The organism is Thioclava sp. NG1 (assembly GCF_003122275.1).
In the GTDB taxonomy this organism is placed as follows: domain Bacteria; phylum Pseudomonadota; class Alphaproteobacteria; order Rhodobacterales; family Rhodobacteraceae; genus Thioclava; species Thioclava nitratireducens.
In genome coordinates this window covers 56,853-278,839 of the sequence record NZ_QFBB01000002.1, presented here as the reverse complement: position 1 = coordinate 278,839, position 221,987 = coordinate 56,853, and the positions used below count along the sequence as shown (strand labels likewise).

At 64.8% G+C, this 221,987-nt stretch carries 216 protein-coding genes, 3 tRNA genes and 1 riboswitch (2 of these 220 cut by a window edge); of the genes, 97 read left to right on the top strand and 122 right to left on the bottom strand.

Annotated elements, in window-relative coordinates; all coding sequences use genetic code 11:
- Together hrpB and DEM26_RS04425 are read right to left on the bottom strand one after the other, a co-directional pair.
- A protein-coding gene (hrpB, locus tag DEM26_RS04430) for an ATP-dependent helicase HrpB (protein ID WP_109171800.1) crosses the window boundary here: on the bottom strand, positions 1 to 593 show its 5' end (the start). It extends 1,894 nt beyond the left edge of the window; 593 of the gene's 2,487 nt are visible here — the first part of the coding sequence; it begins with the start codon at positions 591 to 593; the stop codon falls past the left edge of the window.
- A complete protein-coding gene (locus tag DEM26_RS04425) occupies positions 565 to 1,317 on the bottom strand; it encodes a DUF3108 domain-containing protein (protein WP_109171799.1) in 753 nt (250 codons plus the stop codon). Before DEM26_RS04425 ends, hrpB begins: the two co-directional genes overlap by 29 nt.
- 130 nt (positions 1,318 to 1,447) lie before the next feature.
- On the opposite strand from DEM26_RS04425, the gene meaB reads away from it, so the two are divergent.
- On the top strand, positions 1,448 to 2,434 hold the full coding sequence (meaB, locus tag DEM26_RS04420) for a methylmalonyl Co-A mutase-associated GTPase MeaB (RefSeq protein WP_109171798.1): 987 nt from the start codon (positions 1,448 to 1,450) through the stop codon (positions 2,432 to 2,434).
- Between the two features lie 17 nt (positions 2,435 to 2,451).
- Here meaB and DEM26_RS04415 read toward each other — a convergent pair whose 3' ends face one another.
- The 5 genes from DEM26_RS04415 to DEM26_RS04395 form a co-directional block, all read right to left on the bottom strand.
- Positions 2,452 to 3,012 (bottom strand): copper chaperone PCu(A)C, encoded by a 561-nt coding sequence (locus tag DEM26_RS04415; RefSeq protein WP_109171797.1) that lies wholly within the window; start codon positions 3,010 to 3,012, stop codon positions 2,452 to 2,454.
- A gap of 39 nt (positions 3,013 to 3,051) precedes the next feature.
- Positions 3,052 to 3,405 (bottom strand): hypothetical protein, encoded by a 354-nt coding sequence (locus DEM26_RS04410; protein WP_109171796.1) that lies wholly within the window; start codon positions 3,403 to 3,405, stop codon positions 3,052 to 3,054.
- Positions 3,406 to 3,518: 113 nt separating this feature from the next.
- Complete coding sequence (rpmB, locus tag DEM26_RS04405; protein ID WP_075776204.1) at positions 3,519 to 3,806, bottom strand: 50S ribosomal protein L28; 288 nt, start codon at positions 3,804 to 3,806, stop codon at positions 3,519 to 3,521.
- 182 nt (positions 3,807 to 3,988) lie between these two features.
- Positions 3,989 to 4,645 (bottom strand): GntR family transcriptional regulator, encoded by a 657-nt coding sequence (locus tag DEM26_RS04400; protein ID WP_075776205.1) that lies wholly within the window; start codon positions 4,643 to 4,645, stop codon positions 3,989 to 3,991.
- A 31-nt stretch (positions 4,646 to 4,676) separates the two neighbouring features.
- Positions 4,677 to 5,378: a M48 family metallopeptidase gene (locus tag DEM26_RS04395; protein ID WP_088719095.1), complete on the bottom strand. Its 702-nt coding sequence runs from the start codon at positions 5,376 to 5,378 to the stop codon at positions 4,677 to 4,679.
- A gap of 137 nt (positions 5,379 to 5,515) precedes the next feature.
- Here DEM26_RS04395 and DEM26_RS04390 point away from each other — a divergent pair, with 137 nt between their 5' ends.
- On the top strand, positions 5,516 to 5,842 hold the full coding sequence (locus DEM26_RS04390) for an FYDLN acid domain-containing protein (protein WP_075776207.1): 327 nt from the start codon (positions 5,516 to 5,518) through the stop codon (positions 5,840 to 5,842).
- A gap of 261 nt (positions 5,843 to 6,103) precedes the next feature.
- Positions 6,104 to 6,179: transfer RNA gene (locus tag DEM26_RS04385), tRNA-Ala, on the top strand.
- 502 nt (positions 6,180 to 6,681) lie between these two features.
- Here the strand turns inward: DEM26_RS04385 and DEM26_RS04380 are convergent.
- From DEM26_RS04380 to DEM26_RS04365, 4 genes are all read right to left on the bottom strand, one after another.
- Positions 6,682 to 7,650 carry a class 1 fructose-bisphosphatase gene (locus DEM26_RS04380; protein WP_109171795.1) on the bottom strand — a complete coding sequence of 323 codons (969 nt, stop codon included), beginning with the start codon at positions 7,648 to 7,650 and terminating at the stop codon, positions 6,682 to 6,684.
- A 61-nt stretch (positions 7,651 to 7,711) separates the two neighbouring features.
- Positions 7,712 to 7,975, bottom strand: a complete 264-nt coding sequence (locus tag DEM26_RS20635; protein ID WP_233243019.1) for an RpiB/LacA/LacB family sugar-phosphate isomerase — start codon at positions 7,973 to 7,975, stop codon at positions 7,712 to 7,714.
- Between the two features lie 141 nt (positions 7,976 to 8,116).
- A tRNA-Arg gene (locus tag DEM26_RS04370) sits at positions 8,117 to 8,193 on the bottom strand.
- Positions 8,194 to 8,339: 146 nt separating this feature from the next.
- On the bottom strand, positions 8,340 to 9,764 hold the full coding sequence (locus tag DEM26_RS04365; RefSeq protein ID WP_075776230.1) for a sensor histidine kinase: 1,425 nt from the start codon (positions 9,762 to 9,764) through the stop codon (positions 8,340 to 8,342).
- 304 nt (positions 9,765 to 10,068) lie between these two features.
- On the opposite strand from DEM26_RS04365, the gene rpmH reads away from it, so the two are divergent.
- The 8 genes from rpmH to yihA all read left to right on the top strand — a co-directional run bounded on the left by rpmH (position 10,069) and on the right by yihA (position 17,053).
- Positions 10,069 to 10,203: a 50S ribosomal protein L34 gene (rpmH, locus tag DEM26_RS04360; protein WP_075776231.1), complete on the top strand. Its 135-nt coding sequence runs from the start codon at positions 10,069 to 10,071 to the stop codon at positions 10,201 to 10,203.
- A gap of 130 nt (positions 10,204 to 10,333) precedes the next feature.
- Positions 10,334 to 10,762, top strand: coding sequence for a ribonuclease P protein component (gene rnpA, locus DEM26_RS04355; protein WP_109171794.1), 429 nt, complete (start codon positions 10,334 to 10,336; stop codon positions 10,760 to 10,762).
- Positions 10,759 to 11,049 carry a membrane protein insertion efficiency factor YidD gene (yidD, locus tag DEM26_RS04350; RefSeq protein WP_075776232.1) on the top strand — a complete coding sequence of 97 codons (291 nt, stop codon included), beginning with the start codon at positions 10,759 to 10,761 and terminating at the stop codon, positions 11,047 to 11,049. Before rnpA ends, yidD begins: the two co-directional genes overlap by 4 nt.
- A complete protein-coding gene (gene ttcA, locus DEM26_RS04345) occupies positions 11,042 to 11,923 on the top strand; it encodes a tRNA 2-thiocytidine(32) synthetase TtcA (RefSeq protein ID WP_109171793.1) in 882 nt (293 codons plus the stop codon). The genes yidD and ttcA overlap by 8 nt, the downstream gene beginning before the upstream one ends.
- Positions 11,924 to 12,004: 81 nt before the next feature.
- Positions 12,005 to 13,624 (top strand): GGDEF domain-containing protein, encoded by a 1,620-nt coding sequence (locus DEM26_RS04340; protein ID WP_109171792.1) that lies wholly within the window; start codon positions 12,005 to 12,007, stop codon positions 13,622 to 13,624.
- Between the two features lie 167 nt (positions 13,625 to 13,791).
- Positions 13,792 to 15,639 (top strand): membrane protein insertase YidC, encoded by a 1,848-nt coding sequence (yidC, locus tag DEM26_RS04335; protein ID WP_109171791.1) that lies wholly within the window; start codon positions 13,792 to 13,794, stop codon positions 15,637 to 15,639.
- Entirely contained in the window at positions 15,636 to 16,403 is a 768-nt protein-coding gene (locus DEM26_RS04330; RefSeq protein WP_109171790.1) for an MOSC domain-containing protein, read from the top strand. The genes yidC and DEM26_RS04330 overlap by 4 nt, the downstream gene beginning before the upstream one ends.
- Entirely contained in the window at positions 16,403 to 17,053 is a 651-nt protein-coding gene (gene yihA, locus DEM26_RS04325) for a ribosome biogenesis GTP-binding protein YihA/YsxC (RefSeq protein WP_075776237.1), read from the top strand. The genes DEM26_RS04330 and yihA overlap by 1 nt, the downstream gene beginning before the upstream one ends.
- Positions 17,054 to 17,074: 21 nt before the next feature.
- On the opposite strand, the gene argF is transcribed toward yihA, so the two are convergent.
- From argF to DEM26_RS04310, 3 genes are all read right to left on the bottom strand, one after another.
- A complete protein-coding gene (gene argF, locus DEM26_RS04320) occupies positions 17,075 to 18,001 on the bottom strand; it encodes an ornithine carbamoyltransferase (protein WP_075776238.1) in 927 nt (308 codons plus the stop codon).
- 88 nt (positions 18,002 to 18,089) lie between these two features.
- The gene (locus DEM26_RS04315; protein ID WP_109171789.1) at positions 18,090 to 19,268 is read right to left on the bottom strand and encodes an aspartate aminotransferase family protein; all 1,179 of its coding nucleotides are present in this window, start codon (positions 19,266 to 19,268) and stop codon (positions 18,090 to 18,092) included.
- 222 nt (positions 19,269 to 19,490) lie between these two features.
- Positions 19,491 to 20,237 carry a ZIP family metal transporter gene (locus DEM26_RS04310; protein ID WP_088719409.1) on the bottom strand — a complete coding sequence of 249 codons (747 nt, stop codon included), beginning with the start codon at positions 20,235 to 20,237 and terminating at the stop codon, positions 19,491 to 19,493.
- Between the two features lie 154 nt (positions 20,238 to 20,391).
- On the opposite strand from DEM26_RS04310, the gene DEM26_RS04305 reads away from it, so the two are divergent.
- Positions 20,392 to 21,555 (top strand): alpha-hydroxy acid oxidase, encoded by a 1,164-nt coding sequence (locus tag DEM26_RS04305; RefSeq protein ID WP_109171788.1) that lies wholly within the window; start codon positions 20,392 to 20,394, stop codon positions 21,553 to 21,555.
- Here the strand turns inward: DEM26_RS04305 and DEM26_RS04300 are convergent.
- Positions 21,546 to 22,424 (bottom strand): bifunctional helix-turn-helix transcriptional regulator/GNAT family N-acetyltransferase, encoded by an 879-nt coding sequence (locus DEM26_RS04300; protein WP_109171787.1) that lies wholly within the window; start codon positions 22,422 to 22,424, stop codon positions 21,546 to 21,548. The genes DEM26_RS04305 and DEM26_RS04300 overlap by 10 nt on opposite strands.
- Positions 22,425 to 22,627: 203 nt before the next feature.
- Between DEM26_RS04300 and DEM26_RS04295 the strand changes: the two genes are divergently transcribed.
- From DEM26_RS04295 to pth, 3 genes are all read left to right on the top strand, one after another.
- Positions 22,628 to 23,263, top strand: coding sequence for a 50S ribosomal protein L25/general stress protein Ctc (locus DEM26_RS04295; RefSeq protein WP_078539807.1), 636 nt, complete (start codon positions 22,628 to 22,630; stop codon positions 23,261 to 23,263).
- Positions 23,264 to 23,452: 189 nt separating this feature from the next.
- Entirely contained in the window at positions 23,453 to 23,743 is a 291-nt protein-coding gene (locus DEM26_RS04290; protein WP_088719106.1) for a hypothetical protein, read from the top strand.
- A gap of 87 nt (positions 23,744 to 23,830) precedes the next feature.
- Positions 23,831 to 24,529, top strand: coding sequence for an aminoacyl-tRNA hydrolase (gene pth, locus DEM26_RS04285; RefSeq protein ID WP_109171786.1), 699 nt, complete (start codon positions 23,831 to 23,833; stop codon positions 24,527 to 24,529).
- Here pth and DEM26_RS04280 read toward each other — a convergent pair whose 3' ends face one another.
- Positions 24,530 to 24,964: a VOC family protein gene (locus DEM26_RS04280; protein ID WP_075776245.1), complete on the bottom strand. Its 435-nt coding sequence runs from the start codon at positions 24,962 to 24,964 to the stop codon at positions 24,530 to 24,532. It abuts the gene before it with no gap.
- 154 nt (positions 24,965 to 25,118) lie between these two features.
- On the opposite strand from DEM26_RS04280, the gene thyX reads away from it, so the two are divergent.
- From thyX to DEM26_RS04270, 3 genes are all read left to right on the top strand, one after another.
- Positions 25,119 to 26,033 carry an FAD-dependent thymidylate synthase gene (thyX, locus tag DEM26_RS04275; RefSeq protein WP_075776246.1) on the top strand — a complete coding sequence of 305 codons (915 nt, stop codon included), beginning with the start codon at positions 25,119 to 25,121 and terminating at the stop codon, positions 26,031 to 26,033.
- Positions 26,030 to 26,689 (top strand): hypothetical protein, encoded by a 660-nt coding sequence (locus tag DEM26_RS20185; RefSeq protein WP_146194431.1) that lies wholly within the window; start codon positions 26,030 to 26,032, stop codon positions 26,687 to 26,689. The genes thyX and DEM26_RS20185 overlap by 4 nt, the downstream gene beginning before the upstream one ends.
- A gap of 123 nt (positions 26,690 to 26,812) precedes the next feature.
- Positions 26,813 to 27,226 (top strand): DUF1810 domain-containing protein, encoded by a 414-nt coding sequence (locus DEM26_RS04270; protein WP_109171785.1) that lies wholly within the window; start codon positions 26,813 to 26,815, stop codon positions 27,224 to 27,226.
- Here the strand turns inward: DEM26_RS04270 and DEM26_RS04265 are convergent.
- From DEM26_RS04265 to DEM26_RS04230, 8 genes are all read right to left on the bottom strand, one after another.
- The gene (locus tag DEM26_RS04265) at positions 27,215 to 28,126 is read right to left on the bottom strand and encodes an ABC transporter permease (protein WP_075776248.1); all 912 of its coding nucleotides are present in this window, start codon (positions 28,124 to 28,126) and stop codon (positions 27,215 to 27,217) included. The genes DEM26_RS04270 and DEM26_RS04265 overlap by 12 nt on opposite strands.
- A 12-nt stretch (positions 28,127 to 28,138) precedes the next feature.
- Complete coding sequence (locus DEM26_RS04260; RefSeq protein WP_075776249.1) at positions 28,139 to 29,419, bottom strand: ABC transporter permease; 1,281 nt, start codon at positions 29,417 to 29,419, stop codon at positions 28,139 to 28,141.
- A 17-nt stretch (positions 29,420 to 29,436) separates the two neighbouring features.
- On the bottom strand, positions 29,437 to 29,928 hold the full coding sequence (locus tag DEM26_RS04255; protein ID WP_158275077.1) for a YegJ family protein: 492 nt from the start codon (positions 29,926 to 29,928) through the stop codon (positions 29,437 to 29,439).
- 66 nt (positions 29,929 to 29,994) lie between these two features.
- Entirely contained in the window at positions 29,995 to 31,071 is a 1,077-nt protein-coding gene (locus DEM26_RS04250) for an ABC transporter substrate-binding protein (RefSeq protein WP_109171783.1), read from the bottom strand.
- A gap of 114 nt (positions 31,072 to 31,185) precedes the next feature.
- Complete coding sequence (locus DEM26_RS04245; RefSeq protein ID WP_075776252.1) at positions 31,186 to 32,286, bottom strand: ABC transporter ATP-binding protein; 1,101 nt, start codon at positions 32,284 to 32,286, stop codon at positions 31,186 to 31,188.
- Positions 32,287 to 32,730: 444 nt separating this feature from the next.
- Positions 32,731 to 32,967 carry a Hint domain-containing protein gene (locus DEM26_RS20790; RefSeq protein WP_109171913.1) on the bottom strand — a complete coding sequence of 79 codons (237 nt, stop codon included), beginning with the start codon at positions 32,965 to 32,967 and terminating at the stop codon, positions 32,731 to 32,733.
- A 475-nt stretch (positions 32,968 to 33,442) separates the two neighbouring features.
- A tRNA-Leu gene (locus DEM26_RS04235) sits at positions 33,443 to 33,529 on the bottom strand.
- A gap of 142 nt (positions 33,530 to 33,671) precedes the next feature.
- Positions 33,672 to 35,336, bottom strand: coding sequence for a peptidoglycan-binding domain-containing protein (locus tag DEM26_RS04230; RefSeq protein ID WP_109171782.1), 1,665 nt, complete (start codon positions 35,334 to 35,336; stop codon positions 33,672 to 33,674).
- A 201-nt stretch (positions 35,337 to 35,537) separates the two neighbouring features.
- Here DEM26_RS04230 and lipB point away from each other — a divergent pair, with 201 nt between their 5' ends.
- From lipB to DEM26_RS04210, 4 genes are all read left to right on the top strand, one after another.
- Positions 35,538 to 36,212 (top strand): lipoyl(octanoyl) transferase LipB, encoded by a 675-nt coding sequence (gene lipB, locus DEM26_RS04225; RefSeq protein WP_088719114.1) that lies wholly within the window; start codon positions 35,538 to 35,540, stop codon positions 36,210 to 36,212.
- Positions 36,213 to 36,326: 114 nt separating this feature from the next.
- Complete coding sequence (locus DEM26_RS04220) at positions 36,327 to 36,758, top strand: c-type cytochrome (protein WP_109171781.1); 432 nt, start codon at positions 36,327 to 36,329, stop codon at positions 36,756 to 36,758.
- 286 nt (positions 36,759 to 37,044) lie between these two features.
- Positions 37,045 to 38,715 (top strand): cytochrome c oxidase subunit I, encoded by a 1,671-nt coding sequence (gene ctaD, locus DEM26_RS04215; RefSeq protein WP_075776256.1) that lies wholly within the window; start codon positions 37,045 to 37,047, stop codon positions 38,713 to 38,715.
- Positions 38,716 to 38,807: 92 nt separating this feature from the next.
- Positions 38,808 to 39,344: a DUF2244 domain-containing protein gene (locus tag DEM26_RS04210; protein WP_088719115.1), complete on the top strand. Its 537-nt coding sequence runs from the start codon at positions 38,808 to 38,810 to the stop codon at positions 39,342 to 39,344.
- A 21-nt stretch (positions 39,345 to 39,365) separates the two neighbouring features.
- Here DEM26_RS04210 and DEM26_RS04205 read toward each other — a convergent pair whose 3' ends face one another.
- The gene (locus DEM26_RS04205) at positions 39,366 to 39,551 is read right to left on the bottom strand and encodes a DUF3008 family protein (protein WP_075776258.1); all 186 of its coding nucleotides are present in this window, start codon (positions 39,549 to 39,551) and stop codon (positions 39,366 to 39,368) included.
- Between the two features lie 80 nt (positions 39,552 to 39,631).
- On the bottom strand, positions 39,632 to 40,096 hold the full coding sequence (locus DEM26_RS04200; protein WP_075776259.1) for a GatB/YqeY domain-containing protein: 465 nt from the start codon (positions 40,094 to 40,096) through the stop codon (positions 39,632 to 39,634).
- A gap of 170 nt (positions 40,097 to 40,266) precedes the next feature.
- On the opposite strand from DEM26_RS04200, the gene carA reads away from it, so the two are divergent.
- A complete protein-coding gene (gene carA, locus DEM26_RS04195; protein ID WP_088719116.1) occupies positions 40,267 to 41,430 on the top strand; it encodes a glutamine-hydrolyzing carbamoyl-phosphate synthase small subunit in 1,164 nt (387 codons plus the stop codon).
- Between the two features lie 70 nt (positions 41,431 to 41,500).
- Here the strand turns inward: carA and DEM26_RS20625 are convergent, their stop codons facing one another.
- Positions 41,501 to 41,845 carry a hypothetical protein gene (locus DEM26_RS20625; RefSeq protein ID WP_233243018.1) on the bottom strand — a complete coding sequence of 115 codons (345 nt, stop codon included), beginning with the start codon at positions 41,843 to 41,845 and terminating at the stop codon, positions 41,501 to 41,503.
- On the opposite strand from DEM26_RS20625, the gene DEM26_RS04190 reads away from it, so the two are divergent.
- Positions 41,819 to 43,585, top strand: coding sequence for a glycosyltransferase (locus DEM26_RS04190; protein WP_233243017.1), 1,767 nt, complete (start codon positions 41,819 to 41,821; stop codon positions 43,583 to 43,585). The two genes, DEM26_RS20625 and DEM26_RS04190, sit on opposite strands and share 27 nt — an antisense overlap.
- Here DEM26_RS04190 and DEM26_RS04185 read toward each other — a convergent pair whose 3' ends face one another.
- Positions 43,586 to 44,239, bottom strand: a complete 654-nt coding sequence (locus DEM26_RS04185; RefSeq protein ID WP_075776261.1) for a GntR family transcriptional regulator — start codon at positions 44,237 to 44,239, stop codon at positions 43,586 to 43,588.
- Between the two features lie 96 nt (positions 44,240 to 44,335).
- On the opposite strand from DEM26_RS04185, the gene DEM26_RS04180 reads away from it, so the two are divergent.
- The 3 genes from DEM26_RS04180 (at position 44,336) to DEM26_RS04170 (ending at position 46,793) form a co-directional block, all read left to right on the top strand.
- The gene (locus tag DEM26_RS04180) at positions 44,336 to 45,037 is read left to right on the top strand and encodes a pyrimidine 5'-nucleotidase (RefSeq protein ID WP_088724652.1); all 702 of its coding nucleotides are present in this window, start codon (positions 44,336 to 44,338) and stop codon (positions 45,035 to 45,037) included.
- 113 nt (positions 45,038 to 45,150) lie between these two features.
- Complete coding sequence (locus DEM26_RS04175) at positions 45,151 to 45,378, top strand: hypothetical protein (protein ID WP_075776263.1); 228 nt, start codon at positions 45,151 to 45,153, stop codon at positions 45,376 to 45,378.
- Between the two features lie 203 nt (positions 45,379 to 45,581).
- Complete coding sequence (locus DEM26_RS04170) at positions 45,582 to 46,793, top strand: UbiH/UbiF family hydroxylase (RefSeq protein ID WP_109171779.1); 1,212 nt, start codon at positions 45,582 to 45,584, stop codon at positions 46,791 to 46,793.
- On the opposite strand, the gene DEM26_RS04165 is transcribed toward DEM26_RS04170, so the two are convergent.
- The 5 genes from DEM26_RS04165 to ppk2 all read right to left on the bottom strand — a co-directional run bounded on the left by DEM26_RS04165 (position 46,790) and on the right by ppk2 (position 51,265).
- Positions 46,790 to 48,148 carry an MATE family efflux transporter gene (locus tag DEM26_RS04165; RefSeq protein ID WP_109171912.1) on the bottom strand — a complete coding sequence of 453 codons (1,359 nt, stop codon included), beginning with the start codon at positions 48,146 to 48,148 and terminating at the stop codon, positions 46,790 to 46,792. The two genes, DEM26_RS04170 and DEM26_RS04165, sit on opposite strands and share 4 nt — an antisense overlap.
- A 100-nt stretch (positions 48,149 to 48,248) precedes the next feature.
- On the bottom strand, positions 48,249 to 48,845 hold the full coding sequence (locus DEM26_RS04160) for a cytochrome b/b6 domain-containing protein (RefSeq protein ID WP_109171778.1): 597 nt from the start codon (positions 48,843 to 48,845) through the stop codon (positions 48,249 to 48,251).
- A gap of 6 nt (positions 48,846 to 48,851) precedes the next feature.
- The gene (locus DEM26_RS04155; protein ID WP_075776266.1) at positions 48,852 to 49,295 is read right to left on the bottom strand and encodes a c-type cytochrome; all 444 of its coding nucleotides are present in this window, start codon (positions 49,293 to 49,295) and stop codon (positions 48,852 to 48,854) included.
- Between the two features lie 263 nt (positions 49,296 to 49,558).
- Positions 49,559 to 50,161: an SAM-dependent methyltransferase gene (locus DEM26_RS04150; RefSeq protein WP_088719121.1), complete on the bottom strand. Its 603-nt coding sequence runs from the start codon at positions 50,159 to 50,161 to the stop codon at positions 49,559 to 49,561.
- Positions 50,162 to 50,254: 93 nt separating this feature from the next.
- Positions 50,255 to 51,265, bottom strand: a complete 1,011-nt coding sequence (gene ppk2 / locus DEM26_RS04145) for a polyphosphate kinase 2 (RefSeq protein ID WP_233243016.1) — start codon at positions 51,263 to 51,265, stop codon at positions 50,255 to 50,257.
- A 141-nt stretch (positions 51,266 to 51,406) separates the two neighbouring features.
- Here ppk2 and DEM26_RS04140 point away from each other — a divergent pair, with 141 nt between their 5' ends.
- From DEM26_RS04140 to DEM26_RS04120, 6 genes are all read left to right on the top strand, one after another.
- The gene (locus DEM26_RS04140; RefSeq protein ID WP_109171777.1) at positions 51,407 to 52,066 is read left to right on the top strand and encodes a glutathione S-transferase family protein; all 660 of its coding nucleotides are present in this window, start codon (positions 51,407 to 51,409) and stop codon (positions 52,064 to 52,066) included.
- Between the two features lie 221 nt (positions 52,067 to 52,287).
- Positions 52,288 to 52,623: a hypothetical protein gene (locus DEM26_RS04135; RefSeq protein ID WP_143597868.1), complete on the top strand. Its 336-nt coding sequence runs from the start codon at positions 52,288 to 52,290 to the stop codon at positions 52,621 to 52,623.
- 123 nt (positions 52,624 to 52,746) lie between these two features.
- Complete coding sequence (parE, locus tag DEM26_RS04130) at positions 52,747 to 54,702, top strand: DNA topoisomerase IV subunit B (RefSeq protein WP_075776271.1); 1,956 nt, start codon at positions 52,747 to 52,749, stop codon at positions 54,700 to 54,702.
- Positions 54,699 to 55,466: a hypothetical protein gene (locus DEM26_RS20180; protein ID WP_146194430.1), complete on the top strand. Its 768-nt coding sequence runs from the start codon at positions 54,699 to 54,701 to the stop codon at positions 55,464 to 55,466. Before parE ends, DEM26_RS20180 begins: the two co-directional genes overlap by 4 nt.
- 323 nt (positions 55,467 to 55,789) lie before the next feature.
- Positions 55,790 to 56,641, top strand: a complete 852-nt coding sequence (locus DEM26_RS04125) for an aldose 1-epimerase family protein (protein ID WP_109171776.1) — start codon at positions 55,790 to 55,792, stop codon at positions 56,639 to 56,641.
- Entirely contained in the window at positions 56,638 to 57,141 is a 504-nt protein-coding gene (locus DEM26_RS04120) for a gamma-glutamylcyclotransferase family protein (protein WP_088721966.1), read from the top strand. The genes DEM26_RS04125 and DEM26_RS04120 overlap by 4 nt, the downstream gene beginning before the upstream one ends.
- Here DEM26_RS04120 and pdeM read toward each other — a convergent pair.
- Positions 57,114 to 57,761: a ligase-associated DNA damage response endonuclease PdeM gene (gene pdeM / locus DEM26_RS04115; protein WP_075776276.1), complete on the bottom strand. Its 648-nt coding sequence runs from the start codon at positions 57,759 to 57,761 to the stop codon at positions 57,114 to 57,116. The two genes, DEM26_RS04120 and pdeM, sit on opposite strands and share 28 nt — an antisense overlap.
- Positions 57,758 to 60,160, bottom strand: coding sequence for a ligase-associated DNA damage response DEXH box helicase (locus tag DEM26_RS04110; RefSeq protein WP_109171775.1), 2,403 nt, complete (start codon positions 60,158 to 60,160; stop codon positions 57,758 to 57,760). The genes pdeM and DEM26_RS04110 overlap by 4 nt, the downstream gene beginning before the upstream one ends.
- A 305-nt stretch (positions 60,161 to 60,465) precedes the next feature.
- Between DEM26_RS04110 and ilvD the strand changes: the two genes are divergently transcribed.
- Complete coding sequence (ilvD, locus tag DEM26_RS04105; protein ID WP_075776278.1) at positions 60,466 to 62,301, top strand: dihydroxy-acid dehydratase; 1,836 nt, start codon at positions 60,466 to 60,468, stop codon at positions 62,299 to 62,301.
- Between the two features lie 52 nt (positions 62,302 to 62,353).
- Here ilvD and DEM26_RS04100 read toward each other — a convergent pair whose 3' ends face one another.
- The 11 genes from DEM26_RS04100 to DEM26_RS04050 all read right to left on the bottom strand — a co-directional run bounded on the left by DEM26_RS04100 (position 62,354) and on the right by DEM26_RS04050 (position 77,426).
- A complete protein-coding gene (locus tag DEM26_RS04100) occupies positions 62,354 to 63,421 on the bottom strand; it encodes an FUSC family protein (RefSeq protein WP_146194429.1) in 1,068 nt (355 codons plus the stop codon).
- 53 nt (positions 63,422 to 63,474) lie between these two features.
- Positions 63,475 to 64,305 (bottom strand): fructosamine kinase family protein, encoded by an 831-nt coding sequence (locus tag DEM26_RS04095; protein ID WP_233243015.1) that lies wholly within the window; start codon positions 64,303 to 64,305, stop codon positions 63,475 to 63,477.
- Between the two features lie 534 nt (positions 64,306 to 64,839).
- A complete protein-coding gene (locus tag DEM26_RS04090; RefSeq protein ID WP_075776281.1) occupies positions 64,840 to 65,025 on the bottom strand; it encodes a PLDc N-terminal domain-containing protein in 186 nt (61 codons plus the stop codon).
- 171 nt (positions 65,026 to 65,196) lie between these two features.
- Complete coding sequence (locus DEM26_RS04085; protein WP_109171773.1) at positions 65,197 to 68,283, bottom strand: efflux RND transporter permease subunit; 3,087 nt, start codon at positions 68,281 to 68,283, stop codon at positions 65,197 to 65,199.
- 7 nt (positions 68,284 to 68,290) lie between these two features.
- Positions 68,291 to 69,484: an efflux RND transporter periplasmic adaptor subunit gene (locus DEM26_RS04080; RefSeq protein WP_109171772.1), complete on the bottom strand. Its 1,194-nt coding sequence runs from the start codon at positions 69,482 to 69,484 to the stop codon at positions 68,291 to 68,293.
- A gap of 339 nt (positions 69,485 to 69,823) precedes the next feature.
- Positions 69,824 to 71,791 (bottom strand): bifunctional 2',3'-cyclic-nucleotide 2'-phosphodiesterase/3'-nucleotidase, encoded by a 1,968-nt coding sequence (locus tag DEM26_RS04075; protein WP_109171771.1) that lies wholly within the window; start codon positions 71,789 to 71,791, stop codon positions 69,824 to 69,826.
- 148 nt (positions 71,792 to 71,939) lie between these two features.
- A complete protein-coding gene (locus DEM26_RS04070; protein ID WP_109171770.1) occupies positions 71,940 to 72,953 on the bottom strand; it encodes an oligopeptide/dipeptide ABC transporter ATP-binding protein in 1,014 nt (337 codons plus the stop codon).
- On the bottom strand, positions 72,950 to 73,927 hold the full coding sequence (locus tag DEM26_RS04065; protein ID WP_109171769.1) for an oligopeptide/dipeptide ABC transporter ATP-binding protein: 978 nt from the start codon (positions 73,925 to 73,927) through the stop codon (positions 72,950 to 72,952). Before DEM26_RS04065 ends, DEM26_RS04070 begins: the two co-directional genes overlap by 4 nt.
- Position 73,928: 1 nt before the next feature.
- Positions 73,929 to 74,852 (bottom strand): ABC transporter permease, encoded by a 924-nt coding sequence (locus DEM26_RS04060; protein ID WP_075776287.1) that lies wholly within the window; start codon positions 74,850 to 74,852, stop codon positions 73,929 to 73,931.
- Between the two features lies 1 nt (position 74,853).
- Positions 74,854 to 75,777: an oligopeptide ABC transporter permease OppB gene (gene oppB / locus DEM26_RS04055; protein WP_075776288.1), complete on the bottom strand. Its 924-nt coding sequence runs from the start codon at positions 75,775 to 75,777 to the stop codon at positions 74,854 to 74,856.
- Between the two features lie 65 nt (positions 75,778 to 75,842).
- The gene (locus DEM26_RS04050; RefSeq protein WP_075776438.1) at positions 75,843 to 77,426 is read right to left on the bottom strand and encodes a peptide ABC transporter substrate-binding protein; all 1,584 of its coding nucleotides are present in this window, start codon (positions 77,424 to 77,426) and stop codon (positions 75,843 to 75,845) included.
- Between the two features lie 457 nt (positions 77,427 to 77,883).
- Between DEM26_RS04050 and DEM26_RS04045 the strand changes: the two genes are divergently transcribed.
- The 11 genes from DEM26_RS04045 (at position 77,884) to DEM26_RS03995 (ending at position 90,495) form a co-directional block, all read left to right on the top strand.
- On the top strand, positions 77,884 to 79,326 hold the full coding sequence (locus DEM26_RS04045) for an MFS transporter (protein ID WP_109171768.1): 1,443 nt from the start codon (positions 77,884 to 77,886) through the stop codon (positions 79,324 to 79,326).
- Between the two features lie 142 nt (positions 79,327 to 79,468).
- The gene (locus DEM26_RS04040; RefSeq protein WP_109171767.1) at positions 79,469 to 80,488 is read left to right on the top strand and encodes an aldo/keto reductase; all 1,020 of its coding nucleotides are present in this window, start codon (positions 79,469 to 79,471) and stop codon (positions 80,486 to 80,488) included.
- 225 nt (positions 80,489 to 80,713) lie between these two features.
- A complete protein-coding gene (locus tag DEM26_RS04035) occupies positions 80,714 to 81,085 on the top strand; it encodes a hypothetical protein (protein WP_075776291.1) in 372 nt (123 codons plus the stop codon).
- Positions 81,082 to 83,406 carry a pyrroloquinoline quinone-dependent dehydrogenase gene (locus DEM26_RS04030; protein ID WP_109171766.1) on the top strand — a complete coding sequence of 775 codons (2,325 nt, stop codon included), beginning with the start codon at positions 81,082 to 81,084 and terminating at the stop codon, positions 83,404 to 83,406. The genes DEM26_RS04035 and DEM26_RS04030 overlap by 4 nt, the downstream gene beginning before the upstream one ends.
- Positions 83,407 to 83,613: 207 nt before the next feature.
- A complete protein-coding gene (locus tag DEM26_RS04025) occupies positions 83,614 to 84,123 on the top strand; it encodes a 2Fe-2S iron-sulfur cluster-binding protein (RefSeq protein WP_109171765.1) in 510 nt (169 codons plus the stop codon).
- A complete protein-coding gene (locus DEM26_RS04020) occupies positions 84,123 to 85,145 on the top strand; it encodes an FAD binding domain-containing protein (RefSeq protein ID WP_109171764.1) in 1,023 nt (340 codons plus the stop codon). Before DEM26_RS04025 ends, DEM26_RS04020 begins: the two co-directional genes overlap by 1 nt.
- Positions 85,142 to 87,337 (top strand): xanthine dehydrogenase family protein molybdopterin-binding subunit, encoded by a 2,196-nt coding sequence (locus DEM26_RS04015; RefSeq protein ID WP_088719138.1) that lies wholly within the window; start codon positions 85,142 to 85,144, stop codon positions 87,335 to 87,337. The genes DEM26_RS04020 and DEM26_RS04015 overlap by 4 nt, the downstream gene beginning before the upstream one ends.
- Positions 87,327 to 88,244: an XdhC family protein gene (locus DEM26_RS04010; protein WP_109171763.1), complete on the top strand. Its 918-nt coding sequence runs from the start codon at positions 87,327 to 87,329 to the stop codon at positions 88,242 to 88,244. The genes DEM26_RS04015 and DEM26_RS04010 overlap by 11 nt, the downstream gene beginning before the upstream one ends.
- Positions 88,245 to 88,268: 24 nt before the next feature.
- The gene (locus DEM26_RS04005) at positions 88,269 to 88,820 is read left to right on the top strand and encodes a nucleotidyltransferase family protein (protein WP_158275076.1); all 552 of its coding nucleotides are present in this window, start codon (positions 88,269 to 88,271) and stop codon (positions 88,818 to 88,820) included.
- Positions 88,821 to 88,867: 47 nt separating this feature from the next.
- Positions 88,868 to 89,863, top strand: a complete 996-nt coding sequence (locus DEM26_RS04000) for a DNA topoisomerase IB (protein WP_109171761.1) — start codon at positions 88,868 to 88,870, stop codon at positions 89,861 to 89,863.
- Between the two features lie 143 nt (positions 89,864 to 90,006).
- Positions 90,007 to 90,495: a fasciclin domain-containing protein gene (locus DEM26_RS03995; RefSeq protein WP_109171760.1), complete on the top strand. Its 489-nt coding sequence runs from the start codon at positions 90,007 to 90,009 to the stop codon at positions 90,493 to 90,495.
- A 141-nt stretch (positions 90,496 to 90,636) separates the two neighbouring features.
- Here the strand turns inward: DEM26_RS03995 and DEM26_RS03990 are convergent, their stop codons facing one another.
- Positions 90,637 to 91,143 carry a hypothetical protein gene (locus tag DEM26_RS03990; RefSeq protein ID WP_088719143.1) on the bottom strand — a complete coding sequence of 169 codons (507 nt, stop codon included), beginning with the start codon at positions 91,141 to 91,143 and terminating at the stop codon, positions 90,637 to 90,639.
- A 1-nt stretch (position 91,144) separates the two neighbouring features.
- Positions 91,145 to 92,596 carry an alpha,alpha-trehalose-phosphate synthase (UDP-forming) gene (locus DEM26_RS03985; RefSeq protein WP_109171759.1) on the bottom strand — a complete coding sequence of 484 codons (1,452 nt, stop codon included), beginning with the start codon at positions 92,594 to 92,596 and terminating at the stop codon, positions 91,145 to 91,147.
- A gap of 343 nt (positions 92,597 to 92,939) precedes the next feature.
- Here DEM26_RS03985 and DEM26_RS03980 point away from each other — a divergent pair, with 343 nt between their 5' ends.
- The 6 genes from DEM26_RS03980 (at position 92,940) to DEM26_RS03955 (ending at position 98,938) form a co-directional block, all read left to right on the top strand.
- The gene (locus DEM26_RS03980; RefSeq protein ID WP_109171758.1) at positions 92,940 to 93,995 is read left to right on the top strand and encodes an AI-2E family transporter; all 1,056 of its coding nucleotides are present in this window, start codon (positions 92,940 to 92,942) and stop codon (positions 93,993 to 93,995) included.
- Positions 93,996 to 94,028: 33 nt separating this feature from the next.
- Positions 94,029 to 94,838, top strand: coding sequence for a hypothetical protein (locus DEM26_RS03975; protein ID WP_077701143.1), 810 nt, complete (start codon positions 94,029 to 94,031; stop codon positions 94,836 to 94,838).
- 197 nt (positions 94,839 to 95,035) lie between these two features.
- On the top strand, positions 95,036 to 95,896 hold the full coding sequence (locus tag DEM26_RS03970; protein WP_075776301.1) for a hypothetical protein: 861 nt from the start codon (positions 95,036 to 95,038) through the stop codon (positions 95,894 to 95,896).
- Positions 95,893 to 98,013, top strand: coding sequence for a cbb3-type cytochrome c oxidase subunit I (locus tag DEM26_RS03965; RefSeq protein WP_109171757.1), 2,121 nt, complete (start codon positions 95,893 to 95,895; stop codon positions 98,011 to 98,013). The genes DEM26_RS03970 and DEM26_RS03965 overlap by 4 nt, the downstream gene beginning before the upstream one ends.
- Positions 98,010 to 98,630, top strand: a complete 621-nt coding sequence (locus DEM26_RS03960) for a cytochrome c oxidase subunit 3 (protein WP_075776303.1) — start codon at positions 98,010 to 98,012, stop codon at positions 98,628 to 98,630. The genes DEM26_RS03965 and DEM26_RS03960 overlap by 4 nt, the downstream gene beginning before the upstream one ends.
- Positions 98,627 to 98,938, top strand: coding sequence for a cytochrome o ubiquinol oxidase subunit IV (locus DEM26_RS03955; protein WP_075776304.1), 312 nt, complete (start codon positions 98,627 to 98,629; stop codon positions 98,936 to 98,938). The genes DEM26_RS03960 and DEM26_RS03955 overlap by 4 nt, the downstream gene beginning before the upstream one ends.
- A 5-nt stretch (positions 98,939 to 98,943) precedes the next feature.
- On the opposite strand, the gene DEM26_RS03950 is transcribed toward DEM26_RS03955, so the two are convergent.
- Genes DEM26_RS03950 through DEM26_RS03940 form a run of 3 tightly spaced genes read right to left on the bottom strand, consistent with a single transcriptional unit; the run spans position 98,944 to position 101,496 of the window.
- Positions 98,944 to 99,705 carry a LamB/YcsF family protein gene (locus DEM26_RS03950; RefSeq protein ID WP_088719147.1) on the bottom strand — a complete coding sequence of 254 codons (762 nt, stop codon included), beginning with the start codon at positions 99,703 to 99,705 and terminating at the stop codon, positions 98,944 to 98,946.
- Positions 99,698 to 100,729 carry a biotin-dependent carboxyltransferase family protein gene (locus DEM26_RS03945; protein ID WP_109171756.1) on the bottom strand — a complete coding sequence of 344 codons (1,032 nt, stop codon included), beginning with the start codon at positions 100,727 to 100,729 and terminating at the stop codon, positions 99,698 to 99,700. The genes DEM26_RS03950 and DEM26_RS03945 overlap by 8 nt, the downstream gene beginning before the upstream one ends.
- Positions 100,726 to 101,496: a 5-oxoprolinase subunit B family protein gene (locus DEM26_RS03940; RefSeq protein WP_109171755.1), complete on the bottom strand. Its 771-nt coding sequence runs from the start codon at positions 101,494 to 101,496 to the stop codon at positions 100,726 to 100,728. Before DEM26_RS03940 ends, DEM26_RS03945 begins: the two co-directional genes overlap by 4 nt.
- A gap of 135 nt (positions 101,497 to 101,631) precedes the next feature.
- Here DEM26_RS03940 and DEM26_RS03935 point away from each other — a divergent pair, with 135 nt between their 5' ends.
- From DEM26_RS03935 to DEM26_RS03925, 3 genes are all read left to right on the top strand, one after another.
- On the top strand, positions 101,632 to 102,597 hold the full coding sequence (locus tag DEM26_RS03935; protein WP_088719150.1) for a TRAP transporter substrate-binding protein: 966 nt from the start codon (positions 101,632 to 101,634) through the stop codon (positions 102,595 to 102,597).
- An 84-nt stretch (positions 102,598 to 102,681) separates the two neighbouring features.
- Complete coding sequence (locus DEM26_RS03930) at positions 102,682 to 103,206, top strand: TRAP transporter small permease (protein WP_109171754.1); 525 nt, start codon at positions 102,682 to 102,684, stop codon at positions 103,204 to 103,206.
- A 3-nt stretch (positions 103,207 to 103,209) separates the two neighbouring features.
- A complete protein-coding gene (locus DEM26_RS03925) occupies positions 103,210 to 104,511 on the top strand; it encodes a TRAP transporter large permease (protein ID WP_109171753.1) in 1,302 nt (433 codons plus the stop codon).
- Positions 104,512 to 104,530: 19 nt separating this feature from the next.
- On the opposite strand, the gene DEM26_RS03920 is transcribed toward DEM26_RS03925, so the two are convergent.
- Positions 104,531 to 105,040 (bottom strand): winged helix DNA-binding protein, encoded by a 510-nt coding sequence (locus DEM26_RS03920; protein ID WP_075776310.1) that lies wholly within the window; start codon positions 105,038 to 105,040, stop codon positions 104,531 to 104,533.
- 59 nt (positions 105,041 to 105,099) lie between these two features.
- On the bottom strand, positions 105,100 to 105,903 hold the full coding sequence (locus tag DEM26_RS03915; protein ID WP_109171752.1) for a crotonase/enoyl-CoA hydratase family protein: 804 nt from the start codon (positions 105,901 to 105,903) through the stop codon (positions 105,100 to 105,102).
- Positions 105,904 to 106,055: 152 nt separating this feature from the next.
- On the opposite strand from DEM26_RS03915, the gene DEM26_RS03910 reads away from it, so the two are divergent.
- Positions 106,056 to 107,060 (top strand): LLM class flavin-dependent oxidoreductase, encoded by a 1,005-nt coding sequence (locus DEM26_RS03910; protein ID WP_075776312.1) that lies wholly within the window; start codon positions 106,056 to 106,058, stop codon positions 107,058 to 107,060.
- A gap of 75 nt (positions 107,061 to 107,135) precedes the next feature.
- Here the strand turns inward: DEM26_RS03910 and DEM26_RS03905 are convergent, their stop codons facing one another.
- The 4 genes from DEM26_RS03905 to DEM26_RS03890 all read right to left on the bottom strand — a co-directional run bounded on the left by DEM26_RS03905 (position 107,136) and on the right by DEM26_RS03890 (position 110,726).
- Positions 107,136 to 108,461, bottom strand: coding sequence for a TRAP transporter large permease (locus DEM26_RS03905; RefSeq protein ID WP_075776313.1), 1,326 nt, complete (start codon positions 108,459 to 108,461; stop codon positions 107,136 to 107,138).
- Positions 108,458 to 109,069, bottom strand: coding sequence for a TRAP transporter small permease subunit (locus tag DEM26_RS03900; RefSeq protein ID WP_077701141.1), 612 nt, complete (start codon positions 109,067 to 109,069; stop codon positions 108,458 to 108,460). The genes DEM26_RS03905 and DEM26_RS03900 overlap by 4 nt, the downstream gene beginning before the upstream one ends.
- Positions 109,070 to 109,145: 76 nt before the next feature.
- The gene (locus DEM26_RS03895; RefSeq protein ID WP_109171751.1) at positions 109,146 to 110,165 is read right to left on the bottom strand and encodes a TRAP transporter substrate-binding protein; all 1,020 of its coding nucleotides are present in this window, start codon (positions 110,163 to 110,165) and stop codon (positions 109,146 to 109,148) included.
- 24 nt (positions 110,166 to 110,189) lie between these two features.
- Positions 110,190 to 110,726: a gluconokinase gene (locus tag DEM26_RS03890; RefSeq protein ID WP_075776315.1), complete on the bottom strand. Its 537-nt coding sequence runs from the start codon at positions 110,724 to 110,726 to the stop codon at positions 110,190 to 110,192.
- 107 nt (positions 110,727 to 110,833) lie between these two features.
- Between DEM26_RS03890 and DEM26_RS03885 the strand changes: the two genes are divergently transcribed.
- The 3 genes from DEM26_RS03885 (at position 110,834) to DEM26_RS03875 (ending at position 113,866) form a co-directional block, all read left to right on the top strand.
- Entirely contained in the window at positions 110,834 to 111,856 is a 1,023-nt protein-coding gene (locus tag DEM26_RS03885) for a LacI family DNA-binding transcriptional regulator (RefSeq protein ID WP_075776316.1), read from the top strand.
- 227 nt (positions 111,857 to 112,083) lie between these two features.
- Positions 112,084 to 113,130 carry a glycosyltransferase family 4 protein gene (locus DEM26_RS03880; RefSeq protein WP_109171750.1) on the top strand — a complete coding sequence of 349 codons (1,047 nt, stop codon included), beginning with the start codon at positions 112,084 to 112,086 and terminating at the stop codon, positions 113,128 to 113,130.
- A gap of 160 nt (positions 113,131 to 113,290) precedes the next feature.
- Complete coding sequence (locus tag DEM26_RS03875; RefSeq protein WP_088719154.1) at positions 113,291 to 113,866, top strand: YSC84-related protein; 576 nt, start codon at positions 113,291 to 113,293, stop codon at positions 113,864 to 113,866.
- A gap of 97 nt (positions 113,867 to 113,963) precedes the next feature.
- Here the strand turns inward: DEM26_RS03875 and DEM26_RS03870 are convergent, their stop codons facing one another.
- Genes DEM26_RS03870 through dsbD form a run of 3 tightly spaced genes read right to left on the bottom strand, consistent with a single transcriptional unit; the run spans position 113,964 to position 117,261 of the window.
- Positions 113,964 to 114,578: a DsbA family protein gene (locus tag DEM26_RS03870; protein ID WP_088721995.1), complete on the bottom strand. Its 615-nt coding sequence runs from the start codon at positions 114,576 to 114,578 to the stop codon at positions 113,964 to 113,966.
- Positions 114,575 to 115,327: a L,D-transpeptidase gene (locus DEM26_RS03865; protein ID WP_109171748.1), complete on the bottom strand. Its 753-nt coding sequence runs from the start codon at positions 115,325 to 115,327 to the stop codon at positions 114,575 to 114,577. Before DEM26_RS03865 ends, DEM26_RS03870 begins: the two co-directional genes overlap by 4 nt.
- Positions 115,324 to 117,261 carry a protein-disulfide reductase DsbD gene (dsbD, locus tag DEM26_RS03860; RefSeq protein ID WP_233243014.1) on the bottom strand — a complete coding sequence of 646 codons (1,938 nt, stop codon included), beginning with the start codon at positions 117,259 to 117,261 and terminating at the stop codon, positions 115,324 to 115,326. Before dsbD ends, DEM26_RS03865 begins: the two co-directional genes overlap by 4 nt.
- Positions 117,262 to 117,334: 73 nt before the next feature.
- Between dsbD and DEM26_RS03855 the strand changes: the two genes are divergently transcribed.
- Together DEM26_RS03855 and DEM26_RS03850 are read left to right on the top strand one after the other, a co-directional pair.
- Positions 117,335 to 118,030, top strand: a complete 696-nt coding sequence (locus DEM26_RS03855) for a response regulator (RefSeq protein WP_075776322.1) — start codon at positions 117,335 to 117,337, stop codon at positions 118,028 to 118,030.
- Positions 118,003 to 119,340, top strand: coding sequence for an ATP-binding protein (locus DEM26_RS03850; protein ID WP_369907735.1), 1,338 nt, complete (start codon positions 118,003 to 118,005; stop codon positions 119,338 to 119,340). The genes DEM26_RS03855 and DEM26_RS03850 overlap by 28 nt, the downstream gene beginning before the upstream one ends.
- Positions 119,341 to 119,349: 9 nt before the next feature.
- Here the strand turns inward: DEM26_RS03850 and ligD are convergent, their stop codons facing one another.
- Positions 119,350 to 121,758 carry a DNA ligase D gene (gene ligD / locus DEM26_RS03845; RefSeq protein WP_109171746.1) on the bottom strand — a complete coding sequence of 803 codons (2,409 nt, stop codon included), beginning with the start codon at positions 121,756 to 121,758 and terminating at the stop codon, positions 119,350 to 119,352.
- Positions 121,758 to 122,675: a non-homologous end joining protein Ku gene (ku, locus tag DEM26_RS03840; RefSeq protein WP_075776325.1), complete on the bottom strand. Its 918-nt coding sequence runs from the start codon at positions 122,673 to 122,675 to the stop codon at positions 121,758 to 121,760. The genes ligD and ku overlap by 1 nt, the downstream gene beginning before the upstream one ends.
- Before the next feature lie 367 nt (positions 122,676 to 123,042).
- Here ku and DEM26_RS03835 point away from each other — a divergent pair, with 367 nt between their 5' ends.
- On the top strand, positions 123,043 to 123,903 hold the full coding sequence (locus tag DEM26_RS03835) for an NAD(P)-dependent oxidoreductase (RefSeq protein WP_158275075.1): 861 nt from the start codon (positions 123,043 to 123,045) through the stop codon (positions 123,901 to 123,903).
- A 7-nt stretch (positions 123,904 to 123,910) separates the two neighbouring features.
- Here DEM26_RS03835 and DEM26_RS03830 read toward each other — a convergent pair whose 3' ends face one another.
- Positions 123,911 to 125,794: an FAD-dependent monooxygenase gene (locus DEM26_RS03830; RefSeq protein ID WP_109171744.1), complete on the bottom strand. Its 1,884-nt coding sequence runs from the start codon at positions 125,792 to 125,794 to the stop codon at positions 123,911 to 123,913.
- 109 nt (positions 125,795 to 125,903) lie between these two features.
- Between DEM26_RS03830 and DEM26_RS03825 the strand changes: the two genes are divergently transcribed.
- Positions 125,904 to 126,335 (top strand): MarR family winged helix-turn-helix transcriptional regulator, encoded by a 432-nt coding sequence (locus tag DEM26_RS03825; RefSeq protein WP_233243013.1) that lies wholly within the window; start codon positions 125,904 to 125,906, stop codon positions 126,333 to 126,335.
- Positions 126,336 to 126,386: 51 nt separating this feature from the next.
- Here the strand turns inward: DEM26_RS03825 and DEM26_RS03820 are convergent, their stop codons facing one another.
- The 3 genes from DEM26_RS03820 to DEM26_RS03810 all read right to left on the bottom strand — a co-directional run bounded on the left by DEM26_RS03820 (position 126,387) and on the right by DEM26_RS03810 (position 129,899).
- Entirely contained in the window at positions 126,387 to 128,651 is a 2,265-nt protein-coding gene (locus DEM26_RS03820) for a xanthine dehydrogenase family protein molybdopterin-binding subunit (protein WP_109171743.1), read from the bottom strand.
- Entirely contained in the window at positions 128,648 to 129,121 is a 474-nt protein-coding gene (locus tag DEM26_RS03815; RefSeq protein WP_075776330.1) for a (2Fe-2S)-binding protein, read from the bottom strand. The genes DEM26_RS03820 and DEM26_RS03815 overlap by 4 nt, the downstream gene beginning before the upstream one ends.
- Positions 129,122 to 129,359: 238 nt before the next feature.
- Positions 129,360 to 129,899 (bottom strand): YcbK family protein, encoded by a 540-nt coding sequence (locus DEM26_RS03810; RefSeq protein ID WP_075776331.1) that lies wholly within the window; start codon positions 129,897 to 129,899, stop codon positions 129,360 to 129,362.
- 527 nt (positions 129,900 to 130,426) lie between these two features.
- Here DEM26_RS03810 and DEM26_RS03805 point away from each other — a divergent pair.
- Positions 130,427 to 130,894 (top strand): nucleoside deaminase, encoded by a 468-nt coding sequence (locus DEM26_RS03805; protein ID WP_158275074.1) that lies wholly within the window; start codon positions 130,427 to 130,429, stop codon positions 130,892 to 130,894.
- 80 nt (positions 130,895 to 130,974) lie between these two features.
- Here DEM26_RS03805 and DEM26_RS03800 read toward each other — a convergent pair whose 3' ends face one another.
- Positions 130,975 to 132,489 carry a catalase gene (locus DEM26_RS03800; RefSeq protein WP_088722005.1) on the bottom strand — a complete coding sequence of 505 codons (1,515 nt, stop codon included), beginning with the start codon at positions 132,487 to 132,489 and terminating at the stop codon, positions 130,975 to 130,977.
- Between the two features lie 245 nt (positions 132,490 to 132,734).
- Here DEM26_RS03800 and glgX point away from each other — a divergent pair, with 245 nt between their 5' ends.
- From glgX to DEM26_RS03780, 4 genes are all read left to right on the top strand, one after another.
- Entirely contained in the window at positions 132,735 to 134,810 is a 2,076-nt protein-coding gene (gene glgX, locus DEM26_RS03795) for a glycogen debranching protein GlgX (protein WP_233243012.1), read from the top strand.
- Entirely contained in the window at positions 134,807 to 136,534 is a 1,728-nt protein-coding gene (gene treZ, locus DEM26_RS03790) for a malto-oligosyltrehalose trehalohydrolase (protein ID WP_233243011.1), read from the top strand. Before glgX ends, treZ begins: the two co-directional genes overlap by 4 nt.
- Positions 136,534 to 138,810 (top strand): malto-oligosyltrehalose synthase, encoded by a 2,277-nt coding sequence (gene treY / locus DEM26_RS03785; RefSeq protein ID WP_109171741.1) that lies wholly within the window; start codon positions 136,534 to 136,536, stop codon positions 138,808 to 138,810. The genes treZ and treY overlap by 1 nt, the downstream gene beginning before the upstream one ends.
- A gap of 220 nt (positions 138,811 to 139,030) precedes the next feature.
- Positions 139,031 to 140,143, top strand: coding sequence for a sugar phosphate nucleotidyltransferase (locus DEM26_RS03780; RefSeq protein WP_075776335.1), 1,113 nt, complete (start codon positions 139,031 to 139,033; stop codon positions 140,141 to 140,143).
- Positions 140,144 to 140,293: 150 nt separating this feature from the next.
- Here DEM26_RS03780 and DEM26_RS03775 read toward each other — a convergent pair whose 3' ends face one another.
- Genes DEM26_RS03775 through efeU form a run of 3 tightly spaced genes read right to left on the bottom strand, consistent with a single transcriptional unit; the run spans position 140,294 to position 144,350 of the window.
- Positions 140,294 to 141,550, bottom strand: a complete 1,257-nt coding sequence (locus tag DEM26_RS03775) for a Dyp-type peroxidase (protein WP_109171906.1) — start codon at positions 141,548 to 141,550, stop codon at positions 140,294 to 140,296.
- Positions 141,551 to 141,567: 17 nt separating this feature from the next.
- Positions 141,568 to 142,767, bottom strand: coding sequence for an iron uptake system protein EfeO (gene efeO, locus DEM26_RS03770; RefSeq protein WP_199224626.1), 1,200 nt, complete (start codon positions 142,765 to 142,767; stop codon positions 141,568 to 141,570).
- 38 nt (positions 142,768 to 142,805) lie between these two features.
- On the bottom strand, positions 142,806 to 144,350 hold the full coding sequence (efeU, locus tag DEM26_RS03765) for an iron uptake transporter permease EfeU (RefSeq protein WP_109171739.1): 1,545 nt from the start codon (positions 144,348 to 144,350) through the stop codon (positions 142,806 to 142,808).
- A 278-nt stretch (positions 144,351 to 144,628) separates the two neighbouring features.
- Here efeU and gndA point away from each other — a divergent pair, with 278 nt between their 5' ends.
- The 11 genes from gndA to DEM26_RS03710 all read left to right on the top strand — a co-directional run bounded on the left by gndA (position 144,629) and on the right by DEM26_RS03710 (position 153,315).
- Positions 144,629 to 146,038: an NADP-dependent phosphogluconate dehydrogenase gene (gene gndA, locus DEM26_RS03760; protein WP_075776338.1), complete on the top strand. Its 1,410-nt coding sequence runs from the start codon at positions 144,629 to 144,631 to the stop codon at positions 146,036 to 146,038.
- 210 nt (positions 146,039 to 146,248) lie between these two features.
- Complete coding sequence (locus tag DEM26_RS03755; protein ID WP_088722010.1) at positions 146,249 to 147,001, top strand: SDR family NAD(P)-dependent oxidoreductase; 753 nt, start codon at positions 146,249 to 146,251, stop codon at positions 146,999 to 147,001.
- Complete coding sequence (atpD, locus tag DEM26_RS03750) at positions 146,998 to 148,389, top strand: F0F1 ATP synthase subunit beta (protein WP_109171738.1); 1,392 nt, start codon at positions 146,998 to 147,000, stop codon at positions 148,387 to 148,389. Before DEM26_RS03755 ends, atpD begins: the two co-directional genes overlap by 4 nt.
- A complete protein-coding gene (locus tag DEM26_RS03745) occupies positions 148,386 to 148,796 on the top strand; it encodes a F0F1 ATP synthase subunit epsilon (RefSeq protein ID WP_075776341.1) in 411 nt (136 codons plus the stop codon). The genes atpD and DEM26_RS03745 overlap by 4 nt, the downstream gene beginning before the upstream one ends.
- Positions 148,793 to 149,089 (top strand): AtpZ/AtpI family protein, encoded by a 297-nt coding sequence (locus DEM26_RS03740; RefSeq protein WP_075776342.1) that lies wholly within the window; start codon positions 148,793 to 148,795, stop codon positions 149,087 to 149,089. Before DEM26_RS03745 ends, DEM26_RS03740 begins: the two co-directional genes overlap by 4 nt.
- Positions 149,086 to 149,358 (top strand): hypothetical protein, encoded by a 273-nt coding sequence (locus tag DEM26_RS03735; protein ID WP_109171737.1) that lies wholly within the window; start codon positions 149,086 to 149,088, stop codon positions 149,356 to 149,358. The genes DEM26_RS03740 and DEM26_RS03735 overlap by 4 nt, the downstream gene beginning before the upstream one ends.
- On the top strand, positions 149,355 to 150,041 hold the full coding sequence (locus DEM26_RS03730) for a F0F1 ATP synthase subunit A (protein ID WP_109171736.1): 687 nt from the start codon (positions 149,355 to 149,357) through the stop codon (positions 150,039 to 150,041). Before DEM26_RS03735 ends, DEM26_RS03730 begins: the two co-directional genes overlap by 4 nt.
- A 2-nt stretch (positions 150,042 to 150,043) precedes the next feature.
- Complete coding sequence (locus DEM26_RS03725) at positions 150,044 to 150,289, top strand: F0F1 ATP synthase subunit C (protein WP_075776345.1); 246 nt, start codon at positions 150,044 to 150,046, stop codon at positions 150,287 to 150,289.
- A gap of 2 nt (positions 150,290 to 150,291) precedes the next feature.
- On the top strand, positions 150,292 to 151,026 hold the full coding sequence (locus tag DEM26_RS03720) for a F0F1 ATP synthase subunit B family protein (RefSeq protein WP_088735199.1): 735 nt from the start codon (positions 150,292 to 150,294) through the stop codon (positions 151,024 to 151,026).
- On the top strand, positions 151,013 to 152,515 hold the full coding sequence (locus tag DEM26_RS03715; RefSeq protein ID WP_109171735.1) for a F0F1 ATP synthase subunit alpha: 1,503 nt from the start codon (positions 151,013 to 151,015) through the stop codon (positions 152,513 to 152,515). The genes DEM26_RS03720 and DEM26_RS03715 overlap by 14 nt, the downstream gene beginning before the upstream one ends.
- A complete protein-coding gene (locus DEM26_RS03710; RefSeq protein WP_075776348.1) occupies positions 152,512 to 153,315 on the top strand; it encodes a F0F1 ATP synthase subunit gamma in 804 nt (267 codons plus the stop codon). The genes DEM26_RS03715 and DEM26_RS03710 overlap by 4 nt, the downstream gene beginning before the upstream one ends.
- A 162-nt stretch (positions 153,316 to 153,477) precedes the next feature.
- On the opposite strand, the gene DEM26_RS03705 is transcribed toward DEM26_RS03710, so the two are convergent.
- Entirely contained in the window at positions 153,478 to 153,897 is a 420-nt protein-coding gene (locus tag DEM26_RS03705; RefSeq protein ID WP_109171733.1) for a hypothetical protein, read from the bottom strand.
- 378 nt (positions 153,898 to 154,275) lie between these two features.
- Between DEM26_RS03705 and DEM26_RS20305 the strand changes: the two genes are divergently transcribed.
- On the top strand, positions 154,276 to 154,422 hold the full coding sequence (locus DEM26_RS20305; RefSeq protein ID WP_157771562.1) for a hypothetical protein: 147 nt from the start codon (positions 154,276 to 154,278) through the stop codon (positions 154,420 to 154,422).
- 301 nt (positions 154,423 to 154,723) lie between these two features.
- Here the strand turns inward: DEM26_RS20305 and wrbA are convergent, their stop codons facing one another.
- The 13 genes from wrbA to DEM26_RS03640 all read right to left on the bottom strand — a co-directional run bounded on the left by wrbA (position 154,724) and on the right by DEM26_RS03640 (position 166,129).
- Positions 154,724 to 155,317, bottom strand: a complete 594-nt coding sequence (gene wrbA, locus DEM26_RS03700; RefSeq protein ID WP_075776350.1) for an NAD(P)H:quinone oxidoreductase — start codon at positions 155,315 to 155,317, stop codon at positions 154,724 to 154,726.
- A 44-nt stretch (positions 155,318 to 155,361) separates the two neighbouring features.
- Positions 155,362 to 156,270, bottom strand: a complete 909-nt coding sequence (locus DEM26_RS03695) for a pirin family protein (protein WP_088722016.1) — start codon at positions 156,268 to 156,270, stop codon at positions 155,362 to 155,364.
- A gap of 173 nt (positions 156,271 to 156,443) precedes the next feature.
- Positions 156,444 to 158,015: a GMC family oxidoreductase gene (locus tag DEM26_RS03690; protein WP_109171732.1), complete on the bottom strand. Its 1,572-nt coding sequence runs from the start codon at positions 158,013 to 158,015 to the stop codon at positions 156,444 to 156,446.
- Between the two features lie 11 nt (positions 158,016 to 158,026).
- Positions 158,027 to 158,551 carry a Twin-arginine translocation pathway signal gene (locus DEM26_RS03685; RefSeq protein WP_088719181.1) on the bottom strand — a complete coding sequence of 175 codons (525 nt, stop codon included), beginning with the start codon at positions 158,549 to 158,551 and terminating at the stop codon, positions 158,027 to 158,029.
- 36 nt (positions 158,552 to 158,587) lie between these two features.
- Entirely contained in the window at positions 158,588 to 158,983 is a 396-nt protein-coding gene (locus DEM26_RS03680) for a VOC family protein (RefSeq protein WP_075776354.1), read from the bottom strand.
- 113 nt (positions 158,984 to 159,096) lie between these two features.
- Positions 159,097 to 159,390: a ribbon-helix-helix domain-containing protein gene (locus DEM26_RS03675; protein ID WP_075776355.1), complete on the bottom strand. Its 294-nt coding sequence runs from the start codon at positions 159,388 to 159,390 to the stop codon at positions 159,097 to 159,099.
- 118 nt (positions 159,391 to 159,508) lie between these two features.
- Positions 159,509 to 160,309 (bottom strand): ABC transporter permease, encoded by an 801-nt coding sequence (locus DEM26_RS03670; protein WP_075776356.1) that lies wholly within the window; start codon positions 160,307 to 160,309, stop codon positions 159,509 to 159,511.
- The gene (locus tag DEM26_RS03665) at positions 160,306 to 161,160 is read right to left on the bottom strand and encodes an ABC transporter permease (protein ID WP_088719183.1); all 855 of its coding nucleotides are present in this window, start codon (positions 161,158 to 161,160) and stop codon (positions 160,306 to 160,308) included. Before DEM26_RS03665 ends, DEM26_RS03670 begins: the two co-directional genes overlap by 4 nt.
- Positions 161,157 to 162,197 carry an ABC transporter ATP-binding protein gene (locus tag DEM26_RS03660; protein WP_109171731.1) on the bottom strand — a complete coding sequence of 347 codons (1,041 nt, stop codon included), beginning with the start codon at positions 162,195 to 162,197 and terminating at the stop codon, positions 161,157 to 161,159. Before DEM26_RS03660 ends, DEM26_RS03665 begins: the two co-directional genes overlap by 4 nt.
- A gap of 74 nt (positions 162,198 to 162,271) precedes the next feature.
- Positions 162,272 to 163,336 carry an ABC transporter substrate-binding protein gene (locus DEM26_RS03655; RefSeq protein ID WP_109171730.1) on the bottom strand — a complete coding sequence of 355 codons (1,065 nt, stop codon included), beginning with the start codon at positions 163,334 to 163,336 and terminating at the stop codon, positions 162,272 to 162,274.
- A 29-nt stretch (positions 163,337 to 163,365) separates the two neighbouring features.
- Complete coding sequence (gene speB, locus DEM26_RS03650) at positions 163,366 to 164,322, bottom strand: agmatinase (RefSeq protein WP_075776360.1); 957 nt, start codon at positions 164,320 to 164,322, stop codon at positions 163,366 to 163,368.
- Positions 164,323 to 164,417: 95 nt separating this feature from the next.
- The gene (locus DEM26_RS03645; RefSeq protein ID WP_075776361.1) at positions 164,418 to 165,338 is read right to left on the bottom strand and encodes a LysR family transcriptional regulator; all 921 of its coding nucleotides are present in this window, start codon (positions 165,336 to 165,338) and stop codon (positions 164,418 to 164,420) included.
- Complete coding sequence (locus tag DEM26_RS03640; RefSeq protein ID WP_109171729.1) at positions 165,338 to 166,129, bottom strand: nitrilase-related carbon-nitrogen hydrolase; 792 nt, start codon at positions 166,127 to 166,129, stop codon at positions 165,338 to 165,340. The genes DEM26_RS03645 and DEM26_RS03640 overlap by 1 nt, the downstream gene beginning before the upstream one ends.
- 245 nt (positions 166,130 to 166,374) lie before the next feature.
- Between DEM26_RS03640 and DEM26_RS03635 the strand changes: the two genes are divergently transcribed.
- Positions 166,375 to 167,304, top strand: coding sequence for an NADP-dependent oxidoreductase (locus tag DEM26_RS03635; protein ID WP_088727095.1), 930 nt, complete (start codon positions 166,375 to 166,377; stop codon positions 167,302 to 167,304).
- Between the two features lie 98 nt (positions 167,305 to 167,402).
- On the opposite strand, the gene DEM26_RS03630 is transcribed toward DEM26_RS03635, so the two are convergent.
- The 9 genes from DEM26_RS03630 to DEM26_RS03590 form a co-directional block, all read right to left on the bottom strand.
- On the bottom strand, positions 167,403 to 168,449 hold the full coding sequence (locus tag DEM26_RS03630) for a flavin monoamine oxidase family protein (RefSeq protein WP_109171728.1): 1,047 nt from the start codon (positions 168,447 to 168,449) through the stop codon (positions 167,403 to 167,405).
- Positions 168,450 to 168,482: 33 nt separating this feature from the next.
- Entirely contained in the window at positions 168,483 to 169,151 is a 669-nt protein-coding gene (locus tag DEM26_RS03625) for a cupin domain-containing protein (RefSeq protein WP_109171727.1), read from the bottom strand.
- 122 nt (positions 169,152 to 169,273) lie between these two features.
- Entirely contained in the window at positions 169,274 to 170,047 is a 774-nt protein-coding gene (locus DEM26_RS03620; RefSeq protein ID WP_109171726.1) for a carbon-nitrogen hydrolase family protein, read from the bottom strand.
- Between the two features lie 270 nt (positions 170,048 to 170,317).
- Positions 170,318 to 171,283: an FAD:protein FMN transferase gene (locus tag DEM26_RS03615; protein WP_109171725.1), complete on the bottom strand. Its 966-nt coding sequence runs from the start codon at positions 171,281 to 171,283 to the stop codon at positions 170,318 to 170,320.
- Entirely contained in the window at positions 171,264 to 173,471 is a 2,208-nt protein-coding gene (locus DEM26_RS03610; RefSeq protein WP_109171724.1) for a PepSY domain-containing protein, read from the bottom strand. Before DEM26_RS03610 ends, DEM26_RS03615 begins: the two co-directional genes overlap by 20 nt.
- Positions 173,472 to 173,482: 11 nt before the next feature.
- Positions 173,483 to 173,953 (bottom strand): DUF2271 domain-containing protein, encoded by a 471-nt coding sequence (locus tag DEM26_RS03605; protein ID WP_075776368.1) that lies wholly within the window; start codon positions 173,951 to 173,953, stop codon positions 173,483 to 173,485.
- A gap of 39 nt (positions 173,954 to 173,992) precedes the next feature.
- Positions 173,993 to 174,400 carry a PepSY domain-containing protein gene (locus tag DEM26_RS03600; RefSeq protein ID WP_109171723.1) on the bottom strand — a complete coding sequence of 136 codons (408 nt, stop codon included), beginning with the start codon at positions 174,398 to 174,400 and terminating at the stop codon, positions 173,993 to 173,995.
- A gap of 175 nt (positions 174,401 to 174,575) precedes the next feature.
- The gene (locus tag DEM26_RS03595) at positions 174,576 to 175,244 is read right to left on the bottom strand and encodes a cytochrome b/b6 domain-containing protein (RefSeq protein WP_109171722.1); all 669 of its coding nucleotides are present in this window, start codon (positions 175,242 to 175,244) and stop codon (positions 174,576 to 174,578) included.
- Positions 175,237 to 175,554 (bottom strand): PepSY domain-containing protein, encoded by a 318-nt coding sequence (locus DEM26_RS03590; RefSeq protein ID WP_109171721.1) that lies wholly within the window; start codon positions 175,552 to 175,554, stop codon positions 175,237 to 175,239. Before DEM26_RS03590 ends, DEM26_RS03595 begins: the two co-directional genes overlap by 8 nt.
- Positions 175,555 to 175,698: 144 nt before the next feature.
- Here DEM26_RS03590 and DEM26_RS03585 point away from each other — a divergent pair, with 144 nt between their 5' ends.
- The 3 genes from DEM26_RS03585 to csgH all read left to right on the top strand — a co-directional run bounded on the left by DEM26_RS03585 (position 175,699) and on the right by csgH (position 178,486).
- Complete coding sequence (locus tag DEM26_RS03585) at positions 175,699 to 176,358, top strand: response regulator transcription factor (RefSeq protein ID WP_109171720.1); 660 nt, start codon at positions 175,699 to 175,701, stop codon at positions 176,356 to 176,358.
- The gene (locus tag DEM26_RS03580) at positions 176,355 to 177,704 is read left to right on the top strand and encodes an ATP-binding protein (RefSeq protein ID WP_075776373.1); all 1,350 of its coding nucleotides are present in this window, start codon (positions 176,355 to 176,357) and stop codon (positions 177,702 to 177,704) included. The genes DEM26_RS03585 and DEM26_RS03580 overlap by 4 nt, the downstream gene beginning before the upstream one ends.
- A gap of 416 nt (positions 177,705 to 178,120) precedes the next feature.
- Positions 178,121 to 178,486 (top strand): curli-like amyloid fiber formation chaperone CsgH, encoded by a 366-nt coding sequence (gene csgH, locus DEM26_RS03570; RefSeq protein ID WP_088722031.1) that lies wholly within the window; start codon positions 178,121 to 178,123, stop codon positions 178,484 to 178,486.
- Positions 178,487 to 178,517: 31 nt separating this feature from the next.
- Here the strand turns inward: csgH and DEM26_RS03565 are convergent, their stop codons facing one another.
- The 6 genes from DEM26_RS03565 to DEM26_RS03540 form a co-directional block, all read right to left on the bottom strand.
- Positions 178,518 to 178,700 carry a hypothetical protein gene (locus tag DEM26_RS03565; protein ID WP_075776376.1) on the bottom strand — a complete coding sequence of 61 codons (183 nt, stop codon included), beginning with the start codon at positions 178,698 to 178,700 and terminating at the stop codon, positions 178,518 to 178,520.
- A 74-nt stretch (positions 178,701 to 178,774) separates the two neighbouring features.
- Complete coding sequence (locus tag DEM26_RS03560; RefSeq protein ID WP_109171718.1) at positions 178,775 to 180,421, bottom strand: GMC family oxidoreductase; 1,647 nt, start codon at positions 180,419 to 180,421, stop codon at positions 178,775 to 178,777.
- The gene (locus DEM26_RS03555; RefSeq protein WP_075776378.1) at positions 180,418 to 181,041 is read right to left on the bottom strand and encodes a gluconate 2-dehydrogenase subunit 3 family protein; all 624 of its coding nucleotides are present in this window, start codon (positions 181,039 to 181,041) and stop codon (positions 180,418 to 180,420) included. The genes DEM26_RS03560 and DEM26_RS03555 overlap by 4 nt, the downstream gene beginning before the upstream one ends.
- On the bottom strand, positions 181,038 to 182,024 hold the full coding sequence (locus DEM26_RS03550; RefSeq protein WP_109171717.1) for a hypothetical protein: 987 nt from the start codon (positions 182,022 to 182,024) through the stop codon (positions 181,038 to 181,040). Before DEM26_RS03550 ends, DEM26_RS03555 begins: the two co-directional genes overlap by 4 nt.
- A gap of 67 nt (positions 182,025 to 182,091) precedes the next feature.
- A complete protein-coding gene (locus DEM26_RS03545; RefSeq protein WP_109171716.1) occupies positions 182,092 to 183,192 on the bottom strand; it encodes an enolase C-terminal domain-like protein in 1,101 nt (366 codons plus the stop codon).
- 1 nt (position 183,193) lies between these two features.
- Positions 183,194 to 184,963 (bottom strand): thiamine pyrophosphate-requiring protein, encoded by a 1,770-nt coding sequence (locus DEM26_RS03540; RefSeq protein ID WP_109171715.1) that lies wholly within the window; start codon positions 184,961 to 184,963, stop codon positions 183,194 to 183,196.
- Positions 184,964 to 185,135: 172 nt separating this feature from the next.
- Between DEM26_RS03540 and DEM26_RS03535 the strand changes: the two genes are divergently transcribed.
- Positions 185,136 to 185,990 (top strand): SDR family oxidoreductase, encoded by an 855-nt coding sequence (locus DEM26_RS03535; protein ID WP_075776382.1) that lies wholly within the window; start codon positions 185,136 to 185,138, stop codon positions 185,988 to 185,990.
- A gap of 86 nt (positions 185,991 to 186,076) precedes the next feature.
- Here the strand turns inward: DEM26_RS03535 and DEM26_RS03530 are convergent, their stop codons facing one another.
- The gene (locus tag DEM26_RS03530; RefSeq protein WP_109171714.1) at positions 186,077 to 186,583 is read right to left on the bottom strand and encodes a BON domain-containing protein; all 507 of its coding nucleotides are present in this window, start codon (positions 186,581 to 186,583) and stop codon (positions 186,077 to 186,079) included.
- Between the two features lie 69 nt (positions 186,584 to 186,652).
- Between DEM26_RS03530 and DEM26_RS03525 the strand changes: the two genes are divergently transcribed.
- The 4 genes from DEM26_RS03525 to DEM26_RS03510 all read left to right on the top strand — a co-directional run bounded on the left by DEM26_RS03525 (position 186,653) and on the right by DEM26_RS03510 (position 189,135).
- Positions 186,653 to 186,850 (top strand): hypothetical protein, encoded by a 198-nt coding sequence (locus DEM26_RS03525; protein WP_075776384.1) that lies wholly within the window; start codon positions 186,653 to 186,655, stop codon positions 186,848 to 186,850.
- Between the two features lie 66 nt (positions 186,851 to 186,916).
- On the top strand, positions 186,917 to 187,186 hold the full coding sequence (locus DEM26_RS03520) for a hypothetical protein (RefSeq protein ID WP_075776385.1): 270 nt from the start codon (positions 186,917 to 186,919) through the stop codon (positions 187,184 to 187,186).
- Positions 187,187 to 187,317: 131 nt separating this feature from the next.
- Positions 187,318 to 188,577 (top strand): cytochrome P450, encoded by a 1,260-nt coding sequence (locus DEM26_RS03515; RefSeq protein WP_109171713.1) that lies wholly within the window; start codon positions 187,318 to 187,320, stop codon positions 188,575 to 188,577.
- A 321-nt stretch (positions 188,578 to 188,898) separates the two neighbouring features.
- Positions 188,899 to 189,135, top strand: a complete 237-nt coding sequence (locus DEM26_RS03510) for a hypothetical protein (protein WP_369907721.1) — start codon at positions 188,899 to 188,901, stop codon at positions 189,133 to 189,135.
- Positions 189,136 to 189,246: 111 nt separating this feature from the next.
- Here DEM26_RS03510 and tenA read toward each other — a convergent pair whose 3' ends face one another.
- The 4 genes from tenA to thiM are packed head-to-tail and all read right to left on the bottom strand — an operon-like array spanning position 189,247 to position 192,123.
- Entirely contained in the window at positions 189,247 to 189,918 is a 672-nt protein-coding gene (gene tenA, locus DEM26_RS03505; RefSeq protein WP_109171711.1) for a thiaminase II, read from the bottom strand.
- Positions 189,915 to 190,718, bottom strand: coding sequence for a bifunctional hydroxymethylpyrimidine kinase/phosphomethylpyrimidine kinase (gene thiD, locus DEM26_RS03500; protein WP_304571966.1), 804 nt, complete (start codon positions 190,716 to 190,718; stop codon positions 189,915 to 189,917). Before thiD ends, tenA begins: the two co-directional genes overlap by 4 nt.
- The gene (gene thiE / locus DEM26_RS03495; protein ID WP_109171904.1) at positions 190,715 to 191,326 is read right to left on the bottom strand and encodes a thiamine phosphate synthase; all 612 of its coding nucleotides are present in this window, start codon (positions 191,324 to 191,326) and stop codon (positions 190,715 to 190,717) included. The genes thiD and thiE overlap by 4 nt, the downstream gene beginning before the upstream one ends.
- Entirely contained in the window at positions 191,326 to 192,123 is a 798-nt protein-coding gene (thiM, locus tag DEM26_RS03490; protein WP_109171709.1) for a hydroxyethylthiazole kinase, read from the bottom strand. Before thiM ends, thiE begins: the two co-directional genes overlap by 1 nt.
- Before the next feature lie 61 nt (positions 192,124 to 192,184).
- A riboswitch (TPP riboswitch) is annotated at positions 192,185 to 192,279 on the bottom strand.
- A gap of 310 nt (positions 192,280 to 192,589) precedes the next feature.
- On the opposite strand from thiM, the gene DEM26_RS03485 reads away from it, so the two are divergent.
- Together DEM26_RS03485 and DEM26_RS03480 are read left to right on the top strand one after the other, a co-directional pair.
- Positions 192,590 to 193,045 carry a c-type cytochrome gene (locus tag DEM26_RS03485; RefSeq protein ID WP_109171708.1) on the top strand — a complete coding sequence of 152 codons (456 nt, stop codon included), beginning with the start codon at positions 192,590 to 192,592 and terminating at the stop codon, positions 193,043 to 193,045.
- Between the two features lie 43 nt (positions 193,046 to 193,088).
- A complete protein-coding gene (locus DEM26_RS03480) occupies positions 193,089 to 194,795 on the top strand; it encodes a pyrroloquinoline quinone-dependent dehydrogenase (RefSeq protein WP_109171707.1) in 1,707 nt (568 codons plus the stop codon).
- A 146-nt stretch (positions 194,796 to 194,941) separates the two neighbouring features.
- Here DEM26_RS03480 and DEM26_RS03475 read toward each other — a convergent pair whose 3' ends face one another.
- The 7 genes from DEM26_RS03475 to DEM26_RS03445 form a co-directional block, all read right to left on the bottom strand.
- Positions 194,942 to 195,796 (bottom strand): SMP-30/gluconolactonase/LRE family protein, encoded by an 855-nt coding sequence (locus tag DEM26_RS03475; RefSeq protein ID WP_088722041.1) that lies wholly within the window; start codon positions 195,794 to 195,796, stop codon positions 194,942 to 194,944.
- Entirely contained in the window at positions 195,793 to 196,401 is a 609-nt protein-coding gene (locus DEM26_RS03470) for a 2-dehydro-3-deoxy-6-phosphogalactonate aldolase (RefSeq protein WP_109171706.1), read from the bottom strand. The genes DEM26_RS03475 and DEM26_RS03470 overlap by 4 nt, the downstream gene beginning before the upstream one ends.
- Entirely contained in the window at positions 196,398 to 197,288 is an 891-nt protein-coding gene (locus DEM26_RS03465) for a 2-dehydro-3-deoxygalactonokinase (RefSeq protein ID WP_109171705.1), read from the bottom strand. The genes DEM26_RS03470 and DEM26_RS03465 overlap by 4 nt, the downstream gene beginning before the upstream one ends.
- Positions 197,285 to 199,357 (bottom strand): alpha-galactosidase, encoded by a 2,073-nt coding sequence (locus tag DEM26_RS03460; RefSeq protein WP_109171704.1) that lies wholly within the window; start codon positions 199,355 to 199,357, stop codon positions 197,285 to 197,287. The genes DEM26_RS03465 and DEM26_RS03460 overlap by 4 nt, the downstream gene beginning before the upstream one ends.
- Entirely contained in the window at positions 199,354 to 200,199 is an 846-nt protein-coding gene (locus tag DEM26_RS03455; RefSeq protein ID WP_075776397.1) for a carbohydrate ABC transporter permease, read from the bottom strand. The genes DEM26_RS03460 and DEM26_RS03455 overlap by 4 nt, the downstream gene beginning before the upstream one ends.
- 1 nt (position 200,200) lies before the next feature.
- Positions 200,201 to 201,118: a carbohydrate ABC transporter permease gene (locus DEM26_RS03450; RefSeq protein ID WP_075776448.1), complete on the bottom strand. Its 918-nt coding sequence runs from the start codon at positions 201,116 to 201,118 to the stop codon at positions 200,201 to 200,203.
- A gap of 89 nt (positions 201,119 to 201,207) precedes the next feature.
- On the bottom strand, positions 201,208 to 202,443 hold the full coding sequence (locus DEM26_RS03445; protein ID WP_088719216.1) for an ABC transporter substrate-binding protein: 1,236 nt from the start codon (positions 202,441 to 202,443) through the stop codon (positions 201,208 to 201,210).
- A gap of 127 nt (positions 202,444 to 202,570) precedes the next feature.
- Here DEM26_RS03445 and DEM26_RS03440 point away from each other — a divergent pair, with 127 nt between their 5' ends.
- Genes DEM26_RS03440 through DEM26_RS03420 form a run of 5 tightly spaced genes read left to right on the top strand, consistent with a single transcriptional unit; the run spans position 202,571 to position 208,762 of the window.
- Positions 202,571 to 203,374, top strand: coding sequence for an IclR family transcriptional regulator (locus DEM26_RS03440; RefSeq protein ID WP_088724575.1), 804 nt, complete (start codon positions 202,571 to 202,573; stop codon positions 203,372 to 203,374).
- A 32-nt stretch (positions 203,375 to 203,406) separates the two neighbouring features.
- Positions 203,407 to 204,468 carry an ABC transporter ATP-binding protein gene (locus tag DEM26_RS03435; RefSeq protein ID WP_088719218.1) on the top strand — a complete coding sequence of 354 codons (1,062 nt, stop codon included), beginning with the start codon at positions 203,407 to 203,409 and terminating at the stop codon, positions 204,466 to 204,468.
- A complete protein-coding gene (locus DEM26_RS03430) occupies positions 204,465 to 205,385 on the top strand; it encodes a Gfo/Idh/MocA family protein (protein WP_088719219.1) in 921 nt (306 codons plus the stop codon). The genes DEM26_RS03435 and DEM26_RS03430 overlap by 4 nt, the downstream gene beginning before the upstream one ends.
- 27 nt (positions 205,386 to 205,412) lie before the next feature.
- A complete protein-coding gene (gene dgoD / locus DEM26_RS03425; RefSeq protein WP_109171703.1) occupies positions 205,413 to 206,561 on the top strand; it encodes a galactonate dehydratase in 1,149 nt (382 codons plus the stop codon).
- Between the two features lie 2 nt (positions 206,562 to 206,563).
- On the top strand, positions 206,564 to 208,762 hold the full coding sequence (locus tag DEM26_RS03420; RefSeq protein ID WP_109171903.1) for a glycoside hydrolase family 2 protein: 2,199 nt from the start codon (positions 206,564 to 206,566) through the stop codon (positions 208,760 to 208,762).
- A gap of 244 nt (positions 208,763 to 209,006) precedes the next feature.
- On the opposite strand, the gene DEM26_RS03415 is transcribed toward DEM26_RS03420, so the two are convergent.
- A complete protein-coding gene (locus DEM26_RS03415) occupies positions 209,007 to 209,609 on the bottom strand; it encodes an autoinducer binding domain-containing protein (RefSeq protein ID WP_157771559.1) in 603 nt (200 codons plus the stop codon).
- 127 nt (positions 209,610 to 209,736) lie between these two features.
- Here DEM26_RS03415 and DEM26_RS03410 point away from each other — a divergent pair, with 127 nt between their 5' ends.
- A complete protein-coding gene (locus DEM26_RS03410) occupies positions 209,737 to 210,207 on the top strand; it encodes an autoinducer binding domain-containing protein (RefSeq protein WP_088719221.1) in 471 nt (156 codons plus the stop codon).
- Between the two features lie 70 nt (positions 210,208 to 210,277).
- Here the strand turns inward: DEM26_RS03410 and DEM26_RS03405 are convergent, their stop codons facing one another.
- The 7 genes from DEM26_RS03405 to DEM26_RS03375 all read right to left on the bottom strand — a co-directional run bounded on the left by DEM26_RS03405 (position 210,278) and on the right by DEM26_RS03375 (position 217,733).
- On the bottom strand, positions 210,278 to 211,318 hold the full coding sequence (locus tag DEM26_RS03405; RefSeq protein WP_109171702.1) for an aldo/keto reductase: 1,041 nt from the start codon (positions 211,316 to 211,318) through the stop codon (positions 210,278 to 210,280).
- A 9-nt stretch (positions 211,319 to 211,327) separates the two neighbouring features.
- Positions 211,328 to 211,960 carry a dihydroxyacetone kinase subunit L gene (locus DEM26_RS03400; protein WP_199224625.1) on the bottom strand — a complete coding sequence of 211 codons (633 nt, stop codon included), beginning with the start codon at positions 211,958 to 211,960 and terminating at the stop codon, positions 211,328 to 211,330.
- An 8-nt stretch (positions 211,961 to 211,968) separates the two neighbouring features.
- Positions 211,969 to 212,970 (bottom strand): dihydroxyacetone kinase subunit DhaK, encoded by a 1,002-nt coding sequence (locus DEM26_RS03395; protein ID WP_109171701.1) that lies wholly within the window; start codon positions 212,968 to 212,970, stop codon positions 211,969 to 211,971.
- 4 nt (positions 212,971 to 212,974) lie between these two features.
- Positions 212,975 to 214,030 carry an ABC transporter permease gene (locus tag DEM26_RS03390; protein ID WP_166504566.1) on the bottom strand — a complete coding sequence of 352 codons (1,056 nt, stop codon included), beginning with the start codon at positions 214,028 to 214,030 and terminating at the stop codon, positions 212,975 to 212,977.
- Complete coding sequence (locus DEM26_RS03385; RefSeq protein ID WP_109171700.1) at positions 214,030 to 215,559, bottom strand: sugar ABC transporter ATP-binding protein; 1,530 nt, start codon at positions 215,557 to 215,559, stop codon at positions 214,030 to 214,032. The genes DEM26_RS03390 and DEM26_RS03385 overlap by 1 nt, the downstream gene beginning before the upstream one ends.
- Before the next feature lie 120 nt (positions 215,560 to 215,679).
- Positions 215,680 to 216,687, bottom strand: a complete 1,008-nt coding sequence (locus DEM26_RS03380; RefSeq protein WP_075776408.1) for a substrate-binding domain-containing protein — start codon at positions 216,685 to 216,687, stop codon at positions 215,680 to 215,682.
- 32 nt (positions 216,688 to 216,719) lie between these two features.
- Positions 216,720 to 217,733: an ABC transporter permease gene (locus tag DEM26_RS03375; protein WP_075776409.1), complete on the bottom strand. Its 1,014-nt coding sequence runs from the start codon at positions 217,731 to 217,733 to the stop codon at positions 216,720 to 216,722.
- A gap of 190 nt (positions 217,734 to 217,923) precedes the next feature.
- On the opposite strand from DEM26_RS03375, the gene DEM26_RS03370 reads away from it, so the two are divergent.
- Positions 217,924 to 218,976: a LacI family DNA-binding transcriptional regulator gene (locus tag DEM26_RS03370; protein ID WP_199224624.1), complete on the top strand. Its 1,053-nt coding sequence runs from the start codon at positions 217,924 to 217,926 to the stop codon at positions 218,974 to 218,976.
- A gap of 33 nt (positions 218,977 to 219,009) precedes the next feature.
- Here the strand turns inward: DEM26_RS03370 and DEM26_RS03365 are convergent, their stop codons facing one another.
- The 3 genes in view from DEM26_RS03365 to DEM26_RS03355 are tightly spaced (at most 43 nt apart) and all read right to left on the bottom strand, a layout consistent with a single transcriptional unit that may run on beyond the window.
- Entirely contained in the window at positions 219,010 to 220,098 is a 1,089-nt protein-coding gene (locus DEM26_RS03365; RefSeq protein WP_109171699.1) for a tartrate dehydrogenase, read from the bottom strand.
- Positions 220,099 to 220,105: 7 nt separating this feature from the next.
- Positions 220,106 to 220,948 (bottom strand): SDR family NAD(P)-dependent oxidoreductase, encoded by an 843-nt coding sequence (locus DEM26_RS03360; RefSeq protein WP_109171698.1) that lies wholly within the window; start codon positions 220,946 to 220,948, stop codon positions 220,106 to 220,108.
- 43 nt (positions 220,949 to 220,991) lie between these two features.
- Positions 220,992 to 221,987, bottom strand: the 3' portion of a protein-coding gene (locus tag DEM26_RS03355; RefSeq protein ID WP_088724567.1) for a LacI family DNA-binding transcriptional regulator. It continues 30 nt past the right edge of the window; 996 of the gene's 1,026 nt are visible here — the last part of the coding sequence; the start codon falls outside the window, past its right edge — the gene reads right to left on this strand; it ends in the stop codon at positions 220,992 to 220,994.

Here is a 221,987-nt window from a genome sequence, read left to right as displayed (position 1 = left end):
TGCACCGGATAGGCCCGCCCCTCCGACACCACGATCGGCGCGTCGTCGAGCAATGCTGCCACCGGCCCGGCATCGAGCGTGGCCGACATCACCACCAGCGCCAGATCGGGCCTGAGCGCGCCGCGCACCTCCCATGTCAGCGCCAGCCCCAAGTCTGCGTTCAGCGAGCGTTCATGGAATTCGTCGAAGATCACGCAACCGATGCCGGTCAATTCCGGGTCAGATTGCAGCACGCGCGTCAGGATGCCTTCAGTAACGACCTCTATCCGCGTGGATTTCGAGACCTTCGCCTCGCCCCGGATGCGGTAGCCGACCGTCTCGCCGACCTTTTCGCCCAAAGTGTCCGCCATACGCTCGGCGGCGGCGCGCGCGGCCAGACGGCGCGGCTCCAGCATGACGATCCGGCCCTCGATCTGGTCGAGCAGCGCGAGGGGCACGCGGGTCGTCTTGCCCGCGCCCGGCGGCGCCATCAGCACCGCGCGGCCATGCGATGACAGCGCCGCCCGCAGATCGGGCAGCACCACGTCGATCGGAAGAGAAAAGCGGTCTGTGTTCACCCGACCCTTATTGCCGAGTGAGGCGGCCTTTTCCATAGAGCGTGTCGGTCTCGATCTTGTCGACCTGCAAACCGCCATTCGGGCTCGGCTCGTAATAGAGGGTGAAGGCGAAGCGGGACTTTTCCTTCATGTCCTTCTCGGAGAAGCCCGCGAGGCGGCGATATTCACCCGAACAGACGATGTTCTTGCCATCGGGCTTGGGCTCGAAGAGCCGCACCTGCGAGCGCCGCGCGCCGTCATACATCTTCACGTCGAGCTTGCAGGCCTCGTCGCGCGGCACGTCGCGCAGCACCGCGTAGAGCGCCGTCAGCGGGTCGACCGTGCCGCCCTGTTTCGCGGGATCGACATCCCGGGGCGAGGGCTTGCGCGGTGGCTGCTGACTGACGGAAACCGGCGTGCCGTTATTGTAGATGATCTGGTGCTTGGACTTTCGTCCCGGTGCGTCGTCGACCTCTGAATATTTCATCGGGGTGAACTTCTGACCGTCATAGAGGCCGGAGACACTGGCCGAAAACTTGATTTTCCGCAGCAGCCCCACGAGGCCCGCCGTCTGCAACACGCCGTTCGCGCCATAGGCACCGTCGGTGATCTTGCCGTTGATCGCCAGCTCACCCGCGCGGATGCCCTTGAGCACCACGTCGAAGACGATCTTGTCGCTCTGATCGGCGCGCGCCGGCGCCGCGCCCAAGGGCGCGACTAGCAACGCGGCGCTCAGGATCGCAGCCACCGGGCGCGACGCAAGGCTCGATAGAAATCTCATTGGCATCCTCTTGTCAGGAATTTCCCATTCGCTCTGGACATAGGTCGCAGGGTGCAGGCAAGTAACCGATAAGTCTTCACGTCTGATGTCATTTTTGACACGAATACCCAAAATCAGCGAAAGCCTGCCGATGACCGATCAAAGCCCCGCCGACCTCGCTCCGCGCATTCTCGCCTCCGATCGTCGCGCCCTGGCGCGTGCGATCACGCTGGTGGAATCCGGACGGGCGGAGCATCGCGCGCAAGCGGTCGAACTGCTCGATACGCTCGCAGGTGAAGGGCGTCAGGCGCTGCGGATCGGGCTTTCGGGCACGCCGGGAGTGGGCAAATCGACTTTCATCGAAGCCTTCGGGATGATGCTGACCGGCAAGGGGTTGAAGGTCGCCGTGCTGGCGGTCGATCCGTCCTCGGCCCGCTCCGGCGGCTCGATCCTCGGTGACAAGACCCGTATGGAACGTCTGTCGCGCGATCCCAACGCCTTCATCCGCCCCTCGCCCTCACAAGCGCATCTCGGCGGCGTCGCGCGACGCACCCGCGAAGCGGTGAGCCTCTGCGAGGCGGCGGGCTTCGACGTCGTCCTGATAGAGACCGTGGGCGTCGGCCAGTCCGAGACGCTGGTAGCCGAGATGGTCGACCTGTTCGTTCTGCTGATGGCCCCGGCTGGCGGCGACGAGCTGCAGGGCGTCAAGCGCGGCATCATGGAGATGGCCGACCTGATCTTGGTGAACAAGGCGGATGGCGATCTGAAACCGGCCGCCATGCGGACGGTCTCGGATTACGCGGGCGCGCTGCGGCTGCTGCGCAAGCGCCCGCAGGACCCCGAGGGTTTCCCGAAGGCGCTGCCGGTCTCGGCCATGGAGGAGAACGGGCTGGAGAAAGCATGGGAAGAAATGACCGCGCTAGCCGAATGGCGCCGCGCGAACGGGCATTTCGATCAGCGCCGCGCCGAGCAGGCGCGGCACTGGTTCGAGGCTGAGGTCCGCGAGGGGCTCCTCGCGCGGTTGCGCCAGGATCCGGAGATCCGGGCGAAAATGCGCGAATTGGGCGACGCAGTGGCCAGCGGTGAAAGCGCGGCCTCTGCAGCTGCGGCCGTGATGCTGGAGCAGTTGGGCAGCTGAGCGCCGCCCTGCCCGGCTTACATATCGCCTTCTTTCTTATCCATGGTGGGCTCGGTATGTTCCGGCTCGCCGTGGGTCACGACTTCATGTGAAATCTCCGGTGTGGAGACAGGCGCGGGATCCTGCGCAGTCTCGGTCGGCTGATCGCGGCTGAGATCGACCGGGACGTCGACGACCATCAGTCCGGTTTTCTCGAAACGCAGATTGAGCGTGACCATGTCACCCTGATGGAGCGACTGCTTCAGCCCCATGAACATGACGTGATCGCCGCCGCGCTGCAGGACATGCTCGCCCTTGGCGGGAACCTCGAAGCCTTCCTTGACTTCGAGCATCTGCATCGCGCCGTTCGGCCCCTGCTTGTGCGTATGCAGTTCGACACGCGCGGCAACGTTCGAGCTGACCGAGACGAGCCGGTCGTCGAGATCGGAGATGTTCTTGATCTCCATGAAGGCCGCCGCCGATTTCGACATCGGGGTCGAGACCCGGACATAAGGGTCGATGATCTGGATCTGGTCAGCGGCGAAGGCGGGGAGAGCGACGGCGATCAGCGCCGCGCTCATCAGGTATTTGCGGATCATTCATGTCTCCTGAGGGTGTATTCGTCTGAAGGCTGGGGATCAGACGGCTGCAGGCGGACCACGGGCGCGCGGCACCACGAAGGCCTGCGCCTGCGCGCTCTCGAGCTCGACCGTCTGCAGCCTGCGCCCCTCGCCCTGCGGCGGAGTCGGCAGGGCCGGCGCGACCGCGACGGCGGCCATCATCGCCAGCACCATGTCGGGACAGAGATGCACGGGGCCAGTCGGGTTGCCCTCGGCATCGACGCTGATCGTGGTCACGCCATAGCCGGTGCAGATCACCACCTCGCCCGCGACACGCGCCTGCCCGCGCGCAACCGCCATCGTCATGCTGGTCATGGCCAGCACGAGCGCCGCGACGATCCCGATCAGTAGCTTGAAGCGCGTCCTCCACATGGCGCTCACACTAGCGTGAGGATGTGACGATGGGAATGCGACAGTTCAGCCGAACAAAGCAAAAACCCCGCGCCTCGGCGCGGGGTTTTCGAAAATTCCGATCCGGAAAGGGATCAGGCGGCAGCCTGAGCTTTCGCGATCGCTTTCTTGATCTTCAGAGCGTTCACCGAGAGGTCCGCATCCTTCGCCTTGGCGAGGAACGCGTCGAGACCGCCGCGATGGTCCACCGAGCGCATGCCGGCTGCGGAAACGCGCAGCTTGAAGCTCTGGCCCAGAGTATCCGAGATCAGGGAAACATCGTTCAGGTTCGGCAGGAAGCGACGACGCGACTTGTTGTTCGCGTGGCTCACTTTGTTGCCCGTCGTGGGGCCCTTGCCGGTCAGTTCGCAAACGCGCGACATGGCATTCTTCCTTCGTTTCTTACCTGGCCGAAGTTACGCGAATCGCGCGCCCGGCCCCAACATGAAAAGGCGCCGCTTGGCAGCGCCCGAAAATCTGTTGGCGCGGAATACGGCCAATGGCGCCTCGCGTCAAGTCGCCCAGGCCGATTTTATACACCTTCCCCACCGCTTCAGGGGCGGTTTCACCACCCGCGCTGAGCCAGATGGCGCAAACCCTGGGTCACATCGGTGCGCACGGCCAATCTCAGCGCCGGTTCGTCGCCCGCCCGCAGAGCGGAGAGAATCATCCGGTGATGGCGCGGCGGCTCGTTGCGCTGCAGCTTGGTATAGACCGCGCGCATCGTCGGCCCCAGCTGCAGCCAGACGGTCTCGATCACCGCGAGCATCGCGGGCGCCTGCGCGCGCAGATAGAGCGTGCGGTGGAATTCGAGGTTGGTGCGGATGTAGCCGACCGCATCCTGTTTCGCGACGGCCTCGGCATTGGCGACGTTGATCGCACCGAGACGGTCGATCAGCGCGAGGTGGGCGCGCGGCAGGGCACGGGCCGACAGTTCCGGCTCGATCAGCGCCCGCAGCGCGGCCAGTTCCTCGATCCGTTCGTTGGACAGCTCCGGCGTGGTTACCCGCCCCGAACTCGACAGCGTCAGCGCGCCTTCCGCAACCAGCCGCCGCAGCGCCTCGCGCGCGGGGGTCATGGAGACACCGTATTGCTTGCCCAACCCCCGCAACGTCAGCGCAGTGCCCGGCAGCAACTCCCCCACCATGATCTGCTGGCGCAAAGTGCGGTACAGCCGATCATGGGCGGCGGTCTCGATGGGGCGTGTGGAAATCGTTGTCATTCGCTTTTTGTGATCACGTTGCCGCCGCGGGTCAATCGCGAAACCGGATCGCATGGAGCGCGGAGCCTTCGCGCTTGAGCCATGCGCGCTCTGCCTTGAAGCTCGGCCGCAGGGATTCGACGACGCGCCAGAAGGCGGGCGAGTGATTCATCTCCTCCAGATGCGCGACCTCATGGGCCGCGACATAATCCAGCACGTCCGGCGGCGCCATGATCAACCGCCAGCTATAGGAGAGCGCTCCGGTCGAGCTGCAGGACCCCCAGCGCGAGCGGGTGTCGCGAATCGTGATCTTCGCGAAGTCACGCCCGATCTCGGAGGCGTAGCGCGCGGTCGCCGCATGCAGTCTCTGACGAGCTGCGTGTTTGAAGAAAGTCTCGACCCGCACGCCCAGCCGTGCCGGGTCTTCGGGCACGAGGAGGCGCGCGCCGTCGATCTTCGGGCTGCGCAGCGACGCGGGTTCGAGCATCAGCATCTGCCCCTGGAAGGGGACAGCTTGTCCGAATCGCACGGCCTGCGCGGGCGGGATCGCCCCGAGCGTCTTGCGCAGCCATTCGGTTTGCGAGCGCGCGAAGGCCAGCGCCTCTCGCTCGGACGCGCCCCGCGGGATCGTGAGGGCCACCCGCCCGTCGACCCGCGACACCCGCAATGAGAACCTGCGCGCGCGACCGGAACGGCGCATCACCAACTCCACCTCGGGCAGTTCGGGAATGTGAGGTGGGCGGGACAGGGGCATTCTCCGGCAGGTTCGGTCACGAGGCGCGGCCATCGGGTCGCAGCCCCACAAGAAAGGCGCGAAAAGGCTTTGACACCCTGCGCGGCATGTGGCAGTTGGCTGCGACTCTGCTGGATATAAGTGCGCAGGAGAATTCCATGCCGAAAGAGGAATGGGGCGTCAAGCGTCTGTGCCCGCATTGCGCGAGCCGCTTTTACGACCTGAATAACGACCCGATGACCTGCCCGGTCTGCAACAACACCTTCACCCTCGAGGCTCTGACCTCGGGCAGCGGTCGCACGCTCGTGACCGACAAGACGTCGTCGCAGAAAGATGACGACGTCAATCTCGACGATGACGATCTCGACGACGATAATGGCGACGTGGATCTCGACGACGATCTGCTCGACGATGACGACGATGACGACAATGTCTCGCTCGATGACATCGCGGATGTCAGCACCGAGGACAAGGAAGACAACTGATCGGCTGGGCCGCTCGGACGAGAGATCAAGGCGCAACGGGAAACCGTCGCGCCTTTTTCTTTTTCCGGACATGAGGCCGTGCCTTTCCCGCTTCTCCCCTGCCCCGACGCGCGCTCTACGCCAGCGCCGCTCAGGTGACGCACGGGAATACGCAGCGGACGAAAATTTCCCCCGCCTTCACAACAAATTCCTCTTGCGCCGCCCCGACGCTTTGCCTATACGCCTCCCCACACAGCGGGTCTGACCCGCTGGACCTCCGGTGGGGCCATAGCTCAGTTGGGAGAGCGCTTGAATGGCATTCAAGAGGTCAGGGGTTCGACTCCCCTTGGCTCCACCAAACAAACTTCCGAAAACGCATCCGATCACATCGCGCTTGTCGTGAGAAGTTCGCCGCGCGCCGGCGCGGTCCGGTTGCCTTGCGCTTAGGCTCCCCCGCATAGGGCTTTCTTCCGCCAGCGAACGACACCGTGAGGACGTGGAGTGCGCGCCAACGCAGCCTTGTCGACCTCAATCGGTGCCAGCGCGCGCTTCGTGACGCGACCGACACAGGCGTTGTACTTCGTCGAGTAGCGTCCACCGAGGTCGCCCTTTGCGCGCCGCCAACTCACTCGTGCGCGCGGTCTGATCGTCGGAGAACGGCCGCCCGCGATCGCGACGATAGCTTCTTCGCGCTGGGGCTCGTAGCCCGTTGCGCGTCTTCGGACGGAAAGCGTGGTTTCTGCGACATTCCGGGGCCACGGAGAAAATCGCTCACCATGTGCCGCACTTGTGGCTGGCCTCGACAGGCGACGTGCTCAGCGCGCCGCCAACAATTGGCGTAGCGTGATGCGGTCCATAGGTCAGGTCTCCTCCGAAAGATATGTCTTGATGATCTCGACCTCTTCCGCCGCGCCGAACACGAGCGGCACGTTCTGGTGCGGCGCCTCCGGTACGAGATCGAGGATGCGCTTGGTGCCATCGGTGGCGCGGCCGCCTGCCGCTTCGATCAGACAGGCGATCGGCACCGCCTCGTAGGCCAGCCGCAGCCGCCCCCCTCGATACCCCTCGCGTCGGTCGGCTGGATAGAGGAACGCGCCGCCCTTGAGCAGGATACGGTGCAATTCACCGACCGCCGCCGCCAGCCAGCGCATGTTGAAATCGCGCCCGCGCGGCCCCTCTGCCCCGGCGCGCAACTCGGCGGCCCAGCGTTGCAGCCCCGGGCTCCAATGGCGCTCGTTAGAGGCGTTGTAGGCAATGGTCGACGCTTTGGGCGACAGCCGGACATCCTGCGCCGTCATGCGGAAGTCCTCGCCGTCATAGGTGGCTATCTGCACCCCCTGCCCGGCCGTGAACCCGAAATCCAGCGAATGTCCGAAGGAGGCATAACCCGCCGCAATCGCCTCCGAGCCCGGACGCCGGAAATCGGCGGGACCGGTCGGGTAGATCGCGAACAGCATCCCGAGCGGCGCGCCGATACCGATCGAGCCCGACCCGTCGATCGGATCGATCGCGAGATCGAATTGGCCTTCCGGGTCGAGCAGTTCGACCTCTTCGGCCTCTTCCGACAGCATGTGCCGCACACCCAGCCCGGCAAGCGCCGCAATGATGTGGTCATGCGCGCCAACATCGAGCGCCTTCTGCACATCGCCGCTCTCATTCTGACCACAGGGCGCGGCCGGATCGCCGGGCAACCTGCCCGCCGCGAGCCGCTGCTCGATCGGCGGCAAGGCACTCGCCAGCGCGGCGATGATCTCTCCAAGCCCGCCAGCAGGCAGGCAGTCACGCAGGTGCGCCGCCTGCGCGGGACGGTCGTTCGGCAAGGTCAGCATGTAAGAATTCCGTCAGTGAGTTGAGACCGGGCGGCGAACCGCCCGACACTCGGGAGTTCGCTCAGGCCGTCGTGTGATACTTGGCATCGACCGCGTCAATGGCCTGAACGTTGTCCGCCGATTCCCCCTCGGGATCGAAGGACGAGGCCAGGAAGGCATCGGCGATGTCTTTCGCGAGCTCCACGCCCAAGACCCGCGCGCCCATCGTGATGATATGCGCGTTGTTCGAGATGCCGCAGTCGGTCGCGACGCGCAAAGCCACGCAAATCGCACTGTCGAGCGCGAGGCCGGGTCCCGGCGGCGTGATACTCCGGACACCACGCACCTAAGCCTCTGCCATACGTCATGCGCAACGTCTGGGACTGCAGTCACGCCAGCGCTTGAAAGCTATCACCGCGCGCGTAACCGCATCGCATGAACCGCATCAGTGGCGTGCTGATCATCTATATTTCGGAAGGGAGAGAAATGGCGGACCCGGGACGATTCGAACGCCCGACCCCTTGATTCGTAGTCAAGTGCTCTATCCAGCTGAGCTACGGGTCCGCTTATGTGGGGCGATGTAACGGCCACGTCGGAGCGATGCAAGAGCAAATTCGCGGCAATTTCGCAAAACCGTCAAAATTCCCGGATGCCCTCGCGGCAGCCCTGCGGATGGGTGCATCGCTGCCGGCGCGTAACCCCGCACGGGCTCAGGAGATTGCGCCGGCGCCCTTCTCGGAGACACAATCCAACGCGACATCGGAGGGCAGAAAGATGCGAAACTCGGTGCCGCTCCCATCGGTCCGAACGAGGTCCAGCCGCCCGCCATGGCCACGAATCAACTCCGCGGCAATAGCGAGGCCGAGCCCCGTACCGCCCGCTCGGGTGCCCCCGGTGAACGGCTTGAAGAGATGTTCGCGGGCGGTCTCGGGCAGTCCGGGGCCGCTGTCCTGCACGCGGATCCACCAACCTTCGGAATTCTCGCCTGCGCCGATCTCTACCGTACCGTTCTTTCCGGTGGCCTCGATCGCCTGACGGGCATTGCGCACGAGGTTGTTGAGCACGCGGTAGAGCTGCTCGCGGTCGGCACGGATTACCAGGTTCGGCGGCATGTCGGTGACGAAATCGACGACCGGGCCTTCGCTCGGGTGTTCCTCGTTTTCCAGAACTTCCTGCGCCAGCTCGCCGAACATGAAGCGCGACAGCGTCGGCGGCGGCTCCTTGGCCTTGCCGAAGGCGAGCGTCGTTTCACACAGGTTGATCGCGCGCTCGATCGAGCCGGTCAGCTTCGGCGCCGCGCGCTTCACGCCGGGATCGTCCGAGCTTTCCATACGGTCGGCGAAGAGCTGCGCCGTGGTCAGGATGTTGCGCAGGTCGTGGCTGATCTTGGCGACCGCTTGCCCCAGCTGTGCGAGACGCTCCTTCTGGCGCAGCGACGCGGTGAGCTGCTGCTGCATCGAGGCCAAGGCCTCTTCCGCCACGCGCAGTTCCTCGACGCTTGCCTGCGGGGTTATGATACGCCGCGCGTCTTCGGGCGCGTCCGCGTAGGATGACATATGCGCTACAAGCCGCTTGATCGGCACGACCATCAGGCGCCGCACCAGCAGGAACAGCAGAACGGCGGTGATCACGGAGAAGACCGCCGAGATCGACAGGAGCCGTAGCCCGTATTCCACCATTGCGATCCGCATCGGCTCGGTCGCGAGCGTCACCTCGATCACGATGCCGCCCTTCTGCACCGGCTGTCCCAGCACCCGGATTACGCGATCCTCGGAATCGAAGAGCGCATGCACCGCGTCACGGATGCGCGTCCATTCGGTCGAATCGCGCAAATCGTAGGTTTCGGTCACGGGCGAGGGAATCGGAGAGGACAACACCAGCTGCCGCGCCGCATCTCTGCGCAGCACGACGTTGAAGACGCCCGCGTTGGAGAGCAGTTCCTTTTCCAGATCGGGCGCGATGGTGGTGTCTGTGGTCAGCAGCGCGAGCGAGGCGATTTGCGCCCGCTCGAGTCGCGTAAGAAGATAGTCCTCACGGAAATTCGCTAGCCCCGGCAAAAGGATCAACGCCTCGGCGAGCACCACGAAAACCGTGGTCAGGATCAGAAACCGTCCTGAAAGAGTGTTCACTTTCATCGCCTATCAAACGCAGAGCCGCCCCGCAGCGTCGGCCTGTCCCCTTCACTGTCACTCTTGATGCACCGCCCGTCAGGATGCAAGGATGCCATCCTGCGCGTCAGCCGCTCTTTGTGCACAAGATAGGTGGCTCGCACGAAAGGCAAAACCCCGTGAGCGGTCACGATCCATGCGAAGCGACCGGAAAAGCCGGAAAAACCCGCTTTCGCGAATTGACTTGCCGGGGAGAGGTCACTAAAGAGCGGCTTCGAAATGCTATCTGGCCCTCGAATCCTGTTTCTGGGCCCGAACCGGAGTGAAAACGATGAAACGCACGTTCCAGCCGTCGAACCTCGTTCGCGCCCGTCGCCACGGCTTCCGCAGCCGCATGGCCACGAAGGGTGGACGCCGGGTTCTCAACGCCCGTCGCGCGAAGGGCCGTAAGCGTCTGTCGGCATAAGGCCGTTACAGCCGCGACTGGCTTTTGACGCCGCCGGATGCTTTTCGCAGGTCGGGCCCTCGGGTCGGATCGGTGAAAAGACCGGCGGCTTCGCTATTTTGCGCGCCGTTTATTCGCCGGAGGTCCCCTGATGGCCGCCATACGCTCAGATGATCCGACTCGCCCGACCGCGGTTCTGCGGCAGCGGGCGGATTTCCTGAAAGCGGCCTCGGCGCAGCGTAAGGGGATGCCCGGCTTTCTGCTGCAGGCGCGCAAACGCCGCGAAGACGAGCTCGTCGCCCCCGATCTGATCCGCGTGGGTTTCACCTGCTCGAAGAAGCTCGGCAATGCGGTGGCGCGCAATCGCGCGAAACGGCGTCTGCGCGAAATCGCCCGCGCCGTTCTGCCCAAGGCGGGTCGGCCGGGCTGGGACTATGTTCTGGTCGGGCGCCCCGAGGCGACCGCAACGCGCGACTTCGCCGCCATGCTGGCCGAATTCGAGACCGTGCTCACGATCATTCACGATTTGCCGATCACCCCGCCGCGGCCGCGCAAACCCAAGGGGAGCAAACGCAAATGAGCCCCCTCGCCCGAATCCTCGCCCTGCCGGTTCATGCCTATCGCTTGCTGCTCAGCCCCTGGATGGGGCACGGCTGCCGCTACCAGCCGACTTGCTCGGTCTATGCGCTCGAAGCGCTCGAGAGGCACGGCGCACTGAAAGGGGGATGGCTTGCCGGGAAACGGCTCCTGAGCTGCCACCCCTGGGGCGGGCATGGCTACGACCCGGTGCCTGGCGCCGATCCCGAACATGACGCCGCCCATCGTTGCGCCCATGCGCATGACGCGAAGGACACTCCAGATGCTTGATGATGAAGACAGCCCGATCCATCCGCTTTTCGCAGGAGCGCCCTCGACGACCGAGTTCAAGAAGCTGCGCAAGCGCATCGTGCGCGAGACCCGCGAGGCGATCGATAAATACGGCATGATCGAACGCGGTCAACGCTGGCTGGTCTGCCTGTCGGGCGGCAAGGACAGCTACACGCTGCTGGCCGTGCTGCACGAGCTGCAATGGCGCGGGCTGCTGCCGGTGGAGCTGCTGGCCTGCAATCTCGATCAGGGCCAGCCGGGCTTCCCCGCGACCGTGCTTCCGGAATTCCTCGAGAAGATGGGCGTGCCGCACCGGATCGAATATCAGGACACCTATTCGATCGTGATGGACAAGGTCCCGCAGGGCCGCACCTATTGCGCGCTTTGCTCGCGGCTGCGGCGCGGCAACCTCTATCGCATCGCGCGCGAGGAAGGCTGCTCGGCCGTCGTGCTGGGTCATCACCGCGACGACATTCTCGAGACTTTCTTCATGAACCTGTTCCACGGCTCGCGCCTTGCGACGATGCCGCCCAAACTGCTGAATGAGGAAGGCGATCTCTTCGTCTATCGACCGCTCGCCTTCGTCGCGGAGGAGGATTGCGAGAAATTCGCCCGCGCGATGGACTATCCGATCATCCCTTGCGATCTCTGCGGCTCTCAGGACGGGCTGCAGCGCCAGCAGGTGAAGATGATGCTCGACGGCTGGGAGAAGAACGCCCCCGGCCGCCGCAACAAGATGTTCAAGGCGCTACTCAACGCGCGCCCCTCGCACCTGTGCGACCCCGCGATCTTCGATTTCGCGGGGCTCGAGCGGCGCGCGGAGAGTGAAGCGGATTTTAACGAAAACGTCCCGGTTTTGCGCGAGCGCGATTAACCGGCTGAATACCAATTGCGCCTAACCTCGCCGGCGAAGGGGGCTCCTGAGGGGCCTGCATGTGCCACGGGGGTAGGTGTCATGGGAAAGGACGGGGGCAAGCGCGCCGCCCGCAAATCAGAGCTGCGCGCAAAATATCACGGCAAGCCGGGGCCGGTTCTGCTCCGTCGCGAGATGATCGCCTTCGTACCGGCCTGTGGGCTCGCCCTGCTTTGGGTGGGGCCCGAGGCGATGGTGTTGATCGGCCTTACCGCGCTTCTGGTGGGTTGGATGACCCGTCCCCTGCCCGTCCCGCTTGAGACTGACGAGGAAGGCTGCGACCCCGCTACCGGCCTGCCGCCGCCAAATGCCGCGATCTCCGAAATGGCCGCATCCCTGCAGGACGCGCGGGCGCGCAATCGCCCGACCGGCTGCCTGATCCTCGGTCTCGACGCGCCGGAGCAGGCGCTCCGGCGCCTGTCGGCCCGGGACTTCGACCTGCTGCTGCGCCGGATCGGCGAGCGGCTTCAGGGTCAGCTGCGCAGCGGCGACGTAGTCACCCGATGGGAGGGCGCCCGTTTCGCGGTCCTGCTGCGCCCGACGCCACGCCTCGGGCTCGAGGGCATGATCCAGCTTTGCGGGCGCCTGCAGGAAGCGGTAAGCGAGCCTTACTCGATCGCGGCACAGACCGAACAGATCACCATGCATATCGGCTTTCACCTCGTGGGCCGGAGTGATGCGTCCCCTGCCCATCGCGAGGACGCCGCCACGCTGGCCAAGGCCGAAGCGCACGCCCATGCGGAGGCGGAGGCGGCCCTGTCGCGCGCCGAAACCGCCGCCGAGCGCGCGATGCGCAGCGGTCCCGGCGCGATCCGCTCCTCCCGCTCCAACAAGATCGTCATGAAAGAGCCGGGCCCGCACCCGCTATCCGCCAGCGTGAGGGAGGCACTGGAGGCCGGGCATATAAAGGCGTTCTTCCTGCCGCAGATATCCACTGATACCGGGGACATCGTGGGATTTCAGGCAATCCCGCGCTGGCTTCACGCGCAGCGCGGGATCCTGACCGAAAGCGAGATTCTTCCCGCGATCGAAGCTGCAGGGCTCGGCGCGCGCTTCTCCGAGGTGATGCTCTACGCGGCCTTCGGTGCGCTGCGCGACATCTCGCGCGACGGCAGCGACTTCGGCCCGGCCTCGCTGCCATTCCTGCACGGCCAGATGGGCGACCCGAGACTGGCCGAGCGGCTGGCCTGGGAATTCGACCGGTTCGGGATCGCCCCGAACCGGCTGCGGCTGATCGTCCCGCAGGCGATGGTGGCGCGGCTCGACGATCCGGTTTGCTGTCGCACCCTGCACGAAATCAAACGCCTCGGCTGCCTGATCGAACTGGCGGGGTTCGGCTCCGGCCCCGTCTCGGCAGAAACGATCCACCGGCTCGGACCGCAGCGGCTGCGCATCCATCGCTCGCTCACCGCACAGATCGACCACAACACCGAACACCAGCGCCTGACCGCCGCGATCGTATCGATGGCCGAAGGACTGGGGCTGAAAACGCTCGCCGAAGGGGTGCCGGGTATCGCCGAGCACGCGATGCTGTGCCAGCTGGGCTGCTCAGCGGTGCAAGGCCCGGCGATCGCCGCCCCGATGCCGATTAGCGAATTTCTCTATTGGGCAGAACGGCACCGCACCAAGCTCGCCGCGACGCCGCAAATCGGCCGGCGTTGAGCGGCCCCGCAGACCGCGCTCCGCCGCCGCGCGTCCGGCATCGTGACCAAGCACGCAGAGGCAAACCGTGCCCGATCGATCGTTTCAAGGGAAAATGGCTTGACCTTTGGCTGCCCCTTCTGTTGAACCCATGCAAGTTTTCGACAGGCTTGTGGACTTAGGGTTTCATGGACAACCAAAACAAGAATCTCATTCTCGCGGTGGTACTCTCCGCAGTCGTGCTGGGCGTCTGGACCTATTTCTTCCCGCCCACGCAGGACACGACGACCCCGCCGAGCGAGGTGACCACGCAACAGGCCGCGACGCCCGAAAGCACTGATATCGCACCGAAGTCTGCGGCCGACACCACCGGCGCGCCGGTCGATACGGCGACCATGTCGCAAACCGCGAGCGCCCAAGCCCAAAGCGCCGCGCGCATCGCGATCGACACCCCGGCGGTCGAGGGTTCGATCTCGACTCTCGGCGGGCGCTTCGACGACCTGTCGCTCAAGAAATACAAGGAAACGCTGGCGAAAGATTCGCCCGACGTGCGTCTCCTCTCGCCCATCAGCGGCAATACGGACAATTCGACCCTGCCCTATTACGTCGTATATGGCTGGCTGCCCGCGGGCGGTCTGCCGGGCGATCAGGTGCCCGGCCCGAATACGGTCTGGACGCAGGTCGGCACCGGCAAACTCACGCCCGACACGCCTGTGACGCTTCAGTGGGACAACGGCCACGGCCTGACCTTCCAGCGCGAGATCTCGGTCGATGACAAGTATCTCTTCACGATCAAGCAGTCGGTGCAGAACGGCACCGACGCCGCCGTGAAGCTTGCCCCATACGGTATCATCGCGCGTCACGGCATCCCCGAGGAGCGCCGCGTCTACGTGCTCCACGAAGGCCTCGTGGCGATGGATGACGGCAATCTCCAAGAGATCAAATACAAGAACATCACCAAGCTCGATAACAAGGGCGCCGAGGGTCAGGCCGAGATCAAGCAGGTGAAGGACGCCGGCTGGACGGGCTTTACCGACAAATACTGGCAGACCGTTCTGGCGCCGATCTCGGGCCCCTTCACCTCGGTGGTGAAATATTCGGGCGAGAAGTCCGACATCTACCAGACCGAGACCCGCCTGCCGGTGATCGACGTCGCGCCGGGCGCCAAGGGTGACGCGCAGACCCACCTCTTCGCCGGTGCGAAGGAATGGGAAACCCTGCGCGACTATCAGGACAATGTCCCGATCCCGAAATTCGTCGACTCGCTCGACTGGGGCTGGTTCTACTTCCTCACCAAGCCGATGTTCCGCCTCCTGCACTTCCTGCATGGCGCGATCGGCAACATGGGCTGGGCGATCATCGCGCTGACCTTCATCATCAAGCTGATCGTCTTCCCGCTGGCACGGAAGTCCTACATCTCGATGGCGCGCATGAAAGAACTGCAGCCCGAGATGGAGAAGATGAAAGAGGCCGCTGGCGACGACCGCCAGAAGATGCAGCAGGGCATGATGGAGCTCTACAAGAAGCACAAGGTGAACCCCGCCGCGGGCTGTCTGCCGCTTCTGATCCAGATCCCGATCTTCTTCTCGCTCTATAAGGTGATCTACGTCACGATCGAACTGTATCACGCGCCGTGGATCGGCTGGATCCACGACCTTTCGGCCCCCGATCCGACCTCGATCCTGAACCTGTTCGGCCTGCTGCCCTTCGCAGCGCCCGATCCGGGCTCGCCGCTCTTCATCCTGTCGCTCGGTATCCTGCCGATCCTGCTGGGTGTCTCGATGTGGTTCCAGCAGCGCCTGAACCCGGCGCCGACGGACAAGACTCAGGCGATGATCTTCGCGTGGATGCCGTGGGTCTTCATGTTCATGCTGGGCAGCTTCGCCTCGGGCCTCGTGCTCTACTGGATCACGAACAACACGATCACGTTCATCCAGCAGTACACGATCATGTCGATGCACGGGAAGCGGCCGGACCTGTTCGGCAATATCAAAGAGAGCTTCTCGCGGAAGAAACCCGCCGAAGAGAAGAAATGAGCGCAACGCTCTCTCGCATCTACCGACATCCGATCAAGTCGATCGGGGTAGAGGAACTGAAGGACGCGTCCCTTGAAGAGGGGCGCGTCTTGCCTTGCGACCGGGAGTGGGCGGTGCTGCATGAGCGCTCCAAGATCGGTGTCGATGCAGAGGGGCGCGCGGATAGCTGGGGCCAAAAGATCAACTTCGTGATCGGGCGTTCCGCGCCGGGCCTGATGGGGGTGACGTCGCGGATGCTCGAGAACGGACACATTCTGCTGGAGCACCCCGAGCAATGGCATCTCGAGATCGATCCCGAGCGTGAGCTCGACCAGCGCAAACTGTTCGAATGGCTGCGCCCGTTCTGGCCCGAGAGCGCGCCGCGCCCGACCGCGCTGGTACGCGGCCCCGACCGGGCTTTCACCGATGATCCCCTGCCCTATGTCTCGCTGATCGGGCAGGCTTCGCTCGACGATCTCTCGGCGCGCGTGGGCAAGCCCATCGACCGCCGCCGCTTCCGCGCCAATCTCTGGGTCGAGGGCTGGGAGCCCTTCGCCGAGATGGACCTGATCGGGAAAACGGTACGCGTGGGCGAGGCAGAGCTGCAACTGCGCGCCTGTATCGGGCGTTGTCGCGCGACGGACGCCAGTATCGAGACGGGCGAGCGCGACATCGACATGCTGGCAGAGCTGGAACGCCATTACGGGCATACTGACCTTGGCGTATTCTGCCTCGTCACAAAACAGGGCCGCGTCGCGCGCGGCGACAAGATCGAGGTACTCTGATGGAGTTGAATTTCCCGCTGGCCGAAGAGCCCGACGATTTCGCGCGTGAGCGGGGGCGCAAGCTGTTCGCCGCCCCCGTCGATTTCCTCAAGGGCGTCGTCGCGATGAAGGGGCTACCACCCGCCGACCGCATTGAGGTTTGCTTCGCGGGACGATCCAATGTCGGCAAGTCAAGCCTGATCAACGCGCTCACGAACCGCCGCAACCTCGCGCGCGCATCGAACACGCCGGGCCGCACGCAGGAGATCAACTATTTCACCACGCAGGACGGACCCTATCTGGTCGACCTTCCGGGCTACGGCTTCGCGCAGGCCCCGGTCGCGGTGGTCGCGAAATGGCAGGCGTTGCTGAAGGATTACCTGTCGGGCCGCGCAACGCTGCGTCGCGCCTTCGTGCTGATCGACACGCGCCACGGCGTCAAAGCGGTGGATGAGGAGATCCTGACGCTGCTTGACCGCGCCGCCGTCCCATTTCAGGTCGTGATGACGAAGGCCGACAAGGTCAGCGCGAAAGATTGCGAAAAGGTGCTGGATCAGGTGCGTAAGGCGCTGGCCAAACACCCTGCCGCCTTCCCCGAGATCGTACTGACCTCGTCCGAAAAGGGCGAAGGGATCGAGACGCTGCGCGCGATCATCGCCGGGCTGGAGTGACCCCCTGCCCGGCTTCTGTCCTCACTTGCCGAGGCAGTAGCGCATCACCGCCTTTTGCGCGTGCAGACGGTTCTCTGCCTCGTCGAAGATCACCGAGGCTGGGCCGTCCATGACGCCGCTCGTCGCCTCGTCATTGCGGTGCGCGGGCAGGCAATGCATGAAAAGCGCGTCGGGCTTGGCGTGGCTCATCAGCTCCTCGTTGACCTGGTAGGGCCGCAGCTGGTTGTGGCGACGCTCCTTCGCGGATTCCGGATCATGCATCGACACCCAGGTGTCGGTGACAACCAGATCGGCGCCTTCGACCGCCTTGATCGGATCGCGCTCTATCGTGATCGGGTGCCCCGCCTTCTCGGCCAAGTCGAGCCACGCACGCTCGGGGTCGAGCGTTTCCGGCCCGGTGAAGGTCAGATCGAAGCCGAACTGCGCCGCGGCATGGGCGAAGCTGGCGAAGACGTTGTTGCCGTCGCCCGACCAGACCACCTTCTTGCCCGCGATCGGCCCGCGCTTCTCTTCATAGGTCATCACATCGGCCATGATCTGGCAGGGGTGAGTGCGGTCGGTCAGGCCGTTGATCACCGGCACCGAGGCATATTCGGCCATCTCGAGCAGTGTTTCCTCCTCGAAGGTCCGGATCATGATCAGATCGACGTAGCGCGACAAAACCCGGGCGGTATCGGCAATGGTCTCGCCATGGCCCAGCTGCATATCCGCGCCCGAGAGCACCATCGATTGCCCGCCCATCTGACGCACGCCGACATCGAAGCTGACGCGGGTCCGGGTCGAGGGCTTCTCGAAGATCAGAGCGACCATGTGACCGGCGAGCGGCTGCTCGTCATCGGGCGCGCCTTTCGGGCGACCGTTGCGGGCCTGCTTCATCGCGATGCCCTGGTCGATCATGGACCGCAGCGCGGCGGGGTCGGTTTTGTGGATATCGAGGAAATGGTTCATCGGTTTGTCTTTCGTGGAGGGGCCTGAGGGGCTGTCCGCCCCACTGCGCTCCCGCGCAGCCCCCGAGGATATTTACGCCAAGAGGAAGTCAGGCGGCCTTTTCGAGTTGCGACGCGGCGGCATCGAGCCGGGTCACCGCCTCGGCCAGATCGGCCTCGGAAATGTTCAGCGCGGGCAGCAGGCGCAGCACGTTATCCGCCGCCGGGACGGTCAGCAGGTGCTGGTCATAGGCGGCGGCCACGAGATCGGCCGGCGCGCGCTTGCATTTGAGCCCCAGCATCAGTCCGGTGCCGCGCACGCTTTCGAACGTGTCGGGATGCGCCGCGATCAGCCCTTCGAGCTTCTGGCGCAGGAAACCTGCCTTGGCGTTCACCTGGTCGAGGAAAGCGGGCTCGGAGACGATCTCCATCACCCTGGCGCCGACCGCGCAGCCCAGCGGGTTACCGCCATAGGTCGAGCCATGCGTGCCCGCGACCATGCCGGAGGCGGCGTCTTCGGTGGCCAGAACAGCACCCAGCGGGAAGCCCCCGCCGATGCCCTTCGCGACCATCATGATATCGGGCGTGACGCCTGCCCATTCATGCGCGAAAAGCCGGCCAGAGCGGCCCACGCCGCATTGCACCTCGTCGAAGATCAGGAGCGCGCCGGTCTCGTCGCAGAGATCGCGCAGCCCTTTCAGGCATTGATCGGGCACCGGGCGGATGCCGCCTTCGCCCTGAATCGGCTCGATCAGGATAGCGGCGGTCTTGTCGGTGACGGCAGCCTTGAGCGCCTCGTGATCGCCCCAGGGAAGCTGGGTGAAGCCGGGCAGCAGCGGGCCGAAGCCCTTCACCATCTTTTCCGATTTCGGCGTGGCCGAGATCGCACCGGTGGAGCGGCCGTGGAAGGCGCCCTCGAAGGTGATGATCTCCACCCGATCCTCGCCTTTCGAGGACCAGTATTTCCGCGCCATCTTGATCGCGAGTTCCGCAGCCTCGGTGCCGGAATTGGTGAAGAAGACCGTATCGGCGAAGGTCTTCTCGACCAGCGCATCGGCCAGCGCCTGCTGTTGCGGGATCTGGTAGAGATTCGAGACGTGCCAAAGCTTCGCGGCCTGCTCGGTCAGCGCCTCGACCAGTTCCGGCGCGGCATGACCCAGCGCATTCACCGCGATCCCAGCGCCCATATCGAGATATCGGTTCCCATCCGCCGTCTCGAGCCAGGAACCTTCGCCCTTAACGAAGGCGAGCGGTGCGCGATTATAGGTCGGCAGGACGGAGGGGATCATCGGGGTCAAGCTCCAGTAAGGGAAGGCAAATTCGTGCAACAGTCCCGGGGGGCTGTCAACATTCGGGGGCCTTCGGTCAGCGATTTCGGATTGGGTGTGGCGGCAGGCCACGGCAGATCGGACGTCAGGCGCTTCAGCGGCGACGTCGGGGACGGGAAATATATGCGGCCCTTGCGATCATGCATGGCGCTTACGCTGGGGCAGCGCGGAAGTAAAGAGGGATCAGCCAAGCGTCACGTCGAGGAACATCATCAGGATCAGGCCGAAGAGTAGCCCGGCGGTCGCGCGGTTCTGGTGCCCGTTGCGGTGGGTTTCGGGCAGGATCTCGTGGCTGATGATGTATAGCATGGCACCCGCTGCAAAGGTCAGCCCCCATGGCAGCAGTGCGCCGGAGACCGACACGGCAGCTGCGCCGACCAGCGCGCCCACGGGTTCGACCGCCCCGGTCATCGCGGTGACGAAGAAGGCCTTCCGCCGAGAATAGCCCTGCCCGATCAGCGCGACGGCCACGGCGAGGCCTTCCGGGATGTCTTGCAGCGAGATGCCAGTCATAACCGAGAAGCCGTTCTCGTTGCCCGCGCCGAAAGCGACGCCGATCGACAGACCTTCGGGAAAGTTGTGAATGGTGATCGCGATCACGAAGAGCCAGATCCGCGCCAGTTGCGCCGCATCGGCACCCTCACGGCCGGAGGTGAAATGCTCGTGCGGCAGGGTCGCGTTCAGCCAGGCCACGAAGCCCGCGCCGATGGCGATCCCGATCGCGGCGATGGCGGCGGCGACCCAGACAGAGCCGAACATGGTCTCTGCCACGTCGATCCCCGGCAGGATCAGCGAGAAATACGACGCCGAGAGCATCACGCCCGCCGCAAAGCCCAGCATCGTATCGGCGGTGCGCTGGCTCATCGAGCGACCCAGGAGCGCCGGGATCGCCCCGGCGGCTGTCGCGACGCCCGCCACCATGCCGCCCATCAGGCCGAGCCATACCTCGTTCACGGCGCTCTCCTTTTCGTGTTCTCCCGGCGAGATGGGAACGGATCGGGCATGATTGCAAGCCTTGCGATGGGTGATTGCGCAAATTTCGCGCGATTGGTAAGGAAACTTAACCACGGAGAGAGGAACCCCCATGCCCGTCATCACCTCCATCGCCGATCTGAAACGTCTGCATAAGCGCCGCACGCCGAAGATGTTCTACGATTACGCGGAAAGCGGCTCGTATACCGAGCAGACCTTCCGCGAGAATACCGAGGATTTCGCGCAGATTCGGCTCAACCAGCGGATCGCGCGGGACATGACGGGGCGCTCGACGAACTCGACGATGCTGGGTCAGGACGTCGCGATGCCGGTGGCGCTGGCCCCGGTCGGGATGACGGGGATGCAGCGCGCGGATGGCGAGATCAAGGCGGCGCGCGCGGCGGAGAAGTTCGGCGTACCCTACACGCTGTCGACGATGTCGATCTGCTCGATCGAGGACGTGGCCGAGAATGTCAGCCAGCCCTTCTGGTTCCAGATTTATACCCTGACCGACGACGACTATAACAAGCGCGTGCTGGATCGGGCACGGGCCGCGGGCTGCTCCGCGCTGGTCATCACGGTCGATCTGCAGCTGCTGGGGCAGCGGCACAAGGACCTCAAGAACGGCCTGACGGCGCCGCCGAAATTCACCCCCGCCGTGCTGGCCGATCTGGCCACGAAATGGCGCTGGGGCATCGAGATGCTGCAGACCAAGCGGCGCTTCTTCGGCAATATCGTTGGCCATGTGGAGAGCGCCGCCGATCCCGCCTCGCTGGCAAGTTGGACGGCGGAGAAATTCGATCAGTCGCTCAACTGGGACCGGATCAAGCAGCTCATGGACATGTGGGGCGGCAAGGTGATCCTGAAGGGAATCCTGAGCGAAGAAGATGCCGAGATGGCGGCCGCCACAGGAGCCGATGCGATCGTGGTCTCGAACCATGGCGGGCGTCAGCTCGACGGGGCGCTCAGCTCGATCCGGATGCTGCCGAAGATCGTCAACGCAGTCGGCGACAAGACCGAAGTCTGGCTCGACAGCGGTATCCGCTCGGGGCAGGACGTGCTCAAGGCGCTGGCGCTTGGCGCGAAGGGCGTGATGATCGGGCGCGCCTATGTCTACGGTCTGGGCGCGATGGGCGAGCCGGGCGTAACCAAGGCGCTCGAGGTCATCCAAAAAGAGCTGGACACATCGATGGCTCTGTGTGGCAAGCGCCGGATCGCGGATCTGGGCCGGGACGATCTGCTGATCCCGAACGGGTTCTTCGACACTTATTCCTGAGCGAGCAGGCGTTTCTCGAAGAACCGGTCCGGGTAGGGATCGCTGTTGTAACGCGGGATCTCGTGCCAGCCGAAGCGCTGGTACATTGCGATCGCTTCGGGCAGCGCTGAATTCGTGTCGAGCCGCAGGCGCAGGTGGCCCAGTTCGCGGGCCGAGACTTCGAGCGCGGTCATTAGCTGCCGCGCCAACCCCAAGCCGCGTGCGGCGGGGGCAATCCAGACGCGTTTCACCTCGGCATAGTCCGCCCCGCCCTTCAGGGCTGCGCAGCCCAGCGGCAATCCGTCGGATAAGGCGATCAGGAACGTGCCATGGGGCGGACGCATCTCGGCTGCCTCGGGGTCTTTCGACAGGCTCACGTCGAAGCCCCCGTCGAACCGGGCAGAGAGTTCCGCATAATATTTGGCCAGACAAGACTGCGCGCGCGGATCGAGTGGGTCGCAGGGCACAATCTCGATCTCGCTGCGCGTCAACGACGTCGCGATCAGGTCCATCGCCCCCAGCAGCGCGGCGTGATCGGGATGGCGGGACAGGATATCCGCCGCCTGCGCATCGGAGAGCCGTTCATATTCCGCGAATTCCGCCTGGCCCGCGTCGGTGAGCCGCGCGATGCGGCGCCGCCCGTCCTCGGGATCGTCCTCCATCACGATCAATCCCTCGCCCTCCAGCCCGCGCAACAGGCGGCTCATCTGCCCGGAATCGAGGGCCAATACCTCGCGCAGTTTCGCGACATCCCCCTGCCCGCGCCCGATCAGGTTGAGCACCCGCGCAGAACCAAGCGGGCGGCCACGCCCCAGGAAAGACGAGTTGAGCGCCCCGAGCTGTCGGGTGACGGCCCGGTTGAACCGGCGTATACGTGCGATAGAATCCATGGAAATACCTGACTGAAGTCCGGAATATTTTCTGACTTTAGTCAGGTACCAGGCTGTGGCAACCCCGGTTTCCGTCCCCGCCCGGTTTCCGTAACGTCGTCGGTTTCCACTTGCCATCCCGGCCAATCCCGAGTATTCGCGCGGCTTCATGGGCCCGACACCCTTGGAGGCGGCCCATCACTTTGACAAATTGGAGACCAGTTATGGCAAAAGAGATCGAAACGATCGAAGCCGTGGCGCGTACGGGGACGGGCAAGGGGGCCGCTCGGCAAGCGCGTCGTGAGGGCCTCGTGCCCGGTATCGTCTATGGCGACGGCAAGGACCCGGTTGCAATCAACCTCGACTACAACCGCCTGATCACCCGCCTGCGCAAAGGCCGCTTCATGTCCACCCTCTTCAACCTGAAGATGGAAGGCCAGGAAGACGTCCGCGTGATCTGCCGCGGCGTTCAGAAAGACGTCGTGAAGGACCTGCCGACCCATGTCGACTTCATGCGCACCCACCGCAACTCGCGCATCTCGCTCTTCGTGCATGTCGAGTTCATCAACCACGAGAAGGCGCCCGGCCTGAAGCGCGGCGGCACCCTCGTCGCGGTGCGCCCGGAAGTCGAACTCAACGTTCTCGCCGGCGATATCCCCGAGCAGATCGTGGTCGACCTCGAAGGCAAGCAGATCGGCGACACCATCCACATCTCCGACGTGGACCTGCCGAAAGGCGCCAAGCCCACCATCGAGCGTGACTTCGTGATCGCGAACGTCGCCCCGCCGAAAGGCTTCGGTGGCGGTTCCTCCGACGAGGACGAAGGCGAAGAAGCCAGCGAAGAAGCGACCGAAGAGTAATTCTTCTTCCGATGAGATTTTCGAGACGGGGCCTTTCGGGGCCCCGTTTTTCTTTGCGCGGCGCTTGATTCCCCGGATGCGCGGCAAACCGCCAACCACTCAAGTTCACATCTATGTGATCTCGAATTTCCTCGCCTTTTGCGCGAAACGCTATAGCCTCAAAGTTAATACAACCTAAAGGCTAGTCACATGCTGGAGCTATTCGCACTCGTTCTTGCAGCATTCGTGGTGCTACCGCCTAGAATGCTCAACGCAATTAGCCGCGCCCTCTATACGGTGCTGGGTCCGGTCCTGCGACCGTTCCGCATCTTTACGGCCCGACGACTCCCGCGCAACGGGTATGAGGAAATCGCGAAGTGCAATATCGAAGAGACCAGCGAACGCCTCTTCGATGAGTTTGCCCTTCCCGACACTCAAGAGCGCCCGATCGTCGTCGGCTCATCGGGACGCCCGGCCTACGTCGAACACCGCGCCGCCTGAACGCGACGACCCCCTTTCCCCTTCGCGCGCGCTCACTTATCCCGGAGTGAGCAGAGCCTCGACACCGTCGTTCGAAAGGGGAGACGCATGCAACTCTGGGTGGGCCTGGGAAATCCGGGCGCGAAATACGCGAACAACCGTCACAATATCGGCTTCATGGCGCTCGACCAGATCGCCGAGGATCACGGCTTCGCCCCGTGGCGCGGCAAGTTTCAGGGTCAGGTGAGTGAGGGCCGTTTCGGCTCAACCCGCGTTGTGCTGCTGAAGCCCGAGACCTTCATGAACCTTTCCGGCCAGTCCGTGCGCGCGGCCGCCGATTTCTACAAGGTCGATGTCTCCGACATCACCGTCTTTCATGACGAGCTGGACCTCGCCCCAGGCAAGTGCCGCCTCAAGCAGGGTGGCGGCCATGCCGGGCATAACGGGCTGCGCTCGATCCATCAGCATATGAGCCCCGATTATGCGCGGGTGCGGCTGGGCATCGGCCATCCGGGGCACAAGGACCGCGTGGCGGGCTATGTGCTCAACGATTTTCCGAAGGCGGAGCAGGAGATGCTCGACGATCTGCTGCGCGGGATCTCGGACGGCGCGCCCGCATTGGCCGAGGGCGACGGGTCGAAATTCCTCAATGCGGTGAGCCTGCGGGTTGCGCCGCCGCGCTCTTCGACCGGGACCAAGGCACCCACGAAAGCCGACACCCCTGCCCCACAAAACGCCCCGCAAAAAAAAGAGGCCACGGAAACCCGCGGCCCCTTCGACAAGCTCAAGGATCACTTTCGCAAGTAATCACCAGCTTCCGGTGTTCTCCATGCTGGCCCAGGGTTCCTGGATCGGCAGCGACTCCCCCATCTGCAGCAGCTCGACCGAGATATTGTCGGGCGAGCGCACGAAGGCCATGTGACCGTCGCGCGGCGGACGGTTGATCGTCACGCCGTTGTCCATCAGGTGCTGGCACATCTCGTAGATGTTCTCGACGCGGTAGGCGAGGTGGCCGAAATGGCGGCTGTCCGAGGGCAGCCCGCTATCGCCGTCCCAGTTCCAGGTCAGCTCGACATCCGCCGTGCCGTCGTCCTGATCGGGCGGGCACATGAAGACCAGCGTGAAGCGGCCCTTCTCGTTTTCGATGCGGTTGCGTTCCTTGAGCCCCAGAAGCTCGTAGAAGGCTTTCGATTTCTCGAGGTCGAGCACGCGGACCATCGTGTGCAGATATTCGATTTTCATGAACAGGCTTCCTTGGAACTGATTGCGGTTAACCGGAGGATAGCTCCTGACGCGGCCGCGGCAAGCACCCCGGCTTATCCACAGGATATGGCGGTTCCTAGAGCCGCCCATCGCAGATATAGTGGAGGTCGATTCGAGACATCCGGAGGACATCATGGCGCTCACCCCCGAACAACAAGCCGAGATCGACGCACAGCGCGCCGAGACGCAAATGACCGCGCGGGCGGTTTCGCCGGGGATGGAGAAGCGGCTCTATACCGCCCATGAAGTGCTCGATCACGGGGTGGTCCGGGTCATCGACTACATGGGCGACGACAACGCGATCGTGCAGGCGGCGCGCGTCTCCTATGGCCGTGGCACCAAGACGGTGAACAGCGACGCGGGCCTGATCCGCTACCTGATGCGGCACTGGCATTCGACCCCGTTCGAAATGTGCGAGGTCAAATTCCACGTCAAACTTCCGGTCTTCGTCGCGCGCCAGTGGATCCGCCACCGCACCGCGAACGTGAACGAATACTCCGCGCGCTATTCGATCCTCGACCGCGAGTTCTACATCCCCGAGGCCAGCCAGCTCGCCGCGCAATCGAGCCAGAACCATCAGGGCCGCGGTCAGGTCCTGGAAGGCGCCGAGGCCGCCCGCGTGCTCGACATCCTGCGCGACGACGCGATGCGCGCCTATGACCATTACGAGGACATGCTGACGCCCGACGAGGATGCGGGCAAGCAGGGCCTCGCGCGGGAACTGGCGCGGATGAACCTGCCCACCAATATCTACACGCAATGGTATTGGAAGGTGGACCTGCACAACCTCTTCCACTTCCTGCGCCTGCGCGCCGACAGCCACGCGCAATACGAGATCCGCGTCTATGCCGAGACCATGTGCGACATCGTGCGTGACTGGGTCCCCGCCGCCTATTCGGCCTTCGAGGATTACCGTCTGGGCGGGGTGAACCTGTCGGGCAAGGCGGTGGAGCTGCTGAAGCGCCGTCTGGCGGGCGAGGAGATCACACAGGAGACGTCCGGCATGAGCAAAGGGGAGTGGCGGGAGTTTACGGAGGTTTGGGGGTGACGGGAAACAACCCGAAAGTCCACGCCTTTCAGAGGCGCGCAAGAGACGCGGTCTGCGACTTCCGCATCGCTATAAAGCGTCTCTCCGGTGATGCCACATACGAAGAGCTTCGAACACATTGGTCTTTGGCGCTCAGCGAGTTCAGGAAATTTCTGAAATTTGCTGAAACCGCCGCGCGGGAGCGCGAACGAAATGGATGGGCAGATAATCTAATAAAAGAGAGAAAAGATAATCCAATCCTGAACTATGCTTTTCACGCGAGGAACGCAGAAGAACATGGTCATGCGTCCTCAGCAAAGCCTGAACCGGCAGCGCTTCGAATTGGAGGAATGTTTTCATTCGCGGGAAACGTAAGCAACGTTACTATTTCGAATTGCCGCGAGATTACGACACTACAGGATGGTCGCACAATTGAGCGGCGCGTAGATGGTCAGTTTAGCACCACCGACGGTAAGATTTCGTCCGGATGGCTGAACTCGCAAGTTCCAGTTAACAGTCAAACGCCATACATCCAGCTACTGCCTGCGATGGACCGTGGTCAAAGTTACCAGCCTCCAATGCTGAAGGACGTTCGACGGGAAGACTTGGCAGATGTGTTCGCTCAGAAGATCTGTCACTGGATGGAAAAGAAACTAAAGGAATTGGAAGGTTTCTGATCCCCCCGCCCGGCCCCTAGGCCGGGCCGCGCCCGACCCGCCCCCAGGGCGGGCGCGATTGCGCCCACCCTCGGGTCGGACGCGGCCTTCCTCGCGATGTCCAGAGCGTGTTAGGTTCATCCTATGACCCAACGCTTCCACGCCCCCCAAGACCGCGACTATCCGACCGCGCTGCGCGAACTCCGCCAAGGTCGCAAGACTAGCCATTGGATCTGGTGGATCTTCCCGCAACTGGCCTCGCTCGGCCGCTCTCCGCGCGCGCGTGAATACGGGATCGCGGATCTGGCCGAGGCGCGGGCCTATCTCGCCGATCCGGTATTGCGGACGCGGTTGGTGGAGGCCTCCGAGGCGGTGCTCGCCCATGCGGGCACGCCCATCGAGGAGATCATGGGGCCGGTCGATGCGCTGAAGCTGCGCTCTTGCGCGACGCTGTTCGAAGCCGCCTCAAAGAAAAAGGAGCCGGTATTCACCCGGCTCCTTGAGACGTTTTATGGGGGCGAGCGCTGCTCGCTGACGCTTGACGCCTTAGCCCGGTGACATCCCGCGCAAGCGCTCGGAGCGGCGGCGCAGCAGCTCGACGGTGGTCAGCAGCGCGATCGACACGAAGACGAGGATCGTCGCCACCGCAAGGATCGCGGGGCTGATCTGCTCGCGGATACCGTTCCACATCTGACGCGGGATCGTCTGCTGGTCGTAGCCTGCCACGAAGAGCACCACGACGACTTCGTCGAAAGAGGTGACGAAGGCGAACAGCGCACCCGAGACCACGCCCGGCAGGATCAGCGGCATCACGATCTTGAAGAAGGTCGTGCGCGGATCCGCGCCGAGGTTCTGCGCCGCGCGGGTCAGCGAGTGATCGAAGCCCACCAGCGTCGCGGTCACGGTGATGATCACGAAGGGGATGCCCAAGGTCGCGTGGGCCATGATGATGCCCGGATAGGAATGCGCCAGCCCGGTCTTCGAGTAGAAGAAGAACAGCCCCGTCGCGGTGATGATGATCGGCACGATCATCGGCGAGATCAGCACCGCCATGATGGCACGGCGGAACGGCATCTCGGGGCGCGACAGGCCGAGGGCGGCCAGCGTGCCCAGCACCGTCGCGAGGATCGTCGAGAAGAAGCCGATGATGATCGAGTTCTTCGCCACGTCGATCCAGGTCGAATGCTGCCAGGCATCCATCCACCACGACCAGCTGCGCTCGACCTGCGGCTCCTGCATCCCGAAGGTCAGCAGCATGTCATACCAGCGCATCGAATAGCCGGAGGGGTCGAAGCTCAGCATCTTCTCGGTGAAGGTGAAGTAAGGCTCCGCGTTGAAGGACAGCGGAATGATCACCACGATCGGCGCGATCAGGAAGAAGAAGATCAGACCACAGATCACGAGATAGGCGTAGTGCCAGGTTCTCTCGAGCGGGCTTGCATATGCGGGAACGGCCATCTGTGTTTCTCCTCAGCCCAGCTTCATGTTGTCGATGCCCACCAGCCGGTCATAGAGCCAGTAGAGGATGATGACGCCGCCCAGCAGCATCGAGGCGAGTGCTGCCGCGAGCGACCAGTTGAGCGATTTCTGCATGTGGAAGGCGATCATGTTCGAGATCAGCTGACCGTCCGCACCACCGACAAGGGCGGGGGTGATGTAGTAGCCGACCGAGAGGATGAACACGAGAAGCGCCCCTGCCCCGATCCCCGGCAACGTCTGCGGCAGGTAGATGCGGCGGAAGGCGGTCCACGAGGTGGCCCCAAGGCTGCGGGCCGCACGGACATAGCTCGGCGGGATGGTCCGCATGACCGAGTAGAGCGGCAGCACCATGAAGGGCAGCAGGATGTGGGTCATCGCAACGATCGTGCCGGTCTGGTTATACATCATCTCCAGCCGGTTATCGTTGCCGATCAGGCCCGACCAGACGAGCAGATCGTTGATCACGCCCTGCTGCTGCAGGAGCACCATCCACGAGGTCGTCCGCACCAGCAGCGAGGTCCAGAAGGGCAGCAGCACGAAGATCATCAGAAGATTGGATTTCGCCAGCGGCAGCGAGGCCAGAAGATGCGCGATCGGGAAGGCGAGGATCATGCACAGCACGGTGATCACCAGAGACAGGATCGCGGTACGGGTGAACAGCTTGCCGTAGATCGCGCGCTGCGGATCGACCGGCACGATATTGTTGTCCTTGTCGCGGGTGTGATCCATCGCGGCGAGGTAGAAATCCACCGTATAGGGGCTCGAGGCAGAGCGCATCGCCCGCCACAGGTTCGGATCGCTCCACCCCTCGTCCACGCCAAGGATGGCCTCTTTCCATGGCGGCTCGAGACGTTCGATCTTGCGCGCGGTCGAGGTGAAGAGCGAGCGCGTGCCCGCCACGTCATAGTTGATCCGCGTCCCCGCCTCGCCCTGCGTCCGGTTTTCCTTCATTTGCTTGAGGTCCGAGGCGAGCGCCGCATAGGCGCTCTCGTCGATGGGCGAGCCCAGCGGATGCGCGTCGAACCATTGCCCAAGCGCCGGCGCATTCTTCGAGAAGCCGTCGTTATAGACCGATTGCAGCAGCATCTGCCCGATCGGGACCACGAAGGTGATCAGGACAAAAAGGAACAGAGGCGCGACCAGCAGGAAGGCGCGGCGTTTCGCGCGGGCCTGCGATTTCGCGAGGGCGACCTTCAGCGGCAGCCCGTCGGCAGTCTTCAACTGTGTTGGTTCAGGGCCGTTTAGGCTCGCATCCATCGTTGCGTCGCTCATCGTGTCTCCTTGGCCCCTCAGGGCAGCGGGGCGAGCTGCGCGCGCAGTTTCGCGGCTTGCTCGGCGGGAATATCGGGCAGCATCACCCGCGTCGTATAGTTACCGTGGAGCTTGCCTTCGCGTCGGAAGCTCCAGTCGGAAATCTGGTTCGGCGCGAAGGTAATCTCGTCTCCTGCATGCGCCTTGAAATGCACGGGCTCGTTCATCAACGTGCCGGTGATTTTCTGCGCGGAGATCGAAATCGGCGCGATCCAGATATGTTCGAGGCCATTGGCGGGGGTATCGATCCCTGCCTTGAGCATGAAACGCGAGCCGGACCGGGCGCGCACCGCGGGAATGAAGACGGTTTCATAAGTCGCGCGGGCTTGGCCGATCGCCATGTTCATCTGCGTATCGCCGGTCTCGTAGCCGACCACCGCATCTTCATCCGCTCGTGCGGGCAAGGTGACGGACAGCGACAGAAAAAGGCCGAGGTACAAGCTGGCCAGAGACGACCGGAAGGCTGACATCCACGGGGCTCCTGACATCGAACAGGTCGGGCCGCGCGGCGGAGTGCCGCGCGACCCTCGCAGGACTTAGCCAGCGAGCCAGGCGTTGAAGCGCTCGCTCAGTTCGGTGTCGTGGTCCGCCCAGAACTCCGAGTCATTGACCAGAGCGTTCGACATGTTCTCAGGCGCGGTGGGCATATGCGGGCCCATCTTGGTCTTGCCGTCCTGATACATGCCGACCAACGGAGCCGAGGACTTGCGCGCCGGACCGTAGGAGATCCACTTCGCCTGATTGGCGAGCTGCTGGGTCTCGGTCGCGAACTTCAAGTATTTCTTCGCGGCTTCCATATGCGGCGCCCCTTTCGGGATCACGAAGAAGTCGAAGTCCAGAAGCTGGCCGTCCCAGACGATCTTGAAGGGCTGGCCCTCGGCGACCTCGGCGTTGAAGATACGGCCGTTATAGGCGGTCGACATCACCACTTCGCCATCGGCCAGCAGCTGCGGCGGCTGCGCGCCGGCATCCCACCACACGACATCGCTCTTGATCTTGTCGAGCTCGGCGAAGGCCTTGTCGACGCCCTCGGGGGTGCCGAGCACCTTGTAGACGTCCGAGGCCGGAACGCCTGCGCCCATCAGCGCCACTTCGAGCGTGCCTTTCGCCGACTTGCGCAGCCCGCGCTTACCTGGGTATTTCGCGGTGTCGAAGAAATCGGCGATCGAGGTCGGCGTGCCGTCGACCTTGTCCGCATTGTAGGACATCACGGTCGACCACACGATGTTGGCCACGCCGCAAACGGTGAAGGAGCCGTCGATGAAGTCCTCGCTCGCTGGGGTGCCGTCGGGGGCGGCGGCGAGGTCGGTGTCGGGGTCGATCGGCTCGAGCAGACCTTCGTCGCACAGGCGGATCGCGTCGGACTTCTCGACGTCGGCCACGTCGACCGAGACGTTGTTCGCCTCGACCTGCGCCTTGATCGGGGTGCCGGGATTGTCGGCGGCTTCCATGTTCACGTCGATGCCGGTCGCCTCGGTGAAGGGCTTGTTATAGGCCTCGACTTGGCTCTTTTCGTAGGCCCCGCCCCAGGACAGGACAGTGACTTGTTCGGCCTGCGCCGCCCCGGCCACGAGGCCGACGAGCGCCGTGCTCAGGATCATAGCTTTTTTCATCTTGGTTTTACTCCCAGTTGGTTGAGCTTTTGTGGTTTTACGGCGTTTTCGCCGCTTGGCCGCGTGTTGCGGCAGATCGGAGCGTGCGGAGCTTGGCCCGCATGCTCCGCATTCTCAGAGATCGAGCGCGCGCGCGTCCTGCGGGTGCCAGCCGATCTTGACCGTCTGGCCTTCCGTCAGTCGCACCTGATCGAGAGTGTTGCGCGATTTCATGACGAATTCCCGCGATCCCGCGACCTTCATCCGGGTGCGCAGTATGTCCCCCATGTAGATCACTTCGAGTACGTCCGCGGTGATCGTATGGGCGCCCGAAGGCATCATCTCGGGCTTGAATTCGACCCGCTCGGGGCGGATCGAGACCAGCGTCTCCTGCCCCGCCTCGCGGATGTTGACCGCCGTCGCGTCGATGATCTCTCCATTCTCGAGTCGCACCGTGCAGGTGTCGCCGTTCAGCGTCTCGACCTTGCCCGGAAGCTTGTTGTTCTCGCCGATGAACTGCGCGACGAAGCTGTTCTGCGGGCGCTCGTAGAGTTCATCCGGCGGTGCGAGCTGCTGGATGCGCCCGTCGTTGAACACAGCGACGCGGTCCGACATGGTCAGCGCCTCGCCCTGATCATGGGTGACGTAAACCACGGTAATCCCGAGGCTTTCGTGCAGGTGCTTGATCTCGAACTGCATATGTTCGCGAAGCTGCTTGTCGAGCGCACCGAGCGGTTCGTCCATAAGGACCAGCTCGGGGTCGAACACCAGCGCGCGCGCCAGTGCGATCCGCTGCTGCTGACCGCCTGAAAGCTGCGCCGGACGGCGATGGATGAAGCTCCCCATCTGCACCATGTCCAGCGCACGCTTGATCTTGGTTTCGCGCTCATCCTTGCCCATGCCCCGCACTTCGAGCGGGAAGGCGAGATTCTCGCCTACGGTCATGTGAGGAAAGAGTGCGTAGTTCTGGAACACCATGCCGATGCCACGCTTGTGCGGAGGCACCATGTTGATGTTCTGGCCGTCGAGGCGTATCTCGCCATTCGTGGCGGTCTCGAAACCTGCAAGCATCATAAGGCAGGTCGTTTTTCCGGATCCAGACGGGCCGAGCATCGTTAGAAACTCACCCTTGCCGATCGAGAGATTGAGATCTTTCACGACGAGCGTTTCGCCGTCATAGCTCTTCTGCACGCGGTCGAATACGACGAATCCATCGCCGCTAGCTGCGTTGTTCAAAGCGGGCTCCCCGTTGTTTTTTGTCGTTGGTCATTTCCCGTGCATGTGACTAAAGCAAGGGCACTTCCGTTTTTCAACCCGGAAATCAAAAACCCGCGTCACAGGGCTATCACAGCACGGATTCGCCCGAAAAATTGCCGTTTTGCGTCACCTGTCGCGCAAGGAGCGACCAAGACTTGCATTTGGAGCGGCAAAATTGCCGCTGCGTCACCATGGCCGGACACGCGGACCATAGACCGTATTGAGCGCCGCGCCGAGGAAATGGACCTCGGCCAGATCGGGTCGCGCGCGCAACAGAGGGCCAGGTCGAAGGAGGGCAGCGCAGGTAGCGCCAGCGGCCCGGTCCAAAAGCCTTCGACCCACGCGCCTTAGGCCTTGACCAAGGTGTGACTCGGCAGCAGCAGCCAGACGCAATGTTGCGCGTATAGGACGAGCGCCCGGCGATTACCGAACGCGCCGGGCTGCAGCCGGACCGGACGCAGCCGCGGATTGGCAGCGAGCTGCCCCGAACCGGCGGTGCGCGCACCATAGAACCGGCTGCGGCCCGTCATCCAGCGTGGTGACAAGGTCGCCCGGCTGCAGGCTCTCGACCCGGCGCGGACCGCGCGGCGTCGCGAGCCGGGTGCCTTTCGTGACGCACGGGGATTCCCATCGCGTAAAGCTGCGGCGACCCCGCCGGATCGAGCGGCGGAAACTGTGCTATCCGCGTCGCCACCCGACTCGCGCAAAGACGCCCGCGGGGAGATCGCTCACGAGCGCGCCATTCGCGTCAATCTATGCCGAGACGATCCGAGGCCCCCGCGCTGCGTCCCCCCCCTGCTCGACGCTCGTGACGATTCCGCCGAGCCGCTCGAAGCTGACCGTACAATTGGCGCTGATCGTGCCCTCGGGGATATGACGATTCCGGTGATGTGGCAGGTCATGCGATCCTCGCTCAGCGTAAGCCGCTGTCGAGGAACAGGACCAGCAAGAGCCCCTACCGAGCGCTGAGCCGAGCCCACGGCGCCCGCCAAAGCGAACCAAGCCTCTGGAAGATAATGAAAACCGCCAAAAATCTGCCGTGCGAAGATGCACATGCATCTTCGACGTGTCACGGTGAACTTGATCTGGGGGATAACCCGCGTCGGGTCAGTCAGATCTCTCCTAGGGAGAGAGATGGTGCGGTCGAGAAGACTCGAACTTCCACGGGAGTTACCCCACAGCGACCTCAACGCTGCGCGTCTACCAATTCCGCCACGACCGCACTGTCTAGGCTTGGTGTGGCGCGTATTAGCCAAAGGCTTGGGGGATGAAAAGGGGGTATTTCGGGATTGGCGAGAATTTTTCTCATTCACGCTCTTGCCGTCGCGACAGGCCGGGCGGTCCCGGCCTGCGCAAGCGATAGGTTATTGCGGCGCCGCGGTTTCCACGAGCTCTGCCGCTTTCGCGGCAAAGCTTGGCAGGGCCATCGCGGGCTTCGGCGCCGAGGACGCATCGGCGCGGCCGTTCATCATCAGGGCCGCCTTGCGGATGAGACCGCTACGCTCCGGCTGTGCGGGCGCGAAGACCGGCTGCGCCGAAAGCGCGTTTTCGTACCAATCCATCGCGAGATCGGGGCGCTCGGCGGTGCCGATTCCCTGCATAAGGTGATGGCCGACAAGCTCGTCATAGGCTCCCTCGCCCAGACCACCCAGAACCAGCGCCGATCCCAGCGCCACCTCCATGTCGTCGGTGCGGTAGCCTACCGACAGGCAGACCTTCGCGGTGCCCGACAGCTGCGCCGGGCTCATGCCCGAACCGGCGATGAAGCTCTTGACCTTTGCGAGCGTCGCCTCGCGCGGGGTGCTGCCGACGGCGGCCACCTGCTCGGACAGAAGCGCCCCGAAATCGCGGCATTGCGCAGCGATCTGCTCGGGGGTGAAGCCGCCGATCTTGGCCTCCAGCGCCGCACCTTCATCGAGCGCGTACCCGCGCGCGAGGCAGAACTGCTCGCCCAGAGCCTGCCCCGGATCGGTCAGCGAGGCCTCCGTGACGAAGCCGCCATTCGACGAGGTGACGAGACTGGTCTTCGAACAGAAAGACGCAAGCGACACCGGCACCGGTTCGGCAACCGGCGCGGGCGCGACGAAGGACGGCATCGCAGGCGCCGGCTGCGACGCCATCTGCGTCGAGAAAGACGGCGCAGCAGGGGCAGGAGCTGGCGCAGGCGCTGCGGCTGTCACCGGCGCGTTGTTCTGGACGTTCGCTCCAGCCTTCTGACAGGCCCCCGCCTGACAGGTAAACATGGCAGGCGTCGCGTTATAGGCCTGGAAATCGTTGCGCGAGAAGCCGCTCGGCGTCGAGGCGAAGACCCGCACCGCGCAGCTCTTGTCGTTGCACCAGAAGCCCGGCCCCAGCACCGAGGTGTCGAGCAGGTAATCGGTTCGACCGTCATTGTTCAGATCGGCCAGCTGCACGAAGCCCGACCGCGCCATCAACTGCTGCGGTTCGACATTGGAGCTGCGCGCGATCTCGAACACGGCCTCGGAAATCTGCGGCGGCAAACCACCGATCGAGTTGCCGGCATAGGTCGCATCTCCGGTGCCCAGCATCTGGTCGCGCGTCTGCATCAGCAGGCCGCGCATCCCCTGCGGATGGGTCGAGATCGTCTGCGCAACCGCCGAACCGCCAAGGCTCGCCTTCTGATAGGCGGTGGTGAGGATGCTGCGCTGAATATCGGTCAGCTCGCCCGTAATCGGGAAATCCATGAAAGCCTGGTATTGCGAGATGCCCGCGCGCGAGTTGCGCCCCAGCACCCCGTCCGGAGTGCCGACATTCCATCCGAAGTGGTTGAGCGAGACCTGCACTTCGCGGTTGGCCTCGCGCTGCGCCGACGACATGGTCGGCTTCTTGTAATAGGTGCGCTTGGTGACCGTACGCGGCTGGCGGTTGGCCTCGTTCACGATCGCGCCGCCGATGATCCCTCCGATCACCCCGCCGACGATATCCGAACCGCCCGCCAATGCTGGCGTGGCCGGTCCGCCCGTAGCGACGGCGAGCGCAAGACCCGCCAGAACGAACTTGTGTTTCATTCCTGAACCCTCCAATCAAATGACTTCCGGTCTTGCCTGTTGCCCCGCAAATTCCATGTTTCTGCACGACAGGACCGGTCGGAATGTGACCGGCGCGGGGGGTGCGCGACCTTACCAATAGGTAAAGTTTGCGCTCCGAATCGGTGATGTGGCAAGAATTATTGACGTCGGGTGAGGAATTCCGGCGGGTGAGGTTAAGAAATGGTGGAATGGCGCGTAAGTGACAGCCCGGTCCCGTACGACGAGGCACTTGCCTTCATGGAAGACCGCGTCGCCAAGATCGCCGCAGGCGAGGCCGAGGAGATGATCTGGCTGCTCGAGCATCCACCGCTTTACACGGCCGGCACCTCCGCCAAGCGTGAAGACCTTGTCGATCCCGAGCGTTTCCCCGTCTTCGAGGCCGGGCGCGGCGGTCAGTACACCTATCACGGGCCCGGCCAGCGCGTCGCCTATGTCATGCTCGACCTGAACAAGCGCGGGCGCGACGTGCGCTGCTTCGTGCGCCAGCTCGAAGACTGGGTGATCGCCGCGCTCGACGAATTCAACGTGAAAGGCGAAATTCGCGACGGCCGCGTCGGCGTCTGGGTGCAACGTCCCGACAAACCGAAGGCGGCAGACGGTAGCCTGCGCGAAGACAAGATCGCCGCGATTGGAGTGAAGCTGCGCAAATGGGTCAGCTTCCACGGCATCTCGATCAACGTGGAGCCCGATCTTTCGCATTTCGACGGAATCGTCCCTTGCGGGATTCGCGAGCACGGGGTCACCAGCCTCGTCGACCTCGGCCTGCCGGTGGGAATGGCCGATCTTGACGTCGCGCTGCGTGCGACATTCAGTCGCATTTTCGTGAGTAAACTAAATGCGACCTCGGAAGTTTAGTGGACACATAGGCAATCATGCATGTTAGAACGCCCTTCAAGGCAGCGTGACTGCCCTGTGAAAGCTGGGTCGGGAGGGCTCGAGCTTTAACTCAAAACCAACAAGGAAGACGCGATGAAACTCAGCCTTATTGCCATGATCACCGCCGTCGCCGTTGCGGGCCCCGCGCTCGCGCAGGACGTCGAGAAAGGCAAAGACGAATTCAAACGGTGCAAGGCCTGTCACTCGATCGTCGCCCCCGATGGCACGGCGATCTTCAAAGGCGGCAAGGTCGGCCCGAACCTCTACAATATCATCGGCCGCAAGGTCGCATCCGTCGATGGCTATAAATACAAGGACGGGATCAAGGAATACGCCGAAACCGGCGCCGTCTGGACCGAAGAGCTGCTCGCCGAATACATCACCGATCCCACGAAGTTCCTCGAGGAACAAACCGGCGATCCCAAGGCGAAATCCGGCATGGCCTACAAGCAGCGCAAGAACCAGGAAGACATTGCGGCCTATCTCGGCTCGGAAGAAGTGTCGCCCGACGCGCCCGAGTCCTGATCGCGAAACGAACATATCACGCGTTCGTTGGCGGACCCTTTCGAGGGTCCGCTTTTTTGTGAGCCGCGTCGCGGATTCGCAACTGTCGCGCGGGGCGGTCTCAGCCCGCGCTCCGCGTGCCAAGGGCGCGAGATCACGGATCACTCACACCTGACAGAGCTGCGACATTTTTTCACGGCAGCGTGTGCTGAATTCTTGCCCTGCCCTCCAAATCTTCATAACCTCCCGACATTCAGACCCAAAGGGACGGGAGACCCGGGGCTGTCGGGAGAAATGGGAGATCACTATGGCGGACGCAGCCGTTCACGGCGAGGGCGCACATGAGTCGCGCGGGTTCTTTACCCGCTGGTTCATGTCGACCAATCACAAGGATATCGGGATCTTGTATCTCTTCACCGCAGGCGCGGTGGGGCTGATCTCGGTCCTGTTCACAGTTTACATGCGCCTCGAGTTGATGGAGCCGGGCGTGCAATACATGTGCGCCGAAGGCGCGCGCTTCATCGCTTCGGCTGAGGAATGCACCCCCGACGGGCACCTCTGGAACGTGATGATTACCTATCACGGCGTCCTGATGATGTTCTTCGTCGTCATTCCGGCGCTGTTCGGGGGCTTCGGCAACTACTTCATGCCGCTCCAGATCGGCGCGCCGGACATGGCCTTTCCGCGGATGAACAACCTCAGCTACTGGCTCTATGTCGCGGGCACCTCGCTCGGGATCGCCTCGCTGCTGGCGCCGGGTGGCGGTGGCGGCTCGGGCTCGGGCGTGGGCTGGGTGCTCTACCCGCCGCTATCGGTCCACGAGGGCGGTTATTCCATGGACCTCGCGATCTTCGCCGTGCACGTCTCGGGCGCCAGTTCGATCCTTGGCGCGATCAACATGATCACGACCTTCCTCAACATGCGCACGCCGGGCATGACGCTGCACAAGGTGCCGCTCTTCGCCTGGTCGATCTTCGTGACCTCCTGGCTGATCCTGCTCTCGCTGCCGGTTCTGGCAGGCGCGATCACCATGCTGCTGATGGACCGCAACTTCGGCACCACCTTCTTCGATCCGTCGGGTGGCGGCGATCCGATCCTGTACCAGCACATCCTGTGGTTCTTCGGACACCCCGAGGTCTACATCATCATCCTGCCGGGCTTCGGCATCATCAGCCACGTCATCGCGACCTTCTCGCGTAAGCCGGTCTTCGGCTACCTGCCGATGGTCTATGCGATGGTGGCGATCGGTGTTCTGGGCTTCGTCGTCTGGGCGCACCACATGTACACGGTCGGCCTGTCGCTGACCCAGCAGAGCTACTTCATGGTGGCGACGATGGTGATCGCGGTGCCAACCGGCGTGAAGGTGTTCAGCTGGATCGCGACGATGTGGGGCGGCTCGATCGAGTTCAAGACACCGATGCTCTGGGCGATCGGTTTCCTGTTCCTGTTCACTATCGGCGGCGTGACCGGCGTGGTGCTCAGCCAAGCCCCGCTCGACCGCGTCTACCACGACACCTATTACGTCGTGGCGCACTTCCACTACGTGATGTCGCTGGGGGCGGTGTTCGCGATCTTCGCCGGCGTCTACTTCTGGATCGGCAAGATGTCGGGGCGCCAATACCCGGAATGGGCCGGCAAACTGCACTTCTGGATGATGTTCATCGGGTCCAACCTGATCTTCTTCCCGCAGCACTTCCTCGGCCGTCAGGGCATGCCGCGCCGCTACATCGACTACCCGGAGGCCTTCGCCACCTGGAACTTCGTCAGCTCGATCGGTGCGTTTATCTCGTTCGCCAGCTTCGTGTTCTTCCTCGGCATCGTGTTCTACACCCTGTTCAAGGGTAAGCGCGTCACCGAGAACAACTACTGGAACGAGTATGCCGATACGCTGGAGTGGACCCTGCCCTCCCCGCCGCCGGAGCACACTTTCGAAGAGCTCCCGAAGCGCGAGGATTGGGATCACGCCCACGCGCACTAGTGATCTACATCTCCTGATAACGAGAACGGCCCCGGAGCAATCCGGGGCCGTTTGCAAAAGGGCGAAAGGTTGCAGGAAGGACCGGGCGGATCATGCCCTATCGCTGGACGGATACCGAAGGCCAAACCATGGAGGCGCCCCGCTCCGAGGCTGCGCCCCTGCCCGATCAATTGCACCTGTGGCCCTACCGCTCCTTGCCGCGTAAAGGTTTCGTCTTCTTCATCGCGGCGACCGTCGTCATGGTCAGCCTGCCGCTACTTTCACTGCTGGGCCACGTGGAGCTTTGGGGGCTCTTGCCCTTCATCGCGCTCGCCATCGCGGGGGTGTGGTGGGCGATCTCGCACAGCTATCGCACGGGCGAAGTGCTCGAGATCCTGACATTCAACGGGCCCGAGCTGCACCTTATCCGCCACGAACCGGGCAAGCCGTCGCGCGACTGGGCGGCGAATCCACATTGGGTACAGGTCGATCTTCACGGAAAAGGCGGGCCGGTCGCAGCCTACCTGACCCTGCGAGGCGGCCCGCGCGAGGTCGAGATCGGTGCTTTCCTCACGCCCGAGGAACGGCAACGACTGCACCGCGAACTGGTGATCCGGCTCGCAGCCGCGCGTGCGCCGCTGCCCTCCTGATCCCCGCGGCAAGCGGACAGATCAGTCGTCCTTGCTGTCCGGAAGATCCTTGCGCTTGGTGCTCGCGATATCGTCGAGCTCGCTCTCGGACATGCTGTCATACATTTCCTTCGAGGCGCCCTGAAGATCGCCCACCTTCATCTCGCCGCGCTTGGCGGCAAGCGCCGCGCCCGCAGCTTTCTGCTGTGCCTTCGATTGTGCCGGCATCGCCGCCTCCTTTCAAAAATGCGCAAAAGAAAACGCCCCACGAGGGGGCGTTGTTCCCGGCCAGCGAAGGCAGCCGCCGATCACGAGGCGAGGCGATCCTTCACCATCGGGCCCGCCTTCGAGAAATCCATCTGTCCGGTGTATTGGCCTTTCAGCTCACCCATCACGCGGCCCATGTCGCGAATCGAATCCGCACCGAGTTTCGCGATGGCCGCTTCGATGGCAGCATTCACCTCGTCTTCGGTCAACTGGCGCGGCAGGAATTCCTCGATCACGCGGATCTCGGCCTGTTCCTTCTCGGCCAGTTCCAGCCGCCCGCCCTCTTCATAGGCCCGCGCGCTTTCCTGACGCTGTTTCACCATCTTTCCCATGATCGCAAGCACTTCGGCGTCGCCGACAGTGCCCTCGCCCTCGCCTTCGGCACGCATCGCGATCTCGCGGTCCTTGATGGCGGCATTGACCAGCCGCAGCGTCGAGAGCCGCTCCTGATCCTTTTCCTTCATCGCCGTTTTCAACGCGGCGGCGATCTTGTCGCGCATTTGCATCACATCGTGTCCCTACTTCCGTGAAGGCGCCAGAATAGCGGTATTGCGAAACGCGCACAACTCTTGCAAGTTGTTGATAAATAAGCAATTCGCAATTATCTCGTGCCCTCTTGACCCCCGCGCCCAGCGCGTCTAGGTTCCGGCGAATTTTGACATCGGGGAGTCGCGCCATGCCTGCAAGCCAGTCCGCATCGGAAAAGCCCACTGCATTGATCGCACTCGCTGATGGCTCGCTGTTCTACGGGAAGGGCTTCGGCCGCCCGGGCGAGACAGTGGCCGAACTGGTCTTCAACACGTCGATGACCGGCTATCAGGAAATCATGACCGACCCCTCCTATGCGGGCCAGGTCGTGACCTTCACCTTCCCCCATATCGGCAATACCGGCGTGAACCCGGAAGATGACGAAACCAACGATCCCGTTGCCGCCGGAATGGTGGTGAAATGGGACCCGACCGAGCCGTCGAACTGGCGCGCCGCCGAGACTCTGGTCGAGTGGCTGGAGAAGCGCGGTCGCATCGGCATCGGCGGCATCGACACTCGCCGCCTCACCCGCGAAATCCGCCAGCAAGGCGCGCCGCATGTCGCGATCGCCTACAACCCCGACGGGGTCTTCGACATCGAGGCGCTGGTACGCAAGGCCCGCGAATGGTCCGGGCTCGAAGGGCTCGATCTCGCGAAAGACGTGACCTGTGCGCAAAGCTACCGCTGGGACGAGATGCGGTGGGCCTGGCCCGAGGGTTACAAGAAAGCCGAAGGCAACGACCTGAAAGTTGTCGCCATCGACTACGGCGCGAAGCGCAACATCCTGCGCTGCCTCGCCTCGGCTGGCTGCGACGTGACCGTGCTGCCAGCCACCGCGACGGCCGAGGACGTGCTCGCGCTTGAACCCGATGGGGTCTTCCTGTCGAACGGTCCGGGCGATCCGGCAGCGACCGGAGAATATGCCGTGCCGATGATCAAGGGCGTTCTCGAAACCGAGCTGCCGGTCTTCGGTATCTGCCTCGGCCACCAGATGCTGGCGCTCGCGCTTGGCGCGAAGACCGTCAAGATGAACCACGGACACCACGGGGCGAACCACCCGGTGAAGGACCTGACCACCGGCAAGGTCGAGATCACCTCGATGAACCACGGTTTCGCGGTCGACAGCCAGACCCTGCCCAAGGGTGTGACCGAGACCCATGTCTCGCTGTTCGACGGCTCGAACTGCGGTATTGCGATGGCCGATCGCCCGGTCTTCTCGGTGCAGTATCACCCCGAGGCCAGCCCTGGCCCGCAGGACAGCTACTACCTGTTCGAGCGTTTCGCGACCGCGATGCGCGCGCGCAAGTCGTAACGCTCTTCCGGCGACTATAGGCTCCGAACTGAGGTTAACTGCCTATTAATTAAACGCTCGCATCCTGCCTTCAAGGACAGATGCGAGGTTTGGCATGGACGCGCGGCAAAAGCTTTTCAAAACACCAGCGACTGACGCCGAACCGGCGCCGCTGCTGCTGACCAATCCAATCGCGAATTCCATTGCTCCGCTCAGACGGCGCAGCCTTGATGCCAAGCCAAAACGACACGCCGGCCGCGCCGCGCGCCCACCTCTGGGAGAAATCCTGCTGGATCGGGACGCGGTCGATCCGGCCGATCTGCTCACGGCCTCGGCGCTTCGGCAGCGCGAAGATGTAAGGCTTGGTGATATCCTTCTCGCGAATGGCTGGGTACATGAGACCGATCTGATGGCCGCCTTGGCTGAACAACGACATGCCTCAGTGGTCGACCTGCAAGCCGAGCCGCCCGATCCTCGCCTCATCGATGCCATCGGACCTGAGCTTTGCCTGAAGCACGCGATGGTTCCCTGGCGGCGCGTCGGCGGCGTCACCCTCATCGCGACCGCACGGCCCGAGGATTTCGAGGCTCTACAGGCTTCGCTACCCACGTGCCATGCGCCCTACCGGCTCGTACTGGCCGCGGAACGCTGCGTGCATGACAGCCTGCTCACATGCCGCGAGACCGCGCTGATCCGACACGCAGAGATCAAGGTCGACCCGGTCGAGAGCTGCCGCAACCATAACGAACGGCGCGCCAGCCAAATCGCGGCGGGGCTTGTCGCGGTGACCGGGCTCGGAATGTTGCTTGCACCCAACCTGCTTCTCGGGCTTTTCTTCGGGTGGGTGATGCTGACGCTCGTGGGTTCGATGGCGCTCAAGCTCGCAGCCTTTGCGAGCGAGATCACCGAACAGCGCAAGCCCAGCCCCGACGCACTCACCCGGGGCGCGCCGAAAGGGCGGCTGCCGATCATCTCGGTGATGGTCCCGCTGTTTCGCGAGACCGACATCGCGGCGCGGCTCGTCTCGCGGCTCGGCAAGCTGCGTTATCCGCGCGAATTGATCGATGTGATCCTCGTCATCGAACATAGCGACACGATGACCCGTGCGGCTCTTGCGAACGCCGATCTGCCACGCTGGATGCGGGTGGTCACGGTACCGGACGGGCCGATCAAGACGAAGCCGCGCGCATTGAACTACGCGCTGAACTTCTGTCGCGGCTCGGTGATCGGCGTCTGGGACGCCGAGGACGCGCCCGAGCCGGATCAACTGCAGATCGTCGCCCAGCGCTTCCTCGCGGCCCCGCCCGAGACGGCCTGCCTGCAAGGGGTTCTCGACTATTACAACCCGCGCACCAATTGGCTCGCGCGCTGCTTCACCGTGGAATATGCGACGTGGTTCCGGATGTTCCTGCCCGGGCTCGCGCGGCTCGGCTTCGTCGTGCCCTTGGGCGGAACGACCCTCTTCTTCCGCCGCGACGCGCTGGAGGAGCTGGGCGGCTGGGACGCGCATAACGTGACCGAAGATGCCGATCTTGGCGTACGTCTCGCGCGGCACGGCTACCGCACCGAATTGATCGCTGCCGCCACCTTCGAGGAGGCGAATTGCCGCGCCCTGCCTTGGGTCAAACAGCGCTCGCGCTGGCTCAAGGGCTACGCGATGACATGGGCGGTGCATATGCGCGATCCAGTGCAGCTCTGGCGCGATCTGGGCACGAAACGCTTTCTCGGCGTGCAGATCCTGATCCTCGGCTCGCTCTCACAATATGTTCTGGCGCCGGTCTTGTGGAGCTTTTGGCTCGCGCTGTTCGGGCTTTGGCATCCGATCGCGAGCGCCCTGCCCGGCCCGGTCTTCGCGTTGGTTATGGGGACTTTCATTCTGTCCGAGTTGATCGCGATCACGACCTCTGCCTGGGCCTGCCGGGGGGCGGAGCATCGCAACCTGATAAAATGGATCCCGACGCTCCACCTCTATTATCCGCTGGGCGCGCTGGCGGGCTGGAAGGCGCTCTACGAACTGATCGCGCGCCCCTTCTACTGGGACAAGACGAGCCACGGCATTTTCGACGACAGTGACGCGACAGCGTCGGAGGCCCGACCCGGCGACGAGATCGCCCCCGCAGAGGCCGCGGCGCGCCCGCCCCCGCAACGCGAGGCCCATTCACCGCTTATCGGATAATCACAGAGCCTCGGCCCAGTGGCCCGCCGTCCCGTGATGCGCCGCGTCGAGCGTGAGGCGCGTCTCGAAGGCGCGCGAGATGTGGGCCCGCAGCGCCGAGGCCGCCGCGTCGCCATTGCCCTCGCGGATCGCATCGACAATCGCCTGATGCTCGTCGAGCGCCGCCTCGCCCCGGCCCTTCACCGCAAGAGAGGTGGTCGCGAGAAGCGCCATCGAGCGGTGCACAAGATCGAGCTGCTGGACGAGGTAACGATTATGCGAGGCGAGGTGAATTTGGTGGTGGAACCGGCGGTTGGCCCGGCTCAACGCCTCCGGATCGTCGAGTTGACCGCGATCTTCGTCGATCATGTTCTGCAGCACCCGGACCTCTTCGGGAGCCGCATGTTTCGCAGCCAGCTGCGCCGCCAGCGCCTCCAATTCGGCGCGCACGACATACAACTCCGCCAACTGGTTGTGATCGAGCGAGGCGACGATGAGCGAACGCCCGTCGCGGGCCAGCATCTGTTGGGTTTCGAGCCGCTGCAACGCCTCGCGCACCGGGGTGCGTGACACTCCGAACCGCTCCGCCAATTCGGATTCGACCAAGCGGTCCCCGGGGCGGTAGACGCCTTCGTCGATGGCGTCGAGTATGAGAGTGTAGGCGTCTTTTTGCATGCATCCTGCTTTCGAGATCTGCCAGAGATTAGGCGCGGCGCGCACCCGGTGACAAGCAGATTGCACCCGCGCGCCCCGCAACTTAGCTTGCAGCCCATGACAGACAGCACCGCGCCTGCCCCCGCCTCCGCCTCCCCCGCCGACCGCGACCTCGCTGCCGAGTTCGCGCATGTCGACGCCTGGGTGTTCGATCTCGACAACACGCTCTACCCGCCGGAGGCGCGACTCTTCGACCAGATCGAGGTGAAGATGACCGATTTCGTGATGCGCTCGCTGGGCGTTGATCGGGCGCGGGCCGATCACCTGCGCAACCACTACTGGCAGCTTTACGGCACCACGCTGGCCGGGCTGATGCACGAGCACGACGTCGACCCGGCGCCCTATCTGCACGAAGTCCACGAGATCTCACTCGATCATTTGGTCAAGGATGATGCGCTGCGCGAAGGCATCGACGCGCTCCCGGGCCGCAAGATCGTCTACACGAACGGCTCGGCCCCCTATGCCACACGGGTCATCGAGGCGCGTGGGCTGACCGGGCTTTTCGACGGGGTCTATGGTGTCGAGCACGCGGAGTTTCATCCAAAGCCGCGCGGCGAAGCCTTCGACCGGATATTCGCGCAGGCCGAGATCGAGCCCACGCGCGGCGCTATGTTCGAGGACGACGCCCGCAACCTGCGCCATCCCCACGCGCTCGGCATGAAGACCGTGCATGTCGCCCCCGCCCCTGCGCCAGAGGATCATATCCACTACCACACCGCCGATCTCGCCGGGTTCCTCCGCGAGATCACGCGCGATTGAAGGCAAAGTGACGGCTCTGCGACAATATGGCACGGCTTCGCGTCTTTATCGGTCCGCGATGCATCTTTAAGTGACGGGGGCCTGTCAGGGAGACAGCAAACGGGAGAATCGATATGACCATGACGACTGCCGACTCCGGCGTTTCGGCCTATGCGGCCAATCATTCCGAAACCGAGCACAAGCAGATCACGCCTGCTTTCATGTTCACCCTCGCGCTTGTCGTCGTGGCTCTGGCCGCTGGCATGGTTGTGACCATGGGCCTCGGTGGCCTCATCCTCTGGGCTGTTGGCGCGACCTGGATCATGCTCGCCCTTCTCGTGGTGATGACCGCAGGCGGCTGACGTCGTATTCGAAGAATTCTCGCCCATGGCGAACACGGCCCGGATCCGCGCGATCCGGGCTGTTTCTTTTTGTGCTCCCCCTTCGGGATTTGCGCGGGGCCGTCTCGCGTTCCGCTGTGTCGCCACGTCGTATTCCAACGGCGGATCATTGCACCTGCCCGCGCCGGAGGGCAAAATGGCACGGACATTGACGGAGGCGCCCCATGGCCGAGACCCGCACACCCATCGACACCGATATCCTGATCTCCGGCGGCGGCGTCGCCGGCCTGACCGCAGCCGCGGCCTTCGGGCAGGCGGGCTTCACGACGATCTGCGTCGATCCCACGCCGCCGGTCACCGAAGAAGCAGCCGTGGGCGCGGATATGCGCTCGACCGCGTTCCTGCGTCCTTCGCGGGAGGTGCTGAAAGCGGCGGGAATCTGGGATCGGCTCCTGCCCTATGCCGCGCCGCTGCAGATCATGCGGATCGTGGATGCGGGCGGCGAAAGCCCGACCGCACGGCTGACCCGCGATTTCGACGCGGCCGACTTGTCCGACGAACCCTTCGGCTGGAACTTTCCGAACTGGCTGCTGCGCCGCGAGCTGGTGGCCGCCCTTGCCGATAATCCGCTCGTCGATTTCCGCCCCGGCATCGCGACGACTGGCCTCGTGACCCGCGAAAGCGGCGCCGAGGTGACGCTGTCCGACGGCACCCATGTGCGCGCCCGTCTCGTGATCGGGGCCGATGGCCGCAATTCCTTCGTGCGCGAAGCGGCTGGCCTCGGCATAAAGACGATCCGCTACGGCCAGAAGGCACTGGCCTTCGCTGTCACCCACCCGATCCCGCATGACAACGTCTCTACCGAGATCCACCGCTCGGGTGGGCCGTTCACGCTGGTGCCGCTGCCCGACCGCGATGGCAAGCCGTCTTCCGCGATCGTCTGGATGGAGCGCGCCGCCGAGGCCGAGCGCCTCGCCGCGCTGCCCACGGAAGCGTTCGAAGCGGCGATCATGGAACGCTCGACCGGGCTTCTCGGGCCGCTGAAGCTGGAGACCCGCCGCGCCGTCTGGCCGATGATGACGCAGATCGCGGATCGGTTCTCGGGCCAACGCGTGGCCCTGATCGCCGAGGCCGCCCATGTCATTCCGCCGATCGGCGCGCAGGGGCTGAACATGAGCCTTGCCGATCTGGCCTGCCTTCTGAAGCTGGCCGAGGAAGACCCGGTGCATCTAGGCGAGGCGAAGATGCTCGACGCCTATCACCGTCGCCGCTGGCCGGAGGTGAAGGCGCGCGAGGTGGGGATCGATCTGCTCAACCGTGCCTCGATGGTCGAGGCCCAGCCACTGCGCGATCTTCGCGCGGGCGTCTTGGGCGCGCTCTATTCGCTCGGACCGGTGCGCAAGACGTTGATGAAAGCGGGACTTGGCGTGCGTTAAGCCGCTGCCGGGCGCGGATGCAGCCATGCACCGCGCCAGAACCGGCGCATCATCATCGCCCCCGCCGATGCGAGGCCGAGGACGAGGCCGAACCACAACCCCACCCCGCCAAGATTCAGCGTGAAGGCGAGAAAGTAGCTGGCCGGGATGCCGATCAGCCAATAGCTCGCCACCGCCATCCACATCGGCACGCGCGTATCCTGCACGCCACGCAGCAGTCCCAGAGCCATCACCTGCATCAGGTCGAACAGCTGGAAGATCGCCGCGACCATCAGAAAGCGAACGCCGTAGAGGACGATCTCGGGCGTGGCCGGGTTGTCCGCATCGAGAAACAGGCGCGTGAGCCAAGGCCCCGCGAAGACGAAGACCGCGACCGTCAGCAAACCGAAGCCCAGCGACATCCCCGTCACCGCCAACGCCCCGTCACGCAGCAGGCGCGGATCACGGCGCCCATGCGCCCGACCTGCCCGCACGGTGGCGGCGTTCGACAGACCGACATGCACCATGAAGGTGATCGAGGAGACCTGCAGCGCGATCCCGTGCGCGGCCAGTTCGACCGTGCCGATCCAGCCCATCATCAGCGCCGAGGCCTGAAACATCGAGCCTTCCGCTACGGAGGTCAGCCCCACCGGCAGCCCCATCTTCGCAACGATCCAGAACGCCTCCCAATCGGGCCGCCAGAAGCGCTGGAACAGCCGGATATGAGTCAGTCCGGGCGCACGCGCGGCATAGATCGCCTGCGCGACGAGGTTCAGCACCATCGCGCTCAGCGAGGCGATGGCCGCACCGCGCACGCCCAGTTCAGGCGCGCCCCAATTGCCGAAGATCAGGATCCAGTTGACGCCCGCGTTCAGCAGAACGGCCCCCAGCGTGATCCAGAGCAGCACCGCGGTGCGCTCCTGCGCCGACAGGTAGGACCGGATCACCATCATCGCGAGCCCCGGCGCGAGCGCGAAGCCGAGGATGCGCAGGTAATCCTGTGCGAGCGCCGCGATCTCGGGCTTCTGACCCAGCAGCTCCAGCACCGCGCCGGAATTCCAGAACAGCGGGAGCATCGCGACGCCGAACAGGATCGATAGCCAGATCCCCATTCGGGTGTCGCGCCGCGCCTGCACCTCGTCATCCGCGCCCAGGCTCGCCGAAACGCGCCCCATCACCGCCAGCGCGATCCCGTTGCCCAGCATGAAGATAGAGAAGAAATAGGAGGTGCCCAGCACCAGCGCCGCCAGCGCCTCGACGCCATACCAGCCCACCATCACCGTATCGGTCACGTTGAGCAGCATCTGCGCGAGATTGGAGCCGATCAGCGGCAGGCCCAGAGTGAAGATCGCCCGCACATGGCGGGCGAGAGGCATCGCTTGGCTCTGCGGCTGGGGCGGCGGCGCGCTCTGATGGGGATCGTTGCTCGTCATGAGCGAGCGCTAGCCCCGCCCGCTGCGGCGGTCAAGAGAGCGGTTACTCCCCCACCTCTTTCTTGCCGGTAATCATCGGCTTGACGAGATTCACGCCCTTCCACGCCCGATAATAGACGATGGCCGCGATATGGATGCCGACCACGATCAGCAGCAAGGTCGAGACAAGCTCGTGGATCTTGGGCGCCCAGCTCGTGCTGATGCTCTCGGGCACGGAGCCCGCAAGCGGACCGACGTTGATATAGTCCTGCGGATCGGATGTCAGCCCGGTCACGACCTGCACGATCAGAAGCCCCAGCATCACGACGACAGACCAGCCGCCAAGCGGATTATGCCCGACATGGTCGGAGCTTTCCTTGGATGGCAGGTGGCGAAGATAATCCGCCACCTCCTTGGGCCCATAGAGGAAGTGCGAGAACCGCGCCGTGGGCGGCCCCACGAACCCCCAGATCAGACGCACCGCCAACAGTCCCGCGATGACGTAGCCCGCATAGAAATGCCATGTCATCTGGTTCGGCCCCCACTCCCCCAGGCCCCAGGCAACGGCAAAAGCCAGTACCAGAAGCCAGTGGAACAGGCGCACGACGGGATCCCAGACCGTGACGGTCTTCTTCGCGGGGGCGGCGGCAGTGTCTTTCATCAAGTGTTACTTCGCGCGGAACTCGTCATGGCAGCTCTTGCAGGCGCCGCCGAGTTTCCCGACGGCCGGCTGAAGCGTGTCGAGGCTGCCCGCTGCGGCAGGCATCTCCGCCGCGGCCTGATGCAAACCGTCGAGCTTCTGTCCGAAGAGATCCATGTTCGACCAGATTTCCGACTTCGCGTGGGTCTCCATCATGTCGTCGACCGAGGTGCCCTCGACGAAGAGCGGACGGATATCGACCTTGGCGAGCGCCGCGATGTTGTCAGCGGCGGTCTGTGCCTTGGCCGCGTCGAACTCGGTCTTGCCCTGCGCCATTGGCGCGAGCACGGCCATCTGGGCGCCGAGCAGATCGAAATAGCCCTGGCGCGCGTCCACCGCATCCTTGGGCGATTGCGCGAAAGAGGCGGTAGCGGCGAGGGTCAAGGTCAGGGCGAGGAGAGGCTTGCGCATGAGGAACTCCAGTCTGCGATGGCGAAAACGTATCGAATTGATGTTACACGCAATCGTGTCATTCCGAAGACACTCCTTTGTGCGCAAACACACATCTCCCCTCGCGGAGCGATAGGCACGCGCGGGCGCTTCGGCGAGTTCCGGCCGACCGCCGAGGGAGGATGCAAAAACGCCTGAATACCGTGCAGAAAGCGCGACGGAACATCGAGCGCTATGCGTAGAAGCCGCGCGAAGTCGCGAATTTCCTGCCGAAAGCTGCAGAATCACCGTGCGGGTTTGCGGGCGACGAAATCGATCAGCGCCGCGCGCCCCGAATGGCCCGCGCCCTCGTCTAGATCGGCATCGTAATCGGCCTGATGCAACACCTCCCAGCGCGGGAAGGCGTCACGCAGGAGATCGAGATCGTAAAGCTGTTCCACGATCCCCGGGCCGCCCGTGCCGTAGCGCGGCTGGCGGCGCGCGAAGCCGTGGATCAAAGCGAGACCGCCGGGTTTGAGTGCGGTCGCAATGCCGTCGAAAATCTCTGCCCGAAAGGCGGGGTCGGCGAACTGGATGAAGCAGGCGAGCACGGCGTCGTATTCCCCCCGCGGCCAGTCGTAGCCGCGCAGATCGGCGTCGATCGTCTGCATAGACACGCCCCGCTCCTGCGCCAGTTCGGCAGCCTTTCGGCGCGCGTTTTCCGAGGGTTCTAGGGCGGTCACCTGCAGCCCGAGGCTCGCGAGATAGGTGCCGTTGCGACCTTCGCCATCGGCGATACTCAGAAGCCGCGCCCCAGGCGCGAGACGCCACGCCTGACGCGCCACGAAATCCGCCGGGGTCGTGCCATAGAGATACTCGTCTCCGGCGAATCTTTCGTTCCAGCCCATGCGCTCCTCCGGTTCCTCTCTTTGACATGGATTGCGACACGCCAAGGGACAAGGCGAAAGGGGCCCGGGAGTTCCCGCTCGGCGATCACATGCTCAGGATTTGGTCACGCGACGCTGATCGGGATGAAGAGATGCACCAAGTATATGCTGCGAGGAATGCACGACATGGCTCGCATGGCCGACGATCAGCGGATCGGGCGGTGTCGCAATCGAGGGATCCTTGTCGGGATAGTCCAGCGTCGAGAGGAAATGCTTCATGCAGTTCAGCCGCGCGCGCTTCTTGTCGTTCGATTTCACAATTGTCCAAGGGGCATCGGCGGTATCTGTATAGAAGAACATCGCCTCCTTCGCCTCGGTGTAATCGTCCCAGCGAGCGAGGCTTGCCAGATCGATCGGCGACAGCTTCCAGCGCTTGAGCGGATCGGTTTCACGTGCCGTGAACCGGCGGCGTTGCTCCTCGCGGGTGACCGAGAACCAATATTTGTAGAGCCGGATGCCCGAGCGCACGAACATCCGCTCCAACTCCGGGGTTTGGCGCATGAATTCGAGGTAGTCGTTGGGTTTGCAGAAGCCCATCACGCGTTCGACGCCCGCGCGGTTATACCAGCTGCGATCGTAGAAGGTCATCTCCCCCGCGGTCGGCAGATGCTCGACATAGCGCTGGAAATACCATTGACCCTGCTCCTCCTCGGAGGGCTTGTTGAGCGCCACGACCCGGGCGAAGCGCGGATTGAGATGCTCGGTGAAGCGCTTGATCGTGCCGCCCTTGCCCGCCGCGTCGCGGCCCTCGAAGAGGATCACGAATTTCTCGCCGGTCTCCTGCGCCCATTTCTGGACCTTGAGCAACTCGGCCTGAAGCTGCGCTTTCTCCGTCTCGTAAGCGGGGCGCGCCATTTTGCGACGATAGGGATATTTGCCCGTCTCGAAGGCCAGCCGCACCGCGTTGGGATCGACGCGCGGGAATTGCTTCGGGCCCGCCTCCTTCAGCAGGGCCTCGACGCCTGCGGCCGATCCCTCCGCCGGTCGGGAAGGCGCGTCGACCGCCATCTCGGCGGCCGCGGCTTTTGCAGTCGTATCCCGTTCGGTCGTGGCCTGATCCTTCATGCCTATCCCTCCGTTGGCTGAACCTTGCGAAGCGTCGCGCAATCCCGCGTGATGTGCCTTGATACGTGTCAAAAACCCGTGTCTGCTGGCCTTCCGGCGGATAAAAACGCCCCCAAAATCGCTCGAAACGAGGGAACGGACATGATCACGATCTACGGCAACTATCATTCGCGGGCGAGCCGGGCGCTCTGGCTGCTCGAGGAGTTGGGCCTGCCGTTCCGTCTGCGCCGAGTCGTGCAGGCGAACCGGTTCAAGGATCCGCTCGCGCCGGAGGTGCCGCTCAACACCCGCTCGCCCGAGTTCCGCAAGCTCTCGCCGATGGGCGCGATCCCGGTGCTGGAGGAAGACGGGTTGATCCTAACGGAGTCGCTTGCGATCAACCTGCATCTCGCTCGCAAGGCGGGCGGGCCCCTTGCCCCCGCGCATGAGCGCGAGCTGTCGCTGATGGAGCAATGGGCGCTCTTCGCCGCGACCTGGATCGAGACCGACGCGCTCGCGCTCAGCTTCGTCTATCGCCGCAAGGAACAGGACACGCCCGAGGGCAAGGCCGAGATCGCATCCCTCTGCTCGAAGCTCGCTCGCCCGCTGACGACGCTCGAGACCCATCTGGAGACGCATAGCCATATCGTGGGTGGCCGGTTTACCGTGACCGATCTCAATCTGGCGGAGGTTCTGCGCTACGGGCAGGACCACCACGAGTTCCTCGCCCCCTATCCGCGACTGCAAAGCTGGATCAAGCTTTGCCAGAGCCGCAAGGCCTTCCGGGCAATGTGGGACAAGCGCGAGGCCGAGGCGATTTGATTCGGCGGGTTCGGCGTAACGTCTAGACCGAAAGGTATACGCGCAGGGATGCACGTCCGCGTCTTTGCTCAAACCATGGGCAGGCGCTTAGCCACCACTTCGCCTTTCGGTCAGGTCCGCCTTACCAAGCGGTCAGGATTTCCGCAGCAGGGCAAATTCAGGTTTGGCCAAGATCTTTCCCTTACGTCATCTTAACGGGGTGAAGAGGGTTAGAGGACACCATGCCTGCCTTGCTTGGATACAGCTTGTGTTTGAGTGCGACGCTGGTCGTGATCGCGGGCGATTTCATTCTGAAATCCGCGGTTGAAAGGGGGCACGCGCTGCATTCGCCGTCTGTCTTGCTCGGTGGCGCGCTTTATGCCGCCTCGGCAGCAGGTTGGTTTCTGGCCTTGCGGCAGGTGTCGCTGGCGCAAACCGGCGTGGCCCCGACACTTTTCACGTTGATGGCTCTGGTGACGATGGGGGTCGTACTGTTCGGCGGAAAACTCGCCCTGCGGGAAGTCCTCGGTATCGCAATGGCGGTGGGGTCGATGCTGCTCATGGCGCGCGTCGCTTGAGAGTCGGTCGTTTCCGGGGGTTGTGGGGCTTTCGGAACGCATCGGGGCGGAGGGGTCTTCTTGCTCCTCCGCCCCAACCTGCGGTATCTCTTGTTTAGAAAACTACAAGAGAAAGCGAGCAGCATGGCCGACGATCTTCTGACGCCCCAGACCGATTCCTATGACGCCTCCTCGATCGAGGTGCTCGAAGGTCTCGAACCCGTGCGAAAACGCCCCGGCATGTATATCGGCGGCACGGACGAACGCGCGCTTCATCACATGGTGGCCGAGGTGCTCGACAACTCGATGGACGAAGCGGTGGCCGGTCACGCCAGCCGCATCGAGGTCGAGCTGCTGGCCGATCACTCGATCGTCGTGCGCGACAACGGGCGCGGCATCCCGATTGACCCGCACCCGAAATTCCCGGGCAAATCCGCGCTGGAAGTCATCCTCTGCACGCTGCACGCAGGCGGCAAGTTCTCGGGCGATGCCTACGAGACCTCGGGCGGTCTGCACGGGGTGGGCGCTTCGGTGGTGAACGCGCTGTCGGATTCGATGGTCGTTCAGGTAGCCAAGAACAAGGAGCTATATGAACAGCGCTTCTCGCGCGGCATCCCGGAAGGTCCGGTCGAAAAGATCGGCGCGGCGCCGAACCGGCGCGGCACCACGGTCACTTTCCATGCCGACGAGCAGATCTTCGGCCATCACCGTTTCAAACCCGCACGTCTGCTGAAGATGGTGCGTTCGAAGGCGTATCTCTTCTCGGGCGTGGAGATTCGCTGGAAATCCGAGATCGACGACGGCGAGACGCCGACCGAGGCCACCTTCCACTTCCCCGGCGGCCTCGCCGATTACCTGACCGAGACGCTGAGCGGCGCCAGCACCTATGCCGACCGCCCCTTCTCGGGCAAGGTCGAGTTCCGCGAGAAGTTCAACGTGCCGGGTTCGGTCGAATGGGCGATCAACTGGACGCCCTCGCGCGACGGTTTCATCCAGTCCTACTGTAACACCGTGCCCACCCCCGAGGGCGGCACCCATGAGGCGGGCTTCTGGTCCGCCATCCTCAAGGGCATCCGCGCCTATGGCGAGCTGGTGAACAACAAGAAGGCCGCGCAGATCACCCGCGACGACCTGATCACCGGCGGCTGCGCGCTGGTCTCGTGCTTCATCCGCGAGCCGGAATTCGTGGGCCAGACCAAGGACCGTCTGGCCACCGTCGAGGCGCAGCGTCTGGTCGAGGGCGCGGTGCGCGACCACTTCGACAACTGGCTGGCCTCGGACACGAAATCCGCAGGCGCGATCCTCGATTTCCTCGTGCTGCGCGCCGAAGAACGCCTCAAGCGCCGGCAGGAGAAAGAGACCCAGCGCAAATCGGCCACCAAACGGCTGCGCCTCCCCGGCAAGCTGGTCGACTGTTCGGCCACGAACCGTTCGGGCACCGAGCTGTTCATCGTCGAGGGCGACTCGGCAGGCGGTTCGGCCAAGATGGCGCGCGACCGTAAGAACCAGGCGCTGCTGCCGCTGCGCGGCAAGATTCTCAACGTGCTGGGCGCGGCAAGCTCAAAGCTCGGCTCGAACCAGGAGATCAACGACCTGACGCAGGCGCTCGGCGTCGGCCTCGGCACCAAGTTCAACGTCGACGACCTGCGCTATGACAAGATCATCATCATGACCGACGCGGACGTGGACGGCGCGCATATCGCCTCGCTGCTGATGACCTTCTTCTTCACCCAGATGCGCCCGATGATCGACCAGGGGCACCTCTATCTCGCCTGCCCGCCGCTCTACCGCCTGACCCAGGGCGCCAAACGCATCTATGTGGCCGACGACGCCGAGAAGGAGGCGATGCTGGAGAAAGGTCTGGGCGGCAAGGGCAAGATCGACGTGCAGCGTTTCAAGGGTCTGGGCGAGATGGACGCGAAGGACCTGAAAGAGACCACGATGAACCCCGAGACGCGCAAGCTGATCCGGGTCACTATCCACGACGACGAACCGAACGAGACCGGCGATCTGGTCGAGCGTCTTATGGGCAAGAAGCCCGAACTGCGGTTCCAGTATATTCAGGAGAACGCGCAGTTCGTGGAGGAGTTGGATGTTTGAGCTTCGATTTAGATACGATACTTGGAAGCAAAGTTAACACGGCGATCGACGTCAATCGGCTTCTTGTCCCAGCGAACTCTCTCGGCGAGTATCTGCGCCGTTTCGCCGAACCAGCACTATTTCACTCAGATGGTTTCGAACCCTATGATCTCAGCAAATCCGGTTCTCTAACAAGAATATGCATTGAGGATCGCCACTTCGCCCTGACAACCGATCACCAGCTTCGAATACAAAAATACGACCTCGAACAACTCTGCATCCACAATAGTGAGGCGAGGAAAATCGTCACATCGCATGCAGCGGTATTTCAGAATTATAGAGATCAGGGCACAAATCTTGATGCAGTACTTTTCGAATTCACCGAAGCTGTGATGGCCAATAGCCTTTCAACTCACTCATGGTACCGACTGAGTAGGAGGGCATTTTTGGAAGAGTTGCCTGAACCTGAGATTCTTTTCGCAATTGGCTTCCCAAAGGACACTAATCGAATCGACTTTGACGTTATGGGCTATGAAGCCGCTCCCTTCGGTGTCGCTGGGAAGCTAACTCAACCATTCCTACCCAATAGGCTTGCTTTCCGCCCAGCGCCAACCCTGACAATTGATCCAGCAGGGATGAGCGGGGGGCCGGTCTTCGGCGTCTATTTTAACGGGCTGAGACCGACAGTTTTTCTCGCAGGCATCGTTACCAACGCTTCTAGCCGTGTTTTCCACTTCTTGAGCCGGGGAGACATTCATAGATTGATTGTGAAAGCATTAGGTTGACCGAAACGCCCGGGCGACCAGCCCGGGCAGCGCCCGTCCCTCCCCCCCCCCGGGAGGGCGCATTGGCGACGCAGCCCACAGCCGCCCCGTCCTCCGGGCTTGCAAGATAAACCGCTCGAAGCAAACGACAGCGAAGCACCCCCTGCACCGCGACGAGCGGCGCGTTCGCCGCTTAAGGCTTCCACTGGAAGCCTTCCGAGACGCGGCTCACCCCAAGGTCGGGCGCTGGCCCCCTCACTCGGCACGAAACGGACGCGGGCTTGGATCATCTCCGGCGGCGCGATACCAAGGCGCGACACGTCACAACCTCCGGATCCCGACACATGCCCCAGATTTCGTCCCAAAGCCTCAGCGTCACCATCGCCGATCTGGGCGCCGAGATGCAGGGGCTGAGCTATCAGGGGCAGGAGCTGCTCTGGGAGGGCGACCCGGCCTGGTGGAGCGGGCAGGCCCCGATCCTTTTCCCCATCGTCGGCCTTCCCGCGCCCGACGGGGTGACGATCGATGGAACGCCCCACGCGATCTCCAAGCACGGCTTCGCCCGCGACCTGCCCTTTCGCGTGACCGAGCTGACGCAATCCCGCTGCTGCCACCTGCTCGAACCCTCGCATGACACGGCGGCCTATCCGTTCGATTTCCGTCTTGAGATCGTCCACGAAGTCGTGGGGTCGGAACTGCGCGTCACCGCTACTGTGAGCAATGCGGGCGAGCGAGAGATGCCGTTTTCCTTCGGCTTTCACCCCGCGTTTCGTTGGCCGCTGCCCGGTGCGACCGGCCCGCATCGGATCGAGCTGAGCAACGGCGCGGAGCCTGCGCTCGCTCGGCTCGTGGATGGTATGCTGAGGCGCGCGCGGATGCCTTCGCCCTTCACGACGGGCGCGCTGACCCTCGATCCGGCACAGTTTGAAGACGACGCGATGATCTTCCCTGAAGGCGCGGGCGACGGGCTGCGCTATTGCGGAGAGGGCGGGCCGGTGCTCGATTTCCGCTTTTCCAACCTGCCCAATCTCGCGCTGTGGCAGAAACCCGGTGCGCCCTATATCTGCATTGAGCCGTGGCACGGGCTGCCTGCTTCGGAAGGCGCCGGGCCGGAACTGGCCGCGCGACCCGACAGCATGATCTTGCCCCCCGGCGGGCAGGAGACATTTGCGATGAACCTGAGGGTAAGCGGATGATCCCCTACCTCGCCTATGGCTCCAACCTGCTGACCTCCCGGCTTGCCGCGCGCTGCCCTTCGGCGCGCGTCATCGGCCATGCGGAGATCCCCGGACATTCGCTCGATTTCTCGAAACGCGGGCGCGACGGGAGCGCGAAGGCCACGATCACGCAGGGCGACGCGAGCACCCGAGGCGTGTTGTTTGAGATCGCGGAGAGTGACATTCCAGCGCTCGATGCCGCCGAGGGGGCCGGGCTGCATTACGAGAAAATCGCGCTAGTACTCGAGGACGGCGCACGTGCCTTCACCTATCGCGCCTTGCAGCGCCGGGACGGGATCGCGCCGTTCGAATGGTATCTCGCCCTGATCCGCGCAGGGCGGCGCGAGCATGGTCTGGGTCTGGACGACCTCGCGCCGGTCGTGCCGATCCCCGACCCGGAGCCCGATCGCCCCGGCTTCATCGCGGCGCGCGAGGCGCTGGAACGGGCGGGCTATCGCGACTGGCGCAGCGCGCTCTGACCGATCGGGCGCATAGGCATCCCCGGCCCCGTCAGCACCGCTACCCCCGGCCCGACCAGCGACGACAGCTCCGGCCCGTCGCAATCCAACCCGCCGGTATAGGTGCCGAACGCGGGTAGGATCAGGTGATCGCGACCGATGAGAAACGCCCGATAGGCGCGCCGGGCGATCTTGGCTTTGGGATGGTAATGGCCGGAGAGGTCCGGCCCGACACCGGCGATATGGCGCAGCGTGAGCGGGCCGATCTGCGTCTCCTCGACGGTCCGGCCCAGTCCGATCGGATCGTGGTTTCCCGCGATCCATAGCAGCTTGGTCAGGGCCGCGAGCCGGGTTAGACGCCCGGCGATCTCCGGGGCGATTTCGCTCGCGGCCGCGTCGTCATCGAAGGCGTCACCAAGGCTGATCAGCCGCGAAGGCCGCAGGCGCAGCACCTCGGCCTCGAGCCGGATTACCGTGTCGAGGCTCTCGAAGGGCGGCAGCAGCGCACCGCCGCGCCGCGCCATCCGCTCGGACTTGCCCAAGTGAAGATCGGCCACGATCAGCGCGTCCTCCTCGCGCCAATAGAGCGCGCCCGACGGTTGCGCCTCGAACCGCTGCCCCGCGAAGGTGATCTCTCTCATTCCAGCCCCGCCTCGCGCATCATCGCCTGCGCCTCTTCTTCCATTAGTCGTGCCTCGCCCGTGCCGCCGCGAATGCCGACCTGCCCATGTTCGAGCAACAGCGGCGCGGCCAGCGGCGTCACATGCGGGGCGCGGATATGCACGATTCTCTGCCCTTGGGCCAGCATCTCCTCGATCCGCTCGAAATCGACAAGACCGCGGCTAGCCTCTTCGCGAGTGATGCGCAGAAGGAGGTGATCGGGATCGTAGCGGCGCAACGTGTCATAGAGGATGTCCGAGGAAAACGTCGCCTGTTTGCCCGATTTGCGCTGCCCCGGCAGATTGCGCTGAATGAGCCCTGCAATCGTCGCGATCGACCGAAACGCGCGCTTCATCACCGCGTTGCTCTCCAGCCAGTCGCGCAGGCCTTCCCGCAGACCTTCTGCCGACAGCAGCGGGGCGGGATCCTCGACCGGGTCGATGGACCAGATCAGCAGCGCGTAATCGGTGGCAACGAAGCCGAGCGGCCCGAGCCCCGCCTGCTCCATCCGGTGCGTCAGCAGCAGTGCGAGCGTCTGATGCGCGTTGCGCCCCGCGAAGCCATAAAGACAAAAGAACGCCCGCCCGCCGCGCAGGAAGGTCTCGCAGGTCAGTGTGCCGGGTGCTGGCAGGGTCGAGATATCGCGCTGCAGTGCCAGCCAATCGCGGGTGTGGGGCGGCAACTGGTCCCAGTCTTCCGGCGAGGCGATCAGCCGTTGCACCCGTTGCGACAACTCCAGCGAGGTCGCCATCTTCAGCCCCGAGAAGACGGCGATCTTCGGCTCGCGCGTGGCGGCATTCGTCACCTCGACGACCATCTCGCGCAGGCTCTCGTAGCGCACCACCTGTCCGCCGATCAGGAACGTGTCGCCGGGGGTCAGAGACGAGGCAAAGCCGTCCTCGACCTCGCCCAGAGGCGTGCCGCCGCGCCGGGATTTGCGGCGGACTTTCAGCTTCTCGGTCTCGGTGATCGTGCCGATATTCATCCGCAGATCGCGGGTCGCGCGGGGGTCGCGGAGCTGCCATTTACCATCACGCTGCAGCAGGCGCTGCCAGCGGTCATAGGCCCGCAGCGCGTAGCCGCCCGTCGCGCAGAACTCGAGACAGGCATCGAAATCGGCCCGCGGCAGCGTGGCGTAGGGCCCCGCCCCCAGCACCTCGGCATAAAGCGCATCCGCCTCGAACGGCCCGGCGCAGGCGGTCAGCAGGATATGCTGGCATAGCACGTCGAGCGGGCCGCGCCAACGTCGTCCGCCGCCGTCGAGATCGTTCTCGCGCACGGCCTCCAAAGCGGCGGCGCATTCGACAATCTCGAAGCGGTTCGCGGGCACTATCCGGGCGCGCGAAGGCTCGTCATATCGGTGATTGGCGCGCCCGATCCGCTGCACGAGGCGTTTGACGTTCTTCGGTGCGCCGACCTGCAGGACCAGATCGACATCGCCCCAGTCGAGCCCCAGATCGAGCGAGCCGGTACAGACCACGGCGCGCAGAGCGCCATTCGCCATCGCCTCCTCGACCTTGTGCCGCGCTTCCCGCGAAAGCGAGCCGTGATGCAGCCCGATCGGCAGGGCGTTGTCATTCACCTCCCAGAGCGCCTGAAAGAACAGCTCCGCCTGTGCGCGCGTGTTAAGAAAAACGAGGCTGAGGCGTGCGTCCTCGATCGCCGCCATCACGTCGCGCGCGGCGTGCCGTCCGCCGCCGCCGGCCCAAGGCGCGGGGAGCTCGGTCGGCAACATCTCGATATCAGGCGGCGGGCCCGGGTCGGCCATGATCACCCGCGCGCCGCCCATGAAATCTGCGAGCGCCTGCGGGGCCTCGACCGTCGCCGACAGCCCGGTGACTGTCAGGCCCGGCGACAGGCTGCGCAACCGCGCGACGCCCAGCATCAACTGGTCGCCCCGCTTGCTTTCGGCCAGCGCATGGATCTCGTCGAGCACCACCCGTTTCACCCCCGCGAAAATCTTCGGCGCCTCGGGGTATGACAGCATCAGCGCGAGGCTCTCCGGCGTCGTCAGCAGGATCTGCGGTGGATCGACCCGCTGACGACGGCGCTGCGTGGCCGAGGTGTCGCCGGTGCGATCCTCGATCCGCAGGTCCAGCCCGATCTCGTCCACCGGCGCGCGCAGGTTGCGGGCGATATCCTTCGAGAGCGCCTTCAGGGGCGAGACATAGAGCGTGTGCAGGCCGTCATAGTTCTCCGCAAGATCGACGAGCGACGGCAGGAAACCGGCCAGCGTTTTGCCGCCCCCGGTCGGCGCGATCAGGAGCGTATCTTCGCGCGACGCCAGCACCTCCAATTGGTGTCTATGCGGCTCCCAGCCGCGGCTGGCGAACCAGTCGGAGAAGCGTTGCGGCAGGAGGGGCGTGGCGGTGTCGGGCATCGGATGAAAGGTAGGTGAAGGCGGCGGATGCGCAAGCTTTGCCGCGTGTCTTCCGGGGGCGTCGCGCGCGCGCCGCGCAAGACCATCGTCTCCCGTATGAGGCGCCCTGCGTCGCGCCACGCGGCGCGCTCGCCGCTCAGGCTTCCACTGGAAGCCTTCCGAGACGCGCTTTCCCCAACATCTCGCACCATCGCACAGTCCACCCGCGCCATCTCGCCACTGTTCATCGGGCGATCCATGTTATATTCAGGCCCGCGACAGGAAATTGCCCGAGTCCCCTCGGGCGCGACAGAAACGGAAATCTTATGGCCTTTTATCGTTCCCGTAGATCCACCCATGGCCGCAACATGGCAGGTGCGCGCGGTCTGTGGCGCGCCACCGGCATGAAGGATGACGACTTCGGCAAGCCGATCATCGCGGTCGTGAACTCCTTCACCCAATTCGTGCCCGGTCACGTCCACCTCAAGGACCTCGGCCAGATGGTCGCGCGCGAGATCGAAAGCGCGGGCGGTGTCGCGAAGGAATTCAACACCATCGCCGTCGACGACGGGATCGCGATGGGCCATGACGGGATGCTCTACTCCCTGCCCTCGCGCGAAGTGATCGCCGACAGCGTCGAGTACATGGTCAACGCCCATTGCGCCGATGCGATGGTCTGCATCTCGAACTGCGACAAGATCACCCCCGGCATGATGATGGCCGCGATGCGCCTGAACATCCCGGTGATCTTCGTCTCCGGCGGCCCGATGGAGGCCGGCAAGGAAGGCGCGGAAATCATCGGTCACGACCTTGATCTGGTCGATGCGATGGTCGCGGCGGCCGACGAGAAATACTCCGACGAGGACGTGCTCGCGATCGAGAAGGCCGCCTGCCCGACTTGCGGGTCGTGCTCTGGCATGTTCACCGCGAACTCGATGAACTGTCTCGCCGAGGCGCTGGGTCTGGCCCTGCCCGGCAACGGCTCGATGCTCGCCACCCATGCCGACCGCAAGGAACTGTTCCTCGAGGCGGGCCGCAAGATCGTCGAGATCACGCGCCGCCATTACGAGCTGGAAGACAAGGGCCTGCTGCCGCGAGAGATCGCGACCTTCGAGGCCTTCGAGAACGCGATGAGCCTCGATATCGCGATGGGCGGGTCCACGAATACCGTGCTGCACCTGTTGGCGATCGCGCATGAGGGCAAGGTCGAGTTCACGATGGAAGACATCGACCGGCTGAGCCGCAAGGTTCCGGTGTTCTGCAAGGTCGCGCCGGCGAAGCAGGACGTCCATATGGAAGACGTCCACCGCGCGGGCGGCATCATGGGCATCCTCGGCGAGATGAACCGCGCCGGCCTGATCCACGAACACGTGCGCACCGTGCACTCGGAAACGATGGGCGAAGCGCTCGCGAAGTGGGACGTGATGGTGGCGAATGACGACGCCATCCACCAGTTCTATCGCGCGGCTCCGGGCGGCGTGCGCACCACGCAGGCGTTTTCGACAGAGAACCGCTACAAGGAGCTCGACCGCGACCGTAAGGGCGGCGTGATCCGCACCGCGGAACATGCCTTCTCGCAGGATGGCGGTTTGGCGGTGCTCTACGGCAACATCGCCGAGCAGGGCTGCATCGTGAAAACAGCGGGCGTGGACGACTCGATCCTGAAATTCTCGGGCCCCGCGAAGGTATTCGAGAGCCAGGACGACGCGGTGTCGGGCATCCTCACCGGCAAGGTCGTCGAGGGCGAAGTGGTCATCATCCGCTACGAAGGTCCGCGCGGCGGACCGGGGATGCAGGAGATGCTCTACCCGACCTCCTATCTGAAATCGAAAGGCCTCGGCGCCAAATGCGCACTGTTGACCGACGGGCGGTTCTCGGGCGGCACGTCGGGCCTCTCAATCGGCCATGTGAGCCCGGAAGCGGAAGAAGGCGGCACGATCGGCCTCGTCGAGACCGGCGACATCATCGAGATCGACATCCCGAACCGCACGATCAACCTCGCCGTGGCCGACAATGTTCTGGCCGCACGCCGCGAGGCGAAAGGGCCGCTGCCGTGGAAACCGGCAGAGCCGCGCAAGCGGGCCGTTTCGACCGCACTCAAGGCCTATGCTCTGCTGGCCAGCTCGGCGGCGAAGGGCGGCGTGCGCATCCTGCCCGATTGATCGGCTGACATCGCGATTTGAAACGGCCGTCCCTCGGGGCGGCCGTTTTCGTTCACGCGGCATCGCTCTCGGGAAGGCTTTCCTCCCAGCCGAGCCGCTTGCGGATCGCATGGGCGAGATAGCTCATTGCCAGGGCCGAGGCCCCACCCAGCACCGTCCCCGCGATCCGGCCCCATGCGTTCGACAGCGGCGCATCATTGCCCATCGAGACCATCACCACGATCAGCGCGGTCAGGAAAGCCACGAAGGTCGGGTAATGCGCGGGCGGAGCAAACAGGATCGCGGTCACGCCGAAGATCACGTAGAGCCCCGGCATAAGCGCGCTGTGCGGCCCGAGCCACAGCACAAGCAGGCTCGCTCCGACCGCACCTGCAAGCGTCGCGAGGCTGCGCACGAAGACGCGCTCCCATGTCATGCCCGGGCGCGGGCGCAACATCAGCAGCGCTGACAGCGGTGCCCAGTAGGGGTGGTTGATCGAGAGGGCGACCGCGATCCCGTAGGACAGCCCCACCGCGCCCATCGCCTGCAGCCCCTGCCCGATCAGCGAGTTGAGCGGCGCGATGCCGTCGGGCGGCACCTGCCCGTCGAGCGTTGGACCGGTTTCGGGCGCGAAGTATTTCCAGATCACCCGAACCGCCTCTTCCACGGCCAAGACCCAGACCATCGCGCCGCCGACGGCGAGCAGCACCGGCCCGGGCGACGGGATGAACTGCACGAGAAAGGTCGAGAGCGAGAAGAACAGCCAACTTTGCAGGAACAGCCACCACAGGCTCATATCTCGGCGTGACAACAAGCCCACCGCGAAGGCGCCGAGCAGCATTCCCGGCACGCTCAGCGCGACGCCGCCGATCATGACCTTCGCAGCGACCATCCCCGCGAAGATTCCGACGAGCTTACCGGCGATGTCGAGGAAGGTGACGGGCCAGCGGCGGTTGCGGATCGACTTGCCCTGCCCCGTCGAGGTGGCAAACCCCGCGCCGAGCGCCGCCAGTTCCTGCCCGCGCGGCAAATCGAGCATCAGCACGATCCCGACCAACCCGCTCAGCGCCAGCGCTGCGGGCAATCCGCGCGACCAGTTGAGCGCGGGCAGCCGCGAGATCGAGACATTGGGCAGGGACACCGTGAACACCTCTCAATGCAGCCAAAGCGCCTCATGGCCGCGCTGGTTCCCCGTTAGACGCCGATCCGGTCCAGAAGCCCCGCCACCATTCCGTGATAACCGGCTCCGAACAGGCGCAGATGCACGAGCGCGGGCCATAGCTGATAGATCGCCCGGCGCGCTTCCCAACCGGGCGGCAGCGCGCCGTAGCCCACGGCAAATTCCCGCCCCGGCGCGCCGAAGAGATGAAGCATCGCGAGATCGACCTCCGCGTCGCCGTAATAACATGCCGGGTCGATCAACCCGCTCAGGTGCCCCTGGTCGCCCAACACGTTCCCCGCCCAGAGATCGCCATGCAGCAAGGACGGGAACGGGCGTGACGGCAGATGCTCGTCGATCTGCGCCGCGAGCCTCTCGAGCCGGCGAGCGAGCGGCGCGGGCAGTTCGGGCAGCGACGGGCGCAGCCTTGCCTCGGCCCAGAACTCGGTCCATGTCGCTTGCCCTGCGTTCGGGATCGGCACCGGGCCGAAAGCGTAATCGACGGGCCAACCATAGGGCGTATCATCGGGCGCGCCCGGCGCACGGTGCTGGCGGAGAAGCGACTCGCCGAGTTCCAGCCAGCCTGCGCCCCTCAGCCCGCCGCTCTGGGGTAGCGCCTCCATAACGAGGCAGATCCGAGAGACCGCAAGCACCTTCGGCACCCGCGCGCCCGCCTCGGCCAGCGTTCGAAGCATCTCTGCCTCGGTCTCCGGGCTCGGCCCGCCCTTGGCGATCACCCGCTCCCCACTCGGCAGGTCCATCGCCAGAACCGGGCTCAGATCGCCGCCCGCCAACGGCTTGACCCGCTGCGGGGTCATATCCAGCAAGCGTGCAGCTTCGGTTCCAATCCGTTCGGCTTCGTCCATCTCGTCCTCCCGGTCCGCTCGGTTTGCTCGTTCCGTCGCGGCTACCGGCGAATATCCGCCCTGTGCAGCCCGATTACGGTTGCGTGCGTGCCCCCATCCGGTGCAAATGCCCTTTGTTGCCGTCGATCCGCTTCTCCTTTGCGGGTCAGCCCTTCGCGCAGCTTAGACATTCCGGACGCCTTCGTGTCGAGGACATGCGCGTAGCGCTCTCGACCCGTGGGACCGTCCGCTTTTACGTTCCCGTTCGGGAACGGTACGAGACCCTGACGGAGATTCCCCACACTCGTCTCCGTCGGGCAGCAGCCGCCGCGAACCCCTTGCGGCGGCTGCGTTCACCCGACCCCGCTCATCGCAGGAAGGCGTTCCCGGCGCGGCTCGCAGCAGTTGGCGTAACGGCCTCGCAAAAAGCGAAAGGATCAGCCACCAAGGGCTGATCCAGACAGCCAGCGCGAGCGCCAGCAGCAATAGGGCAGCAGAGCCGATAGGAACGATACGCAGGGCACTGCGCGGCTCGTCCCTTTGACTCCGCGTCGTTCAAACTGTCGCCTTCGCGCCCTTCGGTCCGGCGATCAGCCAGATGATGAAGCCAATCACCGGCAGGATGATGATCAGCAGGATCCACAGCACTTTCTTGCCGGTGGACGCTCCCGAACCAAAGATCGACACGATGGCCCAGATGTCGAGGATGAGGACGATGAGGCCCCCGATCATGCTCAGCATAACTTCACTCCTTTATCGGTTCTTTCCGGCATTTGCCGGTTTTCCTTGGCGGGGAAACTTGCGTCTTCAACGCTTTGTTCCCCGCATTCCCCGATTCAGGCGGATGTGACAGGTCGCTGAGGCGGTCATGGGCGTGACGCCGCCGCCTCCGCGACGGAATCGCCCCCCGCCTCAGCGCCCCGGAGTGAGTTTGCGGATCAGGACGTAGAAGGCCGGCACCATGAAGACACCGATGAAGGTTGCCGCCGCCATCCCGCCCAGCACGCCGATGCCGATCGCGTTCTGCGCCGCGGCCCCTGCCCCGGTCGCGATCGCCAGCGGCACCACGCCTAGCATGAAGGCGAGCGAGGTCATCAGGATCGGACGCAGGCGGAGCCGTGCCGCCTCGATGGTCGCGGCGATCAGTTCCTTGCCCTCGGCCTCGAGGTTCTTGGCGAATTCCACGATCAGGATCGCGTTCTTCGCCGCCAGACCGATGGTCGTCAGGATACCCACCTTGAAATAGACGTCATTCGACTGCCCGAAGACCCAGGCCGAGACCAGCGCCCCCAGAACGCCCACCGGCACGGCGAGCATCACCGACAGCGGGATCGACCAGCTCTCGTATAGCGCGGCGAGACAAAGGAAGACCACAAGCACCGAGAGCGCATAGAGATAGGGCGCCTGATCGCCGGACTGGCGTTCCTGATAGCTCAACCCCGTCCAGGCGACCGCGTAGCCGCCGGGCAGGTCATTGACCAGCTGCTCCATCGCGTCCATCGCCGCGCCGGAGCTTGCGCTGTCCGACGCCTGGCCCGAGATTTCGATCGCATTGGCGGCGTCATAGCGCGACAGCCTTGGGGCGACCGATACCCATTTTGTCGTCGCGAAGGACGAGAACGGCACCATCTCGCCCGACGCGTTCCGCGCGTACCAGGTGTCGATATCTTCCGGCTGCATCCGGTAAGGCGAATCGGCCTGCACGATCACCGGGCGCAAGTTGCCGTTGAGGTCGAAGTCGTTCACCGATCTCCCGCTGAAGATCACCGACAGCATCGAATTGAGGTTGCTCAGCGTCAGACCGAAGCTTTCGGCCTTCTGCTGGTCGATATCCAGCTGCAGTGCTGCCTTGTCCTCATCGCCGCTGACCCGGACATTGGTCAGGCGGCTATCCGATTTCGCCTCGGCCACGAGCTGATCGCCTGCCTCCTTCAGCGCAGCGGTCCCGTTATTACCCTGATCCACCAGATACATCTGGAAGCCCGAAGAATTACCGATCCCGCGGATCGCCGGCGGTTGCAGAAAGAAGACCTGCCCCGCGCGCAGACCTGCGAAATGGGCGTTCGCCCGCCCCGAAATCGCGGCGGCGGTTTGATCCGCGCCAGTGCGCTCACCAAAATCCTTCAGCTTGGCGAAGACCATCGCAGTGTTCTGTCCACCACCCCCGAAGGAAAACCCGAGCGTCGCGAAGACCGAAGCAACATCGGACTTCTCCTGCGTCAGCAGGTATTGGGTGATCTGGTCGACCACATCCGACGTCTGTGCCGTCGTCGACCCTTCCGAAAGGTTCACCATCGCCATGAGCACGCCCTGATCTTCCTTCGGAAGGAAGGAGGACGGCAGCCGGGTCATCACGCCCCAAGCGCCCGCCAGCACGAGAACCAGCACCAGCGCCATCAGGAAGGGTTTGTGCACGATGCGCGCGACCGCACCGGCGTAGCCACGCTGCACTTTCGCGAAACCGGTATTGAAAGCGCGCGCCGGCGCAATAGCGCGGCCCGTCGAGGGGCGCAGGAGTTTGGCCGCCAGCGCAGGCGTCAGGATCAGCGCAACCACGGCAGAGAGCACCATCGCGGTAATGATCGTTACCGAGAATTGCCGATAGATCACGCCCGTCGAGCCGGGAAAGAACGCCATCGGCAGGAACACCGCCGACAGCACAAGCGCCACCCCGATCAGTGCGCCGGTGATCTGGGACATGCTTTTCTCGGTGGCTTGGAGGGGACTGAGCCCCTCCTCCTCCATCACGCGCTCGACGTTCTCCACCACGACGATCGCGTCATCGACCAAGAGGCCAATCGCCAGCACCATCGCGAACATTGTCAGCGTGTTGATCGAATAGCCCGCGACCAGCAGCACCGCGAATGTGCCCAGCAGCACCACGGGAACTGCGACGATCGGGATCAATGTCGCGCGCCATTTCTGCAAGAATACGAGGATCACCAGCAGCACCAGCACGATCGCTTCGGCCAGCGTGTGATAGACCTTCTCGATGGAAAGCTGCACGAAGGGCGAGGTGTCGTAGGCGATCTGGAACTTGACACCCTCGGGCAGCGACGATGACATCCGATCCAGCGTCGCACGCACTGCCGCCGCCGTATCGACTGCATTCGCGCCGTTCGCGAGGTTCACGCCGAACCCTGCCGCGTTCATGCCGTTGAACCTGGAATTGGTGCCGTAATTCTCCTGCCCGATCTCGATCCGCGCGACATCGCCCAGATAGACCGCAGAGCCGTCGGGTTCTGTTTTCAGCAGGATCTTCTCGAACTGTTCGACCGAGGTCAGCTGGCTCTGTGCGGTGATCGTGGCGGTGAACTGCTGGCCTTCGGTGGTGGGCAGATCGCCCAGCGAGCCGACCGAGACGGTGGTGTTCTGCGCCTGTACTGCCGCGGTCACGTCCGTCGGCGTCAGCTGGTATTGCTCGAGCTTGTAGGGATCGAGCCAGACCCGCATCGCGTAGCCCGAGCCGAAGACGTTGATCCCGCCCACGCCCGCAGTGCGCTCGATCGCTCCTTTCACTTCGGTGTCCAGAATGTTGCCCAGCTCGACGGTCGAATATTTGCCATCGGTCGAGACCAGTGCCCCGACCATCAGGATGTCCGAGGACGAGCGCGAGACATTCACCCCGGAGGTCTGCACCGCATCAGGCAGCGCATTCTCGACCTTGCGGATCTTGGTCTGCACCTCGTTCTCGGCATCGATCGGATCGACCGAGCCGTCGAAGGTCAGCGTCAGCCGCGCAGAGCCCTGGTTGGAAGAGCTCTCCATGTAGAGCAGCCCGTCGAGCCCGGTCAGCGAGTCCTCGATCGGCGTCGTCACCGAGTTCTCGACCGCCTGCGCGGTCGCCCCGGAATAGCTGGCGGAGATGCGGATCGTGGTCGGCGCGACCTCTGGATATTGCGAGACGGGAAGCTGCGTGAGCGCGTAGCCGCCGGCGAGCATCGTCACCAGCGCGAGCACGATCGCGAAGACGGGGCGATGGATGAAGAAGCGGATCATGCCGGGTTCACTCCGCCTTCGCCGTATCGGTCTCGTCACTCGAGGGGCTCGCATCCTTCACGACCCCCTGCGCGTTGATCGTCACCGGCACCGTCTTGATCTCGGCCCCGTCACGCAGGTTCTTCAGCCCGTCGAGGATCACCTGATCGCCGCTCTCGATGCCGCCGGTCACGATCCACGCGTTCTGATAGGTTCCCGCCGTCGTCAGCATCACCTTCTTCGCCGTGCCATCCGCGGCGACGAAGGCCGAAAGCGACCCATCCCCTTCCCGCGTGGTCGCGCGCTGCGGCACGAGGATCGCCTGAGTCGTGCCCAGCGTGATCTTCGCGCGCAGGAACTGGCCCGGCAGGATCAGCCGGTCGGGATTGTCGAACTTGAACCGGAAATCGACCGTGCCGGTGGTCGAGGACACCGTCGCGCCGGGGCTGACCAGCGTGCCGGTGCCGTCATATTCCTCACCGGTCTCCAGCAGCAGCGAGACCTTCAGTTGATCGCCGCGTTGAAGCGTACCCTGATCGATCCGTTGACGCACCCGCATGATCCGCGCCGCACTCTCGGAAACATCGACATAGATCGGATCGAGCCGCGTTACCGTGGTCAGCGCGTCGGACTGGTTCGCCGTGACCAGCGAGCCGACGGAGACGTTCGCCACATCCGGGTAGCCGTCGATAGGCGAGCGGATCACCGTGCGGTCGAGATTGAGCTGCGCGGTCTGAAGATCGGCCTCGGCACTCAGCGCGGAGGCTTTGGCCTGCGCGAGCGTGACCTTCGCGGTCTCCAGATCACTCACGGAGATCGACGTCTTCTCCAGCTTGGTATAGCGGTCCACTTGCGATTGCGCCGCCTGCACATTGGCGTCGGCGCTCGCCTTCTCGGCCTCTGCAGCGGTCAGCTCGGCCTGATAGGTGTCGTCGTCGATGTGAAACAGCGCGTCGCCCGTCGCGACCTTGTGACCCGCCTCGTAATCGATCGAGGCGATGGTGCCGGCGACGCGCGGGCGGATATCGGTCTGCTCATAGGCCACGGCGCGGCCCGGCAGGGTGACGGTATAGGGCACGGACCGTGTCTCGACCTGCATCACGCCGACCTCGGTCGGGCCACGCGCGCCGCCCGGCATTCCCTGCGCCAATGCCTGCGCGGCGACCCCGCCCGCAAGCAGCATCCCAAGCGCGGCGCGCCGCGTCATCCGACCAATCCTCATACTGAAACTCCTGTCCGCAGCCCGGTTTTCCCGGCGTTGTTCCATTTCTACGATAGGCCCGCTTGGTTCTGTCGCCACTCGCGCGCGGCGGGAAATGCAGGAAACAAATGCTGCGAGCCGTGAGTCTCGGGAAAGACGGCTTGTCTTACTTATTGTTTTAAATGGTAAACTTTCCAATCAACGCAGCCGCTCGCGACATCCGCACCGCAGTTCCGGTGTCAGTTCGCGCCCCGCGCGGAGTTCACGTATTCGCGAGATACCGGAGACAAACCGCCTCGCGACCGCACCGCGTAAAAAAGGGCGCCGATGGCGCCCCTTTCAGCCTCTGTCTAAGGCAGTTCAGAGCGTGATGCGATAGAGCGCGAAGCCGCCCTCGCCGTCGCCCGCCTGCTCGATGTCGAGACCCCGGGATTTCACGTCCTCGACATAGGCCTGTGCCTTCGGGCCGGTCTCGAATAGCACCGTCGCGCCGCCCGCGGGCGCGAAGGACCAGTTCGCGTCGGCCTTCGGGTTGATCGTGCCCTTGTCGTGGATGTAGCGCACGATCACGTCGCGGTTGGTGTCGGGCGCACGGTAGATCACGGTCGAGCCGTCCGCGCCGGGGAAGCTGCCGCCCCCCGAGGCGCGGTAGTTGTTCGTCGCGATCACGAACTCGGCCTTCGGATCGATCGGCTTGCCCTCGAATTGCAGATCGACGATGCGGTTCGCATCGGGGTTCACCGCCACGCCGTCCTTGTCGAATTTCGCGGGCTGGGTGATGTCGATCTGGTAGGTCACCCCGTCGATCACGTCGAAATTGTAGGACGGGAAATCGGGGTTCAGCAGCTTCGCGTCCTTCGCACCCGGCTCGATCTGGTTGAACATGCCTGCAGAGCGCTCCAGCCAGTCCTTCACCTGCGCGCCGGTGACCTTCACCGCCTGTAGCGTGTTCGGATAGAGATAGAGGTCGGAGACGTTCTTGATCGCCACCGGCCCTTTCGGAACATCGGTGAAGTAATCCGGACCGCCGCGCCCGCCGGCCTTGAACGGCGCCGCCGCCGACAGAAGCGGCAGCTTGCCTTCGGGCGTGCCCTCCAGCAGTTTCTTCACGTACCAGATCTGCGCGTTCGAGACGATCTGCACAGAGGGATCGTCGGCCACCAGCGCGAAGTAGGAATAGAGCGGCGCTTCGGTCTCGCCCACCTTGGCGCGGACATATTTGAGCGTCTCTTCATGCACCTGATCGGTGGCCGCGAGGATCGGCTTGTAATCGGTGGTCAGCGGCGTGATCGAACGATCCTCGCCGCGCGCGAAGATCGGGCGGATCTCGGAGCTGTGGCTATCGATCTTCCACTTGCCGCCGTCGCGGCTCAGCATAAGGTCGATCAGCCCCATGTGGTTGCCCCAGAAGCCCGCCTGCACCGCGGGCTTGCCCTGCAGCGTGCCCTTCTCATTGTCGATCCCGGGGCCCGAGAAATCCTTGCCGGGGAAGTTACGGTGCTGGTGCCCGGTGATCACCGCGTCGATGCCGTCGACGCCTGCGACGTAGAAGGCAGCGTTCTCCATGCCGTCGGTCTGAGGACCGTTGTCGATTCCGGTATGGGCGAGCGCCACGACCAGATCGGCGCCCTCCTCGCGCATCTGCGGAACCCATGCTTTCGCGGCCTCCACGATGTCGCGAGTCTGGTAATTGCCCTCGAGATGCGCGCGGTCCCATTGCATGATCTGCGGCGGCACGAAGCCGATCACGCCGACGCGGATCGGCATCTTGTTTCCAGCCCCATCGGTCAGTTCGCGGTCGAGGATCAGGTAGGGCGGCAGGTAAAGGTCGTCCTCGCGCGGGGTCGCGCCCAGCTTATGGGCGAAGTTCGCGCAGACCATCGGGTAGTTTGCGCGGTCGTTCACCTTCTTGAGGAAATCCATCCCGTAGTTGAACTCGTGATTGCCCAGCGTGCCGCAATCATAGCCCAGCAGGTTCATCGCCGCGATGACCGGGTGGGTGTCGCCCTCCTTCATTCCCTTGGAGTATGCGATGTAATCGGCCATCGGGTTGCCCTGCATGTAATCGCCGTTATCGAAGGTCAGGGTGTTGGCGGCTTCCGCGCGCACGCCTTCGATCAGGGTCGCAGTGCGCGACAGGCCCACGGTATCGACAGGCTTGTCGGCATAATAATCGTAGGGCCGGATATGGCAGTGAATATCGGTAGTGCACAGCAGGCGCAGGTGGGCCTGACCTTCAGCCGCGCGCGCGGTGAACGGGTGGACCATCACGAGACCGCCCGCGGCGGTGGTGGTAACGAGAAACTGACGACGCGAAATAAGCGACATAGGGGGATCCTCCGAGACAATTGGCTCCTTGCCGGAGCGCTCTATCCGGGGATCGTAACAGTCTTTTGACCGATTGGACAAAGACCTTGCGTCAACCTGCGCAAATCCGCGTGAGCGGGCGATGCATCACCGCCCGCCGCACAAGATTTCAGCTCTCCGACAGCACCGCCTGCACTTCGGCCGCAGGGCCGGGATGGTGACAGAAGACCTGACGCCCGGCGACCTCCTCGGTCGGCGGAGTTGTGGCGCAGACCTCGCTCGCCCGCGGGCAGCGGGTGCGCAGCGGGCAGCCCGATGGCGGGTTCAGCGGGCTCGGCAGATCGCCTTCCAGCGCGATCAGGGTCTTGTTGCGCTCGATCTCCGGATCTGGGATCGGCACCGCCGACAGAAGCGCCTGCGTGTACGGGTGCTGCGGCTCTGCAAAGAGCTTCTCGGTAGCGCCCGCCTCCATCATCTGGCCCAGATAAAGCACCATCACCTCGTCGCAGACATGGCGCACAACGCTGAGGTCATGGGCGATGAAGATGATCGTCAGGCCCAGATCGCGGCGCAGATCTTCGAGAAGCACGATCACCTGCGCCTGAATCGAGACATCGAGCGCCGAGACCGGCTCGTCGCAGATCAACAGCTTCGGCTCCACCACCAGCGCGCGGGCGATACCGATGCGTTGACACTGGCCGCCCGAGAACTCGTGCGGGTAGCGGTTGATCTGGTTCGGCAGAAGACCGACCTTCTCCATCACCTCGCGGACCTTCTGCTTGCGCTCCCTGCGGCCCATCTTCGGGCGATGGGTGCGCAGCGGCTCCGCGATGATCTCGCCCACGGTCATCCGCGGGTCGAGCGAAGCCAGCGGGTCCTGAAAGATCATCTGGATGTCGGAACGGTATTTCAGCATCTGCCGCGGCGAGAGCGGCAGCAGATCGGTCTTGCCCTCCCAAATGATCTCGCCCTCGGCGGGCAGCATCCGGATCAGCGCGCGGGCCAACGTGGACTTGCCACAGCCGGACTCGCCCACGATGCCGAGCGTCTTGCCCTGCTCCAGCTCGAAGTTCACGCCATTGACCGCGCGCAGCTTCGGCGGCTCGGTCCACGGCAGGTCCGAGGCGCGGCGGATTTCGAAAGTGACCCGAACGTCGCGGGCCTCGATCAGCGGGGTCGTCATGCGGCGGCCTCCTCGATCGTTTCAATGGAACGGTGGCAAGCGCGGGCGCGGCCCGGCGCGAACTCCGTCAGCGGCGGCATAACGTCGGCGCAGACCTCTTCGACGAAATCGCAGCGCGGGCAGAACGGGCAGCCCTTCGGCGCGCCGGTCATGTTCGGCGGATTGCCCCGGATCGGGGTCATCGCGACTTCCGCATCGAGACGCGGCAGCGCGGCCAGCAAGCCCTTGGTATAGGGATGGGTCGGGTTGGCGAACAAAGGATCCACGGGCGACTGCTCCATCACCTGACCGCCATACATGACGATCGCCCGCTCGCAGAAGCCCGCGACGACGCCCAGATCGTGAGTAATCAGCACGGTCGCCATGCCCAGCTCGCGGCGCAGCTCGCCCAGCAGGTCCATGATCTGCGCCTGCACGGTGACGTCGAGCGCGGTCGTCGGCTCATCTGCGATCAGCACATCTGGTTTGCACAGAAGGGCCATCGCGATCATCACGCGCTGGCGCATCCCGCCCGAGAATTCATGCGGGAACAGACGCACGCGGTTCTTCGCGTCCGGGATCTTCACCAGTTCGAGCATATGCGCGGCCTCAGCCACGGCGGCGCGCTTGCCCAAGCCCTTATGCAGCATCAGCACTTCGGCCATCTGGTCCGAAATCCGCATATAGGGGTTGAGCGCGGTCATCGGATCCTGAAAGACCATCGAGATCCGGTCGGAGCGCAACTTGTTCAACTCGGGCTCGGGCAGGTTCAGGATCTCCCGCCCGTCGAATTTCACCGAGCCCGAGGCCTTCCCATTCGCGGCCAGTAGGCCGAGGATCGAGAAGCTGAGCTGCGACTTGCCCGAACCGGACTCGCCGACGATGCCCAGCGCCTCGCCGCGCTCAAGTTCGAAGCTGACGCCGTTGACGGCGTGAACCTCGCCCTCCTGCGTTGCGAACCGGACATTGAGGTCGTTGACTTCCAACAATGGCATATCAGCGCTCCTTCGGGTCGAGCGCGTCACGCAGCCCGTCCCCTACGAAATAGAAACCGAATAGGGTGGTGACGAAGAAGAACAGCGGGAAGGCCAGCTGCCACAGCGTCCCGTAGCTCATCGTCCCCGCCCCTTCAGAGATCAGCGCCCCCAGCGAGGTCTGCGGCTCCTGCACGCCGAGCCCAAGGAAAGAGATGAAACTCTCCGTCAGGATCATCAGCGGCACCAGAAGCGTCGCGAAGACCACGACCACGCCCACGAGGTTGGGCAGGATGTGGCGGCGGATGATCGTCGGCGCAGGCACGCCGATGGCGCGCGCGGCCTCGACATAGTCGCGGTTCTTCAGGGTCAGCGTCTGGCCGCGCACGATCCGCGCCATCTCCAGCCAGGATATCAACCCGACGCCCACGAAGAGCATCCCGATCGAGCGGCCATACATGACCAGCAGCAGGATCAGCACGAACATGTAAGGGATCGCCAGCAGGATATCGACGAGGCGCATCATGAAGCCGTCGACGCGGCCCCCGAAATAGCCCGAGATCGCGCCATAGACCGTACCCACGGACACCGCGATCAGCGTGCCGATCACGCCGACCAACAGCGAGATCTGCGTGCCCTGCACGGTGCGCGCGAACAGATCGCGGCCCAGATCGTCGGCGCCGAAGTAATGGCCGTTCGCGAAGGACGGCGCAGAGGCCGTGGCATCGCCCATCACGTTGTAGTCGATGTCGGAATTGTTCCACGCCGCGATCAGGTTGCCGAACAGCGCGAAGGCCACGACGAAGACGAGCAGCGCCAGCCCGAAGATCGCGGCCTTATTGTTGAAGAACCGCCGGCGCGCGTCCGCCCAGAGCGAGCGGCCCGCCACGTCTTCGCGGCTCGTTGCCTCGGCGAGCGAGGTCATCTTGGATTCGTCTATGACCATGTCAGTACCGGATTTTCGGGTCGATCCATCCGTAGACGATATCGACGACAAGGTTGAACAGGATGGTCAGCGTGCCCAGCAGGATCGTGATCCCCATCATCACCGCGTAATCGCGGTTGAGCGCGCTATCCACGAAGCTTTTGCCGATCCCGCCCGTGGTGAAATACACGTCCACGATCACCGAGCCGGTGATCATCGAAACGAACGCCGGACCAAGATAGGAGATCACCGGCAGCAGCGCGGGTTTCAGCGCGTGACGCATGATGATCTTGCGCTTCGGCAGACCCTTGGCCCGCGCGGTGCGGATGTGGTTTGAGCTCAGCGTCTCCAGCATCGACGAGCGCGTGATCCGCGCGATCGAGGCCATGTAAGAGGTCGAAAGCGCGATCACCGGCATGATCCAGAAGCGCGGATCGTCGAAGCTCCAGCCGCCGCCGGGCAGCCAGTGCAGCGACAGCGTAAACACCAGCACGAGGATCGGCGCCATCACGAAGTTCGGCAGCACCTGCGCGCCGATGGAAATGCCGACGGCGAGGTAGTCGAGCCACGAGTTGCGCTTGATCGCGGCGGTGACGCCGAGAGTGACGCCTACCAGAACGGCGGCGATGAAGCTCAGGAAGCCGTAGGTCAGCGTGACCGGGAAGCCCTGGGCGATGATGTCGTTCACCGAGCGGTCTTTATAGGAGAACGAAGGCCCGAAATCGAAATGGGCGACCACGTTCCACAGATAGGTCGCGATCTGCTTCCACAGCGGCTGGTCGAGCCCGTATTTCGCGTTGAGATTGGCGAGCACCTCGGGCGGCACGGCCCGCTCCGACGAGAACGGCCCGCCAGGCGCCGTGTGCATCAGCAAGAAGCTCGCGATGATGAGCACCAGAAGCGTCGGGATCGCGATGGCGAGACGCTTGAGAATGTAGACGATCATAAGAGTGTCCCGAAATAGGTCGGGCGGGCCGATCGCGCGGCCCGCCCGTTATCGTTTCAGCCGGCTTACTTTGCGACCTTGTACATGTTCTTCGCGTACCAGTTCAGCTGGACGTTATCGAACGGGTAGCCCTTGATCTGCGGGTTCAGCAGCATCGGCAGCGAGTAGGCGTAGATCGGCGCGAGCGGCATGTCCTCGGCGAGGATCTTTTCCGCCTTGGTATAGTCCTCTTGCGGATCTTCCGCCGTCTTCGAGTCCTTCATCAACTTGTCGTATTCGGAATTCGACCACTGACCCGAGTTCTGATCCGACCACGAGGTGTTCACGTCGAGATAGGTCGAGGCCTCGTTGTAGTCGGCACACCATGCGGTGCGGGCCACGTCGAAGTCATGCTGCCCGTTGAGCTTGTCGAGATAGACCTTCCACTCGTAGTTCTCGAGCGTCGACTTCACGCCGATCTGCTTCCAGAACTGCTGCACCGCGATCGCGATTTTCTTGTGGTCGGCCGAGGTGTTGTACATGATCCGCAGGTTCAGCGGGTGATCGGGACCGTAGCCGGCTTCCTTCAGAAGCTCCTTGGCCTTGTCCATCCGTTCCTGCTGGGTCATGTCGGCATAAGCCACGTCCGGCGCCTTGAAGTTCGCGGTCGCCCAGTGGGTCCAGGTATAGGCCGGTTTCTGGCCGCCCTTGAGGATCTTGTCGACGATGATGTCGCGGTTGATCGCGTAGGACAGCGCCTTGCGGACCTTCACGTCCTTCAGCGCCTCGGGGCCGTTCGGGCCGACGTTGAAGCGGTAGGCGTAGACGCAGGAGCGCGGCGGAGCGTGCGCGGCATCCGGATACTCATCTTTCAGACGCGGATACTGGCCCGCCGGGGTCTGCACGAAGTCCAGCTCCCCCGCCTCGTAGCGCGTCAGCGCCTGATCGTTGTCCTGGATCGGGATGAACTTCAGATCGGTCAGCGTGACATTCGCGGCATCGTAATAAGCGTCGTTCTTCACCAGCTCGATCGAGTCGCCGATTTTCCAGCTCTTCAGCTTGTAAGGACCGTTGACGACCATGTTCTCGGGCTTGGTCCAGTCGGAACCGTATTTCTCCACGACCTTTTGCGGCACCGGGAAGGTCGAGGACAGAACGAGCATCTGGCGGAAATAGGGGATCGCGCTGTCGAGCGTGACCTGCAGCGTGTGGTCGTCGAGCGCCTTCACGCCAAGTTCGCTCGGCTTCTTGTCGCCCGCGATCACATCATGGGCGTTCTTCACCTGCATCAGCTCGATATACCACGAGTATTGCGAGGCGGTAGCCGGATCGGCGAGACGACGCCATGCATAGACGAAATCCTGCGCGGTGACGGGATCGCCGTTCGACCATTTCTCGTCGCGCAGGTGGAAGGTGTAGGTCTTCTTGTCGTCGGAGACCTCGTAGCTCTTGGCGAGCGCAGGCACGAGATTGCCGTGATCGTCCTGCTGGTAGAGACCTTCGAACATCTGCTGAAGAACGTCGTTACCGTCCTTTGATGTGCTCAGATCCGGATCGAGCGTCTTCAGATCGTCCTGCAGCCAATAGGTAAAGGTCTGGTCAGCGGCGAGCTTGGTGCCTTCGGGCACTTTGCTCGACTGGGCGAGAACGGGTGCGGCGCTGCCCAACATTAGGGCAAAAGCGGAGATCGCGGCAATCGACTTCAAGGGATACCTCCATTTCCGGGGTCCGGTCGCGCGCAACGTTAAGGCGAGCGCGGGGCCCCGTTTTTTCGTTGATAGGGCATCAAGGGCATGATCGCGGCATGGCGCAAGTCTGACGTAACGGTGCTCACACCCATGTGAGAGCGCATTTCGCGGGCCTACGGGAAATCTTTTTGAAACTTGCGCGAGGCCCTTTTTTTTCGCAACGAACGCCAAGCCCCGTTGCCCGCACCCAAGCCTCCCCGCGCCGTTCCCCTTCGAATCCCTGCGCCCGCGATGCATCCACTCGCGCGCCCCTGTGCGTATGTATTTTGACACACTCGAAAGTTGTTCCGCGTGACCCCTCCGAAAGACCCACTATTGACCAGCTTCGCCCCTCCGCTAGCTACCCTTGGCGTTACAGCCGCGACAGAACGGACTCCGAATGGCCGAACCCGAACAAGCATCCCCGCTTTCGCCCACCCGCCGCTGGGCCGCCGCAGCCGTGTTGCTGCTGGCGAACTTCATGAACCTGATCGACATCACGATCGTCAACGTCGCCCTGCCGTCGATGAAGGAAGAGTTGTCGGCCCCGCCGAACCTGATCGAGTGGATCGTCGCGGGCTATACCTTCTCCTTCGCGATCCTGTTGCTGCCGGCGGGACGGATGGGCGACTTGCTGGGACGGCGCAAGCTGTTCGTCTCGGGCATCGCGCTGTTCACTACCGCCTCGCTGATATGCGGCATCGCCCCGGGGATTGGCACGCTGGTCACCGCACGCATCGCGCAGGGCGTGGGTGCCGCGATCATGACGCCGCAGACGCTGGCGCTGGTGCCGCGCCTGTTCCCGCCAGAGCAGCGCGGCGCTGCCTTCGGCCTGTTCGCGCTGACCGCCGGGCTGGCCTCGGTGGCAGGGCCGATCATGGGTGGGTTCCTGCTCACCGCCGATATCTACGGGCTCGGCTGGCGTCCGATCTTCCTCGTGAACATTCCCCTCGGCATCGCCACCTTCATCGCCGCGCTGATGCTGGTGCCCAAGGGACAGGGCAACCGCAAGCTGGGCATCGACAAGGTGGGGATCGCGATCGCCGCCGTGGCGATGCTGGCGCTGCTGTTCCCGCTGGTCGAGGCGCCGTCGATCGGCTGGCAGGGATGGATGTATCCGATGATGCTCGCGGCCCCGGCTCTTGGCTGGATCTTCATCCGCTGGCAACGTCATCAGGAAGAGCGCAAAGCCCCGCAGCTTCTGCCGATGCGCCTGCTGCGTTCCGGCTCGTTCCTGTCGGGCAGCCTTCTGAACGCGGCGCTATTCACCGCGGTGCCGAGCTATTTCTTCACCATCGCCCTCTACCTGCAGGCGGGCTACGGGCTCACCCCGCTGCAATCGGGCCTGACGACGACGCCCTTCCCGGTCGGCGTCCTGCTTGCTTCGGCCACGACCGGCTGGTTCGGCGACCGCTGGATACGCTGGCGCGTGACCGGAGGCGGCATGCTGCTTGCGACGGGCTTTGCGGGCCAGCTATGGGCGATCTGGTCGATGGGCGACGCGATCAGCTGGTGGCGGATGGCACCTTGGTTCTTCCTTGGCGGCTTCGGCATGGGCAACACGGTGTCGCCGCTGTTCCAGGTCGCGCTCTCGTCGGCGGACAGCAATGACAGCGGCTCGGCCTCGGGTGCGGTGCAGGCGCTCCGTCAGGTCGGAATCTCCTTCGGGATCGCGATCATGGGCGGGATTTTTTTCGGCATGTTGGGCGGCGCGGATCAGGGCGATCACGAGGCCTATCGCAGCGCGATGATGTCGGCGATCGGCTACGCGCTCGTTGTAGCGACGGGGGTGATCCTCACACCGTGGTTCACGCCGATGAAGCTGGAGCGCGCCAAGGACTGACGCCTCCGCCCTCTCGCGCGATGACACGATCGTGCGCGCCAGCCCTACCCTGCGACGCTCGCCGCGAGCGCGGCGCGCCCCATCTACCCGGACCAGAGGGGCGTCCGAACCGGGCCCCCGACAGATGCGAAAGGAGCGATCCATGCGTTACAGACCTCTCGGCCCCAGCGGCCTCCTCGTCTCGGAACTTTGCCTCGGCACGATGACCTTCGGCGGGTCGGAGGGCATGTGGGGCCAGATCGGCCAGCTGCGGCAGGATGACGCCGACGGGCTGGTGAAGACCGCGATCGACGCGGGCATCAACTTCATCGACACCGCGAATGTCTATGCCGGTGGCGAGAGCGAGCGCATCCTCGGCCAGAGCCTGCGCAATCTCGGTATCGCCCGCGACGAGGTGGTCATCGCGACCAAGGTGCTCGGCCCGATGGGCGAAGGCATCAACCAGCGCGGTGCGTCGCGCTATCACATCATGGAGCAGTGCAAGCAGAGCCTGGAGCGGCTGCAGCTCGACCATATCGACCTCTATCAGATCCACGGCTTCGACCCGATGACGCCGATCTCGGAAACGCTGGAGGCGCTGACCACGCTCGTTCAGCACGGCCATATCCGCTATATCGGCCTGTCGAACTGGGCCGCGTGGCAGGTGATGAAGGCGATCGGCATCGCCGAGGCCCGCAAGCTCGCCCCGATCCTGTCGCTGCAAGCCTATTACACGATCGCCGGGCGCGATCTGGAACGCGAAGTGGTGCCGATGCTGCGCGACACCGGCATGGGCCTGATGGTCTGGAGCCCGCTCGCAGGCGGTCTGCTGTCGGGCAAATACGACCGCGACGGCAAGGGCTCCGACGGGCGCCGCGCCAATTTCGACTTCCCGCCGGTCGAAAAGGACCGCGCATTCGACCTGATCGACGCGATGCGCCCGATGGCGGAGAAGCGCGATGCGAGCGTGGCGCAGATCGCGCTGGCATGGCTTCTGCATCAGGAAGTAGTCACCAGCGTCATCGTCGGTGCGAAGCGCGAGGACCAACTGACCGACAACATCGCCGCGACGAAGATCACGCTCGACGCGGACGAGTTGGAGAGCCTCGACAAGCTCAGTGCCCTGCCCGCGGAATATCCCGGCTGGATGCTGGAGCGTCAGGGCGAATACCGCCAGCGCTGAAATAGGGGCGCACATCTCTCACGACACCGCGGCGGGCGGGGCGACGAAATCGCTCCGCCCGCTTTTTCGTGCTGCTGCATCCTCTCGCATGCTGGCCACCAAAGCGGCAGAGGCCCCCGTGCCAAGCGCGTTCCTGCGCCCGGGGCTCAAATCAGTTCAATTTTCATGGACCTCAAAAGACACACCGCGCGTTGGGCGATAAAGCACCTACCAAGGAGAGTTCCGTTGGCACATTCCCGCTCAGCGTCACGGCCACGCAGCATCCTGACTGTTTTGGGGGCGCTCGTCGGCGCCGCCATCGCGATCTGGAATTACGTCACCCCCATGACCGGCGTGACCGGCACGTTCGGCGCAGGGCTGGTGATCGCCTCCTCCGTTTTGATCGCTCTCGCAGGGATCGCGATCCAGATGACAGAGCCGGGCGGAATCCGCACGACATTGCGCGTCCTCGTGGCGCTCGGCCTGATCGGCACCGCTGCAGCTGGCTATTTCCTGCATGAATGGTGGCTGATCGCGGCGATGGGCGTCGTGCTGATCGGCCTCATTTACGACATCGCCTCGAGCCGGGGCGCGCGTTCGAAAGGAGCTTACGCATGAACCGCAAGACCGTCTCGCTCGCCTTCGCCCTCGCCTTCTTTGCGGCCGCCGGGTACGCGCAGGACACGACCGCGACCGACAGCACCGCAACAGATACGACGACCCAACCCGCAGCCGACAGCGGCACGACCGATACCGGCACCACGTCGGGCACGGATACGGCAACCACGGATGCAGCCACGCAATCGGACACGTCCGGCACGGGCGCCGGTACGAACTCGAGCACCGACGCCGGCACGAACACCGATACGGGCGCTACCGCAGACAGCGGTTCCGCGGAGACGGGTTCCACGGGCACCCAATCCGACACCCAAACCAATCAGAACCAGCAGACCAACGACCCTGCCGCCAACGAGTCCACGCCTTCCGGCCCCGAGGCCAGCGCGGATCAGGCCAAACCGGTGGCGGATAGCGTCGCTCAGCCGATGCTCGCCAGCGGCACGCGCGAGCGCAACGGCAAACCGCTGGTGCCCGAGAAGCCCGTCTGGAACAGCTTCCACGGCCAGCTCTCCGCACAGAAATATTCGCCGCTGACCCAGATCAATCCCGACAACGTGGGCGATCTGGAGAAGGTCTGGCAGGTCCATACCGGCGACGTCTCAGATGGCTCGGGCGACAAGCCCGCGACCGTTTGGTCGGCCACGCCGATCTTCGCCAATGATACGCTCTATATCGGCACGCCCTTCTACCGCGTGCTGGCGCTCGACCCGGCCACGGGCGAGCAGAAATGGGCCTTCGACACGAAATCCAAGCTTGAGGCGCTGACCCAGCCCGCGCTGAAGAACCGCGGCGTCGCCTATTGGCAGGCCGAGAACCCGGTCGCGGGCAAGGTCTGTCAGAAAATCGTCTATATCGGCACGATGGACGCGCGGCTCTTCGCGCTCGACGCCGATACCGGCAAGCCCTGCCCCGATTTCGGCAAGGACGGCGTGCTGGACGTGAACCAGTGGAACACGGTCAATGACCGCTTCCCGCTTTCGGTTCTGCAGCCGCCGACGGTTGCGGGCAATCACCTGATCCTCGGCTGGGCCGGTCAGGACTGGGAATGGGCCGAAGCTCCTCCCGGTGCGGTCTTCTCAGTCGATGCGCAGACCGGCAAGCTGCAATGGTCCTTCGAGACCCTGCCCGAGAACATCCGCCGCAAGACCGGCACCGCGAATGTCTGGACCGCGATGTCCGTCGATCCGGGTCTGAACATGGTCTACCTCCCGGTGGCCTCGCCCTCGCCGAACTATTGGGGCGGCAACCGAACGCAGCAAATCCCCTACGCAACCTCGACCACCGCGCTCGATCTCGATACCGGCAAGGTCGTCTGGTCGCGCCAATGGGTCCACCACGACATCTGGGACTATGACATCAACTCCGCGCCGACGCTGATGGACATCACCGTCGACGGCAAGGAAATCCCGGCGCTGATGCAGGGCACCAAGATGGGCTTCCTGTTCGTCGTGAACCGCGAGACCGGCGAAGATGTCTGGCCGATCGAGGAACGTCCCGTCCCTCAAGGCGACGGCACGGTGAAAGGTGAGGTCTATGCGAAGACCCAGCCCTTCCCGACCAAACCGGCGCCGCTTCTCGACCAGTCGAAAAAGCCGGAGGTCTGGGGGATTGCCGATCTAGTTTCCGGCGGCGCCTGCTCGAAGCTGTTCGACAACCTCACCTACAAGGGGATGTACACACCCCCGACCACCACCGGCGAAGGCACGCTGGCCTATCCCGACAGTGCGGGCGGCGTGCAGTGGGGCGGCGTGGCCTTCGATCCGAACGCTCAGATCGCGGTCGTGAACACCTCGCATATCGTGCAGTACATCAAACTGTGGGAGCGCCAGAACTACGAGAAGAACGCCAGCGGCTCGGGCAACGAAGCGGGCTTCTACCCGCAGAAAGGCGCGCCCTACGGCATGAGCCTCGGCAACGCGCTGAACTGGCTCGGGATGCCGTGCTGGAAACCGCCCTTCGGCGAGCTGGTCGCGATCGACATGCACACCGGCGACGTCAAGTGGCGCAAGCCGCTGGGCAGCTCGCAGAAATACGGGTTCTTCATGCCCGAGAGCATGGGCTCGCCCACGATCGGCGGTCCGGCGGTGACCAAGTCGGGGCTGATCTTCATCGGCGCGACGATGGATGCCAAGGCGCGTGCCTACGACATCCAGACCGGCAAGGAGTTGTGGTCCTCGCAGTTGTCGGCCCCGGTCGTCGCGAACCCGGCAATCTACGAGTACAAGGGGCGCGAATACGTGGCCTTCATCTCGGGCGGCAACTCGATCCTGAAGCCCGCCGTGGGTGATCTGGTGGCCGTCTACGCGCTGCCGCAGAACTGATCGCGGCGCAAAACACAGGCCGGGCGGCGCGGCACGGACCTCGCCCCCGCCCAAGACGCGAACCGCGTCCGCAAAGCCCTCACCGCAACGTGAGGGCTTTATCTCAGGAACCTGCGCCGCGCGCGCGGTGTTCCACATTCAGCCGGTTTGAGCGCCTGCCTCCCCAGATGGCTGCGCCAAGCCCGAATTCCGGACAAGGGGGACCCCATGAAGGTTTCATTTCACGTCAATGGCGAGGCGCGCGCGCTCGACCTCGATCCACGCGTGACGCTGCTCGACGCGCTGCGCGATCATCTACAACTCACCGGCTCGAAGAAGGGCTGCGATCATGGCCAGTGCGGCGCCTGTACGGTGCTCGTCGATGGCCGCCGGGTGAATTCCTGCCTGAGCCTCGCAGTGATGCATGAAGGCTCCGAGATCACGACGATTGAAGGGTTCGGCACGCCCGAGAACCTCAACCCGCTGCAGCAGGAATTCGTTTCCTGCGATGGCTACCAGTGCGGCTATTGCACGCCGGGGCAGATCATGTCGGCGACGGGCATGCTGGCCGAGGCCAGGGAAGGCGCGCCCAGCCATGTCAGCGACAGCCTCACCGGCACGTCGGAGCTGACCGATGCCGAAATCGCCGAGCGAATGAGCGGCAATCTCTGCCGCTGTTCGGCCTATCCCTTCATCCGCGAGGCCATCTCGCGTGTCGCCGAAGCGGAGGAGAAATAATGAGACCATTCGAGTATCTTCGCGCGAACGCGCTGGACGAGGCGGCCTCCAAGGCGGGTGAGGGCGCGCAGTTCATCGCGGGCGGCACCAACCTGCTGGACCTGATGAAGCTGCAGGTGATGACCCCCGAGACGGTTATCGACATCAACCATATCGACGGGCTGGACAAGATCGAGCCGCATGAGGGCGGGCTGAAGATCGGCACGTTGGTGCGCAATGCCGACCTTGCGGCCGATCCGCAGGTGCGCCGCGCCTATCCGGTGCTGTCGCGCGCGCTGCTCGCCGGCGCTTCGGGACAGATTCGCAACAAGGCGACCACGGGCGGCAACCTGCTGCAACGCACGCGCTGCCCCTATTTCTACGACCCGGCAATGGCCTGTAACAAGCGCAACCCCGGCGCGGGCTGTGCCGCCAAGGGCGGTGTCAGCCGCATGCTCGCGATCCTGGGCACCTCGGCCGCCTGTCGCGCAGCCCACCCCTCCGATATGGCGGTGGCGATGCGCGCGCTCGATGCGCAGGTGGAAATCCGTGGCACCGATGGAGCGACCCGCACCGTGGCGCTGGACGAGCTTTATCAGCTGCCCGGCGAAACCCCGGAGATCGAGACCTGCCTCGAGCCGGGCGAGATCATCACCGCAGTGATCCTCCCTGCCCCGCAGTCGAACGCGACGCAGAGCTATCGCAAGATCCGCGACCGCGCCTCTTACGCATTCGCGCTCGTCTCGGTCGCCGCCGTGGTCGAAATGGACGGCGAGACGATCAAGACCGCCTCGCTCGCTTTCGGCGGCATCGGCGCGCGCCCCTGGGCGGATGCGCAAGTCAACGCGATGCTCGAAGGCGAGCCCCCCTCGGAGGAGTTGTTCGGCAGGGCCGCCGACGTGCTGCTGGCCGACGCTGTCACCGACGAGGGCAACGATTTCAAACGCGAGATGACCCGCCGCGCATTGGTCGCGGTGATGCGCGAGGCGACGGGCATGGCCCCGGCCTCGACCGGAACGGACAAGGTGGAGGCGCTGGCATGAGCGACACGTTCACGATGGATGAAGCGCAGCCACGGCTGCTGGACGAAACCAATCAGGGTCTGGTCGGCGCCCCGCTCGATCGTCCCGAGGGCAAGCTGAAAGTCACCGGCACCGCGCCCTATGCCGCCGAATTCGCGCTTGAAGGCATGGTCCACGGCGTGATGCTGCGCGCGACGATCACGCGCGGCAAGGTCACCGGCTTCGACGAGAGCGAAGCGAAGAAACTGCCCGGATATGTCGGGCTGTTCCACGGGCCGAAATTCGTTCGCAACCCGGCGCAGGGCATGGCGGGTGCGTCGCCCGTGCAGCCCGGAGACCGCATCGATTATCACGGCCAGCCGATCGGCCTCGTGGTCGCGGAAAGCTTCGAGACCGCGCGCGATGCCGCCGCACGGATCAAGATCAGCTACGAACAGAACCCCGGCGCACCGGTCGACCCGGCCGGGGTGGATCTCGAACTGAACGAGGGCCGCGAAAGCATCCAGGGCGACCTCGACGCCGCGATGGAGAAGGCCGCGCAGTCGGTGGATATCGAATACACCACCGCTGGTCACGTCTCGGCGGCGATGGAGCCGCATGCCGGTATCGCCGAGTGGAAGGACGGTCGCCTTGTTCTACATGGGTCGCTGCAGATGGTGCGATTCAACAAGGAGGAGCTGGCCGATGCGATTGGCGTCGAGTCGGACAAGGTGCATATCCTCGCGCCCTATGTGGGCGGCGGGTTCGGCTCCAAGCTGGGCATTTCCTCGGAACATATCGCGGCGGCGCTGGCCTCGCGCGAGCTCGAACGCCCGGTGCGGATCGTGCTGAGCCGTCAGACCGTTTTCGACGCCGTGCTGCGCCGCACCGAGACCTGGCAGCGTCTTCGTCTCGCCGCCGACGAGAGCGGCAAGCTGACCGGGATCGGTCACGAGGATCGAGTCTCCAATCTCGAAGAGGAAGCCTTCTCCGAACCGGTGAATGCCGCGAGCCGCTTCATGTATGCCGCGCCCAACCGGGTGATGCGTCAGCATATCTCTCGCAATCACCGCACGCCCTCGGGCTCGGTCCGCGCACCCGGTGAAGCGGTCGGCACCTTCGCAATGGAGACTGCGATGGACGAACTCGCGGAGAAGCTGGGTATCTGCCCGGTGGAACTGCGGCTGCGCAACATACCCGAAAAGCATCCCGAAACCGGTCAGGCCTATTCGGCCCGCGCGCTGGAGGAAAGCCTGCGCGAAGGCGCGAAGCGCTTCGGCTGGGACCAGCGCCCCAAGACAGGGACGCGCCGCGAAGGCGAATGGCTGATCGGCATGGGCGTTGCGGGCGCCGGGCGGTCGAACTTCCTTGTGCCTTCTGCGGCGCGCGTCACGCTCAGCGCGGACGGTGCGTTGGTCGAAACCGACATGACCGATATCGGTACCGGTAGCTACGCCATCCTCGGCCAGATCGCGGGCGAGATGCTGGGCCTGCCGATCGATAAGGTCTCCGTGCATCTGGCCGATAGCGACCTGCCGGGCGCGTCGGGCTCGGGCGGCTCCTTCGGGGCGTCGTCGTCTGGGTCTTCAGTCTTCCTCGCCGCGCGCAAGATCCGCGAACAGCTTGCCGACAAGCTCGGCTGCCGGATCGAGGATCTGAAGCTCGGCAACGGCGAGGTCTCCGGCGACGGCAAGAGCGCGAAGCTGGTCGATCTGCTCAGCGATCCGATCAGCGCCGAAGGCAGGATCGAGGGCGGCAAAACCGCCGAGACCCACTTCTCGGCAGGGTATGGCGCGCATTTCGTTGAAGTCGCCGTGAACGAGGTGTCGGGCGAGGTGCGGGTGCGTCGGATGCTCGGCGTTCTCGGGATCGGTCGCGTGCTGAACGAGAAGACCGCGCGCAGCCAGGCCGTCGGTGGCATGGTCTGGGGCGTGGGCGCGGCATTGCTCGAAGAGCTTGGTCACGATCCGCGCACCGGCCATATTGTCACCCGGGATCTGGCCAATTACCATGTCGCCTCGCATGCGGATATTCCGCGCGACATCGAAGTGGTCTTCCTGCCCGAACGCGACGACGAGGCCAACCCGATCCAGTCGAAGGGCGTCGGCGAGCTCGGGATCTCGGGCTCCGGCGCCGCGGTGATCAACGCGATCCACAACGCGACGGGCATTCGGCTGCATCACTATCCGGCCACGCCGGACAAGGTTCTCGAGGGGTTTGCTGATGGACGGTAGTCCGCTCCGCGCGCGCGCACATACTGAAACCCGGCTCGGCATGGCGGAGATACCGCTGCCCGCGCCGGGACGGTTGGCGGCGCTGGCCATTCTGACGCGGATCGAGGGGGCGGGTTACCGCCCCCTCGGTGCGGCTATGAGCCTCGACGATCGCGGCGACATCCGGGGCCATCTCTCGGCGGGCTGCATCGATGCCGATATTGAGCTGCATCTGAAAAAGGTCGCACAGGACGGCTGCCCGCGGCACTTGCGCTACGGCGAAGGCTCGCCCTTCATCGACCTCGTGCTGCCCTGCGGCGGCGCGCTCGACATCGCCGTGATCCCTGCCCCGCCGGTCTCCGCTCAAGAGCGGATGGCCAAGGCGATCGCTGCCCGCATGCCGTTTTCGCTACACCTCTCGGGCGCGCAGGGCGTTCTGACGCTCGCGCCGCAGCCCGAGACCGATCTGAGCCTGCATCTCGTGCCCGAGCCGCGTTTCGTGGTCTTCGGCACCGGGATCGAAGCCGAGACTTTTGCCCAGCTCGCGGCGGGCGCGGGCTATCAGGCCGATCTCGTCATGCCCGAACCGGTGACCCTGCCCGGCGTGACGAGCCACGAATTCCGGCGCAGCAACCCGCTTGGCGAGATCGCGCCCGATCCGCGCATGGCGGCGTTGTTGTTCTTCCACGATCACGACCGGGAAATCCCGATCCTCGCGCAGCTTCTGGAAAGCGACGCGTTCTTCATCGGCGCGCAGGGAAGCCGCCGAACGGCACGTCAGCGCGCGGTGGCGCTGCGCCGCAAAGGGCTCTCGGAAGCCGCGATCTCTCGGCTGCGCGGTCCGGTGGGCCTCATCGAACAGGCGCGCGAGCCGCGGCTGTTGTCGGTCTCCGTGCTGGCCGAAGTGCTGCAACTCGCGCGGGTCTGAAGCTTGGCGCGCAGGATCATTGGCGTGGTTCTTGCGGCGGGCGCGTCGCGGCGCTTCGGTGCGCGTGACAAGCTGGCCGCGCGTTCCGGCGGAGAGGCCGCGCTCGTGCTGCGTGCCGCGAAAACGCTGCGGGGCCTTGGCCTCCCCCGACGTGCCGCGATCACCCGCAGCCCCCGGCTTCCGAAGGAGCTACGCGGCGCGGGCCTCGACCTTCTCTGCATCGGTCCGGGCCGCGCCCAGAGCGCGAGCTTGCATCGCGCGATCCGCGCCGCGCACGCCAGCGGGGCCAGCCATCTCCTGATCGTCCTTGGCGACATGCCCAATGTCTCGCGGGCGCATCTGCGCCAGCTTCTCGCGACACCCGGACCGCATCCGGGGATGGCCACCTCCGAGGGCCGCCTCGCACCGCCCGCGCTGATCCCGCGCAGGCTGTTCGGCGCGGCTTTGCGGCTGACAGGCGACCGCGGCGCCGGGGCGTTGCTGCGCCGCGCCCCCGACCTGCGACGGATTTCGCTGCCGCACGGAACGCTGCACGATATCGACCGCCCCGATGACTTGCGCGAAGCCCCGCGATAGGCGCGAAACGCGGGGAACTGCGCCGAGACCCCCGGCGTTCTCGCCCCATGAAAGATCTGCCCGATCTCGTCTATTATCCCGATGACCGACCAGGCATCACGCGCCGGCGCTGCGGGCGCGGGTTCACCTATACCGCCCCGGATGGCACGACCATCGCGCGCGGTGCCGAGCGTAGGCGGATCGAGGCGCTGGCGGTGCCCCCTGCCTACGAGGACGTCTGGATTTCACCACGTCCGAACGGGCATCTGCAGGCGACGGGGCGCGATACGCGGGCGCGCAAGCAATACCGCTACCACCCTGACTGGACCGAGTTTCGCGCGCAGCGCAAATTCGACCGGCTCGCGGAATTCGGCACCGTGCTGCCACGCCTGCGTCGCGCGATCCTGAACGACCTGCGTGGCCATGATCCGGGCGACCGGGCCTTCGCTCTGGCCGCGGTTCTGGCGCTGCTCGACCGGACCGCGATCCGCGTCGGCAATGCCGATTACGCCCGCGAGAACCGCAGCTTCGGCGCGACGACATTGCGTGGCGCGCATATGACGCTCGACGGGGACACGCTGCATTTCTCCTTCACCGGCAAGGGTGGCGCGCAGGTCGAAAGCGAGCTCCGCGACAAGACGCTGGAACGCGCCCTGACGCGGCTCGACGATTTGCCGGGCGCCGAGCTGATCACGTGGCTGGACGAGGCGGGGGAGCCCCACTCGGTGCGCTCCGAGGAGGTGAACGCCTTCCTCGCTGATCGCACCGGGGCCGAAGGGCTGACGGCGAAGACTTTCCGGACGTGGAACGGATCGGCGGCGGCGCTCGAGGCAGCGATGCGGCAGGCGGATGACGGGCGCGTGACGATCAAGGCGATGGCGGAGGCTGCCGCCGCGCGCCTTCACAACACGCCGGCGATCGCGCGCAATTCCTATATCCACCCCGAGGTAATTGCACTGAACGAGGCCGAGCCGGAGGCGCTCGCCAGCATCGCTCAGGACGCTCCGGCGGTGGACGGGCTGCGCCGCGCCGAGGCGCAGTTGCTCCATCTTCTCGACGGCTGACCGCTTCGAACGCCCGCGATCACGCGACATCACAAATCCGCGCAAAATTGCGAGCCGAGCGTGATCCGATGCCGCGCATCTCCCGTATCTCTCACATGATCCAACATCGGATCTGCCAACGATCCAACCAAGGGAGAAAGAGAATGCTGAGAAGAACCTTCATGGCCGCTGTCCTCGCCGGAACGGCGCTCGTTTCCGCCCCCGCCCATGCCGACAATCATGGCGGAATGGATATCGTCGACACCGCCGTGAACGCAGGCAGCTTCGAGACGCTCGTGGCCGCCGTGCAGGCTGCGGGTCTCGTCGACACGCTCAAGGGCGATGGCCCCTTCACCGTCTTCGCGCCCACGGATGAGGCCTTCGCCGCGTTGCCCGAAGGCACCGTCGATGACCTGCTCAAGCCCGAGAACAAGGACAAGCTGACCTCGATCCTGACCTACCACGTCGTGCCCGGAAAGGTGATGTCCGGCGATCTGAGCGACGGGATGATGGCCGCGACGGTGCAGGGCTCGGAAGTCACGATCAAGACCGACCCCGCGGTCATGGTCGACGACGCCAGCGTCACGCAGGCAGATATCGAAGCCAGCAACGGCGTGATCCACGTGATCGACAAGGTGATCATGCCCAAGTGACGGGCTTCAGGAAAAGCCCCGAGCATTAGGGAGGCCTGTCGAGGGTCCGCTTTTCGACAAGCCGATTCCGGGCCGTTCGCGCAGCTTCATGCGCGAGCGGCTTGTTCTTTGGCCGAGCGCTCGGCCCCGGAGAGAACCCGTTCAGGCATGTGCGCTCAGGATCGAGCCGCTCCCGCCAGGATCGCCGCCACCGGCGACCAGGTCGCTTTCCGCGGGCAGATCGTCGGCGTGAATGACCGGCGCTCCGGTGATACGCGACAGGTTCTGCGCGATTGCTTCGATTGCGACATGGCACGCGTGATCGCCATCGTGCTTGGGCACGAAGATGCGCGTCAAACCATGCGCCTGCATGATGTAGGACAGCACATGCGCGATCGAGCCATGCTCTTCCGGATCGGAGAGCGCCTCGTCTTTATAGGTCAGGAAGGATGCGCAGATCGGCGTCGCGCCACAAGCGCCGAGCTGGGCGATCAGCGCCCCGCGCCCACCGCCTTCTTGCGACAGGCAAACGATGTGAGAGCGGTCATCCTTCAGTGCCTCGATGAACGCGCCGTGGCACTCGAGATCGCAATTCCCGGGATGAAGCATCAGGACGAGCGCGCCCTCCTCCGACGCGGTCGTCTCCAGATTTCGTGACATCATGGTCATATCAGACCTCCTCCTTTGAAATAGAGCGGTGCGCGCCCGGGTCGAATTCCCGGCCCTCTTCTTCGTCCCGAAGCCATTCGGCGGCGCGCCCGGTAATGCGCAACGCGGGTGTGCAGGCGGCGAGCCGATTGAGGAAGCTGCGCGCCCAGATCCGCGTATCGGTCGCCTCGACTACCTTCAGGCAGGCGGTATGGCGCGCCTGACGCTCCTCGAGCGGCATCGTGAGCGCCCGGCGGATCGCGGCCGCCGTCTCGTCGACGTCATGCGGGTTAACCAGCAGGGCCTCGGTCATGTCCTCTGCGGCGCCCGCGAAGCGCGACAGCACCAACACGCCCGGATCTTCCGGGTCCTGTGCCGCGACATATTCCTTCGCCACGAGGTTCATCCCGTCCGCAAGCGGGGTGACGAGCGCGGCCCGTGCGCCGCGCAGCAACCCCGCGATCTCGTCGCGCGGCACGGGGCGGTGCAGGAAACGGATCGGCGCCCAATGGACCTCGCCGAAGCGTCCGTTCACCTGCCCCGCGATCTGCTGCAGATCGGCGGTGATCTCCTGATAGGCCCGCACGCTTTCGCGCGACGGCGGGGCGATCTGCACCAGCGAGGCGCGCGGCCCCGTGTCGTAGCTCTCGAGGTAGCGTTCGAACGCGCGGAAGCGTTGCGGCAGCCCCTTGGAGTAGTCGAGCCGGTCGACGCCGATGACATAGGCGTCGCCGAACAATTCGTGCGCGGGCGGCGGCGCGCAGTCCTGCGCCGCCCGGGCGAAACTCTCAGCCGAGATACCGATCGGAAAGGACCGGACGGATACCTCCTGCGCGCCGAATTTGATCGCGCCGTCGGGCAACATTTCTGCCCTCGGATCGGCGCGGAACATCTCGAGACAGCGCGCCACGTCGGCCCGCGTCTGCAATCCGACGAGATCGTAATGAGCCAGCCAGCGCGCGAAGGCGGGCGGATCGGGCAACACGTCGAGATCGGTGATGTTGGGGAAAGGGATGTGAAGGAAAAAGCCGATGCGATTGGCTACGCCGAGGCTGCGCAGCTCCTCGGCCAACGGGAAGAAATGGTAGTCGTGAATCCAGATGTGATCTTCGGGCGAGATCACCTCGGCCATCTGCTGCGCGATGCGGCGGTTCACCCGGAGGTAGCCCTCGTCGAAGCTGCGATTGATCTCGACCAGATCGGTGCGGTGATGCGCGATCGGCCAGAGCACGGAATTGGCGAAGCCGAGGTAATAGGCCTCGCGGTCTTCCTCGGTCAGACGGAAGGCGAGCTTGTCGTATTGGGTGCCCCCCATATCGATGAGGGCGGGCTCTTCGGACCCGACCTCGGGATGCGCGCCGATCCAGATGCCGCCCTTTTCGCGCAGCGCCTCGTGGAGCGCCACCACGAGCCCACCCGAGGGCGTCGCCTCGGAGGGAATGCGGTTGGACACGACGATGAGACGGGCGGGCATGACTGAAAAAACCTCCGGATTGAACGAATGGTGACGGCTGTCACGTCTGAAATATTCGTCCGCTCAACGCCCCCTTGAAGCGCGCAGTTCCGCCCGATGGCGGAGCGTCGGCAAAAAAGTTTAGGCGATTAACATAAGACATTCCGAACTTTTTGTTCGGGTACATTTTTTCATATCTTTTCATCTTGTTCCGAGAAGTCCGGGAAAAACAGCTTGCTTCGCGCGCGTACGAGGGGACGCCAAAGCGGGATGACAATTCACTTCCGCAGTGTCGCGCGCACGGAACCTCGACGGAGGCGACTGGTTGGCTTTTCAACAAGCGAAACCTGCCACGGAGAGCGACATGTCACACCCGGCTCAACCCCGCACCGAAGACGCGCGTCCGGCGCCGCGGGGGCTGCGCGCATGGGTCACGCGCGAGCGGATCGCCTTCTGGCTGCCGATCGCGATTTTCCTTCTGCTGGTCCTGATCGCTCCCCATATCCTGCTGCTGATCTTCGCAGGGCTGCTCATCGCGGTTTTTCTGCGCATGGGCGGGAACGCGATCGCGCGCAGGCTGCGTATTGGCGAAGGCTGGGGGCTCCTGATCTACGCGCTGCTGCTGATCGCGCTTGCGGTGCTATTCTTCGTATATGCGGCGCAGGGGCTGTCAGACCAACTCGACCAGTTGCTGAGCGCCCTGCCCGAGGCACGAAAGCAGGCACAGCAATTCATCGACTCGCATGGCTGGCTGCATTCCTTCACGCGCTCGATCGATCTGGGTGCGATGGCGCCGTCCGGCGAAGGGGCCGCGACGACCGTGATGGTGTCGATTGGCATGCTCGGGAACGCGTTGCTGATAACCTTCATCGGTGTCTACGGCGCGGTGGAGCCGCAGTTGTATCGGCGCGGGATCGCCGCGCTCTTTCCGGCCTCTGACCGCGACTGGATCGTCGCGAGTTTCGCGACCGGCTGGGCGGCCCTGTCTGGCTGGCTCTTCGCGCAGATGATTTCGATGACGGTGATCGGCGTGCTGACCTTCATCGGCCTCTGGGCACTGAACGTGCCGCTGGCCGCGATCCTCGCGATCCTCGCAGGGCTTCTGACCTTCATTCCCAATATCGGCCCGGTCCTGTCAGCGATCCCCGCCATGGCGATGGGTCTGACGGTGAGTCCGATCACGATGCTTTGGGTCGTGCTGCTCTATCTCGGCGTTCAGGCGCTCGAGAGCAATGTCGTCACACCGCAGATCCAGGAGAGGGCGATGTCGCTGCCGCCGGCGCTGGTGATCGCGTTCCAACTGCTGATGGGCAGCTTCTTCGGCATTCTCGGGCTCGCGCTCGCGACGCCTCTGCTCGCGGTCCTGATGCTGATGACGCGGCGCCATTACCTGCCGCTCGTCAGGCCCGAGACCGCCTGACCACCTTTCCTTTCCATCCCTCCGGAGCTTTCGTTGACCACTTTCCTCATCCTCCTCGGCGCCGCCCTCGTCGCGATTTCACTTTGGGATATCCTTCTGTGCGCGTTGGGCGCAGGACAGTCCGGGGCGCTCTCGCGTGCCGTCGCGCGGTTCGGCTTCGCGCGGATGCGCACGATTGGTCACACGCGGATCGCGCATCGGATTTGCGGACCGGTGACGATGGCGTGGCTGGGCGCGGTCTGGATCGCTGCGGTCGCCTTTGGCTGGAGCCTGATCTTCTTCGCAGCGAGCCGATCGCTCGAAACGACAAAGGGCCTGCCTGCGGCGAGCTTCGCCGACAGCCTCTCCTACGCCGGGCACCTTCTTTCGACGCTGGGCGGCGGCTACGCCAACCCCGCGGGCACCGGCTGGTCGCTGATCTCGGTCATCACCGGGGTGACGGGAATGCTGGTGCTTACGCTGGCGGTGAGCTTTGTCTTCTCCACCACGCAGGCGGCAGCGCAGGGCCGCGCGGTGATGGCGCTGGCTGAGGTATTTCCCCCGGGCTCCGACGAGTTCACCGGGCAGTTCCTGCCGCAATTTTCCAGCTACGTCGCACAGGTGAAATCCATTCCCTTCGCCCTATTCTACAGCACCGCGCGGCCGCAGCGGAGACTGCCGCGCGGGATCTACCGCCTCTGGAGAGACGCACGTCTGACAGAGACACAGCGCCGCGCGCTCCGGATCATCCTGCATGAAATCCCCGGGCTGGAGGAGGTCGCTCCCGAGCGGTTCGACGGCGCGCTTCTCGACTGGGCGATGCGCCACGACCTGTGCCCGAACGAGATGAGGCGCAGCCAATGACACACAGCCTCGCAGGACCAAGAAACGCGCATAACGTGGAGCGGCCCGCATGGTTCCGTGAAAAAAACGTGTTGGGCAGCCGAACTTGTCCGACGAGGAGGTCGGTCTACCGTTTCCGCACACCCCCTTGTGCACTCGAGTTTGCCATGTCCCTTGCCGCATCGATCCGCAGAGCCCCCCTCCTTTCCGGAGCGGTCTTGGCCGTCTGGATGGGCTGGGGCTGGACCGGCGCGGGAGAGGCGCGAGCAGAGAGTTTTCTCGACCCGGCCGGGCCGATCGCCTCCGCTCAGGTTACTCATCTGAAGATCATCCTGATCCTCATGGCGATCGTCGTGATCCCGGTTTTCGCGGCGACCCCTTGGTTGATCCGGCGATACCGCTACGGACGCTCGAAGGGCGAATACCGCCCCGACTGGTCGTTCGCCACGGTGTTCGAAATTCTGGCCTGGGGCGTGCCGATCCTGGTCGTGCTGATGCTTGCCGTTTATCTGTGGCAGCGGACCCACACGCTCGATCCTTACAACCCGGTGGCGGGCAAGGCGGGCAAGCCGCTGGTCGTCGATGTGGTCGCCTACGACTGGAAATGGCTATTCCTCTATCCCGAAGAAGGCGTGGCGAGCGTGGGCGAGCTGGCCTTCCCTGCCTCGCGCCCGCTCGAGCTGCATCTGACGTCCGACACGGTGATGCAGAGCTTCATGATCCCGCGGCTGGGCAGCCAGATCTACGCGATGAAGGGGATGCAGACGAAGCTGCATCTGGCCGCCGACGGCCCCGGCACCTTCGAGGGCCGCAACACGCAGTTTAACGGCGAAGGGTTCTACACGCAGAATTTCAAGGCGAGCGCCATGAACGACGAGGTATTCGCGCGCTGGGTGAAGGCGGCAAAGGCGCGCGGCCTGCCTCTCGACGACAAGGCACGCGCAGCGCTGGAGGAAAAAAGCAACAAGGTCGAACTGGCCCGCGCGCTCGACCAGCCTACCGAGCAGCCGATCCTGTTCTCGACCGCGCCGAGCGGAATGTTCGACGAGATCGCCGGCCTGAAGGAGACGCAACAATGAACACATGGAGCAGCATCTGGGGTTTCCCCTTCGGACGCCTGACGCTGGACGCGCTGCCGGTCACCGATATCGTGCGCGCCGATGGCAGGACCGAGTTGCTCTCCGGCATCACTGGCACTGCCGCTGCGGGCATGGCGGTGCTGGGCTTCGTCGTCGTGGTTATCTTGATCACGGTGAAAGGCTGGTGGCGCCCGCTCTGGAGCGAGTGGCTGACTTCGGTCGATCACAAGAAGATCGGCATCATGTATATCGTCTTCTCCTTCGTGATGCTGGCGCGGGCGCTGGCCGAAGCCTTCGTGATGCGCAGCCAGCAGGTGGTGGGCCATGACGGCGGTGGGATCGTGATGCCCGACCATTTCGCGCAGCTCTTCACCACCCATGGCACGATCATGATCTTCTTCATGGCGATGCCCTTCCTGACCGGCATGATCAATTTCGTGATGCCGTTGCAGATCGGCGCGCGCGATGTGGCCTTCCCGGTGCTGAACTCGGTCTCGCTGATGCTGACGATCGCGGGCGGCCTGATCCTGATGATCTCGCTGGTGCTCGAGCCCTTCTCGACCGGCGGCTGGTCCGGTTACCCGCCCTATACGGAAGCCGCCTACAACCCCGGTGCGGGGCCGGATTACTGGATCTGGGCGGTGACGCTGTCGTCGATCGGGTCGACTTTCACGGGGCTGAATTTCGCCGTGACGATCTACAAGAAGCGCTGCCCCGGCATGAAGCTTATGCGGATGCCGCTGTTCACCTGGACGTCGCTCTGCACCTCGATCCTGATGATCTTCGCGATGCCGCCGCTGACCATCGCGACGGCGCTGCTCGCGCTGGATCGCTACATGGGCTTCCACTTCTTCACCAATGGGGGTGGCGGCAACATGATGAACTACGCCAACCTGTTCTGGCTGTTCGGCCATCCGGAGGTCTATATCCTCATCCTGCCCGCGTTTGGCGTCTGGTCGGAGGTATTCTCGACCTTCTCGGGCAAGACGCTCTACGGCTACACCGCGCTGGTGATCGCGACGATGGCAATCGCGGTGCTGAGCTTCACCGTTTGGGTCCACCATTTCTTCACGATGGGCCAGAGCGCCAATCTGAATGCCGCCTTCGGCATTGCCACGATGACGATCGGGGTGCCCACAGGGGTCAAGATCTACGACTGGATGCTGACGATGTTTCGTGGGCGGGTGCGCATCTCGGTGCCGATGCTCTACGCCATCGCCTTCCTGTTCCTGTTCACCATCGGCGGGCTGTCGGGCATCATTCTGGCGAACCCGTCGGTCGACTACCAGGTCCACAACACGCTGTTCCTCGTGGCGCATTTCCACAACATGCTGATCCCCGGACTGCTTTACGGAATGATCGCGGGCTACACGATGTGGTTTCCCAAGGCCTTCGGGTTCCGGCTCGACGAGAAATGGGGCTACCGCGCCGCGTGGTGCTGGATACTCGGCTTCATGGGGGCGTTCTTCCCGCTCTACGTACTGGGGCTGATGGGAATGCCGCGGCGGATGTCGGGCTATTTCTCCGGACAGTGGCTGCCATGGACGATCATCGCGTTGGGCGGCGCGGTCCTGATCCTCGCCGGTTTCCTCGCGCTGATCGTGCAACTCTGGGTTTCGGTGCGCGATCGCAAGCGGCTGGCCGTGCCGGTAGGCGATCCGTGGGACGGGCGCTCGCTCGAATGGGGCATCCCCGCCCCCGCGCCGGAATGGAACTTCCCCGCCCTGCCCCGCGTCGAGGGCCGCGACGCCTTTGCGACGCTGAAAGCCTCGGGTCATGATCTCGGCCCGCCCGAGGACGGGTTCGAGGATATCTGGCTGCCGAAGAACGCCGCGTTCGGCCCGGTGATCGGGGCGCTCGGCACGGCGCTGGCCTTCACGCTGACATGGTACATGTGGTGGGCGGTTCTGCCGCTTGCGGCACTGGTGCCGCTGGTGATCATCGCTCAGGGCTTCCGGCGCGACACCGAGAAGCGCGTCCCTGCCGAGGAAGTCCGCAAGGAATGGCGCGCCTTCCGCGAACTGGCCGCACGCACGCCGCGCGTGCCCCGCACGTCCGAATACACCCGCGACAACCGCGGCCACGCCATACCGATGTCGCAGGAGGCCACGCGATGAGCCAGACCACCCGTCATCCCGGCCTCAACCTTGGTTCCAAGCACCAGAGCGCCGACGACCAAGCCGAAACCGAAGTCTTCGGCTTCTGGGTCTTCATGATGTCCGATGCGATCCTGTTCGGCCTGCTGATGGCGACCTATGTGGTGATGCGGCCCAACACGAATGGCGGCCCCGGCCCGCAGGAACTGTTCGAGCTGAAGTCGATCTTCATCGAGACGATGCTGCTGCTGACGTCATCGGTCGCGATTGGCTTTTCTCATCTCGCACTCAAGCACGAGCCGCGCCCGGTGAAGATGGTGCTGTGGTTGCTGATCGCGATGGCGCTCGCGCTGACCTTCGTGGGCTTCGAGATCCACGACTTCCTGAAGATGTTCTCGGAAGGCGGCACACCTCAGCGCAGCGGATTCCTGTCGTCCTTCTTCGCGCTGGTGCCGCTGCATGGGCTGCACGTCACGTTCTCCTGCCTCTGGGCCGTCGCGATCCTGGGGCAGATGCTCGTTTACGGTCTGGACGACCGGGTAAAGCTGTCGATGGTGCGCCTCGCGGTGCTCTGGCACTTCCTCGACATCGTCTGGATCGGAATTTTCTCCATCGTCTATATCGGGGGGCTGGCATGAGCGAACATGACGAAAGACGCCAAGAGGCCCGCAGCTACCTGATCGGCTATGCGCTCGCGCTGGCGCTGACCCTGCCGATCTTCGCACTGGTGGCGTGGGATCTGCTGCCGAAAGTTGCGATCTGGTGGACAACCGCCGTGGCCGCGATCGTGCAGATCGTGGTCCATTTCCGCTTCTTCCTGCATATTCGCCTGAAGGGGCAGAAGCAGGAAGACCTGCATCTGATCCTGTTCACCACGCTGATCTTGCTGCTGATGGGCGGCGGGACGCTGTGGCTGCTGTGGAACCTGCACGCGCGGATGATCTGAGCCGATCAGGCCCCGAAGCGGCCGATCTCGAAGCCAGCCTCGGTCAGGTGCCCGCGCAGTGCCCGCGCCATCGCCAGCGCCTCTGCCCCGTCGCCGTGCAGGCAGACCGTGTCGATCTTGCAGGGGATTTCCTTGCCCGAGGCGGTCACGATCGCGCCCTTGCGCAGCATCTCCTCGATCCGCGCGCCGACCTCTCCGGCGTCATGCAGCACCGCACCGGGCTTCGATCGCGCCATCAGCGAAGCGTCGTCCTCGTAGGCGCGATCGGCGAAAATCTCGCCCGCCCAATTGGCCTGCAACTCGCGCGCAACCTGCTCCATCGGGGTCTGCGGCAGAACGACGAGGATGATGTCGGGCTGCACTTTCAGGGCGGCGGAATAGCAGGCCCGCGCGATCTCGATATCCTCCGAGGCCATGTTCGACAGCGCCCCGTGCAGCTTGAAATGCCGCACCGCGCCACCCGCCGCGCGGGCCATCGCCTGCGCGGCGCCCAGTTGATAAGTGACCAGATTCGTCAGCTCCTCGGCGCTGAGCTTGATCCGCCGACGGCCGAAGCCCTGCAGATCCGCAAAGCCCGGATGCGCGCCGATACCGACATCGTTGGCCACAGCTGCGCGCATCGTCTGCGCCATCACATCCGGGTCGCCCGCGTGGAAACCGCAGGCGACATTGGCGGAGGTAATGACCTCCATCAGCGCGGCGTCGTTGCCCATGATCCACGGGCCGAAGCTTTCTCCGATATCGGCGTTCAGGTCGATCTTAGCCATTTTCTTCCTCCAATTCTCGCCCTGCCGTCACGCCGCTGATCAATTGGTAGCTGAGCAGGTCATGAATGTCGTGCGGATCGCGGATCAACGGGCGCAGCTTGGCCCGCTGTGCCTGAAGCTGCGCCTCCCAGCGCAGGTCCAAGGCGTCGGCCTCGTCCAGTGTCACCGCTTTGAACCTCAGTTTCGTCCCCGGCGCGGCTTGGGCGATGCGCGGCAGATCGCAGGGCAGCACGGTGCCGATCCGAGGGTAGCCGCCGATGGTCTGGCATTCGGCGAGCAGCACATAGGGCGTGCCCGCGCCCGTCATCTGAATATCGCCCTCGAAGATCACGTCCGAGGCGAGCCCCTTGGCCATGTCCGAAGTCAGCGCGGGCGCATCGCTCTCGAGCGCCACGCCCTGACGGTTGCCCTGCCGCGCGCGGGTGAATTCGGTCGCTTTGAGCCGCGCGAAAGTGGCCTCGTCGAACAGGCCCGTTTGCGGCCCCGGGATGATCCGCAGCGTGCCCCCCGAGAAACGGTCGTCCTGTGTGAGAACCATCGCGGGCGCGTCGGGCTCGGGGTCCGTGCCAAGCGGCAGGCGCGCGCCCGATTCCAGTGCCGATCCGATCCCGGCGGCGAGATGCGCCGAGCGGCTGCCCAGCACTTCGGGCGTCTCGATCCCGCCCGCGAAGGTGAGGTAGCCGAACATGCCTGCACGTGCGGCACCGATCGACAGCACCTCGCCCGGTTCGATCTTGTGGCTCGCGCCCCAGCGCAGGGGGCGTCCGTCAAGCTCCGCCTGCATCGGCGCACCCGTCAGGGCGATCCGCGTCGGAGCCGTAACCTCGAACCGCCCGCCGCTCACCGCCATTTCCAACGCGGGAAGCGGTTTGCGCGACCCCAGAAGCGCCGACGCCTCGACCAATGCGAGCGGATCGACCGCGCCACCGCGCGAGATGCCTTGCGCCATGCGACCGGGGCGGCCCATGTCCTGCACGCTCACGCTTGGCCCGACGCTCCGCAGGATCAGCGATCCGCCGCTCATGACCGCACCTCGCAACGCGCGCCGCCCATCGGATCGCCCGCCTTCAAAAGCGCGTCCATCTCGGTGCCGGAGACCGGCGCGAGGCGAACCTCGTCGCCCGCATGCAGCGGCACGGGGTCGGTTTGGTCGGGGCGGAACACATCGAAGGCCGTCCGCGCGATCTGATGCCAGCCAGTGGGCGAGGCATTCGCGAACAGCACCAATTGGCGCACCGCCACGCAGAGCGCGCCTTTCGGCACGCGCGGGTTCAGCTCGGACCGGCGTGCGAGATTCCAATGCTCGGGCAGCAGGCCGAGGTAAGGCTGGCCCGGCGCGAAGCCGATTGCGAGGACGCTCAGCGGGATCTCGGTGATCTGGTCGATGGCGGCCTGCGGGGAAAGACCAGCGAGCTTGGCGGCCTCTTCCAGATCGGGTCCGTGGTCGCCGCCGAACGCGACAGGCAAATGCCAGACGCGCTGCGCGGGATGCGGCGCCGCACTCAGCCAATCGGCCTCGGACAGCAGGGTCTCCAGCCGCTCGGCCATCTCGGCCCGCGTTACCGCCTCCGGATCGAAACGCAGCAGAACCGACACGAGGCTGGGGACGACCTCGCGCAAACCGGCCAGATCGCTCTCCGTCACGCGCTGATGAAAGCTCTGCGCCGCCGCAATTGCGTTGGGCTCTGCGACCAGCGCGAACCGCACCAGAAGACCGTTGCCGCCCGCCGGCAAAATCTGCGGCCGATGCGCTTGGGCCGTTCCGGGCCGCAATGCTTCTTCGAGCATCATGTCAGGGCAACTCCACTGGGTCAGGTCGCGATTTTGAAACTTATCGTTGACTTTGATTTCATTTTACAGACAATTTGTCAACGTTATGAAAAAGAGGCGGACACGAATTCCGCCGCGACCCGACAGGAGAGAGATATGATCAGATTTGCTGCAAGCTTCGCGGTTGCGCTGGGACTGGGCACAGCCGTTCAGGCGCAGACCTGGGACATGCCGACGCCCTATGGCGACACCACCTTCCACACCGTGAATATCCGCGACTTCGCCGAGGACGTGTCGAAAGCGACCGACGGCAAGCTGGAGATCAAGGTGCATTCGGCGGGCTCGCTCTTCCCGCATTCCGAGATCAAGAACGCAGTGCGCTCGGGTCAGGTGCCGATCGGAGAGTTCTTCCTCTCGACGCTCTCGAACGAAGATCTGGCTTTCGGCGTCGACAGCCAGCCTTTCCTCGCCACCAGCTACGATCAGGCCGAAAAGCTTTGGGAGGCGCAGAAGCCCGTCATCACCAAGCTTCTCGACAAGCAAGGGCTGATGCCGCTGTTCTCGGTGCCGTGGCCGGCGCAGGGGCTCTATACCAATGGCGAGATCAAATCCGTGGACGACCTCGCAGGGCTGCGCTTCCGCGCCTATAACCCGGCGCTGGAAGAATTTGCGACGCTCGCCAAGGCCGCGCCCGTGCAGGTCGAAGCGGTCGACATTCCGCAGGCCTTCTCGACGGGCCAGCTGCAAGCGATGATCACCTCGCCCTCGACCGGCGCGAATTCCAAGGCGTGGGACTTCGTCGACACCTACACCAAGATCGACGCCTGGCTGCCCAAGAACATCGTCGTGGTGAACAAGCGCGCCTTCGACCGTCTGAGCGAAGACGAACAGAAGGCCGTGATGGATGCCGCCGCCACCGCGCAGACCCGCGGTTGGGAGATGTCGAAGAAAGAGGCCGCCGAAAAGACCGCCGAGATGAAGGATAACGGCATGGCGATCGTCGATCCGAGCCCCGAATTGGAGCAGGGTCTGAAGAAGATCGGCGACGAGATGCTGGCCAACTGGAAAGAAAAGGCCAGCCCCGACGCGCTTGAGGTGCTCAAGGCCTATCAGGGCAACTGAGCCCGCTCGATCCGGGGCCCTTCCGCCACTGCGGGAGGGCCTTTTTCGATGCTCTTCCTCACACAAGCCCTCGGAGTATCCACCATGCGTCGCCTGCTCGATCAGGTCTATCTTCTGTCCGGAGGGATCGCCGCCGTCTCGATCCTCGCGATCTGCCTGCTGGTCACGGCACAGGTCGGGCTGAACGTGCTCGCCCGTCTGGGCGGGCCCGCTCTCTCCTACACGATCCCCTCCTATGCCGATTTCGCGGGCTATTTCCTCGCGACGGCAAGCTTCATGGCGCTGGCCCACACACTGCGCCACGGCAGCCATATCCGCGTCAATCTCGTGCTGACCCGCCTGCCCGCCCGTGGCCAATGGATCGCCGAGCTCGTAGCGCTCGCGCTTGGCTTCGCGGCCAGCGCCTACGCTGTGTGGTTCGCGACCTCGCTGATGCTCGAGAGCCTGCATTACGGCGATATGTCCACCGGCATCGTCGCGATCCCGATCTGGATTCCGCAATGTGCGATGGTCGTCGGGCTGGGCCTTCTGGCGCTCGCCTTCATCGATACGCTGATCGAGAGCGTCCGCGCCAAGCGCCCGGTGCTCGTCGATGATGTTTCGGAGTAAACCATGTCCGATCCGATGACCTTCGCAATTCTTCTGGGCCTGCTTCTCGTGCTGCTCGCAGGCGGCGTCTGGGTGGCGCTGTCTCTGCTGATCGTGGCGCTGGCGGGGCTCAGCTTCTTCTCCGGCGCGCCGACCGGGCTCGTCATGGCGACCACGCTTTGGGGCAACAGCCATAGCTGGCCGCTCGCCGCGCTGCCGCTTTTCATTCTGATGGGGGAGATCCTGCTCCGCTCGCGGCTGTCCGAGGACATGTTCTCCGGCCTCGCCCCGTGGCTGGGCCGCGCACCGGGCCGCTTGCTGCATGTGAACGTGCTGGGCTGTGCGATCTTCGCGGCCGTTTCGGGGTCGTCCGCGGCGACGGCGGCCACGATCGGGCGGATGTCGGTGCCCGAACTCACCCGCCGCGGCTATCCCGAGAGCCTGATCCTCGGCACGCTGGCGGGCTCGGCCACGCTTGGCTTTCTGATCCCGCCCTCGGTGATCCTGATCGTCTACGGCGTCGCGACCGAGCAATCCATCGCGCGCCTCTTCATCGCGGGAATCCTGCCGGGGCTGATGCTGGTCAGCCTGTTCGGCGGCTATGTCGCGCTCCGGGCGTGGATGAACCCCGCCGCGATCCCGCGCGAGGACATCACCCTGAACCTGCGCGAGAAGCTGCGGGCCTCGCGTCGCCTGATCCCGATCGTGATCCTGATCGGCGGCGTGATCGGCTCGATCTATACTGGTGTCGCCTCGCCCACCGATGCGGCGGCCGTGGGCGTAGTCTTTTCGGTGATCCTCGCGGTCGCGACGGGCAGCTTCCGCTGGCGCGACTTCAAGGACGCGCTGTTCTCGGCCACCCGCACCAGCGCGATGATCGCTTTCATCCTGCTCGGCGCCTCGGTGCTGTCGGTTTCGATGGGCTTCACCGGCATTCCGCGCAACCTCGCCGCGTGGATCGGCACCTTCGGGCTGTCGCCCACCGCGCTGCTTGCAGTGCTGACCGTGTTCTTCATCCTGCTGGGTTGCTTCCTCGACGGGATCTCGGTCGTGGTGCTGACCACCTCGATCATCCTGCCGATGGTGGAAGCCGCCGGGATCGACCCGCTGTGGTTCGGCATCTACCTCGTGCTGGTCGTCGAGATGAGCCAGATCACCCCGCCCGTGGGCTTCAACCTCTTCGTGATCCAGGGGCTGACCGGCTACAACATCCTCAAGGTCGCCCGCGCGGCGCTGCCTTTCTTCGGGCTGCTGTTGCTGGCGGTTCTGCTGATTACGCTGGTCCCGGGGATCGTGACCTACCTGCCCTCGCTTATGGGCAACTGAGCCAACGACCCGCGCGACCTCAGAGCGAAGAGGCCGCGCGGCTCGCCTGATCGTAATAGCCAGACAGCACGCGCAGGGCCGAGGCGATCTCACGCAGGTCTTCGCCCGCCATACCGCCTTTCTGGATCGGCTCGAGCAAGCATTCCTCGCGCACTTTCCGATAGCGTTCGCACAGCTCGCGCCCGCTTTCCGAGGTGCGGTAGAACACTTCCTTGCCGCGCTTCTCGGAATCCAGCAGCCCCAGCTTCAACAGCTTGCGCAGCGCATAATTGACCGTATGCGTGTCCTCGATATTGAGCAGGAACGTGATGTCGTTGAGCCGCTTTTCGCGGTCGCGGTGATTGGTGTTGTGCAGCACGAGGATTTCGAGCGGCGAAAGCTCCATCCCCGAGGCCGCCATGCAGCGCTGCATCCATCGCGCGAAGGAGTTGTAGGCGATGATCATCCCGTATTCGAATTCCGAGGCTTCCCAGCCCGGCCCTTCGGCCAGATGGCGGGATGAGACGATGCGGCGTTCTCCTGCGGGCATGAGCGGCACTCTCCTTTCGTGCGTTTACGCCCTCACCTTATAGACATTTCGCTGACATTCTATCCTTGAGAGAAATTTGGCGCGCGCTTTTGCAGGTTCGCCATCACCATTTCCATCTGCGCGGGACCGCCGATGATCTCGGCCTGCAACTCGGCCTCCAGCGCCAACCCGCCGCCGGGCGGCATCGTCCATGCCTGCTCCACCAGCGCCTTGCTCGCCGCCAGCGCCTCGGGGGAGCGCAGGGTGAATTCGGCGGCCATGTCGCGCGCCGCCCGCAGCGGGGTCTCGGCCACGCGCGTGATCAGCCCCAGCTTCTGCGCCTCACCGGCCTCTAGCACCCGGCCCGTCATCATCAGCTCTTTCGCGATATCCGCGCGGGTCAGTTTCGGCAGGCTCTGCGAAATGCCCATATCGGGGATCAGCCCCCATTTCGCCTCCATGATCGACAGCCGCGCATCCGGCGCCGCGATCCGGAAATCTGCACCGAGCGCGAGCTGCATCCCCGCCCCGAAGGCCACGCCCTCGATCGCGGCGATCACCGGAACCGGCAGCTGCGCCCATCGCGTCACCGGGCGCTGAAATCGGTTCGCGCCCTGCGCATCGGGTTCGGTCATCTGCGCCTTCACCCCCGCCAGATCGGCCGCGAAGCTTTGCATCACACTCAGGTCGAGCCCGGCCGAGAAGCAGCCGCCCGCGCCGCTCAGGATCACCGCGCGCAGGCCCTTTTGCTGCGACAGGCTCTGCGCCGCCTCGGCCAGCACGTCGAACATCTCCAAGGTCCAGGCGTTCTTCTTTTCCGGGCGATTGAGGGTCACCTCCGCCACGCCCTCCGCGCTCACCGAAATCTGCACCGGGTCGGCCATGTCCATCCTCCTCGCTTGGCTCTGCGCACTATGCAGACCCGCCGCCCCCCTCGCAAAGCGGAACGCGGGGTCATAGGTAGGAGATCAACAGGCGCGCGCGGCGTTGGACAGCCCTGCGCGGCGCGCTAGCTCTGCCCCGACGGAGGTTCCCCATGCAGCAATTCTCACTTCTCGATCTGTCGCCCGTGCCCGAAGGCAAGACCGCAGCCGATGCGCTGGCGGGAACAGCCGACTTGGCCCGGATGGCCGAAGACGCGGGCTATCACCGCTTCTGGCTGGCCGAGCATCACAACATGCCCGGCATCGCCAGCGCCGCGACCTCGGTGCTGATCGGCCATGTCGCCTCGGTGACCAAGAGGATGCGCGTCGGCGCGGGCGGCATCATGCTGCCCAACCACGCGCCGCTGGTGATCGCCGAGCAGTTCGGCACTCTGGCCACGCTCTATCCCGACCGGATCGACCTCGGGCTGGGCCGCGCGCCCGGCACCGATGGCGGCACCGCCCGCGCCCTGCGCCGCAACATGTCGCCCGAGGACACGTTCCCCGCAGACGTACAGGAGCTGCTCGCCTATTTCAGCGACGAGGCAGAGAATTTCCGGGTGCGCGCCATTCCGGGCGCAGGCACGCATGTGCCGATCTGGATCCTCGGCTCGAGCCTCTACGGCGCGCAGCTTGCCGCCTATCTCGGCCTGCCCTACGCCTTCGCGTCGCATTTCGCGCCCGATATGCTGGGCGATGCGCTCGACATCTATCGCAGGAGCTTCCGTCCCTCGGTCCATCTCGACAAGCCTTACGCGATGATGGCCGCCGGGGTCTTCGCCGCCGACACCGATGAGGAGGCGCAATATCTGCGCTCGTCTCAGGTGCTGGCCTTCGCGCGGCTGCGCTCGGGTATGCCGGGCAAGCTGCCGCGCCCGACCGAGGATCTGTCCGAGGTGCCGCCGCAGATGATGGTTCAGGTGCAGCGCGCGCTGTCCTGCTCGGCCACGGGTTCCAAGGACAAGGTACGGGACGATCTGGCGCGTCTGATCGCGCAATACGAGCCCGACGAGCTGATGGTGACCGGGATGATCCACGACGCGGAGGCGCGTCAGAAGTCCTTCAAGATCGCCGCCGAGGTGCTGAGCGAGTTTCGCGAGCAACCTGCCGCGGCCTGAGGCACGGCGTGACACTCAGACATGCAAAGAGGCGGGCCCGGAAGCCCGCCTCTTTTCGTTTCAATCCGGTTGGCCTCAGTGCCCGGTGATCGCCGGGAAGGCCACCAGCAGCCCCACCGCGAAGATCTGGATCGCGATGAAGGGGAGCAGCGAGCGGAAGATCTCGCCCAGAGAAATGTCCTTCGGCGCGACCGACTTCAGGTAGAAAGCAGCTGGCCCGAAGGGCGGCGACAGGAAGCTCACCTGCATGTTCATCGCGAACACGACGCCGAACCAGACCGGGTCGTAGCCAAGGTCTTTCACGATCGGCACGAAGATCGGCATCGTCAGCAGCGCGATCCCGACCCAGTCGAGGAACATGCCGAGGAAGAACAGGATCGCCATCATCGTGAGGATCACGATGATCGGGGTATCCGACACGCCCTTCAGCAGCGCCGAAACGAAGTCGATCCCGCCCATCAGGTTGAACACGCCGACCAAAGCCGAAGCACCGATACCGATCCAGACGATCATCCCGCAGGTCGCGAGCGTCTGCAGCGCGGCCCCTTTGAGCATCGAGAGCGTCAGCTCGCCCCGGATGATGGTCGAGAGCATCACGCCCGCCACACCAAGCGCCGAGGCCTCGGTCACCGAGGCGATGCCGCCATAGATCGAGCCCAGCACGAAACCGATAACCAGGACCGGCAGGATCAGGCCCTTCAGCAGTTTGATCTTTTCCGACCACGGACGGTCGTCGGGCTCCGGCGCAGGCGCCAGATCGGGGTTCAGCTTCACCCGGATGATCACGAAGATCACGTAGAAGGCCGCGAGCATGAAGCCCGGGATGAAGGCCGAGGTGAACAGATCGCCGATCGAGACGTTCGCGGTGAGACCGTAGATGATCAGCACGATCGACGGCGGCACCATGGTGCCCAGCGAGCCGCCCGCACAGATCACGCCGATGGCGAGCTTGCGGTCATAGCCCTGGCGGATCATCTGCGGCAGGGCCAGCAGACCCAGCAACACGATCTCGCCGCCGATGATGCCAGACATCGCCGCGAGAATGACCGAGACGAAGATTGTCTGGATCGCCACCGCGCCGCGCATCCGGCCACCGACGAGCTTCATCGCCTCGAACAGATCGCGCGCGATGCCCGATCGGTCCAGAAGCGCCGCCATCATCACGAACATCGGCACCGAGACGAAGACGAAACTCGATACGAAGGAATAGACGCGGCTGGTGATCAGCGGCACCGCCATCGGGCCGAACCAGCCGAGCGCGAAGATCAGCGCCACCAGCAGGGTCACGAAAGCCAGCGGCATGCCGGTCAGCAGCAGGCCGATCAGCAGCGCGAACAGCAGGACCGTCCCGTAGCCGATCCCCAGAGCGGAGAGGTCGAAACTCAGCAGATGCTCGATCATTTACCTGCCTCCGATGCGAAGGCAGCCCGCAGGTAGTTCACCGCCATGATCACGAATTGCACCACCATCAGGCCGAGCACCACGAGGAGGAAAATCTTCAGGTAAGCCGGGAACGGCGGATCCCAGGCGCTGCCGGAGGTCTCGAAGTGGACGCCGCCGCCGGGGCGCATCGTCGCCTTGATGACCATGCCGTAGGCTGCCCAGGCGAAGAAGCCCGCCGCGAAGAGACAGATCAGCGAGATGATCGCGTCGAGGATGCGCTTCGCCCGGCCGGTCACCAGATCGTAGATCAGCACGACGCGGATATGGCTGTTGCGCACAACGCAGTAGAGCCCGCCATAGACGAAAGCCATCGCGCAGAGGAAGATCGTGGTCTCATGCGCCCAGATCGTCGGGCTGTTGAAGCCGTAGCGCAGCACGACCTCGTTTAGCAGGATCAGCGCAGAGGCGATGATGCCGATCGCGAAAACGATTCCCACGGCGTTGATCGCGCGGCCGAGGATGCCCGCTTCGGCGATGGTCGCCGCTTCGTCCTCGCTCTGCACCGGTTCCGGCGTGTGCGGATCATGTGCGGGGTGATCCACCCCGGTCTTGTCGGGTTGTGACATTGCAAAAACCGCTGCTGTCAGGAAACTGGAAAAATGCGGGGCCGCAATGGCAGCCCCGCACCGTTAGTGTATCAGATCAGAGAAGGTTGTTCTTCTTCAGATAGTCGGTCAGGACGTCATAGACGTGCTGCGCCTTCTCCGACTTCTTGGCGACCTTTTCCCACTGGGTGATCGCGATGCGGCGGAACTTGGCGCGCTCTTCATCCGACCAGTCGTGGACGTGGATCTTGCCGCCTGCTTCGGCCTTGGCCACGGCCTTCTTGTCGGCAGCCGCGAGATCGCTGACTTCCTTGTCCGCGAATTCCTTAACCGACTCTTCGAAGGCTTTCTGCAGATCGGGCGAGAGCGCCTCCCACTCTTTCTTGTTCATCGCGACGCCGACGAGCGGCATCGAGTGGAAGCCCGGATAGACCGGGTTCGGCGCGATGTCGTTGAGGCCCTGCGCCTGGTTGGTCGAGAACACGGTGTAGTCAGCCGCGTCGATCACGCCCTTGTCGAGCGCGGTGTAGACTTCGGACCCCGGCAGGTTCACCGGAGCAGCACCCGCCGCCGCGAAGACGTCCTGCACAAGGCCTTCCGGCGCGCGCATCTTCAGGCCCTTCAGGTCAGCCACGCCGTCGAGCGGCACTTTCGACACGAGCGCTTCAAGACCGGTGGTGGTCGAGCCGATGTAATGAACGTCATAGGGCTCGAACAGATCGTTCGCGAGCTTCTGGCCACCGCCATTGTTCATGAAGTCCAGCAGCTGATCGGTGCTCGACCATGCGCCGACCGGGTTGCCCAGCAGCGAGAAGGCCGGGTCCTTGCCCGCGAAGTAGGAGATGTCGGTCACGATGCCGTCGATGATGCCGGCGCCGGTCGCGTCCAGCGTCTCGTTATGCTCGACGACGGAGCCCACGGGCATCATCTCCACCTGGATCTGGTTGTCGGTGCGCTCGGCGAGGTTCTTCGCCCAGTTCTGCTGGAGTTCGAAGTTCGGATTGCCTGCCGGGTCCGAGCTCTGGAACTTGTACTTGTGGGTTTCGGCATTCGCAGCGCTGGCCAGCGCCAGAACGGCGACGCTCGCGAGGGCGATTTTACGGATCGGTTTCGTCATGGTGTCCTCCCTTAATAGACGAAATCAAACTTGCGAGGCCGTGAGGCCCCAGGCGTTCAATATCTGCGAACAAAGCGCCTCGGGCGCTTCGCGGATATCGCAGGTCTGCGGGGCCTCGTCGGGCCCCGGCAATTCCAGATCGGCCAATTGGCTGTCGAGCAGCGCGATCGGCATGTAGTGATTTTCGCGCGCGGCCATTCGCGCTGCGATCAGGTCGTGCGGCCCGGTGAGATGCGCGAGATGAATCACGCCGAGACTCTGGCGCAGGCGATCCCGATAGGACCGCTTGAGCGCCGAACAGGCGAAGGCGACCGTCTTGCCGTCGCGCCCCGCCTCAATCACGCCCTTCGCCACGAGGTCCAGCCAGTCCCAGCGCATCTCGTCGTTGAGCGGCAGACCGGCGGCCATGTGCGCGACATTCTCGGGCGGATGGAAATCGTCAGCATCGAGGAACACGCCACCCACGGCCTGCGCCACGAGCCGCGCCACCGTCGTCTTGCCGGTGCCGCAGACGCCCATCACTAGGACCGGTGTCGCGTTCGCGCTGCTGCTGTTTGCCATCTTGCCTTACCGGGTTCACAGGTGTTTCTTGGGCACTGAGGGGTAATGTAAGCGGTTACATTCGTCAATCGCACTTTTGAGCAGGGGCGCGCTCGCAGGGAGGATCAATGAATAAAAACAAGGAAACAAAATCAGTTACGATGCGCGACGTCGCCGATCATGTCGGTGTAAGCGTTGCCACGGTTTCGCGTACCCTGCGCAATCCCGAGGTCGTTTCGCAGGCCGTGCGCGACAAGATCGCCGCCGCCATCGAATCGCTCGGATACCTTCCCGACCCCGCGGCCCGCGCCCTCGCCTCGACCCGCTCGGACATCATCGGGGTGATCCTGCCCTCGGTGTCGAACAACGTCTTTGCCGATGTGATGGACGGTATCTATTCCGCAGTCGAAGGCACGCACCACTCAGTCCAGCTCGGCTATTCGCGCTATGCGCCGCTGTCGGAAGAGAACCTGATCCGGGTCTTCCTGCGGCAGCGCCCGGCGGGACTGATCGTGACCGGGATCGACCAGACCGAGGCCGCGCAGGCGCTGTTGCGCGAGGCGGGCTGCCCGGTGGTGCAGATCATGGAGACCGGCGACGCCCCCTATGACCGGATGATCGGCTTTTCGCATTACGACGCCGCCCGCGCCGCCACCGCGCACCTGTTCGCGCAGGGCTATCGCCGTCCCGGTTTCCTCGGCGCGCGGATGGACCCGCGCACGCAGCGCCGTCTCCACGGCTTCCGCGACGAGTTGCGCGCGCAGGGCGTCGAGGAAGGCAAGCGTATCCAGACGACCACCCGCGCCTCCTCGGTGACGCTGGGCAGCCACCTGCTCGCACAGCTTATGGATATTGCCCCCGAGACCGACGCGATTTTCTGCATCAACGACGACCTCGCCCTCGGCGCGATGTTCGAAGCGCAGCGCCGCAACCTGCGCATCCCCGACGATCTCGGTATCTGCGGCTTCAACGACATGGAGATGATGGCAGCCGCCGAGCCGTCGATTTCCTCCGTGCGCACGTTCCGGCGCGAAATGGGCGAAGGGGCCGTGCAACTGATCCTCGACTCCCTCTCTGGTACCGCGGCACAGGAGAAGATCGTCGACCTCGGCTACCAGATCGTGCAGCGTCGCTCCACGCGGGGGCACTGAGCGTAAGCCCGCCGCGAGACGCGAGGAAACGCGAGGTGCAACGGGGTGCGGGATCGGCAGGCTGCTCGCGCTGACTGGCTCGCCACCGGATGACGCACTGTTGTGGCATTCGGCCGTTCTCCTCGCCCTCGCGCGGGTCGCGGCCTATCTGGCTGGCGAGGGGACCGAACGCGCCGCGCCGCGACGGGGCCGAGCAGCGCGCCAAACAGAATCGGGAGAGAGATCAAATGACGCCAGCCGTTTTCGCCATTCCGGGAGACATCGCCCAGCTATCCGGCGGGTTCATCTACGAGCGCAAGTTGCTCGAGGCGCTGCGGGCGGAGGGCCGCAACGTCGAGCATCTCGAACTGCCGCCCGGTTTTCCCGATCCGACATCCGAGGAAACCAAGGCCGCGCGCGCGCAGCTGACCGCCATCCCCGGGAGTGTTCCGGTGATCCTAGACGGGCTGGTATTCGGCTCGATCGATACGCAGGTACTCGATGACATGGCGGCGCCCGTGGTGGCGATGCTGCACCATCCGCTAGGCCTCGAGACCGGCCTCGCCGAAGACCGCGCGCGTCATCTGCTGAGGCGCGAGAGAGAGAACCTGCGCCGCGCCGCGCATGTCGTGGTGCCGAGCCCGCATACCAGCACGATCCTGCAAAAGGAGTTCGGTGTCGCTCCGGAGAAGATTTCCATCGCCCTGCCCGGCTTCGACCGTCCTCCGGCGCTGGAGAGCGCGAAACCGAGCCCGCCCTTGATCCTGTCGGTCGGGCTGTTGGCCGCACGCAAGGGCCATGACGTCCTGATCGACGCCTTGGCGGAGATCGGAGACCTGGACTGGCGCGCACAGATCGTGGGCGGCGCGCACGATCCCGACGTGGCGGACGCGCTCGCCCAGCAGATCGATCGGCTCGGACTGGCTGCGCGGGTACAGCTTGCCGGACGGATGGAACGCGACGCGCTCGACGCGGCCTATCGCGACGCCGCGATCTTCGCGCTGGCGACCCGCTACGAGGGCTACGGGATGGTCTTCGGCGAGGCCATGCTGCACGGGCTGCCCATCGTGACCTGTCGCACCGGCGCCGTGCCCGACACGGTGCCGCCAGACGCAGGTTTTCTCGTTCCGGTGGATGCCCACCTCGACGTCGCCGAGGCGCTGCGACAGCTTCTCGGAGATGCCGAACTGCGCGCCCGGATGGGTGCGGCATCGGCAACTGCGGGAACGGCTCTGCCCGACTGGCGCGACACGTCGGCGATCATGGGGCCCGTGCTGGACAGCCTCATGGCGTGACCGCACTCAGCCTCCCGCGCCGCCTCCCCGCGCGCGCGCGCGAATTCAGCGTGTCCGCTTCCGGTTCCGACACGTTTTTCTGAATTACGTGAGTGATCCGAAAAGGAACGTGGGCCGATCGGGCTCGTTTCATTCCCGTAATTTGAAAAGGAGGCATCTCATGCAATCCAAGATTCGCACCCTGACCGCTGGTATTGCCGCATCGCTCATGGGCACGATGGCGATGGCCGCCACGCCCGCATCCACGATCGACCACGCGAAGGGCGTCCAGCCGCGCCCCGACCTGGACCAGCAGGTCGCCGCAGCGCTTAAGCAATGCGCCAGCCTCGAGGATTCCTGCAAGAAAGTCGCCACCGACTCCGCTGCCGTCCTCGTCTTCCCCGAAGTGACCACGATCGACCTCGGCGTCGGTGGCTCGGGTGGCTCGGGTGCCATGGTCCAGAACGGCAAAATCCAAGGCTATTATGACATCGGCAAAGCCTCGGTCGGTCTCCAGATCGGCGCCAAGCAGGCCAGCCAGATCTATGTCTTCCCGACCAAAGAGTCCGTCAAGCAAGTGCAGAGCGGCGGCGAATGGCATGTCGGCGCCGGCGCAGGCATCACCGTGGTAAACGCCAATGCCACCGCGAACGCGTCCTCCGGCAATCCGCGCGTCTATGTCTTCGACAGCTCGGGTCTGAACGGCGGCGCGAAGATCAGCACCCTGCGCATCTGGAAAGACGGCGACAACAGCTAATCGCCGGTGCCCTTCCCGCCGAGGGAAGGCCCGCGATGAGAAAGGCCCCGGGGAATGATCCTCCCTGGGGCCTTTTTGCCATAGTAGAGCGCGCCGCTCAGGCCTTGCGCGCGTCGCTGATCGCCTTGCGCAGCGTGTCGGCATCGACCGCGCCGGGATAGACGTCGCGCCCGACGATATAGGCGGGCGTGCCGCGCAGCCCGATCGCGACTGCCTGCGCATCGTTACGCGACAGCAGCGCGTCGATCTCCTTGCGGTTGGCCTTGTAGCCCGCCATCGCCTTGTCCGGATCGACACCGGCGTCGGAGAGTGTCTTGTCGATCAGATCGTTCGACAGCTTTCCTTCCGTCGCCATCAATGCCTCGAGCCCTTCCTTGTATTTGCCCATGCTCTGCGCGCCGAGCACCAGCTGCGAGGCATAGACGGAGGGCGCGCCGAAGATCGGCCAGTCCTTCATCACAACACGCAAATTGCCGTCTTCTCGGGTCACCTTCTCGACCACCGGGTGGTTCGATTTGCAGTAGGGACACTGGTAGTCGAAATACTCGACCAGCGTGATATCGCCATCCGGGTTGCCAATCGCGGGCGCGACCGGATCGTGGAACACCGCGTCCGGCGAGATGTCGACCTCGGCAAGGCTCGCCGTCGGCAGGATCAGCGTGGAGCCCGCGGCGACGCCGGCAAGGGTAAGGAAATTCCGGCGATCGATCATGTATTGTCTCCTGTGGTCTGGGGGAAATCTTCGGGTGAGTAGGGAACGGGCGGCAGCGGCTGGCCCGGCGGCACCGTGCCCTTGCCGCTCTCGGCACGGGTCAGCACGACGACATGCGTGCCAGAGCGGACGCGGTCGGCGAGGTCGATGATGTCCTGATTGAACAGCCGTATGCAGCCCGCCGAGGTCGCCTTGCCGATCGAACTGTCATCCATCGTTCCATGAATGCGGTAGAGCGTATCCTTGTTCCCCCGGTGGATATAAAGCGCCCGCGCGCCCAAGGGATTGTCCAACCCGCCTTCGAGCCCATCCTTGACCGGTCCGTAAAGCTCGGGATCCTCCTTGATCATGCTCTGCGTCGGCGTCCAGCTTGGCCAGTCCCGCTGATATGGGATGCGTCCCTTGCCGGAAAAGCCGCGCCCGTCCTCGCCCACCGCGACGGTGTAGCGTAGCGCGCGGTTATTCTTCTGCACGAGGTAGAGCTTGCGCGCCCAAGGGTCGACCACGATGGTGCCGGGCGGCTCGTCGGTCCAGTAATCGACTTCCTGCCGCGCTTTCTCCTCGCTCAGATACTCGGGCTTCACCGCGGGGATCGTGCGCCCGTCGTCCTCCATCGCGCTGTAGATCGCTTTTACGCGTGCGCTGAGCTGCGGCGCTTGCGGCGCGGGCTCTGGGTTAGAGGCAGGCGGCTCGGGTGCACAGGCCGCGAGTGCGATCAGGGCAAAGGGGACGAGGCGGGTGAGGGTCATTGAGCGATCTCCGAAAGCGAGGTCGTGAGTTTCGGCGCGGTGACATCCCCGATCAGGCGGGTGCCCTGCGCCTCCGTGTGATCTGGGTTGAGGAAGATCAGCGTCGGCGGGCCGATCACGCCCAACCGTTTCAGAAGCGCCTGCTGCGGCGCGCCGGTTTTGGTTACATCGACCGCGATGGGCGTGACGTCGCGCAGTGCAGCCTGCACCCGCGGGTCGGGGATCACCTCGCGCGCGATGGTCGCGCATTCGGTGCACCATTCGGCGGTGGTGATCAGCATCACCGGCGCGCCCTTCGCAGCGGCCAGTGCGGCGTCGAGCGCTTCGGGCGTCTCGACATGGGTGAAGTCATCCTCCGTCAGCACGCCCGACGAGGCAGCCGCGACGGTCTGGCTCGCTGCGAAGGGAGCAAGCGGCCGCAGTGGATCGCTGGCCCCGCTTGCCGCACCGATACCCTCGATGGCACCGGCCAGCAGTGCCGCGACGCCAAGCGCGCCCCCGGTGCGGCGCAAGCCCGAGCTTTCCGGTCCGAACCGGTCGCGACCGCCCAGGGCCACGCCCGCACCGATCAGCAGCAGTGCCCAGAGCGCGAGGATCGCCGGACCGGCGATGACGCGGCTCAGCAGCCAGATCGCCACGCCCAGGAAGACGAAGCCGAAGGCGCGGTTCACGCCGACCATCCATTCGCCCATGCGCGGCAGGATCGCCGAACCGAAGAGCCCCACGGCCATCAGCAACACGCCCTGTCCCAACCCCAGCGCAAACAGCGCCGAGGCCCCGAGCCCGGCGTCACCCGTCTGCGCGATATAGAGGAAGGCCCCGGCCAGCGGGGCCGTCACGCAAGGTCCGACGATCAGCGTCGACGTGAAGCCGAGGATCGCCGCCCCCGCAAGCGTGCCGCGCCGCCCCTGCACGGAGCTCACCTTGTTGGTCAGCGCCTGCGGCAGGCGCAGCTCGAACAACCCGAAGGAGGACAGCGCGAGGACGGCAAACAGCAGCGCCAGCGCAATCACCGTCGCAGGGGCCTGCATCAGGAATTGCAGGTTCTGCCCAGACCACGCTGCCACGATGCCCAGAAGCCCGAAGGCCACCGCCATCGCCAGCACATAGGTTCCGGTCAATGCGAGCCCGCGCGCAGGCGTCAGGTCTTTTCCTTGCGCGCCGAGCATCCCGGCCACGATCGGCACCATTGGCAGAACGCAAGGGGTGAAGGCCAGAAGCAGACCGAAGCCGAAGAACGAGGCCACCACCAGCGCCCAGCCGCCTTTCGCCGCTATCCCTGCGACGAGCCCGTCATCGGAAGAGAGGCTCAGCTCGCTCCCGCTTTCTTCGGAATTGGATGCAGCCGGTGAAGGGCTTTCGGCCTCGGAGGACGCCGCAGGCGCAGAAGACGAGGCAGGCGCGTCGCTCCGCGCATAATCGGGCACCCCGGCGGCTTGGTTCGACTGCGCCGCGCCGGATGCAGACGCAGTCGCGGCCCCATCCGGCGGCACGATCTCGCGGCTTTGCGGCGGGTAGCAAAGCCCCTTTTCTTCGCAGCCCTGCCAGTGCAGCGTGAAGGGGCCGGTGATGTCGCTCACCACGGCCTCGGTGTGATCATGCCAGACCTCGACCGTGCCGAAATTCGGATCGTCCTTCATCTCGCCCGGCTGCGTCTCGATCACCGGCGTATCGCCGTCCTCGGCGCTCACCGTCAGATGCTCGCGATAGAGGTAATAGCCCGGCGCGATGTCAAACGAGACGGCGAGCGTCCCGTCATCCTGCCACTCGGTCTCGACCTGAAACGCCGCTTCGGGCGACAGCGGACCGCTGCCTCCCTTGGGCTTCAGAAGATCGAAGCTTTGCGCCGCAGCGAGGCCGGGCAACAGCAGCGAGATCAGAAACACGCCCCAGAGGGTGCGCAGCGATAGACGGGAAAGAGCCTTTGCGTTCATGTTGGCCGGATCGCGGGCGAAGCTTAAGTCAGTCTTAAGATTCGTGCGCTGTATCCGCCGCGAAGGAGAAAAGATGCGCATACTCGTCGTCGAAGATGACAGCATATTGGCGGATGGCCTGCGGGTCGGGCTCGGCATGGCCGGCTTCACAGCCGATGTCGTCTCCTGCCTCGAAGATGCCCGCGCCGCGCTGGCCGGGGCGGAATATCGCGCGCTCGTGCTGGATTTGATGCTGCCCGATGGCTCCGGGCTCGAACTGCTGCGCGAATTGCGCGCAGGCCGCGCCGGGCTGCCGGTGTTGCTGCTGACCGCGCGCGATCAGGTCGAGGACCGGGTCGCGGGGTTGGACGCAGGCGCTGATGACTATCTCGGCAAGCCTTTCGACCTGGACGAGCTGGCTGCGAGGCTGCGCGCCCTGTCGCGCCGGTCGGACGGGCGAGCGGCAGCACAGATCGCCCATGCCGGGCTGGAGCTCGACCCCGGCACCCGTAGCGCGGCCTTCAACGGCCAACCGCTGAAACTCTCGCGCCGCGAATTCGCAGTGTTGCAGGCGCTGGCCGAACGCCCCGGACGGGTGCTTGCGAAATCGGATCTCGAAGACCGGCTCTACGGCTGGGACGAAGAGGTCGAGAGCAACGCCGTCGAAGTTCATATCCACCATCTGCGCGCGAAGCTCGGGCGCGATTTCATCGAAACGCTGCGCGGCATCGGCTACCGGCTGCGCCCAGAGGAGACCTCGCCATCTCGCTCCGCCTCCGCCTCTTCCTGATCCTCACCGGCGCGACGCTGGCCGTCTGGCTTTCGGCGGTGCTCTGGATCGAGAATTCCACCCGCGCCGAGGTGACGCGCGTGCTCGACGCGCGTCTGGTGGAGGCGGCGCGCATGGTCTCGTCTCTGGTCTCGAAAAACCAGATCGCGCTGAACCGTGACGATCCGGCGCAGATCACCCTCTCGCATGACGAGAGCTACGAGCATCAGCAATTTTGCCAGATCTGGTCTTTCACCCAAGGTCTCGTCGGACGCTCGAACGGGGCGCCGAGCGCGCAGCTGGTGCCCGCCGATGCAACGGGCTTTCGCGATGTGACGCGCGACGGCAAGGCGCTGCGGGTCTACACGATCATCGACCCCGACCTCGGCGGGCAGGTCACGGTGGGCGACAGTCTCGCGATGCGCAACCGGCTGGTGCGCGACGTGATCGAAGGGTTCTTGTGGCCCGCGCTGGTGATCCTGCCGGTGATGTGGGGATTGATCTGGCTTGCGATCTCGCGCGGGTTGGCACCGCTAGACCGCTTCGCCCGCGATCTGGACGCGCGGCCCAGCGAGGATCTGCGCGCATTGCCCGGCACTGCCCAGCAACCACGCGAGATCCGCCCGCTCGCCGGAGCGCTCGACGACCTTCTGGCACGACTGGCCGCCGCGCGCGGGCGCGAGCGCGAGTTCATCGCCTACGCCGCGCATGAGATGAAAACGCCGCTCGCCGGGCTGAAAACACAGGCCCATATCGCGCGCCATGCGCCCGATACCGACACCCGGGAACACGCCCTTGCCGCAATCTCGACCTCCGTCGATCGGACCGACCGGATGGTGCGGCAACTTCTCGATCTGGCGCAGGTGGATAGCCGCGAGACGCGGGCGACCCCGGTCGAACTGACCGGGCTGCTGCGGCAGGTGCTGGGCGATCTGGCGGGGCCTGCGACGCGGCGGGGGGTGACACTGGAACTCGAGAGCGCTCTGGACGCCCCGAGCGTCGGCAGCGATCCGCTGCTTCTGTCCCTCGCCCTGCGCAACCTGATCGAGAACGCGGTGCAGGCGAGCCCGGACGGAGCAGCGATCAAGGCGCGTGTGACCGGGTCCGACGACGCGCTTTTGATCGACATCCATGATGGCGGGCCCGGCCTGCCGCCAGAGATCGCGCAGCAGGCGGGACAGAAATTCGTCAAGGGCAAAGGTGCCGATGCGAATGGCTCTGGCCTAGGCCTCGCGATCGCGCGCGATGCGTTGGCGCGTCTGGGGGCCACGTTGCGTTACGAGATGCGCGACGACGGGCATCACACGCTGGTCGACCTGCCCACCGCGTGAGGGAGGCAGTCACTCCGAGGCGTCGAGCATATCTTTGAGCTTGTCGACCCGACCCTGGCTAATCGAGACGGCATCGGGAAACGCGATCGCTGCATCACGCTCCAGCGCCGCGCCCAGATCGAAGGCGTTGGCCTTGCGGACTTTCTTCAACTCGTCCCACGAGATCGGCATCGCGACCGGCGCACCGGGCCGTGCGCGCAGCGAATAGGGCGCGATCGCTGTCGCTCCCTCGCCGTTGCGCAGCCAGTCGACGAAAATCCGACCCTTCCGCTTCGACTTCGACATTTCGGCGGTATAGCGTTTGGGCGACCGCGCGACGAGAAGATGCGAGAAGACCCGCGCAAAAAGCCTGACCGTGTCCCATCCGGCGCTGCGCCGGAGCGGCACCGTCACGTGGATACCCTTGCCGCCGGACAAGAGCGGCCAGCTCGGCATGTCCAACTCGGCCAGCAGATCGCGGATCTCGATGGCCGCATCTTTGACCCCGGCGAAATCCAATCCCTCGTCGGGGTCGAGGTCGAAGACCAGCCGGTCGGGCCGCTCCAGCCGATCGACGCGGCTGCCCCAGATGTGGAACTCGATCGTGCCCATCTGCGCGGCCGCGACCAGACCCTCCGCTGTGCGGATCATCATGTACTGCGCGGTCTTGCCGTCACTCTCGGTGATCTCGACATTCTCGATCCCGTCGGGAAAGCCCCGGCCTGCGTGTTTCTGGAAGAAGCGCTCGCCGCCCAGACCTTCGGGCAGCCGGAGCAGCGACACCGGATGCTCGGCAAGATGCGGCAGGATGCGATCGGCCATCGCCTCGTAATAACGCGCGACATCGAGCTTGGTATAGCCGGCGCCCTCGAATACCACCCGCTCGGGCGAGGAAATCCCGATCTCCGCGACGTTCGGGCGCTCCTCGGAGGGTGCGTCGTTATCCAGCCGTACCGTGCGCGCGGGCTTGTCCTCGCGCAGCCCGAGGAAGACCGCATGCCGCAACCGGTCGCCCCCGGTGCGCTCCGCATAGCGAATCTCGGCGACCAGTTCGGGCCTGATCCAGTGCATGCCCTTGGCCTCCGATGCCTCGACATCGGCGGGCGCGGTCTTGCGGGCGAGCGGTTTCATCGCCTTGGCCAACGCCTCCGCCTGATCCTCGTCGAAGCCGGTGCCGACCTTGCCGACATAGCGCCAGCCGTCGCCCTCGGCGGTCCCCAGCGCGAGCGAGGCGAAGGGCCGGCCACGCTTGTCGCTTTCCTGCCAGCCGAGAATGACGAACTCGTCGCGGCGCTCGCATTTGACCTTCATCCACGATTTGGAGCGGGTCCCGCGATATGGTGCGTCGATGCGCTTTGCGATCAGTCCCTCGCCGCCCGCTTTGCAGATCGTGTCGAAGGCACCCTCGGGGTCTTTGGAGATCACCGGGGAGAGCTGCGCAGGCCCCAGCGCGGGGAGCGGCTTCATCACCTCCTCCAGCACTTCGCGGCGTTCGGAGAGCGGCGCCTTGCGCAGGTCCTCGCCGTCGCGCGACAGGATATCGAATCCGTAGAAGCGGAACGGCCCGCCTGCCGTGATCGCCTTTTGCAATTCCGAGAACCCGTCGAGACCTGCGCCTGCGACGATCTCGCCGTCGATCAGGGCGCTGTCGCAATCGGTCTCAGCCAAGGCGGGCAGCAGGCCTTCGAAGCGATCCGTCCAATCCTTGCCGTTGCGTGTGAAGACGCGCGGGCCGTCGTCTCCAAGCGCGATCAGTGCCCGGTAACCGTCGAATTTCAGCTCGTGCCACCACCCCTCGCCCGCGACCATCTTGTCCGACAGGGTCGCCAGCTGCGGCTTGGAGAAGCCAGGGCGTTTGCCGCCTTGCGTCTTGACGGGCGGCTTGTCGGCGGCGATCTCGCGCATCGTGCGCTGGCTGAGAACAGAGCGGCGATAGCGCGCAACCGGATCGCGCGCGCCGCTGGCCGCGTCCTCCGCCTTCGTCAGCAGCCAGTTCTCGCGCTTGCCTTCGGTTTTCATGCGGATCAGGTGCCACTCGCCTGTCAGTCGCGCGCCATGCAGGCGAAGGTGCAGATGCCCTTTCTTGAGCGCCTTGCCGACCGGGATCAGCGGCTGCCAATGCCCCAGATCCCACAGCATCACCGTGCCCGCGCCATAGTTGTCCTTCGGGATCGTCCCCTCGAAGGTGAGATAGTCGAGCGGGTGATCCTCGGTCCGCACCGCGAGCCGCTTTTCACCCGGATCGAAAGACGGTCCCTTGGTGATCGTCCAGGACAGCAGCACGCCCTCCCATTCGAGGCGCAGATCGAAATGGGTGCGCGTCGCGTCGTGTTTCTGTATCGAATAGCGCGGCGCGAGATGGCCCGAGGCGGTGCCGCCATCGGGCTCTGGCGTCTGCGCGAAGTCGCGCATCTCGAGATAACGATCGAGGCTTCCCATCACGCCGACTTCTTCGTTGAGGACTTCGCGCCGGAGGATTTGCTGGATTTCGACCCGGATGACTTCGCGCCGGAGGTTTTCGATGACGATTTGCGACCCGTCGATTTGCCCCCGGATTTGTCGCTGCCATCGGCCTTGAGGCTGTCCTGCAGCGCCGACATCAGGTCGACCACGTTATCGCCGCCTCTGCTGCTGTCATCCTCGCCCGCCTTGGCGCGGGGCGTCTTCTTCGACTTGCGTTTGCGGTCGATCAGATCGCGCAAAGCCGCGTCGTAGTGATCGGTGAAGGCGGAGGCGTCGAAGCTGTCGGTCTTGCGGTCGATCAACTGAGTGGCGACCTCCAGAAGCTCTTTGTCCGCAGGTTCGTCCTCGATGTCGGAGAACAGCGGGTCGGCTTCGCGGATCTCGTCGGCATAATGAAGCGTCTCCAGCAGGATGCCGTCGCCGCAGGGCCGCAGCGCGCAGAGATATTCCTTGCCGCGCATCACCAGTTGGCCAAGCCCCACCTTCTTCGATTGCCGCAGCGCATCGCGCACCACCCGGTAGGCATCCTGCGCCAGATCGTCGGTCGGCACGACGTAATAGGGCCGGTCGTAATAAAGCGGCGGGATTTCGGACGCGTCGACGAATTGCACAAGCTCAAGCGTCTTCTTTGTTTCTAGCTTGATCGCGTCGATCTCTTCGGGCTCCAGCAGCAGATATTCATCGTCGCCGAGCTCGTAGCCCTTGAGAATCTCGTCGGCGTCGATGGGCCCGATGCCGGGGACGGTCTTCTCATAATGGACACGCTTGCCCGAAGGCCCATGGATTTGCCGGAACGACAGTCGCGCGCCGGATTTGGTCGCGGAGTGGATTTCGACGGGGATGCTGACCAGCGACAGTCTGAGCTGGCCTTTCCAGATCGCGCGTGAGGCCATGAGCGGCTCCTTTGGCTTGACCTTGGGAGAACGCCCGCTGCCGCGCGGGGTTCCGCGCCGGGCTCGGGCGCTTGATGCATCTTCCGCATAGACCCGCGCAATGTCGAGCGTCGCCTCCATTTTTACCCTTATCAAAGCCGGCACACGAGAAATCGGAGAACCGGCGAGCGGCACGGTGGCCGTCGGGGCAATCGGTCATGGAACAAAGGCCGGAGAACGAGCGTTCGCCCCCCTGTCGGATTTATCTCCATACCGATGGAAGCGCCTTTGGCCCCCTTGCGGTCACCAGCATGTGCCTGCCGCTCTCGGAACCTTGCGAAGGCGCCTCGCATTCGGTCAGCAACAGCATCACGAACAGGAGCAGAGCATGGCGAAAATCGCATTTCTTGGCATGGGAGCGATGGGCTCGCGGATGGCGCGAACCCTTCTGGATGCGGGCCACGATCTTGTCGTCTGGAACCGGACGCCGGAGCGCTGCGACCCGCTGATCGAGGCCGGAGCCACCGGCGCGAAGACCCCGCGCGACGCCGCCGCAGCCGCCGAGTTCACGATCTCGATGCTGCGCGACACCGATGTCTCGCGCGAGGTCTGGTGCGACCCGGAAACGGGCGCTTTCGCAGGTCTTCCGGAAAGTTCCGTCGCAATCGAAAGCTCGACCATTACGCCCGAAGGTGCGGCAGAGCTGGGCGAATTCGCCCGCGAGCGTGGGCTGACCTTTCTGGAAGCGCCGGTATCGGGCACGCTGCCACAGGCCGAGAACGGCGCGCTGGTCTATTTCCTCGGCGGTGAGGCTGAGACCGCCAAGCGTGTGAATGACGTGCTCGAGCCGCTCGCCAAGGCACAGCATCATGTCGGCACGTGGGGCATGGGCGCGCGAATGAAGCTCGCGACGAACGCCATGCTGGGCGTTCAGGTCGCGGCCTGGGCGGAGATCATTCCGATGCTGGAGCGCGGCGGCATGGATATCGATCTTGCGCTGGAGGCGCTCTCCTCCACCCCGATCTGGACACCGAACGCGCCCTATATCACCGGCACGATGCAGCGCTCGGATTTCACCCCGCAATTCCCGGTCGACCTGATCTCGAAGGATTTCCGCTATGCCATCGCCGAGGGCGGAGAAGCGCGGATGCCGATGACCGAAGCCGCCAAACGCCTCTTCGCGCGGGCGAGCGAGGCCGGCCATGGCGATGAGAACATGACCGGCGTCGTGCAGGTGAACCGCGACTGACGCGCCCTCAGCCAGCCGATTGCAGGATCAGGATGCGGTCGAAGAAATCCGCGACCGCGTCCACCGCATCGAGCGGCAGAACCTGCGCGACATATTGATCGGGGCGCAGCACCAGCAAGGCGCCCTGCACCCGGTCGATGCCGCGCAGATCGAAGATGTCGGGGCCGGTGACGGCGGGGCAGAAGACCTTCTCGTAATCGACCAGCCCGTAGCGCCCCTTCTTGGGCCGCAGGAGCGCGGGCAGCGCCTCGATCAGCATCTCGCGGTGGGGCGTCTGGAAGACTGCGCGAAGGTCGATGACGCTGTCGATATCCGCGCCCTCCGGCGTGAAGCGGTGAAGCAGCCCCTCCGGCCCGTCGAGCCGGTCGCATAGCTGCGCGATCGCCCCGCCTGTCTCGCCACTGTCGCCTTCCGGCGCGAAGGCCAGAAGCCGCCAGCATCCATCCGCCTTGAACGCATGACCCAGCTGCATCGGCTTGGCATCCGCCAAGCGCACCACCGGCGCAGAGTGGAACCGCTTGCCCACGACCTGCCCGGCAGCGAGTGCCTGATGCGCTGTGTCGCCGATCAGAAGCCCCGACGCGTATTGCGTCTCGACCCCTGCGGTATAGCGCCCGTGCTTCTGGAAATAGGCCTGAAACTGCGCCTCATCGTCCTTGGTCTGCGGCTTCGCGCTGAACAGCCGCGCCATGTCGCGGTCGAAATCGACGAGCTCCTGCGCCTTGGCCTGCCGCTCCTCCGAATAGGTCCGGAGAAGGCCTGGCCGCGCCTGCCCGCGCAGCACGGCCGCCAGTTTCCAGCCGAGGTTGAACGTATCGGCCATCGAGACATTCATCCCCTGCCCGGCCTTCGGGCTGTGGGTGTGACAGGCGTCGCCCGCGATGAAGATGCGCGGCTCGGGCGCGCCGTCGCCGTCTCTGTCGCTATCGTCGAAACCGTCGCAGACACGCTGGCCGATCTCATAGGCCGACCACCATGCGACCTCCTTCACTTCCAACGTATAGGGAGCGAGGATGGCCTGCGCCTTCTCGATCAGCATCTCGGCACTGACGTTTCGGTCGGCGGCGCGTTCTTCGCCATGCAGCGCGTCGAGCTCGATATAGAACCGCACCAGATAGCCGCCTTCGCGCGGGATGATCAGGATGCTGCCCTCGGTGGCTGACTGGATCGCCGCCTTGAGCCGGATATCGGGGAAATCGGTGACCGGCAGCACATCCATCACGCCCCAAAGCTGGCGCGCGGATTCGCCGTGCAATTCGTGCCCGATGGATTTGCGCACCGTGCTGCGCGCGCCGTCGCAGCCGACGACATAGCGCGCGCGGATCGTCTCGGTCCCGCCCGGCGCATCGAGGCAGTCGAATGTCGCGACGAGCGGATAATCGGGATCGTCGGTGCGGGTGAGCATGGTCAGTGCGCGGTCGTAATCGGGGGTCAGGCGGCGCGGGCCGTTGCGCATCGTCTCGAGGTAGAAATCATGGACCCGCGCCTGATTGAGGATGACATGCGGCATCTCCGAGAGATCGTCGGCCACGTCTTGAATCCGGTCGGCCCGTTGCAGCCCGTCGCCTTGCGCGCCGGGCCGCCAGAAGGCGACCTCGTTCACCCAATAGCCCTCTTTCATCACCTTCTCGGCGAAGCCGAAAGCCTCGAACATCTCGACCGAACGGCAGGCGATGCCATCCGCCTGCCCGACTTCGAGCGGGCCGGGTTTGCGCTCGGTGATGCGCACGGAAATCTCGGGGAAGGCTGCAAGCTGCGCCGCAAGCGTCAGCCCTGCCGGGCCGCAGCCGACAATCAGAACGTCGACCGTGTCGAGCTTCTCACCCGCCTGCGGATGACGCGGCGCGATGGCCGGATCGCCGGGGATGAACCCGTTCAGATGAAACTGCATAGCTCGCCCTCCCAATTGATATGCATACTTACCATTAGCGGAAGGACTGGCGCCGCGTCAATATAGTAAGTACACTTACATAAATCGCGGAAGAACCGGAGCGCAGCTTATGCCGAACGAATTCGAGACCATGCCCGGCCACCTTATCCGGCGGCTGAACCAACGCTCGACGGCGGTGTTTCAGAAACGGATCAAGGACGCCCCGCTGGAGCTGACCTCTGTGCAATTCGCGGCGCTCGATGCCTTGTCGCGCGAACCGGGGATGGATCAGGCGCAGCTGGCGGCGCGCATTGCCTATGACCGCGCGACGATCGGGGACGTGGTGAAACGGCTGGTGCAAAAGGGGCTCGTCGAGCGGACCGTCAGCGAGACGGATCGGCGCGCGCGCAGCTTGCATCTGAGCCCCAAAGGCGCGGAGGCGCTGGAGGGCGCACGGCCAGTGGTGACCCGGCTGCAGGCGGAAATCCTGGAAGGGTTGAGCGAGGAAGAGGCCGCGCAGTTCATCGTGCTCGCCCGCAAGGCGGTCGCCCCGCAGGACTGAAAAAGGGAGGCGATTGCTCCGCCTCCCCCAAATCTTTCCGTCCAGACGGGCTCAGCCCTTCTTCAGGTCGAGCTTGTCCATCGGCATCGAACGCACGCGCTGCCCGGTCAGCACCGAGACCGCGTTCGCGATCGCCGGCGGCACGGCGGGCAGCGGCGGCTCGCCCACGCCCCCCATCTTCGCGCCACTCTCGATCACCTTCGCATGGATGCGCGGCGCCCGCGCACCCCCGAGGATCGGGTAGTAGTCGAAGTTGCGCGCCGTCGGCTTGCCGTCCTTGTAGACGACCTCTTCGATCAGCGCCTCCGAGGTGCCGAGGGTCGCAGCACCCATGATCTGCGCCTTGATGATCGACGGGTTCACGATGCTGCCCGGGTCGAGCACGTCCCAGACGTCATGCACCACGATCTTGCCGTCCTGGATCGAGACTTCGGCAATCGCCGCAGCCTCGCTGCCGAAGGGCGAGGCCATCGCGACACCGCGGGCGCGGCGGGTGCCATCCTCGGCATCGAAGGGACCACGCTTCCAGCCGCCCGACAGATCGCCGACCGCTTTGAGCAGATTTGTCAGACGCTCGTTCCCTTCGAGCAGCTTCATGCGCAGCTCATATGGGTCCTGCCCGCCCGCATCGGCCATCTCGTCGAGGAAGGCTTCGTAGAAGAAGTCGTTCATCGAATGGCCGACCGAGCGCCAATAGGCGAGCGAGGTCGGGTTCTCGACATAGTTCTGCGCAATGCGGCGGTTCGGGATCGCGTAGCTCTTGCCGGTCAGCCCCTCGACGGCCATCGCATCGACCTTGTCGGGGTTGTGACCGTTCAGCGCCTCGGTCGGGCCTTCACAGGCGGAGATCGCCTCCAGCGCCACCGGCATGCCGTTCTCGTCCAGCGCGCCACGGAAACGCACCGCCGCCATCGGGCGTAGCGGGTCGCGCAGGAATTCCTGCTCGCGCGTCCAGATCACCTTGATCGGCTTGCCGACCTCCTTCGCAAGCTGGACCGCCTGCGGGAAGGGGTTGGCCGACGGGTACAGGAAGTGCCGCCCGAAGAAACCACCCAGCATCGGCGAGTTGACCTTCACCTGCTCGGGCTTGATCCCCGCCGCATCGGCGATCTGGGTCTGGAACTGCTCGGGCGCCTGGTTGGGCAGCCAGATGTCGAGCGTGCCATCCTCGTTGAACCGCGCCAGCGTCGAGGCAGGCTCGATCTGGGCGTGGTGCAGGTACTGGCTCTGATAGGTCGCATCGACCGTCTTCGCTGCCCCGTCGAAGCCCGACTTGATGTCGCCTTCGCTCTCGGCCTCGGTGCCGTCGCCCTTGGTGTTGGCCAGTTGCTTGGCGAACTCCTCGGTCGAGAAATCGGCGGGCATGTAGCGGATTTTGGACTTCTCCTCCTCGTTCGGCTCCTGCCAGTCGACCTTGGCGGCTTCGACCGCCGTTTTCGCGTCCCAGAAGCGCTCGGCCACGACAGCCACCGCGCCGTCGAGCTTATGCACCGACATGACGCCGGCCATGCCCTTCACCTCGTCGAGGTTGCTGATATCGCCGGGTTTCAGCCCCAGACGCGGTGCGTGCTGGACGGCTGCGTGGAGCATGCCGTCGACCTTGGCATCCATCGCATACATCGCCTTGCCGGTCGATTTCTCGTAGACGTCGACGCGCTTCACGGGCTCGCCGATCCACTTGAAGTCTTTCGGGTCTTTCAGCGTCACGGAATCCGGGCTGGGCACTTCCTGGTCGAGCGCATCGCCCGCCAGCTCGCCGTAGCCCACCGACTTGCCGGAGCCCTTGTGGACCACCTTGCCTGGCTCGGTCGACAGTTCGGACACCGGCGCGTCGAGCTTCTTCGCCGCTGCTTCCAGCATCATCTGCCGTGCAGCCGCGCCGAGCTTGCGCATCGTGTCGTAGCTGGTACGCACCGACATCGAGCCGCCGGTGATCCGCATCTTGCCGTAGACCACGAGGTAATCGCTGCCTGCGGGTGCGTTCTCGACGATGAAGCTGTCGGGGGCGACGTCCATTTCCTCGCCCACGATCTGTGCCATCGCGGTGAAGACGCCCTGCCCGCCTTCGTTGAACGGGCTCAGCAGACGGACCTTGCCGTCCTTGCGCAGCTCGAGGAAGGCCGGGACGTTGGCGCCGGGCGGCATCTCCTGCGCGGCAGCCGCAGCCTTGTTGGGCGCGACGCTCAGGCCGAAGCCCAGCACGAGCGAGCCCGCGGTGATACCGGCCGAAGCCAGCAGGAAGCGGCGACGCGAGACGTTCTCGGGCGCGCCGGTCGGGTAGCCGGGATCGGAAATCTTGGGATCGTGGTCGTTCATTGCGCATCCCCCGCTTTCGCTGCATCGGTACCGGCAATCGAGGCGATCGTATCGTTGATCGCGTTGTAGGTGCCGCAGCGGCACAGGTTGGTCATAGCTGCCGTGATGTCATCTTCGGTGGGCTTGTCGTTCGACTTCAGCAGCGAGGTCGCCGCCATCACCTGACCCGATTGGCAATAGCCGCATTGCGGCACTTCCTTGTCGACCCACGCCTCGACGACACGCTTGCCGACGGGGTCGTTCTCGATCTCTTCGATGGTGGTGACTTCACTGTCGCCCACCGCGCTGACCGGCAGCACGCAGCTGCGCTGCACGGTCCCGTCGAGCAGCACCGAACAGGCGCCGCATTGCGCGATCCCGCAGCCGAATTTCGTGCCGGTCATGCCCAGCTCATCGCGGATCACCCATAGGAGCGGGGTATCCGGGCCGGACTGCACGTCGACGGACTTGCCGTTGATCTTCAATTTCATGAGTTCCTCCTCGCCGTTTTATCGGTGAGCGCCCGCGCGGCGCTTGTTGGCCGACCTTCACGTAGGGCGCACACGGCGAGAGGCACTAAATTTTCGTGAAAACTTCGCGAGAAGAGGGAACCGTCTCGGGTGCCGAGGCGTCAGCGCGGCGCGACGCCCTGCCCTCGTTCCGGTTCCGTGAAGGCAGGGACACAGCGCACCGCGCCGATGCCGTTCGAGACGCGCGTGGCGCTTGCGCTCAGCCGCGCCAGGTGCGGACGGGGCCGCAATCGACATGCACGAAATGCTCGCTCGGATAGTAGCCGACACCGCCGCCACGGATACGCAGGGCCACCTTGTGCAGCATGCTGGTCGAGACATGCGGGTGCGTGATGTCGAGCGCCTCGCCGCGCATGTGGAAGCTGTGCGTCGCGCCATGCACCAGCCGGTTCGTCTTGGGCGTGCGATAGCCCGACACCAGCATCAGCGGCGTGCTCTGCTCGAGGAGCTTTTGCATGTTGTAGGCGATGTTGATCGTGCGGTTGTCGATCTTCACCTCCTTCTCCTGACGCCAGTCGCGGGCGATCCGGTAAAACTCGCGCATCGCCTGCTCGTCATATTGCCCCTTCGAGAAATAGACCGCGTCGAAATTCTCGTTGGTATGGGGGTTGTGGAAGCTCAGGCGACGCTCGTCCGTCTGACCTGCTGCCTGTGCCGGGGTGACGATGTAGGGGGTTGCAAGTACGCCCGCCGCGCCCAGGAGAAACTCGCGCCGAGCCAGACCCGTTGCCTTTGCCATGATAGATGTCCCTTCAAATTCGTGTCGAAGGGCGCAAATTCGAAATTTCGGGACGGAACAAAAGGGCGGGCCCGGGTTCCATCGATGGAACCGGCAGCCAAATGCCGAGTTGTCAGCGACGACTTGCCGACAGATGCCTGGGCCTCAAGGTCATCTGAACGGTTGTGATCTCTTGAAACCCGCTCAGCCCTTGCAGGTCACGACGGCGAGAGCGAGCGCGAGGGCAGCCTCACACGGGGGAGAGGCCGGATTTCCGCTTCCGGACACGCCAACGCGCCTGAAAGCTCCACCCGATTCGCCCCGTGGAGACTTGGAGCCCACGAAGACGCAGCAGCTTCGCGGTGCGCCTTTGGGTCACCTGTAAGTCCTGCCTAACGCCGAATGTCGACATGGGTTCCGGAAAAAATCGGCATGCGTGTGGGATTGGTCGCACTCGCGCGCGGGGAACAGCGCGCAGCTGCGGGCGTTCGTCCCTGCGCGCCATCCTTGCCCGCCTCTCATCCTCAGACCGCCGAAAGGACCGACCCATGCCCGAGCAACCGACCCCGACCGAACGCGAGGCGATGGCCCGTTTGATCGCCAACGCCAAAGAAGCCGCACAAGAACCGGGCAAGGCGGGGATCGCCGCCGCGATCCTGCGCGACGGGGAGATCATCGCCGAAGGCGAGAACGAGGTGCATCTCGACTGCGATCCGACCCGCCATGCCGAGATCGTCGCGATTGCGAAGGCGACACGCGCGCAGAACGACCCGTCGCTCGATGGCTGCGTGTTGCTCACCACCCTGCAGCCCTGCGAAATGTGCCTCTCGGCAGCGCGCTTCGCCGGGATCACGCGGATCATTTTCGGCGCGCAGAAGGAAAACGTCGCCGGAAAATATTTCGTCTTCCCCGCCCTGACACTGTCGGAATTCCGCACTGCGGGCGGGGCTTTCGAGGCGATCGGCGGCGTGCTGGAAGAAGACGTCGTCGCGCTCTATGCCGACGGCGAGGAATGATGCCTGCTGCAGACAGTGAGCGTGACAGCAAAAAGGCGGGGCCGACCCCCCGCCTTTTCCCGTTCTCGTAGACGACCGGCTCAGCCGCTGATGCTCTTGGCCGAGGCCATGCCCGGCGCTTTCGATTCACCGCCCAGCTTGTCGCGGACCGCTTTCTCGATCCGAGCGCCAATGTCACCATCGACGTTACGCCAGTACTCAAACGCCCGCTGCAGCACCTTCTCGCTGACGCCATCGCAGAGGTGTCCGGTGACGTTGGTCACGAAACGCTCGCGCGCCGCGTCATCCATCACCTCGCGCACCAACGCGCCCGCCTGGCTCCAGTCGTCGTCATCCTCGCGCTGTCTGTAGGCCTCGCGCACCATCTCGCCATCGGCATACCAGAGGCCGGCCTCGGCCTGCTGCGGATGCGCCTCCGGACCGCCGTAGGAATTCGGGAAATAGACCGGGTCTTCCGACTTGTTCACCCGCATCTCGCCGTCCTTGGTATAGGCGTTGACCTCGCTTTGCGGCTTGTTCACCGGGATCTGCTTGTAGTTCACCCCGAGCCGCGCGCGATGCGCATCGGCATAGGAGAAGCCGCGCGCCAGAAGCATCTTGTCGGGCGAGAGACCGACGCCGGGCACCATGTTGTTGGGCTCGAAGGCCGCCTGCTCGATCTCGGTGTGGAAATCGGTGGGATTGCGGTCGAGAACCATCTTGCCGACCTCGATCAGCGGGTAGTCTTCGTGCGGCCAGATCTTGGTCAGATCGAACGGGTTGATGCGATAGGTCTTGGCATCCTCGAAGGGCATGATCTGGAAATACAGCGTCCAGCTCGGATGGTTGCCTTCGGCGATCGCGTTGAACAGGTCGCGGCGGTGAAAGTCGCTATCGGCGCCAGCCATCTGATCGGCTTCGTCCTGCGTGAAATGGGCGTTGCCGTCGCCTTGGTCGGTCTTGAAGTGGAACTTCACCCAGAACATCTCGCCGGCTTCGTTGACGAGCGAATAGGTGTGGCTCGAATAGCCGTTCATCTCTCGCCAGGTGCGCGGGATGCCGCGATCGCCCATCAGATAGGTCACCTGATGCGCGCTTTCGGGCGAGAGGGTCCAGAAATCCCACTGCATGTCGTGGTCGCGCAACCCGTTATCTGCGCGGCGCTTCTGGCTTCGGATGAAGCTCTGGAACTTCAGCGGGTCGCGCACGAAGAAGATCGGGGTGTTGTTGCCCACCATGTCGAAATTGCCGTCCTCGGTATACATCTTCACCGAGAAGCCGCGCGGGTCGCGCCATGTGTCGGGGCTGCCGCGCTCGCCGGCCACGGTGGAAAAGCGCGCGACGATGTCGGTCTTCGCACCCGGCTGAAACACTTTCGCCTTGGTGTATTTCGAGACGTCGCCCGTCACTTCGAAATAACCGAACGCGCCCGAGCCCTTGGCGTGCGGCTGACGCTCCGGAATACGTTCGCGGTTAAAATTCGCCATCTGTTCGATGAGGTAGTGATCGTTCAGAACGATCGGACCGTCGGAACCGACCGTGAGCGAATGTTCGAGACTTTGGACGGGGGCGCCCCCGTCTGTGGTGGCGGGGCGTCCGCGCTTGTCGTTCGTCATGTCGGAACCTCTGATAGTGGAGAATAATGGTTCCGAAACGCGGGGGGTATGGCGGAGTTCCTTGAAGTTTTCCCGACAGAATTCACGGCTACGGCATATGACGCAGCCCGGCTGGGCACGATCGCCAGCTCGATCGCCTCCGGTTTTTGCGTGTCACGCTCAGGAACCGATTACATTGCGGCGCATTGGTCCCGTTGGCGCGTCGCCGTTTCTTCCGCATATTTCTTCCGCATATGGAGCCCTCAATGACCCCGAGTTCGCTGCGTTTCGATCCGTTTGCGGGGCGACCCGATACTCTTGGCGCGCGCGTCACGGGAGACGGCGTGAATTTCGCGATTTTTTCCGGAGAGGCCGAGAAGGTGGAGCTCTGCCTTTTCGACGACGAGGGCAAAGAGGAATTGACGCGGCTGGAAATGCCGCAGCAGGAGGGCGGGATCTGGTTCGGGCATCTGCCCGGCGCGCAGGAAGGCCTCGCCTATGGCTACCGCGTGCATGGACCTTTTGCCCCCGAGGACGGCCTGCGCTTCAATCCCAACAAGCTGCTGCTCGATCCCTACGCGATGGCGATGCGCGGCTATCTGAAATGGGACGACGCGCTCTTTGGCTATCCCGTCGGAGGCTCTGACCTCGAACAGGACACACGCGATTCCGCGCCCTTCATGCCGAAGGCGATCGTGGCCGATCCGCAATTCGACTGGGATCAGGATCAGGTGCTCCATCGCCCGTGGTCGGAGACCGTGATCTACGAGGCTCATGTGAAAGGTATGACGATGCGCCATCCGGGTGTCGTGCAGGCCGATCGCGGGACGTTCCGGGCGTTGGCCTCGCCGCCGATCATCGACCACCTGCTGAAGCTCGGCGTGACGACGATCGAGCTGCTGCCGATCCACGCCATCGTGCAGGACCGGCATCTGGTCGAGAACGGCCTGTCGAATTACTGGGGCTACAATTCCATCGGTTTCTTCGCCCCCAATCGCAGCTATCTGCCGGGCGAGGACGTGCACGAGGTACGCGCCGCGGTAAAGCGCTTCCACGAGGCCGGGATCGAGGTGATCCTTGACGTCGTCTATAACCACACCGCCGAGGGCAACGAGCTTGGCCCGACGCTCAGCTTCAAGGGCATCGACAACCGCAGCTACTATCTCCTCTCGCCGGAAAACCGCCGCCACGGCTTCGATACCACCGGCACCGGCAACACGCTCAACGTGGCCCATCCGATGGTGCTTCGCCTCGTCATGGACAGCCTGCGCTACTGGGTTGAGGCGGTGCATGTCGACGGCTTCCGCTTCGATCTTGCGTCCACCTTGGGGCGCGAGCCGGACGGCTTCGAACGTGAAGGAGCGTTCTTCAACGCGATCCGACAGGACCCGGTACTCTCTGGCGTGAAGCTGATCGCCGAGCCATGGGACGTGGGCGAAGGCGGCTATCAGGTGGGCGGCTTCCCCTGGCCCTTCCGCGAATGGAACGACAAGTTCCGAGACGACACCCGCGCCTTCTGGCGGCGCGACCCCGGCATGGTGCCGAAGCTTGCCGACCGGCTGATGGGCTCGCCCGTGCAGTTCGACCACACACACCGGCCCGCCACCTCGTCGATCAATTTCCTCGCCGCCCATGACGGGTTCACGCTCTGGGATACGCTGAGCTACAACCACAAGCACAACGAAGCCAATGGCGAGGACAATCGCGACGGCCACGACCACAACCTGTCCGACAATATGGGCGTCGAAGGCCCGACCGACGACGCCGAGATCGACGCCGCCCGCCTGCGCCGAGCACGCGCGATGTTGGGTACGCTGATGGTCAGCCACGGCGTACCGATGATCCTCGCGGGCGACGAGATGGGCCAGAGCCAGAACGGCAACAACAACGCCTATTGTCAGGATAACGAGACGACCTGGATCGACTGGGAGGGCGCGCGGGTCGATCTGCGCGACAGCGTCGGCGCGATGATCGCGTTCCGGCAGGACTGGCGCTATCACCTCGCCCCGCCCGCCTTCGCTCCCAACGTCGCGACCCCGGTCAGCGACTGGTGGCATCCCTCCGGGCGTCAGATGAAGGACGACGACTGGCAGGATGGCGGTCTGTGCTGCGTGGGGCTGCGGCACCGGCTGGAGGGCTATCCGGAGTTGCTGATCGTCGCCAATGCGGGCGACGCCTGCGAGTTCACGCTGCCCGGCAAAGGCTGGCACCATATCCTCGACACGACGCGGGACAATCCGCGCTGCGACGAAGCTGGGGAGGAGAAAATGAATCTGCCTTGGCAATCGCTGCACGCTTTCTGTCGCGCCGAGGAGGCATCGCCCGACGAGGCGACTTCGTGAGAGAGGCGAGCGATCCCCTGCCCCTGCGCTGGGGCGCGCATCCCGGAACAGGCGGGTCGTGGGACTTCGCCATCTGGGCCCCTGCGGCAGAGCGCGCAGAACTGATGCTGGACGGGACCGCGCATGACATGGCACCGGTCGGAAACGGCGGCTGGCAGGCCTCGATCCCGGCGCGCGAGGGCCTATCCTACACGTTCCGCCTCGACGGCACCGACTACCCCGACCCCGCCGCGCGACTCCAGCAAGGCGATGTTCACGGGCCCTCGCTGACCCACGACCCGGAGGCCTACGACTGGGGCGCCCCGTGGCACGGGCGCCCATGGGACGAGGCGGTGATCCTCGAAATTCATATCGGCACCTTCACCCCCGAAGGCACCTTTGCCGCCGCTGCGGAACGCCTGCCCGAACTGGCCGACCTCGGCATCACGGGCATCGAGATCATGCCGGTCTCGCACTTCCACGGCGCGTATGGCTGGGGCTATGACGGGGTGCTCCTGCGCGCCCCGCATCCCGCCTATGGCTCGCCCGATGAGATGCGGGCGTTCATACGCGCAGCCCAAAGCAACGGGATCGTGGTAATACTCGACTTGGTGCTGAACCACTTCGGCCCGTTCGGAAATTACCTCCATTCTTACGCGCCCGAAGCCTTCGGAGGGGAAGCTACGCCTTGGGGAGATGCGATCGACTTCACCCGGCCCGAACTGCGCGCGCTGCTGCGCGACACGGCGACGGGATGGATCGACGAATACCGCCTCGACGGGCTGCGGCTCGATGCAGTCCATGCGATCCGCGACCCGTCCGAGCCGCATTTCCTGATTGAGCTTCTGCAAACGATCCGCGCGAAGGAGCGCGAACGCCCGATCCACCTGATCCTCGAGGACGAGCGCAACCTCCCCGATCTGCGCGAGGCCGGTTACGATGCGCAATGGAACGACGATTGGCACAATGCGCTGCATGTCGCGCTGACCGGCGAGACGCAGGGCTACTACAAGGCCCATGCCGCTGACCCGTTCGGTGATCTGGCACGCGCAATGACGCTGGGCCAGGTCGAGGAAGGTCAGACGCGGGCCGACGGGACGAAAGCTCGTGGCGCGCCCGCTGCTCATCTGCCTTGGTCCGCATTCGTGAATGCCAACCTCACCCATGACCAGGCAGGCAACCGCCCCAAAGGCGAACGCCTCCTGAGCCTGATCGGCGACGAGGCGGGTGCGGTGACCCATGCGCTGTTACTGCTGATGCCCTTCACGCCGATGCTGTTCATGGGCGAGGAGGTCGGCTCCACAGCGCCCTTCCCCTTCTTCGCAGACCCGCCGAAACACGCCGTCGCCGCGCTGCGCGAAGGCCGAACGAAAGAGCTGCAAGGCCTCGGCTATGACACGAGCGCGATGATCGACCCCGCCTCTCCTGACACGCCGCGCCTGTGCTACCCTTACGGTGACACCAGGCGGCGCACGCGGGAGTGGTTGCGGCTGACGCGCGAACTTCTGAGCCTGCGCCGGAGGCATCTGCTGCCGCTTCTGCGCAGTGGCAAGCGCGGGCCCGGCGAGGTCACGCGCCACGGACTGAAAGCCTTCCATGCGCGCTGGCCATTCGGCGCCGGGACGCTCGACATTCTGGTTAGCCTCGGCGCGCCCGCATCCAACGCCGCGCGCCGGGACACCGCGCTGTTTTCCATGGGCGACCCGCGTCGGGACGCCTTCGCCATTGATGTGAGGATTGATTGATGCCGTCCGAGGAGCCCGCCGCCACTCATCCGATGATCGCCACCTACCGGCTGCAGCTGCGAAACGGCATAGATTTCGCGACGGCGAAAACCTTTCTGCCCTATCTCGCAGACCTGGGCGTGAGCCACCTCTACCTCTCGCCGATCTTCACCGCGACGGAAGGCTCAACCCACGGCTACGACGTCGCCAACCCGCAGGAGATCGACCCGGTCCTCGGCGGCGAGGCAGGGTTTCGCGACCTGTCGGAGGCTGCGCAGGCGCGGGGGCTGGGCGTCGTGCTCGACCTTGTGCCGAACCACACGGCACTCTCGCTCGACAATCCGTGGATACGCGATGCGATGCGCCACGGCCCCGACAGCGCATATGCTGAATACTTCGCGATCGACTGGTCCCAGAAGCTGATCCTGCCCTTCCTGCCCGAGCCGCTCGACGACATGCTGGCGGCAGGCAAGCTGCGGCTGACCGAGGATCACCGCGGCGCGGTGGAATGGGAGGGTGGATGGCTCCCGCTCGCCTCCGGGACGGCAACGCTGGGCGACGTGGCCTCCGTGCTGACGCACCAGCATTGGCAGCTGCGCGACTGGACGCGCGAACGCGGCGCGCTCTCGCATAGGCGTTTCTTCAATGTCACCGGTCTGATCGGGATGCGCGTCGAAGACCCCGCCGTCTTCGACGCGATGACCGAATTGCCGGCGCGGCTGGTGCGCGAGGGGCTCGCCCACGGGCTGCGGATCGACCATATCGACGGGCTCGCCGATCCCGTCACCTATCTCGAACGGCTGCGCCGGACTGTGGGCGACGCAGTGCCGATCTGGGTGGAGAAAATCCTGACCGGCGACGAGGCGATGCCCGCCGAATGGCAGACCGATGGCACCACGGGTTACGAGGCGGGGCGCCAGATCTGCCGCGTGCTCACCGCGCCCGATGGGTTCGAACGGCTCGACACGCTTTGGCGCGATCGCACCGGTGGCTGCGACGATTACGAGACGCTGTGCCGGGAAGCCCGCGCGCAGGTGATCCCCGAGGACCTCGCCGCCGAGCTGCACCAACTGATCGACCTCGCGCAGGCGGCGCTCGCGGTGGACCTCCTCGACCCGCCCGACGCCGAGACGCTGCGCGACGCGATGCTGGCGTTGCTGATCCACTTCCCGCGCTATCGGACCTATATCACCGCGCCGCCCGCCTCGCCCGAGGATCGCGCGGTGATCGAAAGGACCGTGGCAGCGGCCGCGGAGACTCTGCCGCAGCGCGAGGCGCTCGATCTGCTCGCGGGGCTTCTGTTGGGCGGCACGGATAAGGCGAGCCGCAAGTTTCGCATACGCTTCCAGCAGGTCACGGGTGCGGTGGTGGCGAAGGCGCAGGAGGACACCGCCTTTTTCCGGCACACGCGCTACCTCGCCGCGAACGAAGTGGGCGCGGAGCCGGATATGCCGGTTCTGGACGCCGAAGGGCTCAATGACTGGTTTGCGAGTGCGCAGGGACAACGCTCCGGCGGCCTGACACTCACCTCCAGCCATGACACGAAACGGGGCGAGGATACGCGGATGCGCGTCGCGGCGATCTCGCATCGGCCCGAGACTTTCGCCGCTTTGTTCGATGCCGCGATGCAGGCGGCCGCACCTGCAGCCCCCGGCTTCGTCTGGTACGCCACGCAGAGCCTCTCGGGAATCTGGGACGACCCCGCCCCCGGACCGGAGCTGTCCGAACGCCTGACAGAGCACCTCCGAAAGGCCCTGCGCGAAGGCGGAGAGATCACGCGCTGGTCCTTCCCCGACATCGAGGCCGAAGAAACCGCTTTGGACGCCGCCCGCCGGATTTGCGCGGCGTGGGAGGCGCAGCCGCCAGCAGAACTCGCGCGCCTGATCGCGACAGGGAAACGCTTGTCGCTGCTGCAACTGGCGCTCAAGATGATGCTTCCGGGCATGCCCGACATCTATCAGCGCGGGGAGCGGGCGCTCTACGAATTGACCGACCCCGACAACCGCCGTCCCTTCGCCCTGCCGGAGACGCTGACGCCTTTCGAGCGGAGCAAGTCAGAGGCCACCCGCCAGCTGCTGAGTTTACGCAGAGCGGCGGCGGAGGTGTTCCGCTCGGGCGCAGCCGAAGCCTCGGAGCGCAATGGGGTCTTCACGCTCACCCGTCGCTCGGACGGGCGCGAGATCACGCTCCGATTCTGCCGCGACCTCACCGACCTTCGTGACGGCGTGCTGTTCGAGATTTCCGATTCGAGCGCTGCGGACGCCTCTGGGACCCTCCGCTTTCCGCCACCCGGCTGACCGACCGGCGAGATCGATCCGACCGGCTTTTGACACATCGCGCGAGACCTCCCCCTAGACTCAAAGGGTTATCGGGCACCACTCGAAATGGTAAAAAAACTTGCGCGAAAATCTTACCGCGAACCGGCGGAAAACCGGGAACCGCGGCCCCGATTTGTGGCTTTTATTCATGAAAAGCGTTAAACTTTTGAACGTCGCAGCGTCACGGGGAGGAGCTCTGATGCTGACTCAAAAACGGCCCAATTTATTGAACGGTTGTCTTCCAGTGGTCTTGGCCGGCGGGCGCGGGAAGCGTCTCTACGAGCTGACCGAGAACATGTGCAAGCCTGCCCTGCCCTTTGGCGCTGGCGGCCTGCGACTGGTGGATTTCACCCTTGCCTCGTTGCACGCCGCTGGGTTCACGCGCGCCATCATCGCCACCCAGTACCGGCCCGCGCCGTTGATCCGGCACCTCCACGCCCGATGGGCGGACAGCTTCCCCGACGGGCTGCTGATCCGCGACGCGACGCGGCTTTCGCGCGGCGGCTATCGCGGCACGGCCCATGCGCTTCTCGCCAATCTGAACCTACTGGAGCGCGAAGGCGTTAACGACATTCTGGTGATGCCTGCCGATCAGATTTGCGACATCGATCTGCGTCCGTTCATCCAGCGCCACCGCCTGAGCGATGCGCCCGCGACGCTGGTCGCCGCGACCCTCGCGTCTTCGGACGCGGAGCATCACTCGGTGCTTGAGGTCGCGCAGGATGGCCATGTCAGCGCGCTCACCCACCGCCCGAGTTCGCCTGCCGAGATCGACGGCAGTTCAGGGCGAAGCCTGGTCGCCACCGGCATTTACCTGTTCAAGACCGCGTGGCTCCGCGAGGAATTGCCGAAACTGGCGCTGGGACGTTTCGACATTTCGATCGGGGCCGACCTGCTGGAAATCGCACTGCGCGAGAAGGCCCTGCAAGCCTACCGCCTGCCACGCGGCGACAACGGCCGCGAAGCCTATTGGCGAGATATCGACACGCTCGACGATTATCGCTCCGCGCTTCTCGATTTCGCGGCACCGCAGGGAACCACGACGCGCGGCAGTCCGCCGCTGAGCTGCCTGCATCTCGATGTGCCTCCGGGCGTCATCGGGGTCGGTCGGCGCTCTGCGCTGACGGCGAAAGGATCGGTGTCGCCTGACTGCCACTTGACCGATACGCTGCTGGCGCCCGATGTCTCGCTGCCGGCGGGAACGATCGTGGAAGGGATCGGACGCAGCAACATGCGCTGGTTCCGACGCAGCGGCGACACCAACCTGATCACGCAGGCAATGGTCGACCGCTCGATCGCGCGGCTGCACTAAGAGCTGATAGCGACCGAACGGATTTTCGGAATGGGCCGACGCGATCCGCTCGGGCAATCCGGGTTGGGCGGAGACCCCGATACAGACCCAACTGCACACCGCCGCAGCGACGGCGCGCAAAGGAGTCACCGCCGGATCCGCTCCGGGGGCTTAGACCGCAGCGAAAAGCGGCGCGCCGATATAGGAGCCTTTCGGTGCTGCGGGCGGCACCCAGAACAGCCCCGATCCGGTGTGGGAAATGTATTCGTTCAGCAGATCCGACGCGCCGAGCCGCCGTTGCAACGCCTCGAAATGCGCAGGATCGTTCTGGTAGCTGATGAAGAACAGCCCCGCATCGAGCCGCCCGACCGCGTTCAGACCGCCGGTGAAGTTGTAGCCGCGCCGCAGAATGCGGATGCCTTCATTGGTCTCATGCGCCGCGAGCCGGATATGCGCATGCGTCGGGATTACCGGCTCGCCTTGCGCGTTCTTCGCCTTGAAGTCAGGCGTGTCGAATTCATCCGTGCCAGTCAGCGGCGCGCCTGTGAGCTTGTGCCGCCCGAAGACATCGTTCTGGTGGCTGACCTGCGCGTTGTCCCAGTTCTCGATATGCATCTCGATCCGGCGCATCACCTGATAGGTGCCGCCATGCTGCCATTCGGGCCCGTCATTGGCCCAGACATGCTGCGCGAGTTGCTCGGGCGTGGTGATGTTGCGGGTGCCGTCGCGATAGCCAAAGAGGTTGCGCGGCGTCTCCTGCCCTGCCCCGGCCGAGGCGCGCCCGAAGCCGAGTTGTGTCCAGCGCACGGTCGCGGCGCCAGTGCGTTTCGCGATCCGCGCGAGAATGCGCACCGCGTGATAGGCGACCTGCGGATCGTCGGCGCAGGCCTGCAGCGAGAGGTCGCCGCCACTGATCTCGGGGCGCAGCGCGTCCGAGGGCAGATCGGTCAGCGGGCGCAGATGCGGCGGGGCCTTCGCCGCCAGCCCCATCTCGGGCGAGAACACGCGCAGGCCTAGACCCACCGTGACCGTCAGCCCCGCCGGGCCGAGACCGAGCGCCTCGCCGGTCTCGAGCGCGGTCGCCGCGGCGCGGTCGGGCTCGACCGGGCCGACCGGCTGCCCTTCCATCATCAGCCCGATCGAGGCCGACCAGCGCGCGAGCAGCACTTGCAGCGCACGCGGATCGGTCCCGGTCAGGTCGAAGGCCATGGCCATCAGATGCTGCTGCGGCGGCGTGGCGATCCCGGCCTGCGGCCCGGTCCCGTAAAAGGCGTAGCGCCTCTGGTCCGGGTCGGGCATGGCGTCGGGCTCGACCTTGCCGGTCTCTGCCCCATTTCCCGCCGTGGCGAAGGTGCCGCCAAGCGCTGCCGCGCCCAGAAACAGCCCACGCCGTGACAGTCCTGCCGGTTTATCGTCTTGCCCGCGCATCATGGCCTCCTTCGTCTTCAGCTTGCCGTGGCGACTTTTTCGGCGATCCGCGACAGCGGCTCCTGCAGCATCTGGATCGCGCGGCTCAGCTTCACCGCGTCCGATTTGCGCAGCTCGGCATCGTAGATCTTGTAGCCGCCCAGAGCGTCGGGATCGCGGTAGTCTTCGAGTATCGTCTGCACATCCGCGAAGCGCTGCGCGATGGTCTCGGCGACGTCCGGGTCGATCCGCTTCAGCCCCGGCTCGAGGAAGGCGAACGCCTGATGCGCGCCTTCGATATTCGCCGCGAAGTCAACGAGGTCGATATGGCTGTAGGCCTCTTCCTCACCGCTGATCTTGCCGCTTTGCACTTCTTCTAGAAGGGCTGCAGCGCCGTTCGCGAGATCCTCGGGGCGATACTCGATCCCGCCGGACAGATCGGCGAGCATCTTGACGTTCTTCACCAGCTCCGCCGCATAGGCCTTGGTCTCTTCGGTGATTTCGCCTTTCTCGAACAGGTCGCGCTCAACCGCGTGGAAGCCGTGCCAGCCGACCGCCGGGTCGAGGTTCGAGGCGCGCATGTCGATCAGGTAATCGAGGTTGCCCGAGTTATCGGTCGGGTCGGTGCCGGGAAGGACGAAGCCCTCAACGTCGGGCTCGATCCGCTCGTAGAACGGACGGGCCTGCGCATAGGCCGCCTTTGCGCCCTCCACGTCGCCCGCATCGACTTTCGCGGCGAGACGTTCGCTCGCCGTCACCATCGCGCCGACCATGCCTTCGACGTAGTTGGCGTAGCCTGCGGTGCCTTCGTCCAGCAGATCGCCGATCGCGCTTTGCGCGCGCTGCTTGCTCTCGCCGGTCACGGTGAAGGCGACGGTGTCTTCGGCAGCGCCCGGGCAATAGATACGATAGTCGCCACCGTCGAGCGTGACGGTGAAGCTCGAGGCAGGCAGACCGGGAGCGAGGTTCTCTTTCTCGCCGAGGATACGGCTGTCCGACAGCAGCTCCAGCTCGGAAATCGCGGGGGCGGATTCATTGGTCACCGTGAAGGTGATCGGCCCTGCCGCCGCGCTGTCGTGATCGAGGACACATGCGCCGCCATTCTCGCCAGTCAGCGTGATAGCGACCTGCGCGGCCCCGTTATTCGTGGGCGCATCGGCCAGTGCGGGCTGCGCGAAGAACGCGGTTGCGGCGAGAAGTGGAATGGCGCGGCGGCGCGCGCGGGGCGACATGTTCATTGTCAGGCTCCTGTATTTGCTCTGCGGAGTTGGCTTGGTCAGAGGGACCTGGCGGGGAAAAACGGTGCGGGGCGCGCACGGGCGAGCGCGGAGGCCGCCAGCGCAAGCGCGATGAGGAAGAGGATCACGGGCAACTCTCGGGCCCAGAACTGATGCTCGATGCGGGCGCGGCGCAGCGCACGCAGCGCATCCGCGGCCTCTTGCGTGGCGGCAAGGGCCATGACCCAGTCGCCGGTTGCCGAACCGCTGGGCGCTGAATCGACGCGCAGCGTGCGCGGCGTGGTCAGCCCACCGCCCGACAGGCGTAGCGTCACCGCGCTATGACCCTGCGCATCGAGAAGCGCATCGCCCGCTGTCCAGACGGTCACTTGCTCCAGCCGCGTCCACTCGGCCACGAAAGGCCCGGGGTTGCGCGCGGGGCTGACGCCCACCGGCAGCCGCCCACCCGCGAGCTGCGCAAGCGTTGTGAGATCGATCTCGCCGGGGGCGCCCGCGATCTCGGTCTGGCTCTGCACTTGGCGATGCAGGGACGGGAGACCCAGATGCCGTTCCGGCGTCGCTTCGGCGCCCGTCAGATCGACGCGGGTCGCACCTATTTCGAGCATGTGTCCCTGCAGACGCAGATCGGGTCCGGCGGAGGTGTCGACATCTCCTTCAAGCACACGCGGCGCATGATCGGGCAGCGTCACCTGCGGCTGCGGCCAAAGCGCCGCGATACCGACGGCCAATGCCGCGAAGGCGACCGCGAGAGAGCCGCGCAGCCATTGCGCCGTGCGGGGATCGGGGCGCAGCGCACGCGGCCAATAGGTCAGCGCCGCGACCGGGACCAGATAGGCGATCCAGCCCAGCAGCTCGATCAGGCGCGGATCGGCGGGAATGCCGAGCACACCCGTGATCAGCGCCGAGCGCACTGTGCCGGGGGCCACGAGCCAGCTCAGATCGGCAATGCGCTGCTGCCCCGCCAGCAACCAGCCCGCCTCATGGGCCGAGCGCAACGTCTGCAGCACCAGCCCGGCCGCAACGAGGATCAGGAACACGCCGGTCCAGCGGAAGAAACGCCCCAGATTGAGCCGCATCCCGCCCTGCGCGATCGCCCAGCCGAGCGCGACCGAGGCTGCGAGGCCAAGCGCCGCGCCGAGGCCCGCCCAATGTCCGGTCTGCGCACCCGAGATCGTGGCGAGCAGGAACACCGCGGTCTCAAAGCCTTCGCGCAGCACGGCGAGGAAGGCCATCGCGGCCAGGGCGATCCGGCTCCCCTGCCCCAACGCCGCGTCGGCGTCCCGCTCGATCTGGCCCTTCAGCCCCGCCGCGTGGCGCGTCATCCACAGCACCATCAGCGTCACGAAGACGACCGCGACGGCGGCGATCACGCATTCCAGCTTTTCCTGCGCGCTTTGCGGCAGCGCGGCCTCGATCAGCGCCAGACCGGCCCCCACGCCGACCGACAGCGCCACCGCGGCAGCAACGCCAAGCCACATCTCGTGCAGACGCTCGCCCCGGGCGCGCAAAAAGGCCGCGATGATGCCGACGATCAGCGCCGCCTCGAGCCCTTCGCGCAGGCCGATGATGAATGTTGCGAGCATGAAGACGTTCCTCGTCGATTCCCGAGTAATTTGCTTGGGTATTCGTTAGCTGCGTCGCCTGACGGGCGCAACCCCCTAACCCGAGTAATTTTATCGGGTACCCGGCACGGCGTTTCTTCGCGCTCGCAGCGATCAGGCGATTTGCAACTTCCGTCATCTTGGGGCAATTCGTGCAGGTCGCCCTCGCAGCGCCGCGCAATTTGGCGATACGGCGTAGCGAGCGAGGCGACACCCCGGGCCGACGGCGGCCCGCATGTAACAAATTCGGAGGCCGTATTTTGGCACAATCGCAAATCGGGCTGATCGGCCTTGGCACCATGGGCGGAATGCTCGCCCTCAACATCGCGGAAAAAGGGTTCGACATCGCGGTGTTCAACCGCACGACCAGCGTCACCAAGACTTTCCATGAAAACGCGGGCGAGCTGGCGTCGAAAATCACGCCCTGCGAGAGCCTCGAAGAGCTGGTGAAATCGATCGCGAAACCCCGCGCGATCATCCTGATGGTGCCCGCGGGCGAACCGGTCGACCAGCAGATCGAGGCGCTGCGCGCCTATCTCGACGCGGACGACCTGATCATCGACGCGGGCAACGCGAATTTCCACGACACCGAGCGCCGCGCCGCCGAAGCCGCGAAGGCCGGCCCGCGATTCCTCGGCATCGGGGTCTCGGGCGGGGAAGAAGGCGCGCGCCACGGGCCTGCGATCATGGGCGGCGGCGAGCAGCAGGACTGGGACCGCGTCGCCCCGATCCTCAATGCGATCGCGGCCAAGTTCGACGGCACGCCCTGCGCCGGTTTCATGGGCAAGGGCGGCTCGGGCCATTTCGTGAAGGCCGTGCATAACGGCATCGAATATGCCGACATGCAGATGATCGCCGAGACCTACGGCGTGATGCGCGACGGGATGGGCCTCGACTCGCAGGCCTGCGGCGAGATCTTCGCGAAATGGGACGAAGGCGCGCTCAAATCCTACCTGATCGAGATTTCCGGCAAGGTCGCACGCGCCACCGATCCCGAGAGCGGCAAGCCGATGCTCGACATCATCCTCGACCGCGCGGGCCAGAAGGGCACTGGCCGCTGGACCGTGATCGAGGCGCAGCATCTCGCCGCCCCGGTGCCGGTGATCGAAGCGGCAGTGATGGCGCGCAACCTGTCGTCGCGCCTCGTGGCGCGCCAGCAGGGCGAGGAGATGTTCGGGGCCGCCCCCGAGGCGCTGCCCGAAGGCGCGCTGAGTGCCGACGATCTGGAGAACGCCCTGATCGCGGGCAAAATCCTGTGCTACGCGCAGGGGTTCGAGCTGCTGCGCTCGGCCAATGCGCCCTTCGACTGGGATCTGCCGCTGCCCGATATCGCCTTGGTCTGGCGTGACGGCTGCATCATCCGCTCGGCGATGCTCGACGACATGGCGAGCGCGCTCAGCGAGTCGCCCGATCGCAACCTGATGTACGCGCCCTATTTCGCGGACCTGCTGAAGACCCATCACAGCGCGCTGCGCAAGGTCGTCAGCATCGCCGCAGCCCACGGGCTCGCAGTTCCGGCCCTGTCGATGGCGCTGAGCTATTTCGACACGATGCGTACCGCACGCGGCACCGCGAACATGATTCAGGGCCAGCGCGATTTCTTCGGTGCGCACGGGTTCGAGCGCACCGATCGCGAGGGTGGCGACTTCCACGGCCCCTGGGCCATGTAAGCGCAGACTGAAGGCTTGAAGAAGTCCGCCCGCGCCTCGATGAGAGCCGCGGGCGGTTTGCATTCGGCGAACCTCCGGACGCCGCGACCCGCGCCGCATTCACGAAGACGTGCGCATCCAGACTGCGCCCACGGCAGTTGATCCCCATCAAAGTCCCGAAGCCGCGAGCCCGTTACCCTCGTCGCATTCAAAACGGAGGCCGGGACTGCCATGACACGGGATTTCGAAGGAAAATCAGCTATCGTTACGGGCGCGGGATCTGGGATCGGCGCGGCGATCGCCAAGGAGTTGGCCGCCCGCGGCGCTTCGGTCTTGCTTGCCGATCAGAATGCGGATGCGGCCAAGTCCGTGACCGAGGAGATCCGCAAGGCGAGCGGCACGGCCGAGCCGATGGCGGTCGACGTCACCTCTGCCGATGCTGTCGAAGCGATGGTCGCCAAAGCCGTCAAGGCGTTCGGCAAGCTGGATCTCGCGGTGAACAACGCCGGCATCGGGGGCGTGCAGGCGCCGCTCGGGGAATATCCGCTCGACAGCTGGAAACACGTGATCGACGTCAATCTCAACGGGGTGTTCTACGGGATGCGCTACGAGATCGCGGCGATGCTGAAATCGGGCGGCGGGACCATCGTGAACATGTCCTCGATCCTCGGCTCGGTCGCGTTCCCCAGCGCCTGCGCCTATGTCGCGGCGAAACATGCGCTGCTCGGCCTGACACGGGCGGCGGCGCTCGATCACGCGGCGCAGGGCATCCGCGTCAATGCGGTCGGCCCCGCCTTCATCGAGACGCCGCTTCTGTCGGGTCTGGCACCTGAGGTAAAGGACTCTCTGGTCGCCCTGCATCCGGCGGGGCGACTCGGCACGCCTGAAGAGGTCTCGGCGCTGACCTGTTTCCTGCTATCGGACGCCGCGAGCTTCGTGAATGGCAGCTACCACCTCGTCGATGGGGGATATACCTCGCGATGAGCGTGGCCGAGGGACGGATCATCGCGGTGCGCGGGCCGGTCATCGATGCGAGCTTCGATGGCCCGCTGCCGCCGATCTATTCGATCCTCACGACGAGCGATGGCGATCCGGAGGGCAGCTTCGAGGTCCATGGCCATCTCGACGCGCATCGGGTGCGCGCCATCGCGCTGCAATCGACGCTCGGCCTGTCGCGCGGGCGAAAGCTGCACGCCACGGGCAAGCCGCTCGAAGTGCCGGTGGGCGAGGCGGTTCTGGGGCGGCTGATGGATGTGACCGGGGCGATGCGCGACGGCGGCGATCCCCTGCCCAAGGAAACGCCCCGCCGCCCGATCCACGGCTCGCCGCCGCGCCTGTCGGGCAGCGGCGCCGTCACCGCCTTCGAGACCGGCATCAAGGTGATCGACCTGATGCTACCGCTGGCACGCGGCGGCAAGGCCGCGATGTTCGGCGGCGCTGGCGTGGGCAAGACGGTGCTGGTGATGGAGCTCATCAACACGATGGTCGAAAAATATCAGGGCATCGCGATCTTCGCGGGCGTCGGCGAACGCTCGCGCGAGGGCCACGAGATGCTCGCCGACATGACCGACTCCGGCGTACTGGCCCGCACCGCGCTGGTCTATGGCCAGATGAACGAGCCGCCCGGCGCGCGCTGGCGGGTGCCGCTGACCGCTGTCTCCATCGCCGAGGATTTCCGCGACCGCAATCACCGCAATGTCCTTCTGATGATGGATAACGTCTTCCGCTTCGTGCAGGCGGGCAGCGAGGTTTCCGGCCTTCTGGGTCGCCTGCCCTCGCGCGTGGGCTACCAGCCTACCCTCGCCTCCGAGGTCGCCGAACTGGAGGAGCGCATCGCCTCCGCCGCCGGAGCCTCGGTCACCGCCATTCAGGCGGTCTACGTGCCGGCGGATGATTTCACCGACCCGGCCGTGACCGCGATTTCGGGGCATATGGACAGCTCCATCGTGCTGTCGCGTCAGCTGGCCTCGGAGGGAATCTACCCCGCGATCGACCCGCTTGCATCGTCGTCGCAATTGCTCGACCCCGAGATCGTCGGGGCGGAGCATTTCCAGCTGGCGGGCGAAGCGCGGGCGCTGCTGGCGCGGTTCCGCGAATTGCAGGACATCATCGCGCTGCTCGGCGTCGAGGAGCTGGGCGCGTCGGACCGGCTGGCCGTGCGCCGCGCGCGCAAGCTGCAACGCTTCCTCACCCAGCCCTTCGTCGTGACCGAGGCGTTTACCGGCCAGACCGGGCGCTCGGTGCCGCTGGCCGACACGCTGGAGGGATGCCGCGCGATCCTTTCGGGCGAGGCGGACGAGTGGTCCGATCAGTCGCTCTACATGATCGGCGGGATCGACGAGGCCCGCCAACGAGAGGAGGCCGCGGCATGAGGCTCACCATCGCCACACCGCTCGAGATCGTCGTCGATGCCAAGGACGTCACCGCGATCCGCGCCGAGGATGCGAGCGGCGGCTTCGGAATCCTGCCCGGCCATGCCGAGTTCCTCACCAGCCTCAGCATCTCGGTCATCTCCTGGGAGGCCGAGGGCAAGCGACACTATTGCGCGGTGAAGGGCGGCGTTCTTATGGTCGAGAATGGCAGCGACGTCTCGGTCTCGACCCGCGCCGCGGTGACCGGCGACCTGCCGGAGCTGGGCGACACGATCCTGAAACGCTTTCAGGCCGAGGATGATGCGGCGAAGACCGAGCAGGCCGACGCCACCCGGCTGCATCTGCTCGCAATCCGACAGCTGGTGGCGAGCCTAGACGGCGCGCGAACGCGGGAGCACTGGACATGACCCACCCGCCGGAAGACCCGGACAAGACGGAGGAGCCGATGGAAAGCGCCGCGCGCCGCCACGCCGCCCGGACCGAGAAGGCGCGACGGGAGGGAGAAATCCCGCTGGGCCGCCGCTTGGGCCAGATCGGTGTGCTCGGATGGATCGTCGTGCTACCGATGCTCGCCGGAGCCGCCGGGGGACGATGGATCGACCGCAGCGCCCAGTCGGGCATCTTCTGGACCGCCGCGCTGATGATGGTGGGGCTTGTCGTGGGGTGCTGGCTCGGCTGGCGCTGGGTGCAACAGCAATGAGCGGGGTGGAGCTTCTTCTTGGCGCAGGCGCCCTGATCCTCGGCATCGGCGTGGGGCTCGTGCATTTCGCGCTGCTGCGGGCGGGAACTGATGCGATGCTGCTCGAAAGCAAGGCGCTGAAGGCGATCGTGCTGACCGTATTGCGCCTCGGGCTGACGATCACGGTTCTCGTGGGCTGCGCGCTCTTGGGCGCCGTGCCACTGATCGCGGCGGCGCTCGGGATCGGCATTGGGCGGGCGCTCACTCTGCGACGCGCGAGGTCCGCATGAACTCGCCGCTGGAGACCGCCGTGCTTTTCTGGATCGGCCCCGTGCCGATCACGCAACCCGTCGTCACGACATGGGTGATGATGGCGATGATCGTGGCCGGCTGCTACGCGCTGACCCGAAACCTGAGCCTGCAACCCGGACGCCGGCAAGCGGCGCTGGAGCTGCTGGTGACCGTGCTCGACACCCAGATCCGAGAGACGATGAGCGTCTCCCCCGACCGCTACCGCACCTTCCTCGGCGGGCTGTTCCTGTTCATCCTGATCGCGAACTGGTCCTCGCTGGTCCCCGGCGTGGAACCCCCGACCGCCAATCTGGAAACCGATGCGGCGCTGGCGCTGCTCGTTTTCGTGGCGGTGATTGTCTACGGCATTCGCGCGGGCGGCGTCGGGGGCTACCTGCGCAGTTTCGCAATGCCGACGCCGCTGATGATCCCCCTAAATCTCGTCGAGACGCTGACGCGCAGCTTCTCGCTGCTGATCCGCCTGTTCGGGAATATCATGAGCGGGGTCTTCATCATCGGCATCGTGCTCTCGCTCGCGGGGTTGTTCGTGCCGATCCCGTTCATGGCGCTCGACCTGCTGACCGGGCTCGTCCAGGCCTACATCTTTACCGTCCTCGCCATGGTGTTCATCGCGGCGGCAGTGGCGGAATCCCAACCCTCCCGAGACTCCGGAAAGGACTGATCATGGAATATGTTGAAGTGGCGAGCATCATCTCGGCCGCGGCGGCGGTGGCCTTCGGGGCGCTCGGCCCCGCGCTTGGCGAAGGGCGCTCGGTCGCGGCTGCAATGGATGCGATCGCCCGCCAGCCCGAGGCCGCGAACGCGATCTCGCGCACGCTCTTCGTCGGGCTCGCGATGATCGAGACGACGGCGATCTACTGCCTCGTGATTGCGCTTCTCCTGCTGTTCGCCAACCCGTTCATCGGCTGACCATGACACTGGACTGGTGGACGCTCGGGCTGCAGACGCTCAATGCGGCGGTACTGATCTGGCTTCTGAGCCGGGTGCTTTGGCGCCCGATCGTGAGTGCCATCCAGGCGCGTCAGGCCGAGGCCGACAAGCAATTGAGCGACGCGAGCGAGGCCGCGCGCAAGGCCGACGAGGCGAAGGCACGGGCCGAGGCGGCGCTTGATCAGGTCGGCACGCGCAAGTCCGAGATTCTGGCGCAGGCCCAGACCGAGGCCGAAGCCGCGCGCAAGGCGCTTCTGGATCACGCCCGCGCAGAGGCTGCCGACATGGCCCGCACCGCCGAGGCCGAGCGCGCTGCCCGTGCGGAGGAAGCCGAGAAGCGATATGCAGCACGCGCAGCCGATCTGGCGCAGCGCATGGCCGAGCGGATCGGCGCGCGCCTGTCGCGGCCCGCGCTGCTCGAAGCCTACGCGACGGACCTTCTGGCGCAGGTCGCGGCGCTCGACACCGAGGATCGCGCCGCGCTCGGCTCGGAAAAGCTCATGCTACGTATCAGCGAGGCGGTGGAAGCGGGTTACGGCGAAGCGTTCGCCCGCCGCGTTGGCCAGACCCTTGGCAAAGAGATTGGCCCCGCGATCAAGACGGATGCGGCGTTGATCTGCGGCCTCGCGCTGGAGACTGAACATCTGCACCTTGAAAGTTCATGGGCCGCCGATCTCGCCCGGATGCGCAAGGAGGTGGCCAATGACACCCAATGATCCGGACGAGTGGTTGGACCGCAGCGTCAAAGCCATCGAGCGCGCGCCTCTGGGCCCCGTCGTGCGCCGCAGTGGCCGGGTGGAGCGCGTGTCCGATGGCGTCGCGATGGTGTCGGGCCTGCCCGAAGCCCGCGCCGGCGAGCGGCTGGTCTTCGAGGGCGGACAATCGGGCTTCGTGCATGTGCTCGACGAAGAGACCCTTGCGGCGGTGCTTCTCGACGATATCGCGGGCGTCGCGCAAGGCGATGCGGTGACCGGCACGGGCGACGTGATGCGGGTTCCGGTGGGGCCGGAACTGTTGGGCCGGATCGTCGACCCGCTCGGGCGGCCCCTCGACGGGCTCGGCCCGATCGCGGCCAGTGCAAAGCACCCGGTCGAACGCCCCGCCCCCGCGATCATCGACCGCGCGGCAGTGGTCGAGCCGATGCAGACCGGCACGCTGGTCGTGGATGCCCTCTTCGCGCTTGGCCGGGGGCAACGCGAGCTGATCGTGGGCGACCGCGCGACCGGCAAGACAACGCTCGCGCTCGACACGATCCTGAACCAGAAGGACGGCGACGTGACCTCGGTCTATGTCGCGATCGGTCAGAAGACCTCCTCGGTGGAGCGCGTGATCGAGACGCTTCGGCGCAACGGGGCGCTGGCGCGCACCATTGTCGTGGTCGCCGGGCCGTCGACGCCGCCGGGGATGCAATGGCTCGCCCCCTTCGCAGGCATGACGATGGCCGAAGAGCTGCGTGACACCGGCGGCCACGCGCTGATCGTGCTCGACGACCTCACGCGCCACGCCGCCTCGCATCGCGAGCTTGCGCTGCTGACCCGCCAGACGCCGGGGCGTGAGGCCTATCCGGGCGATGTCTTCTACCTGCACGCCCGCCTTCTGGAACGTGCCGCGCGACTCTCGGACAAACTGGGCAGCGGCACGCTGACCGCCTTGCCTGTGGCCGAAACCGATGCCGGCAACCTCGCAGCCTTCATCCCGACCAACCTGATCTCTATCACCGACGGGCAGATCGTGCTGGATACGAAGCTGTTCAACCGCGGACAGAAACCCGCGGTGGATGTCGGCACCTCGGTCAGCCGGGTCGGCGGCAAGACGCAGGCGCACAGCCTGCGCGACGCGGCGGAGTCGATGCGGCTCGATTACGCCCAGTTTCTCGAACTGGAAATCTTCACGCGTTTCGGGGGCATGCCGGACACGCGGGTGAAGGCGCAGCTGGCGCGCGGCCGGGCGGTGCGTGCGGTGCTGGCTCAGGTTCAGCACGCGCCGCTGCGCCTCGCCGATGAGGTCGCGCTGGTTCTGGCGGTGCAGGCGGGGCTTCTCGACGGGTTGGAGCCCGCGCAGATCGACGCGTTGCGCGACGCGCTTCCCGGCGCGCTCGATGCGGCGGGTCTGTCTGGGGCCGATTTCTCCGCCAAGCTTAGCGAAGGTCTGCATGACCAGATCCTGCAATGCGTGAAGGGGATTCTGCCGGAGCCTTCGAAATGAGCGAGCAGCTTGCCGAAATCGAAGCGCGTATCGGCAGTGTCCGCACGCTGGCCTCGGTGATCCGGGCGATGCGCGCCATCGCGGGCGCGCGCGTGCGCCAGACGCAGGGACAGCTTGCCTCGGTCGACCTGCACGCGGCGACGGTGAGCCGCGCGCTGGACCGGGTGCTCTCGCTCGCCCCCGAGCCGCCCAAACCCGAAGGGCCGCCGCTCACCGTTCTGTTTCTGGCGGAGCAGGGTTTCGCGGGCTCGTTCAACGCCCGGCTACTGAGCGCGTTGGGGACGCCGCCCGGCGGCCTCGTCGTAATCGGGACGCGCGGCGCAGCGCTGGCGGCGGAACAAGGGCTGAGCGCGCTTGCGCAGTTCCCCCTGCCCTCCCACGGCCCGGCAATCCCGCCCTTCGCGGACCGGCTGGCCGAGACATTGCTTCAGCTTGCGGGCCGGGCGCCGATCGACGCGTTTCACGCCCAGACGGAAGACGGCAGCTGGAAGGCCTGCCGTCGCCGCATCTTCCCCCGTCCGGCCCAGCCGAGCGCACCGCCGAGCCAGCCGCCCCTGTTGACGCTGCCGCCGGAGCAGCTTTGCGCCGCACTTTTCGCCGAGATGCTGCATGCGGAACTGTGCCGCGTCGCGCTGCACGCCACGGCGGCGGAGAACACCGCCCGGATGCTCGCAATGGCCTCCGCCCAGGGGACGACCGAGCGCAAGCTCGACGCGCTGGAACAGACCGCACGGATTTCGCGGCAGGAAGCGGTCACTACGGAAATTCTGGAGCTTTCGGCCGGGGTCACGTCCAGCTGAGCTGAAACGTCGTCAAACCCACCGCGCAAGCATCGCCACGGCGGAAAACGGCTTCGGCCGAGACCGCGGGTTGCAGGAAAAGGTCTAAGATTCGCGATCGCCCGCGCGCCCGAGTGGTCTCGGGACATCCGCGCGGGGCAAGCAATTTGAAGAGCGGGCCGCTCAGTGCAGCCGCGCGTCGGACACAGCGAGCTGCTCTGCATAGCCGCCGCGGACCTTGAGCGACGACAGCATCGGCTGGGATTGCATGATGTAGCCCTCAAGGAAGGTGACGAGGGCGATGCGCCAGCGACGTTCGATCTCGATATAGGGATCGGAAGTGGCGAGCGAGCTCACGTTGACTGACACCGAGAATTTCTGGGGGTCGAAGGTCGCGCGCTGATCGAGCAACTCGGCGCGCAGGGTCGAGGTGAATACTTTTTCCGGCTGCGCCAGTGTCGCCAGCCCTGTGAGGTCGATCGAGTCGGTCGACGCATAATCGGGAGCACCGCCGAGGAACCGAAGAGAGAATTTTCCGATTTCCGCAACACCGCGCTCGCCAACCTTAACAAGCAATTCGAGCGACACGTGTTTAACATTCATAATCATTACCTCCGTTGGTCGCGAGTAGCCCCGAATGGGCCGTTGCGGCTCGCCGACGGGGGCTGGATCACATGCAAGCGCGGCGATGTTGTGACTTGATTTGGGCAACTATGTCAAAGTTAGTTTTCACGTTACGTCACCTATCGGGACAGCGGCGGCGAGTCCATCGGTGGGATCGGCCGCTTGCGAAATATCGCTGCGGCCATCGCCCGCGCATATGGAGCGGCAGAGCTGCCTCGAGGGTCGTCTCGCCAGTGCCGCTAAGCACATCGGCCACAACAAAAACATTGCCGCGCCCCACGGTGCGCCCCAAATAGTTGAACCGGGTCGTTCACCCGAGCGACCTAGTTCATTTGAAATTTTCGAGAGGAACCCGACATGCAAAGCCCGATGAAGAAAAAAGCCGTGCTCGCTCTGGTCGCAAGCTGCGCCCTGGGAATCCTGGCTGCCTGCAACCAGACTCAGGGCACGGCGACCTATCCCGACGTTCCGAACATGAAGGCGAATATCGAAAACCCGATGTGAGCTCGCGGCGGCTTTTTCGCCGCGCCCATGCCTCGCTCCCTCTCTTGAACAAGCTTGAATAAGAGCCGGGAGCCGGCCCGCCACTGACGCGGCGCATCATTGCCGGCAAAGAGAACATCGGGCGCGCTCCCGCGCCGCTCGCGCGTTCGCTCATGTGGGCCTGTAGCGACTTGCTGCCGCTCAGCAGACGACTGAAAGGGGCTTCGTCCGGCTCGAGGAAGGAACCGGCACCGGACCGATGTAAAAACAGGTGCGCCCCCGCCCAGAAAGGGCGGAGGCGCTTTCTCAATCTCGGGAAAGATCAGCCGACGAGCTTTGCCGTCATCTCGACCAGGCGCTTGGCCTGATGGGCAATCGCGGCCTTACCGGCCTCGTCGACACCGCCGGCGTTAGTCGAGAAGCCGTAGGGGTTGCCGCCCGCGTTGAAGATCGCCTCGTCGGTATAGCCGGGCGCGACGATGATGCAGCCCCAGTGCATGGCCGTGGTGTAGAGACCAAGGATCGTCGCCTCTTGCCCGCCATGGGCGTTCTGCGCGCTGGTGGTCGCGGTGAAGGTCTTGTTGGCGAGCTTGCCCGCGCCCCAGAGGCCGCCCAGCGTGTCGATGAAGGCGCGCATCTGGCTTGCGGAGACGCCGTAGCGGGTCGGCCCGGAGAAGAAATAGCCATCGGCCCATTCCATATCGTCAGGGGTCACTTCCGGAATGTCGCTCATCTTCTCCAGCTGGTTTTTCCAGGCGTCCTGACCTTCGACGACGGCTTTCGGGGCCGTTTCGGGAATGCGGCGCAGGCGCACCTCGGCCCCGGCGGCCTCGGCGGCTTCTGCTGCGGCCAGCGCGACGGCGTGGTTGGTGCCATAGGTGGAATAAAAGACGATTGCGATCTTCGGTTGTGCCATTTCTATCTCCTGTGTTGGAAAGGGTCTGAGGGGCAACGCCGCCCTCAGCCGTGTTTTATGAAGGTGCCGTTGTTGAGTTCGGTGAGCGCCTGGCGCAGTTCATCCTGCGTGTTCATGACGATCGGGCCGTGCCATGCGACGGGCTCCTGAATCGGACGCCCCGTCATCAACAGGAAACGGAGGCCTTCGTTCCCGGCCTGCACCGTGATTTCGTCGCCTGCTCCGAAACGGACAAGCGTGCGGTTGCCGGTCATGTCGCGGATATTCAGCTCCTGCCCGCGATATTCCTTCTCGACCTTGATGCCGACCGGATCGCTGGCATCACGGAAGGTGCCGGAGCCCGCGAAGACATAGGCGAGCGCATTGGAGCGCGTATCGACCGGCAGTACCTTGCGGCGTCCCGCGGGAATCGACACGTCAAGCAGCATCGGATTTGCGGCGATCCCGTCGACGGGACCGGTCTTGCCCCAGAACGAACCTATGATGACCTTCACAGTCGTGCCGTCGTCATCGCCTTCGATCGGGATATCGCTGGCCGTGATATCCTGATAGCGCGGCGCCGTCATCTTGAGCGCCGAGGGAAGGTTGGCCCAAAGCTGGAAGCCGTGCATCTGCCCCTTGGCATTGCCCGAAGGCATTTCCTGATGGACGATACCGGAGCCTGCGGTCATCCACTGCACGCTGCCTGCGCCGAGAAGCCCGCGATTGCCGAGCGAATCCGCATGCTCCACTTGGCCGTCGAGCACATAGGTGATGGTCTCGATGCCGCGATGCGGGTGCCACGGGAAGCCCTTGGAATAGAGCCGCGGATCGTCGTTGCGGAAATCGTCCATCATCAGGAACGGGTCGGTCAGCGACGGATCCCCGAAGCCGAATACGCGGTGCAGATGAACACCGGCGCCTTCGAGCGCGGGTTGCGCCTGACTGGTGGCCGAGACGGGTCGAAAGGTCATGGAAGCCTCCAAATGTCGTTGATCAGAGTTTGGGGCTTCTCCAGGAAAATGAAATTAGCGAAGGTCCCGCATGTCCTGTGCGCAAGCGCGCAGACCTGCAAAGGTTCCGCAAAGAGAACCGGGCCACCCTTGAGCAGCCCGGTCGTCTTTTGCCTTAGCTGATCCGCTCGGGATCAGATGTTTCCCTTCGACATCTCCCCGGCGATGAAGTCAGCCTGCCGGATCGCGAGCGCCACGATGGTCAGCGTGGGGTTTTCGGCGGCGCCGGTCGTGAATTGGGAGCCGTCCGAGATGAACAGGTTGGGCACGTCATGGGTCTGGCCGTGTTTGTTCACCACACCGTCGCGCGGGTTCTCGGACATCCGGTTGGTGCCGAGGTTATGTGTCGAGGGATAGGGCGGCGTCGGCAGCGTCCGGGTCGCCCCAACCGCTTCGTAGATCGCCTTGCCGCGGGCATAGGCGTGATCGCGCATCGCCCGATCGTTCGGGTGATCGGTGTAATTCACATTCGCGACCGGCAGCCCGTAGGCGTCCTCGACCGAGTGGTTGAGCGTGATGCGGTTGGTCTCCTGCGGCATGTCTTCGCCCACGATCCACATCCCCGCCATGTTCTCGTAGCTGTCGAGCGCAGTCGTGAACTCGCGCCCCCAGCCGCCCGGATCGAGGAAGGCCGCCATGAAGGGCAGACCGAGGCTGAGCGTTTCCAGCTCGTACCCGCCGACGAAACCGCGCGAGGGATCGTGACGCGCCTCGTCGCGGACGATGCCCGCCATCGTCGTGCCGCGCCACATCTTCACCGGCTTGTCGAAGATGCCGTAGACCGAGCCCGTGGTGTGCCGCATGTAGTTGCGCCCCACCTGCCCCGAGGAGTTCGCAAGCCCGTCGGGGAACATCGTCGAATGCGAGTTCAGCAGCACGCGCGGGCTCTCGATCGAGTTGCCCGCGACGCAGACGATCTTGGCCTTCTGCATCTGCAGGTTGCCGTCCTTGTCGAAATACTCGACGCCCGACGCGCGACCCTTGTCGTCATGCAGGATACGCGCGACATGACAGTGGACGCGGACCTCCAGATTGCCGGTCGCCTCGCCGCGCGGAATATCCGTATAGGCCGACGACCACTTGGCGCCCCATTTGCAGCCCTGGAAACAGAAGCCCGTCTGCTGGCACGACATCCGGTCGTCGTAGTCGATCGAGTTGATCGCCATATGGCCTGTATTGACCTCTTGGTAGCCAAGCGACTTCGCGCCTTTCTCCAGCACCTTGAAGTTGTTGTTGCCCGGCAAGCCCGGACGATCGCCGGTGCGGGTCACACCCAGCTTCGCCTCGGCCTTGTCGTAATAGGGCGCAAGCTCCGCCGGATCGATCGGCCAGTCGAGCAGGTTTGCCCCGTCGACATTGCCGTAATGGGTCTTCGTCTTGAACTCATGGTCCTGAAAGCGAAGGCTCGCCCCGGCCCAGTGGATCGAGGTGCCGCCGACCGCTTTCACGATCCATGCGGGCAGACCCGAGAAATCCTTGGCCACGCGCCAGTCGCCGCTCGTGGTGCGCGGCTCGGTCCAGGCGAGCTGGCCGAAGCTTTCCCATTCGTCATTGATGTAATCTTCGGGCAGATAGCGACCGCCCGCCTCGAGCGCCACGACCTTGACGCCCTTCTGCGCCAACTCGTTGGCCAGCACACCGCCGCCAGCGCCAGTGCCGATGATGACAACGACGCTGTCGTCGCTCAGATCAAATTTCGCAACCATGTCTGCCTCCCTTACAGCCAGTCGATGTCGTCAAAACCGCGGTTGATGTAGCCGCCCTTGGAATAGGACTCGCCCTCGTAGCCGAAGATCGGCCAGACCGCTTTCTGGTTGTAGAGGCCGGTCACCAGACCACCCCGAATCTTCTGGAAGAAGGGGCTCTCCTCCATGCCCCGCAGGATCATGACGCGATCCTTCTCCCAGCCGGTTTCAAGGTAATTCGCGAAGCCTTTACCGCGCGCCGCCGCATCGAGCGCGGCGATGCCGGCTTCGATCTCGTCGGCCGCATCTGGGCTGTCATAGCCTTTCACCGCGATGACATAATACTGGTCGTCGACCCTGTCGTGCGGATAGATATCGCGCGCCATCTGCACCAGCGTCGCGAAGGTCGTGGGCTTGAGCGCCGAGAGCTCGGTGGCCCAGGCGGCATTGCGCGCCGCCATGAACCCCGCCCCCACGACGAAGCTCGCCCCTGCCGCGGTCGCCCGCGCCAGCAGCTGCCGTCTGGTCAGCCCTTTCGAGCTTGCCTTGGTCGTCATTGTCGTCTCCTCCCTGATGTCTCCCTTAGGAAAATCTCACTTGAAGCGGCCTTCGCGCGCGAGCACCTCGATCTGGTATCCGTCCGGATCGGCCACGAAAAAGAACTTCGCGACGACCTCCCCTGCCGGCGCGAATTCCACGAGTTTGCGGGGCGCGAGGCCCTCCGCCTCGAAGCGCTTGTGTTCGGCTTCGAGATCATCGACCGCGACCGCGAAATGGCCGTAGCCATCGCCGAGGTCATAGGGCTCGGTCCGGCCCTTGTTGACGGTGAGTTCCAGTTCGAAATCGCTTTCGGGATTGCTCAGATAGACGAGCGTGAATTCCGGAAAGTCGAGACGGTCGGCGACCTTGAGGCCGAAAGCCTTGTCGTAAAACGCGACCGAGCGGTCCTCGTCGAGGACACGGATCATGGAATGAATGGATTTTGCCACCGGTTGCTCCCGCTGTAGTGCTGTCAGTTGTCCTGAGAGCGTAGCAGCGGGCGAAGGTGGGGCGGGTAGTAGGTCTATACTACCCCTCAAGAATGTTTGACGTCAGGCTTGCGCTACTCTGCAGCGACGGCGAGCGGTGCGCGATCGGCCGATATCTCCATGAATTTCAGGCAGGCACAGCGCAGGAGCGACGTGAAGTTCGACGGCTCCCCGCGCAGTTCGAGCACTTCGGCATGCAGCGTCGAGATGAAGGTCGGCGTGGATACCCCGTCCCGCGCCGCGATCTCGTCGAGAATATCCCAGAAGGCGTTCTCGAGCCGGATGCTCGTGCTTTGCCCGTTGAGCCGAAGCCTGCGTGTCTCGCTGGAATAACGCTCCGGATCCTGACCGGCGAATACATGGCACATATCGTCTCTCCTCCCTCGGATCCGATTGCCGGGGCGAACCAAGATTCACCCGAGACTCAAGAATATGGGCAATCCGGAGCGGGTCAATCGTGTTGTGAGAGCGGACGGAGAGGCCCGCCTATTCGCTCGATCCCCGCTCAGACCCCATCAAACGCGGCAGATCGCCGAACTTGCCGATCAGCCCGAAGACGACCGCTGCGAGCAGAACGAAAAGCACCGACACCACCCCGAGGATCGGCGTGTAGCCGTAGCGCAGGGCGTTGAAGATCTTGATCGGGATCGTCTCGACGGTAAAGCCCGCGACCATGTAGGCGATGATGTATTCGTTGAGGCTGAGCACGAAAGCGAAGGCATAGCCCGACACGATGAAGGGCAGCACCAGCGGACCGATCACCGTGCGCAGAACCGTCCAGCGCCCTGCCCCCATCACGCGGGCGGCCTCCAGCAGCGCGCGGTCGATGCCCTTCAACCCGAGCGAGATCGTCACCAGCGGCAGCGTCACGAGGAAAACGGCATGCGAGACGATCGTGGCCCAGATCTGCCCGTACCCGCCGACCGTCATCCAGAACACCATGAAGCCCAGAGCGGAGATCACCGGCGGCAGCGTGAAGGGCGCGAGCCCCAGCCCGGTCAGCAGCCGCGCCGCGATGCCGTTGCGCTCCCACGCGAACAGCGCGAGCGGCAGCGCGACTGAGACCGAGAGCGCAGAGGCGCAAGCCGCGATCAGCAGCGAATGGCCCAGCGGCACCAGCCACGCGCTGTCCTGAAACAGCGTGCCATACCACCGCAGCGACGGCTCCACCGGGGGGAAGCGCAGGGTCTGCGGCCCGTTCAGCGACACTCCGGTCACGACGACCAGCGGCGCAAGCAGCAAGAGCAGGATCACGATCACATAGGCGCGTTTCAACCAGCTTGTCATGATGCGCTCCTTTGCCGTCCCGCGAGCGAGGCGAGGCCCACGAGGGCCAGCGCCACCAGCATCAGGAAGATCGACATCGCCGCGGCGAACGGCAGGTTCGTCTGGTAGATCGCCTGATCGGTGATGTGGACCGAGAGCGTCCAGTCCTCGGAGCGACCCAAGAGCTGCGGCAGAAGATAGGAGCCCAGCGTGAAGACGAAGACGAGGATGAAGGCGCCCACGATCGCTCCGCGCAGGTTGGGCACGATCACCCCGAAGAAGGCGCGCGAGGCGGAGGCCCCCATGACGCGGGCGGCCTCGACGATCTCGGGATCGAGCCGGGAGACCGGCGGGTAGAGCACCAGCACCGCGAAGGGAAAGCCGATATAGCAAAGCCCGGTGATCAGCGCGAAGAGCGACGGCGTATAGGCGCGCGGCGCATCGATCATCCCGAGCCAGTAGAACAGGTTCGAAATCCCCGCCGTCTTCGACAGCAGTGTCGAGAGCGAGAAGCCGATGATGACCTCCGAGAGCGACAGCACCGAGAGCAGCACCACGAGCGCGACGGTCTGCGCGCGATGGCTCATCGAGGCGAGGAAGACGGTGAACGGAAAGGCCAGCACGACGCAGATCGCGGCCGCCGCCAGCGACACGCCAACCGAGACGCCCATCACCTTGGCGAAGAAGGCGGTCATGAACCGCGCGTAATGGGTAAGCTCGAAGCCCGGGATGAAGGCGCCGGCCGGATCGCGTTGCGAGACCGACACGGCGACCATGATCCCGAAGGGCACAAGGAAGAAGACCGCCAGCATCAGCGCCGGCCAAAGACCGACCCAACCCGGTGTCGCGCGCATCTCGGTATTCTGGCTCATGTCACCACCACACGCTCGCCCGGGCGGAAGCTGAGGCTGACCCGGTCGCCGGGGCGATAGCTCGCCTGCGTCTCGGGGGAGAGTTGTGCAGTGATCTCTTGGCCCTGTGCTTCGAGCAGCACATGGCGGCTTTCGCCGAGATCGCGCAGGAAGGTCACTTCCGCCTCGATGCCGCCAGCGCCCGCGGGCTCGATGGCGACATGCTCGGGCCGGATCGAAAGCTGCGCCTCGCCTTGCTCGAGAGCGATCCTGTCGCCCTCGGCAATCGGCAGCCGCGCGCCCAGCACCTCGATCGCGCCGTCGCGGACGGTGCAGGGCAGCAGGTTCGTCGTGCCGATGAAGCCCGCCACGAAAGCATTCGCCGGGTTGCGGTAGATCTCCATCGGCGCGCCCGCCTGCTGGATCACGCCGTCCTTCATCACGATGACCAGATCGGCCATGGTGAGCGCCTCTTTCTGGTCGTGGGTGACGACGATCGTAGTCACGCCGAGGCTTTGCTGGATCTGGCGCAGTTCGATCTGCATATGCTCGCGCAGGCCCGCGTCGAGCGCCGAGAGCGGCTCGTCGAGCAGGAAGACCTTCGGGTCGATGGCGAGACCGCGCGCAATCGCGACACGCTGACGCTGGCCGCCCGAGAGCTGGTCGATCCGCCGCGCGCCCATGCCGGGCAGGCGCACCAGTTTCAGCAGTTCATCGGCCTTCGCGTCTCGCTTGGCGCGGTCTGCGCCGCGGATCGCGAGCGGATAGGTGATGTTTCCCGCCACGTCGAGATGCGGGAAAAGCGCCAGCGACTGGAACACCATGCCCATGTCGCGGCGGTGGGTCGGGACCTTCGTCTGGTCATCGCCATCGACGACAACCCGCCCCTTGGTCGGCGTCTCGAGCCCGGCGACCACCCGCAGAAGCGTGGTCTTGCCGCAACCCGAGGGCCCCAGAAGGCAGACGAATTTACCCGTCGGTATCTCGAGCGAAACATCATCGAGGGCGGTGAACGACCCGAATTTCTTGCTTAGCCGCTCGATGCGCAGATTGGTCATCGCTGTCCTGTTTCCTCAAAGCAAATAGACGCCGTGGCGACATGCAGACGCCACGGCGCAAGTTGGTAGCCAAATCAGCCGGTGATCATTTCCGACCACTTCTGATTGATCCAGTCACCGCGGTCCACATAGATATCGTAAAGCGGCAGGATCGGCTGCTTGTCCGAGGACACGGCGGCGAATTCCTCGTCGGTCAGGTCGGTCTTCTCGCGCGGCACGGTCGGCGCGGTGCCGACATTGCGCGACAGCTTCGCCTGAATTTCCGGCTGGGCCATGTAGTCGATGAAGATCTGCGACTGCTCGAGCGCGCTCGACGCCTTCGACACCACCCACGAGCCGGAATCGAGTACCGCGCCCTCATCCGGGAAGGTCGAACGCACGGGCTTGCCCTGCGAGGCGGCCAGCGAGGTCACGTCGTGGTAATACTCGCCCATCGGGATTTCGCCGGTCTCCAGCGCCTGCTGGAACTGGCCCTCGTCGCGATACCACAGGCGCACATTCGGCTTCACCTCGGCGAGCTTGTCCATGACCTTGAGGATGCCTTCCTCGGTCTTGAGGATGTCGGTGCCGCCGAAATAGGTGGTCGCGGTAATCTCGAGCAGGAACGAGTTCGTCGCAAGCGACATCAGACCGAGCTTGTCCTTGTTCGCCGGATCCCACAGCGCCTTCCACGAGGCGGGCGCATCGGCATAGGCGTCGGTATTCGTCACCAGCGTGATATACCAGCTGACTGCGCCGGTTCCGTAGACGCTGCCATCCTCATAGCGATGCACGAAGTGATCGGGGAGCGCGGAGATGTTGCTCATCTTGTCCGCGTCGAGCTTGGCCCAGAGGCCCGAGCGCTCGCCTTTGATACGCGGCAGTTGCGCGATCATCGACACGTCCGCCGGGGCCTGATTTGCGCGCGCCGCCTGCGACAGCTGCACCAGCCACGCCTCGCCCGTGGGCTCCGCGATGCTTTCGACCTCGATACCCGTGGCGGCCGTGAAATCGGGGTAGATGAACTTGTCAAAGCTGTCCTTGAAGTAGCCGCCATAGGTGCCGACCTTCAGCGTCGAAGAGGCCGCGCGCAGCACGGTCGGAGCCGCAAGCGCGGCCGTTCCAAGCGCGGCACTTACCAGAAACTCACGTCTTTTCATTGGATATTCTCCCTGTTGTCCGGCTTGTCTTAACGCCCTTGCGGCACGCCGGGCAGCGCGCAGAGCATTTCGTAGAGGAAGTTCGCGGCGATCACCGCCGTGTTGCCTGCCATGTCGTAGGGCGGCGAGACCTCGACCAGATCGCAGCCCACGAGGTTGAGCCCCGCCGTCCCGCGAATGATCTCGAGTCCCTGCATCGTCGTCAGCCCGCCAACCTCGACCGTGCCCGTGCCGGGCGCGAAGGCCGGATCGAGGCTGTCGATATCGTAGGACAGATAGACCGGCGCGTCACCGATTTGCGCACGGATATCCGCCATCAGCGGCGCGAGCGATTTGTGCCAGCACTCTTCGGCCTGGATGCAGGTCCAGCCGCGCTCGCGGCCCCAGTCGAAATCGTCGGCGCCGTAACCGGTACCGCGCAGACCGATCTGGAAGACCTTGTCGTTGATCAGGCAGTCCTCTTCCCAGGCGCGGCGGAACGGGCAGCCATGGGCGGCTGTCTCGCCGAACATATCCGCGTTGGTGTCGGAATGCGCATCGACATGGATCAGCGCGACCGGCCCGTGTTTCTCCTTGATCGCGCGCAGGATCGGCCAGGTGAGCGTGTGGTCGCCGCCCAGCGTGAGCGGGATCGCATCCTGCGCGAGGATGCCGCGGTAATGCTCCGCGATGATCTCCACCGACTTCTTCAGATCATACAGGTTGATTGGCACGTCGCCGATATCGGCCACCTGCAGATGCTCGAACGGGGCCGCGCCCGTGGCCATGTTGTAAGGCCGGATCATCCGGCTTTCGTCGCGGATCTGGCGCGGGCCGAGACGTGTGCCCGGGCGGTTCGACGTACCGATATCCATCGGAATGCCAATGAAACACGCGTCGAGCCCTTCCGCCGTCGGTGCGGAGGGCAGTCGCATCATCGTCGCGGGCCCGCCGGTGCGCGGCATCGCGTTTCCGCTCAGAGGCTGATTGTATCGGTGTTCGGTCATCGCAATCTCCGTAATTCGCGGAAGCATGCGTCGCGACGATGGACTGAAAAATATAGTTGTGTCGAAATTCACTTCGACGAAATTCGAAGCATAGATCAGACGGTGACGCTTTTTTCAGCATCTCCTGCGTAGACCGCTTCAAGCTCCGAGCGCATGGCCTGAGCAAGCGGCGAGGCCTCCGCATCGGGGCGCGTGATCGCCTCGAAGGGACAGCGGTAAAGGAAACGCTGCGGCAGGATGGCCCGCAGGCGGCCCGCCTCGACCCAGCGCCGCGCGGAGTGGTCCGGCATGTAGCCGATGAAGGCGCCCGAGAGGATCATCACCAGTTGCTGCTCGAGCCCCTGCGCCATCGCGGTCGTCTGCGGAAAATCGCGATTGTTCCAGTGATCATCCCGCCAGTAGCTGCGCCCGACCGCGCGCATCGAACTGACGAATTCAGGGGTCAGCGCCGCATCGGGCACTGACCAGAGCGGGTGACCCGGCGCACAATAGAGGAAGTTCTCCTCGTCATAGAGCTTTCGGTAATTGAGCCCGGCCACCTTGTGCGGGAAGGACCCGATCGCGAGATGCAGCGATCCGTCGAGTACCCGGGTCTGAAACTCCTGTGGCGAGCCTTGCGCAAGCTCGAACCGGACCGAACGCGCGCGACGCTCCAACGCGGCGATCGCTTCGGGCAGCCGGAAGTTCGGATCGGTCACGACATGGTCCACGAGCCCGATCCGCAGCGTGCCCGAGAGCGTGCCACGCAGGGCGGCGGTTTCGGTGACGAACTCCTCCGTCGCGGCGATCAGCTTGACCACCGCCGCATGCACGATCTCGCCCTTCTGGGTAAGCCGGAACCCCGCTCGTCCCCGCCGGCAAAGCGTCACGCCAAGCCGTTCTTCCAGCGCCGTGATCTGCGTCGAGATCGTCGACTGGCTGACATTGAGCTCTGCCTGCGCGGCGGCGAAACCGCGATGGCGGACGACCGCGTCGAAGACGCGCAGAAGACGCAGGTCTGTTCCCGCAAGCTGCATCAGGCCGTCTCGTCGACGTGGCGGAAGTCCTGCGCCTGCGTCGAGACGAGCGCGGGATCGTACTGCCGCTTCAGGGTGGCAAGGAGCATCGCAGGATCGCTCCCGGCGCGGGCGAGCGTCTTGCCGTCGGGGCCCATGATGACCGAAAGGCCGAAATACTCCAGATCGGCCTCGCTGCCGCAGAGATTGGCATAGGCGATGGCCAGCCCGTGATTGGCCGCCATCGCGGGCACGACATGATCGCCCACATGCTCGAACGGGCGCATCGCGGCGGTCGGCGCGAGGATCAATTCGACCCCTTTGTCACGCAGCGCCGCGACATGCGGGGCGAATTCGACATCGTAGCAGATCAGGATCGCAGTGCGCTTGCCCGCCAGGTCGAACAGCGTGTAGCGCGATCCCGGCACGAAGCGCTCGGCCTCTGCGGGGCCGTAAAGCTGGATCTTGCGATGATTGCCCAGCACCTCGCCCGTCGACGAGACGCAGATCGCCGAATTGCGAAGCCCGTCCGCGGCGCGCTCGGGGTATCCGACGCAGATCGCGCAGCAAGCCTCGCGTGCAAGCGGCGCGAGCCGGTCCGCCATATCCTCGACGCTCAGCGCAAGCTCGTTGAGGTCGTCGCGCTCATACCCGGTCAGGAACAGTTCGGGAAAGACGATCACCGCCGCCCCCGCCTGCCCCGCCGCGCGCGAGGCGCGGGCGATCTGACCGAGCGCGGCGTCACGATCCCCCGCGACCGTCTGTCCCTGCCAGAGCGCCATGCCCAGCCCGTCTTGCGCCTTGTCACTCATCGCTGCCCTGCTCTCGCTCTACGAAATTTTTCTGCGCCAGTTTCACCGCTCCGGAAAACGGCTGCAAGTCCGGAGCTGTGGATGGCGCATCGGCGCGCCGCCAACCGTCGGCGCTTCACATCTTCGGTGTCCATGGACCTTCAGCGCCGCGTTCGAGTTCTACCGTCAGATTGACCTAAAGGCCTCTTGAACCGCGACCCACGCGCAAGCCGGTTTCCCATCCCATTCAAACAGGAGATACGCCCATGAAAGCCGCCATCATCCGGGACTACGACACGGCGATCGAAATCGACGACATCGCCCCGCCCCAGCTGAAGGAAGGCTCCGTCCTGATCGCCGTCCACGCGGCCAGCGTGAACCCCATCGACTACATTCTGCAATCGGGCGCGATGAAGGAAAACGTCCCGCTCGAGTTCCCGCATGTCATGGGATACGACGTTTCGGGTGAGATCATCGAGGTCGGCCCGGGTGTCACGGATTTCGAAGTGGGCGACGCGGTGTTCGCGCGCCCCAACCAGGAGGACGCCGGCGCGATCGCGCAGGTCGCTCGCCTCAAGACCGATGAGATCGCGCTCAAGCCCGCGAAGCTGAGCCACGAGGAAGCGGCTTCCGTTCCGCTCGCCGGACTGACCGCGTGGCAGGCGCTGATGTCGAAAGCCAAGCTGAAGTCGGGCGACAAGGTTCTGATCCATGCCGGATCGGGCGGGGTCGGCACCTTGGCGATCCAGATCGCGAAGCATTTCGGGGCCCATGTCGCCACCACCTGTAGCCCGCGCAACGCTGATCTGGTCCGCGAGCTCGGGGCGGATATCGTGATCGACTATCACAGTCAGGCCTTCGACGAAGAGCTTTCGGATTACGACATCGTCTTTGACCTGCTGGGCGGCGAGACGCTGAACCGCTCGTTCAAGGTTCTCAAGAAGGGCGGCAAGCTCGTCTCGATCAAGGGGCAGGACACGGACGATCTGGCCTCCAAACACGGCGTCGAGTTCGAATGGTTCCTGATGGAGCCCGATGGCGCGATGCTGTCCGATCTGGCCAAGCTGCTGGAAGACGGGGCCGTTCGTCCCGTGATCGACCGCGTCTACCCGATGAGCGAGACGCGTGAGGCTTATGAGCAGCTCAAGGACGGGCACGCCGTAGGCAAAATCGTGGTGACCATCGACCAGACCTGAGACCGCTTGCGGAAGGACTGAAAGCGGCTTGCCGGTCGGGGTGCGTATCCCGACCGGCAATGTCGTCTAGGATCGGCTTTTCCGACAGCGGGTTCGGCTCAAATACCCAGTTCGCGCGCCACGCGTTCGGCCGCAGCCAATGCGCCTTCCATGTAGCCGCCCATCTCGGGCGCGGTCTCGGATGAGGAGAGATGCACATGTCCGTCATGGAGGCCCCGAAGGACCGGCGGCAGGCCGTAATCGGGGTGAAACCGGAGCGGCTCGAAATCGGCTTCCGTCGCGGTTTCGGGGGCCATGGCCCAGTCCTCCAGCGCATAGGTCACCGGGTTGGCGGCTTCGGGACCGAAGATACGCGCCAATTGCGCGAGCGCCATCGCTTCGATCGTCTCTCCCTGCCCGATCCGCGCCCGCGCGGGGACGCCCAGAAATCCGAAGAGCGCAGCCGGAGATCCTTCCGCCCCGGAGGCATCGTGGATTTCCGCCAGCGGCCCGCGCTGGCTCATCGCATCGCCTGAGAGCCCGGCTTCGCGCCAGAACGGACGCTCGTACACCGCGACGAACTTTGCGTGTCCCGCCATCCACGTCGGGATCGCGCGGAGCGCCTGCATCTGCACGTCGCTCAGCGGCGGCGTAAAAGAGATCTGCGCCGCGACGCGCGGCGGCACGGCAAGCACGACATGCTCGGCCCAGCAGACACGGCCATCCGCAAGCGTGACCGAGGGCCCAGTCCCAAGCGCCACGACCCGCGCACCGGGATGAAGCCGCGCGGCCGGAAGCTCAGCGGCCAGCGCGTTCGTCAGCGCGACCATTCCGCCTTCGAGGCGCCACGACCCGGCCATGCTGGCAAACCCCATGTTGCGGTGGACATGGCCGTTCGCATCTTCCAGCGACACCGCGCCGCGCGCGTACTGCTCGAACTTTCGCAGCTTCAGCGCCTCGGTGAGCGCAGCGATACGTGGCTGGCCGGGCCAGAACCACGACGGGCCGAGATCGACCTTCCCGGCACCGATCTCAAGCGCCTTGACCCGCCCGCCGAAGCGGGGCCGTGCCTCGAACAGCTCGAAAGAAACCCCGCGTGCGTGCAGATGCCGCGCAAGCGCCAAGCCTGCCAGCCCACCGCCGACGATCGCGACCTGCTTCTTCATCGAAGTCCCGTCATTTGGAGAAAGGGTTTTCCGTCACTGGTCCGGTGGCGCTACAAAGCGCAGATGCCCTGTCTTGATCCAGAACTCCGCGCCGTCCTGCCCCGCCTGAACCTGCAGCGTGTGTCCGATAGGCAGGCGCAACCACGACCCCTCGCGCAGCTCGTCGCCGCTCTCGGTCAACGTCCCGCCAAGCACGAGCAGTTCCATCCCGCCCGGATCATCGAGCGACAGGCTCGCATTCGGCGCCAGCCGGAAATAGCGAACGATCTCACGTGCATCGCGGTGAAGCTCGGAGCACTCAATACCCTCTTCGGTGTGGACCAAATCGGTCCGCATGTCCTTGTGGAACTGGTCGCGGTCGTCGGGGTCGAATTGCCAGAGCTTCACGAAGATCGTGCAGCCGCCCTCCGAGCCCGGACGATGCCGGGTCTGCGGCGGATTGCGCACGTAAGTTCCCGCCGGATAATCGCCGCTCTCGTCCTGGAACACCCCTTCCAGCACGAGGTATTCCTCGCCCCCGCCATGCGTATGCGCCGAGAAACCATGCCCCGGGGCGAAGCGCACGATGCTCGTCGCCCTTGCCACCTCGTCGCCGATCCGGTCGAGCATCCGCCGCTCCACGCCAGCCGACGGCGAGCCATGCCAATCGAGCGTGTCGGAATGAACGAGCACGCGCTCCGAAAACTCCGCGTTGATTTCCATATGTCCTCCGAAATATTTGCCCCAACCCGAGGTGGACTGTCGCACCGCCCCTAAGCGGTGCGTAATCGGGAGCTATGCTCGGATGGCCGAATTTCAAATCGCGAAGGCGCGAAGGCCGCCGACTACTCCACTCGGCGCAAATCGTCGAACTGAACCGAGATCGCCTCGGCCGGATAATCGGCAGTTTTCGGCAGGTCCGCAATCAACGTCGTCGGCCCTCTTCCGGCCTGCGCCACGGCCTGCCCGTCGGGGCCCGCGATCACCGACTTGCCGCCAAAGTCGATCTCTCGATCAGGTCCCGCGTAATTCGCGTAGACGACCACGGCCGCGTTTTCGTTCGCCCGCGCCCGCACGAGCAGATCGGGAACGTGATCGTAGCCAACCGGATTCGCCGTGGGCACGAGGATCAATTCGGCCTTGGCACGCGCCAGAGCACGCGCATGTTCCGGGAACTCGATGTCATAGCAAATCAGCAGACCGGTCCGGACGCCATTCAGCTCGAATACGGGTGGCGCCTCCGTACCGAAGTCGAAGCTCGCACGCTCCATCTCGCCGAAGAGCTGAATCTTGCGATAATGCGCGACCCTTGCGCCTGTCTTGTCGAGCACGGACGCCGCGTTGAACACCTGATCGCCCAGCCGTTCGGCCCAGCCATAACAGATCGCACACCCGTGTTTCCGCGCGATGTCGCGCATCGCTGCGCACCACTCTCCGTCGAGCGGTTGCGCTTGCTCGCGGTGTTCTTCGGGGCGGTTGTAGCCGGGCAGTATCAGCTCGGGCAGCACGACAAGATCGGCTCCGAGCGACGCCACACCGCTCACCCATTCCTCGATGATCGCAAATATTTGCCTCTGATCAGAGGAAAGCGGCCGCGGTTGGACAAGCGCGATTTTCATGTTCGTCTCCATTTTCGACAGACAAGGGTTATCGCTTGCGCCGCAGCCCGGCAATCAGAGCGCGACCTGCAAACTGCGCGCCCCTTTCCGGGTCAAGGCGGATCGGATTACTCGCGGCACAGGGATCGCGCGATGCATCAACGATCAGGTCGGGATATCGTTTTCCTCCACCGTTACGCCCATCCCGATAAGGGGCGAGGACATGTCGGAGCGCGCCTGCAGCGGCATCTCCCGGCGCCGTCGGTCGGATCCGCGGCGAACCGACGTAGCCTATACCGTGGCCGCCACACTCTGGGGAAAGAGTTCGCCTGTGCCACGGCTTTGCACGCTGCCATCGTCCTCATGCATAAGGAACAGGGCGTCGAGACCGCGCGCCTTCGCAACCTCCAGCCCCTTGCCCGGACCGAGCACCATCAGCGCGGTGGCCCAGCCATCTGCTTCGGCGCAACTGCGCGCGACCACCGTCACGGAGGCAGGCGATGCCAGCAACGGCGCGCCACGCGAACGATCCATCGTATGCGAGAGCCTGCGCACGCCGAGATCGATCCAGTGACGGTAATCGCCCGACGTTGCGACCGATGCATTCTCGAGCGCGAGGATCGAATGCGGCATGCGGCGAAGCGGATCGGGGCTCTCGACCGCGATCGTCCACGCGCTGCCATCTGGCCTGAGCCCCTCGGCCCGCATTTCGCCGTCGATCCCGACAAGACCAGCCTCGATCCCCTGCGCGGCCAGCGTCTCGGCGAGGCGATCCACGCCGTAACCTTTCGCGATCCCGTTCAGGTCCAGCGCCGCGGGGCAGTGCTTGCGCACCCTGCCATGGTCGATCTCGAGCCATTCATATGCAGGCTGCCGCGGCACGCTCATCGCGGCGCGGATCGCGTCGGGCGACGCTTCGTCGGGCCCGAAGCCCCACGCCGTGACTGCATCGCCGAGCCCGACATCGAACGCGCCCCCAGAGGCTTTGCCGATCTCCAGCCCGAGGTGGAGCACTTTGGCCAAGCGACCGGGCACCTTCACCCATTCGCCTTCCGGAGCCGCATTGAGCCGCATCAGGTCGCTGTCGGGTTTCCACGTGGACATCTGGGTGTCCACCTCCGCAACCGCCGCCTGAAGCGCGGCCCGGATCGGCGCGGGATCGCGCCCGGGCGGTGCGAAAAACAGGGCGGTCCAGCGGGTGCCCATGGTCGGGCCGTGCAGGGCGTGGCGCACGAGATCAGAAGATGTCTTCGACATAGCGTCCCTCCGTTTTCAGTTTGGTCGCACTCAGACCAGAGGCCGCGAGGATATCGTGAAGGGCATCGGCGACCCCCGCCGCCATGTCTCTCCCGCCGCACACCATGATCCGCGCGCCGCTCTGCACGAGCCGAACCAATTCGGGGCCATCGGCGCGCATCGCATCCTGCACATAGCGCGGGCGCTGGCCGCGCGAGACCGAGGTCACGAGCCGCGACAGACGGCCCTCGTCCTTCCAACCGCCGATCTCCTGCGCATAGAGGAAATCGCTTTGCGGATCGCGCATCCCGAAGAACAGGTGGATCGGGCGACGTTGCTCGTTCTCACGCACGAAGCCCACAAGGGGGCCGATCCCCGTGCCCGCGCCAATCAGGATCAGCGGCGTATGCGAGCGGTCCGGTCGGAAGGCGGGGTTGCGCCGGATGAATGCGCGAACGCGCTCCCCCGGCTCGAGCGCCGTCAGTTGGCTCGAACACAGGCCGCCGGGATGCTTCCTGACCACGATCTCCAGAAACCCGTCGCGACGCGACGACGCGAGCGAATAAAAGCGCGGTGTCGGCGCCCCTTCGGGCAGGATCCCGATCAGGTCTCCCGCGGCGAACCGCGTGAAACCCGTACCCGTCAGCCTCTGCCAGAACGTAGCGCGCGGCAGCGAGAAGCGCAGGATCGACGTCGGCGCCTGCACGTCCGCCCCGTAATCGCGCCGCGACTGGAGCGTGAGTTCGGTCGTGACGGGCGGCGTCGGTTGGTGATGCAGATCAAGCTCGATCCCGAGCACCGCGCCCAGCGCCTGCCCCCAGCGCGCGAAGGCCTGCGGCGACTGACGGTCGATCGTGTCATAGGGCAGAAGAACCGGCCACCTCTTCGCGTCCACGGTGTCGGCAACCGTCTGGGCATAGGCGCAATAGGCAGGGAAACTCCGGTCCCCGAAGCCGAGCACGGCAATCGGGATATCCAGCGCATCGGAATGGGCTTCGAGTTTCGTCAGGAACCCTTTCGCGGAACTGGGCTCCGCCCCGTCGCCATAGGTTGCCGCGAGCACGATGATCCGATCGGCCCGGGCGTAACGCTCGGGGGCGAAGGACGACATCGGCGCGATGTGAACACTCTGGCCCGCTGCGCGAAGCGCCGCGTGCAGGGTCGTCGCAAACCCCCATGTGCTGCCGCTTTCGCTACCGACGAGAAGGATCGTCTCCGCGCGCCCGGCCGACTGGTTGGCCCGGACACGCGGGCGTCCGCGACGCCCCACGAGCCAGATCGACACGCCGGTCAGACCCATCGCCGGCACGCCGAGCGCCATGAGACCCAGCACCGCACCAAGCAGCGCAGCGCCCTGCCCCGTATGCAGGGTGTAGATGGTTTCCGAGACGCGTTGCCATGCGGTCAGATCCGCCCAGGCGAGCACGGTGCCGGTGCCCTGATCGAGATAGCCGGTGCCGCGATCGGTCTTGAGCGTGAACACATCGGTGGCATCGCCGTCATAGGGGAAGCTCAGGCTGCGCAGTTCCGAGACGGGCGTGGTGCCGAGCAAGCCGAGATCGGCAATCGACGCGCCCGTTTGGCCGCTCACCTCGGCGGGCACGCCCAGCGACGGCCCGCCATCCGGGATCAGCGCGAAGGTCGAGGCCGTCATCCACAAAGAGGTGACGGAGGAGAAGATCAGACCTATCACCGCGACGCGGGCGATCTCCACATGGAGCCGCCCGGCGAGCGGCCCGCGCAAACGGGAGAACCAGTTCCGCCAACCGCCGACACGCCGCGCGACGAGCATCGCTCCGGAGACCGAGAGCACAAGCATCGCGACGGCGCCCAGCGCGCTCGCGACACGGCCGGGATCGCCGAGAAAGAGGGAGCGATGCAGGTTGGTCAGCCAACGCTGAAAGCCATTCGGATCAGCCGAGGCGACGCCGCGACCCGTCATGGGATCGATTACGGCGGCACCGGGCTGTCCGGACTCGAACCAATAGGCGGTGATCCGCCCCGACGGTGCACGCCGGATCTGCTCGAGCCCCGGATAGACAGTCTGGATGCGCTCGGCGAGGGTCGCAACGCTTAGCTCTGCGCCGGCCTGCGGCGCCGCGATCCGCTCCGTAACCGGAAAGACCGCGAGCACCGCGCCGCTAAGCGCCAGCACCGTGACAAGCGCCAGGGCAATCAGCCCCGGCCAGCGATGAAACGCGCGGATCATGGCCTTTCACCTCACATGTCGTAGGTGAAATCGGCCACGTAGCGACGGCCCGAGACCGGCTTGCCCGCGCCGTCCGTGGTCAGCGGTACGGCGATCTCGTTGGGGCTGTCGCGCATGTCCTCGACCGCGGCGTCGACGTGGAGCGTGTAGCCCGCGTCGAAGAGCGCATCCGCGAGATCGAGCGTTATCTCGAGCGTCCGGCCCGCGCCGACGCTGGCGCCGGTGATGCCGTTGATCTGCGCCGGGTCGCCCGCGGTCGCGCGATACCAGTCGCGGAGATGCTCGTAATATTTGGACTTGCCACCCGCCATCCAGAGGCTGCCCGCATAGGCGCCCGAGGGGTCGGTGACATAGAGCGCGAGATAAGCGCCGTCGCCGCCGTAATTGTTCAGCGTGGTCTTGAGCGTGACGGGCTGCGCCGACGCGAGGGCGGGAACGGTCAGCGCCGTGCTCAGCGCCAAAGTTGCTAGAAGAGACTTCATTACGGGAATCCTTTTTTGGGGGAGGAATGCGATGTCGGCTCAGTTCACCTGAACCTTGGGCGGCGCGCCGTTGCCGAAGAGACCGTTTTTCGGCGGGGCGACCGTGCCCGCGGGGGCCGGGTTGCGCGCCGATGCGCCGTAATCGTCATCGTCATCGTCGTCGTCTTCTTCGTCATCGTCCTCATGTTCCGACCTGATGAGGCGCAGCGTCGCCGGATCGAGCTTGGTGTCGATTTTCCGCCCGTCGCGGTCGCGGCCCTCGATCTTGTATCGGCCGTCTTCGCTCTCGATTTCCTCGACGGTCCAGCCGTTCTCGCGCGCCATCTGCATCACCGCATCACGGGACATTCCTTCGCCGCGCGAAGACTTTCTGTAGTCGTCGTCGGCCAAGGCCATCCCTGCGGGCAGCAGGGCGATGAGGGGAAGTGCAGTCAGGGTCTTTCGCATGGCAGTGTCTCCTTTTTCATCTGCTACCGACAATCTGGGCAGCGGACCTGAGGGCATCCTGACAGGCGGACGGTTTCCGCTTCAGCTTGGCGTCAGGAAAAAGGCCCCGCCGTGTGAGGGCGGGGCCGAGTGAGGCCGCGGAACGAAACGGCCTTGGTGACGAAATCGGAAGCGGTCAGGCGATATCGCCGGGGCCAGGCGCACGCTTGTCACCGGTGAGCATCGACCGCGCGAGGTTCTCGCGATGCCGGAAAGACGCAAGAACGACACCGGCGACATGCAACGCCACGAGCAGCAGGACCAGATTGGCGAGAACCTCGTGCAGCTCCTCGAGCGCCTCGTTACCGCCGCCCTCTGCGCCCTCGCCATATTCGCCCTCCTCGTCGGCCAGCGCCGGGGTCACGATCTGCGGCAGCGCGGGCAGCATCGCGAGGCGTGTCGGTTCCGCCATCAGCCAGCCGGTGAAGGCGGTTCCCGACAGCGAGATCAGCAACGCCACGATCATCAACGCCCCCGCAGGGTTGTGACCGAGATAGCGACGCTCCTTGCCGCGCAGCATATCGCCAAGATAGGAGAGCGTCTGCGCCGGCCCTCTGAGGAACTGGGTGAACCGGGCATAGCGCCCGCCCACGATCCCCCAGATCAGTCGGAGCGCGACCAGCCCGGCGACAGTGTAGCCTGCGACCTCATGCACCGGCTGCACTTCGTCGGCGGTGAACCAAGCAATCACGAAGGTGGCGACAAGAGCCCAGTGGAATATCCGCACCAGCGGATCCCAGACCCGCACGCGTCCCCCGGCCTCGCCGTTCGGACGCGTTGCGTCGCGAAATGCTGCGTCACTCATGGTTGTCTCCTTCACGATCTTGGCGGGACCGACCGTCTTCGCCGTTTTCAAATTCGATCTCGAGAACCTGGAGCGTCGCCGGATGAAGCTTCACTTCGACCCGGCGGCCCTGCACGTCAGTGCCGTCGATCTCGTAGCAGCCGTCGTCGATCTTGATGCGGCGCACTGTCCAGCCGTTCTGCTCGGCGAGCTGGACCACGGCGTCGCGGGGCTGCCAATCCGCCATCGGCGCGAAACAATCGTCATCGGCCAGGGCCGCCCCGGCCGGGAACGTCGCGAGAAAGGCGAGAATTGTCATGGTCTTCTTCATGGGCCAAACTCCTGTTCACGGCCAATTCCGCACCTTTCATGGGCAATCAATCTGACGGGAACCTGAAGCCGCATCCCGCGCAGCGTCAGCTTGGTGTCAGCCGGGCGGGTTAAGAGGGGTCAACGGACAAGAGATGGAACGAAGATGCGCATGCTGCTGATCGAGGACGACACTATTCTGGGCAACGCGGTGCGCGACCAGATCGCAAGCGACGGTCACTCCGTGGACTGGGTCACGCGACTCGACGAAGCGGGCGCGTCGGTCCGCAGCACCGGCTACGATCTCGTCCTGCTGGACCTCATGCTTCCCGACGGTCGGGGCATCGGCTTTCTGAAGGCGCTGCGCGGCCGGGGCGATGTGACGCCGGTTATCATCATGACCGCGCTCGATCAGGTCTCGGACCGGATCGAGGGGCTTAACGCGGGCGCCGACGACTATCTCGTGAAGCCCTTCGATCTCGCGGAGCTCTCGGCGCGCATCGGGTCGGTGGCGCGGCGCTACAGCGGCAATCCGAACCCGATCGTGAGCCATGCCGGGCTCGAGATCGACCTCGCCGCGCGCAGCATCAGGCGCGACGGCAAGCCCGTGCAGCTGACCGCGCGCGAATGGGCCCTGTTCGAAGCGTTCCTCTCGCGACCCGGCCAGTTGCTGTCGAAAGCCCAGCTAGAAGAGAAGCTCTACGCCTTCGATGCGGAAGTGGAGAGCAACACGATCGAGGTCCATGTCAGCCGCCTGCGCAAGAAACTCGGCGCCCATGTGATCGAGACAGAACGCGGCCTCGGCTACAGGCTGGGCAAGGCATGAGGCTGCCGCGAAGCCTTCAGGCCCGTCTGGGACTTTCGCTCGGGGTCGTGCTGGCGTTGATGTGGATCGCCGCAGCGACGGTCACCGCGCTGATCGTGCGCAAGGAGATGAGCGAGGTCTTCGATTCCACGCTTCAGGAAACGGCGCAGCGGATTCTGCCCCTCGCGGTCATGGATATCGTGAACCGTGACAGCACGAATGTGACACAGCGCCTTGCGCAGCTTCGCAATCACGAGGAATTCTTCACCTATATCGTGCGGGACGCGGAGGGGCGTATCCTGCTCCAATCCCACGCCGCCGATCCCTCCGTGTTCCCTGCGTATGAGGGACGGGGCTTCAGCCAGACGGCCACCCACCGGCTGTACAGCGATGCCGCGCTTCAGGACACGGTACGGATCACCGTCGCGGAGCCGCTCGCGCATCGCGCGCAGGTCGCCCGCGAGATCGAGCTCGGCCTCGGCCTGCCTTTGCTGATCGTGATCCCGCTCGCTTTCGCGGCTGTCGTTCTCGCGGTGCGGACCAATCTGGGGCCGTTGCGGCGGTTCCGGACCAGCCTCGAGGCGCGCAACGCCCGCGACCTTACACCCATTCCGACTGACGACCTGCAGGCCGAGATCGCCCCGGTCGCAGCCACGCTCAACAATCTTCTGGGGCGGTTGCGCGAGGGGATCGAGGCCGAGCGAAGCTTCGCCTCGAATGCGGCCCATGAACTGCGCACACCGCTTGCCGGTGCCATCGCGCAGACCCAACGGCTGAGCGCGGAAACCACCGATCCAGCCGCCAAGGCACGCGCCGCCGATATCGAAGCGACGCTCAAACGTCTCACGCGGCTCTCGGAACGACTGCTGCAGCTCGCCCGGGCGGAAGGCGGGCCGTTGCGGCTGGAGCGCAGTTCGGACCTGCGCATGACCGCCCGCCTGATTGTCGAAGACCTCGCGCGCAGCCTCGATCCCGGGCGTATTGCGCTGGAGTTACCGGAGACGCCCGTGCTCTCGGATCTCGATCCCGACGCCTTCGGCATCCTGTGCCGGAACCTCATCGAGAACGCCCTGAAGCACGGTGCGCAGGACGACCCCGTCACGGTACGGCTGACCAAGGAGGGCGTGTTCACAGTGACGAATGGCGGGCCCGTCATCCCCAAGGAGACGCTGGCGCGCCTGACTGCGCGGTTCGAGCGAGCAGGCAGCACGAATGACGGCAGCGGGTTGGGCCTCGCCATCGTCTCAGTGATCGCGGAGCGCATCGAAAGCCCCCTCACTCTGACCTCGCCGCCGAGCGGTCGCGACGCGGGTCTCGAGGTCAGGGTGCAGCTCCCTCTGAATGGGACGGAGGTTAAGCCGTCGTGACGGTCACACGCCGCAGGGATGGGCAAACGACCGCCGCATGGCATCGTCGTTTAGCGAAGGCGCAAGAAACGCTGAGAGACATCGACCTCAACGCGATGAAACACTTCGTGGCCGTCGCCCGGCTGGGCGGCATCTTGAAGGTAGCCGAGGAACTGGGCGCGTCGCCCTCTCCCGTCAGCGAGCGCGATCATTCGAATGGCCGAGCGGGGACGGAAATAAACCGTCCGGGGTAAAGCCAGCTCCGATCAGACGTGATATTCTCGATATGTCAGGGTCTTGCATCATCTGAGAAAGGCACCAGCGACGTGATCGCCAGAGACGTGCGGTCCCAGCTGCTGTTCTTGGCCGGCACTACGTTCGTTTTTACTCTGGAGACCTCAACCGGCCGGCGCGCCCCGTGATCACAGGAGCTCATCATGAAACTGAAGGCCTATCTCCTCGCCTTTCTACTTGTCGCACCGTTTCAGGCTCTGGCCGACGGGGCCGGGCGCGCATGGATTTCACTCTCGAAAGACAAAGGACTTGTCACGATTGAGACCTTCTCCCGGCTGGAGCCCGGCCATTCGGGTAAATATATCCTCGAGGTGATGAAAAGCGGCCCGAACGGGCGATCCGTCAACCGGCAAGCCGGCTCTGTTCCTGTATCCGATGGAGACGCGACCGGCCCGCTTTCCACAGCGAAGATCTCGTTGGAAGCGAATGCGGACCTCACCGTTCACCTGCGCGTCACCGATGACGAAGGGCGGGTGTTCGAAGATACGGCGGTGAAATCCGGCGAGTGACCCTGCAGCGGATCAGCCGCCGAACACGCGCTTATTCGGAGCGTTCTCCGGGAGGTTTCTTGAGCCGGACGTAAGCCGCATAGCCTTCTCGCAAGGGGGTGTACTCCGTGACGTTCTCCACGAGGTCGCCCTCGAAGCGGTCATCGACCTCCGGCAACCGGTCGACGTTCTTGTCGGCCCTCAGACCGTCCGCATATTCGACCTTGATCTTCATGGCGTCCTCTCAAATCGGGTAATTTCTATGAACTCGCAGCGCCCCGCCCGCGTGCGGGGCGCCACCCTTCGTCTTCAATGGAAGCGCGCATCGATGATCCGGTCGGCGATCCGCGCGGCATTGGCGAGGATCGTCATCGCCGGGTTCACGCCGCCGCCGGTGGGCATCAGCGAGCCGTCACAGATCCACAGATTGTCGACATCCCAGCTGCGGCCCATGTTGTTGGTGACCGAGGTCTCGGGATCGTCGCCCATCGGGCAACCGCCCATCAGATGCGCCGTGCTCTGGGTTTCGAACAGGTTGTGACCGCCCGCGGCGCGCATCATCCGGGACATGAACCCCCGTGCATGTTCCTGCAGCCGCTTGTCATTGTCGCAGAAGGAATGGGTCACCTTGGCCCGGGGAAGGCCAAGCGCATCGGTCTCGTCGGCCAGCGTCACGCGGTTGTCCGGTGACGGCATCGACTCTCCCACCATCTTCAGCCCCGCCATCCGGTTGTAGCGGCCCATCTTGCTCAGCAGATCGTCGCCGAACAGCCCCGACGAGGAGACCAGCGTGCCCGCAAAATCGCCGGGCAGCGGGCCTTGGCTCATGAAGGAATAGCCACCGTCGAAATCCTTGCTCGGGTCGTCATCGGCATAGTTCCAGTGCTCGCAGGTCGCCATCGAGGGCGGGCCCTTGTACCAGCGGATCTCCGCGTCGAACTCGCCCCAGACGGCGTCGTTCGCATGCACCATGAGGTTGCGCCCGACCATGCCGTTGGAATTGCCCAAGCCCTGCGGATGCTGTGCGTTGGCCGAGTTCAGCAACAGCCGCGGCGTCTCGATGGAGTAGCCGGCCACCACCACATTCGCGGCCTTCTGGAAATGCCATTCCCCGTCGCGATGGTAGGAGACGCCACTGGCGCGCCCGTCCGGGCCCGTTTCGATGCGGCCAACCATGGCGAGGTCGCGCACCTCCGCCCCCGCCTTGATCGCGCGGGGGACATAGGTAATCAGCATGCTCTGCTTGGCATTCACCGAACAGCCGATCTTGCACATGCCGCGATAGGCGCAGGGCGGAGACTTCCCGCGTGGCGCGGAGACGGTGCAGAGCGGCGTCGGCGCCCAATCGACGCCAAGCGCCTCGGCCCCGCGCGCCAGAACCAGACCGGCCTCGTTCACCTCATGCTCGCGATAGGGGTAGCGCCCGCGATCGGGCCCCCACGGGTAGCGGATCGGCCCCGAAATCTTCAGAGCGTCCTCCACCTCGTCGTAGTAGCGCCACATCTCGCGCCAATCGACGGGCCAGTCGCGGCCGTAACCAAGTTTCGAGCGGGACTTGAACCATTCCGGACGGAAGCGGAGCGACACCATCTGGAAATGCACCGAGGAGCCACCCACCGCGCGGCCGGAGTTGTTCGCCCCGAGTTCGATCGGATCGTCGCCGTCGGAGATACGCGGATCGAGCCAATAGAGCTTGTCCTGCTCGCGCTCATCGGATGCGAAGTCGCGCTTTGGCTGGAAGAAGGGACCGGCATCGAACAGCACCACCGACATTCCGGCTTCGGCGAGCTTGGCTGCGAGAACCGAACCGCCGCAGCCCGCACCGACGATCACGAAATCGACCGGCGCGTTCTTAGGGTATTCGCGCATCAGCACCTGCCCTTCGCGCTTGAATACGTCCGGGGCGTGGCCATCCACCGCGCGGGGGCGATCGCTGCGAGACGCGTCTTGGGTCATGCCTGGTCCTCCCATTTTCCGAAGGGCGCCTCCCACGGGTCGATCTGGCCGGCCTTGAGGCGCACATAGCCGCGTGGCGCGGCGGGGCCGCCATAGCCGATCTCGCTCATCCCGGCGGGGGCGCTGTAATAGATTTCCACGATCTGCTTGAGCAAAAGCGCGCGGAAGAATTTCTGCGGTGGCATGTCCTGCCATGTCTCGGGCGCGCGACAGTCGCTGCGATCGATGGCGCGCAGCAGGCGCTCCTGCTCGGGCCGGTCGAGCTCGCGAAATCCGCGCCCGTCGAACGTCGCGCGTGCCTCGGCATCAATCGCCTTCAGGCCGCGGGGCCATGCCTCGCGCTCGGGCGGCATCGTGGCGAACCGGGTGCCGGTGCCGCGATCCTCGTGCAGCGCCGCGTCGATGAAGGGCGCGATGGGCACGGGCTCGGGGCGGCGCTGCGGGATCACGACCGCGCAGAGCGCCTCCAGAAGCGCGAACTGGTCCGGGTCGAGGAAGCGGCGCGGCGGCGGATCACGTCGCGCGCGCAGAACCTCGCGGGTCTGATCGTCGAAGGACGGGCTGTCCCATTTATCGAGCACGTCATAGCCCGGATACGGGGTACGAAACGGTTCGCTCATATCGCTGCCCTTTCCTTTGTCTGGTGCGGCTGATCCTGTTCCACCGCGAGCAGATCGAGTGCGGCACGCCCGGTCTTGCCGAGCCCCGCGAAGCTGATTGGCGCGGGCATCGGCGGGCCCGCCAGCGTCGTCTGTCGCCAGTTGCGCCAGCCCGCCGAGTTGCGTGCGACGCCGTAGGCATGAAAGCCTGTGCCGACATAGCCAAGCCCCTCGACCGCGCGCAGCAGCAGGGTAAGCGGGCGCCGGAAGCGCCTATGCGGATAGATCGCCTGCGCCATCAGCCCGGCGGCGGCGAGCGGCGGCAGCGTGACCGGCAGATACATCGCCTTGTCATGGAACGCGCCGCGGAAATGCAGCAGCGCAACTTCGCCCGACTCCGCCACCAGCGCGAGCGCGGTGAGGCAGGCCAGTTCGCGCCCGTGCAGATGCTCGTAGCCGCGAGTCTGGGCCATCCGGTGGGTGACGATGCCGAACAGACCGCTCATGATCAGCGCCCCCGGTGCACCGAGCGGCGCGGCGTAGAACAGGTTGTTCCACGAAATCCCACCGGGCCGGCGACTGATGTTGCGCAGGTGGAACCCCATCCCGGCCATCCCGATCCCGACGGAGGTGAGATGCGTCGCCTCGAGCGCCCGGCCGCGCTTGCTGCGCCGCGGCTCCGCCAGGGCGGCTGCCATCGCGGTCGCTCCAGTCAGCGGGGCGACATACATCTCGTCGCGGCGGAAATCGCCGCGCAGATGTTCCAGCGCGCTGTCGAAAAGGACGCTTGCGCCCATGATCGCGGCCCCGTCCCGACCGAGCCGCAGCGCCTCGCGCTTGTTGCGCGACCGCTTCACCGGGTTGCCGGAACGCGGGCGGCGCGCGGCCAGCCCGGCGGCGACGAAACCGAGGCCCACGCCTGCGACGATGGCGCCCAGCCCGATGCCGCCGACGGGCCGACGGGTGCGGCGTCGGAATGCTTCGTATATCCTGTCATGGGTCATTGCGAATTCCCTTTGCTACTGCCGAAACCTTTCGTCCCGGCGTCAGACGATGCGCCGGGAACTGCGCTCAGGCCTGTCGGAACCGCTCGGCTTCACGCGGACGCAGCCGCAGCCCCAGCCCCGGTTCGCCATTGTCGCGAAGCTGGCCCTTATCCGGCTCGGGCGCGCCGTCGAACAGCATCCCCTCGATCCGGACATGGTCGTGAAACCATTCGAGATGGATCGCGGGCAGCGCGGCGAGGCAGGCGTGCAGATGCAGCGCGGGAGCGCAATGCGCAGAGAGCGGCACCTGATGCGCGGCGCTCAGCGCGGCCACGCCCATGAAGCCGGTGATACCCGCGCAGCGCGTGGCATCCGCCTGCAGCACATCCACCGCGCCCGCTTCGAGCATGTGGCGGAAATAGCCGATATTGAAACCGTACTCCCCCGCCGTGACATTCATCCCCGCCGGGGCCCGGTCGCGGCACAGGCGCAGCCCTTCGAGATCGTCCGAGGAGACCGGCTCCTCGTGCCATTCGACGCCGAATTCGCGGGCACGCTCGGCCAACGCCAGCGCCTCCTTGCGGTTCTGGGCACCATTCGCATCCATGAACAGCCGACAGTCGGAACCGATGGCGTTGCGCGCCTGTTTCAACCGGTGCGGATCACGATCGGGGTCGCGCCCGACCTTGATCTTCACCATCGAGAAGCCTTCGGCGGCCCAACCCTCGAGTTGGTCGCGCAGCTGCCGGTCGTCATAGGAGGTGAAGCCGCCCGAGCCATAGGCCGGAATCGCGTCGCGCGCGCGGCCGAGAAGGGCGGCGACGGGCTGGCCCAGCAGCTTCCCTTTTAGGTCCCAAAGCGCCGTGTCCACCGCCGCAATTGCCATCGCGACGGGACCATCGCGCCCGATGTTGCGCGTGGCATGCACCATCGCCAGCCAGAGCTTCGCGATGTCGAGCGCATTGCGCCCTTTCACTTGTGGAAAGAGAGTATCGCGCACGATCCCCGCCGTCGCGGGGGTCGTGTAACTGTAGCCAAGGCCGGTCTCGCCCCCAGCGGAGATGGAGACGAGAACCATCGAGGTCTCGCTCCATTCCAGCGTCCCGTCGGATTCCGGTGCATCTGTCGGGATCGTCAGGACGGAGACGTCGACCCCCTCGATCAGCGGATCGGAGCCGAGGGTCATCTCAGCGGTCCGTGACGCGCTTGAACGCCTGCTTCACGATGCCACCGGCCTCGGAGTCTCCATGGACGAGCGCGCTCATGAAGGATTTCGCCTGCTCCATCGTGATATGGGGCGGCAGCGTCGGCACGTCGGGATCGACGGTGGCGTGGATCACGGTCGGGCGATCCGCGGCGAAGGCGGCTTCCCAGGCCGGACCGATCTCCTCGGTGCGGTCGATCCGCAGCCCCTTGAGGCCCAACAGCTCCGCATATGCGGCCATGTCGATATCGGGCACGTCCTGCGTCTTGTCGACACGCGGGCTGTCGGCCATCGCGCGCAGCTCCCAGGTCACTTGGTTGAGGTCCTGGTTGGCCAGCACACAGATCACCAGCCGCGGGTCTGCCCAGTCGCGCCAGTATTTCGAGACGGTGATCAGGTCGGTGATGCCCAGCATCTGCATCGCGCCGTCACCCACGAAGGCCACAGCCGCGCGGTCCGGATAGCAGAACTTCGCCGCCACAGCGTAGGGCACGCCCGGGCACATCGTCGCCAGCGTCCCCGAAAGCGAGGCCTTCATGCCGCGGCGGATCTTGATCGCACGCGCCAGCCAGTTGGCCGAGCTGCCGGAGTCCGCCGACAGGATCGCGTTGTCGGGCAGCCGCGACGACGCCTCCCAGAACAGCCGTTCGGGATTGACGGGGTCGGCGCTCTCCTTGGCGCGCTTTTCGACACCGTCCCACCATTCGGCGGTCTTCTTCTCGATCTTCTCACGCCACGACCGGTCGGTCTTGGGCTTGAGGCGCGGCAACAGGGCCTCCACCGTGTCGGCTGCATCGCCAACGAGGTTCACGTCCATCGGGTAGCGCATCGACACCATCGTCGGGTCGAGGTCGATCTGCACCGCCTTGGCCTGCCCTTCCTCGGGCAGGAATTCCGAATATGGGAAGCGCGAGCCGATCATCAGAAGCGTGTCGCATTCGCGCATCATCCAGTCGGAGGCCTGCGTGCCCAGAAGCCCGATCGAGCCGGTCACGAAGGGCAGATCGTCCGGCAGCGCGGCCTTGCCCAGAAGCGCCTTCGCGACGCCTGCGCCAAGGGTTTCGGCAAGCTGGGTGATCTGCGTCTCTGCGCCGATCGCGCCCGCGCCGACGAGGATGCCGACCTTCTCGCCCGCGTTCAGGATATCCGCCGCGGCGGCGAGGTCCTTGTCTGCCGGCAGCAGGCGCGGCGCCTGATAGCCGACGCCGCTGTGGACGGTGCCATGGGCGTGGGGCGGCGCTTCGACCGCCTGAGCCTCCTGCACGTCATTGGGGGCGATCACGCAGGTCACGCTGCGCCGCGCCTGCGCGATCCGGAGCGCCCGGTCGATCAGGTGGCGCGCCTGTCCCGGTGCCATCATCGTGTGGACGTATTCGCTCGCCACATCCTTGAAGAGCGATTGCAGGTCGACCTCCTGCTGGTAATTGCCGCCAAGCGCGTTGCGCCCCTGCTGGCCGACGATCGCAAGCACCGGCTGGTGGTCCAGCTTGGCGTCGTAGAGACCGTTGAGCAGGTGGATCGCGCCGGGGCCGGAGGTCGCGAGACAACAGCCCACCTCGCCGGTCCATTTCGCATGCGCCGCCGCCATGAACGCGGCGCTTTCCTCGTGGCGTGCCTGAACGAATTCGATCTCGTCATCGCGTCCAAGCGCTGCGACGAGCCCGCTGATCCCGTCTCCCGGGAAGCCATAGATACGGGTAGTGCCCCACTGCTTGAGGCGAGAAAGAATGAAATCGGCAACGGTGTCGGACATGTCTGCCTCCACTGTCAGATGTGATGAATGGATTAGGGAAACGGATGCGTCTTGCTGATGTTCCCACAAGAGCCTGTGAGGAGGGGGCCGCGGCGCCCCATGAAGAAACACAGGAACATAGCAGCGCGCATCCGGTTGGTGCGTTCAGACCCATCCAGAAAGGAGCCCGGCAATGAATTACCCCAAACCTCCCTTCCCCAAGCAACCGCAATCCGTTCCCGGTTCGACGGAGAAGATGGACCCGCGCCCCGATCATGGCGAGCAGAGCTATGTCGGGTCGGGCAGGCTCGACGGGATGGCCGCCCTTGTGACGGGCGCAGACAGCGGCATCGGTCGCGCCGTGGCCCTGGCCTATGCGCGCGAAGGGGCCGACGTGATGATTTCCTATCTCGAAGAGCATGACGAGGCCGAGGAAACGCGCCGGCTTGTCGAAGAGGCAGGCCGCCGCGCGTATGTGATGCCCGGCGACATTCAGGACGCCGATCACTGTCGCGCATTGGTGCGCGATACGCATGAAGCCTTCGGGCGTCTCGACATTCTCGTCAACAACGCGGCGCACCAGATGCATTTCGACGAGATCGAGGACATCTCCGATGAAGAATGGGAAACGACCTTCCGCACCAACATTCATTCGATGTTCTACCTGTGCAAGGCGGCGCTCCCGGTGATGGAGAAGAACGGCGCGATCATCAACACGGCCTCGATCAACTCGGACAAACCCAATCCCGGTCTGCTGGCTTACGCGGCGACCAAGGGTGCGATCCAGAACTTCACCACCGGGCTGGCACAGATGGTGGCAGAGCGCGGGATCCGCGTGAATTGCGTCGCACCGGGGCCGGTCTGGACACCGCTGATCCCCTCGACGCTGCCTGAGGACTCGGTCGCGCATTTCGGCGAGGACAAGCCGATGGGCCGCCCCGCGCAACCGGCGGAGCTGGCTTCCGCCTACGTGATGCTTGCCGATCCGCGCTCGAGCTACACGTCAGGCGCGACGGTGGCCGTCACCGGCGGCATGCCGATGATCTGATTTAAAGACGCGGGCCGCCAGCAGAAGCTGCGGCCCGCGCGAATTTTCGTTCGCTCGACTTTTCGGCGGTCAGGCGTCCGAGCACATCACGCGGGCCCTACGCCGAGCTGATTGCGGACCAGCAGAACACCACGCACTTCCTGTGCAAGCGCTTCTGCGAGCGTGCGCTGGAATTCCAGCCCGATCGTGCCTTCGAGCGTCACCACCCCTTCTTCCGCGACGATCAGGACATGGCTCATGTCGACTCGTCCGTCGCCCTCGAGCGCGCTCCGCACGGCGGACGCCAGTTCGCCGTCGGGGAGGATCTCCGCGGGTTGCTCCGGCAAGTCCGGCATGATCGGTTGCTCGACGCCGTGATACCCGTCCGGTCGGCTCGGCGCCGCAAGGTCAGAGCGCACCACATGGACGTCTCTGACGTCTTTGTCATCGCCATTCTCGGTCATGATCTCCTCCATGGCTATGGAACGGATCAACGAGTGAGCATCCCGCTTGTTCCTGCGCGCACGCCAGCCGCGCACGGTTTGTTCCGCCAGATTCACGATGGTTCGCGCCATGGAACAAAGGCTGGCGGGGTTCGTTTTTCGGGTAAGCATGACGACCCTCGCGCGGAGCACTGCACGGGTCCCACGCGGGGGTCTCACTTTGACCAAAGGAGGCCTACCATGTTGACCAGACTGCTCTTTGCAGCCTCAGCCCTCGGTGCCTTGGGGTATCTCATCAACCAACGGCGCGGCACCTCGGCACAGGGCGTCCGTCCCGCAGGTCCCTCGCAGATGCGAAACCCGCCTCGGAACTGGGACCGGGTCGACGAGGAAATGGATGAAAGTTTCCCGGCAAGCGATCCGCCCGCGAATTATTGACTTCAATTCACCTAAAATCGGGGTCCCGGCGCCAACCCGCCGGGACCCCGCGAAGAGAGCGACCAGATGCCAAATACCTATCTCGAAGAAACATTGGTCACGCTGGAGGCTCGTTTGATCGCGCAACGCCGCGTTCTGGCACGGCTGGTGTCGGAACTGCCCGCAGAATCGCGCGAGACCGTCATGGCGTGGATCGGCGAACGCGAAGTCATGCATGACGGTCAGGAAGATCCCGGCGCGGACCCGGACGCGACCGACGCGCTTCCGCTAAGCATTGCCGAGGAGTTCCAGCAGATCGCGACGCTCGCGCGGCGCCACCGCCGCGGCAATGGGTGATCCGTCCGGCCGAAGCGCAGAGGACGAAGGCAGACGCCCGTGATGCCACCTGCCGCGGGCTTGGCGCAGCCCGCATCGGCGTCGCGCCCCTAGCACCAGCAACCAATCAGGCCCATAGCGAGGCAAGGCAAATGCAGAATTCCCAATCCATTCCCCATCTCTCGGGGATCGACAGCACCCGGGCCTTCCTCAGCGAGGGCTATTCGTTCATTTCCCGCCGTTGCGATCAGCTTGGGAGCGATGCGTTCCGAACCCGGCTGATGCTGCGCCCCGTGACCTTCCTGCGCGGACGCGACGCGGTACGCAGCTTCTATGAGCCGGGACGGATGACGCGTCGCGGTGCTATGCCGCCCACCGTGGTGCCGCTTCTTCAAGGCAAGGGCAGCGTGCAAAGCCTCGACGACGAAGCCCATCACATCCGCAAGCAGATGTTTCTGGACCTCATGGACCGCGACCGACTGCGCGCGGCCCGCCGGATTTTCGCAGAGGAATGGCAGGCTGCGGCCCGCAGTTGGCAAGGCTGCGAGATCGACTTCTCTGATGCCGTCGACGGCATCATGACGCGAACGGCGCTGCGCTGGTGCGGCATCGACCCGGCACAGCACGACGTTGCCAGCCGCGCGCGCGAACTCAGCACGATGTTCGCCGCGGCCGGCACGCTCGGGCCTGCCTATCTACAGGCACGCTGGCTCCGGGCGCGGTGCGAGCGTTGGGCGCGCAGCCTGATTTCGCAGACGCGCGAAGCGGACGGACCTGCCGGAAGCACCTTGGCCAAGCTCGCCTTCCACACCGATCTGGACGGCAGCCGGATGAGCGAAGACGTGGCCGTGAAGGAACTCCTGAACATCCTGCGTCCGATCGTGGCGGTCGGGCGCTATGTCGTGTTCGCCGCCCACGCTCTGCACTCCCACCGCGCAGCCATCCCGGCCGTTGCGGAAGACGACGAGCCGACCTGCCGCGCGATCGCCGAGGAGGTGCGCAGGCTCTACCCGTTCTTCCCGGCGATCGGCGGGCGCGTGCGCGAGGCGTTCGACTGGCACGGCGCCCGGTTCGAACCCGGCGATTGGCTGGTCCTCGATCTCTACGGCACCAACCACGACCCTGACATTTGGGAGGACGCGGAACGCTTCCGCGCCGAACGCCATCTGGGCCGTGACATCCAACCCGAGGGGCTCGTGCCGCAGGGCGGCGGCGACTATCTGCAAAATCACCGCTGCCCGGGCGAATGGCTCACGATGGAGCTGCTGACCGAAGCCGTCATGCAGCTGCGCAAGCTCGATTGGACGGTCCCCGAGCAGGATCTGACACTTTCCGACAACCAGTTCCCCCCGCTGCCGGGAGGCGGCCTGCGCATTGCAGTCCAGCCGGAGCATCCGAACGCGCGCTGCTGAAAACTCCGGGGCGACAGGCCGAACGCATGCCAGATACCATGTCGAGCATGGGCAGGTCGCAGCCGGTCGAACGCCCCGGCTAAGAGACTTCGTGCCGGCGCCCAGCCCGCGCCAACTCTTGACGTCGTCCCGCGATAGACCAGATTATTTTCGAAATGACGTTCGCATCGAGTGGCCAAATTGTCGGATCCACATCCGGATTAGGCCAACATGCTGCTAGATTGACCCAAGGCGCCGCAGACAATCCGCCTTTGCCAAACAGCCTGAACGAGGTCCGCTATCAACGCCCAGTTACTTGCTGCCCTGATCCTTCTGCCGTTCGTGTTCATCGCCATTTACGCAGGCGTGCACGAGTTCCTGCGTTACAAATCGAAGGGACGTGCGAATTACGGCCTGATCTTCGATGAGGAGACCGGAACCTCCTACGTGACCGGCATCTCCGAGGAGGAGGAGGCCTTCGACCCCGAAGATTTCGATCCCAATGACTACAACGAGACCGCGGCCGTCGAGGAAACCGACGGGGAAACCAGCGAGGAAAGCGACGAGCACAAATCCTGAGCCTCGGAAATCCGGCCCCGCCATCGACGCCCGACAGGCGATCGAGGCGCGCGACACCGGCGAGCGGCAAGGACCGGAAGCCGACGAAGGCGCCCCCTTTCGGTTCGCGCCTCAAGCGGCAGGCTGCTGCCAGCTTTCGCCGCGATAGGCGCTGTCCCAGAACCGCCATTCATGCCAGCAACTCCGCGCGAAGGCGCGGTGCATCCGGGCTCGCGCGGGCGCGTCTGCAATCGCGCCCAGCCTGTCCGTCAGCTCCAGCATTCGCGTCACGCTCTGATCGAACGCCTCTCCGGAATAGGTCGCGATCCAGGCCGCATAGGGATTTTCAGCGCCGCTGAACTGCGCGATCTCCCGACCGATATCGCGATAGATCCAGAAACATGGCAGCAAGGCCGCCACCGCTTCGGAAAAATCGCCGATCGCAGCGCTGCGCAGCAGAAAAGAGACGTAATGATCGCAGGCCGCCGAAGGCTCGATCCGCGCGAAATCTTCCGCCGAGACGCCGAACAGCCCCATGTAATGCGCGTGCAATTCGCGCTCGACGGCGATCGCTCCAGCCGCTGATCCCGCAAGCTGCGCCACGGTCGGGGCATCCGGGGCTTTGGCGGCGGCCAGCGCGAGCGCGCGGGCGAAGCCTTCGAGGTAATGTGCGTCCTGAATGATGTAGCCCTGGAAGGTTTCCCGATCGAGGCTTCCCTCTGCCAGTTCGCGATTGAAAGGCATGTCATGGATTTGGCGGCGCAGCGGCGCGGTCGCCTGCGCGAGGTCTTGGGCGAAGCTCATTTCTTCTTCTCCTGGAATGCGTGGAAATGGTGCACCGGCCCGTGCCCCGACCCGACAGTCAGCCGATCAGCTGCCGCAATCGCCGCGCTCAGATACGCCTTCGCCCGCTGGGTGGCCTCCGCGAGCGGCACCCCTGCCCCGAGCCATGTCGCCAGCGCCGAGGACAGGGTACAGCCCGTCCCGTGCGTGTTGCGCGTCGCGATGCGCGGTGCGTCAAGCCAGAGCTCTTCCTGCGCCGTGACCAGCAGATCCGGGCTTTGGTCGCCTTGCAGATGACCGCCCTTCAGCAGCACCGCACGCGGCCCGAGCTCGCGCAGCGCATGGGCCTGATCGCGCATCTCGTCGAAGCGCGTCGCCTCGGCGCAGCCCAGCAGATCGGCGGCCTCGGGCAGGTTCGGCGTGATCAGATCGGCCCGGGGCAGCAGGCTGTGCAGCGCGGTCACCGCCGCCTCTGCCAGCAGCCGATCGCCGCCTTTCGCGACCATCACCGGATCGAGCACTACCGGACAGTCGAGCCCGGTCAGCCTCTCGGCCACAGTCTCGATGATCGCGGCATCGCCCAGCATTCCGATCTTGATCGCGTCGGTACGAACGTCTTCGCGCAGCGATGCCAACTGAGTTGCGATCAGCGCCGTGTCGCACAGGCTCACCGCCTGCACGCCGCGCGTGTTCTGGGCGGTCAGCGCGGTAATCACGCTCATCGCGTAGCCACCATTGGCGGAGATGGCCTTGATATCGGCCTGAATGCCCGCCCCGCCCGATGGGTCGGAACCCGCGATAGTGAGAATATTGGGGATCATGTGTCGCTCCATGCGTTGCGCAGGGTTCGGGTGGCGCGCGTCATGTCGGGGGCACGCGAGATGGCAGAAATCACCGCGAGACCGGCACCGCCCGCCGCGCGGATTGCGGGCGCGTCAGTGGCAGTGATCCCGCCGATCGCGAGGCAGGGAAGATCGGTGCGCGAGACGATCCGGGCAAAGCCCACATGGCCGATCGGGGCGGCATGGTCGGGCTTCGAGCCGGTCGCATGGATCGGACCGACGCCGAGATAATCGATGCCGGGAGGAACGGCGGCGATCTGCGCCTCGGTCTCGATCGAGAGGCCTAGGAGCATGTCGGGCCCGATCCGGCGGCGGATCGCGGCGGGGTCGCCATCGCTCTGGCCGATATGCAGCCCTGCGGCCCCAATCTCGATGGCCACCGCGACCCTATCGTTCACGATCAGCGGCACGTCATAGGGGGCAAGCGCTTCGACCAGCGTCCGGGCCAGCGCGGCGAATTCTGCATCGGGGAGCACCTTGTCGCGCAGCTGCACCCAGCCTGCACCGCCCCGTGCCGCGGCCACGGCTTGCGCGAGCACCGGCTGCGGGGCGGCCGGGTCGGTGACGAAACAGATGGACGGGATCATCATGCGGATTCGATCCGAGCTCCGGTGCTCAGCGCCTCGGCGTCGATCGCATAGAGCGCATCGAGGAACGCGACCTGAAAACTTCCCGGGCCTAAGGCACTCGCCCCGGCGCTCTCCCCGGCGAGCCCGAAATAAGCCAGCGCCGCGACGACCGCCTCGAAGCGAGGCTGTCCTGCGAGAAACGCAGCCACCAGACCAGTCAGCGAACAGCCCAGAGCGGTCACGCGCGGCATCATCGCATGGCCATTGGCGACCCGCGCAGCGCGCTCCCCATCCGTCACAAAATCGACCGCGCCGGTCACCGCAACCACGGCCCCGCTCATCCGGGCCAAGGCCCGCGCGGCGCCTTCCGCGGTCTCGACACTCTCAGTGGAATCCGCCCCTTTCCCCGCGCCAGCCGCGCCAGCCTCGCCCGCAAGCGCAAGGATCTCCGACGCGTTGCCGCGGATTGCCGTCGGGCGCAGTTCCACGAGCCGCGCACCGAGCGCACGCCGATAATCCGTCGCGCCGACAGCGACAGGGTCTAGCACCCACGGGGTTCCCTGCGCGCTCGCGACCTTGGCCGCCGCCGCCATCGCCTCCGCCCAGGGCGGCGACACCGTGCCGATATTGATGCTGAGCGCCTGCGCGAGTCCGGCGAACTCGGCCGCCTCCTCGCGCGCATGCACCATCGCGGGCGAGGCGCCGGAGGCGAGCAGAACATTCGCCATCACGTTCATCGCGACGTAATTGGTGATGTTGTGAACGAGCGGCGCGGTCTGCCGCATCGCCGCGAGATATTGTCCGGGATCTTCCATCGCTCTCTCCTTGGCTGCGGGCATCAGGAGAAGTGCGAGGGGGCAAAGGCGGGAACGCGCCTGACCGTCTCACGCGCCTCCCTCCGCCGGCATTATCCGGTTCAGGTTCTAAGGGTTCGTCTCAGCCCGGTTGCCCGAGCGCCCCTGTCGCTTCGCTCCGAGAGGTGACAGCCTTCGCGCCGCCCGTCAAGCCGGGTCAGACGAGGCGCCCACAGCTTCGCCGCGATCAGCATCCAGCGCATATCCGTGAACGGCGGAACGGTTCTGGTCGCCGTCATATGGCAGGCCGGAAAGAGCGAAGATACGGGCGTCGTTTTCGGATCCGCTTTCCCATCCGAAAGCTGCTCGGTGCAGCCCCGTCTGCCTGATGCCCGCAAAGCAGAATGGAACAAAGGCCCCTTGCATCCGTTGGGGAACCATATCCCCCACCGCTCCGTCCCAGCATTATTGAGCGAGGTTTTTTAGCATGAGACGTCTAGACACGCATTCCGGAACGGCCCTGACCGGCCTCGTTACCGCCCTTGTCCTCTGCGCGAGCGCAGCCTACCCGGGCTCTTCGGACCAGCAGACCCTCTTCACATCCAAGCAGGCATCGTCAGGCCACGACGTGTACAAGAAGCACTGCGCCGATTGTCATGGCAGCGATCTGATGGGGGATGCAGGCCCGGCACTGGCGGGCAAGAAATTCGCCGACAGCCTCGACTACAGCGGCATGACCGGCAAGCAACTATACGACTTCATCGCGAAGCACATGCCCAAGGATGACCCGGGCGAGCTGACCGACAAGCAGTATCTCCAGACATTCGCCTATCTGCTTTGCAAGAACGGTTTCAAACCCGGGGACAGCGCGATCGACCAGAAAGCGATCGATGCGATGGACCTGCAGCCGTTACCGGACTCGTCGCAGTCATCCTGCGACTGACCCGACCGCCGCGGCTGATCATTTCAAGAGAGGAGGACCGAACATGGCACATTTGCCACCATTCACCGCGACCTCGCGAGGCGCCGTCCGACCTCTGATCCTGTCCGTATGCGTGGCGGCCCTGCCGGCACTTGCGCACGCGAAGCAGAGTGACGAGATCCAGGGCACGAGCGACACGAACCGCGCCCAGATGAAGGAGCTTCCCGCTTCGGCGAATGTCGCTGTCGACGACAACGCGATGCGATCCGCCAAGGACAACAAGTCCGATTGGTTGCTGCATGGCCGGAGCTACAGCAACCAGCGCTATTCGCCACTCGACCAGATCACGACGGACAATATCGACAAGCTGCACCCGGTTGCCTTGGTGCAGACCGGAAAGGTCGCCAGCTTCGAGACCACGCCGATCGTCGTCGATGGCGTGATGTATATCTCGACACCGATGGTCGATAACGAGATGACGGTCATGGCCGTCGATGCCGCAACCGGCGAGACGTATTGGAGCACGACCTATGACGTCTCGCAGGTCAAGACCTGCTGCGGCCCGGTGAACCGGGGCGTGGCCGTGGGTTACGGTAAGGTCTACATTGCGACGCTCGACGCCAATCTTCTCGCGCTCGACGCCAAGACAGGCAAAAAGGTGTGGAAGACCAATCTCGCAGACCCGCAAGCGGGGTTCTCGGAAACGATGGCGCCGCAAATCTATGACGGCAAGGTGATCGTCGGCAGTTCCGGCGGCGAATGGCCGATCCGCGGCTTCGTCGCCGCGATCGATGCGAAGTCGGGCGAGGAGGTGTGGCGCTGGCACGCGACGGATCCCGACACGTTCGAAGGCGACTCGTGGAAGTCCGGTGGCGGCATGGTCTGGACGACCCCCGCAATCGATCCGGAGCGAAACATGGTGATCTTCAGCACCGGCAATCCGAACCCCGACCTCGACGGCTCTAGCCGCAAAGGCGACAACCTCTATACCGACTCGATCGTCGCGCTCGATGCCGATACCGGCAAGCGCAAATGGCACTATCAGGAGGTCAAGCACGACGTCTGGGATTACGACGCCGTCAGCAATGTCGTGCTCTTCGACGCCAAGGACTCCAACGGCAAGGTCGTTCCCGCTGCGGGCGAGGCCGGCAAGGTCGGCTGGCTCTATGTGGTGAACCGCGAAACCGGCGATCTGATCCGCAAGTCGGACCCGCTCGTGAAGATGTCGGACAACATGTTCACGCCGCCGACCAAGGACGGGGTTAAGATTCTGCCGGGCGCCAATGGCGGCGCGGAATGGTCGCCGCCGGCCTACTCGCCGGAGACCAACCTGTTCTACGTCATGGAAATGAACCAGTTGATGAACTTCACGACCGATGGCGAAACGACGACGCTGCCGGGTACGCTTCGGCTGGGCAGTACGTTCAAGAACGTCAAGGGCGACGAGGCGATGCAGACCGGCGTGCTCGACGCGGTGAACGTCAACACCGGCAAGGTCGAGTGGAGCTACGACGCGCCGCAGCCGATGATCGGCGGCGTTCTCGCCACGGCCGGGAACTTGGTCTTCACCGGCGAGGGCAACGGCATGTTCGACGCCTTCAATGCGAAATCGGGTGAGAAGCTCTGGAGCTTCAATCTTGGTGCCGGCGTCAACGCACCGCCGATCACCTATCAAGTCGACGGCGAGCAATATGTCGCGGTCGCAGCCGGCGGCAACTTCCAGCTCGGCTTCCCGCGCGGCGATGTCGTGGCGATCTTCAAGCTCGACTGATCCGCCACGAAAACACGTTCAACCTCAAATTCAGGGCCGCGACGCATCCGTCGCGGCCCTTTATGCAGAGAAAGTTTCCGGCGCGCCCCCTGAACGGCTATCTCGCCCCCGCGGCCGACGAAAGTCGCGCGGCAGGAGCGTCGCGATCACCCGGGTAGGCGCACCGCGGGCTCGGGCCGCCCAGCGACTCCGGCGGGGGCGCAATAGACCCGGCCCTGCGCGGCATCGGGTTCCTCGATCCCTTCCTTCGCCGTGGTGACAAAAAGCGTCTTGAACTCCGGCCCGCCGAAAGCCGGACAGGAACTGTGCCGTCCGCCGACTTCGATCGCCCGGTCGAACCGCCCGTCGGGCAGGTAGCGCGCGACCCGCCCCGATCCCCATTGCGCACTCCAGAGCGCGCCCTCGGCATCCGTCAGCCCGCCGTCGGGGTTCAGCCCATCCGCGCTCAGATCGACGAAAATCTCCGGCGCGCCCTCTGGCCAGCCTTGCGCATCCAGCGCGACCGTCATGATCTTCCCTTTCGGCGTGTCGGAGAAATAGGCGCGCCTTCCATCGGGGGCGAAACAGATCGAATTGGGGATCGAGATTTCGGGGAAAAGCCGCTCCACCGTGCCCTCGAAATAGCGATAGATCGCACCTGCGCCGGTCTCCGCGTTTCTGCCCATCGTGGAGGCCCAGAATCCCCCCATCGGATCCGCGCGGCCATCGTTGCAGCGGGTGTCGTCGCGGTCGGCCTCGATCGCGACGAGCGGCTCATGCGCACCCGAGGCAATGTCGAAACGGCGCAGCCCGGTTTCGGTGGAGATCACCAGCGTGTCGGCATCGACCCAACCCGCTGCAGAGGCCATCTGCCCAATGTTCCATTCGCGGGGCCCGCTCGCGTCGCGGCTGAGCAGCCGCCCTGCGAGGATGTCGAACCAGAACAGCTGGCCGCGTTCGGGATGCCAGAGCGCGCCCTCGCCGAGAAAGCAGTTGCGGTCGTCGTAAATCTCGTAGCTCATGCCGTGCAGACCTCGTCATAGCGGGCGACCAGCGCGCGGGCCTTTCCGGCTACGGTATCCACGCTGTCGCCGGGTTTGTAGAGCGACGAGCCGATGCCGTAGCCCGCAGCGCCGGCCTTATGCCACTCGCCCATGTTCTCGGCGGAGACGCCGCCCACCGCGAAGAGCGGCACTTCGGGCGGCAGCACCGCGCGCATTGCGCGCAAGCCCACGGGGCCGATCAGCTCGCCCGGGAACAGCTTGAGCCCGTCCGCCCCTGCGGCGAGCGCCGCGAAGGCCTCGGTCGGGGTCATCACGCCGGGAAAGCTCTGCAGACCGGCGGCTTTGGAAGCGGCAATCACGTCGGTGTTGCAATTGGGCGAGACGATCAGCTTCGCGCCGGTCGCGGCGACAGCTCCGACCTGGTCCGTGGTCAGCACCGTCCCCGCCCCGATCAGCGCGTCCGAGCCGAAGCGCCCCACCATCGCGGCGATGCTGTCGAGCGGGTCGGGGGAGTTCAACGGCACCTCGATCCGGGTGACGCCCTCGGCGATCAACGCCTCGCAGACGGGGATGGCTTCGGCGGGAGTGATCCCGCGCAGGATGGCGATGATGGGTCGGCTCATGTTTCGGCTCCGATGGTCTGGCGCGCGGCATAGAGCCCCGCGAGGGTCACGTCTTCGGCGTCTTGGCAGGTCGCATCAATGCCGCGACCTGCCAGCGCCCGGGTATAGAGCGGGCTGAGAACGGGGCTTCCGATCAATGCGACGGGCTGACCCTGCCAGAGATCGCGCGCGGCGGCCAGTTCCCAGCCGATCAACAGCCCCGAGAGGCGGCAGGCGGCGGTTTCGGGCGATTGCGCGCCCAGAAGCGCCCCGGCCCGCAGCGCGAACAGCGCCCCATAGGCGCCCGCCGGATCGGCCTGCGCCTCGGCCACCGCCGCGTCGAACGCTGCCATGTCCTGACACCCCTTACCGATCGTGTGGCGCAGCACGGAGCGATGGGCGAGCAGGTCGTAGATCTCGCCGGTCATACAGCTGCGGAACCGCTCGATCCGACCCGCGCGCAGGGCCACCCATTTCGTATGGGTGCCCGGCAGGCAGATAGTGCCCTCGAAGCCGGGATTGCGCAGCAGGAAGCCAGCGATCTGGGTCTCCTCGCCGCGCATCACGTCGGGCGGGCTGTCCTGCCGCAGGCCGCAGGCGATATAGACCGGGCGCGCGGCGTGATCGGGCACCCGCACGAGGCGCGGCTGGGCGGCGCAGGGCACCGGCGCATAGGGCGCCTCGGCCCAGCCCTGACGCGAGCCGACCATGCCACAGGTCACGACCGGAGCCGCGCCCCAGCCTGCAACGGCCTCTTCCAACACCGGTCCGAACTCGGCGGGGGCGAGCTTGCCCATCCCCTGCTCTGAGCTCCGTCGGTCGAGCACTTCGCGCCCGCGCATCGCCCAGACACGCAGGTGCGTCGTGCCCCAATCGGCGGCGATCCAGTCGGGAGCCGCGTCACTCATAGTCTTTCTCCTTCAATCAGGTGGATGCGCTCGGGGAAGGTCCAGGGCAGTGTGAGCCCCTGCCCCATCAGCGCTTGCCCACTGAGCGTAACCGGTCCGGTCTTAAGCGCGGGGATCCCACGCGACAACCGGGGCAGGTCTTCTGCCGTAATCAGCCGCAACCGATAGCGCGCTGCGGGGTCCAGCCCCGTCAGTCGCAAGGGGCGCGGCAGGATCTGCGCGGAGGTCGCCGCCTGACCTGCGAAGGCCACGAAACGGCTACCATCCTCGGCCAGCTGCAACTCGGCGATCACGGCCGGGTCGGCGCTGTCGAGCCGCAGGATATCCGCCCGCATCCGCCAGTCGCGGTTGTCCTTCCACCAGCGCGTGACGGAGGTCAGCACCTCGGCCTCCTCCGCGGTCAGCTCGCGCGGGTCCATCTCGAATCCCATATGACGTTGCGCCGCGACCCAGGCGCGTTTGCGAATATCGATCACCCGGCCCGAGGTGTGGCAATGGCGCGGGCCGACGTGAGAGCCGGTGACGCAAGCAGGCAGGAACAGCGCGGCATCATGCTGGATCCGCAGCCGCTCCAGCGCATCGTTGCTGTCCGAGAGCCACACGCGGCCGGTGCGTTCGAGAATGCCGAAATCGATCCGCCCGCCGCCCGAGGCGCAGCTTTCGAACTCCACATCTGGATGGGCCGCGCGCAGCCGGTCGAGCAGATTGTAGAGGCCCCGCGCCTGCGCTGCGTCGGGATACGGCAGCACGCGGTTATGGTCCCATTTGACGTAAGCGATTTCATAGGCCGAGAGCACCGCGTCGATCGCGGCAAAGAGGTGGTCGCGCACCGCCGGGTTCGCCATGTCGAGTACGCGCTGCTGACGACCCTCGATCTGATCGTCCGGGCCCAGCAGCCAGTCGGGATGGGCCCGCGCCAGATCGCTGTCGCGATTGACCATCTCGGGCTCGAACCAGAGGCCGAATTCCATCCCGAGGCTTTGGACATGATCGACCAGCGGCGTCAGCCCGTCGGGATATTTGCGCGGATCGACCGCCCAGTCGCCCAGTGAACTGGTGTCGTCGTCGCGCTTGCCGAACCAGCCGTCATCCAGCACGAAGCGTTCCGCACCAAGTGCGGCGGCGCGCTCTGCGATAGATTTCAGCTCGGCCAGATCGTGCTTGAAATAGACCGCTTCCCAGCAGTTGTAATGCACCGGGCGCGCCTTGGCCCAAGGGGCGTGTTTGCGCAGATGGCGCTGGAAGGCCACCGCGCAGCCATTCGAGCCCGCCTCCGAGAAAGCGGCATAAAGCGTCGCGGTCTCGAACCGCGTCGCCGGTTCCGGCTCGGAGCCGCTCGCATGACCGAACTGGATTTGCCTGCGTCCGTCAGGAAGCTCTTCGGCCACCATCCGATGCCCGCCCGACCAGCCGTAATGGAAGCCGCGGGTTTCGCCTTGCGTCTTGGTGGCGCCGCGCGCAGGCAGGATCAACCCGGGGAAATGCTCGTGCCCGGTACGGCCCGTATGGTTGTCGCGCACGCGCTGACCGGGGCGCCACGGCGTCGCCTCGATCTGGAATTCACCGATCCAGCGCCCCGAGACTTCAAGCATCTCGTCGGCCAGCTGCGGGCCGGGAAACACCGGGGCGGCGAGCCAATGAAGCGTAATCGGCTCATCGCTCTCCAGCTCTGCGCGCGCCGCGATCAGACCGGTGTCGGGGTCGAGCGTGAATTGCGCGCTATAGCGCAGCCCAAGCGCCGCATCGCGATAGGTAAGCCTCAGTTCGCGGCCGGTCTGCGTCTCGCTCTCGAACCGGAAGGCGGGGCGCAACGGCTGCCCCGCCCCGTCGCGCGCGATCAGGCCGGGCTCTCCGGGGAAGCTCTCGCTGGCCTCGGGGCAGATCGAGACCTCTGGTGCGCGGTCGAGCATCCCGCCGGTGACATCCGGCACGCTCGCGACGGCCAAGCCCGCGAGGTCTTCCCCCTCGGGCAGCGCCGCGCCCCAATAGACGATCTCGGGAAGCCTCTCGTCGTGACCCGCCAGAACGAGGCTTTGGCGGGTGTCCTGCAAATGCCATGTGCGGATCATTTCACCGCCCCGAGCGTCAGCCCTGCGATGAAGTGTTTCTGCATCAGGAAGAACATCGCCACGGGGGGCAGAGCGGCGAGGATCGAGCCTGCCGACACCAGTTGCCACGCCGCGACCCATTGACCGTTGAGCGATTGTAGCCCTGCGGTGATCGGCTGGGTATCCGCCCCCGTGGTAAGCACCGTCGCCCAGAAATAGTCGTTCCAGATGAAGGTGAAGATCAGCACCGACAGCGCCGCGATCGCGGGTCGCACCAGTGGCAGCACGATATGCCAGAAGATCTGCCATTCGCCCACGCCCTCTACCCGGGCGGCTTCGATCAGCTCTTTCGGGAGCGCCTTGATGAAGTTGCGCATGAAGAGCGTGCAGAACCCGGTCTGGAAGGCGACATGGAACAGTGCGAGCCCGGTGATCGTGTCATAGAGCCCCATCTTCACTGTCAGGTCGCGCACCGGCACCATCAGGATCTGGAAGGGCACGAAGTTCCCTGCCACGAAGATGAAGAAGATCAGCAGGTTGCCCTTGAACTTGTAGACGGCGAGCGCAAAGCCCGTCAGGCAGGACAGCGCCACCGCCCCGATCACCGTTGGGATCGTCACCTTGAAAGAGTTCAGCATGTAGCTGGCGAAGGGCGAATTCTTGAACACGTCGAGATAGTTCGAGAAGGCCAGATAGGACGGCACCCCGAAGTAGTTGCCCTGCGCGAGATCGCTCGACGGACGGATCGAGGTGACGGCGACGCCCAGAAGCGGCAGCAGCCAGAGCACCAGCATCACCGGCAGCAAGACCTGATAGGTCAGTCGGGCGGCGGGGCTCATGGATTGAATGGGTTTGGGAAACATCTCACAGCCCCCTTTCGTCGCGCCACATCTTCCAGATGAAGCCCGAAATGAAGATCATCATGATCGCGAACAGCACCACCGCGATCGCCGCGCCATAGCCCATGCGATAGCCGTATTCCGACAGCGCCTGCTCGTACATGTAGTAAGACAGCACCCGCGAGGATCCGAAGGGCCCGCCATCGGTCATGATCGACACGAGATCGAAGCTGCGCAGCGCACCGATCACGGTGACGACGACCGCGATGAAGGTAGCCGGGCGCAATTGCGGCAGCACGACATACCAGAGCATCTTGATGCCCTTAGCTCCGTCGAGACGCGCCGCTTCGATCTGGTCGGGCGCGACCGCGTTCAAACCGGTCAGGTAGAGGATCATGCAGTAGGCGATCTGTGGCCACAGACCGGCGGCGATGATCCCGTAGGTCACTGTGTTGGGATTGGCGAGGATCGCGATCCCGGTCCCGTCGAGCCATTTCGTCAGCTCGAAGAACAGTCCGAAGCCCGGTGCGTAGAACCACGAGAAGATCAGGCCGACCACGACCTGAGAGATCACGAAGGGAAAGAAGAACAGCGATTTGTAGATCCGGATGCCGCGCACGGTCTGGTTCAGGAAAAGCGCGATGAACAGCCCGAACGGGATCGCCAGCATATAGAGCACCAGCCAGATCACGTTGTTCTTGAGGCTGGTATAGAAGGCGTCGTCATCGAGCAGTTCGAGATAGTTCGACAGACCGACCCACGTCTTCGCGCTCAGCCCGTCCCATTGAAAGAAAGAAATCCACATCGATTCCACGATCGGGATCAACACGTAGATCAGGAACATCAGCGCGCCGGGGGCGAGAAACAGCCAGGGCGCGAGCTTGCGGTTCAACCGGCGGCGGCGCGGTGCGGGCGTACCCGTCTCCGCGTGCGGCTCGGACATTGCGGGTGAGACGGTCATCGTCGCACTCCTCGGATCTGGAAAAACAGGAAGGGGCGGCGCCCTGTTACAGACGCCGCCCTAGGGGAGGATCAGTTCTTGTAGACGCGCTGACGCACCTTCTCGAGCCGGTCGAGGATCGCGTCGAGATGATCGGGATAGGCCATGAATTCCTGGAAGCCTTCCATGCCCGCCTTCGCCATCTGTGCCGGTGCGTCACGATCGAAGAACTGCGCGATACCGCCGTCGGCCGTGGACAGGATCTTGAAGCCCGCTTGCAGGAAGGGATCGTCGCCAACCGAGGAGTTCTTGTTGATCGGCAACTGACCGAGGGTCTCGTTCATCTTGGTCTGCACGTCGGCCTTCGCGACATAGGCGAGGAACTTCTTGGCGTCTTCCTTGTTCTTCGCGCCTGCCGGGATATGGATCGTATCGGTCGGCGCTTCTTCGGCACGCGGAATATCCGGGTTGATCGTCGGGAAGTCCATGAAGCCAAGCGTGTCATTGGTCATCCCGCCATCCTTGAAGGTGGCGACGGCGAAGTTGCCCATGACGTAATTCGCAGCCTTGCCCTGAACGATGTTCGACACAGCATCCTGCCAATCGATCGCGGCGACGTTCTTGGTGGTGTAGGGCAGAACCTTCTTCCACTCTGCGAAGACAGCTCTCACGCGGTCGTCCGTCCACGGGATTTCGCCGCTGGTGAGCTTCATGTGGAAGTCGTAGCCATTGGTGCGCAGGTCGAGATAGTCGAAGATCCCGGCCGCCGGCCACAGCGCCTTGGTGCCCGTGGTCAGGCAGTCGACGCCCATCTCCTTGAACTTCTTGCAGTTCGAGATGAACTCGTCCCAGGTCTTGGGCACGTCCACCCCGGCCTTCTTGTACAGGTCTTTGTTATAGTAGATGCCCCACTGGTAGTAGGTGTAGGGCACGCCCCATTGCTTGCCGTCGATGGTCATCGACTTGAGCGCCGAGCCGAGGCTGTCCTTGAGCCCGTTCTCCTCCCAGACATCGGACACATCGGTGAATTGCCCGGCATTGACGAAGGGCGCCATGCGATTGCCCGCATACCAGTTCGCCAGATCGGGACTGTCGGCGGTCAGGAAGTTGCGGATCGCGGTCTTGTAGCCTTCGTGATCGAAGGTGTTCACCTCGACCTTCACATCAGGGTTTTCGGCCTCGAAGCCTTTCACGAGCTGCTCGAAGGCGGCCTTCGGCGCCGGATCGGACGCATCGGTGAAGAGCTTGAGCACGCGCTGTTCGGCCATTGCCGGAATGGCGATCGACCCCATCAGCGCCACGAGCGCGGTGGTTTTCAGGATATTCATTCGGTTCTCCTCCCGTTTCAGTAGCCCACGGCCCAGCGATTTTAGTTTCAAATAATGGAACCGTGTTTTACATATTGAAATGCTGCCGCGAATCTCTCATCCTGTCAACAGTCCTGAGGAGGAGCCCATGAACGACGCCACGCCAAAGCCGGAGAAATCGGACGGCACGGTCGGACGCACGCTGGCCGTGCTCGACCGCGTCGCGGAATTCGGCCGACCCGTGCGCTTCGCCGAGCTGCTACCGGTCTGCGATCTGCCCAAGGCGACGCTGTATCGCTTCCTGCAAACGCTCACGAACCAGGGGATGCTGTCGCTCGACGAGGACCGTCAGACCTATACGCCGGGCTTGCGTCTCGTGCGCCTCGCCCATGCCGCCTGGGCGCAAAGCTCGCTCGCGCCGATCGCGGCACCCTATCTCGACCAACTGTCGAAGGAGACCGGCCAGACGCTCCACCTCGCTCAGCTCGATCAGGGCATGGTACTCTATGTCGACAAGCGAAACGCCTCGCGCCCGGTCGAGATGTTCTCGCAATCGGGCAAGGTCGGCCCCGCCTATTGCACCGGAGTGGGCAAGGCGATGCTCGCCTATCTCCCCGAGGACGCGCTGCAGAATGCGCTGACGCGGCAGAGCTTCCATCGCTTCACGGAACATACCCTGACCGACGTGACCAGCCTGCGCGCGGAACTGGAGAACATCCGCAAACGCGGTTTTGCCTGGGATGACGAGGAGCATGAACCCGGCATCCGCTGCATCGCCGCCCCGATCCTGTCGCCTCAGGGCCGCGTCCTGGGCGCGCTCTCGATCACCTCGGCCCAGCCCGACGGTCAAAGACAACTCGAAACCTACGCCCCGCTGATCCTCGAGACGGCGGAGAAGATCGCGAAAGCGGCCAGCCACTGGCGCTTTCCGGAACAGAAACGCGCCGACTGAACCCCGGTGCGCAAAAACAGGGAGGAGACCCCGTGAGCGGAGTCGCATTGGAGAAGATCGTCAAACGGTTTGGCGATGCGGAGGTGATCCACGGCGTCGACCTGACGGTCGAACCGGGGGAATTCTGTGTCTTCGTCGGGCCGTCCGGTTGTGGCAAGTCAACGCTTTTGCGGATGATCGCGGGGTTGGAGGAGACCTCGGACGGTGCGATCCGCATCGGCGGCCGCGAAGTCACGAAAGCCGAACCCGCCGAACGCGGCATCGCGATGGTGTTTCAGACCTACGCGCTCTACCCGCATATGACGGTGGGCGAGAACATGGGCTTCGGGCTGAAGATGAACGGCCATCCCAAGTCTGAAATCTCCGAGAAAGTGCAGGAAGCCGCGCGTATACTCAAACTGGAGCCGCTTCTGGACCGCAAGCCCGCTGCGCTTTCTGGCGGTCAGCGCCAGCGCGTGGCCATCGGCCGCGCGATCACCCGCGGCCCGGACGTTTTCCTCTTCGACGAGCCGCTGTCGAACCTCGACGCCGAGTTGCGCGTCGAGATGCGCGCTGAGATCGCGCGTCTGCACCGCGAGATCGGGGCGACGATGATCTACGTCACCCACGATCAGGTCGAGGCGATGACGATGGCCGACAAGATCGTCGTGCTGCGGGCCGGCAATATCGAACAGGTCGGAAGCCCGATGGAGCTTTACGACGACCCTGACAATCGCTTCGTCGCGGGCTTCATGGGTTCGCCTTCGATGAACTTCCTCGCCGCGACCGTGGTAGACGGTCAGCTCGACGTGCCCGCTCTGGGGCAGCGCATCGACAGTCCCGTCGCCTTGCCCGCGGATGGCACGAAGCTGGAGATCGGCATCCGCCCCAACGCGCTCCGCCTGAGCGGCACGGATGGCAATTTCACCATCGAGATGGCCGAGAACCTTGGCGGCGTGAGCTACGCGCATCTGGACGGCGTGACAGGCGAGCGCGTCGTGGTCGAGACCGATCAGCGTCTCCACGGCGCGGTCGGTGGCAAGACCGGGATCAGCTTCGATCCGGTCTCGGTCTATGTGTTCGACACCAGCACGGGCGCACGGGTGCGCGGATGAGCCTTGCCGTCGGCCTTGTGGGGCTGGGAGCGATCGCCCGCGCCCAGCACCTTCCCGCGATTGCGGAGACGGACGGCGTGCATCTCGCCGCCATCGCGAGCCGCAATGCCACCCTGCCCGACCTGCCGAGCTATCCCGACCTGCGCGCGATGCTCGACGCCGAGCCCGAGATCGGCGCCGTCTCGCTCTGCACCCCGCCACAGGGGCGGTTCGATCAGGCGATGGCGGTGCTGCGCGCGGGCCGTCACCTGATGCTCGAAAAGCCGCCCGGCATGACGCTGAGCGAAGTCGAGGCGCTGCGCGAGACCGCCGCCAAGGCGGGGCTGACGATCTTCGCCACATGGCATTCGCGCGAGGCGGCAGCAGTGGAGGCGGCACGCCAATGGCTCGCGGGGCGGGAGATTTCCGCAATCCATATCGACTGGCGCGAAGACGTGCGCAAATGGCATCCCGGGCAGGAGTGGATCTGGCAACCCGGCGGGCTCGGCGTCTTCGATCCCGGCATCAACGCACTCTCGATCCTGACCCGCATTCTGCCCCGCCCCGTGCGGCTGACAACAGCCTCGCTGAGCATCCCGCAAGGCCGCCAGACCCCGATCGCTGCCGATCTGGAAATGTGCGCGGGAGAGACCCCGATCAGCGCCGCGTTCGACTGGCGGGAAACGGGTGACGAGCTGTGGCGCATCACCCTTCAGACCGACCGAGGCGCAGCAACGCTCGACAAGGGCGGCGCGGAGTTCAGCACCGATGGCGAGGTAATCGCCACGGGCGAGAACCGCGAATACGCCAACCTATACGCCCGGATGCGCGATCTGGTGCGCGCCGGGCAGAGCGATCTCGACCTCGCGCCGATGCGCCTTGTCGCGGACGCCTTCATCAACGCACGTTTCGCGATCACCGAACCTTTCGACGCCTGATCGCGCCGACCAACCCCGAGGACCGATATGAAAATTACCGCCATCGAAACCTTCATCGTGCCGCCGCGCTGGTGTTTCGTGAAAATTTCCACCGACGAGGGCATCTCCGGCTGGGGCGAGCCGGTGCTGGAGGGCCGCGCGGCCTCTGTCGCTGCCTGCGTCGAGGAACTCTCGGACTACCTGATCGGCAAGGATCCCGGCCATATTCAGGACCACTGGACGGTCATGTATCGCGGCGGCTTCTATCGCGGCGGCGGCATCCACATGTCGGCCATCGCCGGGCTCGATCAGGCGCTGTGGGACATCAAGGGCAAGGCGCTAGGCGTGCCTGTCCATTCGCTTCTGGGCGGCCAGCAGCGCGACCGCATCCGGGTCTATAGCTGGATCGGCGGCGACCGTCCGGGCGACACGGCGCGGATGGCGCGCGAATGCGGCGACCGGGGCTTCACTGCGGTGAAGATGAACGGCACCGAGGAACTGCAATTCATCGACTCCCACGACAAGATCGACGCCGTGCTGGAACGCGTGCAGGCGATCCGCGAGGAAATGGGCCCCGATTTCGGTATCGGCGTCGACTTCCACGGTCGCGTCCATCGCCCGATGGCCAAGCAGCTCGCGAAAGAACTCGAGCCGTTTAACCTGATGTTCATCGAGGAACCGGTGCTGAGCGAAAACGCCGAGGCGCTGCGCGAGATCGCGAACCATTGCTTGACCCCGATCGCACTGGGTGAGCGGCTCTATACCCGCTGGGATTTCAAATCGATCCTGCAGGGCGGTTACGTCGATATCGTCCAGCCGGATCCCAGTCATTCCGGCGGCATCACCGAGACTTACCGCATCGCGGCGATGGCCGAGGCCCATGACGTGGCTTTGGCGCTGCATTGCCCGCTGGGGCCGATCGCACTGGCGGCGAACCTGCAGCTCGATGCGGTCTGCTACAACGCCTTCATTCAGGAGCAGTCGCTGGGCATCCATTACAACAAGGGTTCCGACCTGCTCGACTATCTGAGCAACCCGTCGGTCTTCGAATATGACGACGGCTTCGTCGCGATCCCGCAGGGGCCCGGCCTAGGCGTCGAGGTCAACGAGGAGAAAGTCCGTCAGGCGGCTGCGGAAGGTCACCGCTGGCGCAACCCGATCTGGCGCCATGCCGATGGCAGCTTCGCGGAGTGGTAATGATGAGAGAGATCAGCAAACTGAACGGAGGCTGGACCTTCGCGGAAGGCTTCGACACTGCCAAGGTCGCAGAGCCCCTACAGGGCGAGACGGTCACCCTACCCCATAACGCCGCCGACCTGCCGATGAGCTATTTCGACGAGCGCGACTTCCAGCGCCCCTTCACCTATCAGCGTGAGATCGCATGGAACGATGCGTGGGCGGGAAAGCTGGTCCGGCTGCGGTTCGATGCGGCGATGGCCGATGCGGTGGTCTATGTGAACGGCGCCGAAGTGCTGCGTCACCGCGACGGCTATACGCCCTTCACCGTAGATCTGACGGACCGCTTTGTAGACGGCAAGGCGTTGGTGACGGTGCATATCGACGGTTCGGAAAACCCCGAGATCCCACCTTTCGGTGGCCGCATCGACTACCTCACCTATGCCGGGATTTATCGCGACGCCTGGTTGGAGGTGCTGCCCGAGGCACATATCGCAAGCGTGAAGATCGAGACGCCCGACGTGCTGGCCGAGACCAAGCGCGTTCTGGTCAAGCTCGACGCGCCGGGCCCGGTGGAGGCGGTTCTGTCGGACGCCGAGGGCCACGAGATCGCACGCGGCCTGGGCACGGGCGAAATCAGCTTCGATGGCCTCGCCGATATCACGCTCTGGTCGGTCGAGACGCCCGCGCTCTACACACTGACGCTGACCTTGATCGAGAGCGGCGACCGCCTCACCCAGCGCTTCGGCTTCCGTCACGCGGAATTCACGCCCGAGGGCTTTTTCCTCAACGGGGAGCGCGTGGTTCTGCGCGGCCTCAACCGGCATCAGAGCTTCCCCTATTCGGGCTATGCCCAAGGCAAACGCAGTCAGGAGCGCGACGCGGAAATCCTGCGCTACGATCTGGGCTGCAACGTCGCGCGCACCTCGCATTACCCGCAAAGCCCCTATTTCCTCGACCGCTGCGACGAAATCGGCCTAATGGTCTTCGAGGAAATCCCCGGCTGGCAGCATATCGGCGGCGACATCTGGCAAGATGAATCGGTGCGCAATGTCGAGCGGATGATCCGGCGCGACTGGAACCACCCCTCGATCATCATCTGGGGCGTTCGGATCAACGAGAGTCCCGATGCGGAAACGTTCTACAAACGCACCAATGCCCTCGCGCGTGAGCTGGATGCGACGCGCCCCACCGGCGGCGTGCGCTGCATCACCGACAGCCAACTGCTCGAAGACGTCTACACCATGAACGATTTCATCCTGGGGGATTTCGAACTGCCCTTCTCGAACCGCCCGCGTACGAGCTTGCGCGATCAGCAGGAGGTGACGGGGCTTCCCACGCGCGTGCCCTATCTGGTGACCGAGTATAACGGGCACATGTATCCCACCAAGGCGGGCGACCCCGAGCATCGCCAGCACGAGCATGTGCTGCGCCATCTCGACGTGCTCAACGCCGCCCACGATCCCGATGCCGGACTTGCAGGCTGCATCGGCTGGTGCATGTTCGACTACAACACGCACAAGGATTTCGGCGCGGGGGACCGGATCTGCCATCACGGCGTGATGTCGATCTTCCGCGAGCCGAAATTCGCAGCCTACGCCTATGCCAGCCAGCGCGATCCCGACGAGGCGATCGTGATGGAGCCGGTCACCGTATGGTCGCGCGGCGAGCGAAATATCGGCGGGGTGATCCCGCTGATCGTGCTGACCAATTGCGACGAGGTGGAGTTGTCCTACGCCGACGTGGTCAAGCGCGTCGGGCCCGACCGCACACGCTTCCCGCATCTGCCCCATGCGCCAGTCGTCATCGATTACGACCATTTCACCCCCGACGAGGTGACCGCCTGGGGGGAGAGCTGGCATGCGGGCCGCCTGCGCGGATACCTGAACGGGGAGTTGGTGATCGAGCGCGACTTCCCCGCCGACGCGATGTTCGACCGGCTGGAAGTGGCGCCCGATGTCACCGAAGCCGAGGCCGATCCGAGCGACGAGATCCGGGTGATGATCCGCGCTCGCGATCAGGCAGGCAACAAGCTGCATTTCCTAAACGAGCCGGTGTTCCTAGACGTCGAAGGTCCGGCGAAGCTGATCGGCCCCGATTGCGTGGCGCTCGCGGATGGCGCGACCGGCTGCTGGCTCCGCCTGACGGGTGAGCGCGGCAAGATCAGGGTGACCGCGCGGCTTCGTGACAAAATCGAGTCGGTGGAAATTGCGGCGCTGTGATTGGCAAGGGCGCAGGAGCGTATCGCTCGCGCCCTCTCCATCGCAGACTATCGATGAAGATTGACCGCGCGACGCAGGCGATGCGCGATCACCTGTCGCGGATTCTCGATCAGATCGACCGCATCCAGGACGATCACACCGAGCTTTTCGAGGTCGCACCACAGAGCTGAGTTCGGGACGGGGTGAATTATTTCCGAGGCCCTGCCCGCCGAGTCCGTGTGCATCAACGAGGCGGTCGGGACGCTTACAGGAGGCCTCGGCTCGCGGCGATGCTCGCAGCCTCTCGCAAGGTCTTCGCCCCGAGCCGGTCGGCAGCGCCCCTGAGCCGCGCCTTGACGCCCCCGACGGAGAGCTGCAATTCGTGGGCGACCTGCTTGTGGAGATAGCCCTTGGAATAGAGTTGGAGCGCTTCCATTTGCGCCTCGGTCGGCATCTCGGGCTCGTCCGAATGGATGCGCGAGAGAACCCTCTCGATCTCTTTCATTTCGGAAACTCGAAGCTCCCGGTCTGAGCGCGCAAAGATGCCAAGGCTCCGCTTCGGCATCTCCTGCGTCCCGTGGATCGACACGACACCTCCGAATTCGAAGCCGAAAGACCGATAGTCGCGCATGAAGCTCGTGCCGACGAAGCTGTCTATTTCACCCCACCGCGCATAGCCCGAATTTTCCTGGCACCAGCGCAGCAGCGGATCGGCCAGCGCCAACCCGGAAAACGTGTAATGATTGATCCATTCAGGCGGAAACAGGTTCAACTCGGCTTCGGGCGCGAAAAAGCCAGCCCGCAAGGCGACGTAGCAGCCTGCTGGAGCGAGATCGGCGAAAAGGCTCTGGTGATCACGAAGAATCATGCCGTTTCGAACTTCCATTCTGTCCGAGTGCTCAATAGTCACTACGGAAGTGCGGCTCGGTTGGACCAAGATAGTTCCGCAATGCGTTGGTCGAGGGATTCACTGAACATAATACAAGGGTAGCTGCATGATCGATGTGCGTACATTGCGCCGGAAATTGCAACTTATGAGTGCAATATCAGACTGGAAATTCGCCTTAGGGCTGCATGTGCGCTTTGCAAACCCTACACTCCTATACCAGACATATCCACAGGAATGGATCGATTTCTATACTGCGAACGGTCTCGTGTTCCGGGATCCGACGGTCAGATGGGCCATGACGCATACAGGCATTTGCGATTGGTCCGAGCTCGCGGAGCAGGACGAGAGCAACGTGTTCGGTCAGGCGGCCGAGTTCGGACTGCGCTATGGGAAGGCCGTCGCTGTCGGTGACGAGACCCGGTCCGCCGGTTTCTTCGCCCATCCTTCGCGAAGGATCGAACAGGCCGAAGTCGAGGAAGCGCACGCACTCCTCAAGCAATTGCACGACATGACGAAGGGCGTGGAACTTATGCCTGCGGAAGAGTTGAAGCGCCTCCGGGCCGAACTGCACCCCTGAGGTCTTCGCGCGGCACGAAACGAGTTCGCCCGTGCCGGGCGATAGCTTAAGTTGATCCCGCCGGGCTCGATTAGCCCGTCACGATCCCGTCCGCCGGGCCGAAGCGCGGCTTGGCGAATTGTTCCTGATGCCACAGCGGGTAGATCAGGGGCGGGCGGCTGACCTCGTCGAGGCGGGCGAGATCTTCGGTGGAGAGCTTGACGTCGAGCGCGCGGAAGTTGCGCTCGAACTGCGCCACCGTGCTACCGCCGACCACCAGCGAGGCAACGCCGGGACGGGTGAGCAGCCATGCCAGCGCGATCTGCGCAGCTTCGACGCCATGCGCCTCGCCGAGCGCGTTCAGCACATCGACGATCTTCCAGAGCCGCTCCTGATCGCGGATCGGCGGCTCGGTCCAGCCCTTGGCCTGACGGCTGCCCTCCGCCACCGGATTGTCGCGGGTGTGTTTGCCCGACAGCAGCCCCGCCGCAAGCGGGCTCCAGACGGTCGCGCCGACGCCCTGATCGACCGCGATCGGCAAAAGCTCGTATTCCGCCTCGCGCGCCTCGAGCGTGTAGTGGATCTGTTGCGTAACGAACCGCGCCCGACCCGGCTTCTCCGAGGCCATCAGCGATTTCATGACCTGCCAGCCGGTATAGTTCGAGCAGCCCGCATAGCGGATCTTGCCCTGATCGATCAGCGTCTGCAGGGCTTCGAGCGTTTCCTCGACCGGGGTTTGGCCGTCCCATTCATGGATATGATAGATGTCGATGTGATCGGTGCGCAGACGTTTCAGGCTGCGCTCACATTCGCGGATCAGGTGCCAGCGGCTCGCGCCCTCGCCATTGGGGCCGTCATCGATCGGCATGCGAGCTTTCGACGAGATCAGCACCTTGTCACGGCGGCCTTCCAGCGCCTCGCCCACGATCTCTTCGGCGGTGCCGGTGGAATACATGTTCGCCGTGTCGATCAGGTTCACACCGTGGTCGATCACGCAATCGAACAGGTCGCGGGCCTCGGCCACGCCCTGACTGCCGACCATCGCGAAGGGACCTTCGCCGCCGAAGGTGAAAGTGCCCATCGCGAGGGCCGAAACCTTCAGCCCGCTCCGTCCCAGCGTATTATAGTGCATGTCCCTCTCCTACGCGCCCAAGGCAGCGCTTGTCTCTTCGATGAGGATGCAGGCGACGGTGCCGCCCGCGTCCTGAATTCCCTTGGATTTCTCGCCGAACGCGGCAGCCTTGCCGTGCTGGGCTTCCATCTCCTTGGTCGCCTCCAGCGCCTCTTTCGCAGCTTGGGCTGCTGCGTGTGATGCCTCGGCGGGCGATGCGCCCGCCTGCGCCTGCGCGGCGATGGTCTCGGCGACCGGGTGCAGCACGTCGAGTACGGTCTTGTCACCCAGCTGCGCCTTGCCGCGCTGCGCGATCCCGTCGCGGAAGGCAGCCCAGAAATCGGCCAGCGCGGCGGTGTCCATCACTTCCGCACCGTCGAGTGCCTTCGCTCCGCGCAGGAAACCCGTTGCCATCAGCGTGCCCATGGTCGAGGGCGCGGCTTTCGCGATCGCGGCGCCCGCGGTCTTCATCCCGTCTGCCAGCGTCTCGGGCGCCTTTTCCTCAAGGGCGGCCGCTGCGGCGGCGAAACCCTTCGCCATGGTCAGACCCAGATCGCTGTCGCCGACCTTGCCGTCGAGCTCGATCAGGGCCTGTTTCTCGGCGGCGAACCGGTCCCGATAGCGGTTGAACAGACCCGGCAGCGCACTTGCATTCATCGTCATGGCAGCCCTCACTTCGCGATATGTTTGAAGAACGGCGTCGTCGCGCTGCGTTCGATGAGCGGCTTCAGCTCGTCATCGAGATGCAGGACCGAGATCGAGGCGCCCGCCATCTCCATCGAGGTCGCGAATTCACCGATCCAGACCTGCGCGATGGTCACGTTGCGTTCTGCGAACAGCTGCGAGATGCGGCGGTAGAAGATGTAAAGCTCTTCCATCGGCGTCGCGCCCAGCCCGTTGACGATGATCGCCACCTCGTCGCCTGCCGCGTAATCCTGCTCGGCGAAGATGCGCTCCATCATTTCGTCCACGACGGCATCTGCGGGCTCGAGCGTCTTGCGGGTGATCCCCGGCTCGCCATGGATGCCCATGCCGATTTCCATCTCGTCTTCGCCGAGCGTGAAGCTGGGCTTGCCGACCTCGGGAACGATACAGGGCGTCAGCGCCACGCCCATTGTGCGGGTGCGCGACTTCGCCTTCTCGGTCAGACGGACGACCTCGGAGAGCGGCTTCATCTCGGCGGCGGCGGCTCCCGCGACCTTGTAGAGGAAGACGATCCCGGCGACGCCGCGGCGCTTGTGTTCCTCGCCCGGCTTGGAGGAGGCCACATCGTCATTGCCGACCACGGTGGCGGTTTCGATATCGTCGACCTCGGCCAGTTCCCCGGCGAGGTCGAAGTTCATGATGTCGCCGCTGTAATTGCCGTAGAGATAGAGAACCCCTGCCCCCTGATCGACATGCTTTGTCACTTCGAGGATCTGGTCCGAGCTGGGCGACTGGAACACGCCGCCGACACCCGCACCGTCGAGCATCCCGTCGCCGACATAGCCGAGGAACAGCGGCAGGTGGCCGGAGCCGCCCCCCGTCACGATCCCAACCTTGCCGGGGACCGGGTTCGCCGTCACGAAGCAATGCAGATCGTCCGCGACATGGGTCACTTCCGGATGGGCGGCGTAAATCCCCTCCAGCATCTCTTCGACGAAATCTTCGGGTTTGTTGAGAAACTTCTTCATCGGATCACTCTGCTTTGCGTTGCTTGGGTTTTTGCTTGCGGCGCACGAAGAAGGCCGCTGCGAGAAGGATGAACGCGCCCACGACAAGGCGCTGCCAGGTGCTGGGGATGCCCACCAGAACCAGCGTGTTGCTGACCACGGTGATCAGGAGAACACCCGCCACGGTGCCCAGCACCGAGCCCGTGCCGCCGGTGATCCGCGCCCCGCCGAGAACGACGGCGGCGATCACCTCGATCTCGGTGCCGACCAGATCGAACGGGTTGGCCATGCGGGTCGCGCTGACATGGATGATGCCTGCGAGACCTGCGAGCGCCCCCGCGAAGGCGAAGACGAAGACATGCACCACGCGCTGGCCATAGCCGAGCCGCGCCGCGACCTCCGGGTTGCCGCCGGTGGCAAAGATCGCCCGCCCCATCAGCGTGCGGTCGAACAGGAACCAGGCCAGCCCGACGACGACCGGGAAGATCAGGAAATAGGCGGGCAGATCGACGGTCACGCCATTGGCGCCCTGAAACTGGTAGAGCGCGGCCTTGCCGAAGGCGGTCATCTGCGGCGGAAGCTCCATCAGCCAAACCGTGCCCACGAAGGCCAGCAGGATGCCGCGGAACAGGTATTGCGTGCCGATCGTGACGATCAGCGAGGGCACGCGCAGCCCGTGAACCAGAAGGCCGTTCACCGCGCCCAGAAGCGCACCGGCCACAACTGCAATCGCGATGATCGCCGCCATCGGCAGATCGGGCGCCACGGTGATCACGAATTTCGTAAGCGAATACATTGTCAGCGCCGCGATCGCGGTGAAGGAGACGTCGATGCCCCCTGCCGCGAGAATGGCGAAGACACCGAGCGCGAAGAGCCCGGTCACCACGCTCGCGCGGCCCATATCGATGAGCGAGCCCGGCTGCAGAAAGTTGGGGTTGATGATCGACACCGCCACGCAGATCACGACGAGGATGGTCAGCGTCACCATCTCGGGGCGACGTCGCAGGGTCTCCCAAATCGTCAGTTTGTCCTCGGGACGTTTGGGCGTTGATCGGTCATTCATCTCTTGCACCATGGTCATCAGGCAGCCTCGTTCGCCGAGCCAAGCATCGATTGGTAAATACGGTTCTCGTCGGTGGTCGCGGCGTCGAGTTCATCGACGAGGCGACCGCGATTCATCACGAGGATCCGGTCGCAGTTCTGCAGCAGTTCCGGCAGGTCGTCGGAGACGATGATCAGCCCGATCCCGCGCTCCGCCATCGCCTGGATCGCGCGGTAGATCGTGTCCTTCGACCCGACATCGACGCCGACGGTCGGGCCATGAAGCACCAGCAATTTCGGCTCGATGCTGAGCCACCGGCCGATCAGCACGCGCTGCTGGTTGCCGCCCGAGAGCGCCGAGACCGGCAGGTCGATATTGCCGGTATTGAGGTTCATCGCCTCGGAAATCTTGCTCGCCGCCTCGCGCCCCTTGCGCTTGTCGACGACGCCCCCGCGCCCACGGAGCCGGTCGAGGATCAGCGTCACCTCGTTCTGGTAGATCGACTTCTGCAGGAACAGCCCTTCGGAGAGGCGGTCCTCGGGGACATAGCCGATGCCGCGTGCAATCGCGTCCGCGGGCGAGTCGAGATGCACCCGCGCGCCGGAAATCTCGATATGGCCGGAGCTCAGCGATTGATGGCCGGCCAGCGCGAGCGCGACCTCGTTGCGACCGGAATCCGAAAGACCGGTGATGCCAAGCACCTCGCCAGCCTTCAGCGAGAAGGCGACATCCTCGAAGTCCGCGCCGGAGCTCGCCCCCTCGACGCGCAGCACCTCTTCGGCGCGCGGCGCGCCATTGCGGTAGCGCATCGTGTCCAGTTCGCGCCCGGTCATCAGATGCGAAAGCTCGGCGCGGGAATAGTCCGCGATCGGGCCCTGCGAGATACACTCGCCATCGCGGAAGATGATCGCTTGCCCGCCGATGCGGTAGCACTCCTCCAGTTTGTGGGTCACGAACAGCACCGCGACGTCGCGTTCGAGCAATTTGCCGACCAGTTCGATCAGCGCGTCGACCTCGTGCCGGGTGAGCGAAGTGGTCGGCTCGTCCATGATAACCAGCCGCGCGTCGGCGGCGATGGCCCGCGCGATGGCGACGCGCTGCCGGATCGCAAGCGGCAGATCCCCGACCATTGTGTTAAGGAGTTTCGCCGTCGGCTCCAGCCCGACATTACGGATTGCCTCGCGGGCCGTTTCGCGCAGACGGCGGCGGTTCAGCAGCCGCATCAGGCGCCCGTTGCCGCTCACCAGTTGGTCGCCAAGCGCGACATTTTCCACGACGGAGAGGTTCGGCAGCAGGGAGAGGTCCTGATAGACCGTCTCGATCCCCGCTTCGAGCGACTGGATCGGCGACAGCTCGCTATGCGCCTGCCCATCGAGCACGATCTCTCCCTCGCTGGGCGCATGGGCGCCCGAAATAATCTTGATGAAGGTGCTCTTGCCGCAGCCATTCTCGCCCAGCAGGTGATAGGCGACACCAGTGTCGATCGTTACGTCGACGCCGCGCAGCGCGTGAACACCGCCAAAGCGTTTGTGGATGCCGCGCAGCTCCAGAAAATGTCCGTCTGACATCTGATTGCTCCCCCTGAACACCGGTCTTTTCCGTCCCATGCGCCGCAGCTCCTCCAGCCTAGGCACGGGCGGTTCGAAAGCCGGCCGGGGCTGCCCCCGGCCGACCGATTTTTTCACGTCTTAGAAAAGGGTCTCTTTGTAGGTATCCTTGTCGACGAGAACCATGCCGTTACCCACGACGAGCACGCCGTCACCGGCACCGGGGCGCACGCTGACACTGTGGTAGCCGTCGACACCCAGATCCATGCCGTCGGTGATCTCTTCACCCGCGAGGATCTTGGTGGCCAGCGAGTTCATCGCCATCCCGGCCTTCTGCGGATCCCAGAAACCGATCGCGGTGATCGCACCGCTGTCGAGATAGGCCGCCGAGGGGTTCGGCAGACCGGTGCCCACAAGGCAGACCTTGCCGGCCAGACCGGCTTCTTCGATCGCGCGACCGACGCCGAGCACATCATTGCCCGCCGAAGTCTGGAAGCCCTTGATATCCGGGTGCTTGCGCAGGATTTCCTTGGCTTTCTCGTAGGTGCCCTGGGCGTCGTCGAAGCTTTCGTTGTTCGGATCGACGAGTTCCATATCCGGGTATTTCTTCGCGTTCTCCTCGCCCGCGCCGACCCACTGCATGTGGGTGCGGCTGCCCAGCGAGCCGACGAAGGTCGTCCACTTGCCCTTGCCGCCCATGCACTTGGCCAGACGCTCGTTCAGCGCCGCACCATATTCCGCGTTATCGAAGGCTTCGACATCGGCCATGGTGTTCTTCTGGTTGTCAGCCTCGTGGGTCACGACGACGATGCCGCGATCCATCGCGCGCTTGAGCACGCCTTCGAGGATCGCCGGATCCATCGGCACGACGGCCAGCGCATCGACGCCGCGCGCGACGAGATCCTGCACGATCTGCAGCTGCTGGGCGGAATCCGCCGTGGCGGGGCCGACCTGCTCGATCTTCATGTCGGGATGTTCCTGCGCGTATTTCTCGACACCGGTTTTCATCCGGTCGAACCACGGGATACCGCTGATCTTGACGACCGTGGTGATCGACTTACCTTCCTGCGCTGCGACCCCTTGTGCGCCAGCCAGCATTGCCGCCGTGGTCGCGGCCAACAGGCCGATTTTCAGTCCTTTGAATGCCATGATGATCTCCTCCCTGGATTACATTCTTCGGCTCAGTGTTTCGGAGCGCGCGCCGCGCGCCCCAGCGAAAAGCGTGTGATGACCTGGTCGACCAGCTCGAAGCGGTTGACCGCGAGGAAGCACAGCAGCAGCGCGCCCCAGGCGAAATCCCGCACGAAATTCGAGAACCCGACGAAGTTCAGCAGGCTCGACAGAAGCTGCAGCGTGATCGCCGAAAGCACGACATTCACGATGCGCCCATAGCCGCCCTCGGGCCGCACCCCCGCCATCACCGCGACAAGGATCGCGATCAGCAGATAAGAGGTGCCGTAGTCCCATTTCACGTTGATGTTCCGCGCCGCGATGATGACCCCGGCCAGACCGGCCATCAGCCCCGAGAGCGCGTAGGTCGTGATCAGGATGCGGTCGCGATTGAAGCCGCTAAACAGCGCCGCCTTCGGGTTGGCGCCGGTCAGCATCAGCTTCATCCCGTAGGGCGTGAAGCGCAGCACCCCGCCCAGGATCAAAGCAGCGCCGAGGAAGATCAGGAAGCTCGCCGGCACTCCGAAGATCAGGCCATTGCCCAGATCGTAGAGCGCGGGCGGCGATCCGATCGTCACCGAGCGTCCTTCCGAGAACACGACCGCCGCGCCGGTGAAGGCCATCTGCGTGCCCAAGGTGCACAGGATCGGCGTGATCTCGAAACGCGAGATCAGAAATCCGTTCAGCGCACCGCCCAGCACGCCGATGATCAGACATCCCCCGGCGAAGGTGATAGTGAACAGCACGGGCGCTTCGTCGACCGGGAAGATCGACAGCGCAACAAGCCCCGAGGCCACGCCCGAGAGGTTCGCAAGCGCGATCCCCGACAGGTCGATCCCACCGTTGCCGGAGCACATCGCCAGCATCACGCCGATCGCGAGCAGCCCGATCTCGGGCACCTGGTTCGCCATCGATTGCAGATTGTAGATCGAAAGGTAATTGCCGCCGGATGCCGCCCCGCCGACTGCTAGAAGCAGCACGATGAGCACGGACAACACAAACAGGTTCCCATCCAGTTTCGACATCTCCTCCCCCGCGCCGTTTACTGAAGAATTATCTTATTTACTAAATTCGTACTATTATGTTTACTAAAGTCAACCCCGTTTGTTCACTAGCTGCTTCGAGCGCGAGCGAATAAAAAGACCGAACTTTCCGAAGGCCCGTTGTGCAGTGCGGGAGGTTCGCCCATAGATTGAAGGCCACATGAGCGACACGATGGAAATTGAGCCAAAAAAGCCGGTCACCCTGCGCGAAGTTGCCGGGCACGCGGGGGTTTCCGCTGCCACCGTTTCGCTGGTCCTGAACGACAAGGGCGACATCTCGGAGGCCACCCGCGCCCGCGTTTTGGAAGCGGTGGAGGCGTTGAACTACACCCCGCGCTCGAATCGGGCGCGGACCGAAGTCACCAACACGATCCGCTTTCTCAAGATCGCGCGCCACGGCCAGACGGTGAATCGCGACCACAACCACTTCATCTCGGACTATATCGACGGGATGTCTTTCGAGGCGCTTCGCCGCGACTACGCGCTGCAGGTCGTGAGCTACGAACAGGAATCGCTGCATCAACTGTTGTCGAGCCTGGACGGCTCGGAACCGCGCGGCATCGTCGTGCTCGGCACCGAACTTTCACGCGAAGATATCGAGACGATCATCGAGCGCGCGCCGCTACCGACCGTGCTCATCGACACCTACCACCCGTTCCTGAAGGCGAATTTCGTCGATATGGACAACGATCAACTCGTCTACGATGCGCTCTCGCATCTGGTTTCGCGCGGCTTTCGCAAGATCGGCTATGTCGGAAGTTACAGCGAGGTGATGAACTTCCGACTGCGTCAAACGGCTTTCCGGAACGCGGCCGCAGCGTTCGGATTGCAGAGCGAGGACGCGCAGGAACTTTCGGTGAAGTCGACGCTGGACGGCGCCTATGAAGAAGCCTTGACCCAGTTGAGCGACCGGCCTCTCGCGGATGCTTATTTCTGTGCGAATGACATCATCGCCTTCGGCTTCGTAAGGGCCTTGCGCGAATTGGGCCACAGAGTGCCGGAAGATGTTTCGGTCGTGGGCTTCGACAACCTTCCGACCTCGAGCGTCTTCGATCCGCCCCTGACTTCGGTCGACGTTCCGAAAGCGCGCATCGGCGCGATGGCGATCCGCCTGCTCGACGACCTCATCGCGACGGACGAGCGAGATCAATCTCCGGTGAAGGTCCTGATGACGGGGGAACTGGTTGTGCGCGATAGCGTGGCGGATTTCAAACCACGGCGCTGAAACGCGAGAGCTTCTGAAGCTGCGACGTAACTTTCAGCTGCCCCCCACTATCTCGTCGAACGCACGGCAGAGCCGTTCCGTCACCTGTGCAGTGCCGGACGTGCCGCCGAGGTCGCGGGGGCGGCTTTCGGGATCCGCCGTCACGAGTTCGATCGCGCGCATCATTTGCGCCCCTGCCTCGGTCTCTCCGAGGTGCTCCAACATCATCGCCGCGCTCCAGAAGGTGCCGATGGGATTTGCGACGCCCTTGCCGGTGATGTCGAAGGCGGAGCCATGGATCGGCTCGAACATCGAGGGCGCAGCGCGCTCGGGGTTGAGGTTGGCCGTGGGCGCGATGCCGATAGAGCCGGCGAGCGCCGCAGCCAGATCCGAGAGGATGTCGGCGTGCAGGTTCGTGGCGACGATCGTGTCGAGCGAACGCGGATCGAGCGTCATGCGCACGGTCATCGCGTCGACCAGCATCCGGTCCCACGTCACGTCGGGAAACTCGGCCGCGATCTCGGCGGCGATTTCGTCCCAGAGCACGAGCCCGTAGCGCTGCGCGTTGGATTTCGTGACGACCGTCAGCCGTTTGCGCGGACGTGCCTGGGCCTGCGAGAAAGCCACGCGCATGATGCGTTCGACGCCCGCGCGGGTGAAGATGGCGGTCTCGGTGGCGACCTCATGCGGCTGGCCGCGATGGCTGCGCCCGCCCTGCCCCGCATATTCGCCCTCGGAATTCTCGCGCACGATAAGCCAGTCCAGATCGTCCGGGCCGACGCCCGCAAGCGGGCTCGACAGGCCGGGCAGGATCCGGGTGGGCCGCAGGTTCGCGTATTGATCGAGCCCCTGACAGATCGCGAGGCGCAGCCCCCAGAGCGTCAGGTGATCGGGCACGTCCGGCGCGCCGACCGCGCCGAAGAGGATCGCGTCATAGGCCCGCAGCGCGTCGACCCCGTCCGCGGGCATGAACGTGCCTTCGCGCTGATAGCGTTTCGAGCCCCAGTCGAAGCGGTCGACCTCCAGCCGAAAGGCGTTGGTATGGCGGCTCAGGTGATCGAGCGCCGTCAGCGCGGCGTCGACCACCTCCGGCCCGATCCCGTCGCCGGGGATGGCCGCGATACGATACACCCGGGTCGTCATGGCCGCATCACGCCTTCAGCCACGCCTTGAAGGCGTCATCGTAGTCGGGATGCCAGCGCGACAGCGGCGGGCGGTTCTCGGTGATGTCGCCCGCCGCCCAGAGGATGCGCTTCACGTCGGTCGCGCGGTCCACGTCGTTGTCCGGACACAGGATGTAGAAATCGCCGCGCTCGATCGCGTCAAAGAGGAATTCCACGACCTGTTCGGGCGTCCAGGCGCCAGCGGGTTTCTCGGTGCGCCCGCCCGCGGTCAGCGGCGTGTAGACGAAGCCCGGAATGAACAGCCGCGCCTCGACCTTGCAGTCCTCGCGGTTGCGCAACTCGTGCTGCAGCGCCTCGGTGAAGGCCTTCACGCCGGCTTTCGACACGTTATAGGCCGGATCGCCCGGGGGCGTGGTGATCCCCTGCTTGGAGCCGGTATTGACGATCAGGCCAGGCGTGCCCGACGCGATCATGCGCGGCGCGAAAATCTGGCTGCCACGAATGATCCCGCCCAGATTCACCTCGAGGATGCGGTCCCAGTTGCCTTCCTCATCGAAGATCGAACTGCCGGGCTGCATCCCCGCGTTGTTCATCAGCAGGTTGACCGGACCGAAGCGCGCCCAGACCTCGTCGGCGAGCGCCATGAGCTGCGCGCGGTCCGAGACGTCGGTCGCCAGCGTCATCACGTCCGCCTCCGCGGCACCCGCGGCGATCAGAGCGTCGGAGGCGGCGTCGAGCGCAGCCACCGGCAGATCGGCGATGCAAACGCGCATGCCAAGCCCGGCGAGGTGGCGGGCGGCAGCGAGGCCGATACCCGAGGCCCCTCCGGTGACGACTGCGACATTGCCTTTGGCGAGAGCGGGATGCATGGCATTTCTCCTTTCAGTTCGGTGTCCGAGATCGGCGCACGCTTCAGGCAGTCGCACCGGCGAAGACCTCGAAATCAGTGTCGATGATGGTCGGCGCAGACGGGCGTTCTGGCGAGGCCAGAACTTCCTCGATCGCCTTCTTGCCGATCAGGAAACGGTTCGAGCGGACGGTCGAGAGCGGCTGGGGCAGCTCCTTGCCGATATCGAGACCGTTGAAGCCGAATATGGCGAATTGGTCGGGCAGGCTGATGCCTTCGGCAAGGCAGTGGAAGACGCCGCCCACCGCCATGTCGTCGTTGGAATAGACCGCGACGTCGACCTGCGGGGCCGAAGCACGCAGGCGCGCTGTCTGTTCTCGACCCGTACCGACCGAGCTGGGCCCGTCATCGATCGCATGCGCCTCGATGGAGAGCCCCGCTTCGGACAGCGCCTCGCACAGCCCGTCATAGCGCAGCCGCGCGCGGCGGTCGGCCTCCCAGTCATGGCCGACATAGCCGAAATGGCGGTAGCCGCGTGAAATCAGGTGGCGACCGATGGCGTGGCCTGCACGGCGATGCGAGGTGCCCACCGCGATGTCGATCGGCGTGCTGTCGATATCCATCATCTCGACGACGCGGATGTCGCTCTGTTCTAGCATCTTGCGGGTCGCGTCGGTGTGATCGAACCCGGCCAGCAGGATCGCGGCCGGTTTCCAGCTGAGGATGCCGCGCACCACGGCCTCTTCGCGGTCCACATTATAATCCGTGGTCGAGATCACCGGCTGCAGGTCACTTCCCTCGAGCCCGGCATGGACGCCCTGCAGGACTTCCGGGAAGACGATGTTGGAGAGCGACGGGATGACGACGCCGACGAGGAAGGAGTCGAGCGAGGCCAGCGAGCCAGCGATGCGGTTGGGGACGTAGCCCATCGCGCGGACCGTCTCCATGACCTTCTCGCGGGTAGCTTCGGCGACGAGTCCCTTGTTGCGCATGATGCGAGAGACCGTCGACTCGCTGACATTGGCACGGCGCGCGACCTCGCGCACCGTGATCTTGCTTTT

What these genes read in the sequence shown, in the direction of transcription:
- DEM26_RS03635 (WP_088727095.1), top strand. Translation starts at nt 166,375, where the DNA reads ATGAAAGCCGCCATCATCCGGGACTACGACACGGCGATCGAAATCGAC.
- DEM26_RS03585 (WP_109171720.1), top strand. Translation starts at nt 175,699, where the DNA reads ATGCGCATGCTGCTGATCGAGGACGACACTATTCTGGGCAACGCGGTG.
- DEM26_RS03620 (WP_109171726.1), bottom strand. Translation starts at nt 170,047, where the DNA reads ATGAAAATCGCGCTTGTCCAACCGCGGCCGCTTTCCTCTGATCAGAGG.
- DEM26_RS04365 (WP_075776230.1), bottom strand. Translation starts at nt 9,764, where the DNA reads ATGAAAGTGAACACTCTTTCAGGACGGTTTCTGATCCTGACCACGGTT.
- DEM26_RS03590 (WP_109171721.1), bottom strand. Translation starts at nt 175,554, where the DNA reads ATGAAGAAGACCATGACAATTCTCGCCTTTCTCGCGACGTTCCCGGCC.
- DEM26_RS03930 (WP_109171754.1), top strand. Translation starts at nt 102,682, where the DNA reads ATGCGTCGCCTGCTCGATCAGGTCTATCTTCTGTCCGGAGGGATCGCC.
- ku (WP_075776325.1), bottom strand. Translation starts at nt 122,675, where the DNA reads ATGGCCTCACGCGCGATCTGGAAAGGCCAGCTCAGACTGTCGCTGGTC.
- DEM26_RS04180 (WP_088724652.1), top strand. Translation starts at nt 44,336, where the DNA reads ATGACAGACAGCACCGCGCCTGCCCCCGCCTCCGCCTCCCCCGCCGAC.
- DEM26_RS03645 (WP_075776361.1), bottom strand. Translation starts at nt 165,338, where the DNA reads ATGCAGCTTGCGGGAACAGACCTGCGTCTTCTGCGCGTCTTCGACGCG.
- DEM26_RS04025 (WP_109171765.1), top strand. Translation starts at nt 83,614, where the DNA reads ATGAAGGTTTCATTTCACGTCAATGGCGAGGCGCGCGCGCTCGACCTC.
- DEM26_RS04340 (WP_109171792.1), top strand. Translation starts at nt 12,005, where the DNA reads ATGGGAAAGGACGGGGGCAAGCGCGCCGCCCGCAAATCAGAGCTGCGC.
- DEM26_RS04400 (WP_075776205.1), bottom strand. Translation starts at nt 4,645, where the DNA reads ATGACAACGATTTCCACACGCCCCATCGAGACCGCCGCCCATGATCGG.
- DEM26_RS04390 (WP_075776207.1), top strand. Translation starts at nt 5,516, where the DNA reads ATGCCGAAAGAGGAATGGGGCGTCAAGCGTCTGTGCCCGCATTGCGCG.
- DEM26_RS04040 (WP_109171767.1), top strand. Translation starts at nt 79,469, where the DNA reads ATGCGTTACAGACCTCTCGGCCCCAGCGGCCTCCTCGTCTCGGAACTT.
- DEM26_RS04120 (WP_088721966.1), top strand. Translation starts at nt 56,638, where the DNA reads ATGATCCCCTACCTCGCCTATGGCTCCAACCTGCTGACCTCCCGGCTT.
- DEM26_RS04220 (WP_109171781.1), top strand. Translation starts at nt 36,327, where the DNA reads ATGAAACTCAGCCTTATTGCCATGATCACCGCCGTCGCCGTTGCGGGC.
- DEM26_RS04015 (WP_088719138.1), top strand. Translation starts at nt 85,142, where the DNA reads ATGAGCGACACGTTCACGATGGATGAAGCGCAGCCACGGCTGCTGGAC.
- DEM26_RS04020 (WP_109171764.1), top strand. Translation starts at nt 84,123, where the DNA reads ATGAGACCATTCGAGTATCTTCGCGCGAACGCGCTGGACGAGGCGGCC.
- yihA (WP_075776237.1), top strand. Translation starts at nt 16,403, where the DNA reads ATGGAGTTGAATTTCCCGCTGGCCGAAGAGCCCGACGATTTCGCGCGT.
- DEM26_RS03920 (WP_075776310.1), bottom strand. Translation starts at nt 105,040, where the DNA reads ATGCCCGCAGGAGAACGCCGCATCGTCTCATCCCGCCATCTGGCCGAA.
- DEM26_RS03520 (WP_075776385.1), top strand. Translation starts at nt 186,917, where the DNA reads ATGCCAAATACCTATCTCGAAGAAACATTGGTCACGCTGGAGGCTCGT.
- DEM26_RS04140 (WP_109171777.1), top strand. Translation starts at nt 51,407, where the DNA reads ATGATCACGATCTACGGCAACTATCATTCGCGGGCGAGCCGGGCGCTC.
- DEM26_RS03655 (WP_109171730.1), bottom strand. Translation starts at nt 163,336, where the DNA reads ATGAAAAGACGTGAGTTTCTGGTAAGTGCCGCGCTTGGAACGGCCGCG.
- DEM26_RS04185 (WP_075776261.1), bottom strand. Translation starts at nt 44,239, where the DNA reads ATGCAAAAAGACGCCTACACTCTCATACTCGACGCCATCGACGAAGGC.
- DEM26_RS03370 (WP_199224624.1), top strand. Translation starts at nt 217,924, where the DNA reads ATGGAAATTGAGCCAAAAAAGCCGGTCACCCTGCGCGAAGTTGCCGGG.
- DEM26_RS03535 (WP_075776382.1), top strand. Translation starts at nt 185,136, where the DNA reads ATGAATTACCCCAAACCTCCCTTCCCCAAGCAACCGCAATCCGTTCCC.
- DEM26_RS03810 (WP_075776331.1), bottom strand. Translation starts at nt 129,899, where the DNA reads ATGGCAAAGGCAACGGGTCTGGCTCGGCGCGAGTTTCTCCTGGGCGCG.
- DEM26_RS03375 (WP_075776409.1), bottom strand. Translation starts at nt 217,733, where the DNA reads ATGTCGAAACTGGATGGGAACCTGTTTGTGTTGTCCGTGCTCATCGTG.
- DEM26_RS20625 (WP_233243018.1), bottom strand. Translation starts at nt 41,845, where the DNA reads ATGTCGTTGTTCAGCCAAGGCGGCCATCAGATCGGTCTCATGTACCCA.
- rpmH (WP_075776231.1), top strand. Translation starts at nt 10,069, where the DNA reads ATGAAACGCACGTTCCAGCCGTCGAACCTCGTTCGCGCCCGTCGCCAC.
- DEM26_RS03460 (WP_109171704.1), bottom strand. Translation starts at nt 199,357, where the DNA reads ATGATCCGCACATGGCATTTGCAGGACACCCGCCAAAGCCTCGTTCTG.
- DEM26_RS04205 (WP_075776258.1), bottom strand. Translation starts at nt 39,551, where the DNA reads ATGCCGGCACAATCGAAGGCACAGCAGAAAGCTGCGGGCGCGGCGCTT.
- DEM26_RS04175 (WP_075776263.1), top strand. Translation starts at nt 45,151, where the DNA reads ATGACCATGACGACTGCCGACTCCGGCGTTTCGGCCTATGCGGCCAAT.
- efeU (WP_109171739.1), bottom strand. Translation starts at nt 144,350, where the DNA reads ATGCTCGCAACATTCATCATCGGCCTGCGCGAAGGGCTCGAGGCGGCG.
- tenA (WP_109171711.1), bottom strand. Translation starts at nt 189,918, where the DNA reads ATGAGCTTCGCCCAAGACCTCGCGCAGGCGACCGCGCCGCTGCGCCGC.
- DEM26_RS04010 (WP_109171763.1), top strand. Translation starts at nt 87,327, where the DNA reads ATGGACGGTAGTCCGCTCCGCGCGCGCGCACATACTGAAACCCGGCTC.
- DEM26_RS04110 (WP_109171775.1), bottom strand. Translation starts at nt 60,160, where the DNA reads ATGCCCGACACCGCCACGCCCCTCCTGCCGCAACGCTTCTCCGACTGG.
- DEM26_RS03980 (WP_109171758.1), top strand. Translation starts at nt 92,940, where the DNA reads ATGTCACACCCGGCTCAACCCCGCACCGAAGACGCGCGTCCGGCGCCG.
- DEM26_RS03925 (WP_109171753.1), top strand. Translation starts at nt 103,210, where the DNA reads ATGTCCGATCCGATGACCTTCGCAATTCTTCTGGGCCTGCTTCTCGTG.
- DEM26_RS03540 (WP_109171715.1), bottom strand. Translation starts at nt 184,963, where the DNA reads ATGTCCGACACCGTTGCCGATTTCATTCTTTCTCGCCTCAAGCAGTGG.
- lipB (WP_088719114.1), top strand. Translation starts at nt 35,538, where the DNA reads ATGGTGGAATGGCGCGTAAGTGACAGCCCGGTCCCGTACGACGAGGCA.
- DEM26_RS03915 (WP_109171752.1), bottom strand. Translation starts at nt 105,903, where the DNA reads ATGGCCGACCCGGTGCAGATTTCGGTGAGCGCGGAGGGCGTGGCGGAG.
- DEM26_RS03605 (WP_075776368.1), bottom strand. Translation starts at nt 173,953, where the DNA reads ATGAAGTCTCTTCTAGCAACTTTGGCGCTGAGCACGGCGCTGACCGTT.
- DEM26_RS04230 (WP_109171782.1), bottom strand. Translation starts at nt 35,336, where the DNA reads ATGAAACACAAGTTCGTTCTGGCGGGTCTTGCGCTCGCCGTCGCTACG.
- treY (WP_109171741.1), top strand. Translation starts at nt 136,534, where the DNA reads ATGCCGTCCGAGGAGCCCGCCGCCACTCATCCGATGATCGCCACCTAC.
- ligD (WP_109171746.1), bottom strand. Translation starts at nt 121,758, where the DNA reads ATGGGAAGCCTCGATCGTTATCTCGAGATGCGCGACTTCGCGCAGACG.
- DEM26_RS03730 (WP_109171736.1), top strand. Translation starts at nt 149,355, where the DNA reads ATGAACTCGCCGCTGGAGACCGCCGTGCTTTTCTGGATCGGCCCCGTG.
- DEM26_RS03710 (WP_075776348.1), top strand. Translation starts at nt 152,512, where the DNA reads ATGAGCGAGCAGCTTGCCGAAATCGAAGCGCGTATCGGCAGTGTCCGC.
- DEM26_RS03440 (WP_088724575.1), top strand. Translation starts at nt 202,571, where the DNA reads ATGAACGACGCCACGCCAAAGCCGGAGAAATCGGACGGCACGGTCGGA.
- DEM26_RS03630 (WP_109171728.1), bottom strand. Translation starts at nt 168,449, where the DNA reads ATGAAGAAGCAGGTCGCGATCGTCGGCGGTGGGCTGGCAGGCTTGGCG.
- DEM26_RS04155 (WP_075776266.1), bottom strand. Translation starts at nt 49,295, where the DNA reads ATGCGCAAGCCTCTCCTCGCCCTGACCTTGACCCTCGCCGCTACCGCC.
- DEM26_RS03855 (WP_075776322.1), top strand. Translation starts at nt 117,335, where the DNA reads ATGCGCATACTCGTCGTCGAAGATGACAGCATATTGGCGGATGGCCTG.
- DEM26_RS04075 (WP_109171771.1), bottom strand. Translation starts at nt 71,791, where the DNA reads ATGTCGCTTATTTCGCGTCGTCAGTTTCTCGTTACCACCACCGCCGCG.
- DEM26_RS03470 (WP_109171706.1), bottom strand. Translation starts at nt 196,401, where the DNA reads ATGAGCCGACCCATCATCGCCATCCTGCGCGGGATCACTCCCGCCGAA.
- DEM26_RS03690 (WP_109171732.1), bottom strand. Translation starts at nt 158,015, where the DNA reads ATGGTTGCGAAATTTGATCTGAGCGACGACAGCGTCGTTGTCATCATC.
- DEM26_RS04265 (WP_075776248.1), bottom strand. Translation starts at nt 28,126, where the DNA reads ATGGCCGTTCCCGCATATGCAAGCCCGCTCGAGAGAACCTGGCACTAC.
- DEM26_RS03820 (WP_109171743.1), bottom strand. Translation starts at nt 128,651, where the DNA reads ATGAACGACCACGATCCCAAGATTTCCGATCCCGGCTACCCGACCGGC.
- thiE (WP_109171904.1), bottom strand. Translation starts at nt 191,326, where the DNA reads ATGATCCCGTCCATCTGTTTCGTCACCGACCCGGCCGCCCCGCAGCCG.
- DEM26_RS03935 (WP_088719150.1), top strand. Translation starts at nt 101,632, where the DNA reads ATGATCAGATTTGCTGCAAGCTTCGCGGTTGCGCTGGGACTGGGCACA.
- DEM26_RS03405 (WP_109171702.1), bottom strand. Translation starts at nt 211,318, where the DNA reads ATGCACTATAATACGCTGGGACGGAGCGGGCTGAAGGTTTCGGCCCTC.
- DEM26_RS03385 (WP_109171700.1), bottom strand. Translation starts at nt 215,559, where the DNA reads ATGTCAGACGGACATTTTCTGGAGCTGCGCGGCATCCACAAACGCTTT.
- thiM (WP_109171709.1), bottom strand. Translation starts at nt 192,123, where the DNA reads ATGGAAGATCCCGGACAATATCTCGCGGCGATGCGGCAGACCGCGCCG.
- DEM26_RS03445 (WP_088719216.1), bottom strand. Translation starts at nt 202,443, where the DNA reads ATGAATATCCTGAAAACCACCGCGCTCGTGGCGCTGATGGGGTCGATC.
- DEM26_RS03965 (WP_109171757.1), top strand. Translation starts at nt 95,893, where the DNA reads ATGAACACATGGAGCAGCATCTGGGGTTTCCCCTTCGGACGCCTGACG.
- ppk2 (WP_233243016.1), bottom strand. Translation starts at nt 51,265, where the DNA reads ATGAAGGATCAGGCCACGACCGAACGGGATACGACTGCAAAAGCCGCG.
- csgH (WP_088722031.1), top strand. Translation starts at nt 178,121, where the DNA reads ATGAAACTGAAGGCCTATCTCCTCGCCTTTCTACTTGTCGCACCGTTT.
- DEM26_RS04125 (WP_109171776.1), top strand. Translation starts at nt 55,790, where the DNA reads ATGCCCCAGATTTCGTCCCAAAGCCTCAGCGTCACCATCGCCGATCTG.
- DEM26_RS04395 (WP_088719095.1), bottom strand. Translation starts at nt 5,378, where the DNA reads ATGCCCCTGTCCCGCCCACCTCACATTCCCGAACTGCCCGAGGTGGAG.
- wrbA (WP_075776350.1), bottom strand. Translation starts at nt 155,317, where the DNA reads ATGGCACAACCGAAGATCGCAATCGTCTTTTATTCCACCTATGGCACC.
- DEM26_RS04290 (WP_088719106.1), top strand. Translation starts at nt 23,453, where the DNA reads ATGCTGGAGCTATTCGCACTCGTTCTTGCAGCATTCGTGGTGCTACCG.
- DEM26_RS04305 (WP_109171788.1), top strand. Translation starts at nt 20,392, where the DNA reads ATGCCCGTCATCACCTCCATCGCCGATCTGAAACGTCTGCATAAGCGC.
- DEM26_RS03395 (WP_109171701.1), bottom strand. Translation starts at nt 212,970, where the DNA reads ATGAAGAAGTTTCTCAACAAACCCGAAGATTTCGTCGAAGAGATGCTG.
- DEM26_RS03830 (WP_109171744.1), bottom strand. Translation starts at nt 125,794, where the DNA reads ATGCAGTTTCATCTGAACGGGTTCATCCCCGGCGATCCGGCCATCGCG.
- glgX (WP_233243012.1), top strand. Translation starts at nt 132,735, where the DNA reads ATGACCCCGAGTTCGCTGCGTTTCGATCCGTTTGCGGGGCGACCCGAT.
- DEM26_RS03365 (WP_109171699.1), bottom strand. Translation starts at nt 220,098, where the DNA reads ATGACGACCCGGGTGTATCGTATCGCGGCCATCCCCGGCGACGGGATC.
- DEM26_RS03995 (WP_109171760.1), top strand. Translation starts at nt 90,007, where the DNA reads ATGCTGAGAAGAACCTTCATGGCCGCTGTCCTCGCCGGAACGGCGCTC.
- DEM26_RS03900 (WP_077701141.1), bottom strand. Translation starts at nt 109,069, where the DNA reads ATGTCACAACCCGACAAGACCGGGGTGGATCACCCCGCACATGATCCG.
- DEM26_RS04255 (WP_158275077.1), bottom strand. Translation starts at nt 29,928, where the DNA reads ATGTCAGCCTTCCGGTCGTCTCTGGCCAGCTTGTACCTCGGCCTTTTT.
- DEM26_RS03755 (WP_088722010.1), top strand. Translation starts at nt 146,249, where the DNA reads ATGACACGGGATTTCGAAGGAAAATCAGCTATCGTTACGGGCGCGGGA.
- DEM26_RS04310 (WP_088719409.1), bottom strand. Translation starts at nt 20,237, where the DNA reads ATGGGCGGCATGGTGGCGGGCGTCGCGACAGCCGCCGGGGCGATCCCG.
- DEM26_RS03595 (WP_109171722.1), bottom strand. Translation starts at nt 175,244, where the DNA reads ATGAGTGACGCAGCATTTCGCGACGCAACGCGTCCGAACGGCGAGGCC.
- DEM26_RS04050 (WP_075776438.1), bottom strand. Translation starts at nt 77,426, where the DNA reads ATGTTGGGCAGCGCCGCACCCGTTCTCGCCCAGTCGAGCAAAGTGCCC.
- speB (WP_075776360.1), bottom strand. Translation starts at nt 164,322, where the DNA reads ATGACCGAACACCGATACAATCAGCCTCTGAGCGGAAACGCGATGCCG.
- carA (WP_088719116.1), top strand. Translation starts at nt 40,267, where the DNA reads ATGCCTGCAAGCCAGTCCGCATCGGAAAAGCCCACTGCATTGATCGCA.
- DEM26_RS04415 (WP_109171797.1), bottom strand. Translation starts at nt 3,012, where the DNA reads ATGATCCGCAAATACCTGATGAGCGCGGCGCTGATCGCCGTCGCTCTC.
- DEM26_RS04045 (WP_109171768.1), top strand. Translation starts at nt 77,884, where the DNA reads ATGGCCGAACCCGAACAAGCATCCCCGCTTTCGCCCACCCGCCGCTGG.
- DEM26_RS03550 (WP_109171717.1), bottom strand. Translation starts at nt 182,024, where the DNA reads ATGACCCATGACAGGATATACGAAGCATTCCGACGCCGCACCCGTCGG.
- DEM26_RS03825 (WP_233243013.1), top strand. Translation starts at nt 125,904, where the DNA reads ATGCCGAACGAATTCGAGACCATGCCCGGCCACCTTATCCGGCGGCTG.
- DEM26_RS03390 (WP_166504566.1), bottom strand. Translation starts at nt 214,030, where the DNA reads ATGACCATGGTGCAAGAGATGAATGACCGATCAACGCCCAAACGTCCC.
- DEM26_RS03530 (WP_109171714.1), bottom strand. Translation starts at nt 186,583, where the DNA reads ATGCTTACCCGAAAAACGAACCCCGCCAGCCTTTGTTCCATGGCGCGA.
- DEM26_RS04060 (WP_075776287.1), bottom strand. Translation starts at nt 74,852, where the DNA reads ATGGTCATAGACGAATCCAAGATGACCTCGCTCGCCGAGGCAACGAGC.
- DEM26_RS03735 (WP_109171737.1), top strand. Translation starts at nt 149,086, where the DNA reads ATGAGCGGGGTGGAGCTTCTTCTTGGCGCAGGCGCCCTGATCCTCGGC.
- DEM26_RS03880 (WP_109171750.1), top strand. Translation starts at nt 112,084, where the DNA reads ATGACGCCAGCCGTTTTCGCCATTCCGGGAGACATCGCCCAGCTATCC.
- DEM26_RS04190 (WP_233243017.1), top strand. Translation starts at nt 41,819, where the DNA reads ATGGCCGCCTTGGCTGAACAACGACATGCCTCAGTGGTCGACCTGCAA.
- DEM26_RS03455 (WP_075776397.1), bottom strand. Translation starts at nt 200,199, where the DNA reads ATGTTTCCCAAACCCATTCAATCCATGAGCCCCGCCGCCCGACTGACC.
- rpmB (WP_075776204.1), bottom strand. Translation starts at nt 3,806, where the DNA reads ATGTCGCGCGTTTGCGAACTGACCGGCAAGGGCCCCACGACGGGCAAC.
- yidD (WP_075776232.1), top strand. Translation starts at nt 10,759, where the DNA reads ATGAGCCCCCTCGCCCGAATCCTCGCCCTGCCGGTTCATGCCTATCGC.
- argF (WP_075776238.1), bottom strand. Translation starts at nt 18,001, where the DNA reads ATGAACCATTTCCTCGATATCCACAAAACCGACCCCGCCGCGCTGCGG.
- DEM26_RS03560 (WP_109171718.1), bottom strand. Translation starts at nt 180,421, where the DNA reads ATGACCCAAGACGCGTCTCGCAGCGATCGCCCCCGCGCGGTGGATGGC.
- thiD (WP_304571966.1), bottom strand. Translation starts at nt 190,718, where the DNA reads ATGATCCCCAATATTCTCACTATCGCGGGTTCCGACCCATCGGGCGGG.
- DEM26_RS03665 (WP_088719183.1), bottom strand. Translation starts at nt 161,160, where the DNA reads ATGAGCCAGAATACCGAGATGCGCGCGACACCGGGTTGGGTCGGTCTT.
- DEM26_RS03720 (WP_088735199.1), top strand. Translation starts at nt 150,292, where the DNA reads ATGACACTGGACTGGTGGACGCTCGGGCTGCAGACGCTCAATGCGGCG.
- yidC (WP_109171791.1), top strand. Translation starts at nt 13,792, where the DNA reads ATGGACAACCAAAACAAGAATCTCATTCTCGCGGTGGTACTCTCCGCA.
- DEM26_RS03380 (WP_075776408.1), bottom strand. Translation starts at nt 216,687, where the DNA reads ATGGCATTCAAAGGACTGAAAATCGGCCTGTTGGCCGCGACCACGGCG.
- DEM26_RS03875 (WP_088719154.1), top strand. Translation starts at nt 113,291, where the DNA reads ATGCAATCCAAGATTCGCACCCTGACCGCTGGTATTGCCGCATCGCTC.
- DEM26_RS03685 (WP_088719181.1), bottom strand. Translation starts at nt 158,551, where the DNA reads ATGACGACCAAGGCAAGCTCGAAAGGGCTGACCAGACGGCAGCTGCTG.
- DEM26_RS04410 (WP_109171796.1), bottom strand. Translation starts at nt 3,405, where the DNA reads ATGTGGAGGACGCGCTTCAAGCTACTGATCGGGATCGTCGCGGCGCTC.
- DEM26_RS04090 (WP_075776281.1), bottom strand. Translation starts at nt 65,025, where the DNA reads ATGCTGAGCATGATCGGGGGCCTCATCGTCCTCATCCTCGACATCTGG.
- DEM26_RS04065 (WP_109171769.1), bottom strand. Translation starts at nt 73,927, where the DNA reads ATGCCATTGTTGGAAGTCAACGACCTCAATGTCCGGTTCGCAACGCAG.
- DEM26_RS04250 (WP_109171783.1), bottom strand. Translation starts at nt 31,071, where the DNA reads ATGAAAAAAGCTATGATCCTGAGCACGGCGCTCGTCGGCCTCGTGGCC.
- DEM26_RS03480 (WP_109171707.1), top strand. Translation starts at nt 193,089, where the DNA reads ATGGCACATTTGCCACCATTCACCGCGACCTCGCGAGGCGCCGTCCGA.
- ctaD (WP_075776256.1), top strand. Translation starts at nt 37,045, where the DNA reads ATGGCGGACGCAGCCGTTCACGGCGAGGGCGCACATGAGTCGCGCGGG.
- DEM26_RS03705 (WP_109171733.1), bottom strand. Translation starts at nt 153,897, where the DNA reads ATGAATGTTAAACACGTGTCGCTCGAATTGCTTGTTAAGGTTGGCGAG.
- DEM26_RS04280 (WP_075776245.1), bottom strand. Translation starts at nt 24,964, where the DNA reads ATGAAAATCGAATATCTGCACACGATGGTCCGCGTGCTCGACCTCGAG.
- pdeM (WP_075776276.1), bottom strand. Translation starts at nt 57,761, where the DNA reads ATGAGAGAGATCACCTTCGCGGGGCAGCGGTTCGAGGCGCAACCGTCG.
- DEM26_RS03615 (WP_109171725.1), bottom strand. Translation starts at nt 171,283, where the DNA reads ATGTCGAAGACATCTTCTGATCTCGTGCGCCACGCCCTGCACGGCCCG.
- DEM26_RS04380 (WP_109171795.1), bottom strand. Translation starts at nt 7,650, where the DNA reads ATGCTGACCTTGCCGAACGACCGTCCCGCGCAGGCGGCGCACCTGCGT.
- DEM26_RS04070 (WP_109171770.1), bottom strand. Translation starts at nt 72,953, where the DNA reads ATGACGACCCCGCTGATCGAGGCCCGCGACGTTCGGGTCACTTTCGAA.
- DEM26_RS03940 (WP_109171755.1), bottom strand. Translation starts at nt 101,496, where the DNA reads ATGATGCTCGAAGAAGCATTGCGGCCCGGAACGGCCCAAGCGCATCGG.
- atpD (WP_109171738.1), top strand. Translation starts at nt 146,998, where the DNA reads ATGAGCGTGGCCGAGGGACGGATCATCGCGGTGCGCGGGCCGGTCATC.
- thyX (WP_075776246.1), top strand. Translation starts at nt 25,119, where the DNA reads ATGGCGCTCACCCCCGAACAACAAGCCGAGATCGACGCACAGCGCGCC.
- meaB (WP_109171798.1), top strand. Translation starts at nt 1,448, where the DNA reads ATGACCGATCAAAGCCCCGCCGACCTCGCTCCGCGCATTCTCGCCTCC.
- DEM26_RS04200 (WP_075776259.1), bottom strand. Translation starts at nt 40,096, where the DNA reads ATGCAAATGCGCGACAAGATCGCCGCCGCGTTGAAAACGGCGATGAAG.
- DEM26_RS03695 (WP_088722016.1), bottom strand. Translation starts at nt 156,270, where the DNA reads ATGACCTTTCGACCCGTCTCGGCCACCAGTCAGGCGCAACCCGCGCTC.
- parE (WP_075776271.1), top strand. Translation starts at nt 52,747, where the DNA reads ATGGCCGACGATCTTCTGACGCCCCAGACCGATTCCTATGACGCCTCC.
- DEM26_RS04270 (WP_109171785.1), top strand. Translation starts at nt 26,813, where the DNA reads ATGACCCAACGCTTCCACGCCCCCCAAGACCGCGACTATCCGACCGCG.
- DEM26_RS03835 (WP_158275075.1), top strand. Translation starts at nt 123,043, where the DNA reads ATGGCGAAAATCGCATTTCTTGGCATGGGAGCGATGGGCTCGCGGATG.
- DEM26_RS04295 (WP_078539807.1), top strand. Translation starts at nt 22,628, where the DNA reads ATGGCAAAAGAGATCGAAACGATCGAAGCCGTGGCGCGTACGGGGACG.
- DEM26_RS03410 (WP_088719221.1), top strand. Translation starts at nt 209,737, where the DNA reads ATGATCGATGTGCGTACATTGCGCCGGAAATTGCAACTTATGAGTGCA.
- DEM26_RS03885 (WP_075776316.1), top strand. Translation starts at nt 110,834, where the DNA reads ATGAATAAAAACAAGGAAACAAAATCAGTTACGATGCGCGACGTCGCC.
- DEM26_RS04165 (WP_109171912.1), bottom strand. Translation starts at nt 48,148, where the DNA reads ATGCCTCTCGCCCGCCATGTGCGGGCGATCTTCACTCTGGGCCTGCCG.
- DEM26_RS03780 (WP_075776335.1), top strand. Translation starts at nt 139,031, where the DNA reads ATGCTGACTCAAAAACGGCCCAATTTATTGAACGGTTGTCTTCCAGTG.
- DEM26_RS03400 (WP_199224625.1), bottom strand. Translation starts at nt 211,960, where the DNA reads ATGACGATGAATGCAAGTGCGCTGCCGGGTCTGTTCAACCGCTATCGG.
- DEM26_RS03675 (WP_075776355.1), bottom strand. Translation starts at nt 159,390, where the DNA reads ATGTGCCATGTATTCGCCGGTCAGGATCCGGAGCGTTATTCCAGCGAG.
- rnpA (WP_109171794.1), top strand. Translation starts at nt 10,334, where the DNA reads ATGGCCGCCATACGCTCAGATGATCCGACTCGCCCGACCGCGGTTCTG.
- DEM26_RS03890 (WP_075776315.1), bottom strand. Translation starts at nt 110,726, where the DNA reads ATGGCAAACAGCAGCAGCGCGAACGCGACACCGGTCCTAGTGATGGGC.
- DEM26_RS04170 (WP_109171779.1), top strand. Translation starts at nt 45,582, where the DNA reads ATGGCCGAGACCCGCACACCCATCGACACCGATATCCTGATCTCCGGC.
- ttcA (WP_109171793.1), top strand. Translation starts at nt 11,042, where the DNA reads ATGCTTGATGATGAAGACAGCCCGATCCATCCGCTTTTCGCAGGAGCG.
- DEM26_RS03960 (WP_075776303.1), top strand. Translation starts at nt 98,010, where the DNA reads ATGAGCCAGACCACCCGTCATCCCGGCCTCAACCTTGGTTCCAAGCAC.
- DEM26_RS04315 (WP_109171789.1), bottom strand. Translation starts at nt 19,268, where the DNA reads ATGATCCCCTCCGTCCTGCCGACCTATAATCGCGCACCGCTCGCCTTC.
- DEM26_RS03895 (WP_109171751.1), bottom strand. Translation starts at nt 110,165, where the DNA reads ATGACGAAACCGATCCGTAAAATCGCCCTCGCGAGCGTCGCCGTTCTG.
- DEM26_RS03420 (WP_109171903.1), top strand. Translation starts at nt 206,564, where the DNA reads ATGAGAGAGATCAGCAAACTGAACGGAGGCTGGACCTTCGCGGAAGGC.
- DEM26_RS03465 (WP_109171705.1), bottom strand. Translation starts at nt 197,288, where the DNA reads ATGAGTGACGCGGCTCCCGACTGGATCGCCGCCGATTGGGGCACGACG.
- DEM26_RS03990 (WP_088719143.1), bottom strand. Translation starts at nt 91,143, where the DNA reads ATGACCATGATGTCACGAAATCTGGAGACGACCGCGTCGGAGGAGGGC.
- DEM26_RS03415 (WP_157771559.1), bottom strand. Translation starts at nt 209,609, where the DNA reads ATGATTCTTCGTGATCACCAGAGCCTTTTCGCCGATCTCGCTCCAGCA.
- ilvD (WP_075776278.1), top strand. Translation starts at nt 60,466, where the DNA reads ATGGCCTTTTATCGTTCCCGTAGATCCACCCATGGCCGCAACATGGCA.
- DEM26_RS03670 (WP_075776356.1), bottom strand. Translation starts at nt 160,309, where the DNA reads ATGACAAGCTGGTTGAAACGCGCCTATGTGATCGTGATCCTGCTCTTG.
- DEM26_RS04260 (WP_075776249.1), bottom strand. Translation starts at nt 29,419, where the DNA reads ATGAGCGACGCAACGATGGATGCGAGCCTAAACGGCCCTGAACCAACA.
- DEM26_RS03625 (WP_109171727.1), bottom strand. Translation starts at nt 169,151, where the DNA reads ATGGAAATCAACGCGGAGTTTTCGGAGCGCGTGCTCGTTCATTCCGAC.
- DEM26_RS03555 (WP_075776378.1), bottom strand. Translation starts at nt 181,041, where the DNA reads ATGAGCGAACCGTTTCGTACCCCGTATCCGGGCTATGACGTGCTCGAT.
- DEM26_RS03580 (WP_075776373.1), top strand. Translation starts at nt 176,355, where the DNA reads ATGAGGCTGCCGCGAAGCCTTCAGGCCCGTCTGGGACTTTCGCTCGGG.
- DEM26_RS03985 (WP_109171759.1), bottom strand. Translation starts at nt 92,596, where the DNA reads ATGCCCGCCCGTCTCATCGTCGTGTCCAACCGCATTCCCTCCGAGGCG.
- DEM26_RS03740 (WP_075776342.1), top strand. Translation starts at nt 148,793, where the DNA reads ATGACCCACCCGCCGGAAGACCCGGACAAGACGGAGGAGCCGATGGAA.
- DEM26_RS03660 (WP_109171731.1), bottom strand. Translation starts at nt 162,197, where the DNA reads ATGACCAATCTGCGCATCGAGCGGCTAAGCAAGAAATTCGGGTCGTTC.
- DEM26_RS03475 (WP_088722041.1), bottom strand. Translation starts at nt 195,796, where the DNA reads ATGAGCTACGAGATTTACGACGACCGCAACTGCTTTCTCGGCGAGGGC.
- DEM26_RS03610 (WP_109171724.1), bottom strand. Translation starts at nt 173,471, where the DNA reads ATGATCCGCGCGTTTCATCGCTGGCCGGGGCTGATTGCCCTGGCGCTT.
- dgoD (WP_109171703.1), top strand. Translation starts at nt 205,413, where the DNA reads ATGAAAATTACCGCCATCGAAACCTTCATCGTGCCGCCGCGCTGGTGT.
- DEM26_RS03525 (WP_075776384.1), top strand. Translation starts at nt 186,653, where the DNA reads ATGTTGACCAGACTGCTCTTTGCAGCCTCAGCCCTCGGTGCCTTGGGG.
- DEM26_RS04210 (WP_088719115.1), top strand. Translation starts at nt 38,808, where the DNA reads ATGCCCTATCGCTGGACGGATACCGAAGGCCAAACCATGGAGGCGCCC.
- DEM26_RS03865 (WP_109171748.1), bottom strand. Translation starts at nt 115,327, where the DNA reads ATGACCCTCACCCGCCTCGTCCCCTTTGCCCTGATCGCACTCGCGGCC.
- DEM26_RS03945 (WP_109171756.1), bottom strand. Translation starts at nt 100,729, where the DNA reads ATGAGCGGCGGATCGCTGATCCTGCGGAGCGTCGGGCCAAGCGTGAGC.
- DEM26_RS03910 (WP_075776312.1), top strand. Translation starts at nt 106,056, where the DNA reads ATGCAGCAATTCTCACTTCTCGATCTGTCGCCCGTGCCCGAAGGCAAG.
- DEM26_RS03715 (WP_109171735.1), top strand. Translation starts at nt 151,013, where the DNA reads ATGACACCCAATGATCCGGACGAGTGGTTGGACCGCAGCGTCAAAGCC.
- efeO (WP_199224626.1), bottom strand. Translation starts at nt 142,767, where the DNA reads ATGAACATGTCGCCCCGCGCGCGCCGCCGCGCCATTCCACTTCTCGCC.
- DEM26_RS04300 (WP_109171787.1), bottom strand. Translation starts at nt 22,424, where the DNA reads ATGGATTCTATCGCACGTATACGCCGGTTCAACCGGGCCGTCACCCGA.
- DEM26_RS03815 (WP_075776330.1), bottom strand. Translation starts at nt 129,121, where the DNA reads ATGAAATTGAAGATCAACGGCAAGTCCGTCGACGTGCAGTCCGGCCCG.
- DEM26_RS04425 (WP_109171799.1), bottom strand. Translation starts at nt 1,317, where the DNA reads ATGAGATTTCTATCGAGCCTTGCGTCGCGCCCGGTGGCTGCGATCCTG.
- DEM26_RS03430 (WP_088719219.1), top strand. Translation starts at nt 204,465, where the DNA reads ATGAGCCTTGCCGTCGGCCTTGTGGGGCTGGGAGCGATCGCCCGCGCC.
- DEM26_RS03450 (WP_075776448.1), bottom strand. Translation starts at nt 201,118, where the DNA reads ATGTCCGAGCCGCACGCGGAGACGGGTACGCCCGCACCGCGCCGCCGC.
- DEM26_RS03640 (WP_109171729.1), bottom strand. Translation starts at nt 166,129, where the DNA reads ATGAGTGACAAGGCGCAAGACGGGCTGGGCATGGCGCTCTGGCAGGGA.
- DEM26_RS03600 (WP_109171723.1), bottom strand. Translation starts at nt 174,400, where the DNA reads ATGCGAAAGACCCTGACTGCACTTCCCCTCATCGCCCTGCTGCCCGCA.
- oppB (WP_075776288.1), bottom strand. Translation starts at nt 75,777, where the DNA reads ATGATCGTCTACATTCTCAAGCGTCTCGCCATCGCGATCCCGACGCTT.
- DEM26_RS03800 (WP_088722005.1), bottom strand. Translation starts at nt 132,489, where the DNA reads ATGACGAACGACAAGCGCGGACGCCCCGCCACCACAGACGGGGGCGCC.
- DEM26_RS03745 (WP_075776341.1), top strand. Translation starts at nt 148,386, where the DNA reads ATGAGGCTCACCATCGCCACACCGCTCGAGATCGTCGTCGATGCCAAG.
- DEM26_RS04135 (WP_143597868.1), top strand. Translation starts at nt 52,288, where the DNA reads ATGCCTGCCTTGCTTGGATACAGCTTGTGTTTGAGTGCGACGCTGGTC.
- DEM26_RS04000 (WP_109171761.1), top strand. Translation starts at nt 88,868, where the DNA reads ATGAAAGATCTGCCCGATCTCGTCTATTATCCCGATGACCGACCAGGC.
- pth (WP_109171786.1), top strand. Translation starts at nt 23,831, where the DNA reads ATGCAACTCTGGGTGGGCCTGGGAAATCCGGGCGCGAAATACGCGAAC.
- DEM26_RS03360 (WP_109171698.1), bottom strand. Translation starts at nt 220,948, where the DNA reads ATGCATCCCGCTCTCGCCAAAGGCAATGTCGCAGTCGTCACCGGAGGG.
- DEM26_RS03905 (WP_075776313.1), bottom strand. Translation starts at nt 108,461, where the DNA reads ATGATCGAGCATCTGCTGAGTTTCGACCTCTCCGCTCTGGGGATCGGC.
- DEM26_RS03955 (WP_075776304.1), top strand. Translation starts at nt 98,627, where the DNA reads ATGAGCGAACATGACGAAAGACGCCAAGAGGCCCGCAGCTACCTGATC.
- DEM26_RS03485 (WP_109171708.1), top strand. Translation starts at nt 192,590, where the DNA reads ATGAGACGTCTAGACACGCATTCCGGAACGGCCCTGACCGGCCTCGTT.
- DEM26_RS04030 (WP_109171766.1), top strand. Translation starts at nt 81,082, where the DNA reads ATGAACCGCAAGACCGTCTCGCTCGCCTTCGCCCTCGCCTTCTTTGCG.
- DEM26_RS04150 (WP_088719121.1), bottom strand. Translation starts at nt 50,161, where the DNA reads ATGGGCTGGAACGAAAGATTCGCCGGAGACGAGTATCTCTATGGCACG.
- DEM26_RS04160 (WP_109171778.1), bottom strand. Translation starts at nt 48,845, where the DNA reads ATGAAAGACACTGCCGCCGCCCCCGCGAAGAAGACCGTCACGGTCTGG.
- DEM26_RS20305 (WP_157771562.1), top strand. Translation starts at nt 154,276, where the DNA reads ATGCAAAGCCCGATGAAGAAAAAAGCCGTGCTCGCTCTGGTCGCAAGC.
- DEM26_RS03805 (WP_158275074.1), top strand. Translation starts at nt 130,427, where the DNA reads ATGCCCGAGCAACCGACCCCGACCGAACGCGAGGCGATGGCCCGTTTG.
- DEM26_RS03725 (WP_075776345.1), top strand. Translation starts at nt 150,044, where the DNA reads ATGGAATATGTTGAAGTGGCGAGCATCATCTCGGCCGCGGCGGCGGTG.
- DEM26_RS03565 (WP_075776376.1), bottom strand. Translation starts at nt 178,700, where the DNA reads ATGAAGATCAAGGTCGAATATGCGGACGGTCTGAGGGCCGACAAGAAC.
- DEM26_RS04085 (WP_109171773.1), bottom strand. Translation starts at nt 68,283, where the DNA reads ATGATCCGCTTCTTCATCCATCGCCCCGTCTTCGCGATCGTGCTCGCG.
- DEM26_RS04095 (WP_233243015.1), bottom strand. Translation starts at nt 64,305, where the DNA reads ATGGACGAAGCCGAACGGATTGGAACCGAAGCTGCACGCTTGCTGGAT.
- DEM26_RS03950 (WP_088719147.1), bottom strand. Translation starts at nt 99,705, where the DNA reads ATGGCTAAGATCGACCTGAACGCCGATATCGGAGAAAGCTTCGGCCCG.
- DEM26_RS03515 (WP_109171713.1), top strand. Translation starts at nt 187,318, where the DNA reads ATGCAGAATTCCCAATCCATTCCCCATCTCTCGGGGATCGACAGCACC.
- DEM26_RS03870 (WP_088721995.1), bottom strand. Translation starts at nt 114,578, where the DNA reads ATGATCGATCGCCGGAATTTCCTTACCCTTGCCGGCGTCGCCGCGGGC.
- dsbD (WP_233243014.1), bottom strand. Translation starts at nt 117,261, where the DNA reads ATGAACGCAAAGGCTCTTTCCCGTCTATCGCTGCGCACCCTCTGGGGC.
- DEM26_RS03775 (WP_109171906.1), bottom strand. Translation starts at nt 141,550, where the DNA reads ATGCGCGGGCAAGACGATAAACCGGCAGGACTGTCACGGCGTGGGCTG.
- DEM26_RS04330 (WP_109171790.1), top strand. Translation starts at nt 15,636, where the DNA reads ATGAGCGCAACGCTCTCTCGCATCTACCGACATCCGATCAAGTCGATC.
- DEM26_RS03545 (WP_109171716.1), bottom strand. Translation starts at nt 183,192, where the DNA reads ATGACCCTCGGCTCCGATCCGCTGATCGAGGGGGTCGACGTCTCCGTC.
- DEM26_RS04080 (WP_109171772.1), bottom strand. Translation starts at nt 69,484, where the DNA reads ATGAGGATTGGTCGGATGACGCGGCGCGCCGCGCTTGGGATGCTGCTT.